Genomic DNA, 189,658 nt, shown 5'->3' with positions numbered 1-189,658 from the left:
AAGGCTCAGGTCGAGGCCGAGTTCGAGGAACTGTCCGAAGAGCCGACGGCCGGCGGCTTCCCGGTGCCGCCGCTCGATCTGCCGCACTACCACGGGGTGCAGCGCAAGGAGATTCCCAGTGGGACTAACTGATTGGCTGAACCCCGTCAAGGGCTTCGGGGTCACCTTCCACACCATGTTCAAGAAGCCCGTCACGGTGAACTACCCGGAGGAGAAGAGGCCGACGGCCCCTCGCTTCCACGGGCGTCACCAGCTCAACCGCTGGCCTGACGGGCTGGAGAAGTGCGTCGGGTGCGAGCTGTGCGCCTGGGCGTGTCCGGCCGACGCGATCTACGTCGAGGGCGCGGACAACACCGACGAGGAGCGCTACTCGCCGGGCGAGCGTTACGGGCGCACGTACCAGATCAACTATCTGCGGTGCATCCTGTGCGGCCTGTGCATCGAGGCCTGCCCGACCCGCGCGCTCACCATGACCAACGAGTACGAGCTCGCCGACACCACGCGCGAGAGCCTCATCTTCACCAAGGAGATGCTCCTCGCGCCCCTGACCCAGGGCATGGAGCAGCCGCCGCACCCCATGCGGCTCGGTGAGACCGAAGAGGACTACTACCGGCTGGGGCGGACCAATGGGTGAGACCATCACGTTCTGGGTGCTCGCCGTCGTGTCCGTCGGCGCCGCGCTCGGCATGGTCTTCAACAGGAAGGCCGTGTACTCCGCGCTGATGCTCGGCACGGTGATGCTCAGCCTCGCGGTCCTGTACGCCGTGCAGGACGCGCCCTTCCTGGCCGCGGTGCAGATCATCGTCTACACCGGCGCGATCATGATGCTGTTCCTGTTCGTGCTCATGCTGGTGGGCGTCGACTCCTCCGACTCCCTCGTCGAGACGCTGAAGGGCCAGCGCTTCTGGGCGGCCATCGCGTCACTCGGCTTCGTGGCGCTGATCGGACTGGCCATCGGCAACGCGGTCTTCGCGGACCAGGCGGGGCTGGCGCAGGCCACGGCGCAGGGCGGCTACATCCGCTCGATCGCGCTGCAGCTGTTCACCAAGTACGTGTTCGCGTTCGAGATCACCTCGGCGCTGCTGATCACGGCGGCGCTGGGCGCGATGGTGCTCGCGCACCGCGAGAAGCTGACCGAGAAGCCCACGCAGAAGGACCTGGCCCGCGCCCGGTTCCTCGGCGACCACCCGTCGCCGCTGCCGGGCCCCGGCACCTACGCCAGGAGCAACGCCATCGACATGCCGGCGCTGCTGCCCGACGGGACGGCCGCCGAGTCCTCGGTCAACCGCTACATCGCGCGCTACGACGTCGAGCACGGCCACCTGCCCGAGGACCCGAGGCTCGCCGAGGCCATCCAGCACACGGCCGAGGAGGACGCGGAGGAGCGCGGCATCGAGCCGCGCGTCGTCGAGCAGAACAATGAGGTGACCAAGTGACGACGCACTACCTCGTACTGTCCGCCCTGCTGTTCGGCATCGGCGCGCTGGGCGTGCTCATCAGGCGTAACGCGATCGTGGTGTTCATGTGCGTGGAGCTCATGCTCAACGCCTGCAACCTCGCGTTCGTCACCTTCTCCAGGCAGGTCGGCAACCTGGAGGGCCAGATCATCGCGTTCTTCGTGATGGTAGTGGCCGCGGCCGAGGTCGTGGTCGGCCTGGCCATCATCGTGACGATCTTCCGAACCCGCAGGTCCGCGTCTGTCGACGACGCGAACCTGCTGAAGTACTAAGAGGTGACTGGTGGAATCTCATGTTGCTGAGATCGTCCAGCACACCGGCGGGGTGATCGGCAACGCCTGGCTGATGATCGCCTTCCCCTTGGTGGGGGCGTTCATCCTGCTGGCGTTCGGCCGGTCCACGAACCGCTGGGGCCATCTGCTGGGCGTGGCCATGTCCCTCGCCTCGTTCGTCGTGGCGGTGCTGGCGTTCTTCCAACTCATCGGGTTCGGGGAAGAGGAGCGCCGGCGGGCCGTCGAGCTTTACGACTTCATCCCCGGTCTGGTGAAGATGGGGCTGCTGATCGACCCGCTGTCGATCAGCTTCGCACTGCTGATCACCGGTGTGGGCTCGCTGATCCACATCTACTCGATCGGCTACATGGCCCATGACGAGCACCGGCGCAGGTTCTTCGCCTACCTGAACCTGTTCGTGGCCGCGATGCTCCTGCTGGTGCTGGCCGACAACTACGTCGGCCTGTTCATCGGCTGGGAGGGCGTCGGTCTGGCCTCGTACCTGCTGATCGGGTTCTGGCAGTTCAAGCCGTCGGCGGCGGTCGCCGCGAAGAAGGCGTTCGTGGTCAACCGCGTCGGCGACTTCGGCCTGCTGGTCGGCATGTTCGTCATCTGGACGACGTTCGGCACCCTCGCCTTCAAGGACCTCGCGGCCAAGACGACCGGCGTCGAGAACGGCACCACGCTGGCCATCGGCCTGCTGCTGCTCCTCGGCGCGTGCGGCAAGTCCGCGCAGCTCCCGCTGCAGTCCTGGCTCCTGGACGCCATGGAGGGCCCGACCCCCGTGTCGGCCCTGATCCACGCGGCGACCATGGTCACCGCCGGCGTCTACCTGGTGGTCCGCTCCGGGGCGTTCTTCTTCCACGAGGGCTCGGGCGCCGCGCTCGCGGTGGCCATCGTCGGCGCGGCCACGCTGCTCGCCGGTGCGATCATCGGTTGCGCGAAGGACGACATCAAGAAGGGCCTGGCCGGTTCGACGATGTCGCAGATCGGCTACATGATGCTCGGCGCGGGCCTCGGCCCCGCCGGGTACGCGTTCGCGATCGGCCACCTGATCACGCACGGCTTCTTCAAGGCCGACATGTTCCTCGGCGCCGGCTCGGTCATGCACGGCATGAACGACGAGGTGAACATGCGGAAGTACGGCGGGCTGCGCAAGTTCATGCCGGTCACCTTCGTCACGTTCTTCATCGGCTACCTGGCGATCATCGGCTTCCCGCTGCTGTCCGGTTACTTCACCAAGGACGGCATCATCGAGACCGCCGTCGAGCACAACCAGGTCCTCGGCTGGCTGGCCGTGCTGGGCGCGGGCATCACCGGCTTCTACATGTCGCGGATGGTCTTCATGACCTTCTTCGGCGAGAAGCGCTGGGCGGAGGACGCCCACCCGCACGAGTCACCGGCCGTCATGACCTGGCCGCTGATCATCCTGTCGATCGGCTCGATCGGGCTTGGCGGTTACCTCATCCTGAGCAACCGGCTCATGCTGTTCCTCGCCCCGGCCGTCGGCCGGCCGGAGGAACTGCCCGCCTTCCACTTCGCCAGCACGCCCGGTCTCGCCACGCTCGCGCTCGTCGCGGTCGGCGCGGCCTTCGCCTGGGTGAAGTACGGCCGGGCCGAGGTGCCTGCCGTGCAGCCGCGCGGGTCGTTCCTCACCACGTTCGCCCGGCGTGACCTGTACGGTGACGCGCTCAACGAATCGCTCTTCATGCGTCCCGGCCAGTGGCTGACCCGGATCGCGGTGTTCTTCGACAACCGCGGCATCGACGGGCTGGTCAACGGTCTGGCCGCGGGCATCGGCGGCAGCTCCGGGCGCTTGCGGAGACTCCAGACGGGCTTCGCCAGAACGTACGCGCTGTCCATCTTCATCGGTGCCGCCCTGCTGACCGGCGCCCTGCTCCTCGTTGGGAACATCTGATGTCACCCTGGCTTCCGATACTCATGGCGGTGCCCGTGGTGGGCGCCATCGTGGTGGCCCTGCTTCCCAAGGGCAGTGACAAGCTGGCCAAGCAGGTCACGCTGCTGGTCTCGCTGCTGACGCTGGTCCTCACGGGTGTCATGGCCGCCGGGTACAAGCCGACGGGCCCTCGGTTCCAGTTCACCGCCGAGTACAACTGGATCCCGAGCTTCGGCGTGAAGTTCGGAGTCGGCGTCGACGGCGTCGCGCTCGTGCTGATCGCCCTGTCGGTGGTGCTGGTGCCGATCGTGGTGCTGGCCTCCTGGCACGACGCCGACGGGGTCAAGACCGCCGACGGCACACTCATCACGCCCAAGCGGTCGGTGAAGACCTACTTCTCGCTGCTCCTGGTGCTGGAGACGATGATGATCGGCGTCTTCGCGGCGACCGACATCTTCCTCTTCTACGTCTTCTTCGAAGCCATGCTGATCCCGATGTACTTCATGATCGGGTCGTACGGCGGCGCCCAGCGGTCCTACGCGGCCGTCAAGTTCCTGCTGTACTCCCTGTTCGGCGGCCTGCTCATGCTGGTCGCGGTCATCGGGCTGTACTTCGTCGCGGGCAAGAGCACGTTCATGTTCCCCGAACTGGTCGGGGCCATCCAGGACCCGGCCATGCAGAAGTGGCTGTTCGGCGGCTTCTTCATCGCCTTCGCGATCAAGGCCCCGCTCTGGCCGGTGCACACCTGGCTGCCCGACGCGGCCGCGCAGGCTCCTGCCGGTGCCGCCGTGCTGCTGGTGGGCGTGCTGGACAAGGTCGGCACGTTCGGGATGCTCCGCTTCTGCCTGGAGCTGTTCCCCGACGCGTCGAAGGCGTTCACGACGCCGATCGTCGTGCTGGCGGTCATCAGCATCATCTACGGCGCCATCGTGGCCATCGGGCAGACCGACATGAAGCGGCTCATCGCGTACACGTCGATCTCCCACTTCGGGTTCATCGTGCTCGGCGTGTTCGCCATGTCGTCCGTGGCCCAGTCCGGCGCGGCCCTCTACATGGTCAACCACGGCTTCGCCACCGGCGCGCTGTTCCTGGCCGCCGGGTTCCTCATCGCCAGGCGCGGCTCGCCGTTCATCGGCGACTACGGAGGCGTGCAGAAGGTCGCCCCGGTGCTCGCGGGCTTCTTCCTGGTCGCCGGTCTGGCCGGTCTCTCGCTGCCGGGGCTCTCGTCGTTCGTGAGCGAGTTCATGGTCATGGTCGGCACGTACTCCAGCCAGGCGCACGGCTCCGGGGCCCTGACGGTGGCCGCGGTGATCTCCGCGGTAGCCGTGGTCCTCGCCGCCGTCTACATCCTGTGGATGGTCCAGCGCACCCTGAACGGGCCGACGGCCGAGCCGGTCAAGGCGTTCAAGGACCTGAACGCCCGCGAGGTCTGGGTGCTGGCTCCGCTCGTCGCACTGATCATCGGGTTCGGCTTCTTCCCCAAGCCGCTGCTCGACGTGATCAACCCGTCGGTGCAGCAGACGCTGACCAACGTGCAAGTGCCGACCTCCACCATCGCTGAGAAGGGGACAGGTCAGTGAACTCCTCCATCCCAGCGCCGACGATCGAGTACGGCACGCTGGCGCCGCTGCTGGTGGTCTTCGGCGCGGCCGTCATCGGCGTGCTGGTCGAGGCGTTCGCGCCTCGGTACCTGCGCAAGTCGATCCACGTACCGCTCACCCTGCTGAGCCTGTTCGGCGCGTTCATGCTCGTGCTCGTGCAGGTCCTGCGCGGCAACGTGCCGACCGCGCCGGTCGCCATGGGCGCGGTCGCGGTGGACGGGCCCGCGCTGTTCATCTGGGGCGTCATCCTCGTCCTGTCGTTCGTGTGCGTGCTGCTGATCAACGACGAGGGCCACTTCGTCGCCTCGGCGGCGGCCGTGCCCGGCAGCGCCGACGAGGAGGAGGCCGAGACGCAGGGCGGCGGGCACACCGAGGTGTACCCGCTGGTGCTGTTCGCGGTGGGCGGCATGCTGCTCTTCCCGGCCTCCCACGACCTGCTGATGATGTTCGTGGGCCTCGAGGTCATGTCGCTGCCGCTCTACCTGCTGTGCGGCCTGGCCCGCCGGCGCCGCCTGCTGTCGCAGGAGGCGTCGATGAAGTACTTCCTGCTGGGCGCGTTCTCCTCGGCGTTCTTCCTGTACGGCACCGCGATGGTGTACGGCTTCGCGGGCACCGTCTCGCTGCCGGGCATCAACGAGGCCATGGCCAAGAGCGCCTCGCTCGACCCGATCCTGATGCTGGGGCTCGCGCTGCTCGGCGTGGGCCTGCTGTTCAAGATCGGCGCCGCGCCGTTCCAGGCCTGGAAGCCGGACGTCTACCAGGGCGCTCCGACCCCGATCACCGCTCTGATGGCCTCCGGCACGCTGGTCGCGGCCGTGGGCGCCGTGCTGCGGGTGTTCTGGGTGGGTCTGGGTAACCTCGACTGGAACTGGCGGCCGATCATCTGGGGCGTCGCCGCGCTCACCATGATCGTCGGCTCGATCCTGGCGATCACGCAGACCGAGATCAAGCGGATGCTGGCCTACTCGTCCATCGCGCACGCGGGCTTCCTGCTCGTCGGCGTGATGGCCACGTTCGGCTCCGCCGAGCAGAACGCCGTCTCGCTGAAGGCCATCCTGTTCTACCTGGCGGTCTACGGCATCACCACGGTGGGCGCGTTCGCGGTGGTCACGCTCGTGCGTGACCCGGGCGGCGAGGCCGGGCACCTGTCGCGCTGGGCCGGTCTCGGCAAGCGCGCGCCGGTGCTGGCCGGGGTGTTCGCCTTCTTCCTGCTGGCCTTCGCCGGCATCCCGTTGACGAGCGGCTTCTTCGGCAAGTACGCCGTCTTCGCGGCCGCGCTGAGCAGCGGGACGCAGCCCGGCGACTCGATGGGCGGCGGCTGGATGGCCGGCCTGGTCGTGGTGGGTGTGGTGGCCTCGGCCATCGCCGCGTTCTTCTACGTCCGCGTCATCGTGCTGATGTTCTTCAGCGAGCCCGCGGCCGACGGCCCGGCGATCGCGGTGCCCACTATGGGGACCGTGGCCGTCATCGCCGTCTCCCTGCTGGTTACCGTAGGGGTGGGGCTCTACCCGGAGTCCGTGCTCGGTGTTGCCAACGACGCTGCTCGCAGCCTGTTCATCAGATAAGGGGATCTCGTATGTCTGCGCCTCCCGTGATTGACCTTCCCATCGAGGACGAGCGGTTGGCGCAGGACCTGGCCAACGGAATGGCCGCGGTCGAGAAACTCCTGCGCTCGTCGGTGGAGAGCGAGGACGCCTTCGTCACGGAGGCGTCCAAGCACCTCATAGAGGCCGGCGGCAAGCGGTTCCGCACGCTGATGGTGCTGCTCGCCGCGCAGTTCGGCGACCCTTCCGCGCTGGGCGTGGTGCCCGGCGCGGTGGTGATCGAGCTGACCCATCTGGGCTCGCTCTACCACGACGACGTCATGGACGAGGCCCCGGTACGCCGGGGCTCACCGTCCGCCAACGCCCGGTGGGACAACACCGTGGCCATCCTCACCGGCGACTACCTGTTCGCCCAGGCATCCGACATCCTCGCGGACCTCGGCCCCGAGCTGATCCGCATCCAGGCGCAGACGTTCTCCCGCCTCGTGCAGGGGCAGATCCGCGAGACCGTCGGCCCGCGCGAGGATGAGGACCCGATCGCGCACTACCTGGGTGTGCTGGCCGACAAGACGGGCTCCCTGATCGCCGCGTCCGGCCGCTTCGGCGCGCTGCTGTCCGGCGCTCCCGCTGACGTCGAGGAGCGGCTCAGCCGGGCTTGTGAGGCCATTGGCGTGGCCTTCCAGCTCGGGGACGACCTGCTGGACGTGGCGTCCTCCGGCGCCGAGTCGGGCAAGACGCCGGGGACGGACCTGCGGGAGGGCATCAAGACGCTCCCGGTCCTGTACGCACTGGCGTCGGGGGAGGCGTCGCGTCTTCGCGACCTGCTGTCGGGGCCGGTGGCTGAGGACGACGTGGATGAGGCGCTGACTCTGCTCCGTGCCCACCCTGCGATGGCGCAGGCGCGGGCGGAGCTGGAATCGTGGGTGGACCGGGCTCGTACCGACATCTCCGGCCTTCCCGACGTCCCCGCCAGGTCCGCACTTTTGGCGCTATGTGACTACGTGGTCGAGCGTTCTGGCTGATTCCCGGACTCGCCGCGCGGCCCTCGCCGTCCTGAAGCTGTCGTACGTGAAGATCGCCAAGGCCAGCCAGACGATCGAGAAGCCGATCCACCGGCTGGACGGCATGGTCTCCTTGGCGATCAGCACGCCGCAGGCGAACTGCAGGATCGGCGCGATGTACTGCAGGAGCCCGATGGTGCTGAGCGGCACCCGGATGGCCGCCGCCCCGAACCAGATCAGCGGCACGGCGGTGGCCACCCCGCCGCCGATCAGCAGCAGCGCATGCGCGAGGCCATGGTCGGCGAACGTGCCCTGCCCGCCCGTCTGCAGGAAGAGGATGTAGCCGAGCGCGGGAAGGAACAGCACCAGGGTCTCGACGGTGAGACCCTCGGTGGCGGCCACGTTGGCCTGCTTCTTGACCAGCCCGTACACGCCGAAGCTCACGGCCAGGGTGAGCGCGATCCACGGCAGCCGCCCGTAGTCGATCGTCAGCACCAGCACCGCCAGCGCCCCGAACCCGACGGCCACCCACTGCAGCGGTCGCAGCCGCTCCCGCAGCAGCAGCACGCCGAACAGCACGTTGACGAGAGGGTTGATGAAGTAGCCAAGAGCGCTTTCGACGACGTGCCCGCTGTTGACCGCGTAAATGTAGACGCCCCAGTTCACGGTGACGAGCGTGGCGGCCAGCGTCAGCAGCCCGATCTTCTTGGGCTGCCTGATCAGGGCACGGAACCAGGACCAATGCCGCCGCACGGCCAGCACGGCGACAACCGTGACGAGTGACCACACCATGCGGTGCGCCAGGATCTCGACGGCGCCGGACGGCTTGAGGAGCGGCCAGTAGAGGGGGAACAGGCCCCACACGGTGTAGGCGGCGATCCCGAACAAGACACCGCGCCGAAGGTCAGGCATGTACCCCATCTTCGGCCATTACCACCTTTAAACACAAGTTTCGTCCGCTATACGGAATCGTGTAGCCACTCTAAAGCGTTGGCGCCTGTGTAGTGTGGGACGAGACCTAGTGGAGGTAGCGCCATGGGCTGGATTTTCGGCGGAAACAAGACATCGATGGTCCGACCCGAGGACGCCCTTCCGGGCCGCCCCGACCCCATGCCGATCCCCTCCCGCCACGCGGTCCTGGACGCCCCGCTCACCCCGCCCGCGGGCCTGGAGATCGCCGACTTCGGCCTCGGCTGCTTCTGGGGCGCCGAGCGCAAGTTCTGGCAGACGCCCGGGGTCGTCACGACGGCGGTCGGCTACCAGGGCGGCTACACGCCCAACCCGACGTACGAGGAGGTCTGCAGCGGCCTCACGGGGCACGCGGAGGTCGTCCGGGTGGCGTTCGACCCGGCGAAGGTGTCGTACGAGGAGCTCCTGAGGGTCTTCTGGGAGGCCCACGACCCGACGCAGGGCATGCGCCAGGGCAATGACGTGGGGACGCAGTACCGCTCGGCCATCTACCACCACTCGCCGGAGCAGCAGAAGGCTGCTGAGGCCTCTCGGGAGGCGTATCAGGGGGTGCTGAAGGCGGCCGGCTACGGCGAGATCACCACGGAGATCGCCTCCGCGGGGCCGTTCTACTATGCCGAGGACTATCACCAGCAATACCTGTACAAAGTGCCCAATGGCTACTGCGGCATCGGTGGCACGGGCGTGGCCTGTCCGGTCGGCCTGACCTCCGGCGAGGCGTAGACCTGCGGAGATAGCCAGATTCTGGCCTATGGTCGCCCGGTAGGTCCGGCGCCGATCATGGGCCAGAGCCGTCTTCGGCGACAGCCTTCACTGCAGGGTCAAGCCGCCGCCCGCTGGGCGGCGGGCGGCCGGGCGGTCCGGGCGGGCGTGCGGCCTCTCCGGGCCGGTCCCGCCCGGCCGCCCCGCCGCACCAACGAACGCAGGCAGAACCACGCGCAGGACGTTCTCCAGCACCATGCGAGAAGCTGACTGCCGGACTGAGTCTATGAGGCCAAGGAATGCCTCCGGCGGGAGCACTCCGGCACCGAGGTAATCGCCACACGGACCTGAACGTAGCTGGGTGGCAGGGGGCTGATCACCTTTGAGTGTGGAGGATTGGGCTGAGATCCGCCGGTTCACCTGTCGGAGGGGATGCCGATCAGGGCGATCGTCCGCAAGCTAGTGTTGCCGATCACTCATGATGGTGATGAACGCGACATCCGCAGTAGTGATGTAGCCGCGTGAAAAGACCCCGCCGGATGTGCCGGGCGGGGTCTTGGTGTGCAAGCTGACGGCTTGGTGTACATCTTGCCATTGGCGAAGCCACAACGGCCGAAGGGCTGAACGGGTGGAGCAGCGGCGACAACTGATCAATTTCAGTACCGTTACGGCCATGGATGAGGCATTCAACGAGCTTGATATACGTCTGTACTTTGACGATGAACTCATCGCCGGCATCGTCCTAGACGACGTACAGGATACCTACCCCTGGTACCAGGGTGTGATCGTCGATGGCCCCGCGCTAGGGCGGTGGCGGACGTTCGCGGAGGCGTACCACCATGCTGATCTGGAGTTTGACTACTGCCCGCACCATCCCCACGAAGGTTCCTACGACGAGACCGATCTCGCGGCATATGTCGGCGCGTTGACGGAACTTCACCAGACCGGCCAGACGAAGGACGCTTGCCTGGACGACGACGGATGGCTGACGCCTTGGACTGACGCTCAACCGGAACAGCTCGAAGGTTACCTACGGTTCCTGGATTTCCGGCGCTGGCGGGCCGTAGCACGGACAGGAGAAATCGCGGTTGAGATTCCTCTGCCGCCGAGCCTTGACCTCACAACCAGACGATTCTCGTTCCGGGTGTCAGCATCGTGACGAATGATCTTCTTAGGCTGCTTCACTCTGTGGCGATGACCTCGTTGACCGCAGCGCGTGCGGCGGACTCGTCGACGATGGTCTTGTCGGCGATGAAGGTGGCCAGCAATGCCTGGATGGCCAGGTTGTTGATCGCGCGGGGGTAGCCGCGGCTGGCGGTGTGGATCAGCGCCGCTCGCATGCGCTCGGCCCGCTCTCCGACGAGGACGGCCGGGCACTGCTGGACGGCGTACTGGGCCCGGCACGCAAACCGGCCGAAATCGGACGCGCGCGGCACACCGTTGTTCCGCTGGGCGAGCGCGCGGTAGGAGGCGGAGAAGGCGATGGTGACGGCGTTGTGCTCGGCACCGTCCAGGGTGAGTCCCGTTCGCGGCGGCGATGCGCAGGGCGAGCGGCAGGCCGCCGCACGCACGCACCAGTCATGGCGTATGCGCCGTAGCCGTTACGCAAGTGCCGGGCCCTCTTCCGGGGAGTGAGCCACCTAACGTGGGAGTGGCGGCCCGCCCAGCGGGCGGTGACGAGAACTCCGCGAGCCGTGGCATAGCCCGTCAGTTCGGTCTCGTCGGCACCGCCGGAGTGCCACAGTCCCAGGAGTTCCAGATCCAGGCCGAAATGCGCCACGACGCCTCGTTTCCCGTCTGCCACCACCAGTCCGTGTTCGGTGGCGGTCAGTGTCGGGTCGTCGCCGATGACGCGGGAGATCGGTGACTCGTCGGTTGCCGCGCCCTCCGCGCACAACACCCAGCCGTGGCTGTTCTACCACCAGGCCGGTTACTGCTGGGTGATCAGGTGTGAAGGAGTAGGCGAGCGTGAGCGTGCCGCTGGACGGCAACGCGATGGGCGGTGACGGGATGCCTGTATACACGGCCGTCAGCTCCTGCCGCCGGGTGGCGTAGCAGGACCGCGAAGGCGATCACGGCTGCCGGATCACGAGCGCGAACCCGATCGTCATGCCGACGAGTCGGGTCACCTCCGGCGGCAGCATGGCTTCCCATAACGAGATCTGCTGGTGGGCGATGCGCAGCATGGTCGGCTATCTGACATCAAGGTCATTCTCCCGGCATCACCATCGTCACCGCAGGCATTCCCCAGGTCAGGAGAGATCAGGTACCCGACTTTCCAGGGGCAAGTAGCTAGACGGCGCTGTTATAGCTGGGGGCGCGGGACCGTACCAATGCGGTGGTCCGCGCCCTTCACACGGACGTCCTCGACTGATCACTGGACCGCGATACGGTCCCGGCCGAAGGATCCGGCGGGTGCCGCATCGCTGCGGCGGGCCGCCGCGATGGCCAGAGCCGCCAGCAGCGTGGTCACGAAGATCGTCACCGCGAGTGCGGTCCACGTGGCCGCGTCGGGGTGGATCAGCGCCTGACCGCGCAGCGCCTGCCACGCCGTGATGGCGAACAGCGCGGTGTACCCCAGGATGACGACCCCGGTCAGCTGAGCGCGTACGCGTGCGTGGCGGAGCCAGCTGATCCGGGCCGCGAGGGCGGTGAGGAGCAGCACCGCGAGCACGAACACCTGGACGGAGTGCAGGCCGATGAAGTGCGGAACGCGCAGGTCGCCGCCCACAGTGCTCCAGTTCGTGATCAGCATGCCGCCGCCGTCCGGCACGCCCACCCCGTGGCCCCCCACCAGCGACACCGGGTTCCCGTAGGCGTCCTCGACCATCCGGGGTCCGTTCGCCGAGGTCGACCCGACGATGATGGACGCCAGCGCCATGCCCAGGACGGCCAGCCCGATCCCGGCGCGCATTGCCCAGGTGAGTGCCGCGTCACCGACCCGCTGGAACAGCAGCATAACGGCGATGAGCAGACTCGCCCCGAACAGGCCGATCACGCCCGAGGAGAAGATCTGCTGCCCGACTGTGTTGAACGCGTCGGTTTCGGCGTTGAAATGGCTGTAGGTGCCGCGGGCGGCCTGTACCACGATGAAGCCGACGTCGATCAGCCCGGCGACGGCGAAGGCCGTTCCGAGGGTCCACATCGTGCGCCTTGCCTTGCGGAGCTGCGGCAGCATCCAGGCGAGCGTCGCGCCGTACAGGACGAACGACACCCCGAACTTCAACGGCTTCGCCCAGATCGACTGCTCCATGAGCTCACGGTCGTCTACGAAGAGACCGAAGCCCGCGACGACGACGAGCGCCGACATCGCCGCCACCATGACCATTAACGGCCGGTGCCACGACTTGATTGCGTACGGTGTATCAAATGTCATGCGTACAGCGTATTCGCCGTAATTGTCACTTTTGGCTGCTGGCACCTATAAAGTGAACTAGTAACCTCAAGAAGTGAACTAGTACACTAAGGGATCTCATGCAATCGTCGAGCCAGGATCCGCCTTACCGGCGCATCGTCGAGGAGCTCCGTGTCCGGATCCTCTCCGGCGACCTGCGGTCAGGCGAGCGGATGCCGTCCATCCGGCAGATCGCCCAGCGCTGGGGTGTCGCGATCGCGACCGCGACCAAGGTCATTGCGGCCCTGCGCGACGAGGGACTGGTCGTGGCGAGGGTCGGCGCTGGCACGGTGGTCGCCGCCCGTGCGAGCCACCAGCAGCCGGAACCAGGGCACCTCCCCAAGCAGGCACTCAGCCGCACGCACGTGCTGCGCACCGCCATCGCGATCGCCGATACCGAGGGGCTCGGCGCCGTGTCCATGCGGCGGCTCGCGGCCGAACTCGGAGTCGGCCCGATGTCGCTCTACCGGCACGTGGCGAACAAGAACGAACTGGTGACGCAGATGGTCGACGAGGTCTTCGGCGAACCAGAGCTGCCCACCCCTGGGCCGGAGGGGTGGCGGGCCAAGCTCGAACTGGTCTCCCGCCGGCAATGGGAGCTGGGGCGGCGGCACATCTGGCTGCCCAGGGCCATCTCGTTCACCCGCCCGCTGCTCGTGCCCAACATGATGGCCCACACCGAGTGGACCCTGCGCGCGCTCGACGGGCTGGGGCTGCCCATAACGGTACGGATACGAGAGGCGCTCACACTGCACGCCCTGGTCGTCACCGTCGCCCTGTCCATGGCCGACGAGGTCGAGGCGGAGCAGGAGAGCGGTGTGACGCTCACGCGGTGGTGGCTCGAACAGCGGCACCGATCCGAGGAACTCCTCGACAGCGGACGCTTTCCCCTGCTGGCCACGATTCCAAGGGAGACGGTGTCAGATTTGGACGGACTGTTCGAGTACAGCCTGGCCCGTCATCTCGACGGTTTCGCCGTACTGCTGGAGGAGCGGACCGGGGCCGATACGTAGGACTCAAGCAGTCGCCAATCGCCGGCCTTGGGCAGGGCGCCCTAGTCGGCTGCGGGGGTGGCGCGGTGCGGCAGGGATCGGTGCGGGCGGTGGTGGTTGTAGGCGTCGCAGAAGCGATCAATGAGTGCCTGCAACTGGGTGAGGCTCGCTGGTCCTTTTCCGTTCGGCCTCCCTCCGAACCGGGCAGACCCGTTCCGAGTACCGCGAGCTCTACACCAGCACCGAGCCCGACAAGGTCGGCCTGCGCGTGATCATGTCGACACCCGAGTTGGAGGGCGATTCTCGCCGCGCCGCCCCAAGGCGGGCACGGCTGACTCCACGAAGGCTGATCCTCCGTTGCCCGCGGACCTGGGCGGAAGGCCATATAGGTTGATCGAATGGATGTTGAAGGGCTGACTGCCACTACGGTGGACAAGGTCCCGTTGGTGGGCTTGGGGGCCATGGCCCGGATTCGCGAGGTCCGTCGGGTGCTCGGTGGTCGATCGTGACGGCGGTGCGCGGCGACGGTCGGCTCGCTGCCAGGATCGAGGAACTGCTGGGTTCCCGGCACCCGGTGGCGGCCGCCGCCTTGATCTCCCCTGATGGCGTGACGGTGGCCGGCCGTGGCGCCGACCTGGAAGCGGACTTCGAGATCGGATCGATCTCCAAGGCGGTCACCGGGCTGCTGTACGCCGATGCGCTGGAACGCGGCGAGATCAAGGCCGAGACGACCGTGGGTGAGCTGCTGCCTCTCGGTGAGGTCCCGGTCGCGCGGGTGACGCTGGCCTCGCTCAGCCGGCATCAGTCGGGACTGCCCGGATTGCCCAAGTCGGCGCATCCGCTGCGGCGGACCCTTGCCCTGTGGCGGCACGGCACCAACCCTTACGGTGACGACCTGCGGCAACTGCTCGTCCAGGCCCGGGACGTACGGGTGGGCAGGCTACGGACCCGCTATTCCAACTTCGGGTTCGAACTGCTGGGCCACGCGATCGCCGGCGCGGCCGCGATGCCTTACGCCGATCTCGTGCGCGAGCGCATCTCCGGCCCCCTGGGACTCGACCACTTCTACCTGCCCGCGACGGCCGATGAGCTCGGGCCGAACGCGCTCATCGGCAGGAGCCGGCGAGGCCGGCCACGGGAGCCGTGGACCGGGGAGGCGATAGGGCCCGCAGGTGGCATCCGGGCCTCCATCCAGGACATGGCCCGCCTGGTGGCCGCGCTGCTCGACGGCTCCGCGCCCGGGATCAGCGCCCTCGATCCGGTCGCGCCCTTCAGCAAGGGAGCACGCATCGGCGCGGGCTGGATCACCATCGACGTCAAAGGGCGTCAGATCACCTGGCACAACGGCGGCACCGGCGGCTTCCGGTCCTGGGCAGGACTCGACCGCGACAGCGGGACCGGCGCCGTCATCCTGTCCGCCACCTCGGCATCGGTCGATCGTCCCGGATTCATGCTGCTGACCGAACACACCAGCCGATAGGGACGACGCGTTACGGCAGGGTATACCGGACGGGGCCATCGAGACAGCCGTCAGTCGGCTGTCGCCAGCCGGTACTGGGTGGGTGTGACGCCGTACGAGCGGGTGAACCAGCGGGTGAGGTGGGCCTGGTCGGTGAAACCGGCCTCGCCGGCGACCCGGGCCGCGGGGTGCCCCCTGGCGAGCAGGCGGCGCGCGGCACGCAGGCGTAGCTGGCGCTGATATTCGCTGGGCGCCAGCCCGTAGGTCGTGCGGAAAGCCCGGTAGACGGCGTACCGGCTGGAACCGGTCCAGGCCGCGAGGTCGTCGGCGCTGATCGGGTGGGCGTAGCAGTCGTGGATCAGTTCGCGCGCCTTCGCGGCGAGCTGAGCGACCGCCGGCGTACGGGGGACGGCGCGCGGTCGTGCGGGCCTACGCGCGGCCAGGCCCGCGAGGGCGGCGACGGCGGCGTAGAGCAGTTCGTCACGTTCGAGCGGACCAGCGCCGTGCGACAGCGCGCTGTGCAGCCCGCGCAGCCGCGCCGCGAGAGCGGGGGAGTCGATGACCGGGGCGGCGAACAGCGGCCGGCCGGCAGGGCGCTGCGTCACGTCGGCGAGGACGTCGGTGATGAGCTCTTCGCCGATGTGCACGATCCGGTAGGTGAATCCCAGTTCATGGGCCGCGTGCCCGTCATGCACCTCGTCGGGGTTGAATGCCATGACCATGCCGGCCGCGCTCGTGTGTCCCGCGCCGCGGCAGGTGAAGGTCTGCGCGCCGTGCTCGGTGACGCCGAAGGAGTAGGTCTCGTGGCTGTGCCGGTGATAGCGGTGGCGCAGAAAGCTCGCGTACATGGCTTCCAGCGGCATCTCGGCTGAACGCCAGTATGTCGCCCATTCCCGGCTTCGGCCGGTCATCTCGTCATCACCTCGTTCCGCCCGCTGACATGAGTGCGGCGCACGAGCCTACAAGACCGGCCCGGCGTGAGGGCACAGCATAGGCGCTGGTGGTCGCGCCCGCCTTCTCGGTTCACGGGCGCGGGAAGACGCGTTGTGGAGGTGTTCCATGGCGGGCACGACAACGGGCGGCACGGGCGGTACCCGGCCGTACCTGCTGCTGGCCACGACGATGTTGCTGTGGGGGAGTGGCTTCAGCAGTTCCAAGGTGATCGTCGATCACCTGCCCCACTCCGTGGTCGCGGTGTTGCGTTTCGGCGGCGGTGCTCTGGCGTTGCTGGTCGCCCTGCGACTCTCCCGGGGAGGCGCCGTCATACACCGGCGGTCGTCGCCGCGGAACTGGGCGAGGGCGGCAGGAGCGGGGGTGCTCGGCGTCTTCGTGTACAACCTGCTGTTCTTCTGGGGGTTGTCGCTCGCGCCGGCGATCGACGGGAGCACCATCGTCCCGGTCATGAGTCCCGTGCTGACCACGGCCTTTCTGCTGATCACGCGGCGGGAGAAGGCGTCGGCGGCGCGGGTGGCGGGGTTGGCGTGCGGGGCGGCCGGTGCCGTGATCTTCTTCGTGGGCTCGGGAGGAGCGGCAGGCGGGGGTCAGGTGCGGCTCGCGGGCGATCTGCTGTTCCTGCTCAGCGCCGGCTGCTGGGCCGGGTTCACGCTGCTGGGCCGTCGTGTTCTGGCCGGTATCGAGCCGCTTCGGGCGACGACGTACGCCACGGTGAGCGGGGCCGTGCTGCTGGCGATCTACAGCGCGCCGGCGGCCGTCGAGGTCGCCTGGCACGACGTGCCCGCCTACGTCTGGCTGAACGTCGTCTTCGTGGCGCTCGGCCCGACCGCGGTGGCGAACCTGCTCTACTACCAGGGCGTCAAGGCGGTAGGCCCCGCGTCGGCGTCCATCATGATGTTCCTCGTCCCCATCGTCGGGACCACCTGCTCCGCCCTGCTTCTGGGCGAGTCCTTCGACGCCGTGCAGGCGGTGGGGGCGGCCGTGCTCCTCGTGGGAGCCGTACTCGCCGTCACCCAAGGCAGGATCCCGAAGTGGCGTCGCGCCATCACGTCCTGAGATTGCCGGACATCGACCAGCACATGACGTTCCTCAATACCGGAAGGACGACGATGTGGGAAGGACGAAGTCTCGGCGGCGTTTCGAGCAGATCCACAGGGAGCTCGCCGCTCGGACGGCACGAACGCCACGTTCTCACAGCTGCCGCGCTCACCTCGCTCGCGGCGACCTCGGGCGAGGTCAAAGGGCGAGCGTGCGGGCCGCGTGTTCGGTCCACGCGGCCAGGAACGCCTCCCGCTCCAGATCACCCGGCGTGTGACCGATGAGGAGGTCCAGCAGCGGGAAGTAGGTCAGGGACGAGATGAGCACGGCGGCCGTGGCCTCCGGATCTGCCGCTTCCACCACGCCCAGCGCCCGCTGGTCCTCGATCCAGGTGGCGCACTCCCGATAGAGGGTGGCCAGCACGCCCTGCCACATCGGCTCGAAGATCTCCGGGAAGGCGTCGAACTCGCGCAGCATGATGCGCACCAGGTCCCTGTCGCCATCGATCACGTCCCACACGGCTCGCGCCATCATGCGCAGCGCCTCGCGCGGGTCGTCCGGAACCCGCTCCACCACCTCCTGCCTCCTGAGCGCCATCGTGCCCAGGTTGCGCCGCACGGCCGTCTCGAGCAGGGCCTGCTTGGAAGGGAAATGCTTGTAGAGCGCTCCTGAACCGCTGGCGAGCCCGCATGCCTCCTGGATGTCGGTCACGGAGGTCGCGTCGTAGCCACGGAGTGCGAACAGCCTGATGGCCTCGTCGAGGATGCGCCTCCGAGTCACGCCGGGATTGGTTCTCGCCATAGTGAGAGAGTACTCTCTTTCTATGGTTCAAGTGATCGTGGAAGAGACCATTCGCTGCACGCCGGAGGAGTATCTGGAGTTCGTCATGGACGCCGACCGGTACGCGGAGATCGACGACAAGATCGGCCCGATCGACTGGGTACACCGCATCGACAACCTCGTGGAGTTCAAGTTTCGCCCCGTTCTGCCGGGTATCCCGGGTCCGGCGCCCAGACTGGTCTCCCAAATGCGCCTGACTCCAGGCCGGCGCGTCGACGTCCGGTACGCGCCCCTGCCCCGCAACCGTTTGAACCACCGACTGTCCCGCTTCAGCGCCTCCTTCGAAGCGAAGGCCACAGCGGACGGCGTCTCGAAGGTGACGCGCATGATCTCGATCGAGTTCGCGCCGTTGCTGCGCTGGTTGCTGGAGCCGATCCTGCGTCGCCGGCTGCCTGCCGACGTGCGCAAAGAGGTTTACGGGGCCAAGCAGCGGCTGGAGAGCACAGGGACCAATCCGCCCGGGAACTGATCACCCGGCGCATCTGGCCGGCGATCACGTCCACTCCGCAGGCGGACGGGGGCGACGGCGGGAGGCCGAAAACCTCGACTCAGCAAAAACGCGCGCGAGCACGCCGCCTCACCACGCTCGACGCGATCGGGTTACCACCCGCGATCGGCGACCTCCCGGGCGGCAGTCTCGTCGCGGCGGGGCCACGGCCTGCGGTCGGGCCAGCGCCTGGCAGGAACTCCACTGGCAGATCGGCCATGGTGCGGCAAACCGCGCAAGATCTCTCTTGTGTAGGCGTCGATCTCATCGCCTTCTCCGGCTGAATCGCAACCTCCTGGAATGGCACGGCACGCTTGTTCCCAAGGACCAGACCGACCGGATCAGGTTCGGCATCATCGAGCGCGTCTACGACACCGGTGGCATCTCGAGCGACTGGACCCTGACCTTCGACCAGCTGCCGCTCGTCGCCGACGAAGCCAAGATCATGGAGCTGTACGGCAGGCTCAGGTAGCGATCGCGGCCAACTCCGCCCGCGAGGAGATCCCCAGCTTGGGGAAGGCCTTGTAGAGGTGGTAGCCGACGGTGCGCGGGCTGAGGTACAGCTGGGCCGCGATGTCGCGGTTGGACGCGCCCGAGGCGGCCAGCCGTACCACCTGTCTCTCCTGCGCCGTGAGGACGCTGAGCGGGTCGTCCGCCTGGCGCGGGGCTGCGGGGACGTCGCCGGTGGCGCGCAGCTCCGCGCGGGCCCGCTCGGCCCACAGTGCCATGCCGAGCCGGTCGAAGGTCTCCAGGGCGGCGCGCAACTGGGCGCGGGCGGCGGCGCGCTTGCGCGCCCGCCGCAGCCACTCGCCGTAGAGCAGCCGCGTGCGGGCCTGCTCGTGCGGCTGCTCGCCCTGCTCGTGCGCCCGCATGGCCTCGTCGTACAGGTCCTCGTCGTCCTCCACGAGGGCGCGGCAGCGCAGTGCGACCGCATCGGCGGACGGCACGCTGACGCCGGCCGCCCAGTCCAGGTAGTACGCCAGCGGCTCGCGTGCCAGGTCGGGCTCCCTGGCCCTGACCGCAGCCTCGATCCGGTCGGGGGACGAAAAGACGGACACCGGCGCGTTGTCGGGCGAAATCCTCTCCAGGATCCTCAGCGACGCCTCTGGACGGCCCAGCGCGAGCTCCAGCCGCCCGAGCCCGGCCACCGCGACCGCCTCAGCCGTGCGGAGCCCGCGCGCTCCGGCCTGTTGCAAGGCGGCCGCGGCCGCCGCCCGGCAACCGTGCTCGTCACCCAGCTCGCCGCGCGCCAGTGCGAGCAGCGCGGTGAGCGCGACAGCTCCGTTCCGCTGCCCCAGGTCGCCGACCACGGGGATGCTCTCCTCCAGCCGGGCCGCCGCTTCGTGATACCTGCCGAGCAACATCTGCGCCTGCATCCGGGTTTCCACCGCGACGGTCAGCCAGCCGCCCATGTCGTGGGCCCTGCACTCGGCCTCGACGCGCGCCGCGACAGCCTCGCCCTGACCGTAGCCCCCGATCGGCGCACACAGCTGGGCCAGGAAGAGCAGGCCCGGCACCTGAAGCCCGGACAGATCCGGAGCGAGTACCAGCCCCTGCATGAGCGTGACGGCATCCGACAGCTCGCCGTTGACCAGCGCGGACAGCCCGAGCGCGCCGCTCACCAGCGGTGAGTCGACCTCGGGCAGAGCCCTGAGCAGCTTCGCCGCCTGCTGCGCCAGGCCCGGGTCACCGGCGTACCACGCGCAGCGCACCGCTTCCACGAGCAGGTAGGCCGCCCGTTCGGCATCGAGCGGGGCGACCCGCTCCGCGCCGGCCAGGATGAGCTCACCGGCCGTGGCCTGGCTGCCCTGCTCGAACTCCCGATGGGCGCGCACCTGGATCAAGTGGGCGAGGGCCAGCGGGTCCTGGATCTCCTCACTGGCCCGGTCGGCCAGCGCGCCTGCGCGGGCCGGCTGGCCCGCGTCGCTGGCCGCCACGGCCGCGGCGGCCAGCCGTACCGACCGCTTGGCGGTGTCGGGGGTGAGTTCGGCGGCCCGTTCGTAGGCCGCGGCCATGGCCGCATAGCCGGAACGAGTGCGCGCCCGCTCCGCGGCCAGCTCCAGCTCGCGCGCCACATCCTCGTCGGGCGTGGTCGTCGCCGCGGCCAGATGCCAGGCCCGGCGGTCGGCGTGCTCGCCACCATCGAGCACCTCGGCGAGCGCGAGCCGTACGGCCAGCCGCGACGTCAACGGCACGTTCTGGTAGGCAGCGGCCCTGATGAGCGGGTGCCTGAAGGCCACCGTGGCCCCGTTCACCGTGACCAGCTTGGCCTGCTCCGCCGCTTCCAGGTCCGCCAGCCGGGCGGAGAAGGACTCCGCGGCGCGCAGCACGATGCCCAGGTCGCCCGTGTCGTCGGCGGCGAGCACCGCGAGCAGAGCCTGCGCCGTGTCGGGCAGCGCCCTGATCTGCTGCTGGAAGGCCTCCTGCACCCGGTTGGCGACCGGAATCGTGGTGAACGGGTTCAGCTGCCCGGCCTGCTGCTCCGCGGTGAACGTGGACGGCAGTTCGAGGAGCGCGAGTGGATTGCCGCACGCCTCGGCCAGGACGCGGTCACGCACCTTCGGCGCCAGATCCCTGGCCGAGTCGGCCAGCAGCGCGACGGCCGCCTCGCGGTCCACACCGTCCAGCCACAGCTCGGGCAGCCCTTGCGGGTGGAACTCCTCCCTGCCCGCGAACACCAGCGCGATGCCTTCCGCGTCCAGCCGCCGCGCCACGAACACCAGGGCGTCGATGGAAGCCCGATCGAACCACTGCGCGTCGTCGACCAGGCAGAGCAGCGGCCCGTCGTCCGCGACCTCGGCCAGCAGGCTGAGCAGGGCCAGCCCGACGAGAAACCGGTTCACCGGAGCTGCCGCACCCAGCCCCAGTGCGCCCCGCAGCGCCGCCGCCTGCGGTTCGGGCAGCGCGTCGATCCGGTCGAGCTCGGAACGCAGGAGCAGATGCAGGGCGGCATACGGCAGCTCCGCCTCGGACTCGATGCCGACCCCGTGAAGCACCCGCACTCCCGCGGCGCGCTCGGTCAAATGGCTGAGCAAGGCGGACTTCCCGATGCCCGGCTGCCCACGCATCACCAGCACACCACTGCGCCCGGACCGCGCGTCCGCCAGCAGCCGATCCACCTGCGCCTGCTCCGCAGCCCGCCCATACAACATGGCCGAAAATCTAGCGGAACGTGAGTTCATACCTCCGGCCTGGCGGCGGCGGCGAACGGCCAGGGCTGGAAGTGCCGCCCAGTGTGCGAGCGGGTGACCGTGACCGGGCACTACCGTCACGATGACAGATTCGGCGCGCCACCGGCCTGCGTAATTTCGATGGCAGCAGGGACGACAGCGTCCCGCACGACGAAGGGATCTGATCATGGCTGCCCTTGCCACCGCGCCCACCACTGCCGCCGGTTCCAACGCCGAGGCCAAGTTGCTGCGTTTCGCGCTCAAGCAGGACGCCATCGGGTCGGGCGCCAACGGCCTCCTCTTTCTGGCCGTCGCAGCGATCTTCGGCTCGATGTTCGGCCTGCCCGCCGTCTTCCTCGTGCCGGTCGGCGCGTTCCTGGTCGCCTTCGCCGCGACCCTCCTCTACCTTGCCGCCCGTCCTGTGGTGAACAGGGCGGCGGTGATCGCGGTGATGGTGGTCAACGTGGCATGGGTGCTGGCCAGTGCGGAGCTGCTGATCGCCGGGTGGTTCCGGCTGACCGGTCTGGGCACCGCCTTCGTGATCGCCCAGGCGGCAGTGGTGGCGGGTTTCACCAGCCTGCAGTTCGCCGGGCTCCGCAAGGCCTGAGCGGGCCTTTCAGTTCGTCGCTCGATTGCTACCACGACCGGCCGGTCTCCCAGCATTCCCGCCGTTACGGCGCTGCTGGCGTACGACCGAGCCGGCCGTCCACGACCGCGGCGCCGAGCGTGTGCGGTCCCCGTCCGACTCCTCTAGCCCTCGGCGACCACCGACACTGAAGAGCGACACGTCGCCTGGGCATGCAGCGCCTGGCTCGCCGTCAGCGTGCTCACCTGACGAACTCGCTGATCGTTCGGGTGAACAGCTCGGGCTGCTCGAGGTTCCAGATGTGACCGGCGTTCGGGATCACCCGGAGTTCGGCGCCGTGAACGCCGGCGGCGATCTCCTCGGCATGCGGCAGGTTGGCCTTGTCCTTGGCTCCGTTGAGCACGAGGGTCGGGACCTTGATCTCGCCGAGCCTGTCACGCAGATCGAGCCGGCCCAGCTCCGCCAGTCCGGTGAGGATGGTGGCCTTGCCCGCGTGGCGCAGGTCACGGGCGGCCTGCTCAAGGTGTTCGGCCCTGCCTCCGGCGTACATACCCTTGAGGATGCTCACGATCGTCCTCTCCGGCATCAGGCGCATCATGAGGCGTTGCAGGGCGTCTCCACCGCCGCGTGCCGTACCGCCGGACAAGACCAAGCCGGCGACCTGAGCCGGTTCGGCCAGCGCGACCAGCAGCGCCACGCTGACCGAACCGGAGACAGCCACGAGGTGAACGGGCTCGGCCTCGCCACGGAGCACCGCACGAATCGATGCGACGGCACGTTCCAGCGTGAACGGTCCGGGCGTCGCGCCGTGACCGGGTAGGTCAGGAGCCAGCACCCGATGTCTGTCTCCCAGCTGGGAGATCTGCGGCTGCCAGGCGCGCCCGCTCGATCCGAACGCGTGCATGAAGACGATGACCGCCATATCGCGGCTCCTTCCTCTGGTTACGTGGGCCTGCCCTGCCCAAGATCGCAGATAACCGCCGAGGCGGGCAGGCCACACCGGGGTCAGCGGCCGTAGGCCGCGGTGAGTTGTCCGACGAGGGTGGCGAACGGCATGTCGAGGTCGCCGTACACTTCGCCGGCGATCGGGTGCGCGTTGTCGGCGAGGATCTCCACGGCGAGCGTGGCGTAGTCGCTCAAGATCACGCCTGCCTGCTGCAGCCGGAGGAGGCCTGTCTCCCGCTTGGTCTGGGAGAAGGTGCCACAGGCGTCGACGGCCACGTAAGCGTCGTAGCCTGCCGCGGTCGCGGAGATCGCGGGGAATGCGGCGCAGACCTCGAGCGAGACCCCCGCGATGACGAGTTTGCTGCGTCCGGTCGCCTCGACGGCGTCGCGTACCCGGTCGTCCTGCCAGGCGTTCACCGAGCTCCTGTCGATCACCTTCAGCTCCTGCGGCAGTACGGCCTGCAGTTCGGGGATGAGCGGTCCCCACATGCTGTCAGCGGCCGTGGTGGTGACGATGACCGGCAGCTTCAGGCGGAGTGCGGCCTTGGCCAGGCTTGTGACGTTGTGCCGCAGCTCGCTCACGGTAATGTCGCGAACCCCCGTGAACAGCCCGATCTGGTGGTCCACCAGCAGGAGGGCGGCGTTGTCCGCGGTCAAGGGGGTGTGGAATCGGTCCTGCATCTCTGCCTCTCTCTTCCGATAGTCACGGTTGGTGACGCGCCTCCAGCTTCGATGCGGCGACCTGCTGGAACAATCGCGATCTGGCACACTATTGGTGAGCAATCTTCACCAATGGGGGCGCGGGCGGTTGGACGAGCAGGAGATCGAGACCTTCCTGACCCTCGCCGAAGAGCTGCATTTCCGCCGTACGGCAGAGCGTCTGGGCCTGTCGCAGGGCCGGACCAGCCAGATCATCAGGAAGCTGGAACGCCGCATCGGCACCCCGCTGTTCGAGCGCACCAGCCGGCGGGTCAGTCTGACTCCGATCGGGCGCCAGCTCCGTGACGGCATCGAGCCGGCCCATCGGCAGATCCAGCGCGAGATCGCCAAGGCCGCGGCCGCCGGGCGTGGCATTCGGGGAGGGCTGCGTCTCGGCTTCTTCGGCCCGGCGACCGCACACGTGCTCAGCCAGATCATCGATGAGTTCCATGATCGCCATCCGGACTGTGAGGCCCAGCTCACCCTGGAGACACAGATCGACGACCACCTGGCGCCGCTGCGCAACGAGAGCGTCGACCTGCTGGCCACCCTGCTCCCGGTGAACGAGCCGGATCTCACCGTCGGCCCCGTCCTGCTGCGCGAGAGCTACGTGCTTGCCGTCTCCTCCCGCCACCCCTTCGCACGGCGCGAAACGGTGGTCCTCGACGACCTGGCCAGGGATACGGTGTTGACCGTCGACGGCGCCCCGGCGTACTGGCTCGACCGGCACATCCCGCCGCGGACCAGCGCTGGAGAGCCCATCCGCCGCGGACCGTCGGTGACGACCTTCCAGGCGGCGCTCGCTCTGGTCGCGGCGGGCAAGGCGATGGTTCCGCTCACCTGCCAGGCCACTCGCTACTACGCCCGGCCGGACATCGCCTACCTCCCCATCACGGACGCCCCGGAGGCCGCCTACGGGCTGGTATGGAAGACCACGAGAGAGAACGCCAGGATTCGCGCCTTCGCCGGTCTCGCCGCCCGCGTTTGAGCTCTGGACGCGCTTCGCTATTTCAGCGTCGTGGCGCAGGAGCAGCACCTGACGCATCTCCCGAGGCGTCCACTCCTACGCCCAGTTGTCACTTGTGGTGTAGGTGGGGTGCAAGTGATGATCAAGTGCCGGTCCATATGTTCCTCTCGTTCGGAAAACCCACGAAAGGGACGGTCCTTTGCCCGCTCCTGCGGCGAGTCCAAGCTCGTCGCCCGCGACGGCGTTCGGGCTCCTGTTCTGGGATTTCTCTACTCAAAGTGACGTTAAGAATACTTTTTGTAATCAGTTGAGACGTATCCGGAGGATCGCCGTGAAGAGCATCAAGAGGATTGCCCTCGTCGCCGCCATCTCTGCCTCCCTGGTCACCGTCATGGGCGGTGCCGCCAACGCCTCGATGTCCGCGGCCCCCGGCTCGGTGTTCGTGGCCTACGAAGGGCCGGGCTTCACCGGCCCTTCACAGGTCATCAGCGAGTGCGGCGTGACCAACCTCCGCTACCGCGGATCGTACAAGTGGTACGGCTTTGGCCAGGCCGGCCGAATGCACAACCAGATCAACGCCAGAGGGCTGGTGCACTTCAAGCTGCCCGCCAAGGGCAACGCGCAGCAGAAGACGGTCGTCGGTTGGAAGAGCATCTTCAAGGTGTGCTGACGCCCACTGTGGCGGCCTGCGTCCGATACGTGATTCCGTCGGCTTGATGCGCACGATCTCGATCGACTTCGCGCCGTTCGTTCGGTGGTTGCTGGATCGGGGCGCGTGGGCGGTGCATGCCCGGACCGGCCGAAAGCCGCACGCCGGGCACGTGTCGACCGGCGCGCCCGGCGAGGCGTAGGCCCCCGGTGGCGGTCGGGGGCTTGCGTATGATCGAACCTGTGACCGAGGACATCTCGTCACGGGCGATCGAGCTTCTTCGAGATGCCCGCCTGCATGGTCACAAGTACGCCATCGACGCTGTGGTCGCAGCTACCGCACTGCGCTCGGTGCGCCCGGTCATCGTTCTGACATCTGATGAGGATGGCATGAGCAAACTGTGCGGGAAAACCGTACAGGTGGTCCCTGTCTGAGACTGCTTGCAGGGTGACCGAGCGCCTCCAGAACTGTGCTCCGCGGCTTCCCTTCCACCGCTTGAGATGCGGCGTCACCGCAGAGTTTCCTCATCCGATGAGCCGTTTGCGCCAATCCAGGGGCACGACGGTGATGGTCTGGTCGGGCTGGCCGTTCCACTGCACCGAAAGGCCGGTTTCTTGGAGCGCGGCCACGACCTGCCGGCCGATGGACGCGGTCGTCTCCGATGAGCCGTCGAAGCCGCCGTACAGGAGTGAAAGTCCGTGTCCTGCCGCGGCGGAGTCCGTGCACTGCGTGTGGAAATAGACGAAGCCGCGGGCGTCCGTGGAACCTGCCCCGCCGATCTCCGCTTGACCGCACGAACGGCAGCAGGTGAAGTTCTCCCGAGCGGTGATGCCCGTGGCTTCCAGGGCCGTGAAGGCTCTGGTGAGTCGTTCCGGGTCCGTCTCTCCCTCCCAGGAGGCCTGCTCCTCGACCCGCTCCAGCCACATCCGATCGGTCAGCTGCCATGCCTGCTGGGCGGACACCGGCCGGTGGTCCCCTGACACGAGGTAGTCCTCCGCGATCTCGGCCACCTGTGCGCGAGTCGCATAGCCGCCCACGATCACCGTACGGATGCGCGCCTCGAGCGCTTCCCGATCAGCTTCGTCAAGTTCAAGCGGGGGCGCCGGCTCGGGGTGGCCCAGGTTCAGCGGTGTCCACTCCAGCCCGGAAGCCCAGCCGTCCTCCAGGTGCGCCCAGCCGGTGATGGCCGCGATCACGAGGTCAGGCGTGTCGAGTGTCACCTGGAAGTGTCGGTCTGGCGCGCCGTCGCGGTGCTCCAGCGTGTAGTCGCTTCCCTTCTCGTGCCATACCTGGATGAAGACGTCGGGCAGGTCGGGAATCCGCTGGACGACCAGAAAGCGGTCGCCCTGCCGGCCGAGCCGGCGAACCAGTGCGGCGAGTTCTTCTGCGGCCACCCGGACGTAGCGGCTGTCGTCCTCGGTGTGCACAGTGATGGCGAGCATGCCGACCATGCTGACACGACTCGCGGGGGCGCTGATGAGCACAGGACGGTGCTCCTCTGAGAGCAGCTTTGTGACGTCGATCGGGGGCGACTTGGTCATGAGTACCCTCTTCAAGGTGCCGAACGGCTACTGCGGCATCGGCGGTCGTCGACCTGTGCGGGCCGCGCGGCGCCGCCGTTTCCGCCGGCGAGGGGCGGGACGTCGTTCGGGGGTGTGCTCATTCGCCGGCTCCGTACATCTCTGATTAGGACAGGAGGGAGTTGTAGGCGATCGAGTGCTGCTGTCCGGACATAAACGACAGAAACTGTCTGACGAAATCGCTGCGCGAGTAGCTGTCGGCTCTGCCGGTCAGGTCGCGGTGGAAGGCCGTGCGGAACAACTTCTGGTATTCCTGTGCGTCGATCGCCTGGTCGTCGTCGATATCGGTGGCATCGAACAGCACGTCGGCGATCTTGACTAGTCCGGAGCTGGGCAGGGAAGCGGCTGAGGCGGCGTATTCCTGTCGTGTGACGCGTCCGTCGCCGTCGGTGTCGAGATTGGTTTGCAACTCCCGCCACCACGCGGCGTAGGCGTTGAAGAGCCGCTCCTCGTCTTGTTCGCCCAGGTCGAGCCGAGTGGCGATCTCCCTTGCCATGGCCGCGAGGTCAGGCCAGGCGAGGCAGCCGTCGCCGGTCTGGTCCAGGACCTCGGCGAAGAACCGGTCAGCTGAGCGGGTGGCTTGGTTGATCTTGTCGGGAGCGGGGGTGATGAGTCTGAGCATGGCCGCGGCCTGGCCCGCCTTGCGGCGTACGGTCCCCCATGGTCCAGAACCACTGGCGTGGTCGGGATCCAGCAGGCTCATGAGCGAGTCGACGTGCACCCAGCCGTCCGGAAGCAGGCGGGTGGCGAGTCCGGCGGTCAGGTAGGCCCCGTGCATGAGCGCCCGTGCCCCTGGGAGGTCAGGCAGGGCGACACGCCGGCAGAAGGATTCCGGCAGCGATGCGATGGTGATGGCGGCGGCCATCGGACCTGCAACGGCTCGGCCCGCGGCCCACACCGCGGGATGGTTGCGCAGCAGGGGCGGCGCGGGCAGGTTGGCGAAGAGCCGGTAGAGGATGACGCGCACCGCCTCGGTGCTCTCCAGGTGATGGTCGATCATGTCGTCGTAGTAGGGCCAGAACTCCGGCAACGTCGCGGGGAGTTGGTCGCTGTCGCCCTCGAGCAAGGCCAGAAACGTACGGAACTCGGCGTAGAGCTGTTCCAGGGCCCGCCCGTCGAGCGACTCGCCGCTCAGCCGAAACATCGTCACCGTCGATTCGAACAGGGTTGCCACCACCCAGGCGCGTGCTTGGGCGTCCGTCGCGTCGTAGCGGCGACCTTGCGGGTCGGTGCCCGAGATGCGGGCGTGCAGGCGGTTGAGGCGGGCTGCCTCCCGGTCGCGAACGCGATGGTCCTGGTCGAGGATTCGCTGAGTGCTCACCAACGTGTTGCGCAGACGCCGCCACGGATGTGTCACGAACGTCGAGTTTTCGATCAACGCTGTGCCGATCTGTGGGTGCGCGGCTTCCAGCACCGTGGCGCGGGCCACCGCAAGGCCCCACCGGGCGTCGTTGACGAGGCGGCGCAGCATCGAGTCCGGACCGAAGATGTCGACGGTCTCCTCTGTGGTGGTCCGGGTCATCGAGATTCCTCTCCCGCGGTGGCGGTCGACCGGCGGACATCGCCGAACCGGCGCTGGCGCGATCGGTAGGCCTCAAGGCACTCCCAGAGGTGGGTCGCGCGGAAGTCGGGCCATAGCACCTGTGGGAAGACCCATTCGGCGTAGGCCACTTGCCAGAGCATGAAGTTGGAGATTCGTTGCTCTCCGGAGGTACGGATGACCAGGTCCACATCCGGCGTGTCGGAGTAGGGGAGATGCCGGGCGAAGGTGGCCTCGGTGACCTGCTCGGCCGGCACGGCGGCGTGGATCAGCGAACGGGCGGCTTCCACGATGTCGCGGCGCCCCCCATGATCGAAGGCGACCGTCAGCGTCATTTGCCTGTTGTCGCTGGTAAGCAGCATCAGATCGGTGATGTCCTGGATCAGGGGCGGCGGGATCCTCGGATCGGACATGCCCATGAACCTGCACCGGACGCCCCGCGCGTGCAACGCCGGTGCGTGCTTGCGGATGGCCCGGCGCACGAGCCTCATCAGAATGTCGACCTCGCTTGCCGGCCTCCGCCAGTTTTCGGTGGAGAAGGCGTACAGGCTCAACCACTTGATGCCGGCCGAGCGCGCCGCCTCGATGATGTCGATCACGGCGGCCTCTGCCGCCTCGTGGCCTGCGGTGCGCGGCAGGGATCGCTGCGCGGCCCACCGGCCGTTCCCGTCCATCACGCAAGCCACGTGCCGCGGCAGTCCGTCGATGATTTCCATAGCAAAGCGTGACTCTATCATTACCGACAGTACAAGCTTCGACCAGCCAAGCGGGGCAGGCGGAATTCATGCGGAGATCATGCGCCCGGTGATCGATCGTGGTCAGTGACGTCAGTCGCGTTACGGAGGTTACGCATGAAGCACATCCGACACGCAGCCGTCCGGGTCCTGGGCCGGGTCCGCATGGGAGGCATGTACACCTACTGGAACTTCTTCAACTAACGATCCGAGGGCCGACGAGTGACGCATGCAGCTGGTTCGGAGCGGCCCCCCGGGCCCCGAGGGCACTGGTTGTTCGGCAACGCCGAGGAGTACGACCGGGACAGGAATGGTTTTCTGGAACGGTGTCACCGTGAATACGGGGACGTCTTCTCGTTCGACGCCCGCACCATCGTGGTGTCCTCACCGGATCAGGTGCATGCGTTGCTCTCCAGGACCAACAAGGACTTCCTGGCCGAGAACTCGCCGCTGGCAGGAAGCACGGACACTGAGCGGATGGCGGCCGATGCCGAGTTGTGGACCACGACCCGCCGGGCAGGCTGGCAGGGTCTGCACAGGAGAGTGGCGCAGGCGCACGCCGAGCGGTTGCGTGAGGTCTTCCTCAAGACCGTCGATGCCGGGGAGATGGACGTGCTCGCCACCATGGCCGATTTCTTCGGCCGGGCGACCGCCGACTTCTGCCTGAGCACCGATGCGGAGGGGGTGCCGGAGACGTTGGCCGAGAACGTCGCGGCCATAGATCCCCTGTCACGCGACTCGCTGCAACTCCCTCCGTGGTGGCCGTCGCGCAAGGTGCGGCGCTTCGCCCGCTCCCGCAAACGGCTCCTGGCGCTCATGGCCGACATCGTGCGCCGCCGCCGCATGGCCGGAGACTTCTCCGCTCAGGATCTCCTCGGTGTGTTGCTCGCCTCGGGAGACCGGCAGCTGTCCGACCTGCAGATCGAGCGGTTCCTGCGCGGGATCATGCTGGCCGCGCTGGGCGTCCCGGCCGCCGCGCTCACCTGGATCGTGTACGAGCTCAGTGCGCGGCCGGACGTGCTGGCCCGGCTGGAGGCCGAGGCCGCTTCGGCCGGCGACGTCCCGGTCATGGGGGATCTGCCGTACACCGAGGCGTTCATCAAGGAGGTGCTCAGGCTGTGGCCGCCGACCTGGCTCATCGGAAGGACCGTACGCCGAGAGACCGAGCTCGACGGATGGCGCCTCAAGACGGGGGATCAGGTGCTGTTCAGCCTGTATCGGCTGCATCGCGATCCACGCTGGTGGTCCGACCCGGAGCAGCTGGTGCCCGAACGGTGGCTGGAGCCTCGTGCCGCGCCCGTAAGGCATACCTACCTGCCTTTCGGCGCCGGGCCGAGGGTGTGCGTGGGGACGCAGCTCGGCATGATGCAGCTGATGTTGGCGACGTCCTGGCTGGTCAGCGACATGACGATGACTCGGGTGCAGGACGCGCCGATCGTGCCCGATTTCAGTGGTCTGCTGGTGCCGCGGGATCTGAGGGTCCGTTTGGAGCGGAAGACCGTACGGCAAGGCGTCTGATCTTCTCCTGGACGTTCTCGGCCTCGGCCGCACGATGTTGTTTGTGATAGAGATCAAGCGCTCGCTGCCAGGCGTCGCGGGCGGCGGTGGGCCGGCCCGTTTCGTGGTGGACATCGCCGATGCGAACGAGGGTGTCGGCGCCCTGGTAGGCGTTGCCGAGTCTCTCGCGTAGTTCGAGGCATCGGCCGTAGTAGCCGAGCGCCTGGTCGTGTTGGCGGGCCCAGTGAGCGATGTAGCCGAGGCTGTCGAGTGTGGCGGATTCGCCGTTCAAGTCCTCGTACTTCTGGAAAAGTTCCAGAGCCTGCTCGCAGTACGATCGCGCCTTCGGGTAATGGCCGAGTTGAGCGTGGCACCAGCCGGCGGCGCTGAGCGCGTTGGCCTCCCAGAGGGGGTCCCGGAGTTCCCGCTGGAGGCGCAGGGCGTTCTCCACATGAGGGAGCGCGCGCTCGGGTTCGCCGCGCGCGAGCCAGGCGAACCCGAGGGTGTGGCTGGTGTGCGCCTGTCCGGTGAGGTCTTCCTCCTGCTCGAACAGCCTGAACGCGAGCAGCAGATGCTCCAGGCCGTCGCCGGCGCGGGAGGCCTGCGCGTAGGCGTACCCCAGATACCAATGGGCGAAGGCCCGGGTGCTCGGGTTTCCCAGTCGCTCGGCGGCGGCCAAGGCCGTCTGCCAGGATTCGATGCGCACCTCGTGCTGGCACCGCTTGTGGTACGTGTCCATCGCCCACGCCAGCCGCCAGGCGGCCGCGTCCATGCCCAGCTTCATGGCCAGCCGCTGTACGGCGATGAGGCTGGACTGCTCGTCCTCGAACCAGCCCCAGGCCGACGCGGCGTCTTCGAACTCTTCCTGCACGGGCTCGGCGGAGATCCGCGCGGCGAATGGACGGTTGGGGTACAGCAGCCGGTCGCCGGCACACGCGGTGCGCACGTAGGAGTCGACCAGGCGGGTCAGCGCCTCCGCCCGCTCGTGATCGGGCCGATCGGACTCGGCGCGTTCGGCGGCGTAGAGGCGGACCAGATCATGCGTGCGGTACCGCCCGGGACGGTGCTGATTGATCAGGTTGGCGGCTTCGAGGTCCTGCAGCAACACCCTGGTACGGGAGGCGGGCAGGCCGGCGAGCGCGGCGGCCGACCGCAGGCTGATGTCCGGCCACGGCGCCAGCCCCACAAGCGCGAACAGCCGGGCGGCGGCGGGGTGGAGGGCCTCGTACGAGGAGGTGAACGTGGCCCGGAGGTCCGTGCTCAGGTCGCCGGCCTGCAGGGCGTCGAGGCGGGTGGCGGGACTGCGCAACTCCTCGGCGAGGACCGACAGGGGAAAGCCGGGGTGCATGGCGGCGCGTGCGGTGAGCACGCTGATCGCCAAGGGGAGGCCGTCGCTGTGCTCCACGAGGACGGCCGCGCTGTCAGGATCCGCGTCGATCCTCGGTTCGCCCAGGTGGCGGCCGAGCAGGCGGCGGGTCTCGGCGCGCGTGAGAGCGTCCAGACCGATCAGGCTCGCACCGTGGGTGGCGTTCAGGCCCGGGAGGCTGTTGCGGCTGGTGATCACCACGACGCAGCCGGGGCTGCCGGGGAGCAGCGGCTCGACCTGTTCCACGTCGCGGGCGTTGTCAAGGACGACGAGCAGGCGGCGGCCAGCGACCAGCGACCGGTAGAGCCCGGCCTGGGCCTCCTCCCCGGCAGGGATGGCCGCCGCCGGGACACCGAGAGATCCGAGAAAATGGCGCAGCGCCACATGGGCCGGCAGCGGGCCGCTGCTCGGGTCGAATCCGTGGAGGTTGACGTAGAGCTGGCCGTCGGGGAAGAGCTCGATGTTGTCGTGCGCCCAGCGCAGGGCCAGCGAGGTCTTCCCCATTCCCCCGGTGCCGCTGATGGCGGCGATGGCCACCCTGTTCTTGGCCTGGTCGCGGGCGAGGCGATCCAGCTCGGCGTGTTCTCGTTCACGGCCGACGAAGTGCGGTGGCGGAGCAGGCAACTGCCGGGGGACCGGCGCGGCCACAGGATCTGGCTGATGACGTGGCGGTTTCGGAGTGGTGCCGGAGGATCCCAGCGCGGTCCCCCGAGGTTCTGGCATGGTGTCGGAGGTGAGGATCCGCTGGTGAAGCCGCTGCAGGTCGCGTTCGGGCTCCAGCCCCAATTCCTCGCTGATCCGTTCCCGTAGTGTCCGGTAGACCGCCAGAGCGTCGGCACGCCTGCCGCTCCGGTGCAGCGCGAGCATGAGCTGACCGTGTGCGGCCTCACGCAGGGGATGATCCGCGACGACCGCGGTGAGCTCGGTGATGGCTTCGGCGTATCTGCCCATCTCGAGCATGGCCGAGGCCCGCTCCTCCACCGCTCCCAACCGTAGCTCCTCGAGCCTGGCCGTCTCCGCCTGAACGAAGGAGCCGTCGATGCCCACCAGCGGTGCTCCGCGCCAAAGGCTCAACGCCTCGTCGTAGCGGGTCACCGCGGTCTCCGGGTCACCTCCGGCCGCCGCCTTGCGGGCTTGCGCAACACAGTCGAGGAACCTGGCCAGATCGAGCTGGTCGGGCGTCAGCCGCACGACGTACCCGGGCCGCTGCGTACGGATCAGGTTGTCTCCCGCGGCGATGCACGTCCTCCTGAGGTCGGAGATCAGCATCCTGACGCGAGAGGAAGGGGAACTGGGCAGCGGCTCGCCCCACAGCGACTCCGCCAGCCGTTGGACCGACACCACGCGGTTGGCGCTCAGCAGCAGGATCGCCAGCAACGCCCCCTGCTTGCCGGTAAGGACGACGTGCCCGGTATCGGTCTGCAGCTCCACCGGCCCGAGCAGGCGGAACCTGGCCCGCGTTCGACCTTCCGAACTCACAGGCGACCTCCAGCTGAGCCGACGAACCGGACGTGTGGAAATCGGTCCAGGGCATTTGTCAGGATAGTCGAGACTTGATCATCGTTTGGGGCCGACCTCGGTGGAAAACTGTGAGCTTGCATGGGTGGGACAAAAGGTTCGCTAACCTCTCCAGGTGATCTCCTACCGTGCGATCGTCCCTGCAGACCTCGACCGTGTGACCGCATGGGTCGTCACGGAGCCCGTCGGCTGGATCCCCGCCGACCGTTACCTCGCAGAACTGGCCGAGAACATGTACCGGCCGGAGTGGACGTGGATCGCCGAGGTCGGCGACCGGGTCGTGGGACGGGCGCTGTGGTGGGGGCCGAGGGACAGCGCGTACCCGGTCGCGCTCGACTGCCTCGACGTGGATCCCGCAGTGGGCGAGCGCACCGCGGTCGCCGCCGAACTGATCAGGGCCGCGCTGGCGGTGTTCCCGCGGCCGGTGCAGTACGCGATCAAGGCGGCAGGCGGCTGGCGTGACGATCCGGCCATCTCGGCGGCCGTGGAATGGCGGCGAGCGGCAGCACACGCGGCCGGCCTCACCCGGGAGGTGGAGCGGCTGCAGTTCGAGTGGGCGCCGGCCGACGGGGTGCCCCCGGCAGCCGGCGTACTGCGGTTCGCAGAGGCGACCGACGAGGAGTTCCTGGTGGTGTTCAGGAGAATCGCCGAGGGCAGCCTGGATGCTCACACCCGGGCGAGCCTGGCGGTCAAGGGCGTGGACGCGACCGCGCGCGAAGAGATGGACTTCTATCTCGGAGCGCCGGGCAAGCGGGAGTGGTGGCGGATCGCCTATACGCCCGAGGGGGAGGTGGCAGGTATGGCGATCCCCCCGGCGACGCCGTACAGCGTGAATGTGGGGTATCTCGGGGTGATTCCGGAGTTCCGGGGGCGCGGATACGTGGACGAGGTGCTCGCCGAGATCACCCGCATGCACGCGGCCAACGGAGAGTCGCGCATCACCGCCACCACCGACGTGGGCAACGCGCCGATGGCAGCTGCGTTCCTGCGCGCGGGATACCGCAACACGGAGATCCGGATCAACCTCTCCAACGACCTGCAGTCCTGAGGATTTGCTGCCGGGAGCGGAGCGCTGTCCCAGCGAGGATCAGAGCACGAGATTCCTGCACGCGTAGCGATCTTCAGCCGAAAGTACGACTGATCGGTGGTCGATCGGACGAGTCGGGTCGGGCTCTTGGGCTGAAGAACTTCCATGGCGTCGGTCGTCACCATCAGGACATGACCGATGACAGCATGGCGGTACGATCCGCGCGTTCGCCGCGTGGACGCGCGCGGGGTGGGTGGCGGGTCCCTGCCGGGTTGATCGCCCTCAGCCTCATTCCCTTGATCGCCGGCGGCCTGCGCATGACCGAGCTGGCCGGCGGTCCCGTGATCATGCCGGCAACTGCGGCGCTCGCGGCGCCTGTGCCTCTGGCGTTGCACATTCTCTGCGTCAGTGCGTACAGCATCCTGGGGGCCTTTCAGTTCGTCCCTCGGTTGCGGCGCCGCAGGAACGGCTGGCATCGCAGGGCTGGGCGGCTGCTCGTTGGCTGCGGGCTTCTCGCGGCGCTCACGGGCATGTGGATGGCGCTTTTCCACGGCCGTCCTGAGGACGGTGGTCTCCTGCTCGGCTTCAGGCTCGTGTTCGGTGCGGCGATGGTCGTCTCGATCGTGCTCGGCTTCGTCGCGATCCGGCGGCGGGACGTTGTCCGGCATCGGGCCTGGATGGTCCGGGGTTATGCCATCGGCATGGGGGCCGGCACGCAGGCGCTCACCCAGTTGCCCTGGATTCTCATCCTCGGGGTGCCGGGCGAGTTGTCCAGGGCGTTACTGATGGGTGCCGCGTGGGTGATCAATCTGCTGGTGGCCGAATGGGTCATCCGGCGGTGGCGCTGACCACTGGAATGTCCTGCCCCGTGAGCCTGACGACCGGTGAGATGTGAGCCTGTGCCGGCTCCGGGATCGATCTGGTGGTTACCCGTCGGCACCAGCCGGTGGCGGCTGTGGTCAGCATCCGCCGACTCAACGAGTTGGAGGAGGCGGCGGCCGATCTGCGCGATCTGGCGCTTGTGCTCGCTCGGTCGGTCACGGACACGGGGGAGCGGGTCTCGCTCGATGAGGTACTGGCCGCTTTCGGGCACACTCGCGAGTCGCTGACCGCCATCCCGGACGACGAGTAGACGTGTCCGACGTCGTCTTTACGGCGCCTGCGGTCGATGACCTCCGACGCATTGGCCCGGACGCGGTGCCCAAGGTGCTCAAGAAGATCCTTCTCCTGTTGGACAACCCTGAGGCTGGTTACCCGCTCGGTGGGGAACTGACCGGTTTTCGGAAGCTTGTGGTCGGTCGCAACCCCTGGCGTGTCGTCTACCGCATCACCGACGACAAGTCGGTGGAGATCTGTGAGGTGTGGGCCGTCGGCGAGCGGGCCGACGCGGAAGTCTACGCTGAGGCGACGGTGAGAGTTCGTGAGGCGGGTACCGACCGTCCGGAGATTGTCCAGCTCGGCCAGGTGATCGAGCGTCTTGGCACGCTGGCTGATCGCATTCGGGTGGAGAAGGCGCCCCCTAGGGAACCGGTTCCAGATTGGCTCGCGGACCGGTTGATCTACACGGTGGGGATGGCCCGCGAGGACGTTGCCGCTCTTGATCTCCAAGAGGCTGTCGACTTGTGGGCTGAGTACCGATCAACGCGGCCGTCGCGTGGTGCCTGGGGCTCACGTTGATCGGCTACCTGTGGGCGCGCGCGGCGTTCACGAAGCGAGTGTGATCTCTGCCAGCTCACGCCAATCCCGCTGCCGACCGGCATGGGTCGCCTCGGTGAACACGGTTTCACCGAGGCGATCACGCGTGTCCGCGGCGATCCTGGAAGCGTCCGGCTGCGAACGGTCCGGCGTGCCGCGCACGCCGTCGCTCGCCGCGAGCAATCGCACGGCCTGCTCGTACTGCCCCTGGCGCAGCGCGAGATCCGCGATCCCGATCAACACCTCGGCGATCAGTGGCGGATACGCCGTCGCGGCAGCCGCGCTGAGCGCCTCGCTCCGATGCGCGCGGGACTTGTCCAGATCCTCGGTGAGGTAGCCGTACAGGTCCATGGCCTGGGCGCGGGAGAGCTCGCCCACTTCCTCGTTGTCCAGCATCGCCCGCACCGTGGCCAGGTGCTGGTGCGCCTGGTCCGGCGCGCCGCGCCGGCGCGCCAGCCGCGCCTTCGAAAGCTCCAGCTCGGCAAGCGTGTCCGGCCAGGTGATCCCGCTCGCGCACCGCTGCGCATCGGCCATGGCGGAGGTGCTGGATCGCTCATCGCCGAGCAGCCAGTAGAGCTGAGCCTGCCGCGCCCGCAGGCCGATCACGTCCTCGGCCGAGCCTATCTCGGTCAGCGCCGCGACCGCCTCTTCGTAGTGCTCACACGCGCGTGCGAACTCGCCGCGCATGGCGAGCCGATCGGCCAGGAAGGTGAGCCCCAACGAGATCCCCCACCGGTCACCCAGTGTGCGGAACTCGGCAAGGGCGATTTCGGCGTCGATGTCCACGTCAGTCTCGTCGCCGCCGAGCGTGAGCCGAAATCGGCCACGAGTGAGCCTGGCCTGCGCGCGCACCCAGGGATCGTCGTCGGCGATGAGCGGCTCGAACACGGGCAGGAAATTCGTCGGCTCCTGCAGCATCCGCTCCCACAGCTCGACGAACCCGAGCATGGGGTGGCGACGCCCGCTGCGCTGGGTGAACCGGTGCGCCTTGTGAATCCATTCCTGCGCCTGATACTGATCGCGGCCGGGCCCGGAGGTCATGAACACTGTCACGACGGTGTACGCCAGCGCCCGCACCTCATCGGACACTTCACCGGGCAGCGAGGCCGCCGCGATGCTCATCTCGGTGCCCTCGGTCCTGTGCCCGCTGAGGTACCAGTACCAGCCCGCGGCCCCGACCAGCCGCATCGCCTCCTGGGCCCATCCCTCGTCGATCGCCCCGCGCAGGGCCGTACTGATGTTGTCGTGCTCGGCCTCGAGCGTGGCCAGCCATTTCAGTTGCTCGGCCCGGCGCAGGTGCGGCTCGGCCGTCTCGGCCAGCTCGGTGAAGTACGCGAGGTGCGCCCGGCGCGCCGGCTCGCTCTCTCCCGCTTCGGCGAGCCGGTGCGCCGCGTACTCCCTGATGGTGTTGAGCATCCGGTAGCGCGGCGTGCCCTCGGCGTCGGCGACCAGCAGCGACTTCTCGATCAACGCGGTCAGCACGTCGAGCACCTGCTCGCCGGCGAATGCCTCGTCCCCGCACACCCGTTCGGCCGCTTCCAGGCTCGCCCCGCCGGAGAACACCGAGAGCCGCCGCAGCACGCCACGTTCGGCCTCGGTCAACAGATCCCAGCTCCAGTCCACGACCGCGCGCAGCGTCTTGTGCCGCGAAAGCGCCGTACGGCTGCCGCTGGTCAACAGCCGGAATCGGTCATCGAGCCGGCGTGCCAGCTGATCGATGGACATGGTACGCAGCCGTGCCGCGGCCAGTTCGATCGCCAGCGGCATCCCGTCGAGCGCCCGGCAGATCCGCACCATGGCCGACAAGGTGTCGGCGTCGGAGCCGATGTCCTTGCGCACCAGACTCGCGCGGTCCCGCAGCAGCCGCAGCGCGGGCGAGGACCCGACCTCTGCGGGGTCCGCTCCCTGCGCGGGCAGCGCGAGTGGCTCCACCTGCCACAGCACCTCCCCGGTGATGCCGAGCGGTTCCCTGCTCGTGGCCAGGATCCGCAGCCTCCGGCACTCCCCGAGAAGCTGATCCGCGAAAGCCGCGGCCTCCTCGATCATGTGCTCGCAGTTGTCCAGGATCAGCAACATCGTGCGCTCCCGGACCGCGGTGATGAGCCGATCCATCGGCTCCCCGGCCCGCGCGTCACCGAGCACTGCCTGGTCGCGCAGGCCGATCGCGGTAAGGGCGGCCTGCGCCAGCTCACCGCCTGACCGCACCGAGGCCAGTTCGACCAGCCAGGCACCGTCCGGCAGCTCGGCGAGCATCGTCCGCGCGGTCTCCGTGGCCAGTCTTGTCTTGCCGGCGCCACCCGCCCCCGTCAAGGTGACCAACCGGTGCCCGATGGACAGAACGGCGACCGCGGCAATGTCATCGTCCTTGCCGACGAAACTTGTCAGCTCGGCGCGCAGGTTCGTCCTGCGGTTCTCCGCCCGCTCGCCCAGCTCGCCACGGAGCAACGCGGTGTGCAGCGCGGAGAGCTCGGCCGATGGATCGGCGCCCAACTCCTCAGCGAGCCGCTCGCGCGTCCGCTGGTACACGGTCAGCGCCTCATTCCCACGCCCCGCCTCGGCGAGCGCCCGCATCAACGCCGCCACGAAACCCTCCCGCAGCGGATACGTGGCGACCAGTTCGGTCAGCTCGGAGACCAGCTCCGAGCCACGACCGAGGCGAATGTCGGCATCGACCCGATCCCCGAGCACGGCGACGTGGAGTTCGTCCAGACGCGCGACCGCGGCGTCGAACACATCGCTGCCTTGCAGCGCGAGGTCCGCCATGGCCGTGCCGCGCCACAATGCCAAGGCCGAGCGCAGCAGATCCGCCCGCGCCGCAGGCTCGGCGGCACGAGCCTGACCGACCAGGTGCTCGAACCGGCTGACGTCCACGGCATCAGGAGCCACGGCCAGCCGGTATCCGCCGGAATCGGCCTCGATCACACCGTCCGGCAACACCCTGCGCAGCCTGGAGACCAGCGCCTGCAAGGCATTCACTTCGTCCGCGGGCGGCTGTTCCCCCCAGATCCAGTCCACCAGCCTCGCACGCGTGACGATCCGGCCAGGTTCGAGGGCGAGTGCAGCGAGCAGTGCCCGCAACCGGATCCCAGGAACCTCCACCACGGCCCCATCGGGGCTCCGGACCTCGAACGGCCCGAGCAATCCAACTCGCACATCGGTAATTGTGCCGAACTATGGCGACTAGCCGCGACGCCGACTCAGGGCAGCGTCGCCGTAAAAAGCCGCTGTGTCGCACGTCACATCGGTCCCATGTCACGAACCGGCGAGCAACTTGCATCTCGTGGTGGTCCGCATGAGGAGAAAGGCACAACGATGACCACACACCACGAAACCGGCACGGCGGCCACGCACCACGTTCTGATCCTGGGGGCGGGGTACGCGGGCATGGCGGCGGCGATCCAGCTCGCGGCCCGGGTCAAGGGGCGCGAGGACGTGCAGGTGACCCTGGTGAACCCGCAGGAACGGTTCACCGAGCGGTTGCGGCTGCACATGTCGGCGACCGGGCAGCAGGTCGCCGAGATGAACATCCCCGAGCTGCTGGCGGGCACGGGTGCGCGGTTCGTGCGCGGCTGGGTGACGGCGGTGGACGCGACCGCGAAGATCGTGCGGATCGACGACAACCGGGTGCTGCACTACGACACGCTGGTCTACGGCCTGGGCAGCGTGGCCGACACGGCGGCGGTGCCGGGTGTGGAGGACCACGCGTACACCCTCAACAGTGCCCAGGACGCCGAATTGCTGGCCGACCGGCTGGCCCGGCTCGGCCGCGGCACGGTCGTGGTCGGCGGCAGCGGGCTGACCGGCATCGAGTCGGCCGCGGAGATCGCCGAGCAGTACCCGGAGCTGGACGTCGTGCTGCTGGGCCGGCAGGAGCCCGGTGCGGCCATGAGCCCCAAGCCGAGGGCCTATCTTCAGGCCACGCTCGCCCGTCTGGGTGTCCGGGTGCGCAGCGGGATCGAGGTGGTGAAGGTGCTGCCGGACTCGGTCGAGCTGGCGGGCGGGGAGAACCTCGCCGCCGATGTCGTCCTGTGGACGAGCGGTACGCGGGTGTCGCCGCTGGCTGCCGCCGCCGGTCTGACCGTCGACGAGCGCGGGCGCGTCGTCACCGACGCCGCACTGCGTTCGGTGTCGCACCCGGATGTGTACGCCGTGGGCGACGCGGCCGCGATCCGCCAGGGTTACGGCGTCATGCACGGCACCTGCCAGGGCGGCATGCCGACCGGGGTGCACGCCGCGGTGTCGATCCTCCGCACGCTGAACGGCAAGCAGCCCAAGCCGTTCCGCTTCGGCTACTACCACACGCCGGTGAGCCTGGGACGGCACGATGCGGTCGTGCAGTTCACCCACCCCGACGACAGCCCCCGACGGGTGTATCTGACCGGCCGCATGGCGGCACGGTATAAGGAGACGGTGACTGCTTCCCCTTGGCCGACCTACGCCCGCATGAAGAAGATGCCGGCCTCGGGCGCCTTCTGGCCCCGCGGCGGCCGCTTCACCCGCATCCGGGGTGTGCGGTGACCCACCTGTACTCCGACCACGACCAGCAGGTGTTCAACCAGCATCGCAACCTGCTGTTCTCGGTGGCCTACCGCGTCCTCGGCACCGTGGCCGACGCCGAGGACGCGGTCCAGGACGCCTGGATCAAATGGTCGGCCGCCGACCGCTCGCAGGTGGCCGACCCCAAGGCCTATCTGGCGCGGATCGTGTCGAACCTGGCGCTGCAACGCCTGCGCTCCACCCAGCACCAGCGCGAGACCTATGTGGGGCCGTGGCTTCCCGAGCCCATCCTCACCAGCGGCGACACCGCCGATGACATCACGAGCACCGAGTCGGTGTCGATGGCGATGCTGGTGGTGCTGGAGACCCTGAGCCCGCTTGAGCGCGCGGTGTTCGTGCTGAAAGAGGTCTTCGACTTCAGCCATGCCGAGATCGCGGAGGCGGTGGAGCGTTCCGAGGCCGCGGTGCGCCAGGCCGCGCACCGCGCTCGCGAGCACGTGCAGGCCCGCAGGCCGCGATTCGCCGCGGACCGGTCGCGCCAGCGCGATGCCACCGAGCGCTTCCTCGCCGCCGCGACCGGGGGTGACATCAACACCCTCATGGAACTGCTGTCCCCGGACGTCACGCTGTGGACCGACGGCGGCGGCAAGGTCCGCCAGGCCCTGCGTCCGGTCGTCGGCGCGCAGACGGTGGCCGCCTGGTTCGCCGCGATCGGCAAGGTCGCTTATCAGGGCGTCGATCCCGCCGACATGAACGCCGAACTGGTCGAGATCAACGGCGGTCCCGGCATGGTGTTCAGCGGCCTGGGCCGCGTGGTCGCCACTGTCACTTTCGATTTCGACGCCGACGGGCGCATCATCACCATCCACAATGTGGCCAACCCGGACAAACTCCAGGCCGTCGCCGACGGGACCACTCGCGACATCGGCCCACTTTCTTCGTGATCGTCCTCCGCAATTGAACAATCGTGGGCAGTGCCAAACCCATAGTCGCTCCTTTGAATCCGTGGCGGCCCATTACGTGGAATGGGCCAGGTCTATCTCGCCACCACCCCCAGCGGCAGGCGGCTCGCCGTCAAGGTGATCCACGCCGAGTACGCCAGGAACGCCGAGTTCCGCCAGTGCTTCCAGCAGGAGGTCGCCGCGGTCGAGAGGGTGCAGAGCGCCCAGCGAGCTCCCCGCAGGGTGAGCCTCGGCTTCCTGGCAGGCACCGCCGCGGCTGCCACCCGAACCCGTGAAGCCGCCGCCTCGCCCTCGGAGACCTCCGCCCCGGAGCAGACCCCGACCGCCACGGAGGACGGCGCGGTGGGCAGCAAACCGCCCGGCAAGCTGCTGGGCACGTACAAGGGCATCGACGTCACCGCGGACGACGAGGTCAGCTTCACCAACGACCCCATGCACCCCAAGACCGACGGCGGCGACCTCGACTACTACCTGTGCGCCGACAACATGGCCATCCTCGCCCAGGGCGAACGCGGCACCTACCAGGCGTGTGTCGACAACACCAGATACACCAAGGAAATCCCGATAGAAGAGGCCAAGGGCAAGCTGATCTGCACGTTCACCGACAACACGATCGGCCTGGTCAAGGTGACGAACGTGGTGGACTCGACCAGCGACTATCTGACCATGGACCTCATGGTCTGGCAGCGCTGACGTCCGCTCGGCCTCTGTGAATAATCTCCCGGCTTTATCGGCGGCGCGGTGAAAAAAGCGCGGCGGCGGGACAGTTCGACCTGCCGTGTTTACTTCGCCGTCATCCGGCTCTTTCATTATTTCAGGTACGAGGTACGGCGGGGGGCGGGTGTCAGCCGCCGAGTCGCGTCCAACCAGCTCGCACCGGCAGGTGGACAGCGAGGTCGGCGGCAGAGTGAGCGGAGGAATGCATGGACGTACGCCTGGACCATCTCGTGTGCTGGGTCTCCGACCAGCTCAGCTCTCTGCGGTTCTACGAGCAGGTGATCGGTCTGCCCGGGGTGCGGGCGGAGGAGTTCCGTGAGGGGAAGGCGGCCTTTCCGAGTGTGCGGGTGTCCGCCGAGACCATCCTCGACCTGATGGAGTACGACGCCTCCAGAGGCGTGGAAGAGGGCACCGGGATCAAGGGGAGCGCCGGGCATCCGATCAACCATCTCTGCCTGGCCGTCGGCAAGGAGGACTTCGACGCGCTCCAGGTCAGGCTGAAGCAGCACGGGATCGAGATCACCGGCACCGGCACCAACTCGTTCGGCGCGCAGGGCATCGCGCCGGAGACGATTTACTTCCCCGACCCTGACGGCAACGTCCTGGAAGTTCGCTACTACGACTGACGGCGAAGGCGTGCCCGGGCGGCGCGGCGTACCAGCGGACCCATGCCGTCCAGGGCCGTCGCCTGCTCAAGAGCGCCTCGGAAGTGTCGGTCGGGTCTGGTACACAGGCGGCATGGGTGTGAGCGTCGATGAGTTCATGGAGCTGCTGGACCGGCTGCCTGAGGTCAAGATGAGCCATGGCGGCGAGTGGATCGGCCTCAAGGTGCGGGACAAGGGCTTCGCATACCTGTGGGAGGCCACCGAGACCGTCGGGCTCAAGGCCACGATCGAAGAGCAGATCGCGCTGGTGGCCGAGCGGCCCGAAGTGTTCGAGGTGCAGTTCACGGCTGGGCGGTTCGGCTGGGTGGTGGTGCACCTCGACAAGATCGACTCTGACGAGCTGTTCGAGCTGGTGGCCGAGGCGTGGTGCCTGACCGCGCCCAAGCGGATGGTCGCCGAGTTCGAGGCGGCTCATCAAATCGGGCAGCAGGCCTAATAGTCGCACTTCACGGTAATCTCCGACAACGTGGACGTTCGATTGCGGGAGTGGCGCGAGGACGATGCCCCGGTCGTGCTGCGGGCCTTTCAGGCGCCGGATCTCCGCACGCAGGCGCCCTTTCCCGTCGTCACGCTCAAGGACGCCATGGGATGGATCGCGGGCTGGTCGGGTGTCGGCCACGCGTTCGCCGTGACGGTCGAGGGGCGGGTCGTCGGAAACGTCGCGGTGTCCCGGGTCGACGATCATGACAATGGGTGGGTGTCCTACTGGGTCGTGCCCGAGGCCAGGGGGCGGGGCGTCGCCGTGGCGGCCACCGAGGAGCTGGCGCGGTGGGCGTTCGGCGAGCGCGGGCTCTACCGGCTGGAGCTGGGGCACCGTACGAACAACCCGGCTTCGTGCCGGGTCGCCACGAAGGCGGGGTTCCGCCCGGAGGGCATCGAGCGCGGGAAGCTCTCCTATGAGGGGATCCGGTACGACGTCGAACGGCACGCCCGCCTGGCCACCGATCCTCCTGCGGCCATCACGCAGAGCTGACCTCGATGAGCGGTAGGTGGCCACCTGACCATCCGGTGATCTACCCTTTTTTGGTGGACAGCGAGAGCCTGGCCGCGGCCGGCCTCCTCGAGACCCTGAGCCGGGCATCAGGGATGCTCGCCGAGTTACACCACCCCTTCGTCAGAAGCGAGCCTTACTCCTATTTCCTCCCGCCCGCGGGCGCCCGCGTCGGCGCCGACCTCACGCTGCCCGACGGCCGCGTGGTCCGCTTCGAGGTCTCCATCAGCGCCTCCGGCGGCGCCTTCCACGTCGAGGGATCGATCACCGCGGAGGACGAGACGCTGCTCGAGCTGCCGCGCAAGAGCGTCCCCGGCATCCACGACGGCCTGGCCGTGCTCGACGACTACGCGGGGGAGGTGACCGCCCCCGCCGGACGGCTGATCGACCAGCTACTGGACGAAATTGTCTAGTTGTCAGACAATGAGGGCCATGAGAAATGGACCCCTCGCCGTTGTTGCTGCCTCCGTGCTCTGGGGCACGGCCGGGACGGCGGGACTGCTCGTCTCCGCCGACTCCGTCGCGCTGGCCGCCGCGCGGCTGGTCGTCGGGGGTGCCGCGCTCGCTCTGCTGGCCGGCGCGGGCGTCAGGAAGGCGATCAGGCCCGGCCTGCTGCTGGCCGCCGTCGCGGTGGCCGCCTATCAGCTCTGCTTCTTCACGGCCGTCAGCCGCACGGGCGTCGCCATCGGGACCGTGGTGGCGATCGGGAGCGGTCCCGTCTTCACGGGTTTGCTCTCCTGGGTGCTGCACGGCCGCCGGCCGAGCGGGCGGTGGAGCCTCGCGACCGCGGCGGCCATCTGCGGATGCGCGGCGCTGATCGTCGGAGGCGGCGCCGAGGCGGGCGGGCAGATGGTCTCCGGGGTGCTGTTCGCGCTGCTCGGCGGCGTGCTCTACGCCTTCTACGCGGTGATGGCGGCGCAGGCGATCGGCCAGGGGGCCAGGTCGGACGCGGTGATGGGGGTCCTGTTCGGCGGGGCAGCCGTGATCATGCTGCCGGTGCTGCTGGTGAGCGGGCTCGGCTGGCTGGGGGAGCCGCGCGGGCTGCTCGCCGTGCTCTATCTGGGCCTCGGCTCCACCGCCCTGTCCTACTTCCTGTACGGCCGGGGCCTGCGCACCACTCCGGTGGCCACGGCCGCCACGCTGGCGCTTGCCGAACCGGCCGTGGCGGCGCTGCTCGGCCTGGTCGTGCTCGGCGAACGGCTGGCCCCGGTCTCGATCGCGGGGCTGGTCCTGCTGGCGCTCAGCCTCGTGGCGGTGGCCGTACCCGAGAAGCCGCAAGCACAAGCCGTACCGGAAAGGGAGCTAGAGTCGCAGCCGTGACGTTGCCGCTCAGACCCGTCTCCACCGTCGGCGCGCTCGCCGACGCCCTGCGCAGCAGGGTGCTCTCCGGCGAGATCCCGCCCGGCACCCCGCTGCCCGAGCAGGAGATCGCCGCGTCGTACGGCGTCGCCAGGCCGACCGTGCGGGAGGCGCTGGCCGGCCTCGTCCACGAAGGACTGCTCAGGCGCGAGCGCAACCGCAGCGCCTATGTCCCCGAGGTGACGCTTTCGGACCTCGACGACCTCATGTACGTACGCCGCCCGCTCGAGGACCTGATGGCACGGGCTCTGGCCGGGCGGCGGGTGCCGGACGCCGAAGCCGCCTTGCACCGGATGGCCGCGCTGCCTGCCGACGCGCCCTGGTCGGAGATCGTGGCCGAGCACATGGCGCTGCACCAGGCGCTGATCGAGGCCGTGGGGAGCCCGCGGCTGGAGCGCCTCTACGGTGTGCTGGCGGCCGAGACGCGGCTCGGTCTGGTGCGGTTGCGCGAGGTCTACACCGACAGGGACGTGCTGATACGCGAGCATCGCGAGCTGCTCGACGCGATCGCCGAGGGGCCGGAGGATGCGGCCAGAGCGGTGGTGGCGGCGCACCTCAGCCATTCCTGGGGCGGCGACTGAGGGCCGAAGGACGCCGTCTGAGGGGCCGAACGGCCGCTGAAGCGCACCATTGCGCGCGAACCCTTGCGGGACAGCCCCGGAACTCGCAAGAATCGCGCCCATGCACGGCAATCCGATGCCGGACTCCTACGTGTATGTCACGGAAGAGGGCGTCACTCGTCACTACGCGGACGGTAGCGTCGAGGCTCTCGCATGGGAGGACGTGGTGGAGGTCCGTGTCGTCACAGAATCCGGGGACGACGTCCTCTACATCCTGCTCGACCGCGACGGCGAGGGCTGCGTCGTCCCCCGCTCGGCCACGGACGCCACGTTCCTGACACGCCTGCGCTACCTGCCGGACTTCGATCTCGACCGGCTGACCCTGGCCGCCGACTCCGCACAGGACGGAGTTGTGGTCGTCTGGCGCAGCCCGGACCCGCCGTCCGCATTGCCGGACCTGGAGTACGACTAGCGGCTTCATGGAGCCGCAACCTGGCGAAACACTGCCGTAAACCGCATATTTCCGCAGCTGCCCCGCTGCACTTATGGACCGTTCCGTCAAGCCCCAAGACCCCCCGATATTCGTCCGGTTGTGGACATTTGACGTTATTCCCCATGTCGGAATCGATCTTTACTCTTTAGTGGGGGCCGCCGCCCTTGATTGTGCGTGGGACCTGTCAACCCATGCGGTTCAAGGAACGTCAAGTTATCGCGGTGCACAGAGTTGTCAGGGTGGTGCTATGAGGGTGGGGACTGGGGAGTCCGATGTCGTGCTCCTCGGGGCCGTGCCGCGTCGCGCGTCGAGCATTTGGACGCGCGCGTACCTACGGCTCCTGTTATGTGGGGACACGATTTGCGCTCTGCTGGCATGCGTATGCGTGCTCGGCATCCGGCTGATGGCCGGCGTGTTCATTCCACTGGTCGAGTTCATGCTCGGATTCGGCCTGGTCATCGCCTGGCCCGTCGCGCTCATGATGGGCGGGGCGTATCGCCAGCGCGCCAACGGCGAGGGAACGGAGGAGTTCAAGGCCGTCTTCAACGGCGGTGTCGGCCTGATGGCCACGGTCGCCATCATGGCTTATGCCACGCAGACCGTCATCGCGCGTAGTTTCGTGATGGCGATGCTGCCGCTGGCGCTGCTCGCCACGCTCTATTACCGCTACAAGATGCGTAAACGTCTCCACCGAAGGAGAGCGGTGGGCGACTACACGCGTCAGGTGATCGCGGTAGGGCATCGGGAATCGATTCTCAACCTGGTGGTGCAGTTCAGGCGCCAGCCGTATCACGGAATGCAGGTGGTGGGAGCCTGCCTTCCTGAGAGCGCGATGGACGTCGATCTCGACGGCGTTCCGGTGCTCGGCTCCTTCGGCGACGTGGCGGCGGTGGTCGAGCGCGAGCAGGCCGACGCCGTGGCCGTGCTGGCCTGCCCGGAGCTGGACGGGGCCGCGCTGCGGCGCCTGGCGTGGAGCCTGGAGACCGCGCGTACCGATCTCTTCGTGGCCCCCGCGCTCATGGACGTGGCCGGGCCGCGCATCAGCATCAGGCCGGTCGCGGGGATGCCGCTCCTGCACGTGGAGCATCCCGAGTTCGACGGCACCAAGCAGGTCGCGAAGACCGTGTTCGACCGCCTGGTAGCGATGGTGGCGCTGCTGCTCCTGGCGCTGCCGCTGCTGGCCATCGCCCTGGTGATCCGCCTCACCAGCCCGGGACCCGCGCTCTTCCACCAGACCAGGGTCGGCAAAGGTGGCAAAGAGTTCCGTGTCGTGAAATTTCGTACGATGGTGGTCGATGCGGAGCAGCTCAAGGACACACTTCTCCATGCGAACGAGTTCGACGGGGTGCTCTTCAAGATTAGGAACGATCCAAGAATCACTCGGGTAGGCGCTTTCCTGCGGAAATACTCCCTCGACGAGCTGCCCCAGCTGCTCAATGTCCTACGCGGCGAGATGTCCCTGGTCGGCCCGCGCCCACCGCTTCCCGAGGAGGTTGGCAAGTACGGCGCCGACGTCCGCCGCCGCCTGGTCGTCAAGCCGGGCATGACCGGGCTCTGGCAGGTCAGCGGCCGCTCCGACCTGACGTGGGAGGAGTCCGTACGCCTGGACCTGCGGTACGTGGAGAACTGGTCGCTCATCCTCGACCTGCAGATCCTCTGGAAGACCTGGTCCGTCGTCACCCGTGGAGAAGGGGCTTACTAGCGGTGAAAGCACTCGTGCTCGCCGGGGGATCGGGCACACGGCTCCGGCCCATCACGCACACCTCGGCCAAGCAGCTCGTGCCGGTCGCGAACAAGCCGGTCCTGTTCTACGGCCTGGAGGCGATCGCGGCAGCGGGGATCAGGGAGCTCGGCCTGGTGGTCGGGGACACGCAGGCGGAGATCGAGTCGGCCGTGGGAGACGGCTCGGCGTTCGGGCTGCAGGTCACGTACCTGCGGCAGGAGGCGCCGCTCGGGCTCGCCCACGGCGTGTTGATCGCCCGTGAGTTCCTCGGCGACGAGGACTTCGTCATGTACCTGGGCGACAACTTCATCGTGGGCGGCATCAACGGCCTGGTGGACAGGTTCCACAGGGAACGCCCCACCGCCCAGATCATGCTCACCAAGGTCGGCGACCCGCGCCAGTTCGGAGTGGCCGAGCTCGATGCCCGGGGCCGCGTGATCGGGCTGGAGGAGAAGCCCGTGCGGCCCAAGAGCGATCTGGCGCTGGTGGGCGTCTACCTGTTCAGCCCGGCCATCCACGCCGCGGTGGCGGAGCTCAAGCCGTCCTGGCGGGGCGAGCTGGAGATCACCGACGCCATCCAGTGGCTGATCGAGGCGGGCCTGCGCGTCGAGTCCTCGATCATTTCCGGCTACTGGAAGGACACGGGTAACGTCACCGACATGCTGGAGGTCAACCGGCTGGTCCTGGAGTCGGTCGAGCCCCGGGTACGCGGGCGGGTCGACGCGGTCAGTGAGCTGGTGGGCCGCGTCGTCGTCGAGCAGGGCGCGGTGGTCGAGCGCTCCAGGATCGTCGGCCCGGCGATCATCGGCGAGGGCGCGCGGATCCGCGACAGCTATGTCGGCCCCTTCACCTCCATCGGCGCCCGCTGCGCGGTCACCGACAGCGAGATCGAGTACTCGATCGTGCTGCCCAGGGCCTCGATCAGCGGCGTCGGCCGCATCCAGTCGTCGCTGATCGGCCACGACGTCGAGGTCACTCCGGCGCCCAACACCCCCAAAGCCCACCGTCTCGTGCTGGGCGATCACAGCAAGGTGCAGATCAGTTCATGAGAATTCTGGTGACCGGCGGCGCCGGCTTCATTGGCTCGCATTTCGTCCGGACCCTGGATGACGTGTCCGGGTCCGGCGCGGATGTGACCGTGCTCGACAAGCTCACCTACGCGGGAAACCGCGCCAACCTCGACGGCGTGCGGCACGAGTTCGTGCACGGGGACATCTGCGACGCCGAGCTGCTCAAGACCGTCGTCCCCGGCCACGACCTCGTGGTCAACTTCGCGGCCGAGTCGCACGTGGACCGCTCGATCGAGGGCGCGGCCGAGTTCATGCGCACGAACGTGCTCGGCGTCCAGACCCTGCTCCAGGCGTGCCTGGAGGCAGGGGTGCCGAAGGTGGTCCAGGTGTCGACCGACGAGGTGTACGGGTCGGTCGACATCGGCTCGTGGGACGAGGCAGCCCCGCTGCAGCCGCGCTCGCCGTACGCGGCGTCGAAGGCGGGCGGCGACCTGATCGCCCGCGCGTACGCGATCACGCACGGGCTGAACGTCTCGATCACGAGATGCGGCAACAACTACGGCCCGCGGCAGTACCCCGAGAAGGTCATCCCGCTCTTCATCACGAACCTGCTGCGCGGCAGGAAGGTCCCGCTGTACGGCGACGGCGGCAACGTACGGGACTGGATCCACGTCGAGGACCACTGCGCGGGCATCCGCATGGTCGCGGAGCAGGGCGAGCCGGGCGAGGTCTACCACATCGCGGGCACGGCCGAGCTGACCAACAAGGAGCTCACCACGCGCCTGCTCGAAGCCTGCGGCCGGGACTGGGACATGGTCGAGTACGTCCAGGACCGCAAGGGCCACGACCGCAGGTACTCGCTGGACGACTCCAAGCTGCGGGCTTTGGGCTACCGGCCCGAGATCGCGTTCGAGCAGGGGCTGAAGGACACCGTCCGCTGGTACGCCGAGCACCGGGACTGGTGGGCCTCATGATCGGCCGGTTACGTGGGGAGGCGGCATGAGGTGGCTCATCACGGGGGCCGGCGGCATGCTGGCCGCCGACGTCCTCGACAGGACGGTGCTGACCGGCGAGCCGGTGCTCGCGCTCGGCCGGGGGGAGCTGGATCTGCGCGACAGGCGCGCGGTACGCGACTTCGTGTCCGCCTACCGGCCCAGAGTCGTGATCAACTGTGCCGCCTGGACCGCGGTGGACGAGGCCGAGACGCACGAGGCCGAGGCGCTGGCGATCAACGGGCACGCCGTGCGCTGGCTGGCCGAGGCCTGCGACCTGGCGGGGGCCCGGTTGCTGCACGTCTCCACCGACTACGTCTTCGACGGGGCCGCGCGGGTGCCGTACCGGGAGGACTCGCCGACCGGGCCGGTCAGCGCGTACGGGCGGACCAAGCTCGCGGGCGAGCGCGCGGCGCTGGAGCACGGCCACTACGTGGTGCGCAGCGCCTGGATGTACGGGGCGAGCGGGACGAACTTCGTGCGGACCATGATCCGGCTGGCAGGGGAGCGGCCGGCGATCGACGTGGTGGACGACCAGCGCGGCCAGCCGACCTGGACCGCCGACCTGGCGGACTACCTCGTCCGGCTGGCGCAGTCTGACCTGCCGCCGGGCGTCTACCACGGCACCAGCGCGGGCGAGGCCACGTGGTGCGAGTTCGCCAAAGAGATCTTCACGCTGCTCGGCGCAGACCCCGGACGTGTCCGCCCCGTGCCCGGCACCGCCTACCCCCGCCCGGCCCGGCGGCCGGCCAACAGCGTGCTCGCCCACACCCGCTGGGAGCCGATCCGGCACTGGAAAGCGGCGCTGCACGCGGCGTGGCCGGTCATGAGGGGGCCGGTCATGAGCGGGGGAAGGGCGGGGGCGGGGGCGGATCCTCAATGCAGCGTGGCGTAGAACTCCTTGCACGCCCGATAGTCCGGCAGCAGGCCGGCCGCGCGCGCCTCCTCGAGAGAGGGGGCCTTGGCGTCCTTGTCCGACAGGACGGGCTCCAGACCGGACGGCCAGCCGATGCCGACGGCCGGGTCGAGCGGGTGAACCCCGTGCTCACGACCCGGGCTGTACGGCTGCGAGCACAGGTACACGACCGTGGCCTGCTCGCTCAGCGCCATGAACGCGTGGCCGAGACCCTCGGCGATCAGCACGGCGCCTCGGGTCTCGTCGTCCAGCGTCACGGCCTCCCACTGGCCGAACGTGGGCGAGCCCACCCGGATGTCGACCACGACGTCCATGACGCTTCCGGACACGCACATGATGTATTTCGCCTGGCCGGGCGGGATCTCCGCGAAATGCACGCCGCGGAGCACGCCCGCCTGGGAAACGGAGCAGTTGACCTGGGCCACATCGAGCGGGTGCGGCAGACCGGCCGCCCTGAACGCCTCGAGGAAACTGCCACGAGGGTCGGCATGAACGCGTGGCGTGAAAAGCCACGAGCCGTCAATCGAGAGGCGATCCATGATCGCAGCATGCCAGACCCTGACCGCCATTCAAGCCAACCGAGAGGGAAAGTTTGATGATGACCGCCGTCTTCCTCAACAGCGGCGTGAACGACGAAACGCGCCGCGAAATGCTGTTCAAGGGCGAGGTCTTCGTCTATTCGGCCGCACCGGCCACGACCGAGCTGGTCACCTTCGCGAGAGAGCTGATCGACGACGCTTTCGGCGGGCTGGACCCGGAGACCGCGCAGCATGAAATGCCGGTGGAGGAGTTCGCGAAATTGCTCGCCGAGCTCAAACCGCGGTTCATCCATCACCCCCGGTGCAAGGAACTCCTGCCGGCGGTCATCGAGGAGCGCGGCTGCGATCCCGGGCGGACCTATTTCGACGTGCCCAGGCTGCGCACCTCGACCTCGAACGACTATTTGGTCTCCGGCATCTCCTACGCCTTCCACCCGCATCGCGACTGCTGGTATTCGGCGCCGTTCAGCCAGGTCAACTGGTGGATCCCGGTCTACTCGGTGACCCCCGAGAACGTCATGGCCTTCCACCCGCGCTATTTCGACCAGCCGGTGCGCAACAGCAGCGCGGGTTACGACTACGCCGAGTGGAACAGGACGAGCCGGCACAACGCGGCGGCCCACGTACGCAGCGACACCCGGGTCCAGCCGCGGCCCGAGGAGCCGATCGAGCTGGAGCCGCAGGTCAGGGTGGTGCCGGAGGCCGGCGGCACGCTGATGTTCTCCGGCGCGCAGCTCCACTCCACCGTGCCGAACACCTCCGGCAAGACCAGGTTCAGCATCGACTTCCGGACCGTGCACATCCACGACGTGCGCGCGCACCAGGGGGCCCCGAACGTGGACGCCGAGTGCACGGGCACCACGCTGCGGGACTTCGTGCGCTGTAACGATCTCGCCCCGATGCCCGAAGATCTCGCGCTGGAGTACGAGGCCAAGGCCCTGGCTGGAGTGAGCTGAATGACCACCTGCCGACTGTGCGGTTCCGAGGGGCTCGCCGGGGTCGTGGACCTCGGCGCGACCCCGCCGTGCGAGCTGTTCCTGACCGCGGAGCAGCTCGACGCGCCCGAGCCCACGTACCCGTTGCACCTGCGGGTCTGCACGAGCTGCTGGCTGGCCCAGCTGCCACCGCTGATCACACCGGAGGAGACGTTCACCGAGTACGCCTACTTCTCCTCCTACTCGACCTCCTGGGTGGAGCACGCGCGGAGGTTCGTGGACGCAGCGGGGCTGCGCCCCGACTCGTTCGTGGTGGAGGTGGCCAGCAACGACGGCTACCTGCTCCAGCACGTCGTGGAGCGGGGCGTGCGCTGCCTGGGCATCGAGCCGTCCGCCAACGTCGGCAGCGCCGCCGTCGACAAGGGCGTGCCGACGCTCACGGAGTTCCTGTCGCCGGAGGTCGGCCAGCGGGTGCGGGCCGAGCACGGGCCCGCGGACCTGGTCGTGGCGAACAACGTGTACGCGCACATCCCGGACGTCGTCGGCTTCACCAAGGGCCTGCGGGCGCTGGTGGCCGACGACGGGCGGGTCTCCATCGAGGTGCAGCACCTGCTGACGCTGATGGAGCTCAACCAGTACGACACCATCTACCACGAGCACTTCCAGTACTACACGGTGGCCTCGGCGCAGCGGGCGCTCGCGAGCGGCGGGCTGTACCTGGTCGACGTCGAGCTGCTGCCGACGCACGGCGGGTCGATCCGGCTGTGGGCGCAGCCGGGCGAGGCGCCCGTCTCGCCGCGGGTCGTCGAGGTGCTGGCCCGCGAGAAGGCAGCCGGGCTGCACGAGCTCGCGGGCTACCAGGACTTCGCGAAGCGGGTGGCCAAGGTGCGGCGGGACCTGCTCAGGTTCCTCATCGACGCCGCGGACGCCGGCAAGACCGTGGTCGGGTACGGCGCTCCCGGCAAGGGGAACACGCTGCTCAACCACTGCGGGATCCGGCCCGATCTGCTGGCGTACACGGTGGACCGCAATCCGTACAAGCACGGCAGGTTCACGCCGGGATCGCGGATCCCGATCCACGCGCCGGAGCGGATCGCCGCGGACCGGCCCGACTACGTGCTGGTGCTGCCGTGGAACCTGCGTGACGAGCTGGTCGAGCAGCTGTCCTACGTCAGGGAGTGGGGCGGGCGGCTGGTCTTCCCGATCCCGGGTCTGGAGGTCGTCGGATGAAAGTCGTCCTCTTCTGCGGCGGGCGCGGCACCAGGATGCGCAGCGACCTGCCCGGCGGTGACATGCCGAAGCCGATGCAGATGGTCGGCCCGCGCCCGCTGGTCTGGCACGTCATGCGGTACTACGCGCACTTCGGGCACAAGGAGTTCATCCTGTGCCTCGGCTACGGCGCGCAGCACATCAAGGACTTCTTCCTGACGTACAAGGAGACGGGGTCGAACGACTTCATCCTGCGGAACGGACAGATCGAGCTGTTATCCACGGACATTTCCGACTGGTCGGTGTCGTTGATCGACACCGGGCTCGACTCCCCGATCGGCGAGCGGTTACGCAGGGTCAGGCCGTACCTGGACGGCGAGGAGATGTTCCTCGCCAACTACGCCGACGTGCTGACCGACGCGCCGCTGCCCCGGATCATCGACCGCTTCGCCGCCTCCGACGCGGGCGCCTCCATGATGGTGGTCCCGCCGACCAACACCTTCCACGTCATCGACGTCAGCGAGGGCGGGCTGGTCGGCGGCATCACGCCGGTCAGCGAGATGCCGCTCTGGGTCAACGGCGGCTTCTTCGTGCTGCGCCAGGACGTCTTCGACCACATCCCGGAGAACGGCGACCTGGTCGCGGACGGCTGCGCGGAGCTGGCCAAGCGGGGACGGCTGGTGGCGTACCCGCACCGCGGCTACTGGCGGCCGAGCGACACCGTGAACCAGCGCCTGGAGCTGGATCGTTCCTGGGCCCGCGGCGAGCGGCCCTGGGCGCTGTGGGAAGCATGATCGGCCTGCTGCCCGCACGGCGGGACGAGGTCGTCGCGCTCGGCGCCCACTGCGACGACATCGCGATCGGCGCCGGCGCGAGCCTCCACACGATCTGCCGGTCCCGCCCGGGCGTACGCGTGCACGCGCTCGTGCTGTCCGGCGGCGGGACCGAGCGTGAAGAGGAGGAGCAGGCGGCGCTCGCGGCCTTCTGCCCGGGCGCGGACCTGCGGCTCACCGTGCTCAAGCTGCCCGACGGGCGGCTGCCCGCGCACTGGGACGAGGCCAAGAACGCCCTGGAGGACCTGAGGGCGCAGGCGAGCCCCGATCTGATCTTCGCCCCGTGGACGGGCGACGCGCACCAGGACCACCGCGGTCTGGCACAGCTCGTGCCGACGGTCTGGCGCGACCACCTGACGCTCGGCTACGAGATCGTCAAATGGGACGGCGACCTCGGCCGCCCCGCGGTCTACCAGCCGCTCGACGACGAGGTGGCCGAGACCAAGGTCCGGCTGCTGCAGGAGCACTACCCCTCGCAGCGGCACCGCCCCTGGTACGACAGGGAGGCCTTCCTCGGGCTGGCCCGCATCCGCGGCATCGAGTGCGGCGCCAGGTACGCCGAGGCCTTCCACGTGAACAAGCTGACCATCGATCTGGCTGGAGGCTGACCTTGCGGATTCTTCTGACCGGGCACCAGGGCTACCTGGGCAGTGTGCTGGCACCCGTGCTGTCCGCCGCGGGGCACGAGGTGATCGGCCTCGACTCCGGTCTGTTCGCCGACTGCGTGCTCGGCCCAGCCGTCGACGATCCGCCCGGCTACGCGGTCGACCTGCGGGACGTCTCCGCCGAGCTGCTCGAAGGCGTCGACGCCGTGGCGCACATGGCCGCGCTGTCGAACGACCCGCTCGGCTCGCTGGCGCCCGAGCTGACCTACGACATCAACCACCACGCGTCGGTGCGGCTGGCCCGGCTGGCCAAGGACGCCGGGGTACGCAGGTTCGTCTACGCCTCCACCTGCTCGGTCTACGGCGCGTCCGGGGGCGACGAACTGGTGAACGAGGACGCGCCGCTGCGGCCCGTGACGCCGTACGCGGAGTCGAAGGTCAGGGTGGAGGACGACCTGGTCAAGCTGGCCGACGCGGACTTCTCGCCGGTGTTCATGCGTAACGCGACGGCGTTCGGGTTCTCGCCGCGGCTGCGTGCCGACATCGTGCTGAACAACCTGGTGGGCCACGCCGTGCTGTCCGGCGAGGTGCTCGTGCTGTCCGACGGTACCCCGTGGCGGCCCCTGGTGCACGCCGAGGACATCGCCGAGGCGTTCCTGCGGGCGATCGAGGCGCCGCGCGACGCCGTGCACGCCAGGGCGTTCAACGTGGGCTCCGAGTCCAACAACGTGACGGTGGCGGAGATCGCCAACGAGGTGGTCGCGGCCGTGCCCGGGGCGATCCTGAAGATCACCGGCGAGGCCGGCAACGATCCGCGCTCCTACCGGGTGGACTTCTCCCGGATACGGGCGGCGCTGCCCGGCTACACCGCCAGGTGGACGGTCAGGGCGGGGGCGGATGAGCTCGTGGCGGCGTACCGGACCTACGGGCTGACCAGGCACGACTTCGACCGGCGTTTCACCCGGCTGACGCGGCTGGCCGACCGGCGGGCGGCCAGGGGCATCGACGCGGAGCTGCGCCCGTGAACGGCGGCCGGATGCACGAGCTCGTCGAGCGGCTGTATCCGATCTGCCGGAGCATCACCGGGGACGGCGTGCGGCGCACGCTGGAGATCGTCGGCGAGCACCTGCCGTTGACGGTCACCGAGGTGCCGACGGGGACCGAGGTGCTCGACTGGAACGTGCCGAAGGAGTGGAACATCCGCGACGCCTACGTCAAGGACCCCTCCGGGCGGCGGGTGATCGACTTCCGGGAGTCGAACCTGCACGTGGTGGGCTACAGCGTGCCGGTGTCGGGGACGTACACGCTGGAGGAGCTGCGGCCGCGCCTGCACACCCTGCCCGACCAGCCCGGCCTGATCCCTTACCGGACCAGCTACTACGCCGAGACCTGGGGGTTCTGCCTGAGCCAGGACGCGCTCGACGCGCTCGGCGAGGGGCCCTACGAGGTGCTGATCGACTCGACGCTCGAGGACGGCTCGCTGACCATCGCCGAGCACGTCGTGCCCGGGCGGCTGCCCGACGAGGTGGTGATCTCCTGCCACGTGTGCCACCCGTCGCTGGCCAACGACAACCTCGCGGGCATCGCGGTGGCCGTGGCGCTGGCGCTCAAGCTGAAGGAGCCGCGGTACACCTACCGGTTCCTGTTCATGCCGGGGACGATCGGGGCGATCACCTGGCTGGCGCTCAACCGGGGGCGCGTCCACCTGATCGCGGGCGGGCTCACGCTGGCGTGCGCGGGCGACCCCGGGGCGCTGACGTACAAGCGGAGCAGGCGCGGCGACGCCGAGATCGACCGGGCCGTCGAGCATGTCCTCGACGACCGGCCACACCGGGTGCTGGACTTCTCGCCGTACGGGTACGACGAGCGGCAGTTCTGCTCGCCCGGCTTCAACCTCCCCTTCGGCAGCCTCACCAGGACGCCGTACGCCGGATACCCGGAATATCACACCTCGGGGGACAACCCGGGGTTCGTCACGCCGGAGGCCATGGAAGACACCCTCGACGCCCTCGTACGGGTCGTCGAGGTGCTGGAGGGCAACCGCACCTACGTCAACCTCAGCCCGTACGGCGAGCCGCAGCTCGGTAGGCGCGGGCTCTACGGATCTCTCGGCGGAAGGAGTGACACGAAACAGGCCCAAATGGCGATGTTATGGGTGTTGAACCTGTCCGACGGGGACCACAGCCTGCTCGACATCGCCCGACGATCCGAGTTGCCGTTCGCCGCCGTGGAGAGGGCGGCCCACGCTCTGCTGGATGCCGGACTGGTGAGGGAGAAGGCGTGATGGACCTCAGGGTCGGGGACGTGGTCGAAGTGCGGGGGGAAGCCGAGATCATGGCCACGCTGGACGAGCGGGGCGAGCTCGACGGGTTACCTTTCATGCCGGAGATGCTGCGCTTCTGCGGGCGGCGGATGACGGTGCACAAGGTCGCGCACAAGGCGTGCGACACGATCAGCCATGGCCGCATGCGGCACATGGAACGTGCCGTCCACCTGGGCGAGGCCCGCTGCGACGGCTCCGCGCACGGCGGCTGCCAGACGGCCTGCTCGCTCTACTGGAAGGACGCCTGGCTCAGGAAGGTCTCCGACGGACCGGTGTCCACCGGCAAGGACCGCAGGCTGCTGCCGCTGCTGCAGATCAACTCGCGCAAGCCGCCGGGGCCGGAGGGAGAGGAGCGCTTCGCCTGCCAGGCCACCGAGCTGCATCGCGCGGCGCCGACGTGCCTGCCGCTGAAGGACGTCCGGCAGTACGCCGCCGATGTGAAGAGCGGCAACGCGGGTGTGCTGAAGACCCTGCGCGGCCTGTTCTTCGCCGTCTTCAACCGCTACCAGTCGGTCAGCCGCAGGGCGCTGCCCGGGTGGCTGCGGATCAGGGGCGGGCTGGCCTGGGGCTGGGTGCCCAAGGGGAATCCCGGCCCCACCCCGACCGGCACGCTCGACCTGCAGCCGGGCGAGCTGGTGCGGATCAAGTCGCGCCAGGAGATCGTCGCCACGCTCAACCAGGAACGCCTCAACAGGGGCCTCGGCTTCGAGGAGGAGATGGCCAGGCACTGCGGCAGGACCGCCAGAGTCGTCGCACGCGTCGAACGCTGCCTGGACGAGCGCACCGGCGAGCTGCTGCAGATGAAGAACCCCTGCATAGCTCTGGAATCCGTCTACTGCGAAGGGGCCTACAGCGTCAACTGTCCGAGAGAGTTCCTCCCGTTCTGGCGGGAGATCTGGCTGGAGCGCGTCGACGAGCCGGCCGCATAGGGAGAGTTCTACATGGAAGTCAAGGACGCCGAGCAGATCGGCTCCCTCGGCAAATTAGCCGGGCGTGGGCTGCGCTGGGGTCTGCTGGGCAACCTCGCCACGAAGGCGGGCTCCTTCGTGATGGGGCTGATCCTCGCCCGGCTGCTCGCACCGGGCGATTTCGGCGTCTACGCGGTCGCGCTGGCCGCCACGGCGTTCGTCATGTCGGTCAAGGACCTGGGCATCATGGTCGCCACCATCCAGTGGCGGGGCAAGCTGGAGGAGATGGCGCCGACCGCCACGGTGCTGTCGTTCCTGTCGGCCATGGGGCTGTACGCGGTGTTCTGGGTGGGCGCGCCGGCCTTCGCCGAGCTGGCCGGCACCGCTCAGGCCACGCCCGTGGTCAGGCTGCTGACCTCGGTGATCATCGTCGAGGGCTTCACCGCGGTGCGGGCGGCGACGCTGATCCGCCGGTTCGAGCAGGACAAGCTGACGCTCGCCATCGGCATCGGGTTCGCGGTCAACGCGGTGGTGGCCATCGCGCTGGCCGCGAACGGCGCGGGCGCGTTCAGCTTCGCCTTCGGGCAGGTCGCGCAGTCCGTGGTGACCGGCGTGATCGTCTTCTTCGCCGCCCGGCTGCCGGTGCGGCTCGGCGTGGACCGCGCCATCGCGGTCAAGCTGCTGAAGTTCGGGCTGCCGTCGGCCGCCGGGATCGGGCTGGAGAGCGTGCTGCTCAACGCCGGCTACATCGTGGTGGGTGACATGCTCGGGCATGTCTGGCTGGGCTACTACCTGCTGGCCTTCAACGTGTCGAGCTGGGTGCCCGGGCTGATCGGCACGGCGGTGCGCAACGTCACCATCCCCGGCTTCTCGCGGCTGGCCGAGCACACCTCCGAGGCGCTGTCGGAGGGCGTAAGGAGGTCGGCGCCGCTGCTCCTGACGGCCATCCTGCCCTTCGCGGTGGTGATGTCCGTGCTCGCGCACCCGCTCGTGTCGTTCCTCTACGGCGACAAGTGGGACCAGGCGGCGGGCGTGCTGCGCTGGCTGGCCCTGGTCATGGTGATCAGGATGCTGCTCTCGCTCGCGCTCGACATCCTGTCCGCCCAGGGCGACACCCGGGCCACGGTCTGGATGAACCTCGGATACGGGGCCGCCCTCATCCCCGCGCTGATCGCCGGCACGCACCTGCAGGGCATCCGCGGGGCCGCGATCGGCCAGGTGGCGGCCAGCCTGTTCGTGGCGCTGCCGGTGGCGGCGTACTTCCTGCACCGGGCCGGGGTGCGGCTGGCTCCGGTGCTGCCCACGCTCGTGCGGCCGCTGCTGGCCGGGCTCGCCGCGGCGGGGGCGACGGCGCTGGTCAGCCGGACAGTGGAGGGCAACGCCCTGGTCCAACTGGTGCTCGCCGGCGGCGCCGGCCTCATCATGTACGTCCTGCTGGCCGTGCCACTCAGGCAGTTGCGGAGAAAGGAAGCCCATTGAACCCCGACGCGCTGGTCTCGATCGGCCTGCCCACCTTCAACGGCGGCCGGCACCTGGAGAAGGCCGTCCTGTCGGTGCTGGCCCAGGACCACCAGAACCTGGAACTGATCATCTCCGACAACGCCTCCACGGACGACACCGAGGAGATCTGCCGCGACCTCGCGGCCACCGACAGCCGGATCCGATACCACCGGCAGCCGGAGAACATCGGCCCCGTCGGCAACTTCTCCACGGCGCTCCGCCTGGCCGAGGGGGAGTTCTTCCGCTGGGTGGGCGACGACGACACGCTCGCGGAGTACTGCGTGTCGCGCTCGCTGGCGGAGTTCGCCAAGGACGACAGGATCGTCCTGGTCACCGCGCAGACCTCGTACACCCTTGACGGCGTCACGCAGACCGGCCGTTACGAGGGCACCGCGCTCAACTCCGACGACCCCGCCGAACGCTTCGCCGAGATGCTGCGCCTGCTCACCGAGAGCTTCGTGCTCATGGACCCGCTGTACGGCGTGCACCGCACCGCGGTCGCGAGGACCGTCCCGCGCCCTGTCATGGTGCGCGAGGACGAGATCGCCGCCGCCCGCCACGCCCTGTCAGGACCCTGGGCGCACGTGCCCGAGGTGCTCTCGCACCGCAACTGGGCCAACGCGAACCCGGTGAAGATGAGCGGCCGGCTGGCCCTGCCCGCCTGGCGCGGCTACTTCGCCACGCTCATCCAGGCGCGGGTGCTGCTCGGCGTCATCGACGAGACCGACCTCACGCCCGACCAGCGCCGCCGGGCGCGGAGGGCGGTACTCAAGCTGTACGTCTCACGCCAGCGGCGGCTCGCGGCACGAGGCGGGAGAAAGCTCGCCCGCCTCGCCCGCCTGGTCCGTTGACCCGCCACCCCCTCCTCTGGCCGGGGGCCGGTTCACTTGGAGCGGTCCCGGCGCCCGGCCAGCTCGACCAGCGCCGGGGGCGTCCAGCGCTTGAGCACCTGGCGCAGGCTGCTCTTGTACTTCTCGCCGGGACGCTGCTTGAACAGCGTCGTGTGATCGTCGTGGACCTCCTCGTCGGGGCGCCCGTTGGAGTAGTAGTAGAGCGCCATCGACCGGCGGGCGCGCTCAGGAGGACAGGTCAGCGGATCGGGGTGGCCGTGGTTGGCGTCGTCGGTGGTGGCGAACAGCACGAACCGGTTGAAGACTGGCAGCACCGCGTGCTCGCACGTGCTCATGTCCTTGTCCCACAGCTGCAGGTGGCCGCCGTAGCTCTCGTCCCAGTCCTTGTTGAGGTAGAGAAGCCCGTTGAGCCTGCGGTCGAGGTCGAGACGGCGGTGCCGGTTGAAGTCGGCGTGCACCTTGAGGAAGCCTCCCGACCTGATCTGGTGCAGCCCGCCGCCCTCCAGGTGCGGGTCGGGCACGAGTCGCTCGATGCCGGTCAAACGTTCCAAGAACTCGATGAAGACCTGTCCGTTGAACTCGGCCAGCAGGTGCCGCGTCGCCGGTCCCATCTGCTCGGTGTCCTGCAGGGCCAGCTTCACCTCCTTGGAACTGTCGAACTGCTGCCAGTCGGCGTCCTTCGGCTCGGGAAACTCCGCGAGCACCGGGTCGAGCACGCCCTCCGGCAGGAAGTCGTCGATCACCACGTGCCGGAACGGCGACGCGGTCAGAAAGCTCGGACGCAGGCTGTCGGCGAGCGGGAAGAGTTCGTCACGGCGGAACGTGAACTGCTGGACTTCCTGCATTTTCGACTCCATCCGTCGGGTGTCCCATATTGGTAATCGGAAAACCCCGGCTGATTTGTTACACGAAATAACGATGTAACGAAGCACGCAGAACCCCCGAGACAGGGAGTAGAAAGCGCAAGACAGGTGAGGTGCACATGACCACCATCTTTTCCAACAGTGAAATGGACGACGAAACTCGGCGCGGCATGATCTACCGCGGAGACGTGTTCGTCTACTCCCCGACCAGAGCGTCACTGGAGCTCGTCGCGTTCGCCAAGGAGTTGATCGCCGACGCGTTCGGGAGCCGGGACCCGGAGACCGCGCAGTTCGACATGCCCGTGGAGGACTTCGCCGCCCTCCTGGCGGAGCTCAAGCCCCGCTTCATCCACCACCCGCGCAGCAAGAGCCTGCTCGTCCAGGTCATGGAGGAGCTCGGATTCCCGCTGGAGCAGACGTACTTCGACGTGCCGCGGCTGCGCACCTCGACCTCGAACCACTATCTTGACTCGGGGATCTCCTACGCGTACCACGCCCACCGCGACTGCTGGTACGCCGCCCCGTTCAACCAGATCAACTGGTGGCTGCCGATTTTCGAAGTCGTCCCGGAAAATGTCTTCGCCCTGCACCCGCGCTATTTCGACCGGCCGCTGCGCAACGGCAGCGGCGGGTACGAGTACGGCGAATGGCAGCGCGTTTCCCGGCCCACCGCCGCACAGCACATCTACTCCGACACCAGGGAGCAGCCCAAGCCGGAAGAGGACTTCGATCCCGAGCCCGAGTTGCGAATCGTGACCGAGCCCGGCGGCATGATGCTCTTCTCCGGCGCCCACCTGCACTCCACGGTCAACAACACCTCGGGCAGGACCCGCTTCAGCGTCGACTTCCGCTGCGTCAACATCGACGACGTTCGGGCCAGGAGGGCCGCGCCCAACGTCGACGCCACCTGCCTCGGCACCACGCTGCGCGACTTCATGCGCTGCACGGACCTCCAGCCGATGCCGGAGGAACTGGCCGTGGAGTATGAGACGGAGGCGCTCGTCAAGGCGGGTTGATCACTGCGTGCGGGCCCGCGTGAGCCGGGCCCGCACCGCGGCTCGCAGCGCGGACGGCGTCCTGTTCCGGGTGAACGGCAGCTCGAACACCCCCGCGAACAACCGCGCCACCACCACCGTCACCGGCACGGCCAGCGCCAGCGAGACCAGGAACGCCGGGACGCCCTGCTCCATGCGCGGGGCGATCACGAGCGCGTGGATGTTCACCACGATCGGCGCGTGGATCAGGTAGAGGCTGTAGGAGAACGACCCCAGGCTCTTCACGGGCCGCGTGTCCAGCAGCCACACGACCGGCGCGGGCTTCCCGGTCGCCACGGTCGCCAGCAGCAGCACGGTCGCCGGCCCGATCGCCAGGTCGATCCAGTAGAGGTTGCCGATCGTCCACACGGATCCCTTGAGCACGATCAGCGCGAGCACCGGCAACAGCGCGGCCGCCGCCAGCCACTGGAACGGGATCCGCCGCTGGAGCCGTACGACGCCCGCGCCCGCCATGCCCAGCGCGAACAGCGCGGCGAACTGCGGCGTCAGCCGCATCAGCTCGCCCACCACGGGCACGAACTGCGCGAGCACCCCGACGGCCGCCACGACCGCGGTCACCGCGCCCACCATGACCACCGCGCCCATCCTGCGCAGGACCAGCAGCAGGAGCGGGAAGACGAAGTAGAGCTGGGCCTCCACGGCGATCGACCAGAGGGCGCCGTTGGGGCTCGGACTGCCGAACACGTCCTGCAGCAGCAGCCCGTAGATGAGCACCGACTTGGCGGTGGGCACGCCCTGCTCGGGCTGGGGCACCAGGGTCCAGGCGATCACCAGGCTGAGCGCCACCGCGGCCCAGTACGGCGGGAGGATCCGCCAGGCGCGGCGGTGCGCGAACCTGCCGAGCGAGTCCAGCCGCCACCCGTTGCGGGCCGGCGAGAGGGCGAGGGAGAAGCCGGACAGCACGATGAACACCACGACCGCGAAGTGCCCGTAGATCATCCAGCTCGCCCAGCCGGGCCCGGTGTCCCGGGGAAAGCCGGGGAACGACAGCAGCCAGACGTGGTGGAAGACGACGAAAAGCGCAGCTAGACCGCGTATTCCGTCGAGCCCGGCCAGCCTGCGGCGTTCGACCGTGGCTGTCTGGAGCATTTCAGCGGACTTCATGCACTGCCACCCCCGGTCTACGGCCCATACGGACTATCGGCCGCGCCGGTTCCGACGTAACAGGTAAGTCGGTTTTTCGGATGAACAGTTGTGCCATAGGCGACAGGAACCCTGTACACCATGCCGGGGGAATGTTAATTTCCGCACATTCGAACAGGTCGAAATTTGCGCAGGGGGCGGGGAAGTCTTGGAGTTCTGGAAAACCGTCTTCGGCCTGGCGCGACGTAAGTTCGTCGGCCCTCCGATCCTGGCGCTCGCCGTGGTGGCAGGGGTCGTGGGGTTCCTCATCGTGCCTGCCCACTACAAGGCGAACGTGGTGCTGCTGCTGACCGGTCCCGGCAACACGCAGCCGGCGCCCGGCGAGCCCCTGTCGAAGGCAGGGCGGACGAATCCGTTGCTCGTGGACAGCGGGGGGCTGCGTACCACGGCGGCGACGCTGATCCTGTCGGTCGGCACTCCTGAGGTGCTGGCCCAGCTCGGCGCGCCCAAGGAGGGGCCGAACAAGCTCACGATCGACGACGGAAGCAGCAACCAGGCGCTGTTCGGCAGCGGTGGACCGTTCCTTTCCATCACCGCGGACAGCCCGGACGAGAAGACCGCCAAGGAGCTCGTGGTGCGGGCGCAGAAGCGCGTCGAGGACGAGCTGGCCGCCAAGCAGAAGGAGCTCGGGGCGCCGCCGATCCTGTACATCACGCTGGTCAACGTCACGCCCCCGTCCACGCCGGAGGCGCAGCTCGCGGACAAGGTGCAGACGGCGGGGATCGCGGCCGTGCTCACGCTCTTCGCGGGGTTCACGGCGGCGTACGCGTGGACGCTCAGGCAGGCCAGGCGGCGCGTCGCGGCAGGACCCTCGGCGGAGGCCTGGACCGAGGCCGTGGACGCCGTCGAGCCGCAGCCCGCCATCGAGCCCGCGCCGGTCGCCATCGAGCCCGCCCCGGTGACCGACGTGGAGCCCGAGCCGGTGGCGGAGGCCACGGAGGGGCACAAGCAGGCCGGCAAGCCGGAGGCCGTCGACGAGGACTCCGCGGACACGCAGACGTTCCCGATAGTGAAATGAGGGTCAGCGTCCGGCGACCACCTCGGCGCACCGGCGCACCGCTGCCTGTCTGACAGGCAGCGGCGTGCCGGACTTGGCGGAGATCATCATGCCGATGGCCTCCGGGTTGAGCCGGTCGGCGAAGGCCAGGGCGCCGTCGTGGTCGAGCGGCGTCCTGTCCCAGTAGTTGTGGCAGATCGCGGTGTTGGCCGGGGGCGGGTCGGCGAGCGAGTGCACCTCGTCGACGTACACGCCGTAGAGGATGAACTCAGAGACGTGCAGCCGCGAGGTGAACGCGTCGAGCCAGTGGCGCCCGGTGGCCTGCTGGATCCTGGTCCGCATGGCCCGCACCACGTGCGGGTCCCAGAACGTCAGCGAGCTGACGTAGTCGTGCAGCGGCGGCGGGAGCGCGGCGGGCAGGCCGAGCAGGTCGCGGGCCACCTGGTGCCAGCGGACGTGCCTGGTCATGCCCGCGTGCACGGCGTGCTCGGCCCGGTGCAGGCAGAGCCGCCCGTCCGTCCGGAACGCGGCCACGTCCACCGGCCTGACCAGCACGATGTCGGAGTCGGCGATCAGCACCGCGTCGGCCTCGATCCTGGCCGTGGCGGAGAGCTTGAGCGCCTGCTGGATCACCCAGCCACGGATGGGCGGCCACGGGCGCATGGCGTTGACCCACAGGCCGGACCGGGGCACGCGGACGTACCTGCGGGGCAGCAGCTCTGGCTCGGTCCAGACGCGGCAGCGAGGGCCCGCGTAGCGCCCGAACAGCTCCTTGTCGCGCGGCGGCACGATCACGTGATGGACGGTGTCATCCGTGGTGTGCTCCAGCACGGACGCGTGTAGCTCGGCGAACAGCTCAGCGTCGGGGCCGAAGCTCGGCGTCACCACTGCCAACTTGGTCACGGAAGGCATATCGCCATAGGACAGGAGAGTCGTTACGTAACACATGTGAGCCATTGGAACGATACCTGTGTGTCACGCCGGGGGCCCGTGTTCGCGGCCTGAGGGGGAGGGCGCATGGACTTCTGGCTCACGGTCCTGGTTCTGTTCCGTCGCTGGTACGTCTCCGTACCCGCGTTCCTGCTGGCCGTGGGGGCGGCCGCGGCCGTCTACTCGACGGTGCCGACCCTGTGGACCTCCAACGCGGCCATGGTGCTCACCACGCCGCGTACGGGCGCGAGCCTCCCGGTGCATCCGGGCACCACGAACGCGCCCGTGAACCCGCTGCTCAACTTCGACCGCGGGCTGACCATGACCGCCTCGATACTCACCGCCCGCCTCACGACCGCCGACACGGCCGCCGAGCTGGGCATCGTGCCGAACGGGCCGGTCACGTACAAGGTGCACAACGGCAGCACGAACGCCGAGGCGCTGGCCTCCGGGCCGTTCGTGTTCATCGAGAGCGAGGCGAGCTCGCCGGAGGCGGCTCAGGAGATCGTGCGCAAGGTCGCGGCCAGGGCCAAGGTCGAGCTGCTCAAGGGGCAGCAGGCGGTCAACGCGCCGCCGGCCACGTACATGACGCTGACCCAGGTGGTCGCGCCGGCGCCGCCGGAGCCCGAGCCGGGGCGCAAGCTGCGGGCCGCCGTGGTGGCGCTGGCGCTGGGCGTGATGGCGAGCCTGTTCGTGACGTACGCGTTCGACAGCTTCGCCGACGCGCGCAGGCGACGGAGGCAGGCTGCCGCCGCGACCCGCCCGCCCGTCGAGGTGGACCGGCGGGTCCTCGTCGCCGCCGACGCCCACGTGAACGGCAAGCACACGTGACCACCGGACTGGACACCCGGCCGCTGCCGGGGATGCCGCGCAGGGCGGACGCCGCCACGCTGGTGTGCCTGTTCGTGGTGACGCTCATGCTCATCCCGGCCCGCATGATCATCCGCGGGCTCCCGCTGGCGCTGTCCGTGGCCAACGTGCTCGCGCTCCTCGCCGCTCTCCTGTGGCTCTGCTCGCAGCTCACCAGGTCGCTGGGCGCGGCCAAGGGCCGCAACCCCGTCAGGACCGCGCTCTTCCTCTACGTGGCCTCAGCCGCCGCCTCGTACGGCTACGGCACCTACGGCTACCTGCCGACCGACGAGCTCAACCTGGCCGACCACGCGATCGTGCTGGTGCTGGCCAACACGGGACTCGCGCTGGCGGTGTGCGACGGCATCCGGGTGCGCGAGCGGCTGGACTTCGCGCTCAAGGCCATCGTGGTGGCCGGCGCGCTCATGTCGCTGGTGGGCGCGTTCCAGTTCCTGCTCAACCTCGACCTGACGCAGTACATGCAGATCCCCGGGCTGCGGTTCGTGATCGAGGACAAGTTCGTCTTCGACAGGAACGCGATGCGCAGGGTGGCCGCGACGGCGGCGCACCCGATCGAGTTCGGCGTGATCTGCGCCATGATCCTGCCGCTCGCCGCCCACTACAGCTTCCGCGCCCGCGAGCTGGGCAGGCCCGCCCTGCGCTGGTGGCTGTGCACGGCCGCGATCGGCATGGGGCTGATGTTCTCGGTGTCGAGGTCGGCCATCCTGGGCCTGGTCGGGGTCGGGATCGTGCTGATGCTCGGCTGGCCGGCGCGGCGGCGGATCCAGGCGCTCGTGGTCCTGGCCGGCTTCCTCGTCGTGATGAAGGTGATCTCGCCGGGGCTGCTCGGCACGCTCTTCGGCCTGTTCAACAACTTCTTCAACGACAGCAGCATCGGCTACCGCACGCACGACTACGCCTTCGCGGGGGAGGAGATCGCCAAGCACCTGTGGCTGGGCCGCGGCATGGGCACCTGGTACTACCCCAAGTACCAGGTCTTCGACAACCAGTACATCCAGGGCGCGATCGACACCGGGATCATCGGTGTGGCGGTCTTCCTCGGCATGTTCGTCTGCGCGTTCATCTGCGCGCTACGGGCCCGCTATCTCAGCGCGGACCCGGGCGTCAGGGAGCTGGGGCTCACGCTGGCGGCGTGCCTGGTTGCCCCGGTGCTCGGCGCGGCCACGTTCGACCTGCTGTCGTTCGCGATCGTCACCGGCCTGGCGTTCCTGCTGATCGGGGCCACCGGGGCGCTGCTGCGGATGGCCGAGGCCGAGCGGCGCCCCGATCACTTGCCGTTGCAGGTGAGCGGCCGGACGATGGAGGTGACCCGGTAATCCTGGTCGATGGTGACGATGTGGTTGTTCTCGAACTGGATGGTGTCCTGGCAGTCGCCCGACATGGGGGCGAACTCCCAGGTCTTGTCCACCACCAGGTTGTTCCTGACGACCAGGCTGCCGTGGATGTTGTGCAGCTGGATCGTGTAGTTGCCGCCCATGACCAGGTTGTTGGTGACCGTGACGTCCCGCGTGCCGTCCGGCCGGTCGTTGAAGAAGATCGGCGAGTTGTAGTTGACGACGCCGCGCATGTCGAGCGTGGTGTGGTCGAGCGTGAAGCCCTTGCCCGCGTTGAAGGTCTGGACGCCGTCGGCGTAGTTCTTGGTGCCGTCGGAGCAGAGCTTGGCGTACGAGTCCTTGATCGAGATGTTGTCGCCGGAGTCGCGGAACCCGTCGGCGTGCCCGCGGATCAGCACCCGCTCGGCCGTGTAGTGCGCGACGCCGATGGCGGGCGCGGTCAGGCACTGGCCGGTCGGCCCCACCGTGCTGTCGGCGATGCTGTACGCGTAGTCGCGGCCGTCGAACTGGGCCTGGATGCCGCCGTCGATCCGGCTGTTGACGATCTTGACGTTGTCGGCGGCGATGAGCAGGTCGCCGGTGACGTGCACGCCGTCGAGCACGGTGTTCGCCTTGACCACCCGGTGCGCCGGGCCGTCGTTGGCCGCCAGCGTGCGTAGCTTGGTGCCGGGCGGCAGGCCCGTGCAGGCCGGCGTGGGGTGGTCGGGGCAGCGCCGGCCGTCGGGGGCCACGACCGGGCGCGGCACCAGCTGGGGCGGCGAGGACGGCGTCGAGGTGGCCGACGGAGCGCCCGAGGCGGTCACCGTGACCGTCACGGTGGGCCGAGCCGCCGTCCCGCTCGCGCTGCAGGCCGCGGTCAGCAGTACGACCGTCCCCATGAGTAGCCTTCTCATCGACCGACCTCCCCTAGGCCAGACGCTCGGTCAGCCGCGCCCACGAGCCGGCCTCGAGATCGCGCGGGCTGATCGCCGTGACGGGCAGCGGCCAGTCGATCTTGAGGTCGGGGTCGTCGTAGCGCACCGCCAGATCTTCCGACGGATCGTGCTCTCTGTCGATCCGGTAGCAGGTGTCGGCCTCGCCGGTCAGCGCCTGGAAGCCGTGCAGGAATCCGGCGGGCACGTACAGGGTGAGGAAGTCCTGGTCGTCCAGCCGTACCGAGAACTGCTCGCCGAACGTGGGGGAGCCGGGGCGGATGTCCACCAGCACGTCGTGCACGGCGCCGCGGGCGCAGCGCACCAGCTTGGCCTCGCCGCGCCCGGACCTGCCGTGCATGCCGCGCACGGTGCCCTTGCGCGAGCGCGACTGGCTGTCCTGCACGAACGCGGCCGGGTCGAGGCCGTGCTCGGCCGCCACGTCCGCGTCGAACGTCCTGGTGAACAGTCCGCGGTCGTCGCGGTGGGGCGACGGCCTGAACAGCAGCACCCCGTCGAGCGGGGTCCGCTCTACCTTCATGGAAGCATCCTTTCGAAAGGGGCCGGCCGATGGAGCCCGTCGCCAGCGTCGTCATCCCCGCGCACAACGAGGAAGCGGTCATCGGGGCGGGGCTGGCGGCCCTGCTGGGGGATTCGCGGCCGGGTGAGTTCGACGTCGTGGTGGTGGCCAACGCCTGCGCGGACGGGACCGCCGCGGTGGCCCGCGCGGCGGGCGTGCGGGTGATCGAGACGCCGGTCGGTGGCAAGGCGCACGCGCTCAGGCTGGGCGACGCGGCCTGCCGTACGTTCCCCCGCCTCTACCTGGACGCGGACGTCGAGCTGAGCACGGAGTCCGCGCGTGCGCTCGTGGCCGCCTGCGCGCGTCCGGGGGTGCTGGGGTGCGCGCCCGTGCCCGTGCTGGACCTGGCGGGGGCCGGTTGGGCGGCCAGGCGGGTGCACAAGGTGCACCACCGCATGGTCGGGCCCAGCCGGGTGCTGGCCGGGGCGGGCGTCTACGTGCTCGGCGAGCAGGGCCATGCCAGGGCCTTCCCGGTGCCGGACGACGTGCTGTCCGACGACGGCTGGGTGCACGCGAGCTTCGTGAACGGCGAGCGGGTCGCGGTGCCGGAGGCCACGTCGGTCGTGCGCCCGGCCAGGACCGTCCGCGCCTACCTGCGCCGCAGGATCCGCGTACGGCTCGGCAACAGGCAGCTGGCCGCGCTCGGCCGCCCGGTGACCCTGACCGGCCTCCGGCTGTCCTCCGTGGGCACGCTGGTGCGCGGCCGCGAGGTGAGCCCGCTGGACGCGCTCTGCTACCTGGCCGTGCTGGTGCTCGACCGGGCGCTGACCGCCTTCCGCCGCCCTGGCCGGGTCCGGTGGGGGACCACCCGTGATTGATCACCTCGGCAGCAGGTCGTAGGTCCTGATCGTCCCGAACGGCGGGCCGAGCGGGTCCGGCTTGAGGTTGATCGTCCGCAGGTGGCGGAAGCGTCCCGTGCTCATCAGGTACGGCTCCTCCAGCGGGTTTCCGTAGATCATCCGCACCGGCCGCGGAGCCCGGTCCACCGAGGCGACCAGCCGGTCGATGACCTCGCTGAAGATCTTGCCGCGGAACGGGTTGTTGAAGAACACCACGGTCACGTCGTCGGGGATGTCGTAGTCGAGCACGTCCGAGGCGATCAGCTCGATCTCTCCGCACTTCCGGCGGACCCGCATGTTCCTGACGTTCTCCTTGGCGATGTCGGTGAGCTCCTCGGACAGCTCGACCCCGATCACCCGCTTGAACGGGTACTGGGACGCCTGGACGATCACCCGGCCCATGCCGGAGCCGAAGTCCACGAACACGTCCCGCTCGCCCACCTCGCTCTTGGGCAGCGCCTTGCGCAGCGCCCGCCAGTTGAGCGCGGCGTAGTAGACGCGGTCCTCGCCGTCGAGCCCGATGTCGGCCAGGTCGACGCGCTCGGCCGTGCGGACGCCGTACCTGCGCTCGTACAGGAGCTGGCCGACGTTGCGCCGCAGCCACTTGTATGCACTCATGCGATCACTTTCGAGTAGGCGGCTATGAGGGCCTTGCGGGATTCGTCCCAGGACAGGGGTCCCCTGACGCGTGCCTGGCCGATCTCGCCCATCCTGCGCCGCTCCTCCGGATGGTCCAGCAGGTACGAGATCAGCTTCGCGAACTCGGCCTCGTCGTTGGCCGGCGCGTACACGGCCGCCTCGCCCGCCGACACCCGCGCCTCGCGCAGCTCGAAGGAGACGATCGGCTTGGCCATGGCCATGTACTCCATGACCTTGTTCATGGTGGAGACGTCGTTGAGCGGGTTCAGCGGGTCGGGCGACAGGCACACGTCGGCCGTCGACAGGTAGCGCATCAGGTCCTCGTCGGGGATCCGCCCGGTGAACTCCACCCGGTCGCCCAGCCCCAGCTGCTTCGACAGCGAAACCATCGCGTCGAACGTGTCGCCGCCCCCGACGAACACCGCGTGCCAGTCCTGCCGCTCCAGCTTGGCCAGCGCCCGCAGCGCGTAGTCCACCCCGTCCTGCGGCCCCATGACGCCCAGATAGCACAGCAGGTACGGCTTGCCGCGCTTGACCGACTCGTCCGGCGGCACCTGGTGGAACCGCTCGACCGCGGGCGCGCTGCGCACCACGAAGACGTCATCGGGCCGCTTGTCGCCCCTGGTCAGCGCGATCTGCCGGTAGCTCTCGTTGGTCGCGATCACGACGTGCGCCGCCTGGTACGTGAGCCGCTCCAGCCGGCACACCGCGCGGTAGAGCAGGTCCTGACCCCGCCCGAACCGCGACAGGTACAGCTCCGGCACCAGGTCGTGCTGGTCGAACACGAACCGCGTGCCGCGTCTCGCCAGCCGCCGAGCCACCAGGAAGAACAGGTCAGGCGGGTTGCACCCGTGCACCACGTGGACCGGTCCCACCTTCCTGGCCAGCCGGAACGTGTGCCAGAGCGCGGAGCCGTACTCCTTGAGGTAGCCCAGCGGCCCGCCGGTCGCCGCCTTGAGCGGGTAGCGGTGGATCGCGATGCCGTCGATCAGCGCGTACGGCTCCGTGTCCTGCTTTGCCCCCTGCGGGCAGATGACGTGCACCTCCCACCCCGCGTCCCGCAACGTGACGCTCTCCTGCCACACCCGGCGGTCCATGGGCACGGAGAGGTTCTCGACGAGGATGAGTGCTCGTTTACCAGGCAAGGCCCACATATCCAGGGGTCGCCCGGCGCTCGGCGGCGTCGGGGAGGCGGACGAGGTCGATGATCGTACGGGTGCCCGAGCGGGCGACGGCGTCCAGCACGGCAGGCTCGCGCGAGCCGATCACGCACACGTCGGCGTGCGAGAGCACGTCGTCGACCGAGTTGGTCAGCAGGTCGCCCAGGTGGGGGAGGCGCTGCTCGATGTAGTGCCGGTTGGCGCCCATCAGCCGCGACAGGGTCACGTTCTCGTCGTAGATGCGCAGGTCGTAGCCCTTGCCCAGGAGCCGCTCCGCCAGCTCGACCAGCGGGCTCTCCCGCAGGTCGTCGGTGCCGGGCTTGAACGACAGCCCGAACAGGCCGACCTTGCGGCTGTCTGCGGCCACGACCAGCTCGAACGCGCGCTGCAGATGCGCCTCGTTCGCGGGCAGGACGTGGGAGAGCAGCGGAACGGAGACGTCGGCCCTGCGCGCGGCGTAGACCAGCCCGCGCAGGTCCTTGGGCAGGCACGAGCCGCCGAACGCGAACCCCGGGCGCAGGTAGGCCGGGCTGACGTTGAGCTTGGTGTCGGCCAGGAACACGTCCATGACCTCGTGCGAGTCGATCCCCAGCGCCTGGCAGACCGCGCCCAGCTCGTTCGCGAAGCTGATCTTCAGCCCGTGGAACGCGTTGTCCGCATATTTCGTCATCTCGGCCACCGCGATCGGGACGTGGAACACCTCGCCGGGCAGGCCCTCGTAGAGGGCCGCCACCAGCTCGCCGGCGGCCGGGTCACTCTCGCCGATCACCGTCTTGGGCGGCTCGAAGAAGTCCCGGACGCTGGTGCCCTCGCGCAGGAACTCCGGGTTCACCGCCACCCCGAAGTCCCGCCCCGCCCGCAGCCCCGACGCGGCCTCCAGGATCGGGATCAGCAGCCCCTCGCACGTGCCCGGCAGCATCGTGCTCCGGAACACCACCGTCTGTCCTGGTCTGAGCGCACTGCCGATCTCCTCGGCCACCCGCTCTAAATAGAGGGTGGATAAGCTGCCGTTCGCGGCCGACGGCGTGCCCACGCAGACCAGCGACACGTCCGTCTCCCGCACCGCCTCGGCGGCGTCCGTGGTCGCCCGCAGCGCGCCCTTGCGGACCATCTCGGCGGTCATCTCGCCGATGCGCTCCTCGACGACCGGCGCACGGCCGGAGGCGACGAGGTCCACCTTGGTCTGGTTGACGTCCACGCCCACGACCTCGTGCCCCATCGAGGCCAGGCAGGCAGCCGACACGCAACCGACGTAACCGAGTCCGAAGACACTGATTCTCACGGTCCGGGCCCTCCCCCGTCGCGTCAGGAGCAGGGCCCCGGGGCATATGTCATGCCCCACCCGGCTCACCCTAGTTTGTTCGCCACAGCTTGTTGGAGCGTTACAGGTTCCTGATCTTGCGTGCGAGTGCTCTGAGTAGCTCCGACTGCCGGGCCCGGGCGGCGAGCGAGTCGCGCGCCCTGCGCACGGCCAGCCGCGCCCGGCTGCCCGTGACCAGCCCCTGGCAGACGACGCTCTCGCCGGTCTTGGCCCGGCGCTTGTACTCGTCGTCGCCCCGGCCCAGGTCGATGCGGGTGAGGCCGAGCGCGGGGGCGGCCAGTACGAGCTCGCGCAGCAGGATCCAGCCGGGGGCGAGCCCGGCGTGGGCGGGGTCGTAGACGGGGAACCACCAGTGCAGCACGCCGCCGGAGCGCATCCCGAAGTGCGCGGCCAGCAGGTGCGGGCCGGCGTGCACGGTCGACAGCACGCCGCCGAAGCCGGGGTCGCGGGTGTGCAGGAGCTTGGTGAGCAGCTCGACCCTGCCGGGCTCGGCGAAGTAGTCCCTGGCGCCCGTGGCGGCGTACTGGGCGCGCTTGAGCCGTACGACCTGCTCCAGGGCCTCGGGATCGACGGTGTCCGCCTCGAAACGGACCGGGCCCAGCGTGCGCTCCGCCTTGGCGGCGCGCCGCCTGGCCTGGCCCATGTTGTCCTTGCCCGTCCGCGACGCGCGGCCCAGGTAGCCGTCGAGCCCGCCGGTCACGTCCACGTACGGCGAGGTCCGGCGCGAGACGATCCACGGCTCGAACCCCTCCTGCTCCAGCAGGTGGTCGAACTCCAGGCCGTTGAGCAGTCCCAGCGGGCGGAACGGCGTGCCCGGCGCGCGGATCGGCCCCTGGAAGTCGGCCCCGGGCCAGCCCACGGGCCGCAGGCGGGCGCCGTCGCGGTGGCAGGCCATGAGCGCGGCGATCTCCCCGCGCTCGTCCCTGGAGACGGCCACGTGCACCTTCGCGAACTCGTGGACCGCCGCCGCGAAGCCCGGGTGGAAGTACGGGCTGTCCAGCGCCGGGTTGGCCGCCCGCAGCCGGTGCCAGGCGTCCAGCTCCTCGCTCGTGAGCTGGTCGAATGCCTTCATGAGGCCGTCATCACGGTGGAGGGCCGCAGCAGCGCGGCGAACGACGCCTTGGAGATCTTCCGGCCCGCCAGCGCTCGGGCGCCCTCGCCGAGCAGCACGGCCAGGTAGTACGCGCCACCCGCCAGCCGTCCCCTGCGCCTGCGGAACAGCTTCACCTTGTTGACGATCAGCAGCGCGGCCAGCGCCGGGTTGGTGCCCGAGTCGCCGCCGATGTGCTCGATGACCGACGCGGGCTCGTACCAGGTGAGCCAGCCCTTGTCGGCGGCCCGCAGGCAGTACTCGGTCTCCTCGCTGTAGAGGAAGAAGGACTCGTCCCACGGCCCGACCTCGCGCATGGCGGCCACGGACATCAGCATCGCCGCCCCCGTGGCCCACGCGAACGCGCCGGGGCGCTCGTACTCGCGGGGATTGGTGACCAGCTCGCCGAGCGGCCCCAGCCGCCCGGCCAGGTCCCCGCCGATGATCGCCTCCACCACGGCCCTGCCGACCGTGGGCATCCGGCGCAGGGACGGTTGCAGTGATCCGTCGGGATTGACCATGTACGGCACCGCGATGCCCCTGTGCGGCTCCCGCAGAGCTCTGGCCAGCGGTGCGATCGACCCAGGGAGCAGGCGGCAGTCCGGGTTGATGACGTACACGGCGTCCAGCTCGTCGAGATCCAGCGTGTCCACGGCGGCGTTGATCGCGGCCGCGTACCCGGCGTTCCTGCCGAGTTGGACCGTGCTCAACGGCAGGTCCTCGACTCGTTTGGCGACGACCTCGCAGTCGTCCGCCGAGGCGTTGTCGGCCACGACGACCGCGGCCAGTTCCACGCCGCGCGCGCCCTCCGCGAGGCTGCGCAGGCAGCCTTCCAGCACGTCGGCGCTGTTGTAGGTGACGATCACCACCGCGACACGCATCCGGGTCAGCCTCGCGTCCGCTTGTAGAGGCGGGCCGCGGCCTTCCTGGCCCGCTGGGGCAGCGCCGGCCGGCCGTCGAGCACCCGGCGTATCCATCCCTCGTCCAGGTCGTGGCGCAGGCTGTTGCGGGCCTGGAGCCACTGGCCCGGGGTGGCCCGTCCGCCGTCGCTGGTGTACGCGCAGGTCACGCCCGCCTGGCGGAGCCTGCCGAGCACGTGCCGGTCATAGGAGCCGAACGGGATCGCCACCCTCGTCACCGGGTGGCCGCATAAGTCCCCGATCACCTCATGCGCGGCCGATAACTCCTGGTCGTGTTGCTCGAGGGAGAGCCGCCGCCAGTCGCGGTGTCCCCACCCGTGCGAGCCCACCCGCATGCCTGACCTGGCCAGCTCCTTGACTCCGTCGGCGGCCAGCCTGCCCGGCTTGCCGAGCAGCCCGGCCAGCACGAAGAACTCGGCCCGCAGCCCGCGCTCCAGCAGCCGGGGGAGCGCGATCTCCACGTCGGAGGCGTTGCCGTCGTCGAACGTGATGCGCACGTCCTTGCGGTCCACGACCGCGTCCAGCACCTGCTCGAACTGCTTGACGCTGACCCAGGTCGTGTCCTCGCCCGGATCGAGGGGCCGATCGGTGTCGCCGATGCCGTGAACGGTGAGGTTGATGATCGACCCCGTCAGCGTCATTACCGACCTTCCCCCCAGTCCGGCTCAGCTCTTGTGTATCCGGCGTTTCCCTTAGACCGTTACAAGTCCCGCCAGACCTGCTCCAATCGCCGCTGAAGGTGCACCCCTCTGTGCACGTCGATCGCGTGCGACCGGCCCGCCCTGACCGCCGCCGCGAACTCCGCCCGCAACGCCGCCCGGGTCGGCTCCGAGTCGGGCGGGATCCGGGCGAAGTCGAGCACCAGCTCGCCGCGCGGGCCGTACAGCTCGTAGACCGTGCGCCTGCCCACCCCCGGCACCTTGCCGCATAGCGAGAGCTGGCTGACCGCGCCGCCCTCGTGCCGGCACGTGAGCGCGAGGAAGCCGTGCGGGTCGCCCGCGGCCCGGATCTCCTTGATCGGTCCAATGGCGGCGTCGAGCAGGTCGAGCCCGTGCGGGCCGGTGTTGAACAGCACGCCGTGCTTCACCCGCCACGGTTGATCGAGAAAGGGACCTTCGAGAAACTCGCCGGTGAGCTGGCTCGCACGCGCCCCCAGCACGGGGAGGTCGCGTGCCTGGCGGAGGAACTCGCGCACGGCGGGCCGGTAGCGGTTGGTCATGACGAGCTGGGTCGGCACGCCGCTCGCCACCCTGGCCAGCTCCTCGGCGGCGGCCAGGTCGAGGGCGAGCGGCTTGTCGAGCAGGAGCGCCCGCCCGGCCCGCGCGGCCTCGGCCGCCAGCTCGGCCTGCGCATCCGGCGGCACCGCGAACGCCACCGCCTCGCACCTGTCGAGCAGGTCGCGGTAGTCCTCGTAGTACGGCGCGCCGAACCGGCTCGCCAGCGCCCGGCCCGCCTCGGGCCGCCTGGCCCACACCCCGGCCAGCCTGGTCTCCGGGCCCTGGGCGAGCATGGGCGCGTGGAAGGCCCCCGCCCACAGCCCGGCGCCCGCCAGCCCCACCGCTACGGGTCTCATCGCCGGTACCACGCCACGGTGCGGCGCAGCCCGTCCTCCAGGCCAACCAGGGGGCGCCAGCCGATCAGCTCCCGCGCGGGCTCCGGATCGGCCACCTGCGGCACGTCCAGCAGCCGGTCGGGAACGGTCCCGAACGGCGGCGCCGACTCCTCCCCGGCGATCCGGTAGAGCAGCTCGACCGCCTCCCGCACGGACACCTTCGTGCCCGTGCCCACGTCGAACGCCTGCCCGACCGCGCGCTCGCTCAGCCCGGCCAGCGCGAACGCCTCGACCACGTCGTCGATGTAGACCCAGTCCACGAGCTTGGAGCCGCTGGTCAGCCGGGGCTTCTCGCCCCTGGTCAGTGCCAGCGTCACGTACGGCACCAGCTTGGCGGTGTCACGCTGGCCCGGCCCGTACACCATGGTCGGGCGCACGATCGTGCAGGGCACGTTCCAGAGCCGGTGGTAGAGCTCGGCGTACCCAGTCGCCGCCGCCTTGGCCATCGCGTACGGCGAGGGCGCCGGCGTATGCCCGTTGCCGGGCCGCGGCTCCTCGCTCGACCCCGCCAGGACCACCCGGCACCCGGATCCGGCCGCCGCGGTCAGCACGTTGACCGCGGTCTTGAGGTTGCCCTCCAGCGTCGGCCGCACGACAGAGACGTCCCTGGCCCCGTTCACCTCGCTGGCCAGGTGGAAGACCACCTCGGGGCGGACTGCGGCGAACAGCCCCTCCACGGCCCCCGGATCACGCAGGTCGTGACCGCTCCCGGTGCGGCTCGCCCCGTGCACGTCCGCGCCCAGCTCGGCCAGCCGCCTGACCAGGTGGGCGCCGATGAACCCCGAGGCCCCTGTCACCAGGGCCCGCCTGCCACGCCACTCCACGAACGCCCCCCTTTGGTAGGCGGGCACTTCCGCCGAGCGCCCGTTTGTCGGCCGGCGGGCATGCGAATGGGGCCCGCACGGACGGGCCCCATCAAATCGCGAATATCAGGCGATGCGCCAGGTGTCGCCGCCCAGCAGCAGTTCGCTCAGGTCACCGGGACCCTTCTGCGCGACGGCCTCCTCGAGCTGCTCGGCCATCAGCACGTCGTACGCCGGCCGGTCGACCTGGCGGAAGATCCCGATCGGCACGTGCTCGAACGCCGGCTCGTCCAGCCTGCTGAGTGCGAAGGCCACCGACGGGTCGGGGTTGTGCGCGTCGTGCACGAGGATCTGGTCCTCGCTCACGCTGTCGCGCGCCACGACCTCGATGCCGCCGTTCGCCGCCCGCACGACCGCCTTCGAGGCGCTCACGATCGGCTGGTCGTGCTCCAGCCGCAGCGTGATGTCGTCGCGGACGTCCGGGTCCTTGAGCTGCTCGAACGCGTTGTCGTTGAAGATGTTGCAGTTTTGGTAGATCTCCACCAGCGACGTGCCGCGGTGCGCGGTCGCCTCGCGCAGCACCGACTGCAGGTGCTTGCGGTCGGAGTCGATGGTGCGGGCCACGAACGACGCCTCGGCGCCGATGGCCAGCGAGATCGGGTTGAACGGCTTGTCCAGCGACCCCATCGGCGTCGACTTGGTGATCTTGCCGACCTCGGACGTGGGGGAGTACTGGCCCTTGGTCAGCCCGTAGATCCGGTTGTTGAACAGCAGGATGTTCAGGTTGACGTTGCGGCGCAGCGCGTGGATCAGGTGGTTGCCGCCGATCGACAGCGCGTCGCCGTCACCGGTGATCACCCACACGCTCAGATCTGGCCGGGAGGTGGCCAGCCCCGTCGCGATGGCGGGCGCGCGGCCGTGGATCGAGTGGAACCCGTACGTGTTGAGGTAGTACGGGAAGCGCGACGAGCAGCCGATGCCCGAGACGAACACGATGTTCTCGCGCCTGAGCCCCAGCTCGGGCAGGAAGCTCTGCACCGCCGCCAGGATCGCGTAGTCGCCGCAGCCCGGGCACCAGCGCACCTCCTGGTCGGACTTGAAGTCCTTCAGGGTCTGCTTGACGTCGGTCTTGGGGATGAGCGACAGGCCCTTCCCGTTTACGAGCTCAGTCACTGTCGATCACGTCCTGGATGACTCCGGCCAGCTCCTCGGCCTTGAACGGGAGCCCGCGCACACGGTTGTAGCTGATCACGTCGACGAGGTAGCGGGCCCGCAGCAGCAGGGCGAGCTGGCCGAGGTTGATCTCGGGCAGCAGCACCTTGTCGTAGCGCTTGAGGACCTCGCCGGTGTTCGCGGGCAGCGGGTTGAGGTGGCGCAGATGGGCCTGCGCGACCTTGCCGCCGCTCTTCCTGATCCGCCGCACGGCCGCGGCGATCGGCCCGTACGTCGAGCCCCACCCGATGACCAGCACGTTGGCGTCGCCGTCCGGGTCGTCGACCTCCAGCGGGGGGACGTCGATCCCGGCGATCTTGGCGGCCCGCGTGCGGACCATCAGGTCGTGGTTGTTGGGGTCGTACGAGATGTTGCCGGTGCCGTCGGCCTTCTCGATGCCGCCGATGCGGTGCTCGAGGCCGGGCGTGCCGGGGATGGCCCAGGGGCGGGCCAGCGTCTCGGTGTCGCGCTTGTACGGCAGGAACTCGCCGTCGGCGCCGTTCGGCTCCTTCGTGAACTCCTGCGAAATGTCCGGCAAGTCGGAAATTTCGGGCAGTCGCCAGGGCTCCGAGCCGTTGGCCAGGTAGCCGTCCGAGAGCAGCATGACCGGAGTGCGGTACTTGATGGCGATCCTGGCCGCCTCGACGGCTGCGTCGAAGCAGTCGCTCGGCGACATCGGCGCCACGATCGGCACCGGCGACTCGCCGTTGCGGCCGAACATGGCCATCAGCAGGTCGGTCTGCTCCGTCTTGGTCGGCATGCCGGTGCTCGGCCCCGCGCGCTGCACGTCCACGATGATCAGCGGCAGCTCGGTGGTGACCGCCAGGCCGATCGTCTCGGCCTTCAGTGCCACGCCGGGGCCGGACGTGGTGGTCACGCCGAGCGATCCGCCGAACGCGGCCCCGAGCGCCGCGCCGACGCCTGCGATCTCGTCCTCCGCCTGGAAGGTGCGGATGCCGAACCGCTTGTGCTTGCTCAGCTCGTGCAGGATGTCGCTGGCCGGGGTGATCGGGTAGGAGCCCAGGAACAGCGGCAGCTTTGACTGCACGCTCGCGGCGATCAGGCCGTACGCCAGGGCCTGATTGCCGGAGATGTTGCGATAGACGCCAGGGGCGAGCCTGGCGGGCTTGACCTCGTACGAGACGGAGAAGGACTCGGTGGTCTCACCGAAGTTCCACCCCGCCTGGAAGGCCGCGATGTTGGCCTTGGCGATGTCGGGCTTCTTCGCGAACTTCTGCTCGAGGAACGTGATGGTGTGCTCGGTCGGCCGGTGGTAGAGCCAGCTGAGCAGGCCGAGGGCGAACATGTTCTTCGAGCGCTCCGCGTCCTTCTTGGACAGCTCGAAGCCCTCGAGGGCCTTGACCGTGAGGGAGGTCAGCGGCACCGCGTGCACGTGCCACTCGCTGAGCGAGTCGTCCTCCAGCGGGTTGGCGTCGTAGCCGACCTTCTGCAGATTGCGCTTGGTGAACTCGTCGGTGTTGGCGATGATGTCCGCGCCCTTGGGCAGGTCGCCCAGGTTGGCCTTGAGCGCGGCCGGGTTCATGGCCACGAGCACGTTCGGCGCGTCGCCGGGCGTGAGGATGTCGTGGTCCGCGAAGTGGAGCTGGAAGCTCGACACGCCGGGCAGAGTGCCTGCGGGCGCGCGGATCTCAGCGGGGAAGTTGGGGAGTGTCGACAGGTCGTTGCCGAACTCCGCCGTGCCCGCCGTAAAGCGGTCGCCGGTGAGCTGCATGCCGTCGCCGGAGTCTCCAGCGAATCTGATGATCACACGATCGACTTGCTGGACCTGCTTCGTCACAGCTCAGTCCTCCTCGACGCGCGCCAATGCGCGCTTGCCTTGGGCGCGTTCTCTGTTTCCATGCTAGATCCTCGGAAGGTCGCGCGTTTGCATCCCGCAAAGAGCGGGTAAACGCGGTCGAATCAGGGTGAGGCGGGAGAACGACGACACAGCCCGGACGCGAGCCTGCAGAGGTCGACATGCAGGCGGGCGAAGAGGGCGGTTCGGGTCACGAACGCCAACTATACGTCCCCCCAACACGTGTCTTACGTCAGGGGCTGCTTACCCGGCAGGTCGTCCCCCGACCTGTACAGGCGTCCGGCCTGCATCCCTGCCGAGCCGTACAGCTCAGGAACGGTGACGAAGCTGTAACCCTTCCCGCGCAGCCTTGCGAGGATGTCCGGAACCGCGTCAACGGATTCCCGGTGTATGTCGTGCATGAGAATGATCGCACCTGGATGCGCCTGACGCACGACAAGGTCCACGATGTCGCGCGCTTTCTCCTCGAGCTGATCCCTGGCGTCGACATCCCAGTTGACCAGCGACATCCCCTCCTGGGCGGCGATGTCGCGCAGCTCCTGGCTCACGGCCCCGTACGGCGGCCGCATGAGCGTCGGTTTCTGCCCGATGGCGGCCTCGATCGCGTCCCTGGTGCGCCCGAGAGAGTCGGCGATCTTGCTGGTCGCCTGCTTCGAGAGGTCCTTGTGCGCCCAGCTGTTGTTGCCGATCAGGTGCCCTTCGGCGCTCATCCTTCTGAGCAGGTCGGGTTGAGCGGCGGCATTGACGCCGACCGTGAAGAACGTGGCCCTCGCCTGAGCGTTCCGCAGCACGTCGAGCAACCTCGCGGTGTAGGGACCGGGCCCGTCGTCGAACGTCAACGCCACGCACTTGGTCTTGGCGCAGTCCACGCTCCCTGCCCGGTTGCTGACGGCCTGCGGGATGCTCGTGGGCGCCTCCGGGATGTGGTACGGCGCCCGCTCTTTCACGCTGTCCTGAGCCTGCTCTTTGACGCTGTCCTGAGCCCGCCGCCCGAACCCGGACAGCAGCGGCCGTACCTGCCGCTCGGGGATCGCCACGGCCAGCCGTCCCAGCGGGCACGGCCCGATCTGGCAGTCGTCGAACTCGACCACGAGATCCCCCGCCGGGTTGAAGGCCATCGAGTCGAACTCGTCGCCCCGCGCCGTCACCCCGTCCCGCTCGACCTGCGACCCGCGCGTCTTGAACTGCCCCCGCACCAGCTCCGCGAGGCGGTTCAGGGCTTCTTTGCCGTCGAGCAGCCCGGTGGACTCCACGGCCTTGCCCTCACGCGGATCGAACCAGTACGTACGGGTGGAGTTGCCCCAGCTCGCGCCCAGGAACATGCCGGTGCGCAGCCGTACCGCGATCGCCTGGGGGGAGGCGGCGGCCAGCTGCCATTCGACGTTCAGCTCGGGCCGCGGGTAGGCGTGGGGGTCCTTGGCGCGCCCCTGGAACTCGCGCCACTGCCGTTCGGTCTGGACGCGCAGGGCTTCGTTGAGGGCGGGGGCGGCTTTGAGCTCGGGGTAGCTGATGTGCACGTATCGGCCGCCGGTGGTGCGGCCCTCCGTCAGCGTTCTGGTGGACAGGCCGGCGACGGACGCCGGGTCGACAAAGTCGATCATCGTCGGCTCTGCCGGGACCACGACGTTCCTCTCGGGGGAAGCGGCGGCCAGCCCGCAGCCGGTGGCCGAGAGGGCCAGCAGAGCGATTCCGGAGGAGAATCGCTTTTTGTGCATAGTTGTCAGCGTATGTTGTCGATCTTCCTGTTTACCTCGTCTTGACATGATCGCTCCCGAGGCTTTGGCTGCGTTGGGTAACGAGTCCGAGACAGCTTCCACTGCTTTGCCTGTTTTCGGCCCATCCCGCCCATAGCTTCCGGCCCTGGATCTGCCTCTGGAACCCCAGCCTCACCCCAGCTTCTTCGGGTTACCATCGCGGTATGGACGGCTATTTCGGGTCGTATGTGCTCGTCGCCGCACTACTCGCCATAGGTGTAGCCATCGTGGCCGGAGCCCTGATGGCCAACCGCCTCCTCCGCCCGACCCGTCCGACCCCGGAGAAGCTGACCACGTACGAGTGCGGGGTCGACCCGGTGGGCGAGGGCTGGGCGCAGTCGCAGGTCCGCTACTACGTCTTCACGTACCTGTACGTGGTGTTCGCGGTGGACGCCGTCTTCCTGTTCCCCTGGGCCACGGTCTTCGACGCCCCCGGCTACGGGCTGACGACGCTCGTGGAGATGTTCGTCTTCCTGGGCTTCATCGCCCTGGGCATCCTGTACGCCTGGCGTAAGCGCGTTCTTACCTGGACCTAGCGTGCTTTTCTTTGCCTGACCTGCGATTCGCGCAAGAATGGACAGTATGGCAGCAACGGATCTCCCGATGCCCACGGTGGGCCCCGTCTCCAGGTTGGCGCCCAAGCCGATGCGCTTCGTGCTCAACTGGGGCAGGCGCTATTCGCTGTGGGTGTTCAACTTCGGGCTGGCCTGCTGTGCGATTGAGTTCATCGCGACCTCGACGAGCAGGCACGACTTCATCAGGTTCGGCGTGATCCCGTTCGCGAACGGCCCACGCCAGGCCGACCTGATGATCGTCTCGGGCACGGTGACCGACAAGATGGCTCCGGCTGTGAAGCGCCTTTACGAGCAGATGCCCGACCCGAAGTACGTCATCTCGTTCGGCGCCTGCTCCAACACCGGCGGCCCGTACTGGGACTCCTATTGTGTGACCAACGGGGTTGACCAGATCATCCCGGTCGACGTCTATGTGCCCGGCTGCCCGCCCCGACCCGAGGCTCTTCTTTACGGCATCACCAAGCTCCAGGAGAAGATCGCCGGAGAGAAGCTCAGCGACCGCTACGTGTGGTCCCGCTCCCACGGGTCCTTCGAGGAGGAGGCGTGACCGCCGGCCTCCACCAGCTCTCTGAGCGGTTCGGCGGCGATCGCGTCGAGATCTCGGAGTCGTACGGCGACACCACGGTCGACGTGGCCCCCGGCGACTGGATCGAGCTCCTGACCTACGTCCGTGACGGCCTCGGCTACGCGTTCTTCGACTGGCTGACCGGCGTCGACGACCCACCGGACGCCTTCCTCGTCGTGGCACACGTCTACAACCCGACCGCCGGAGCACGCCTGCTGCTCCGCACCCGCGTCCCGCGCGAGGACCCGCACCTCGCCAGCGCGGTGGGCGTCTACCGGGGCGCGAACTGGCACGAGCGCGAGACCTACGAGATGTTCGGCGTGATCTTCGACGACCATCCCAACCTCATGCCGCTCCTCCTGCCCGACGGCTTCGAGGGCCACCCGCTCCGCAAGGATTTCATCCTGGCCGCCCGCGTGGCCAAGCCGTGGCCCGGCGCCAAGGAGCCCGGCGAATCGGGACACGGCGCCCCGAGCCGCCGCAAGACGCTTCCACCAGGAGTCCCACCCGACTGGGGGCCGCCCGATGCTTGACGTGGTGCTGAGCTTCGCCGTCATTCTCATCGTGTTCCTGGTGCTGCCGCTGATCGTGGGGCAGACCGAGCACAAGGTCATGGCGCACATGCAGTCCCGGCTGGGCCCCATGTACGCCGGTGGTTTCCACGGCTGGGCGCAGCTCATCGCCGACGGCGTCAAGTTCATGCAGAAAGAGGACGTCATCCCGGCCGCGGCCGACCGCCGCATCTTCATGATCGCCCCCGGCGTGGCGCTCGTCCCGTACCTGGTCGTGCTGATCGTCATCCCCATCGACCGCGGCCGCGTCGCCGTCGATCTCGACCTCGGCCTCTTCTTCGTCCTCGCCGTCATGGGCGTCGGCGTCCTCGGCTCGATCATGGCCGGCTGGGCTTCGGCCAACAAATACTCGGTGCTGGGCGGCATGCGTTCGGCTGCCCAGCTCATGTCGTACGAGCTGCCGCTCGTGCTGGCGGCCTCCTCCGTCGCGATGGCCGCGGGCACGCTGTCGCTCCCCGCCATCGTCGAGGCGTGGCAGTGGTGGTGGCTGCCGTGGCAGGCGGTCGGCGGCGTCGTCTTCTTCCTGGCCGGGCTGGCTGAGCTGCGCCGCCCTCCGTTCGACATGCCGATCGCCGAGTCCGAGATCATCATGGGTCCGATGACGGAGTACACAGGCATGCGCTTCGCGCTGTTCATGCTCTCCGAGTACGTCGGGATCGTGGTCCTGTCGTTCCTGACCACCGTCCTGTTCCTGGGCGGCTGGCACGGCCCGTTCCTGCCGGGCTGGATGTGGACGCTGATCAAGGTCTTCCTGCTGTCGTTCGCCGTGATCTGGCTGCGCGTCACGTACCCCCGGCTCCGCGAGGACCAGCTCCAGAAACTCGCCTGGGCCGTCCTGGTCCCCCTGGCCCTGGCCCAACTGGCGCTGACCGGCGTCATCAAGGTCCTCATCTAGGACCTGGACAGAGCGCCTCTAGGGGATGTGAGCCGGCTCGTCCCGCGTTCGCAGACGCGACAAGAGACACCAGCGGCTGGAGCCCGGGCAACTGCCGGCCTCAATGCACGATCGCCAGCATCACGTCAGAAGCCGAAGGCCGCTCGTCGGGACGCTTGTTCAGGCATGTCCCCACAACACCCCGCAGCGCAGGCGGCAAGGGCGATAAGTCCGGATGAAAGGTGAGCACCCGGTTGAACACGGCAGGCACAGTGTCCTCCCCGAACGCCGGCCGCCCCGTAGCCGCGAACATGATCGTCACAGCCCAGCTGAACACATCGGAAGCCGGCCCCACCGCCTCGCCGGTCAACTGCTCCGGCGACATGTACGGCGGCGTCCCGACCATCTTCCCCGACGTCATCATCGTCACCTGATCGAGCGCTCGGGCGATCCCGAAGTCGATCACCCGGGGCCCGTCGTTCCCGATCAGCACATTGCTCGGCTTGAAGTCACGATGCACGATCCCCGCCTTGTGGATGGCCGCCAGCGCCCCGGCTGTGGATAACGCCAGCCGGGTAAGGCTGTCCTCATCGCGCGGCCCGTGCTTCCTGACGAGCTGCTCCAGCGAGGGCCCCTCCACGTACTCGCTGACGATGTAGGCATGCTGGCCGGAGATGTTCACGTCGAGGACGCGGGCTGTGGAAAACGTCGCCACCCGCCGAGCCACGTCCACCTCCCGCGCGAACCTCGCCCGCGCCGTCTCGTCGACGAGATCGTGCAGCACCTTCACCGCCACCCGCGCCCCGTTGGGCGCCGCAGCCAGGTAGACCGCCCCCTGGCCCCCGCGTCCGAGCGACTGGAGCACCCGATAGTGCCCGATCCACTCAGGCTCCCCGGGACGCCGCTGTTGGCGTGACCCGTGCTCCGTGGACGCGGGCTCCCCAGAATGCCTCCGTTGGGACTCCAGCTCTCCGGACCGCCGCCGATAGGACTCAGCCTGCCCAGACCGCCGCGGATGGGACTCAGGACGCGCATGGGACTCAGGACGCGCATGGGACTGCGGGCGCGGATGGGACTCAGCCTGTCCGGACCGCCCCCGCGAATGGGATGCAGGATCTGCAGGACGCCGCTGGTAGGACTCGAGCTCCCGATGACGCTGCTGATAGGAGGGCGACGTGGTCCGCTGATGCAGATCGATGTGCGGCTGATGCGCCGGCGCCCGCAGAATCGCCCAACGCGGCGCCCGCGCCATGGCGGGCACCAGGATCCCCGAGTGAATGACCCCGCCGATCCAGCTGATCAACAGCCCGAGCGAGACCAGCGCGGACAGCGGCTGAGGAATGTCCTCGAAGTCGGCGTACGCCAGCGCCGAGATCACGAACGATCCGATGCAGACCAGATAAGCGGAAGCCGCGAAGACCTGCCAGATGCTCCGCAGCCAGAACGCCGCGAACCCGATGGTGAACGGGGTCGCCAGCCCGCACGTGAACAGGGGAAGGCAGGCCCACACGACGGCGGCCGCCCACGCCCCGCCCCCGGGACGGACCTGATGGCTCTGCTGCATGGCCGAGAGACTATCGCCCCGCCGCGGTTCATACCGGGCATGCACACAGCTTGTGGATAACCCCGGGCTAACCTGTGGATGACTGTGGAAAAACTGGGGACAACGCCCCCACTCGTTCACCTGGGAGGCGAGTTGGGTCATGATGTTGAACATGGCGCGGATACCGGGAGTCGGACTGGCAAAGGGGCTGTCCATCACCCTTCGCCACATGCTGCGTAAATCAGTGACGCAGCAGTATCCCGAGGTGAAGCCTGCCCTCCCGCCGCGCAGCCGAGGCGTCATCGCCCTGGTCGAGGAGAACTGCACCTCCTGCATGCTCTGTGCCCGAGAGTGCCCCGACTGGTGCATTTACATCGATTCCCACAAGGAGACGATCCCGGCCCCCGAGGGCGGCCGCCCCCGCCAGCGCAACGTCCTCGACCGCTTCGCCATCGACTTCTCCCTGTGCATGTACTGCGGCATCTGCATCGAGGTGTGCCCCTTCGACGCCCTCTTCTGGTCGCCGGAGTTCGAGTACGCGGAAGGCGACATCCGCAACCTCATCCACGAAAAGGACAAGCTGGCCACCTGGACCCAGACGGTCCCTCTGCCTCCGGCCCACGACCCAGGCGCCGACCCCCCCAAGGAGCTCACCGCCGCCCCCCGGCGTCCCGCGACGGCCCGCACGCCGGGAGCAGCCAGGCCCACCCCGCCTTCGGGTACGGCAGACCGCCCCTCCACAAAGCGCCCCCAAGAGCCGAGCACTCCACGAGCCACAACCACCAAGGAAGAACCGGCACCCAAAGAACCGCAAACCCCAACGGACGCGCGGCCCACCCAAGACACTTCCAGCACCCTTCCCCCGGAGAGGACGTCTGGCACGCGGCCCACCCAAGGCACTTCGGGCACTCTTCCCCCGGAGGGGACGTCTGGCGTGCGGCCCACCCAAGACACTTCGGGCGCGCAACCCGCCGAGGGCGTTTCGGACACCGAGCCCGCAGACACTCCGGACACGAAGTTCACGGCGGGCACCACGGAGGCGATGCCCAAGCCCGGCCCCTCACAGGCGGAGGCCGGCGCCCAGGACGCGGGGCCCACGGCAAGCGCCCCTGAATCGGGTCCTGACACCCCGTCACGTGCTCAGCGCGGCGTCGGACGTCCACGCCGCCCGATGCAGAACGTACGGGGTATCCGCCCTCCAGGCGCCCTCCCGTCCCGTACTCAGGACGAGACCCCGATCTCCTCCGCCGAAGGGCAACCGCTCAGCGGCCCCGCCACGCCAGCCGAGACGAATGCCGGCACCCCCGCAGAGGCCGAGCCGAACCTGACCCTTCCTACGGAGGACGGTCAACCGACAACTACCTCCTCTACGAAGGACGACCAAACGGCCGCGACCTCCTCCGGGGAGGACGGCGAGTCGACGGCAACCTCCTCCGGGGCGGACGGCGAGTCGACGGCAACCTCCTCCGGGGCGGACGGCGAGTCGACCACTGATTCCTCTTCCACGGAGAAGGGCGCGCCGACCGCTTACCCTTCCGCCGACCAGCCACCCCAGGGCTCGTCTCCATCCACAGGCCAGCCGTCCCCAGAAAAGTTGTCCACAGCCTCGGGCGTACCGCAACCGGCGCCCGATCCGGAGCAGCAAACTTCTGCCACGAGCCCCCGCAGGCGCAGGATGGCCGATCCACGGTCCATCCGACCACCTGGGCGGCTCGGTCCTGACGAGACAAGGGAGTCCGAGGAGGAGTCGTGACCGAGGCGGTGCCCTCCTACCTGTCACCCACCGGGCAAGAGATCGTCTTCTTGCTGCTGGGCGCGGTAGCGGTTGGATCGGCGCTGCTTGTCGTCACGACCAAACAACTCGTCCACGCCGCCCTCTGGCTCGTGGTCTGCTTCGGTGCCCTTGCGGGCGGCTATCTCGTTCTCACCGCCGAGTTCGTGGCCTGGGTCCAGGTGCTGATCTACGTAGGCGCGGTGGTGGTGCTGCTGCTGTTCGGCATCATGCTCACCCGCGCCCCCATCGGCCGCTCCGCCGACCTCGACAGCGGCAACCGCCCTGTCTCAGCCCTGGTGGCGGCGGCAACGGCAGCGATCCTCGTCACCGTGGTGATCGACGGGTTCCGTACGGCGTACACACCGCTGCGCCCCGGCTCAGGAGCCGCAAAAGAGCTGGGCGCCAGCGTGTTCGCCACCTGGGTGCTGCCGTTCGAGGCGCTGTCGGTGCTCCTGCTTGCCGCCCTGATCGGCGCCATCGTGCTGTCCCGCACCGACATCCCCGGAGGCTCCCCACCAGACCGGACCGGCGGCGACCCGCCAGGTGACCAGACAGAAGCAACCCCGTCGTCACCCCCCGAGCCGGGGCAACGCCCAACAGCCGGCCAAACCGACGACAACACTGCCTCCGCCCGCGACCGTACAGCGAGCCCCGACCCGACAGGGAACCGCGACCAGACCGCGAGCCGCGACCGGACAGTGAGCCCCGACCCCACAGTGAGCCGCGACCCGACAGCGAGCCCCGACCGGACAGGGAGCACGTCACCGTCCGCTCGCACTCAGGACGACCCATCCCCCCACCAGGCGAGGGAGACGCCGCCGTCTCCGAGCACCCGGGACAACGCGGTGCCCGACCCGACCGGGGGTAATCCGCCGCCCGATCAGACCGGGGGTCATTAGTGCACATCGTCTACCCGGCGGTCGTCTCCGCGCTTCTCTTCTCTGTCGGCGTCTACGGAGTGCTCGCCCGGCGCAACACGATCCTCGTGCTGATGTCGGTCGAGCTCATGCTCAACGCCGTCAACCTCAACCTGGTCGCATTCGACGTGTGGCTGGGCGACCGCCTGCACAGCGGCCAGGTCCTCACCCTCTTCGTCATCGTCATAGCGGCCGCGGAAGTGGGCCTGGGCCTTGCGATCGTGCTGGCGCTCTACCGCAACCGCCGCACCGTCGACATCGATCAACTCCGCGACCTGGCCGAACCCCCCGACGAGCCCTCAAGCACGCCGGCGCCCACGAGCACGCCCGACGACGAGCCCGCAGACGCCTATTCGCCCTCTCCGACGGCACCGGTCCGCAGCAGCCCCGACGCCCCAGAGCGTGCGTCGGAGCCCGCCGGACCGCTCAACGATGCGGGCGAGCCGGTCGAGGGCCGTGCACCCGCCACTGGCGAGCGCAACGAGCACCGCCACGACCCAACAGACCCGTCAGAACGGGCACAGAGCAAAGGCGGCCGCGGCGGCGAGCAGCCGGTCAAGCGAGGTGGCACGCCATGACGACCTTCCCGCTCATCGCCGTGCTCCTGCCCTTCGTGGCCGCAGCCGCCGGCCTGCTGCTCTCCCGCTGGCCCCACCGGCGTCCCGCCGGCCCCACCCTCGAAGAGGCCGCAGAAACACCCGAACCAAAGCCCACAACACCCCACCCGTCCAAGCCCGAGCCCGCCGAGACAGCAGTGGGCGAGCGGGCCAACACCAGGGCAGCCTGGATCGCCGTCCTCCCGACGGCCGTCTCATCGGTCGTGGCCGCCTGGCTCGCCTGGGGCCCGGGCTTCGCCTTCCTCCATGGCGTCACCACCTCCCCACCCACAGGCCAGACGTACGGCACGATCGTCACCGGCGGCATCCCGATAACGCTCACCCTCCAGGCCGACAACCTGTCGAGCATCCTCGGTGTCCTGGTGACCCTCGTCGCCCTGGCCGTACAGATCTACTCGGTCGGCTATCTCAAAGACGACCCGCGCTACCCCTCCTACAGCGCGTTCATCAGCCTGTTCACCAGCGCCATGCTCCTGGTCGTCTACGCGGGCGACCTCCTGGTCCTCTACGTGGGCTGGGAGATCATGGGCCTCTGCTCGTACCTCCTCATCGGCCACTGGTGGGAAGACCGGGGCAATTCGCGCGCGGCGATCAAGGCGTTCCTCGTCACTCGCCTGGGCGACGTCGGCTTCCTTTTCGGCATCTTCGTACTCGGCCTGGCAGCGGACAGCTTCCGCATCAGCGACGTGCTGGGGAAGGTGCCGGAAATGTCCACGGCCACGCTCGTGACCGCCACGCTGCTCCTCCTGGCCGGGGTGGCCGGCAAGAGCGCGCAGGTCCCGCTGCACACCTGGCTCCCCGACGCGATGGCGGGCCCGACGCCGATCAGCGCCTTGATCCATGCCGCCACCATGGTCGCCGCCGGGATCTTCATCGTGGCCAGGCTGTTCCCGGCGTTCCTCGTCGCCCGGCCCACGCTCGACGTGCTCGCCGTCATAGCCGCCCTCGGCATGCTGGGCGCCGCCCTGGCCGCGCTGGCACAGGACGACCTGAAACGCGTGCTCGCCTACTCCACGATCAGCCAGCTCGCGTACATGGCGGGCGGCCTGGCCGCGGGCTCCGACACGGCGGCCATCTTCCACCTGCTGACTCACGGCGCGTTCAAGGCCCTGCTGTTCCTGTGCGCGGGCGCGGTGATCCACCACGTCGGGTCCAACCTGATGACCCAGATGGGCGGCCTGCGCCGCGGACTCCCGGTGACGTTCGTGACGATGACGATAGGTTTCGCCGCGTTGATGGGCATCCCCCCGGCCAGCGGCTTCTTCAGCAAGGACGGCATCCTGCTGGCCATGGACGGCGCCCTGTCCAACGGGCGCCTGACGGACGCGGCCGCCCTCCTTCTGTACGGGTGCGCGCTCGCGACCGTGGCCGTCACCGGCGCGTACGCCACGAGGGCATGGCTACGCACGTTCTTCGGCGAGGCGCGGGCCGTGGCGCTCCCGGAGCCGGAGCCCGGCACGGCCCACGTCGTGGACGTCACCGAGGCCCCACGCACGATGCTCGTGCCCGTCATCCTCCTCGCCGTCCCCGCCCTGCTGCTGGGCTTCGCCGGAGAGTTGCACCTGGACCTCGGCGTGGCGGCCATCAGCGTCGTGCTGGCCGTGCTCGGCGCCGGGATCGTCTACACGTTCTGGCGCATCGATCCCATCGCAGACCCGGCCCGCCTGCTGGGGCCGCTGAGGGCGCCGTGCGAGCGGGCGTTCCACGTGGACGGGCTCTACGCCACGCTGTTCGTACGCCCGATCCTGGCGCTGTCCAGGCTCGTGGTCAGAACGGACGACGTGGTCGTGGACGGGGCGGTGCGCGGGTCGGGCAAGTCGGCGCGCGGATTGTCCGGAGTGCTGCGACTGGCCCAGAACGGCAACGTCCAGCTCTACGTGAGCGGCGTGCTGGCCGGTGTCCTGCTGATCGCGGTGGGGGCGGTGGTGTTCGCATGATGGGCTGGCTTCCCGTCGCACTGCTGGCCGTGCCACTGCTCGGCGCGCTCCTGCTCCTCCTCGCCCCGCACAGGCTCCGCCCGGTGCTGCCCACGTACGGGCTGGCCCTGTCCGGCCTCACCCTGGCGCTCGCCGTCCTGCTGGCGGCGACGTTCGACTACGGGCAGGGGGCACGGCCGCAGTTCGAGGTGGACTGGCCGTGGATCCCGGGGCTGGACTTGCGCTTCCACCTCGGGGTGGACGGGATCTCGCTGCCGCTGATCGCGCTGACGGCCCTGCTGACGTTCCTGTGCTTCGTCTACCTGTGCTGGGGCGGCGCGCGTAAGACGTTCGTGAGGGCGAGGCCGAGGGCGCTGGTGTTCACGCTGCTCGTGCTCGAAGTAGGCATGATCGGTACGTTCCTCGCCCTCGACCTGCTGCTCTTCTTCGTGTTCTTCGAGATCGTCCTCGTCCCGATGTACTTCTTGATCGCCATCTGGGGCGGCGAGGGGCGCAGGGCGGCGTCGATCAAGTTCATCCTGTACACGCTGCTCGGCTCGGTCATCATGCTCCTCGGCCTGCTGCTCGTGTGGGTCCAGACCGGCACGTTCGACATCGAGGCGCTGAGCGCGGCCCATGGCGCCGGCATGCCCAGATCCGTGCAGATTCTGGCGTTCGTGGCGATCGGCATCGGTCTCGCGGTGAAGACCCCCATGTGGCCGCTGCACACGTGGCTGCCCGACGCCCACACGGAGGCACCGACCGTGGGCTCGGTGCTGCTCGCCGGGGTGCTGCTGAAGATGGGCACGTACGGCTTCGCCAGGATCGCCATCCCGATCCTCCCCGAGGGGGCGGCGGCGGTGGCGCCGTGGCTCGGGGCGTTCGCCGTGGTGGGCATCGTCTACGGAGCCCTCGCGTGCCTCGCCCAGCGCGACCTCAAACGCATGATCGCCTACTCGTCAGTCGGTCACATGGGCTTCGTCCTGCTGGGGTTCGCCACGCTGACCCCGGTGGGCATCAACGGCGCCCTCTTCGCGAACGTCGCCCACGGCCTGATCACCGGCCTGCTGTTCTTCCTGGCCGGGGCCATCAAGGACCGCTACCACACCGCCGACATGCCTTCGCTGGGTGGCGGCATGCTGGCGACGCTGCCAAGGCTGGGGTCGGTGCTCACTTTCGCGGCGATCGCCTCGCTGGGGCTGCCCGGGCTGGCCGGGTTCTGGGGCGAGATGCTGGCGCTCTTCGGGGCGTTCCAACCGGCGAACGGGCTGCCGCGCGCGTTGTTCCTGACGTACATGGTGATCGGGGGTCTGGGGGCGGTCCTGACGGCCGCGTACTTCGTCGTCATGCTGTCCCGCGTCACCCATGGCCGACCTCAGGGGGTCACCGGGGCGCCCGCCGGCGTGCGTACGTCTGGCGGAGGCGCGGACGAGGCGCCGTGGGAGGGCGTCGCCCCCGACGAACGCCCCGTCGTACCGCTCGGCTCGCCGGAGAAACGCTCGGCGACGGCCACCTTGGAGCCAAGCCCGGCACCGCTGCCCACCAGCGACCAGAACGAGCCACCACCCGGCACTGAGCCGTTGAGCGGCGGCGAGCCTCCAGGGGGCGCTGAGCCGTTGAGCGGGGACGGGCCTCGGGGCGGCGCCGGCTCAGCGGATGGTGGCGCCCCGCTGGAGGGCGTTCGGCAGGTGGTCGACGACATCAGGAGCTACGAACTCCTGGCATGGACGCCGCTGGTGGCCCTGATCCTGCTCTTCGGGCTCTGGCCCGGGCTCCTCCTGTCGCTCACCGCACCGGCCGTCCAGACCCTGCTGGGAGCCGTCTCATGATCCAGCAGATCGACTATTTCGTGATCGCGCCCCCGCTGGCGCTCGCCCTGGTGGCCGGGCTGGTGCTGTTGCTGGACGCGTTCCTCCCGGCTCGCCCCCGCACGAAGACCGTGCTGGCACTGGTCACGCTGGCAGGTGTTCTGGTCTCCCTGGGCTTCGTCGTCGCACAGGCGATCAAGGGCGGCCCGCCGCAGTCGACCTTCTGCGTCCCGCCCGACCTCGCCGCGCCCGCCGGGCTGTGCTCCTTCGTGGCGGACCGGTTCACGCTGGTGTTCGCGGGCATGGTGCTCGTCGCGGCCGTGGTGATCGTACTGATGTCGATGACCGAGCTGGCGGCCGGCGACATCCCGGTCGGAGAGTGGTACTTCCTGCTCCTCTGCACCCTCGTCGGCGCGGTGACGCTGCCCGCCTCCCGAGATTTGATCATGCTCGTGGTGGCGCTCGAGCTGGTCTCGCTGCCGGTCTTCGCCCTCACCGCGATGAAGCGGTACGACGGCCGCTCGTCCGAGGCCGCCGTGAAGCTCTTCGTCGTGTCGGTCGTGTCGACCGCCGTCATGCTGTTCGGCGTGTCGCTCCTGTACGGCATATCCGGCACGGTCTACCTGTCCCACCTGGCGGCCGTGTTCAGCGGCGACGCCCCGGCGCCCGGCGTCGCAGCGGGAACGGTGTGGGCGGGTGGCCCGGACCTACCTGCCGTCGGCACGGTCGGCGTCGTTCTGGTGGTGGCGGGGTTCGCTTTCAAGATCGCGGCGGTGCCGTTCCACTCCTGGGCGGCCGACGTCTACCAGGGCGCTCCCGTCCCCGTGGCCGCTCTGCTTTCTGTCATCTCCAAGGCGGCCGGGTTCGCCGGGCTGATCCTCGTACTGGTCGCCGGACTGTCCGGACAGGCCGCCACCTGGGCGCCCATCGTGGGGATCATCGCCGCGCTGACCATGACCGCGGGCAACCTGCTCGCCATGCGCCAACGCTCCGCCGTACGCCTGCTGGCCTGGTCCTCCGTCGCGCAGTCCGGCTACATCCTGGCACCTCTGGCAGCAGCGGCCACCACACAAGGCGCCACACCAACCGCCGCTCTCCGCGCCCCGGCCATCACCGCCGCACCTGCCACCACCGCACTCCACGCCCCGGGCGTCGCCGCCGAACCTGCCACCGCCGTGTTCCAGGCCCCGGGCGTCGCCCCGGGGTCCGCCACCGCGGTCACCTCGGCCGTGCTCCCGGAGACCGTGGCGGCGGCGGGCGCGATCGGCGCCTCCATGGCCTACCTGATCATCTACGCCGCCATGAACCTCGGCGCGTTCGCGGTGGTCATGCTCGTCTCCAGGACGGCCACCCGCAACGAGCTCGACGACTACCGCGGCCTGGCGTTCCGGCGCCCGGCAGCAGGGCTTGCGCTGGCGTTCTGCCTGGTCTGCCTGGCAGGTCTCCCACCGGGCCTGGCCGGGCTCTTCGCGAAGGTGTTCGTCTTCCGCGAGATCGTCGAAGGCGGCTCAGGCTGGCTGGCACTGATCATGGCCGTCAACACCGTGATCGGCCTCTACTACTACGTCATCTGGGCGGCACGCCTCTTCACCCCGGCGGGAGGAACGGCAATCACCCAGCGCCGCCCACTTCCGGCGACATGGCTGGCCATCGGTCTCGCCTTGGTGGCGGCCGTCCTGTTCTCGATCGCCCCGCAACTGGTCCTGGACATGACCTCCTTGTCAGCCTTCGGTTGAGGCCCCAGGCGCTCAAGCACTCAGGGCACAGCAGTAGAGAGCTCACGAGGCCCCTGAGAAACAGGAGAAACCCAAGCTGGAAGGTCGCGCTGTGCCCCCGGTCGAGCACGGCGCGGTACGGGCAAGGGACAGTTGGGGAACGATGGACCGGGTCATCGTCGTTGAACCAGGTGAACCCAGACCACGAAGGGGGGAGCCTTGCACCACAACGGTCTGCGCACCGCCGTTCTGCTCGGCGGCCTGTCGGCGCTGATTGTCGCGGTGGGCGCGTGGTTGGGCGGCGGCGCCGGTGTGCGGATCGCTCTCGTGCTCGCCCTGGTGAGCAACGGAGTCGCCTACTTCTTCTCCGACCGCATCGCCCTGTCGGCCATGCGCGCCAGGCCGGTCAGCGAGGTCGAGCAGCCCACGCTCTACCGGATCGTCCGAGAGCTCTCCACCGAGGCCCGCCAGCCGATGCCACGCCTGTACATCTCGCCGACGGTGCAGCCGAACGCGTTCGCGACGGGCAGAAGTCCTCGCCAGGCCGCGGTGTGCGTCACGTACGGCCTGACCAAGCTGCTCGACGAGGCCGAGTTGCGCGGAGTGATCGGGCACGAGCTGTCACACGTGTACAACCGGGACATCCTCGTCTCCTCCGTGGCCGGCGCGCTGGCCACGATGATCACCTGGCTCAGCTATGTGGCCGTGTTCTTCGGCGGTTCGGACGACGACGAGGGCCCGGGCTTCGTGGGTGCGCTGCTGATGATGCTGCTCGGACCGGTGGCGGCCGGGATGGTGCAGATGGCGATCTCCAGGACGAGGGAGTTCCAGGCCGACGAATCGGGCGCCAGGCTCACGGGTGACCCGCTAGCGCTCGCCTCGGCGCTCCGCAAGATCGAGATGGGTGCCCGCAGGCTTCCCCTCCCGGAGAACAGCCGCCTGACCTCCGCCTCCCACATGATGATCGCGAACCCGTTCAGCGGCTCCGGCTTCGGCCGCCTGTTCTCCACCCACCCGCCCACGTCCGAGCGGGTCGCCCGTCTCGAGCGCATGGCCGGCTACCGCCGCTGACCACATGCGCCGATTAACGAAGGCGGAGCGGAGGCTCTGGAACGCGTTCCCCACCGGCGAAACCGTCGAGCTGGGTTCATTCAAGATCGGAGCCAGCCGCGCGGCAGGGGCCAACGCGCCCATGGACGGCCACACCTGGGGCCGCGAGCGCTCGATCAGGGCCGAGGTGATCGCCCAGCTGCTCCTCGGCGCCCGCGACACGGGCAGCGGCTCCGCCCCAGCGGTACGCCTGCGCGGCGCCAGGATCACCGGCCAGCTCGCGATCGTCGGCGGCACGATCCTGCACCAACTCAACCTGAGCGGCTGCCATCTGGACGAACCAATCCGTTTCACCGACTCAACCACCCGCACCGTACGCCTGACCGACTGCCACCTCCCGGGTCTCAGCGGCGGTGGCATGCGGGTGGCCGGCCACCTCAGCCTGTCCGGCTCGAACATCACCGGCACCGTCCGCCTGAACCGGGCCCAGTTCGAGAGCGGCCTGTGGCTGGGCGGCACCAAGGTGGTGGCCGACGACGACGAAGACTGGGCGCTCTACGCGAACGCCGCCGTCGTGGACTCCGGCACCTACCTCCGCAACGCCGACTTCGCCGGAGGAATCGACCTGATCGGCTCCCGCCTCAACGGCGGACTCTTCCTGGAAGGCGCAACGCTCCGCAACCCGGGCAAGGAAGCCCTCGCCGCCGACAACATGGTCGTTGAGGACATCATGCGCTGCACCGACGGATTCCAGGCCGTGGGCTGCGTCCGGTTACGCGGCGCGCGAATCAACGGGACACTCTCGCTCAACGGAATCGTACGAAGTCCGGACACTCGCTACGCCCTCCACGCGAGCCACATGGAGATCCGCGAGCTCTACCTCAAGCCCGCAAAGCCCATCGAAGGCGTTGTGACCCTCGCACACTCCACAGTCGGCACATTGCACGACGACCGAGCCACCTGGCCCGAGAAGCTACGCCTCAACGGCCTGACCTACCACCGTCTGCGCGGTTCGGGGGTAACCCAGCGAATTGACTGGGTAAGGCGTGATCCGGAGGGGTTCAGGCCGCAGCCGTACGAGCAGCTGGCCGCCTGGTACCTCAGCGACGGCAACGACGCGCTCGCCCGCCGCGCCCAGCTCGCCAAGCTCCGCGCCAGACGGCAGACGCAGGGGCTCGGGGGCCGGGCATGGGGGCGGCTGCTCGACGTCGCGGTCGGCTACGGCTACCGTCCCTGGCTGGCGGGCATGTGGTTCACGCTGCTGCTGACGCTCGGAACCATCGTCTTCGGCCTCAACCCGCCCAGAGCGCTCAAACCCTCCGAGAGCCCCGATTTCAACGCCTTCGCCTACACCTTTGACCTTCTGCTCCCGATCCCCGCATTCGGGCAACGAGAGCTGTTCGACCCGGGCGGGTGGACGCAGTGGCTCGCGTACGGACTGGTCGTTTCTGGATGGATCCTTGCGACGGCCCTCATAGCGGGCGCTACACGGATTCTTCGCCCTCAATGACCGGGGAAGCCGCGATGATCCCACGCAGGATCGACGCGAGATCTTCGGGATAGAAGATCTCCTCGGTGCTCTCGAGCTCCGCCACACTCCACCACCGGTAGGCCGTCGTCGTGTCCTTCTCGATCTGATCCATGTGATCGAACGACACGACCGTGCCGTCGCCCACCCGGATCGCGAAGAACGTCTGCTCCTGCGTGACGGCGTACTGGGCCCAGGAGAACTCGATCACACTGTTGTCGTACGGTCCGCTGAACTCGTCAGCATTCGCCCGGATCCCGACCTCCTCGAACAGCTCGCGCGCCGCCGCCTCCTGCAGCGTCTCGCCGTCCTCCGCGGCCCCGCCGATCGTGAACCAGAACGGCTCATCCGGTCTCGCCGGATCAAAGCCATGAAGGAGGAGAACCCGATCTTGCTCGTCAACGGGCAGGGCACGTGCCGTAAAGCGGCGCAGGGGGATCTTCGTCACGATTACCGAGCTTACGGTCGAGATGTGGCACGTCGAGGCACCGGCAAGCGGCGTCGCCCGCGTTTCGTGGACAACGCGCCCGACCCTGTGCCCCTGACGTGCCCCGCACCCGGCTCCGGCTCCATGCCGGTCAGCGGTAGTTCACAAACTGGAGGGCGATGTCCAGATCCTTGCCCTTCAGCAGCGAAATGACGTCCTGAAGGTCGTCCTTCTTCTTCGAGCTGACCCGAAGCTCCTCGCCCTGAATCTGCGCCTTGACCCCCTTCGGCCCCTCGTCACGGATCATCTTGGAGATCTTCTTGGCGTGCTCCTGGTCGATGCCCTCCTTCAGGCTGACCAGCATGCGGTATTCCTTGCCCGACAGCTTGGGCTCGCCCGCCTCCAGGACCTTCAGCGACAACCCCCGCTTGACCACCTTCTCCTTGAACACGTCGAGCGCGGCATTCGCCCGCTCCTCACTGTTCGCCTTGATCTCGATGTTGTCCTGCCCAGACCAACTGATCGCGGCCCCGGTCCCCTTGAAATCGAAGCGGTGCCCGAGCTCCTTGACCGTCTGGTTGAGGGCGTTGTCGACCTCTTGACGGTCGATCTTGCTGACGATGTCGAAAGATGAATCGGCCAAAACACCCATCCTCTCAGCTGCGGAAGCACTACCCGGACCCCGCTTTCCCGCCGTACGCGAAAGGCGAAGGGCCCAGCGACCGAGCCTAGCCAGCATCGGCCCGCCGTGCAGGACGCCGCCCCTTGTGTGGAGGACCATCCAGCTTTGCACCCTCCGCGCCCACGGCACCTCCACCATTTCGGCACGGCCCGTACCGCGGATCCGGCTCAGGACAAACCGGTGTCACGTACACCTCGGAAGTCCGCTATCCTTCTGTGTGTCGCCGCGAGAGCGGATGACAAGGCAGGTTGCCCGAGTGGCCAAAGGGAGCGGTCTGTAAAACCGTCGGCTCAGCCTACGCAAGTTCGAACCTTGCACCTGCCACACCAGCGGGAAGAGGCCCGTCACAGCGGAAACGCGGTGACGGGCCTCTTGCGTTGTGTCCGGCTGTCTACGGCTGACACTGGCGGACTACGGTTGATCGTTCCCTATACGTTTCCCAAACGATCAAGGTCGGCGGATCACAACTCGTGGGCAAGATCGTCGGCGACGAGGGGAAGCGGGCGGGACGCTCGCTCAGCATGTTGCACAGCACAGGATCTGATCAGCATTTATTGAGCTGCTGACTCCGGCCGACTCGCGCGGGCTGACCCGTTGTTGTGGCAGCACGTGCTGCCGATCGGGGACGTGCACCTGGACGTGCGCAGCGGCTGGCCCTCGGCGCCCACAGTTTCCAGCGAGGTGTGACGACCGTGCTTTGTCTCCTATGCGCATCTACGGCTGCGGGCGCATCATCGGGTGTGGTCGGTGCGGTTCCACCACAAGGCGGTCGTGACGGCGCCAGCCGCGCCGGTGGCCGTGACGAGCACGAGTCCGATAAGGCCGGGTGGGTCCTGGCCAGGGCCGGCGATTCCGGCGTACAAGCCGGGCACCGACCACGGGAAAACGGCGCCGTAGCCGAGCGCGGCGATGACCTGGGCGGCGAAAACGATGGCGAACAGGACACCGACGGCGGCCAAGTAGCCGCGGCCGATGCTGGCGGCCAGGGCCAGCGGCGTGGTGGTCAACGCGCCCAGCGCAGCCGCGCCTACGATGCGCCCGACTCCCTCGATCGCGGCCGGAACTGACCAGTTGGGCAGGGCGAGCAGGGCGCCGATCAGCAGGCCGAGCCCGCGAGTAGGAAGGCCAGGAGCAAGGCCCAGATGGCGGCGATAGCGAACTTGGCGGTCACGATGGCGGTGCGGGAGGTGGGCAAGGCGAGCAGGTCGGTGGCGGTGTGGTCGCTGAACTCTCGGCCGAACAGCCAGATGGCGATCAGGCCGTAGACGCCCAGGCCGCCCACCGCGGCGGCCTGGGCGAGCAGGGCGAGGTAACCGGGCCAGTCGGCGGTGGCGCCGGACAGCTGGGCCTTGCCACCGAGCAGGCCGAATGCGCGGGCGCGGGCGGGGTTGGCCAGGATGAACATGAACATCCCGCACACCAGCGCGGCGATAGTGAAGGCCAGCGCGGTGATCCAGGGCAGGCGGCTACGCCGTACTTTCAGCAGCTCCGCCCACAGCGCCTCACGCATCCCCGGCCCCCGTTCCAGCTCCCGTTCCAGTCTCTGTTCCGGTTTCCCCGTCGGCTTCGCGCGTGGTCTGCGGGCTCAGGTTGACCGTGCGCGTGAAGAAGGCTTCGAGATCCTCTTCTTGCAGGTGGAGTTCGATGGGCGGCACTCCGCCGTGCACGAGGACGGTGGCGACCTGCTCGGGTCGGGCCAGGGCGCGCTGGTCGGCGAGGAGCAGGCCGGCCGGGGCGGCGGGTTCGGGGTGGTAGCCCTGGGCGCGGAGCACCGCGAGGGCGGTGGCGTCGTCGCGGGTGGCCAGGCGCAGGTGGCGGCGGCGGTGCCGATCCAGTTGGCCGGCGTCGTGCTCGCCGATCAGGCGGCCGTGGTGCAGGATGCCGATGCGGGTGGCCAGGCGGGCGACCTCGGCCAGCAGGTGGCTGGACAGGAACACGGTGGTGCCGTGCTGGTGGGCCAGGTCGGCGAGCAGAGCACGGATCTCGGCGACCCCGGCGGGATCCAGGCCGTTGACGGGTTCGTCGAGGATGAGCAGGCCGGGGGCGTGCAGCAGGGCCCTGGCCAGGGCCAGGCGCTGCAGGTTGCCGAGTGACAGGGTGCGGGCGCGCCGCTCGGCATACGGCGTGAGCGCAAGCCGTTCGATGATGTCGTCGCAGGTACCGGGCAGCCGACGCAGCCGGCGGACCACGTCCAGGTTCTCGCGTACAGTCAGCTCGGGGTAAGCGGCGGCCACCTCCACCAGGTAGCCGGTCCGCGCCCAGGCGGAGCGGTCGCCGGCTGAGACGTCGGAGCCCAGGACGCGCACCGTCCCGCTGGTGGGCGCGATCATGCCGAGCAGCAGGCGGATCAAGGTCGTCTTGCCGGCGCCGTTGAGACCCAGCAAGGCGTAGATCTGTCCCGCCTGCACACGCAGGGTGACGTCGTTGACGGCCGTCACGTGGCGATAGCGCTTGCTTAGGTGAGCGATCTCGATGACCGGCGTCGCCGCGCTGAGGAGCAGCGGCGCGGTCATGGCGGGGGATGCAGGCTCAGATGCGGCGCCATCAGGCCTTGGGGGTGCGGGTTTCGGGGGCGCACGGGCACATCCTTCACTCGATGCGGAGTGGACGTGCCGACCAGGCTTCCCGGCGCACCTGGTGCCAGCCTATCCCTCTCGGCCTGTGCCGGACAGTGCGCTCTCTATCCCCTTGCGCCGCTGTCCCGGTGACGTGGCGCGGGCCTGGTTACATGCGATCGATCAGGCCGCGCTGCGGTCGAGCATGCTCAGCGGGGTGAGCGCTGCTCTTCCCAGCGGCGCAGTAGACCGGGCAGTTCACCGAGCAGGAACTCATAGAAGTCGCGCATCCGCGTCAGGCGTGCGTGGGCCGGATCGCCGGAGCTGGTGGTGGCGATGCCGGTCTCGGCGGCCTGCAGCATGACGTGGACGACGGTGTTCTGGGTGGAGAACAGGGTGGGCCAGGCGTCGTCGCGCAGCCGGTAGTGCTCGCGGCGGCTGCCGGGCGCCGGGAGGCGTTCGATGAGGCCGACCGACAGCAGCGCCTTGACTGCCCCGGATACCGAGCCCGCGCTGACGCCGAGCCGGTCGGCGATGTCACCCATGGTGACGGTCTCGGCGTCGGTGAACAGGAATACCGCCAGGGCTCGCGCCGACATGCGTTGCAGGCCGCCCTCGGTCAGCACCAGCGCCAGCCGTTCCGCGGCCTGCCACCGCTCCTTCTGACTCACTTGCCACCTCCAGGCAGCAGAATACCTGGCATCGGCAGGCTTCAGAAATTTCCGAACTTTGGCTATATTGCTGGTATTCGGCCTGTCATGGGCTGACGGTGTGCCGGGAAGCCTGGTCGGCGAACAAGATCCTCTTTCTTTTCGGGAGACAGGCGCGCCGATGAAGGTCCTTATCCTCACCCATGGCACTCGCGGCGACGTGCAGCCGTACGCCGCCCTCGCACTCGCCCTGAAGCGGGCCGGACATGAGCCGGTCCTGGCGGCCCCGGCCGCGATGGCGTCCCTGGCCGAGCCGCACGGCATCGCCTTCGCGCCGGTGCACGATGGACCGAACACGCTCATCGACCAGCCTGACATCCGCCAGGCCATCGAGACCAACTACCGCGGTCTGCGCGGCAAGAAGGTCGCCCTGCAGGTGATGCGGCGCAGCAAGCCGCTCATGGCCGCCGTGTTCGACGACATGGCCGGTGTCGCCGAGGGCGGCGCCGATGTGGTCGTGCATGCGCCCGGCGTCCCGGGCCAGCACTTCGCCGAACGGCTCGGTGTGCCTGCGGTGCCTGCCGCGCTGCAGCCCGTGTGGGTGCCCACCGCCGCCTTCCGCAACCCGATGCTGCCGGTGCCGCTGCCCAAGGCGCTGAACCGGGCCTCCTACCTGCCGATCAAGCTGATGCTGCGCTCCTTCGGCGGAATCGCCGACGACCTGCGCAAGCGACGACTGAACCTGCCACGCCGGCGCGGGCGGCACGACATTCTGCGCTGCCCCAACGGCCGTCCGGCGACCGTCCTGCACGGCTTCAGCCGCCATGTCCTGCCCGCCGGCATGGACTATCCGGCTTGGGTGCACACCACCGGTTTCTGGTTCCTGCCCGCCCCGCCCGGCTGGACGCCCTCCCCGGAGCTGGCCGCGTTTCTGGAGGCCGGGCCGGTGCCGGTGTACGTCGGGTTCGGCAGCATGGCCGGCACCGACCCGCAGCGCGTCGGCCGTATCGTGACCGAGGCACTCCGGCTGGCTGGGGTACGCGCCGTGCTGGCCGCCGGCTGGGGCGGCATCCAGGCCGGCGACCTGCCGGACACCGTCCATCAGCTCGACCAGGCGCCGCACGACTGGCTGTTGCCGCGTATGGCCGCGATCGTGCACCACGGTGGCGCCGGTACCACCGGCGCGGCGCTGGCCGCCGGACGGCCGCAGGTCCTCTGCCCGTTCGTCGCCGACCAGCCGTTCTGGGCGGCCCGCGCGCACGCGGCCGGCGTCGCCGTGCCGCCCCAGCCGCAGCGGCGTCTCACCCCGGACGGGCTCGCTACCGCCATCCGCCTGGCCGCCACCGACACGGCGATGGCGGCCGCCGCCGACGACCTCGGGCGGCGTATCCGCGCCGAGAACGGTGCAGCCCGCGCCGTCACGATCCTGGAGTCGCTGTCATGACCATGAACACCCTCCTCGGCCTGCTGACGGCCGCCGACCGGGACGCGTTCCTGACCGGCCTGGCCGCCGACGGGCCCATCGTCCGTGGCATGCATCTGGACGGCAGCCCCATCTGGCTGGTCACCGGCCATGCCGAGAGCCTGGCCGTGCTGACCGACCCGCGCTTCAGCAGCGACCCGGCCAAGCAATCCACCTTCGACCTGGCCGCGGCCGCCGGCCTGCCCGACGACGTGGCTCCGTACCTGCTGCACACGCTCGGCGCCTACGACCCACCGGACCACACCCGTCTGCGCCGCCTGGTCTCGCGCGCCTTCACCGCCCGCCGGGTGGAGCGGCTGCGCCCGCGCATCCAGCAGATCGCCGACGACCTGCTGACCGATCTGCCGACAGAGTTCGACCTCATCGAGCGCTTCGCCTACCCGCTGCCGATCCAGGTCATCTGCGAACTGCTGGGCGTGCCCCTGCCGGATCGGGACACCTGGCGGGCCTGGGCCGGCGACCTGACCGCGCCTGACCCGGCCAGGATCGCGGCCGCTGCCCGCGGGCTGGTGGCGTACATGGCCGGCCTCATCGCGCGTAAGGCGGGCAGAGACAAGGCCGACGGGGATGGCGACGACCTGCTGTCGGCGCTGATCGCGGTCCGCGACGACGGGGACCGGCTGAGCGAGCACGAACTGATCGCGTTGTCCATCAGCATCCTGATCGCCGGGCACGAGACCACGGTCAGCCTGATCAGCCAGAGCTTGCACCTGATGCTCACCCGGTCGCTGAAGCTCGACGACGTATGCGGCGCGGTGGAGGAGTTCTTGCGTTACAGCGGCCCCGCCGAGATCGCCGTCCTTCGCTACGCGATCGAACCGGTGCAGCTCGGCGGCGTCGACATCGGCGCGGGCGAGGCGGTGCAGGTGGTGTACGCCGCCGCGAACCGCGACCCGCGCCGCTTCGACCGGCCGCACCTGCTGGACCCACGCCGGTCCGACAACCCACACCTGGGCTTCGGCCACGGCATCCACTACTGCCTCGGCGCCGCGCTGGCCCGCGCCGAAACCGAGATCGCGCTCACCATGCTCCTGCGCCGCTTCCCTGCGCTGGAGCTCGCCGTACCCGCCGACCGGATCGGCTGGCGGCCCGGCATACAACGGGCGCTTGCCGCCCTGCCAGTACGCACCCGGCCGAAGAACTGAGCACCGTCCCCTGGCGGGCCGCAGGGTCACCCTTGCGGCTCGGGCGGGTACAGGCCGACCTGGCGGTAGACGGCAGTGAGGTAACGCAGCATCTCGGTGGCGTCCGGCGGGTCCGGCTGCAGCACGCGGTAGGTCACCGCCCCGGCCATCATGTCGATCAGCACGTCCAGGTCAGCGTCGGCTGCCACCGTGCCCTCCTGCTGGGCGCGCCGGAGCATCGTGGCGGCCAGCTCGCGGCGGGGCAGGATGTAGTGCTTCCAATAGACGGCCATCAGCGCGGGATGGCTCACGGCTGAGCCCATGATGCGCGCGACCAGCGCACGGAATTCGGGGCTCGCGGCCAGCTCGGCCGCCGCGGGCAGGACCTGTTCGACGATGGCCTGCGGCGGCAGGGCGTAGACGTCGGCCGCGGAAGGGGTCACCTCGGCGCTGACTGACTGCTCGATGGCCTGGGCGAGCAGGTCCTCCTTGCTGCCCCAGCGGCGATAGACGGTCAGCTTGCCCACCCCGGCGCGCTTGGCGACCTGTTCCATGCTGGTGCCCTCGACGCCGCGCTCGACGAACAGCTCCAGCGCGGCGTTGAGGATCGCGGCATCGGTCTCGGGGTCGCGTGGGCGTCCCCGTCCCCGGGCGGCGGTCATCGCAGGGCTCCGTCCAGCCAGCGGGCGAAGTCGGCGGGACCGCCCTTGCAGGCCAGGTGGGCGTCCGGGCGGACGAGCAGGGCGGGCCCGGAGGCGAGCCCGGTGGCCGTGAGTCGCACCACGTGGCCGCCGAGCCACCGCCGGGCCGCCTCGAAGGCGGCCTGATCGCCGAGCAGGGCCCACTTGCCGCGCAGCTCAGCATGCAGCCGGGTGCGGCTGCCATCAGGGCGTTCACACGCCAGGTCGGCGATGCGGTCGCCGGGACGGGGCTTGCGGCCGCGCCCGCCGAGCGGCCCTCGCCGGTAGCTCACCCACAGCTGCGAGGTCGTGTACGTGGTCCACCGCTGAATCCACGCCTGATTGAACACCCGCATCAGCACCTGGTCGCGCAGCAGCCTGCCGAGCGGGCTGCCGGCGATGTTGACCTTGGTGGCGGCCGTGCTGCCGCGCAGCACGGCGGCGGCCAGTGGGCGGCGTTCGGCCTGGTAGGTGTCGAGCAGTCGCTCAGTGGCCCGGCCCTGGACGACGCCCTGAACGACCAGAGCGAGTTTCCACGCCAGGTTCTCGGCGTCACCGAGCCCCGTGAGCATGCCCTGCCCGCCGAACGGGGCGTGCACGTGGGCGGCGTCCCCAGCCAGCAGGATCCGCCCGGCGCGGTAGCGGTCGGCCAGACGCCGGTGCACGCTGAACAGCGACGCCCAGGTGACGTCGACCAGGCGGATGCCGGTCAGGCCGGTTCGCCCAGGCAGGATGCGCTGCATGCGGTCGGTGATCTGTTCCTCGCCGGGTTTGTCGTCACGGAAGGTGGCGTCGTAGGCGAGCAGCCGCCACTGATCTCCCGGCATGGGCATGGCGCCCAGCACGCCGTCGGGATGCACCCAGCCGCTGGTCCCCGACCGGTCGAGCGGCGGATCGCCCTCGAGACGTCCGTCGACCAGCAGGAACCGCTCGCTGACCTTGACGCCGGGAAAGCCGATGCCGGCCAGCTTACGCACCGTGCTGCCGGTGCCGTCACAGCCCACCATCCACCCCGCCCGCACGGTACGGCCGTCGCCGAGCGTCGCGGTGATCCCGGCCGCGTCCTGCCGGGCCTCGACCAGCGCCGAACCCCACTCCGGACGGCTACCCAGCTCGCCCAGCCGCTCCCGCAGCCGCGCCTCGACGCGGGCCTGGGAGATCACCATCGGCGGCGCCGCGGTGCCCAACCCCGGGTCACCGAACCGGATCTTCATCATCGGACGATCCCCGGCGTACGTGGTGATCGTCATCGCCGGCACCGACTCCTGCGGCAGGTCGCCCAGAGCGTCCAGACGATCCAGCACCTCAGAGCCACGAGCGTGCACGAAGTTCGCTCGCGAGGTGGTGGCCGGGCCGGAGGCCTTGTCGATCACGCGGACCGACACGCCGTGCTGCAACAGCGCGCATGCCAGTGCCAGGCCGACCGGCCCCGCGCCGACCACCAGGACATCGGTGTCCATCACCTCACCCCCTTTTATTTACGAGACGGTACCGTAAAATAAATCATGCTCTTGCTGATCCAGCTTGTCCAGAGGGGCTGCTGATCAACTGAGCGCACGGCTGGCCGGTGATCGGCTAAGAGAGGCGCTCCTTGTCGCCCTCGCGCGTGCGGCGTCTGACCCATGCGTGCAGGGCCAGACCCGCGACGACCACGATGCCCGTCGGCCGCAGCAACGCGGCCGATCCGCCGGCGGCCAGCCAAGCGATGACGAAGGCGGCGAAGACCGCCGCCCGAACGGCAATGTCGCGATCCACGCCGGTCACCTGCCTATCTGGTGGAGGTGGCGTAAGGGCCGGTGCCGGCCCTGGTCACAGGAGGTAGCGCAGCCAGAGGTACGGGGCGACCAGCACGACGGTGACGACCGTGACGATCAGGCCGTACTTGGTGAACTGCCAGAAGCTGATCGGGGTGCCGTTGCGGGCCGCGATGCCGAGCACCACGACGTTGGCGGCGGCGCCGACGGCGGTGGCGTTGCCGCCCAGGTCGGCGCCGAAGGCCAGCGCCCACCACAGCACCTGCGCCGATCCGTTCCCGCCCGCGTGTACGAGCTGCTCGACGATCGGGCTCATCGTGGCCACGTAGGGGATGTTGTCCACGACGGCCGACAGCACGGCCGAGATGCCGAGCACTCCCATCGTGGTCACCGTCAGCTGTCCGTCGGTGGCCGCGACGGCGGCCCGTGACAGCTCGCCGATCACGCCGGTCTCCACCAGGGCGCCGACCATGACGAACAGCCCGGCGAAGAACACCAGCGTGGGCCATTCCACCTCGGCGATGGCCTGCTCGGTGGTTACCTTCGTCACTGCCACCAGCACGCCCGCGCCCAGCAGCGCCACCACCGACGGCTCGTAGTGCAGCACTGGGTGCAGCACGAACGCTGCCATCACCAGAGCGAGCACCGCCAGCGACTGCCACAGCAGCCGCCGGTCGGCGATGGCCTCCCGCTCGTCCAGCGCCATGATCTCCTCAGCACGGTCCGGGTCATAGCGGAGAGCGCGGCCGAACATCAGCCAGCACAGCCCTACGAACACCGCCATCAGCACGATGACCATCGGCGCCATGTGGATGAGGAAGTCGTTGTAGCTCAAGCCCGCCCGGCTGGCGATGATGATGTTCGGCGGGTCGCCGACCAGGGTGGCCGCGCCGCCGATGTTGGACGCCATCGCCTCGGCGATAAGGAACGGCACCGGGTTGACTGCGAGCCGTTCACACACCAGGAAGGTCACCGGCGCGATCAGCAGCACCGTGGTGACGTTGTCCAGCAGCGCCGACGCGCCGGCGGTGATGAGCACCAGCAGCACCATGAGCCGGAACGGCCGCCCGCGGGCGCGTTTGGCGGCCCAGATGGCCAGGTACTCGAAGACGCCGGTCTCCTTGAGCACCCCAACGATGATCATCATGCCGAGCAGCAGGAAGATGACGTTCCAGTCGATGCCGGCGTGTTCGGAGAAGAACGCCGCTTCAGCGCCGGTGGCGTGGATGGCCAGCATGATCCCGGCTCCGCCGAGCGCGGCGGCGACCCGGTGGATCTTCTCGGTGGCGATCAGTGTGTAGGCGGCCAGGAAGACCGCCACGCTCACCCAGGAAAGCACGCTCACGCCGCGAGGACCCGCTCCAGCAGCGCCTGCAGCGTCACCGCCCCTATCAGACGCCTGCCGTCGCCGAGGATGGCCACCAGCGGGCTGCGGGTGCGCGCCATGAGCGCGGCCAGCTCCAGCACGGTGGCATCGGGGTCGGTGAGCGGCAGCTCGCGCTGCTGCCGCGGCAGCGCCTCACGTACGGTGCGGCCGTCCAGCGCCCGCAGGAAGGCGTCGGCGTGCGCCTCGTCCACCACCCGGGCCAGCGCCGGATCGTCCTGGCAGTAACCGGGAACCGCAAGCCGCAGCACCTGGGTGCCAGGGAGGATCGTGAACGGCGAGCCGTCGTCGTCGACCACGATGAGGCCGGGCAGATCCTGATCGGCCAGCATCCTGGCCGCGTCGATCACGGGCGAGTCGAGCCGGACGGTCGGGAAGTCGGCGAGCAGGTCGCGGGCACGCATCGGGCACATCCTTCGATCAACGGGATCAGGACCTGCCGACCAGACTTCCCGGCGCACCTGTAGGGAACCTATCAAGCGCCGTCAAGATCGCATAGGCGGGGAAGGCCTGGTCGCGCAGAGTAGTCCGGTGATCCGGCGTAGCGGTGACCCGTCATGATTCCGTCTGTTGTCTTGACACCGCCGCTGTTATGGTGAGCGCGGTGCGCCGGGAAGTCTGGTCGGCAAGATCGTTCAGTGATCCCGACCGGAGGCGTTCCATGATGTCCCCCACGCGGTGGCCCTGATGGGCACGCTGCTGACCGCGTTCGCATGCGTGCTCCTGCTCGCCGTCCTGCTCTCCAGCCTGGCCCACCGCACCATTCTGTCCACTGCGGCGCTGTTCCTGGTGGCCGGGTTTGTGCTGGGCGACGGCGTGCTCGGCGTGGTCTCGCTGCGGCCGGGCGACGACCTGGTCGCCACGCTGGCCGAGCTGGCGCTGTTCACCGTGCTGTTCACCGACGGCATGCGGGTGGGCTGGGCCGAGCTGCGCAGCGCCTGGCGGCTGCCCGGGCGAGCGCTCGGCTGGGGCCTGCCGCTCACCCTGGCCATCACCGCCCTCGGCGCCCACTACCTGCTCGGCCTGGGCTGGATCGAATCGCTGCTCATCGGCGCTATCTTGGCCCCGACCGATCCGGTGTTCGCCGCCGCTCTGGTCGGCAACGAGAAGGTGCCGCCCCGGCTGCGGCAGCTGCTCAACGTCGAGTCCGGCGTCAACGACGGGCTGGCGCTGCCGTTCGTCATCCTCTTCCTCGCCGTCGCCGCCGGCTCAGATGACCTGCATCTGGGCGCGCTGGGGCTGGAACTCGCGCTCGGTGTCGTCATCGGCGTCGCCATCCCCTGGGCGGCGATCAAGCTGGAGCAGACCCGCTGGTTCGCCGCCTCCACCCAGTACGAGCCGCTCAACGCCCTGGCCATCGGGCTGCTCGTGCTCGCGGTCGGCAAGGCCACGCACGGCAACCTGTTCCTGGCGGCGTTCTCGGCCGGGATCACCGTGGCCACGTTCGGGTCGCGGCAGCGTGAGTCGTTCGAGCATTTCGGGGAGCTCATCGCCGAGGTGTTCAAGCTGGCCGCGCTGCTGGTGTTCGGCGCGCTCATCACCCCGGCACTGCTCGGCTCGGTCGGCTGGCAGGGCTGGCTGTTCGCGGTGCTTGCGCTGGTGCTGGCGCGGCCGGTGGCGATCTGGTTGTCGTTCCTGCGGTCGGGGCTGTCGGTGCGCGAGCAGGCGGCGGTGGCCTGGTTCGGGCCCAAGGGCTTCGCCTCCGTCGTGTACGGGCTGCTCGTGCTCGGCTCCGGGATCGCCGCCGCCGAGCAGGTGTTCCAGCTCGTCGCCGTGACCATCGTGGCCTCGATCCTGCTGCACTCCTCCACCGACATCGTGGTGGCTCGCTGGTTCGACGATGAGCGTGAGGTCCCGGCCTGGTACGGGAGCGTCACCCGCAAGATACGCCGACGGGAGTGACCGTGCCGGGGCTGACCCGTCGGGCTCGCCCCGGATGTGTCCGTCCACTGGTCTGAGGTCGTGATCGCCCATTCGCTCAAGGAGGTGCCATGGTGTCCACGTCCCACGCAGCCTTTTCGGAGCGCGCCACCGACGTCGCGCGCCTGCCGGCCGGCCCGGTGGAATACCGGCTGGAGGGCGATGGCCCCAGGACCGTCCTGGTGTTCCACGGCGGTCACGCGCGGGCGGGGCTGCCGCTTGGCGAGGAGGTCTTCACCGACGCCGGCTTCACGGTGCTGGCGCCCTCGCGCTCCGGTTACGGGCGTACACCGCTGACCATGGCCGCCCGCCACCCGCACCTGGCCGAACGGGTCATCCTCCAAAGCTCGGTCGGCTTCCTGCCCTGGCCCGACCGGCTGACCCGGCTGGGCGGCCGGGTGGTCTTCCACGCCCGCCTGGAGGCCGGCACCTGGGCGATCATGCGGTTCCTGATACGGGTCGCACCATCGCTGGGTCTGCGCCTGCTGCTGCGTGACCTGTCCGTCCTGCCCACGCGCCAGGTCCTGGAAGGACTGTCCGCCGCCGAGCGGGCCACGCTGGCCGGACTGTTCACCGTGATGCGCTCCGGGAGCGGCTTCGTCGCCGACATGCTCCCCGTGCCGGACTGCGCCGCGCAGGTCAGCCAGCCCGCACTGGTCATCGCCACCCGCCAGGACCGGTCGGTGCCCTTCGCCCACGCCGAGTCACTGGCCGCGGCGATGCCGAACGCCGCACTGGTGGACAGCCGGGCCGACAGTCACATGATCTGGTTCGGCCCTGACTATCCCACATCGCCGCGAAGATCCGTGATTTCCTTGCCGCAGGCTGAGCACGCTGCCGCTGGTCGGCGTACATGAAGCGTTCGAGGCCGGACACCGGCATGAGGAGAGTCGGCATCGTGAGGCGCACCTCCCTGCTCGCCCGATTCCAGCACCCCGCGCAGGTCATCGTCCTCGGCTTCGGCGGGGCGGTCCTGATCGGCAGCCTGTTGCTCATGCTGCCGATCGCCACCACATCGGGTGAGCCGGCTACCTGGCTGGCGGCGTTGTTCACCGCGACATCGGCGGTGTGCGTCACGGGGCTGGCGGTGGTGGACACCGAAATGCATTGGTCGGTCTTCGGGGAGGTGGTGATCGCTGGACTGATTCAAGTGGGCGGCCTCGGCATCATGACCCTGGCCACCGTGTTCACCGTGCTGGTCTCCGGCCGGATCGGATTACGCGCCAAGATCTTCGCACAGGCGGAGACCAAGACGCTCAGCATGTCCGACGTGCGCGCGGTCGTGCGCAAAGTGGTCGTCTTCAGCCTCACCTGCGAGGCGATTGTGGCGCTGGTGCTGACCGGCCGTTTCCTCCTCGGCTACGGCGAGCCGTTCGGGCGCGCGCTCTACCTCGGGGTGTTCCATGCGATCTCGGCATTCAACAACGCCGGCTTTGCGCTGTGGCCGGACAGCCTGATGCGGTTCGTCGGCGATCCGTGGATCTGCCTGACCGTCGCGATCGCGGTGATCGTGGGCGGGATGGGCTTCCCGGTGGTCTTCGAACTCGTCAAGACGTGGCGGCATCCTCGCCGCTGGTCGGTGCTCACCCGCGTCACCGTGGGCGTGACCGTGGTCCTGCTGGTCGTCGGTACGCTGGTCCTTCTGGGGACTGAGTGGCGCAACCCCAAGACCCTGGGGGCGCTGGATGATCCGGGCAAGTTCCTGGCCGCGTTCTTCACCGCCGTGATGCCGCGTACCGCAGGGTTCAACAGCCTCAACATCGCCGACATGTACCCTTCCAGCTGGCTGGTCACCGACGTGCTCATGTTCATCGGCGGCGGCAGCGCCGGAACCGCGGGCGGCATCAAAGTGACCACCTTCGGGCTGCTGTTCTTCGTCATCTGGGCGGAGTTCAAAGGCGAGCCGCAGGTGAACATCGGCCACCGGCGGCTTCCCGCCTCGGCCCAGCGTCAGGCGATCTCCCTCACCGCCGTCAGCGTGGCGCTGGTCGCGGCATCGACGTACCTGCTGCTGGTGTTCACCCCGCACAGCCTGGACCAGGTGCTGTTCGAGGTCATCTCCGCTTTCGGCACGGTAGGCCTGTCCACCGGCATCACCGCCGACACCGGTGTCGCCGGGCATCTGCTGCTGGTGCTGCTCATGTTCATCGGCAGGACCGGCCCGCTGACACTGGGCTCGGCGCTGGCCCTCAAGCACCGCACCCGCCACTACGAGCTTCCCGAACAGCCCGTCATCGTCGGCTAAGGGACGCACCTGGTTCGCTACGGACACAGCATGAGCAGCACCCGCCACGCGTGGCGTGGGCTGGAGCCTGCCTCAAGGGCGCGTGATCGGCGACGGCAGGCGCGGCGGCCGCCACCGCCAGGTGGCGTTGCCGTCGGCGGCGATGCCCTTGCGCCACAACGGCGCGGGCATCAGCCGGATCATCGTCACCATCGCCCGATGGGCGGCCCTGGAGGTGGTCCGGGCGCCGTCCTTGCGGGCGCCTCGGGCGGTGGCCTGGGTGCGCGGGCGGCGGGCGGCGTCGTAGCGGCGCAGTGCAGCCTCGATGGTGGGCTCGCCGGCGAGGGCGGCGGCGAGCACGACGGCGTCCTCGATCGACTGGCCGGCGCCTTGCCCGCGGTCGGGGCTCATCGCGTGCGCGGCGTCGCCGAGCAGCACCACCCGGCCGCGCACGTAAGTCGGCAGCGGATCAAGGTCACAGATGTCGATATGGATCACTGCCTCGGCCGGGGTGGCCTCGACCAGTGCCGGGATCGGATCATGCCAGGTGCCGATGCGGTCGGTGACTTTGACCTTCTCCCGCTCGTAGCGGATGCCCGGCGCGTCGGTGGTGGTGACGTAAGCCCAATACGCGCGATCACGCGCGATGGGGTGAATAAGGAAGTAGCCGCCCGGACCCATGGTGATGCTGCCGGGCAAGCCGGACACCGGGGCGATGCCCAGCCAGGCGGTCCGGCCCAGGAAGTGGGGCGGCGACGCGTCCGGCCACAGCAGCCGGCGAACGGTGCTGCGGATGCCGTCGGCGGCGATGACCAGGTCGGCGGTCAGCTCACCGCCGCCGAACCCGACACTCACACTGCCGCCGTTCTGCCCGACGGCGGTGACCTCCGCGTCCGTACGCACCCAGCCGGCGGGCACCGCCTCCAGCAGCACCTGGTGCAGGTCGGCGCGGTGGAAGGCGAGCAGCGCACTCGCATCCCCAGGCCGCGCTTGTTGCAGGTAGCGGCCGTCCGGGGTGCGGAGGTTGCCGGAGGCGTGGGTGGGCACGCCGACCGCGCGGGCCTGCTCTTCCACGCCGAGTTCGGCCAGCGCGCGCAGGGCGTTGGGTGCTTGGGACATGCCGGCACCGATCTCGCCCAACTCGGTCGCGCGTTCCAGCACCGTGGCCTGCCAGCCGATCCGGTGCAAGGCCAGCGCTGCGGTCAGCCCGCCGATGCCGCCGCCGACCACGATCGCGTGTCTGCTCATGGTGTCTCCTCATCGTCGGGGTGCCCGGCGCTATCAGAGCTATCGGGGCCGTCAGCCTGCAGGGGCGGCGCGGTGTCGAAGACCTCGGCCATCCACTCGAAGGTGGCGTGCGCCTGGCGGACCCTCGCAGCACGTTCTTCGTCCGCGCCCACCAGGTCCACCCCGTCGCGCGTAATGTCCATGAACGAGGTGATGGAAGCGACCTGGCGGCGCACCACGACCGCCCAGGCGTCCTCGGCCATCCGGTAGTAGACGGTGCGCTCCCCCGGCCGGGTCCGCCAGGTGAGGAACCCCATGCTGGTCAGCAGCCGCAGGTTCGAGGTCAGCGAGGCGCGACTGGCGCCGATGGCCTCGCTGATCTGCCCGGCCGACTGCTCGGGCGGATCGCAGATCATCAGCCAGCCCAGCACCCGCCCCGCGATCGGCGGCACCCCATCCCGCGCCAAGTACATGGCGACGCGTTCCACCCATTCCAGCAACGGTTCCTGTTCGGTCACGCCTGCCAACCCTCTCTTGCAGTTATTTCAGTATGAGCTAAAATTCCTGTATTGATCAAGCATACGTCCCCGCCGTGGGGCGTTCCGTTGGAGAGCCGGGAAGTCTGGTCGGCCCGTGACCCCTCGCGGTCATGGAGAAGGAGGAGGACTTCCCGATGACCACGCGTATCCTCAAGCCGCTGCTTGGCAGCGGCATTGCCGCCGGCGTCCTGGTGCCGGTGCTGTTGTGGGCCGACGGAGCCACCCGCCCCGGGTACAGCCTCTGGCACCACGGCGCCAGCCAGCTCGGCACCGGCGAACGCGCCTGGCTACAGACGGCCAACTTCGTGCTCGGCGGGCTGCTCTTACTGGCCTTCGCGGCCGGGCTGCGCCGGATCCTGCGCGGTGGTCATGGCGCCACCTGGGGGCCGATCCTGCTCACGACAGCGGCGATCGGGATGATCGTGGCTGGGCTGGTGCCCACCGACCCGGCGCTGGGCTACCCTCCCGGGCAGCCCTCCCCGGCCTCCGGCGCGCCCACCACCAGCGGCCTCATCCACCAAGCGGCCGGCTTCGCCCTGTTCGCCGGGCTGAGCGCAGCCGCGTTCGTCCTGGCCCGGCGCCTCCGACAGCACAGCCGCGCCTGGGCCGTCTACTCGCGCCTGTCCGGCACCCTGATCATCATCTTCGCCTTCGCCGCCGGCATCGCCTACCGCCTCGACGTCCTGAGCCTCTGGCGCCCGGCTCCCGCGGGCCTGCTCGAACACCTCTCCCTGCTGACCGGCTTCGGCTGGATCATCGCCGTCGGCGTTCACCTCCTGCGCGGCCACATCCCCGCAGGCCCGAACACGCCTCCAGCGGGCGCCCACTATCCCGCACAAGCTGAATAGCAAGAGAGCGGGTCGCCGGGCAGCTCGCCGGCGGCCTGCAGTCGCGCAGCGGGAGCAGGCGTCGATCGGCTCCCGCTGCGCGACGTTTCCGACGGCACGCGGCAGCAGCCGCTATCGGAGGGTGCCGGCGTGCTGGGCGGCATAGCGCTCGCGCCATTGCCGAGCTGGCTGACGACGCCCTCAGCGCTGACGGGCGCCTCGTTGAGGCGTGGGTGAGGGAATACGGCTCCGAGCCTATGCTTGGGACTAGCGCAGGAGGTGAGGCAACGAAACGGCGCACGTTCCTCAAGAGCGCGAGCACGGCACTCGTCACTCCCGCCCTGGGCATGCCAGATGGGAACGCCGACGCAATCGCGCGGCTTCGCGATGCCCTCGTTCCGGACACCCTGGCGCAGTCCAGCGACATGCCATTGCAGGCGTTCAGCCGCGCCGTGACCCGGGCCCGCCGCGACTTCACCGCGGCTCGCTACGCGGGCCTGGCCGACGATCTCGCCGAGCTGATCCCCGTTGCCCGCTGCACCTCCAGCGCGGCCGGGCAGTCGTTGGCCGCGCAGGTCTATCACCTGACGGCGCGGACACTGATCAAGTGTCCGCTCCTCCGTACGCCTGGGTGGCGGCACATCAGGGTGAGCAGGCGGCCACCGCGAGCGGTGACCTGCGCGCGCTGGCCGAGGCCCGCCGCGACCTGGTCTCGCTGTTCCACCGAGCCGCCGACTATGGCAAGGCGCGCGATCTGACCGCCCGCGCTGCCGACCTGATGCGCTCGCAGCTGCCCGGCGCGGCGCCGGCCGCGTGGGGCGCGTACGGGGCGCTCATGTCCACCGGCGCGATCGCCGCCGCTCGGTTGGAGGACCGGCACAGCGCGCTGGCCATGCTCGAGGAGGCGGCCGAGGCGTCTCGGGCTGCGCGACTTCCGAGCGGCTTTGGAGCGCGTCTACGCCGAAGTCAGGGGAAGTGCCACTCTGTCCTCCGTTGAGCATTGGATAGAGCTCACCGTCGAGTGTCATCACACAGGTTCCCTGTCGATCGCCGGGACTGTAGCTGACCATCCTGGGATGCGGAACACCCTTCACTTCGAGATCGAAGGCTTGGACCAGACAGATATCCCCGCACTCATAGACGCACTCGTCGCGGTGGAGAAGCGATTTCCGTCCTGGGGCGCGAATGAGCACTCTCTGGGAGCCACCCGTATGGACGATCATGAACTGAGCTGGACGGATCTGAACGGCTAAGGCGCCGGCGAGCAGCGCGGCGGACGGTTCTGAATAACCTTGGAGATCGTTGAGGACCTACAGATCAGATGTCGGCAGGGGCATCATGGGGTCATGAGTGCACACGATCGTGAGGCATGGACCATCGACGACATACGGCGCGAGTTTGAGCGGTATAGCGCGTTGGTCAACGCCGCCGATCTGGCCCCGAGCACCAAGAGCACCTACCTGGCACATGCTGATCGTTTCGTACGCTGGCTGGCGGGCGAGGTGCACATCGCGCCCGGTCGGCGTCCGTCTGCATAGTGCAGCACCGCACAACGGTGAACGCAGGCGCAACTCGGTTGACGCCACGGAGCCCTGGCGTGCAGGCTCCCGGTTCAGATTGCTGAGAATCATCTCCGCCAGTCGCCGTGCCGTAGACGTGTAATGATCATGGACTGCATGAGGGTGAGACATGCTCGCGTCGCTGGTGAGAGGCCATTTCTCTGCCATCCCGTTGCTGCTCTTGTGATTGCCGTCGGTCCTGGCGAGTGGCCGGGGATCTCGCGGCAGCTTGGATGGCGACCCGGCATCCGGGTCCGCGAAGGGTGAGCCTTCCCGTCGCTCAGGTCCGCGAAGGGTGAGCCCTCCCGTTGCCGGGAGTGTCACGGCGGCGTGCCGGTGGGCCGGGGCGCGGAGGCTCTGGCCCACCGGGGCCCCCTACGGGGCTGGATAGTTCGCGATGTACACCGGCGCGCCGACCTTGGTGGTGTCGGCGGCGTCGCCCACACCGTTGACGACGTGGTCGATCGTGCCGGCGTTGAGGTTGACGGTCATGATGTGGTGCAGCTTGACGCCCGGGGTCTCCGGAACCTCGAAGCCGTTCTCGGTGTGGATCTGCGGGTTGTTCTGGTTGAAGACGTACACACCAGCGCCGTAGAGGCGATGCGTCTTCACGCGGTCGCCGACCTTGTAGCCGGCCCAGCCCTCGACGTCGCCGTTCATCCAGTCGGCCTGGGTCGGCGGGTCGTAGGGCAGCTCGTTCTGGTACAGGATCGTGGTGCCGTCGTCGCCGTTCCAGATGGTGTTGTACTGCTGGAAGTGCTCGACGAACAGGCCGGTCGCGGTCACGTGGTCGCCGTTGATGACGGCGCCGTTGCGGCCGAGGTTGGTGTTCCAGCGCTGGGTGTCGGTGAAGCCCTCGACACCGTGGTCGGCGCGCCACACCCAGGTGTGGTCGATGAGCACGTTGTCGCTGTTGACCTCGAGCGCGATGTCGGTCTTGCCGACGTGCGGTCCGCCGACCCGGAAGTACACATCCGACAGGGTCGTCGGGTTGTCCGCCGAGCTCCAGCGTGGCCCGTGCTTCTTGCCCACCCTGAGCAGGACGGGTGACTTCTCGAGGCCCGCATCGATGGTCACGCCGCCGATGACGACGCCGGGGACGTCGGCGACGTCGAGCGGGGTGGAGCCGTGGACGGCGGTGAGTGTGGCGTGCCCGAGGCCGAGGACGACCGTGTTCGGGCGTTTGATCTTGATGCTGCGCGCGATGTCGTACACGCCGGGGGTGAGCAGCAGGTGCTTGCCGCGTTCGAGCTGGTTGTTAATGACCTGCGCCGAATCCGACGGCTTCGCGACGTAGAAGTCGCTGATCGGCAGCGTGCGGCCGGGCGTCATGCCGTCGGCCCACGAGATGCCACGCGTGTCCTTGCGGGCGGCCGGCACGCGGACCTGGTACCTGCCCTTCGGGTCGGCGTACAGGTAGGGCTTCTCCCGGCTGACGGGAGTGGTGTCGAGGGTCGTGTAGGGCGGATTCGGGAACCCGGCTTCGGTCGGCGCGCCGGCCACGCCTGAGAAGACCTGGTTCCACACGCCGTTCGACCAGCCGGCGACCTCGCTGTTGCGGGTCAGCCACTGCTGTTGCGAGCCGTTCGTGACGGACGGCAGCTTGGAGTCGGCGATGAAGCCGCCGCTGGCGTACTGCGGGCCGGCGGTGCAGTAGTCCATCAGCGACAGGGTGCCGCCGCTGACGTTGAGCCGGCGCAGGGACACCGCCTGGGAGACGGCCCAGAAGTTCGCCGAGGATCTGCAGCCGTCCTGGCCGGTCGCGTTGACGTTGATCGACAGGTTGGACAGGGTGCGCCAGAAGTTGACGAGCGCGAGGCAGTTGGCGGTCCCGCCGTCCGCCAGGCAGCGGTTGTAGACCTCGACCTTGCCGTTGATGACGACGTCGGTGGGGGAGGCGCCCAGGCCGGAGATCTCGGTGTAGTAGCCGACCTTGATCTGGAGGGGCTGCTCCGCGGTGCCGTACGTGCCGGGCTTGAACAGGTAGGCGTGGCGCGTGGTGCCCATCTCGTTGTCGACCTGGGCGGCGTGGGCCGCGTCGAGGGTCGACTGGATGTCGCTGACCGGCATGCTCGGGTCGAAGACGGTGACGTTCGGCCCGAGATCGGGAGTACTGGGGGCCGGCGATGCGGCGGTGGCGGCGGGCGTCCCCGCCGTCATGACGGCGGTCGCCAGCACGAGACCGAACGTTAACGCCCGGCCGACGGGGGCCCGCCTGGTGAGACTCCCGTCGCCGGGAGGCTGGGTCTTCATGTGGTTGTCCTTTCCGCTGCGTGTGCAGCGCTCCATGGACAGGAGACATCGGGGTGGATGAGATCCTTCGACGCGCGGCCGGAATCCGCCGGGCCGCGAGAGAGCGCTCTCTGGTGTCGTTCTACCGCGCGAACCGGCCGGATCACAAGTACCCGATCCAAGGCGCGGCCGGGCCGGTCTGCGCGCACGCGTCAACCAGGGAGCACCTGCTCAGGTGGTGGAGGATGCGGGTCCCGTCACGTACTGGTAACGACTGTTGACGTGACCGATACGTGGACGTACTGTTCCGTCAATCGATTAACGTCAATCGATTAACGAGGAGCTATGGCAGCCACTCTGAAGGACGTCGCTCTCCGGGCCGAGGTGTCGGTCGCGGCCGCGTCGCTCGTCCTGTCCGGCAAAGCCGAAGGCCGGGTCGCCGAGGCGACCGCCGAGCGCGTCCGGGTAGCCGCGGCGGAGCTGGGCTACCGCGGTAACCGCGCCGCCCGCAGCCTGCGCCGGCAGTCGGCTCCTCTGCTGGGCCTGCTGAGCCTGGGCGTGGCCACCCTGCCCTACGCAGGTGCGATGCTCGAAGCCGCGCAGTCGGCGGCCCGCGAGCACGACTATGACCTGCTGTTCATCGAGGTCGGCACCCCGGACGCCATTGCCGAGAACCTGCTCCTGCTGCAGGAGCATCAGGTCGCGGGCGTCCTGATCGCCTCCTACTTCCACCGGGAGCTGGCCCTGCCGGCGCAGCTGCCCGCGCCGACCGTTCTCGTCGACGCGCTGTGCCAGGACCGCGACATCGACTGGGTGGTGCCCGACGAGTACGGCGGCGAGAGCGAGGTTCTGGAGGAGCTCGCCCGTGCCGGCCACCACCACGTCGGCTGGATCTGTGAGACCCCGCGGTACCCCGCGACCACGCTGCGGACCAAGGCGTTCGAGGACGTCGCCGCGCGCCACGGATGGGACGACGACCCGCGCCGCGTCGTCCTGACCGAGAGCACCAACGCCGCGGACGGCTACGCGGCCATGCTGCGGCTGCTCGAGCAGTTCCCGAAGGTGACGGCGGTCGCCGCCTTCACCGACCGCATGGCCATGGGGGCCTACTTGGCCTGTTTCGAGCGGGGCATCCGGGTGCCCCAGGACATGTCGATCGTCGGGTTCGACGACCAGGTCCTGGTGTCGGAGGCGCTCCGTCCCGGACTGACCACCGTGGCACTGCCCCATCGCCAGATGGGCAAGTGGGCGGTGGGCCGGCTCATCGAGCGCATCGAGTCGGCGGAGGACCTGGGGGTCAGCCAGGTCCGCATCAATGGCGGCCTCGTCGTCCGAGATTCGGTCGCCGCTCCGCGCACTGGTCGGGTCAGGGCCAGCGCGCGGAGGTAAGCAATACCCACGCAACGGCGCAGCCGTTGCCTCGCTTGGAGGGCATCATGTCAATACTAGCCCGGAGCCTCCCCGCGGCCGCCCTGGGCGTCGCCGGTGCGCTGGCGCTCGCCGCTTGCGGCGGCGGCGGGACGAGCGCGGGATCGGCCGGTTCCGCCGCGGCCACGTCGGGTGGCAAGACCAAGGTCACCATGTGGACGCACAACGCCGGCAACGAGGTCGAGCTCAAGCTGGTCCAGCAAATCACCGACGACTACAACGCCTCGCAGGACAAGTACGAGATCACCGTCCAGGCGTTCCCGCAGGCGTCCTACAACGACGCCGTCGTCTCGGCCGCGGCGTCCAAGAACCTGCCGTGTCTCCTCGACGTCGACGCTCCGATCATGCCGAGCTGGGCGTACGCCAAATATCTCCAGCCGCTGACCGTGGACGCCAAGCTGACCGACCCGCTGCTGCCGGGGGTCAAGGGGATCTACGGCGACAAGCTGTATTCGGTCGGCTTCTACGACGCCGCCCTCGGCATCCTGGCGCGCAAGTCGGTCCTCGAGGACAACGACCTCCGGATCCCCACCGTCGACCAGCCGTGGACTTTGGCGGAGCTCGACGCGGCCCTCACCAAGATCAAGTCCTCCGGCAAGTACGACTACCCCCTTTCCCTAGCCACCGGCTGGCTCGGCGAGTGGTACCCCTATGCCTACTCTCCGCTCCTGCAGTCCTTCGGCGGCGACCTCATCAACCGCACCGACTTCTCCACCGCCGAAGGCGTCCTGAACGGCCCGCAGGCGGTCAAGTGGGGTGAGTGGTTCCAGGGCCTGTTCAAGAACAAGCTGGCCAACCCCAAGGAATCGGTCGACGGCATGGACTTCGTGCAAGGCAAGGCCGCGATGCAGTGGGCCGGCTCCTGGAGCGTCGGCGACGCGGTGAAGAAGTACGGCGACGACACCGTCATCCTGCCGCCGCCCAACCTGGGCAAGCAGCCCTACATCGGCGCGGGCTCCTGGCAGTGGGGGATGTCCGCGACCTGCCAGACCCCTGAGGCGGTCAACGGCTGGATCAGCTTCGGGCTGCAGGACAAGTACCTGTCGGCCTTCAGCGAGCAGCTCGGCAACCTGCCCGCCTCCGCAGCCGCGCAGGCGCTGGGCAAGAAGTTCAAGGAAGGCACCAAGGAGAGCACGTACATCGAGCTCGCCCGCAAGTACGCGCTCATCCGCCCGCCGACACCCGCCTACCCGTTCATCGCCAAGACCTTCGAGAAGGCCGCGCAAGACATCATCGCCGGCGCCAACGTGCAGGACACGCTGAACGCCGCCGTCGACGCCATCGACAAGAACCTGGCCGAGAACAACAACTACCAGTGATCGGCCCCGGTCCGGGGTGTGCCGCCACCCACCCCGGACCCCGCCCCACCTGTGAGGTCCACGTGTCCCTGACGCATGCCCGCGGCAGACCCAAGCGATCCGTCACCTACATGCGGGACCGGCCCAGGCGATGGCCGGGCCGGCCCGCCGACCGCCGCAAGACCGAGGCGAGGGTGGGACGGCTGTTCACCGCCCCGGCGATGTTCCTGCTGCTGATCTTCCTCATCATCCCGATAGCCCTGGCCCTCAGCCTCGGCTTCACCGACGCCAAGCTCTCCTCGCCGCAACCCACCCGCTGGGTCGGCCTGTCGAACTTCGAAGAGCTCCTGAGCATCAAGCACGTCACTCTCGACGAGGCCCGCGTCCGCGAGCTCGCCGGGCCTGAGGGCACCGTCCGCACCGCCCTGCGCAGCCTGACCAAGAACGGCAGCGGAACCCCCTACGAGGGGATGTCGGTGTTGTCGGACTCCGCCGCAGCCGACGGCAAGAGCGGCAGCTTCTGGCTCGCCGGCGATCCGCTGTTCTGGAAGTCTCTGCGTAACACCGCCGTGTTCGCCTTCGTCGTCGTCCCCGTCCAGGGCGGCCTGGGCCTGCTGCTGGCGTTGCTGGTCAACAGCAAATTCCGGGGGCGGGTGTTCTTCCGTACGGTGTTCTTCCTGCCCGTCGTGATGTCGATGGTCGTGGTGTCGATCCTGTGGGCCTTCCTCTACGACAAGGACGGCCTGGTCAACAACGCGATCAAGGCGGTCTACCCGTCCTGGGACCCGATCGCCTTCCTCGCCGACCCCTCCACCGCGCTCCCCGCCATCATCGTCATGTCGATCTGGCAGGCCGTCGGCTTCCACATGATCATCTGGCTGGCGGGGCTGCAGACCATCCCGGGCGAGCTGTACGAGGCCGCCAAGATGGACGGCGCGGGCCCCTGGCGCACCTTCACCTCCGTCACCTGGCCGGGTCTGCGGCACACCTTCGTGTTCGTCCTGGTCACCATCACCATCACCGCTCTTGGGTTGTTCACCCAGATCAACGTCATGACCAAGGGCGGGCCGCTGGACTCCACCTCCACGCTCGTCTACCAGGCCTTCGCCGAGGGCTACGGCAAACAGCGCATCGGGTACGCCTCGGCCATCTCCTTCGTGTTCTTCGTGCTCGTGCTGTGCGTCGCGCTCATCCAGCGCCGGCTGACCAGGGAGAAGGACGCATGACCACCACCGTCAAGGCCCGCCGGACCTTCGCGCGCACCGCCTTCTACGCCGCCTGCGCGCTGTTCTCGCTCGCCTTCCTGCTGCCCATGATCTTCATGATCGTGTCGAGCTTCAAAGGCAAGCTGCAGATCTTCGAAGACCTCGAATCCGTCCGGGCGTTCCTGCCGGTGGGCGACGTCGGCCCCGACAACTATCAAGGCCTGTTCAGCCGGGTCCCGCTCGCCCGCTTCTACGCCAACTCCCTGCTCGTCTCGTTCCTCGTCGTCGGGCTCGGGCTGGTGATCAACAGTCTGGCCGCCTTCGGCATCGCCCGGATGCGCTGGCGCGGGCAGGGCATCGTCATGGGGGTGCTCATCGCGACCCTCATCGTGCCGTTCGAGACGCTCGCGCTCCCGCTGCTGTACTGGGTGAACAATCTGCCCTATCTCTCCTTCGCCACCGGGACTCCCGAGCTGACCACCGGCTGGATCAACACCTACGCCGTGCAGATCGTCCCGTTCATCGCCAACGCGTTCTCGATCTTCCTGTTCGTGCAGTTCTTCAAGTCCATCCCCCGCGACATCGACGAGGCCGCCTTCATCGACGGCGCGGGCTTCCTGACCGTCTACCGGCGCATCGTCGTCCCGCTGAGCGGACCGGCCTTCGCCACCAGCGCCATCCTCACCTTCCTGCCCATCTGGAACTCCTACCTGTGGCCCACGATGGTCGTACAGGAGGAGAGCCTGCGGCCGCTCCCCGTCGGCCTGGACTATTTCTTCCAGTCCAGCACCGCCGAGGGCGTGCCATGGGGTCAGATCATGGGCTACACCACCCTGGTCACCCTGCCGATCATGGTGCTTTTCGTCATCTTCCAACGCAGCTTCGTGGCCAGCGTGGCCAACAGCGGAATCAAGGGGTAATCAATGTTGCGACTGGCGGACAGCTGGATCTGGGACTCGTGGTACGCCTACGACGGCGCGCTCCACCACGTGTTCTACCTCCGGGCCTCCCGCGGCCTCGGCGACCCCGACCGCCGCCACCGCCACCCGAGCGTCGGCCACGCCGTCTCCGCCGACCTGCGGGACTGGACGGTCCTCCCCGACGCCCTGGCGGTCTCGGACTTCCCGGCATTCGACGACTGGACCACCTGGACCGGCAGCGTCGTACGCGACGACGCCGGGCGGTGGCGGATGTTCTACACCGGCACCACCCGGCAGGACGGCGGCGACATCCAGCGCGTCGGCGTCGCCACCTCCACGGACCTGCTCGTGTGGCACAAGCACCCGCCGCACACCGTCCTGGAAGCCGATCCCCGCTGGTACGAGAAGCACGGCCAGTCCGCCTGGGGCGAAGAAGCCTGGCGGGACCCCTTCGTCTTCCGGGGCGAGGACGGCCAATGGCACATGTACGTCACCGCCCGCGCCGGCCACGGCGATTGGCGAAGCCGTGGCGTCGTCGGGCACTGCACCTCCACCGATCTGGAGCAGTGGCACATCCAGCCGCCGCTGACCGAGCCCGGCGCCGGGTTCGGCCACCTCGAGGTCATCCAGGCCGAAGTCGTCGACGGCACTCCCACGCTGATCTTCTCGTGTGCGCGCCCCCAGCTCGACGACGACGCTCTCCGTCGTTACGGCACCGGGGGCGTCTTCAGCGTGACCGGGCCCAGCCTCCACGGCCCCTTCGACATCTCCACCGCCCGGCTGTTCCCCGACACCTCGCTCTACGCCGGTCGCCTGGTCCAGCATGATGGCCGGTGGCACCTGATGGCCTTCCGCGACCTTGTCGACGGCCGCTTCGTCGGCGAGCTCGCCGACCCGGTCCCCGTCACCAGTACGCCGGATGCGGGCCTGACGCCCGCCGTCGCAGCCGTCTAGAGCTTGATCGTCCGTTGCGCGGCCTCCTGGGTCCGGATCGCGGCCCCCAAGCGGGTCGACGGACCTGCTCCTACCGTGTGTCCGCGGCCGGACCGGTGGAGTCGCGGATGACGAGGTGGGTGGCGAGTTCGATGTGGAGGGCCTCGACGGCGTGACCCGCGATGAGACGCATGAGAAGGGTGACGGCCATGCGGCCCATCTCTTCGAGCGGCTGGCGGACGGTGGTGAGCATGGGAAGGGTGCTGAGGCTGAGGTAGAGGTCATCGAAGCCGGTGATGGAGAGGTCTTCGGGGACGCGGAGACCGTGTTCGAAGGCGGCACGCAGGGCACCGACGGCGGACTTGTCGTTGAAGGCGACGATGGCGGTAGGGCGTTCAGGGAGGTCGAGGAGGCGGCAGGCGGAGTCGTAGCCCCAGTCGGTGACCGGTTCCCGGTTGCGGACGATGAGCTCGGGGGAGGTGAGCAGTCCGGCGTCGGCGAGGGCGGAGGCATGGCCGGCGAGGCGGTATTCGCTGGCCAGCCACTCCTGAGGGCCGCCGATGACGCCGATGCGGCGGTGCCCGAGTTGGACGAGGTGGGCGGTGAGACTCCGGGCGCCGGCGAAATGGGAGGCCGACACCGAGGCGATGTCGCGTGGTGGCTGGAGACGCGGATCGATCACGACGAACGGGAATCCCTGGGCACGTAGCTCCTCCAGCTCCTCGTTGGTCTCCGAGGGGACAATGAAGATCGCTCCGGCGATGTCCGGGTCGTCGGGGAGCCCGGAGATGACGCTCGCCTCGCGGGCCGCGTCGCCTGCGCTGAGGATGAGGCGGCGGCCGTGCAGGTCGAGGGTCTCGGCCACCGAGGAGACGATCATCCCGAAGTAGTCGGTCAGCAGATAGGGGCAGCGTACGTAGACGGCGCCTGCGGGGTGGTCCTCCGCAGCGGAGCCGGGGATCGCGGTCGTGCTTCCGAGCCTGTTCAGAGCCTCCTGTACCAGGGCGCGGGTTTCTGGCGCGACGTACTCATGGCCGTTCATGACCCGCGAAACGGTCGCGATCGATACGCCCGCCTCGGTGGCGATGGCTCGGACGGTGACCTTGCCGCTGCGCCGCCTAGCCATAAGTTACATCACTTCGTTTCACAGGCGCAGCATACCGTTATTCGATCTCGTGGGCCGTATGCAGGCGACTCTTGACAGGGCGGAACCGGGCGAGTACTCATGTGGACACGAAACATTTTACAGAATTGTTTCATTTTGTTTCATGGCAGTTCTCCCTCACCCCCCATCGAAGGAGGAGCATCATGCAGCTCCGCCGAAGCCTCGCCACGGCCACGGCCCTCGGCTGTGCGCTGGCAGGCGCCCTCGCTCTCCACGCCACGTCGGCTCAGGCGACGCCGTCCGTCCAGGTCTGGCTGACCACGGCCGACGGGTCCGCCAAACTGGCCCGACAGCCCGGCATCGCGTTCGGCGCCACCGCCCTGGCACGAAACGTGGCTGTGTCCCCCGCCGAGACCCACCAGACCATGACCGGATTCGGCGCCTCCATCACTGGCGCCTCCGCCTCACTGATCGCGGCCATGCCGAAGGCCCGACGTAACGCTTTGATGGCCGATCTGTTTCAGACGGCGGGCCTCAACTATCTGCGCCAGCCGATCGGCGCGACCGACTTCAACCGGACCGCCGACTTCTACACCTATGATGACGGCGCCGCCGACCCGACCCTGTCGCGGTTCAGCGTCCAGCGGGACGAGACCGAGAACATCCTGCCGCTCGTCCGCCAGGCCAGGCAGCTCAACCCGGCGCTCAAGGTGATGGGCTCCCCATGGAGTGCACCGGCCTGGATGAAGGACTCGAACAACCTCAACGGCGGCTCGCTCAAGAGCGAGTATGTCGCCACCTACGCCGACTACCTGGTGAAGTTCGTGCAGGCGTACGCCGCCGCGGGCGTCCCGGTCGACGACCTGACGGTCCAGAACGAGCCGCTGTTCCCCACCAGCTACCCGTCGATGGCCATGTCGTCCCAGCAGCAGGCCGATCTGATCAAGCTGCTCGATGCCAAGCTCACCGCCGCGGGGCTCAACACCCGGATCTGGGCCTACGACCACAACTGGGACCGTCCCGACTACCCCCTCGACGTGTTCTCGAGGGCCGGAAACCTCCCCCGCCTGGTCGGTGCGGCCTTCCACTGCTACGGCGGACAGGTCTCCGCCCAGCAGCAGGTCGTCAACGCCGGCAAGCGGGTCATGTTCACCGAGTGCAGCGGCACCGACAGCGCCGACAGCGCCGCCACGTTCGCCGACACGCTGATGTGGCACGCGGAGAACCTGCTCATCCAGAACGCCCGCAACGGCGGGGAGTCCACCATCACCTGGAACCTGGCGCTGAACCCGTCAGGCGGCCCGCACCAGGGCCACTGCTCCAACCGCTGCAACGGCATCGTCGAGATCAACGGCGCAAGGTACACCCGCAACGCCGAGTACTACGTCCTCTCCCACGCCGCGAGGTTCGTGAAGCCGGGCGCGGTCAGGGTCGGCTCCACCAGCTCAGCCGAGGTCCAGAACGCCGCCTTCGTCAACCCCGACGGCTCCCGTGTCCTCGTCGCCCTCAACACCACCACTTCGGCGCAGCCCTTCTCCGTCACGGAGAACGGCCGTACCTTCGCCGCCAGCCTCCCGGCGCGCTCCATGGCCACCTACACCTGGCCCGCCCCGTCCGGTACCCCCGGCGGCATGCTCAGCCGGACCGGCTGGACGGCCACCGCTTCGGTGTCGGCCGCCGGGGATGCGCCCGCTCGTGCGCTGGACGGCGACGAGCCCCGCGGCTTCCAGGTCTACGCCTCCGACGACCCCCAGTCGTGGGGCGCTGCGATCGCATCCGGCACCGGAGCCGCCACGACCACGGTGTCCTTTCCGGCGCAGAGCAAGCGCTACCTGCGGATCGTCCAGACCGGCTCGGCCGGCAACTGGTGGTCCATGCACGAGCTCAACCTGTACTCCTGATCCGCCCCGAACCACAGGAATCCCCGATGAGAACACCGATGAGAATGGCCGCAGCCCTGTTCGCGGTCTCCCTGGCGGCGACTGCCTGTGGAGGCGAAGGCGGCCAGGAGACCGCGACGCAGACGGTCGACTTCTGGTACTACCAGCCGACGCCCGACCAGGCCGTCAAGGTCAAGCAGCTCGCCAAGGACTTCGAGTCCGCCAACCCCGGCATCAAGATCAAGCTGACCGAGATCCCCAAGGACGACTACAACACCAAGCTCGCCACCGCGCTCAACGGCAGCGGCGCCCCCGACGCCGGCTACCTCGACCAGCCCCAGATGGCCAGGTTCGCCGGCGGCGGACAGCTCGCCGAGGTCCCCGCCGGGACGATCGACGAGGCCGACTACTACCCCGGCGCCCTCGGCACCAACAAGGTCGCGGGCAAGCTGATGGGCATCCCACTCCAGCAGACCACGATCGTGCTCTTCTACAACAAGCAGTACCTCCAGACCCCGCCGGCCACCTGGGACGAGCTGATCGCCGCGTCCGAGAAGGTCCACCGCGAGCACCCGAACGTCGCCGGGATCTCCCTGCCCAAGGGTGACGGCTTCGGCGCCTGGATCTTCCCCGCCTTCGTCGCCTCGGCCGGCGGAACGATGGTCGACGAGACCGCCAAGAAGATCACCTTCAACGGCCCTCAGGGCCAGGAGGCACTGGGCCTGTGGCGCACCCTGCTGACCAGCTCCCCGAGGAAGATCACCAACACCGACCAGGCGTTCCAGAAGGGCCTGGCCGCCATGACCTTCTCCGGCCCCTGGGACGTCCTGGGCATTCGCGAGCAGTTCCCCCGGCTGAAGTTCGGCGTCTCACTGCTGCCGAAGAAACTGGAGGAGGCCTCCACGATCGGCGGCGACAACGGCGTCGTGTTCAGCAAGGCCGACAACCCCGACGCCGCCTGGAAGTGGCTGAAGTTCCTGTCCAGCGCGGAGCACAACGCGCAGTACGCCGACATCACCGGCAACTTCCCGGTCAACAAGAAGGCCGCCGCCACCTCGGCGCTGGCCGGCGACCCCGACATGAAGATTGTCATCCAGCAGCTGGAGTCGGCACGTCCCCGCCCCGCGCTCACCGAGTGGATCAAGGTCAACGACGACGTCCTGGCCAAGGCCATCGAGGAGGGCGTGGACGGTGACAAGTCGCCGGCTGACGCGTTGAACACCGCCGCCACCCGGGCCACCAAGGTCCTCGGATGGAGCTGATGCGGCAGGCGGGCGCCCGGAAGGGCGCCCGCTCCGACACGTTCGTCGGCTGGCTGTTCGTCACCCCGGCCATCCTGCACACGATCGTCTTCATGGCGGTCCCCGCCGCGGGCGCGCTGTTCCTCAGCTTCACCGAATGGGACATGACCTCCGCACCCCGCTGGACCGGCCTGCGGAATTACCAGGAGATCCTCTTCGACCGCGATCTCTACCCCGACTTCTGGATCGCGGTCCGGGTGACCCTTCTCTACGCGGTCCTGGCCGTCCCGGCAGCGCTGTTCACCGGGTTCGTCCAGGCCTACCTGATCGACGCGGTCCGGCGCGGACAGGGCTTCTTCCGGCTCGCGTTCTACCTGCCCGTCGTGACCGCCGAAGCCGCCGTCGCCGCGATCTGGCGGTGGCTGTACGACCCGCAGTTCGGCCTCATCAACGAGGCCCTCGGCCTGATCGGGATCGACGGGCCCGACTGGCTCGGCATCCCGGAGATGGTCGTCCCGGCGCTGGTGCTGATCGCCGCCTGGCAATCGGGCACCGCGATGCTGATCTTCCTGGCCGGGCTGAAAGGCATCCCACGGAACCTGTACGAGGCCGCCGAGATCGACGGCGCGAACCGGCGCGCGCAGCTGCTCCACCTGACGCTCCCGCTGCTGCGTCCCACCACCTTCTACCTGACGGTCACCGGGATCATCTTCGCCCTCCAGATGTTCGGCGTCGTCTACGTGCTCTTCGGCAGGGACATCGGCGGACCGGAGTCGGCGGGCCTCACCTACGTGCTGCAGCTGTACGTGTCGGGGTTCCGTGACGGCGAGATGGGCGCGGCCAGCGCCATGTCGTTCCTGCTGTTCATGGCGACCCTGCTCATCACCGCGCTGCAGTTCCGCCTCAGCCGAAGGGATGCCGCCTCATGACCCTGCTCGCCGAACGGACCCGCCGTCCGGTGGGTCATCGACGCCCGGAGAGCCGGTCGGGACGGCGCGCCCCGGTCCCGCTGCGCGTCCTCGCCTTCCTGCTCCTGGCAGCCGGCGCGCTCGTCGCGCTCGCTCCGTTCGCCTGGATGGCCGCCACCTCGTTCAAGCAGCCGCAGGACGTGTTCACCTCCACCCCGCACCTGCTGCCGACCACCGAGGACGGCCAGTGGGCGGGCACCCTGGCCAACTACACCGAGGTCTTCGAACTGGGCGGGTTCGGCACAGCGTTCCTCAACAGCGTCCTGGTCGTCGCCGTGCTGATCCCGCTCAAGGTGCTCTGCGCGGCACTGGCCGCCTACGCCTTCGCCCGCATCCCCTTTCCCGGACGGGACCGGCTGTTCGCCGCGCTGCTGACCACGATCATGCTGCCGAGCGTCACCCTGCTCGTGCCGAAGGTCTATGTCACCCAGTGGCTCGGCATGGCCGACAGCCTCACCGGCCTGATCGTCCCGAGCCTGGTCTCGGCGTTCGACATCTTCCTGCTCCGCCAGTTCTTCCTGACCCACCCCAAGGAGGTGGAGGAGGCCGCCATGATGGACGGCGCGAGCCGGCTGCGGATCTTCTGGAGCATCGCGCTGCCCATGGCCCGGCCGGCGCTCGCGGTCGTGACGATCACAGCGTTCATCTTCCACTGGAACGACCTGCTCTGGCCCCTGGTCATCCTCAGCGACCAGGAGAAGTACACGCTGCCGCTGGCCCTGCAAGCGCTCGCCTCGGGCCGGGTCGCCCAGCCGCACCTCGTCATGGCCGGAGCGGTCGTCGCCGTCATGCCCGTGATCCTCATCTTCCTGATCTTCCAGCGCCGCATCCTCGACGGCATCCAGTTCACCGGACTCAAGTAATCGGAGCCTCTCTTTGCTCATCACCGCCGAATACCCGTATTTCCGCGACCGCCCCGAGGTATGGCGCGACCGGCTGACCACCCTCGTCGCCGCAACCGGCGTCAAAGTGGTCACCACCTACATCCCGTGGCGGCACCACCAGCCCGCCGCCGCCACACCGCCCGACCTGACCGACGCGGTCGCCTTCGTCCGGCTCTGCGGTGAGCTCGGGCTGAAGGTCATCGTCAAACCCGGCCCGTTCGTTCACGCCGAACTCAACTACGGCGGCCTGCCCGACTGGGTATGCCCCCTCGCCGATCCCGCGATCGAGCCGCAGCTGGACGCCGACGGAGCTCCCGCCACCTGGTCGGGATCCGAACTCGACGCCGACGGCAGCGCCGTCCCGTGGCCGCTTCCCGCCCCCCTCGGTCCGCGCTTCGCCGCGCTCGCCGAGCGGTGGCTGCACGCCGCGGGCCAAGCCCTGTTCACCCCCGACCTGGTGACGCCCGCAGGGCCGATCATCGGGAGCCAGATCGGGAACGAGGGCCTGTTCACCAACGGCGCCCGCCCACTGTCGGCCTACGACTACAGCCCGTCCGGGCTGGAGTTCTTCCGCACCGTCCTGGCCCGCGAGTACGGGGACGTCGCCGGCTACAACGCACGGCACGGCACCGCGTACACCACCCTCGCGGAGGTCGAGCCGCCGCGCGGCCCGGCGACCCCGCTCCAGCACATCGACTGGGGCCGCTTCCACGCCGCCTACCTGAGCGAGGTGCTGCGCCGCTGGACCGACGCGTTCGCCCCGCCCGTCCCGATCGTGCTCAACCTCAACCCGCCCGCGGGCGAGGACGGCGACCTGGACTCGTGGCTCGTCCGCGTCCGGCCGGAGACCTGGGACGGCCTGCAGTACGGCTTCACCAACTGGATGGGCGTGGTCTCCGCCGACCGGTCCGCCCACGCCCGCTATGTGATCGCCGCCAAACGCGCCGCCGGGCCGAACATGGAGGAGAACTGGGGCTTCTCCAAGCTGTACGACACCGCCTACGCCGCCGGCGCCACCAGCTTCCACCAGACCCTGCTCGCTCTGGCGGCCGGTGCAACCGGATTCAACATCTACACCGCGATCGCCACCACCGACTGGACACCCGCGCTCGACGCCGTCCTGTCCGCTCCCTACCCGGACTGCCCGCCGATCGACGGCGACGGCCGCCCCACGGGCAAGGCCGCGGCCGTGAAAATGCTCGCCGACTACTTCACGCTCCACGGCGTGGAGTACCTCGAATGTGCTCCGGTCACCTACGCCACCTGGGGCCTTTACCCGCCCTACGCCGCGATCGGCGCCTGGTCGTCCGGCGCGGCCGAGCAGTGCGGACGCCCTCTACTGGACTTCCACGACCGGATGCGCGCCGCCGGCCACGACTATCGAATCGTCGATCTGGAGCACGCCGACCTGGCCGGGCACGACCGGATCGCTCTGCACGGCGGGCAGTTCATGCACCGCGCGGTCCAAGAGAAGCTCGCCGCCCATCTGGCCGCCGGTGGACACGTCCTCCTCGAGGGCGCACAACCCCTGCGCGACGAGCACGGCGAACCCTGCACCCTCCTCGCCGACGCACTGCGCCGGACCGCGCCCCGCGACCTCACCGCGGAGGACCAGATCACCGTGCTGTCCGGTGCGGCTGACGCCTACCTCCGCATCCACCCCGACCACGACGTCTGCTACGTGACCGTCCTGGTCCAAAGCCACTCCGATCCGGTGGTCGAACTGGAACTCCGTCACCGGGGCCGCACCCATCAGATCGAGATCGTCGCGGCCAGGGGCGGCGCGGCCGTGCTGCGTGTCGTCGGGGGCCGACTCGACGACCACCTCGTCAAGGCCACCAACAGCCATCTCGGGTCGGCCGTCTCCGCCTCGATCAGGCTCGACGGCGAGCACATCGCCGCCGCTCCGTCCACAGATCTGTGCAGGATCGGCGGTTCAACCCCATCGAGGAGAACGTAGCGGGGGGCAACAGCATCGTGTGGGAGATCCGTACCGGTGTCCTGGCGTGATGTACCGCCCCGGTACGGCTCCCGGCAGAGCCTGTCCACCCACTGGCGGTGGCGGTTGACTCCACCGTCGTGCGGGCTCACCAGCATGCGGCCGGTGGCCTGAACAACCCATGCCGGGTGTTGACATACCGCGCGCCGCCCCAGAGACGGAAGCGCTACCAGGGCTAATGCTCCTAGGGCGATCCCGCGCCACCGCATACCGTCTCCCGCTCCTCGGGTCGATTGGCGGACAAGCATGCCACATCTAGATCACGCCGAGAAGCAAGGGCAGGGCCGCCGAAGGTAACCGGACGGCTCGTGGATCCACTGTTTCGGTGGTCTTCGGAAGCTTCCATCTGATGCGGTGCAGCGGGTTGGACGGCAGCTCTTCCAGCTCAACCGCGTTCGCGCATCGCGAGGAAGCAAACGACAGCCGCCACCGTCAAGACCGGGACTCCAACGAGGATCGGCGCTCTCAACCCCCACTCAGCCGCAAGCAGGCCACCGAGGAGGGCTCCCAGCGGAGATGCGCTCATCACCGCGGTCATCGCCGCGCTGCTCACTCGACCGAGCATCTCGGCTGGAGTGAGCCGCTGACGAGCACTACGAGCCACGACGGCCCACACGCCGAACGCAGCACTTGTGATGACCAAACCCGCGGCCACCACGACGGCAGAAGCGGTAAGGCCAATCATCAGTTGCCCAATCGCGGCGCAACCGAGGCACCCAGCCAGAGCTCCCGCGGGTCCGATCATTCGCGTGACCCGTGTCGCGAAGAACCCTCCGGCGAGCCCCCCAACGGCGCCGACGCCCAGCAACACGCCATAGCCCCAAGCCGGTAGACCGAGGACCTGAGGCACGTAGAGCACGAGCACGGCGAACCAGGCACTGTCCATCGCCGCGAACACGGCACCCAAGCCCACGATCATCCGCAAGCGGGGATGTTTGATCAGCCACCGCAGACCGGCGCGAGTGTCACTCCAGATCTGACCCTTGCTGCTGTACGAACCGGCTTTCGGAGCAAACACGTTAGGCAGGCTGAATTGGAGTTGCCCCGGTTCGATAGACACATCAGGGCTTGTGAACTACGCGGCAGCATAGTCGAGGACTTGGGCGTTCTTGAGCGTGTGTCGACGTTCGTATTCGGCCGGGCTGAGCTGGCCGTTGGCGGAATGGCGGCGGCGTGGGTTGTAGAACCCTTCGATGTAGCTGAACAGGGCTCGTTCGGCCTCTGACCTGGTGCGGAAGGTGCGCCGGTCGATCAGTTCGCACTCCAGCGAGGCGAAGAAGCTCTCGGTGATCGCGTTGTCGAAGCATGTCCCGGTGCGGCCCGTGGACGGGCGGACACCGGCCTGCTCGCAGCGCTGGCCGAAGGCGATTGAGGTGTATTGGCTGCCCTTGTCGCTGTGATGAATCACCCCGGCCTCAGGGTGGCGCTGGTGCAGTGCCATCGCCAGGGCGTCGGTCACCAGTTCGGTGCGCATGTGTTCGGCCATCGCCCAGCCGACGATCCGGCGGGAGAACACGTCCAGCACCACTGCCAGGTAGACGAAGCCCTGCCACGTCGGCACGTACGTGATGTCGGCGGTCCAGACCCGGTTCGGCTCGGCTGCGATGAACTGGCGTTTGACCAGATCGGAGGCGGCCGCAGCGCGCCCGTCCGCGATCGTGGTGCGGCAGCCTCTACGCCTGCTCACCCCGGCCAGCCCAGCCCGGCGCATAAGCCGGGCCACCCGCTTGCGACCGACCCGGACCCCGTCGAGTTCACGCAGGTCGGCATGGATGCGCGGCGCACCATAGATCTCGTCCGAGGCCCGGTGATGCTCGCGGATCCGCTCCGTCAACTCGGCGTCGCGGCGGGCTCGAGCCGATGGTCCGCGCAGCTGGCGAGCCGCCCAGGCGTAGTAGCCCTGGCGCGACACACCCAGCACCCGGGCCAGCAGGGAGACCTCGTGGTGGTCCTTCTCCGCATGAATCAGCCGGAACTTCATCTCGGCAGATCCGTCTCCCGCGCGAAGAAAACCGCGGCCTTGCGCAAGATCTCTTTCTCCTCGCGCAGGATCTTGTTCTCGCGGCGCAGCCGGGCCAACTCCTCCTTCTCCGCGCTGGTCACGCCGTCTTGGCGGCGACCGTCATCCAGATCGGCCTGGCGCACCCAGGTACGGATCGACTGCGCGGACGGCTGGAACTCCTTGGCCAGCTCCTCCGGCGTCCTTCCCGCGCGCACCAGCTCCACCATCTGCCGGCGAAACTCCGGCGGATAGTTGTTCGGCACAGCAGACTCCTTCTTCCGGGGCCCAGGGTTCCCCAGAGACCAGGCGTCCACCAAACCGGGCCAACTCCAGAATATCAGAGCGGCCGCCAAAGCCAGGGCTCCGCCATTGACCGCGAACGGGAGCACCAGCGCCACGCCGAATAGATATCCACCGATCGGCGGCCCCACTAATTCGTTCCCCGCGACCTCAGCGTTGACCAATCCACCGTTGGCCCGATCGAGATCGGCGTCTTTCACCAGAGGCGGAAGGAGCGTGGCCGTCGCGGTGTCGCGCAGCGTCTCACCCACACCACAGACGAACGCCACCAGGTAAAGGAGCGCGATCTCGGCAACATCCAGAGAAACCGACACGACCAGGACGGCCAGCATCGATACCCGAACCACATCGACGGCCGCAGCAAGGCGACGCTGGTCAAATCGATCAACGACCGCCCCAGCGAACAGTCCGAACAACAACCACGGGCTCTGCCCAGCGATGGCGACACCAGCCACCGCAACTGGATCAGAGCTGATGGCGGCTGCCAACAACGGCAAGGCAGCCATCCGAATCCCGTCGCCCAAATTGGACAGCGCCGTCGCCAGCCATAACCGGTGGTACGCCGGTCCCAATGACGCCGAAACCATCGGGGCCCTCTCCCGTAAATCTGATCATCTATGTGCAGGTAACCTGAGGCGGGCTCAGAAGATCAGATCACGATGCCGTTCGAGAGGTCTATCTTGATCCACTCTCGGCGAACAAGCTGAAGTAGCGGCAGAAGGGCCGCGCCCCTTGGGCGTGCGCTGTCGGCTCGGCTTGTCGGTCGAGATCAAGCCATGGTTCTCCCGGTGCAACGGGGTAGGCGTACGGTTCAACATGCCCAGGCGCACGCCCCGGAGAAGTCTTCGGGACCGACCGCGGTGATAGGGGTTGCGATTCGGGTTGCAATACAGAGACCGTTCTCGCTTGGGGGGCTGGTCGGCCACCAACCTCCAGGGCAACACCGCCAATCCGGTCCTGCGCGGGCTCGGGCACGTCGGCAACCGCTTCCTCGCCCAGGACAGTACGGCGGGTGCCCTGCCCACGTTGTATGCCGCGGTCCAGGACCTGCCCGGCGCCTCCTACGTCGGCCCCGACGGCTTCGGTGAGTGGCGCGGCAGCCCCACCCTGGTCGGCCGCTCAGCCGCCGCCAGCGACCCGGACACCGCGCGCCGCCTGTGGACCGTCTCCGAGGAGCTCACCGGCGTCGCCTTCCCCGACCGGCTGCTCCGGCAGGCCGATCGCCTCGCCCCGCTCCAGTCTCAATCGGGAGTCTGACCCGGCTCGTGGCGGGCATCGACCACGAGAGCGACGGCCAGTCCGGTGACGGCGAGCGCGAGGGCGGGCACGATCGCCAGGCGTGGCGCGGCGGCCAGCAGCGGCGTGGCCTCGCTCACCATGCCGCCCCAGTCGGTCTCGGGCGGCGGCAGCCCGATGCCGAGGAAGCTCAGCGAGGTGACGGCGACCAGCGCCCTGGCGAAGTCCGCGGTGGCGACGGTCAGGATGGGGCCGGCGATGTGCGGCCCGACGGTACGCCGGACCAGGTAGAGCGGGGACGCGCCGATGGCCCGCACGGCCAGGACGAAGTCGGAGGAGAGCAACCGCCGGGTCGCCGTGTGGGCGACGAGCCCGCAGTTGACCCAGCCGAGTGGAACGAGGGCCGCCAGGACGGTGACGTACCCGGGCGGCAGCACACCGGCCAGCGCGAGCGCCAGGGTGAGGCCGGGCAGGGCCAGTGCCATGGTGGCGGCCAGGCGCAGCAGCCGGTCGGGCATCCCTCCGGCAAGCCCCGCCGCGGTGCCGAACAGTGTGCCGAGGATCGTGGTGACCGTGGTGATGGCCAGCGCGAACAGCAGGGAAATGCGCCCGGCCATGGCGGTTCTGGTGAGGAGGTCGCGGCCGAGCTGGTCGGTGCCGAGCCAGTGTTCCGCGCTCGCCGGCAGGAGGGCGTGCTCCAGGTCGGGCACGTACGGGTCGTACCCGGACAGCATGGGGGTGAGCAGACAGAACAGTACGACCAGGGCGAGCAGCGCGGTACCGGCGCGGCCTGTCATCGGCGGCGCACTCTTGGGTCGGAGGCCGCCAGGCAGAGCTCGACCAGGGCCAGGAGCAGCACCGTCATGACCGCGGTGACCAGCACGTACGCCTGCACGACTGGCAGGTCCCGCTGCCTGATCGCCGACACCGCGAGCTGTCCCACGCCCGGCCAGGAGAACAGCGTCTCCACCACCACCGCGCCGGCCAGCAGTTCCGTGAGCACCGTACCGGCTGCCGTGATGGAGTTCGGCGCGGCCACGCGGAGCGCGTGCACCATGATCGCGCGCCGTGGCCGCACCCCCTTGGCGGCGGCGAGTTTGACGAACGGCAGCCGTAAGGCCCGGGCCAGGTCGGCCCGGAGCAGCCGCAGCAGGGTCGCGGCGCCCGCCAGGCCGAGAGTGAGGGCGGGGAGCACGACGGCGCCGGGGCTGCCCGCGCCGCCCGTGGGCAGCGCGCGCAAGCCGACCGCGACGACGCTGATCAGCAGGATCCCCACGATGTAGGGCGGGACGCCGGCGATCGCCACCGTCACGAGCGCGACGGCGCGGCTGTCGAGTGCCCCCGGTCTGAAGGCGGCCCTGATGGAGGCGAGCACGGCGAGGACGACCGCGACCACTGCCGCCGCTCCCGCCAGCCGCAGTGTCGCCGGAAGCCGCGAGAGGACCTCGGCGGCGACGGGGGAGCGGTCGGTGTAGGAGTGTCCGAAGTCGCCGCGCAGCACGGCGAGCAGCCACCGCAGGTACTGGGAGAACAGCGGCTGGTCGAGACCGAGTTCGGCGCGCAGCGCCGCCACGCTGCGCGCCGTCGGCTGGATGCCGCCGCGCCGCAGGATCTCCTCGGCGGGATCGCCCGGCGCCAGCGAGGTGAGCAGGAAGACCAGCACCGACAGTCCCAGCAGCACGAGCAGGAGCTCGGCGGCGCGCCGCAGGACGGTGACCGTCACCTCAGGGGGCCAGCTTGCCGAGGTCGACCACGTACGCCACGCTCTGTGCCACCCCGCGGACCTTACTCGTCGTCACGATGGGATTGTCCTGGTACGCGAGCGGGATCATCGGGCGATCGGTGGCGAGCAGCCGCTGAATCCGGTGGTAGAGGTCACGCCGCCGGGCCGGGTCGGTCTGTGCCGCGGCCTGGTCGATCAGGTTGTCGAACTCGGCGTTGCGGTAGCCGAGCCGGCGGTCGACGTTCCAGGAGGCGTCGGAGCGCAGGAATCGGCGGAAAAGGTAGTCGGCGTCGCCGTTGGGCAGGCTGTAGGCGCTGAGGAAGATGTCGTAGTCCCCGGATTCCATGACGGACTTGGTGGCCTCGGCCACGGTCACCTTCGCGGGCAGGCCCGCCTGCTCCAGGGCCGCGCGCAGCACCTCGGCGATGTCGGTATAAGGGAACTGGCCGGTCTCGGCCGAGGAGATGAGGATGTTCACCGGCTCGGCAGGCGCTCCTGCGGCGGTGACCAGCTCGCGGGCCTTGCCTGGGTCGTACCTCACCGTTGATCCGGGCTCGGCGAGGTCGCCGAAAACGGGTGACAGGAACCCGGCGCCCGCGCCGGCCGTGCCGGCGAGGAGTTTGCCGGCGATGGCCTGCCGATCGATCGCCAGGTCGGCCGCTTCGCGCAGGCGGGGATCGGAGAACGGCTCGCGCGAGGCGTTGAAGGTCAGGTAGTGCGTCAGCACCGAGGGGCTGCGTACGACCCGGAAGCCGCTGTCGCCGGCGACCGCCGCGACCTGCCCCGGCAGCAGCGCGCCCTTGTCGATCAGCCCGTCCACCTCACCGGCACGCAACGCCGCGACCCGCGCGTTGGCGTCGGGGATCACCCTGACCACGATCTTCTTGTAGGCGGGGGCGGCGCCGTGGTAGTGCGGGTTGGCGGCCAGCTCGGCCTGCTGTCCCTTGACCCAGTTGACCAGCGTGTACGGCCCCGTCCCCGCCGGCTTGCCGGCGAAGTCGCCCGAGGACGTGAACGCCTTCGGGGACTGGATCATGCTGTAGAAGCCCGCCAGCCTGCTCGGCAGGTCGGCCACCGGCTGGTCCAGCACGAACGTCACCTTGCCGCCGTCGGCCCGGACATCGCCGAGCTTGCCGTAGGCCGCCTCCATGCCGGCATCCAGGCTGAAGAACGCCGACTGGCGGGGCGCGATCCGCAGGAACCGCTTGATGTTGGCGACCACCGACTCGGCGGTCAACGGTGTCCCGTCGCTGAACCGTACGCCGTCGCGCAGCGTGAACGTCCAGCGCCGCCCCTGGTCCGCACTGTCCCAGCCGGTGGCCAGCGCGGGAACGGGCCGCAGCTTGTCGTCCACGGTCACCAAGGGCTCCCACACCCGTAACGTCTGGTGCGTGTAGTACGGATCCGCGGGACCGGCGACGAGGTCGCGCGGGGCAGCCAGAGTCAGTTGCCGGTCGTTCCGTCCCGGCGGCTCCTGGCCGCCGCACCCCGTGAGGAGCACCCCCAAGAGCGCCGCCAGCATGATCGCGGCTCGTTTTCGCATCCCGATCTCCGATCCAGAGGCCCGTATTCAGGTGTAAACGATAACCGTATTCATTCTGAAGTGGCAGATCGAGGGCCGCTATTCATACGGCTCGACGGGTGGGGGTATCGGGTGGACGTCGGAGGCGGTCATCGCCGGTACGTACGTGTCCGATGGCCGGCCCTTTCTGGGGATCCAGGTGCCGGTGACCCGTACCCAGGTGTCCGTTGCCGGGGCGGGGGCTCCTCTGACGATGACCTTCATGGTGAGGGCGTCGGCGGCGCAGCAGCTGATCCGCATGCGAGCGACGTACCACTCGCCCTTGTCGGGAGACGGCAAGACGAACCCGGTCAGGCGGACGGTCTTGCCGGCGAGCGATCCGCTCGGCTCGTACCAGGCCCGGTCAGCGAATTCGGCCAGGCTCAGTACGTTCACGCGGTCGCTCTTCAGTGGTTTGACGGCTTGCGCGTCCACGACGCTCGGCGGAGGCGGGGGAGGGGCCGGCTGTGCCTGCTGGGCGGCGTACGAGCCGAGGGCGGGCGGAGCGATCAGCAAGATCGCGGCGACCGGAGCCGCCAGCAACCACGCCACCCTGCCGCCTTTCCCGTGTTCGAGCCCCGGCGAGCATGCCTGCGCCGGGGCGGCGGGCTCGCGGCCGGTCAACTGCGCCAGGTGGGCGTCCTCGGCGAGGCGTGCGTGCGCGAGACGCGCCTGACGCGTGGCGCGGATGCTCTCGCGGCGTTCCTTGATCAGAGTGGCCGCTGCCAGGATGACCAGCACCGCGCCCGCCGCGATCAGCAGAGGCCGGAAACCGGGCTTGACGTAGTTGGTGAAGTCCGTGGAGAAGGCGGAGATCTTCAACAGCGCTCCGCCGAGCAGGAGGAGTAACAGGCTCTGGCTCTTCATGGGGACCTATTCGTAAGGTTCCGCTGGTTGCGTGATGGCGGTGACGTCGGTGGCGGTCAGAGCCGGCGGTTCGTAGTCATCGGGAACGCCCTCCTTCCAAGGGAGCCACGTGCCGGTGACCTGCACCCAGGTGTTCTCCTTGGGCGAGGGCGCGCCGTACACGGCGACCTCCAAGGCCATCGCGTCGGCGGCGCAGCAGTTGATCCGCATCCTGGTGACGTACCAGCCGGTCTTGGACGGTACGGCGAAGCCGGTCAGCCTGACCTTCCTCCCCGCGAGCGAGGAACCTGACGGCGCGTAGGCCCGTCCGATGAACTCGCCCAGCGTCAGCTCCGTCACCCCACCGCGGCCGAGCTTCCCGTAGTTCGCGGTACGGGAAGGCGCGGGCGCGCCGTCGTCGAGCCTGGCCGCGAACGAGCCGAGCGCGGGAGGCGCGATCATCACGATCGCGAACACGGGCGCGGCCAGCAACCACGCCACCCGCGGAGCGTGGCCATGGGCGCCCGGCCTGCCCAACCAGCCCTGGGCGACAGAAAGCAGGCCCAGACCCACCAGCACCGCACCGGCTCCCACGAGCAGCGGCCGGAAGCCGGGCTTGACGTAGTTGACGTACGTCGTGGAGAACGCGGAGATGGTCAGCAGCACGGCGCCGAGGACCGTCAGGAGAGCCCCCTGCGTCTGGCGGTTCACAGCAGCGCCCAGCCTGTGAGGAAGCTGACGCCGATCGCCAGGGCCAGCGTGAGCGGCACGAAACGCCAGGTGAAAGCCCGTCCGAAGGTGCCCGCCTGGAGCGCGATGAGCTTCAGGTCCACCATGGGCCCGACCACCAGGAACGCCAGCTTGGCCGTCGGGGAGAACGCCGTGAGTGAGGCCGCCACGAACGCGTCGGCCTCCGAGCAGATCGACAGCAGCACCGCAAGCAGGGCCAGCACCAACACGGACACGACCGGCACCCCTGCCACCGTGGTCAGCCACGCCCTGGGGATCACCACGTTCAAGGTCGCCGCCGCCAGGGCGCCGACCACCAGGAATCCGCCGGCGTGCAATAAGTCGTGGCGCATCGCGTCCAGGAAGGTGTTCACCTTGCTCTGCCCGGCCTCAGCCGTGCGGCGAGGCGCCGGCAGCCATTCGCCGCGCCCGAACCGCGCCCAGATCCACCCGGCCAGCACGGCCACCGCCAGCGAGGCGGCGAACCGCGCGACCACCATCGAAGGGTTGTCCGGGAAGGCCACGGCGGTGGCCACCAGCACCACGGGATTGATCGCCGGCGAGGCCAGCAGGAACGCCAGCGCAGCGGGCGGTGCCACGCCCCGGGCCATCAGGCCAGAGGCCACCGGCACGGACGCGCACTCGCAGCCGGGCAGCACCGCCCCGGCCACCCCGGCGACGGGCACCGCCGCGTAGACACGACGTGGCAGCGCCCTTGTCCAGAACGACGCGGGCACGAACGCGGTGATAGCCGCCGACAGCGCCACCCCGAACACCAGGAACGGCAGCGCCTGCACGCACACCGCCACGAACACCGTCGCCCACGTCTGCAACGCCGGAGCCGTCAGGTACGGCGCCAGCACGAACCGGCCGACCACCAGCAAGGCCACCAAAGCGATGAACGCCCACGGCAGCCGGATCCCGGCGGAGTCCTTCGCGGCAGGCGGCGGGGCGTGGCTCTCCTGGCCTGGCAGATCCGTCGTGTTCGGCTGCGTCATAGTCCTCCCCCGCCATTGGCAGCAGGGTAGTGGTTGCTGTCGCAGCAATGAACCGCCTTGTAGACGTCTCCAGCCGGGAGTGCGAGATGACCGGTCGCCCCGTTGGGCGCACGACAGCCCCGAATCAGACGTCCTGGACGACGTCATCCGCCCCGGTCGCCGGTTCCCGCACCGTTGGGTGGACTCCGCCGGAACCGGCCAGGCTTCCACGCTGGACCTGGTCGGCTCGCGTTGGACTCTGTTCGCCGGGCCGGGCGACCGCCGATGGCCGGCGACCAGTGCACTCGGTATGAACCTGCACGTTCACGACCTGGACGCCGTGGACGAGGCCGTGCTGGTGAGACCCGACGGCTTCGTGGCCTGGCGCGGCACCGCAGAAGAGTCCCTCCAGGAGACCCTGCGCGGGCTGGGGCTCATGCGATTCCGGCTCTGAAGCGGTCATGGGCTGTGACCCCGCGTACCTCTCACTGGGGCGATCCGGTGATGCACCACAGCCCGAGGTCGGGTGGGCCGCTGGGGCTGATGTGCAGGCCGTGTTCGGCGAGTTCAGCCTTGAGCCCGTCATGGCCGAGGACCCACCAGGTGTACTCGACCTCCACTTCCTCGGCCGGTTCGCCGTCCTGGAAGACGCGGTAGGTCATGTGCCAGGTGACCTGCTCGGGTCCGGCGGGTTCGGCGCGGCCCCAGCCCTCGTACCGGCGTCGCCCGATGCGCAGCTCGGAGAAGCGAGTGTGCGGTACGGCGATGGGTTCGGCCGGGGGCTGGAGGTTGAGCACGGCCCGGCCGCCGGGCAGCAGCCGTTCGGCCAGCAGTTGCCAGATCGTGCGGCGCTCGGTGGGGTCGAAGTGGCCGATGACGTTCATCGCGACCAGCGTGCCCAGCCGGGGCGGGAGCGTGGCCCGGAGGAGGTCGCTGGGCAGCACGGTCACGCGGTCGCGCAGCTCCGGGTCCTCGTTGACCCTGGCGAGCAGGACCGCGCGCAGGCCTGGCGACGGCTCCACGGCGAAGATCTCCGCCTGGGGTATCGCCCGTGCGATCACCTGGGTGCCGTGGCCGCCGCCGGCTCCGACGTCCACGACCGGTCCGGGGGCTCCGCGCAGCGTCTCGGCCAGTACCGGCTCCAGCGCCGTCCAGAACGGGGCGAGCATCACGTCCACGAACTCGGCGGAGCGTTCGTACTGGTCCGCCTCAGTGGCGAGTTGCCGCTGCTGCTGTACGTGGTGAGGCTTCACGCGCTCTCCTCCAGATTCAGTACGGCGGCCGCAGATGCGGTCGCGCTCGATGTCGGGTCCGGTGAAGACCGGGTGCTGGACGCGGTCGCCGATGATCGGGTTCCGGTCCAGGGCGGCGGCGGTCGGTGACGACGGGGACGGTGACGATCGGCGTGTGCGGTGCCAGGTTGCCGAGCACGGCGGCCGACAGTTCGGCGTCTTCGGCGTCACCGCCGTGCAGGGACAGGCTGGTGGCGTACTTGATCTGGCGTGCCAGCACCTCGGCGAGGTGGCGTTGATCGCCGGCCACCGGCGGCCCGGGCACTGCCATGCAGGCCCCCGACCAGCGCGACGGGAACGGGCCTGTTCATGCGCTGGGACGTGAGGCGTAAGGGAGCAGGGCCATCTCGCGGGCGTTCTTGATGGCCCTGGCGATCAGTCGCTGCTGCTGCACGGTGACACCGGTGACCCGGCGGCTGCGGATCTTGCCCCGATCGGAGATGAACTTGCGCAACAGGGCGGTGTCCTTGTAGTCGATGCGGTCGACGTGCAGGAGCGGGTTGGGCTTCTTGCGCGGGGTGCGGCGGGTCTTCATGCGTTCTCCTTGATGGCGAGGATGGGGGCGAACGGGTCGTCGTAGCGGCTCCAGGCGTCCTCTCCGGCCTGCTCTTCCTCCTTGGTGAGCAGGCAGGAGTCGAGGAGCATACGGAAGCGGGCGGCGTCGAGATCCGGGCCGGTGAAGACCAGGTGCTGGACGCGGTCGCCGCGCTCGGGGTCCCAGTCCAGGTCGGCGGCCAGACGGCGGGCAGGGGAGACCAGGTCCCAGGCGGCTGGAGGCAGCGTGGCCAGCCAGGGGCCCGCGGCCTCGACCGAGACGATGCCGGCCACGGCGTCCCAGGCCAGCAGCTCGCCTGGGCGGTTGGCCAGCCAGAAGCGGCCGCGCGAGCGTACCGACTCGGTCACCAGCTCGTCGACGGCCTCGAACAGGCGGGCCGGGTGCAGCGGGCGGCGGCTGCGCCAGACGGCGGTGACGATCTCGCCGGTCTGGAGGTCGCCGGGCAGCTGGGCGGTGGCGGGGTCCACGCGTTCTGCCAGTTCGCCGGTGCATACCCGGGCGCCGGTGACCGGAGGCAGGGCCTCGACGGTGTGGACCGGGGTGAAGGGGGCGAGGTGGGTGAGCACCATGCGGGACAGCTCCTGGTCGTCCTCGTCGCCGCCGTACAGCACCAGGGCGGTCGGGTATTCGAGCTGCCGGGCCAGCACCTCGGCCAGGTAACGCTGGTCGCCGGCGGCCGCGGGCCTGCCGACCTCGGTGAGGCGTTCGCCGCGGGTGATGTCATCGGGCAAGGCCGCGGCGTCCAGCGCGGTGAGTACGGCGGCGAGTCGCAGGGTCTCCCGTGCCTCGTCGCAGTCGACCGCCTCGGCCACCGAGCGGGGCTCCACCGAGTCCCACAGGTCCACGATCAGCAGTGTCGCGCCCCGCGCCAGCATGACGAGCTGGGGGAGCAGGTCCTCGCGCACGGTGCAGGTGACGCAGCCGTGCGCGAGCCGCACCTCGGCCGTGTCGAGCACGCCCGTCCTGTCCCGAACGCTGCGGCGGACGCGCCCGTGGGTGACCTGGCTCAGATCGTGGTGGACGGCGATCGAGCCGGGATGCCCGGCGAGCAGCTGTTCGACGGTGGCGGTGCGAGCCGTGGCGTGCAGTCCCGCGACGAGGACGACCGGAGTGGGCACGGAGCCTCCAGTTGCTGAAACGAAAACCATTTTCGCTATCATGGCATACTGCCGCAAGTGGAAAGGAACCGTTTTGGCCAGAAATGAGGTGCGCCCCGTGATCAAGCTCAGATCGACGGCGGGCACCGGCTACACCTACGTGACCAGGAAGAACCGCCGGAACACACCCGACAGGCTCACCCTTCGCAAGTACGACCCGACCGTCCGCCAGCACGTGCTCTTCCGGGAGGAACGATGAAGAAGGGCATCCACCCCGACTACCGCCCAGTCGTCTTCCGCGATCCCGGCGCGGACTTCGCGTTCCTCACGCGCTCCACGATCACCAGCGAAAAGACGATCGAGTGGACCGATGGCAACACCTACCCGGTGGTGGACGTCGACGTGTCCTCGGCCAGCCACCCCTTCTACACCGGGCGCAGCCGCGTCCTGGACACCGCCGGTCGCGTCGAGCGGTTCCACCAGCGTTACGGGAGGACATGATGTCCGCGCACTGCCAGCTCACCGGGGCCAAGCCGGTCTTCGGGAACAACGTCTCCCACTCCCACCGGCGCACCCGGCGCCGCTGGAACCCCAACATCCAGCAGCGCCGCTACTGGCTCGAGAGCGAGGGCCGCTACGTCCGGCTCACGCTCAGCGCCCGCGCGATCAAAACCATCGACAGGATCGGCATCGACAAGGCCGTCGCCCAGATCCGTGCCCGAGGAGAGAGGGTCTGATGGCCAAAAAGAGCAAGATCGCCGCCAACGAGCGGCGCAAGGCCGTGGTCCAGCGCTACGCCGCGCGGCGGGCCGAGCTTAAGGAGCTCATCCGCACCGGCACACCCCAGGAACGGGCGGAAGCGGTCCGGGCACTGGCCCGCCAGCCACGCGACGCCAGCGCCACCCGCGTCCGCAACCGAGACTCCGTCGATGGCCGTCCTCGCGGGCACCTCACCAAGTTCGGCCTGTCCCGGGTGCGCTTCCGTGAGATGGCCCACCGCGGCGAGCTGCCGGGTATCACGAAGGCGAGCTGGTAGCCATGGCCGTGCCCAAGCGTAAGACCTCCCGCAGCAACACCCGGCACCGCCGCAGCCAGTGGAAGGCGACCGCGCCCGACCTCGTCCCGGTCACCGTGAACGGGCGGCGGCTGCTCGTGCCCCGGCGCCTCGTCCGCGCCTACCAGCGGGGTTTGATCGCCATCGATTGAGCTGACCCGGCCACCAGGCTCCTGTCGTGCATGGAAAGCCGGACGCGGTGGCGCGGCAGGATGCCCGGTGTCAGGCACCGATCGACGCCGCGGCCTTCTCCGCTCAGTGCGCGGACCCGACTGAGGTCCGCCGCCCGTGCCGCTCATCGCGAAACGGGCAGCCGGACAAGGGCTGAGGCTCATTAGGCCCGGCTCGCGAGGCTCGAAACGCGTGGCGTGCTCTCGGTGCTGACCACAGGCTCGAGCGGCATAGCATCGGGCAACCGCCAACTCCCGCGCGCGCACGACACGAGAGGCACAGCACAATGGTCAACCGCGACGCCGTCTCACTCGACGACCCGGTCGGTGAGTCGCTCCGCGGCCACCACGCACATCTGGCCCGTCGGCTCGGCCAGGCGGCCGGTTACCTCCCGGAGGTCGCAACCTTCTCCACGGTGTCCACCGACCCGGACGCGGCAGAGTGGGCCGATCTCGCTCGTTTGCTCGGTCCCGGCGAGCTCGCCGATCTGTTCAGCTGCCCGGCGACCCCGCCTGCGGACTGGGAGCCGATCTTCACCCTCGACGGCCTCCAAATGATCGGCCCCGCCGTCAGCCACCCCGGTCACGTCGATGCCGAGCCCGACGCGGGGGTGGTCGAACTCGGCGTCGACGACGTGCCTGAGATGCTCGAGCTCATTGCGCGGACCCAACCAGGACCGTTCTGGTCCCGCACCCACGAACTCGGCACCTATCTCGGCGTACGCGACAACGGCACATTGGTGGCAATGGCCGGCGAACGGCTCCGGCCTCCGGGATGGACCGAGATCAGCGCTGTCTGCACCGCTCCCGAGGCGCGTGGGAGAGGCCATGCCGCCCGCCTGGTCAGTGCGCTCGCCGCACGCATCGCGGCTCGGAGCGAACGTCCCTTCCTGCACGTCGCTGAGGCGAACACCGGCGCGATCGCACTCTACGAGCGGCTCGGCTTCGAGGCCCGGAAACGCGTGACCTTTCGCGGGTTCCGCACGCCGTAATGGCCTCAGGGCCCTCCGCCGTCGGCCCAGATCGGCGTGGTCTTCACCAGCCGTGCAGGCGCTCCAGCGCGGGACGGGCGCCGTCACGGTCCTGCACGCTGGCGGACGTGTTTGTGGAGGGCGAGGAGGTCGCCGTCATGGCATAGCCATCCAAAACGGCTTCCTCGGGGGCGACAGCGGTGAGGGCAGGGGCGCGGCTTTCAGGGCAGTGACGCGACGCGGGCGGTCTGTTCCTCCTGGACCCGCAGGACGGTCTGGAGGAAGTCCAGGATGGTGGTGAGCTGGTCATGGTTGTAACGGGTCAGCGCGTGGCTGCCTGCCTGGCCGACCGGGGCGAACAGTTCCGCCTCCGCCGCCCGGGCGGTTTCGGTCGAGGTGACCAGGACGAGGCGGCGGTTGCCCGGATCACGGGTGCGTGAGACCAGCCCGGCGCGTTCCAGCCGGTCGATTACGGTGGTCGTGGCTGCCGGGCTGAGCTTCAGCGCGATGCTGAGCTGTCCGGCGGGCAGTGGGCCGTCGCCCAGCACTACGTCAAGACAGCGCAGGTCGGTGCGGTTGAGGCCGAGCCGCCCGGCGGCAGCTTCGTCGAAGGCGTCGAAGCTTTGCTGCAGCTGCCGCAGGAGCATGGCGATCTCTCCGAGAATCGTATCTTTCGACATTCGAATCTTTCTGATATCGTACTCTTCGTTGGTCGAAATAACTCTACCTCGGAGGCGCCGCCATGAACACCATCACCCTCACCACCGACGACACCGAGATCAAGAACCTGTTCCAGGCATTCATGCAGGCCTGGACCGACAACGACGCCCATGCCTTCGGCGCGCTGTTCACCGACGACTCCGACTACGTCTCCTACGACGGCACCATCGCCCGCGGCCGCCGGCAGCACCAGCACAACCACGACCTGCTCTTCCGCGGCGTGCTGGCCGGCTCGGCCTTGGTCGGCGACCTGGAGTCGATCCGCTACGTCACCCCGGACGTGGCCATCGTCTACGGCACCGCCTCAGTCCTGATGCCCTGGCGAAGCAAGCTGCCCAAGCGGCGCCTGTCCCGGCAGACCATCGTCTTGGTCCGTACCTCCACCGGCTGGAAGATCAGCGCCATCCACAACGGCCGGGTCCGGCCCATCGGCGTCCCCGCACCCGATGCCTTCCCGTCCAGGATGTCCCAACTGATGAGCCGCATCGCCCGCCGGCTCGGCCTCGGCCGACGCTGAACCTGCCCCGCATCGGGCGTGGACGCTCTCGACCTGCCCCTCGTCGCAGTGGTCACCGCAGCCGGCAGCGGCCGGCGGGGCGCAAAAGTGCGCGTGGCCGGCCGTACCTGGCCCCGAGCACGGCCGGCCACCTGGGCCGCCGTACCCTTTCTCACACCCCCTCGAGGTGCCGATCAGTCGAGCGGGAGATCGAGCAGGGCGTTCTCGATCACCTCGGGCATGGCCGGGTGGATCCAGTACTGGCCCGTGGCCATGGAGCGGGCGTCCAGGCCGAAGGACATGGCCTGGATCAGCGGTTGGATCAGCGCCGGTGCCTCAGGGCCGATGATGTGCGCGCCGAGCAGTTCACCGGTGGTGGGGTCGGCCAGCACTTTGGCGAAGCTGGTGGTGTCCTCCATGGCCCAGCCGTACGCGATTCCGCTGTACTCCCGTGTCGCGGTCACGTACGCGCGCCCGGTGGCTCGGGCCTCCTGTTCGGTCATGCCCACTGAAGCGATCCTCGGGGAGGAGAACACCGCGTGCGGGACGTACCGGTGGTCAGAGGCGCGGCGATCGCCTGGGTGCAGCAGGTTGTGCTGGACGGTGCGTGCCTCATGGTTCGCGACGTGCTTGAGCCGCCAGGGGGAGGAGACATCACCGAGGGCCCACACGCCGGGCACCGAGGTCGCCTGCTGCCCGTCCACGACGATCCGGCCGTCCGGGTGCAGTGCGAGCCCTCCTGCGGCGGCGTCCACGAGATCGGAGTTGGGCCGGCGGCCGGTGGCCACCAGCAGCTCGTCGGTCTCCAGCAGCTCCGCACCCTCGGGGCCCTCAAGGTCGAGGAGCAGCTGGTCTCCTTCTCTGCCGGCGCTCAGCAGTTTGCGGTTCAGGCGGACGTCCCACCGGTTCTGCGCCAGTTCGGTGAAGCGCCGCGCCACGTCCGTGTCCTCGTGTCGCAGCAGTACGTCGCCGCGGGCGATCAGAGTGATCTCGACGCCCAGGGAGGAGAACACGTGGGCCATCTCGGTGGCGACGAAGCCTGAGCCCAGGATGGTCATGCGGCGCGGGAGCCGGTCCATGCGCATGACGGTGTCACTGGTGTGGTACCCGAGCGTATGGTCCAGGCCGGGCACGTCGGGGATGTCCGGGCGGCTGCCCACTGCCACCACGACCTGGTCGGCGATGATCGTGATGGGCCCGTCCGCCGCATCCACGGCCAGCCGGCGCTCGCCGGTGAAGCGGGCCGTGCCGCGGTAGAGGGTGACGTTGCCGTGCCCCGTCGCGCGGTAGCGCTCGCCACCGGTCGCGAGGGGGTCGATGCGGCCGAAGACCCGGTCGCGTACGGCGGGCCAGTCGATGCCGCGCAGGGCCAGGTCGACGCCCAGCACAGCGCCGTGCTCCGGCGCGCGGGCGGTGTCAGCGGTGTGCACGAACATCTTGGTCGGGATGCAGCCGACGTTGAGGCAGGTGCCGCCAAAGCTGTCGAGCGGGCCGATGCCCTTCTCGACGATGGCGACTTTCCAGTCGGCGAACCGCTTGTCGACGATCGAGTTCCCGGAGCCGGAGCCGATGACGACGAGATCGTAATGGTGGTCCATGGAGGGGGTCCCTATCGGCTTGTGGTGGTGACGGTGATGCCGCTGCTGTTCGGGACCGGGGGCGCCGCCAGTACGGCCAGTGCTGCTCGCTCTCCGGCAGCGAGGGCGCCTTCGATGTGACCGGCGTGGTCGGTCGCCGTCTCGGTCGACGCCCAGTGCAGCCGGCCGTCGAGCGTCGGCCGCTGATAGAGGGGGTGGCCGAAGAGCGAGTAGTCGGCAAGGTGCGGCACGGTGGACGGGGCGGTCCACCGCTCGGTGCTCCAGTTCTGCACGTGCAGGACGTCGGGGGTGGCCGCGGCTGGGCCGAAGAGAGCCACGAGCTGGGCGGTGACGGCCTTGTCGAATCCCGGGCGGACGGTGCGCGCGTGCGCGAATCCGAAGAGCGCGGCGGGCCGGCCGTCGGGTCCTGACATGTCGTGTATCTCCTGGAGGGGGCCGGTTCTGCTGAACGCCGCACCGGCCAGCCCCTCCTCCCGCCAGAAGGCGGCGGGGTACCGGGCGACGACCTTGGCGATGGCGCCCATCCAGACCGGGGTGGATCGGGCGAGGCGCACGAGGTCGGCGGGGAGCGCGTCGCCGAAGTCGATGCTCTCCAGCGCCAGGGCCGGGGGGACGGCCAGGACGACGTGCCCGGCGTGCAGTGTTCCGGCCGGGGTGCGCAGGTCAAGGCCGCCCTGGCCGGCCGGGTGGATGGCGGTGACGGGCGTGTTCAGCCGCAGCATGTCGGTGGGCAGCGCGGCCGCGAGGGCGGAGGCGAGGCTCTGGGATCCGTTGGCGAAACGGCGGGAGGGAGCATCGATCAGGTTGCCGGCAAGGCGGTGTGTGCCGGTGGTCTCCTGGAGGAGGGTGTCCCCCGCGAGATGCTGGTCGAAGGTCTCGATGCCGCTGCGTGCGGCCAGGGCCCGCACGCGCTCCTCTCCGTCCCAGAACCAGGTGGCTCCCAGGTCGAGGGCCCGGTCCGGGTTCGAGGTGGGGGCCGAGAGCAGGCGTCCGCCGATGCGGTCGCGGGCCTCCAGGCAGACCGTGTCGCGGCCGGCGGCGTGCAGAGCGGTGGCCGCGGCCAGTCCGGAGGCGCCGGCGCCGACCACGATCACGTCGTGGCTGTCCCGGTGGGACATGTGTGGCTTCCCTTTCTGATCAGGCCGAACCCGGGTGTCTTCGGGCAGTGTTTCGGCATCCGGCTTTCTGGGTGTGCCGAGCCGATGGGTCAAGGCAAGGCGGGATCGCCCCGCCCCGCGGCCTGGTCACTCGCCGCCTGCGGTGTCCAGAACGACGCGGAAACGGGGAGCGCCGGAGCGCAGCCGGGTCACGGCTTCGCCGGCCTGCTCCAGCGGCATGCGCTCGATCATGGGGCGTACGCCGTTGGTGACGGCGAACTCCATCGCCTCCTCCGTCTCGTGCGCACTGCCGGTCAGGTGTCCGGTGACGGTGTGGCCGTTCATGACGAGCCGGGCCGCCGGAACAGTCACAGATCCCGCGTCGACACCGACGAGGGTGAGCTGTCCGTGCACGTTCAGCCCGGTGAGCAGCTCATCCACGGGGGCGGTGGAGGAGGCGGTGTAGACGATGAGGTCGGCGCCGCCGAGTTCTTTCAGTGCGGCTCCGGGCGCCTGGGCATTGCTGTCGATGTAATGATGCGCGCCGAGGTCGCGGGCGGGTTTCTCACGGTCGCCGCCCCGGGCGATCGCGATGGTCTCGTAGCCGAGCTTCGCTGCGAACTGGACGGCGAGGTGCCCAAGTCCGCCGATCCCGAACACGGCGACCCGTCCGCCCGCACGCGTGCCGGCCTTGCGCACGGCGTTGAAGGTCGTCACGCCCGCGCAGCCGTACGGGGCCGCGTCGAAGAGGTCGAGCTCGCCGGGGATGCGCGCGAGCGCATCGGCGGGCACGGTGATGCTCTGTGCCCAGCCACCCGGATAGGACAGGCCGGGCACCTTGCGTTCGGGGCAGTGGACGACGTCGCCCGCCCGGCAGAACGCGCAGTGCCCGCAGCTGCCACCGAACCAGCCGACGGCCACGCGGTCCCCGACCGACCAGCCCTCGACCTGGTCGCCGAGTTCGGCGATGACACCTGCGACCTCGTGCCCCGGGGTGACCGGAAAGGAGGTGCCCGGACCGGTGGCCGCGGCCGTTGCGATGTCGGCGTTGCACACGCCGCTCGCCGTGACCGACACACGGACCCACTTACCCGTCGGCGATGTCGTCTCGGCCGCGGAGGGACGCAGAGGGCCTCGGGGCTCGGTCACGACCATGGTCACGGCAGAGTCTGACATGGTGCCTTTCCATTCCGAACGCGACATTACGGTATAGCCGCTGGTTATGCTTAATCAGCAGGAGTCCCACCCTAGGTGCAGGAGAACGAGCCGGGTAGGGGACATCAGTGAATGCAGCGATAAGGCATGGCTATGATGGATCGCCTGAATCTCGAAGGTCTCCGGTACGCGCAGGCAGTCGCCGAGACCAAGTCGTTCAGCGCCGCCGCACGCGCTTACGGCGTCACGCAGCCCGCGCTGTCCAACGGGATCGCCAAGCTGGAGGAGCGCCTCGGCGACAAGCTGTTCGACCGGTCGCCGCGCGGGGTGACCCAGACCGCCTTCGGCGCCCGGATGCTGCCGCTGATCGAGCGCGCCGTGGTCGCGCTCGACGCCGTCGCGGCGGAGGCCAGGCGGCTGACCGAGCCTGGCGAGCAGAAGATCCGCATGGGCCTCTCGCCCCTGATCGGCTCACACCTGGTCGCCCGGGCGTTCAGCATGGTCCGCGACCTGCCCGTGCCCCGCGACCTCGTGCTGCGCGAGGCGAACATGCAGGACCTGCGCGAATGTCTGCTGGCCGGCCAGCTCGACATCATCCTGATCCCGGCCGTGGCCGCGATGCCGCGTTTCGAGCACCGGGTCATCGACGTCGAGCCGATCGTCGTCGTCAGCCCTGATTCCGGACAGGACGCTCCACTCGAGCTCGAAGAGGCCGGCAAGGAGCAGTTCATCCTCGTTCCGGACACCTGTGGCCTGACCACGTTCACCACGCAGCTCTTCCGGGCGTACGAGCTGCCCCTGCGTACGTATCCGGGGGAAGCCGCCAGCTACCAGGTCCTGGAGGACTGGACGAAGCTGGGCCTGGGCTCGGCAATGGTCCCCCGCTCCAAGCTCACCTCGCCCGACGTGCCCCACCGGCCGCTGATGAACCAGGGCCGCGAGGTGCAGATCTCCTTCGAAGCGGTGTGGAGCGCCGACTCCCCGCTCGGTGCGGACCTTCGCCACCTTGCCGACAGCCTGGCAGCCGCCCGTTAGCTATACATATCGCTTATGACGTGATTCAGCGTCAACTTCTACCGAACCTCGCGTGGGATGCCTATCTTGGCAGGCAGATTGTGGTATTTACCGCTTCACCCGTTCCCTGCCGATCGAATGAGGCATAACCATGACACATCTTGAGATCACGCTGCAGGTGGACCCGGCCGACGTCTGAACCGTCTTTCAGCGCGGCCCGCCGGCGGCGAAGTCCGATCTGCCGGGTCGCCCGCACCGACCAGGTGTGACCACTTTCTCAACCTCCGAACACCGGCAGGAGGAGTCATGCACGAACTGCAAGCGCTGCAACGCGAGTACGACCGTGCCCGCGCCTACACCGACGAACTGTGGAAAGACCTCACCCCGGACGAGGTGACCTGGCGCCCGCACGAGAACTCCAGTGCCATCGGCTGGCATCTCGGCCACCAGGCCCACGTCGCCCACTTCATGATCTGCAACCTCACCGCGGCCGAACCCAGCCCCGACCCGGCCCTGGACGCCCTGATGGACTCGGCGCAGCCCGAGAAGTTCCGCGGCGCCCTTCCTACCGTCAACCGGCTCAGCGCGTTCCGCGACACCGTCGCCGAACGCGTCCACGCCCGCATCGGCGACATCGCCGCCGGCAAGGTCAGCGCCCCGAACCAGTTGACCATCGTCGCGACCCACCTGCTGACCGCACTCATCAACCACGAGTACCAGCACGACCAGTGGATCAGCGAGGTCCGTGCCGACAACCTCGGCCACGCGCTCCCACCAGACCCGGAGTCGGACCGGCTTAGCCGCGTCGACGGCTACCTCGTCCTCAACCTCCACGCCTGACGACCGTGTCGTCGTCATCGGCGGCACCATCGGCATGGGACACGCCGTCGCCCGCCACGTCCTCGACGCCGGCGGCAGCGCCGTCGTCACCGGCCGCACGCAGTCCAGCGCCGACACCTTCCACCCCCTCGGCCGTACCGACACCCCCGACGACGTGGCCGCCACCGTCGCCTTCCTCCTGTCCGACCAGACCGACTGGGTCACCGGCGCCGTCTGGGACGTCGCCGGCGGTGTCATGGCCGGACGCAACTGACCGGCCTCAGCCGGGCTCGGACGCCATTCGCGCTGCGAGCCGGCGGCAGCTACGCGCACGGTGGTTCACCCCGGCGGGCCCAGGTCGATGCCCGCCAGCTCGGCCCTCGAGGAGACACCCAGCTTGGGATAGGCCTTGTACAGGTGGAATCCCACGGTCCGCGGGCTGAGGAAGAGCTGGGCGCCGATCTGCCGGTTCGTGGCCCCGGTGGCGGCCAGCCGCACCACCTGGAGTTCCTGGGAGGTCAGCGTGCCGAGCGCCGTGCTCGCAGCGGGCGGGCCGAGCTCGGCGGCGTGAACACCGGCCGCGGCCAGTTCGGCACGGGCCCGTTCCGCCCAGGGCGCGGCTCCCAGCTCGGCGAAGCCCGCCAACGCGGCGCGCAGCTGTGCGCCGGCGTCGGCACGGCGCCGGGCCCGACGCAGCCACTCGCCGTACAGGAGGCGGGTCCTCGCCTGCTCGAAGGGACGCCCGCCGTGGGGAGCCGGCGCGAGAGCCGCCTCGTAGTGCGCCTCTGCCCCCTCGCGTGGCGCGAGCAGCGCCCGGCAGCGGTGGGCGACCGCCGCCGCCCAGGACCGGCCGCTGGCCTCGGCCCACGCGTCGAACCTGGCGAACGCAGCAGCGGCCCGGGCAGGCTGGTCGAGGCGGGCGCAGGCCTCGACATAGTCGGCGACGGCGAAGGTGACGATCACCGTATGGCCGAGGGGGCCGTCGAGGATCCCCGCCATCCGCTCCGCCGCGGCATCGTAGCGGGCCCGTACGAGATCGAGCAGGGTCAGCGCGCACCCGCCCCAGCCGGATCCGTTGCGTTCCCTGGCGGAGCCCTCCGCCTCGTGGGCGAGGCGCCGGCATTCGTCGTCCTCGCCCCGGATGGCGGCCAGGCGGGCGAGGACGCCGTGCAGGTGCCGCAGCCGTCCCTCCTGACCCGTGTCCCGTGCGATCTGCCAGGCCTCCGCCCCCGACGCGGCCGCTTCGGCGTGCCGGCCGCGCAGGATCTGCGCCTGGGTGAGCAGTTGCAGGGCGTGCGGTAGCGCTCCGACGAGCCCGTGGGCGCGGCAGGCGGCCACCCGGGCGGCGGCCAGCTCGCAGGCGGCGTCGTCGTCGCCGGTCATGAGAGCGCCGAACACGGCGTAGGTGCCGGCGACCCGATCGCCCGCGCCGCCGCCGGACGCCGGGGAAGCACCGTCGCCCGGGAACGGGCCCGCGTCCGTTATCGGGGGAGCGGCCCTCCCGGTGAGGAGGCCGGTGTCTTCCCCGGGAAGGGCCGCGCGCAGGAGGGGCAGCCCGGTGGCCGGGTCGCCGGAGGCCACGCGCTCCATGCCGCGCACGGCCGCGACCACGCCGGCCAGGCGTGGCTCCACGCCGGGAGCGAGCGACTCCAGAAGGTCCGCGGCCCGCTCGAGCGCGCCGCGGTCGCCGGCGAACCAGGCCGCACCCGCGGCCGTGGCGAGCAGGGACGCCGCGTCCGCGGGCGCGGCCCGCACGATGCCCTCGGCGGCGGCGATCAGCGTGTACGCGGACGGCGCCGGATCACCCTGCTCCGCCTCGACCGTGGCGCGCACGCTGGCCAGCCGGGCCAGCAGCAGCGGATCCGCGGACAGGCGGCGGCCCCGGTCGGCGGCGGCCCCGGCACGGGAAAGCTGCCCGGCGCTGAGTGCCGACTCGGCGGCGGCGGCCAGCCACTGGGCGCGCCGCTCCCGGTCGACGGTGAGCTGTGCCGCCCGCTCGTACGCGGTGGCGGCCGAGGCGTTGCTGCCCCGTTCTCCCGCGCGCTCGCCGGCCGCCGCGAGGATCGCCGAGGTCTCCTCGTCGGGTTCGAACGCGGCCGCCGACAGCTGCCAGGCCCGGCGGTCGGCGTGCTCCTCGCCGCCGAGGACCCCGGCCAGTGCCAGGTGGGCGGCCGTACGCCGGGCGAGCGGCGCCTCGTGGTAGGCCGCGGCCTTGACGAGCGGGTGACGGAAGCGCAGCCGGTCGCCGGAGACGTCGATCAGAGTGGCGTGCTCGGCCGGCTCCAGGTCCGCCGGCCCCGCGCCGAAGGCCTGCGCCGCCCGCAGGACGAGCCGCAGACTGCCCGAGCCGTCGGCGGCGGCGACCAGGAGCAACAGTCGGGTGCGCTCAGGCAGCCGCCGGATCGTGGCGCGCAGCGACAGCTCCAGCCGCCCGGCCACGGACGCTCCCGGCGGCTGCAGGGGAAGCGGCGCCAGGTGCCCCGCCCGCTGCTCGGGTGTAAGGATCTCGGCGAAGTGCAGCAGCGCCAGGGGATTGCCCTCGGCCTCCTCGATCACCCGGTCGCGGGCCTCGGGGGTGAGCCCGGCCGCGTGCCCGGCGAGCAGTTGCTCGCAGTCGGCCCTGGTCAGGCCGGATATGCGCATCTCGGGAATGCCGTTGACGGCCGGCTCGACGCCGTCACGGCCGGCGAAGATCATGGTGATCCGTTCGGCCGCCAGGCGGCGGGCGGCGAACGTCAGCGCGTCAAGAGACGCGCGGTCAAGCCAGTGCGCATCGTCGATCAGGCACAGCAGCGGACGCTCTTCGGCGAGGTCGGAGAGCAGGGTGAGCACCGCGAGCCCGACGAGGAAACGATCGGGAGCACCTCCGTGCCCTTCGCCGAACGCGCCGCGCAAAGCCGCCTCCTGCCCGGGAGGCAGCCGGTCGATCAGGTGGCGAGCCGGGCGCAGCAGCAGGTGCAGAGCGGCGAAGGGCAGCTCGGACTCGGCCTCGACGCCGGTGGCACGCAGGACGAGCGAGTGTTCTCCGGCCCGGTGCGCGGCCTCCGCCAGCAGCGCCGACTTGCCGATCCCGGCTTCACCGTACATCGCGACGGCGTTGCCCCGCCCGGCCCGTGACTCGGCGATCATCCGGGTGAGCTCGGCAATCTCCGCGTTTCGCCCGATCATGATGCGCCGACCCTACCTAATCCGCGGGCCGGGGCTCCACGAAGCTCAGTCGCCGTGACTGATCCGGTCGGTACCGCCGCGCCGTACTGTCGGGAACCGCAGCCCAGGACATTGGAGGAGCACAATGGAGGCGATCATCGTCGAGGCCGTGGGGACGGTCATCGGCGGGCGGACCGAAGCGTTCGACGACGACTGGAACACCGAGCAGGCGCTGATCCGCCTCGACGCCACCCGCTACGGGCCCGGCAGCGTCGCCGGGCTGGACGCGTTCTCGCATCTGGAGGTGGTGTTCCAGTTCCATCGCGTGGATCCGGCTTCGGTGCACACCTCCGCCCGCCGTCCCAGGGGGAACCCGGACTGGCCGGAGGTCGGCATCTTCGCTCAACGCGGCAAGAACCGCCCGAACCGGCTGGGCGTCTCCCGGTGCCGGCTGCTCGCCGTGGACGGGCTGGACCTGCACGTACGCGGGCTGGACGCCATCGACGGCACCCCCGTCCTGGACGTCAAGCCGTACATGGCCGAATTCGGCCCGCAGGGTGAGACGGTTCAGCCGGCCTGGGCGACCGAGCTCATGCGTGCCTACTACTAAGGAGCACAGGACATGTCCGAAGTGGTCGTCGTAGGTGCGGGGCCGACCGGGTTGCTGCTCGCGGGTGACCTGGCCGAGGCCGGGATCGCGGTCACTGTGCTGGAGCGCCGGGACGGCAGCGTCTCCAACCTCTCCCGTGCGTTCGGCGTGCACGCCCGCACCCTGGAACAACTGGACGCTCGCGGCCTGGCCGACCAGCTCGTGCCCATGGGCGCCGCGCTGCGCCGTGTGCGGCTGTTCGAGCGGGTGGAGGTCGATCTGGGCACGCTGCCCAGCCGTTACCCGTACCTGCTGATCACCCCGCAGTACAACGTGGAGCGTCTGCTCCTGGACCGGGCGCTGAAGGCGGGCGTCGAGATCATTTACGACGCCGAGGTGCTGGAGGTGGGCCAGGACGCCATCGGGGTCACGGTCACGACCGCGCACGGCGCCCACCGTGCCGCCTACGCCGTGGGCGCCGACGGCTTCCACAGCTCGGTACGGCGCGCCCTCGGCCAGCCCTTCCCCGGCAAGTCGGTGCTGAAGTCCATCATGCTCGCCGACGTGCGGGTCGCCGAGCAGCCCGCCGAGCTGCTGACCGTCAACGGGGTGGGCGACGCCTTCGCGTTCATCGCGCCCTTCGGCGACGGCTACTACCGGGTCTTCGCCTGGGACCGCCGCCATTCCGTCCCCGACGACGCGCCCCTCGCCCTGGACGAGGTCCGCGACGTCGCCAGGCGCGCCCTGGGGACCGACTTCGGCATGCACGACGCCCGCTGGCTGTCGCGCTTCCACAGCGACGAGCGGCAGGTGCCCCACTACCGGATCGGCCGGGTCTTCCTGGCCGGGGACGCCGCCCACGTCCACTCTCCCGCGGGCGGTCAAGGCATGAACACCGGGCTCCAGGACGCCGCCAACCTGGCCTGGAAGCTCGCCGCCGTGCTGCGTGGCGCGCCCGACGCCCTGCTCGACACGTACCACACCGAGCGTCATCCGGTCGGCCGCTCGGTGCTGCGCAGCAGCGGCGCCATCATCCGGGCGGCCATGATCGAGTCGGCTGCCGGGCGGGCCGTCCGCGGCTTCGCCGCCCGCCGGGCGCTGTCCGTCCCCAAGGTGCGCGAGAAGGTGACGGGGCAGCTCAGCGGCATCGGCTACCACTACCCGGCGCCTCACGGCGCGCACGAACTGACCGGCACCCGCGCCTCCGACGTCCCTCTCGCCGGCGGCGGCCGCCTGTACGAGGCGCTCCGCGACCGGCGCTTCGTCCTCATCGGCGACGCCGACGTCACCGGCCGGCAGGACCGGATCAACGTGGTGGCCCCCGCCGTCCCCGGCGGTCCGCTGGTGCTCGTCCGCCCCGACGGGTACGTGGGCTGGGCGGGCACCGACACCACCGGGTTGGGTCAGGCCCTCGACGCTCTGCTGGGCCCCGTCGGCTCGCATCAGACGGGCCGGCCGTGAGATTGAAAGGCGGCTCGGGCGGACTGGGCGCGGGGAGGGCGTCTCCCCGCAGTAGATCCGGGCGGTGCACGCGCTTCCACACTCGGGCATGTGCGCCGGCCTGGGGCTGCGGAGGTGGGTCAGCTCAGCGCCGCGGCCCCGAATGAGACGCTGAACCGCTTGCACCAGATGGTCACGCTCTTCAGCGTGCTCAGGTCGGCTCCGGCCGGGATGGAGTAGTTGGAGTTGCCCTGGTTGCCTTTGAGATGACCCAGCTCAAGGTGACGTCCGTCGTCGAAGGCGAACCAGTCCTGGGTGACCGGCTGGTCGCTCAGCCAGACTCGCAGGTCAGGGCCGTCCGAGGTGCTCAGGTCCGCCAAACGCAGTACACGCGATCCGTCCGGCAGTCTCAGCACCTTCGCCATGCCCGTGGTTTTGTGCTCGTGGGAGACGAACGTGCCCCGGGCGAGCTGCTCGGCCTGCTTTGCGGAGGGGGTGGCAGAGAGGGGGACGCCTGCCTGATCGTGCGGAGCTGACGAAAGCATGGGCGGGGGCTCGTTCACCCTGACGGTCGTGAACAGTCGCCACGGCTGGAAGAGGTACATCGCGATGGCGAAGATCACGGCGCCCAAGCCGACCACAGCCAACGTGACTGGACGTCTGAACAGCTTCATGCTTCAAGGGCACCACGCCAGCGGCCGGTCAGCTCTTACGTAGCGATTACGGTGCGCCGCATCGCCGGTCCTGCCTGCTTCCCGAGCCGCGTTCAGTCCGCCGACCTCTACGAGGACAGCGGCGGTGACGTGGCGGTGCCGAGGACATGAAAGGAGAACGGGGTGCGAGCCTGCGGGAACAGGAAGTGCTCGACGTCCCCAGAGTGAGGCCGGCCGAAGATCGGCCGCCGCACGTTGGTCTTCGTCGTGCTCATGTCGGTCACCAGGTGACGGGCAGCGAGGTGAGGCCGCCGGTCAGCACGTTGGGGTTGAAGGTCAGCTCCTCCACCGCGCAGCCCAGCTTCAGGGTGGGGAAGCGGGCGGCGAGCTGGGAGAAGACCGTCTGCAACTCGATGCGGGCCAGCGGCGCGCCGATGCAGTACCGCGCGCCGTGGCCGAAGGTCAGATGCGGCATGGCAGGCCGATTGAGATCGAAGCGGTCAGGCTCGGTATACACGGCCGGATCATGGTTGGCCGCGCCGGTGTCCAGCAGCACCAGGTCCCCGGCCCGCACGTGAACGCCGGCGAGCTCCAGATCGGTGCGGGCATAGCGGGGGATGCCGCCCCCGCCCAGGCCGGGGGCGCGCAGGATCTCCTCCACCGCAGCGTCGATCCGGGACGGATCGTCCGCGAGGGCCTGCCACTGGCCGGGCGTGGCCAGCATCCACAGCGCGCCCATGCCGATCGCCATGACCGTGGTTTCGTGCCCGGCGAAAAGCAGAGTCATGCCCATCGCGGCGGCATCGTCGTCGCTGACCCCGTCGGTGGCGGCCAGGCGGGAGATCACGTCGGTGTCAGCTTCGCCATCGGCGCGTTTGCGGGCCACGAGCCTCTGGCCGTAGGTGAACAGCTCGGCCAGGCCCTGCTCGGAGCGGGCGCGGTCGGTGATGTCGGCGGCGGCCTGGGTCCAGGCGCGGAACTGTGTGCGGTCTTCGTACGGGACGCCGAGCAGCTCGCAGATGACCGCGATCGGCAGCGGCAGCGCCAGCGCGGCGTGCAGGTCGGCGGGCGGTCCGGCGCCGGCCAGCTCATCGAGCAGGTTCGTGGTGAGGGTTTCGATGCGGCCGCGTAGCGCCCGCATCCGCTTGGGCGAGAAGTGTGGCTGCAGCAGCGAGCGCATCCGCCGGTGGTCGGTCTGTTCGGTGTCGAAGTCGCCGAGCGGGCCGCCGAACAGCGCCGACTCGCCGGTGCGGGAGGCACGCTCCGGCTCGCGGTGGGCGCGGCCGAGCCGGTCGTCATCCAGCAGGCGGCGCACCTCCTCGTATCCGGTCACCAGCCAGGCCGGATCTCCGACCGCGGTGCGGATGGCGTGGATCGGTCCTCGGGCCTGCAGCGCGCGCAGCAGCGGTGCGGTACGCATCGGGCTGGCCTGCTCGAACGGCAGCCGAATGGGATCGGACATAGCTCCTCCACCAGTAGGAGTAGACGAGGGTTTGTACACTCGAACGTAAATAAAGCTACTTGTATACTTCGAGTTCTACAAGTGGAGGAGTGCGGATGAGCAACCCGGACCCGGACAGCGCCCCGCCGGAGACCGCTGCGCCTCAGCAGGCGCCGGTGCGGCGGCTACGCCGCGCCGAGCGCCGGGAGCAGATCCTCGACGCGGCCACCCGCGCCTTCGCCCGCGCCGGCTATGCCGCCACCGGCCTGGACGACGTCGCCGCCGAAGCAGGCCTGACCCGGGCCATGCTGTACCGGCACTTCGAGTCCAAGGCCGACCTCTACCGGGCGGTGCTCGACCGGGCGTGCGCGCGGCTGGCCGAGGCCACCGGCACCGACGACTTCGACGAGAACACCATCCCGGCGCTCCTACGCGCCGCGACGGCCGACCCGGACGGCTTTCGCCTGCTGTTTCACTACGCGGCCCGCGAGCCTGACTTCCGCGAGCTGATCGACTCCATCACCGCTGCGTCCCGCGAGGTCGCTCACCTCAACCTGGCCAGGAGGATTCCCACGGGTCCGTGGCTGGACTGGGCCGCGAACCTGATTCCCGCCTTCACCATTGAGGCCGTCATCGCCTGGCTGGACGCCGGTCGGCCCGATCCCGACCAGGCCGCCGACCGCATCACCCAGGCCGTGCACGGCGTCATGGCCGCCGCCCAGCCCCGAACAGCTCAGCAGTAATACGCTCCATGGCCCTACGCTGCTCGGTCGCCTACGAGAGCACCTGGCCACAGGCAAACTTCCGCACACTGTATTCGAGGCAGGCTCGCCGCCGGTCGGCGAGCCTGCCCGCTGGTCAGTGGCGCGCCTGGTCGGCGGGCTCGGACACGGACGGTTCGGACATGGACTGCTCGGCGGCCTGGCGTGTGTCGCGCCTGGACTTGATCATGCTGACAACCGTTGTGACGGTGAGTACGGTGACGATGACGGCCAGCGAGGTCCAGTTGTTGATCTCTGGTGCCCAGGTGACGTGTTCGCCGCCGTTGATGAACGGCAGTTCGTTCTCGTGCAGGGCGTGCAGGACGAGTTTCACGCCGATGAAGCCCAGGATGACCGCCAGGCCGTAGGTGAGGTAGACGAGCTTCTCCACCAGTCCGCCGAGCAGGAAGTACAGCTGTCTCAGCCCCATCAGCGCGAACGCGTTGGCCGTGAAGACCAGGTAGGCGTCCTGGGTGATGCCGAAGATGGCGGGGATCGAGTCGACCGCGAAGACCAGATCCGCGCCGCCGATGGCGATGATGACGATGAACATCGGGGTCAGCAGGCGGCGGCCGTCCTGTTTGATGGTCAGCCGTGAGCCGTGGTAGGTGTCGGTGACCGGGAACAGCCTGCGCACCAACCGTACGACGCCGCCGTTGGGGTCGTACTCCTCGTCGTCGTTGTTGTTGAAGGCGAATTTCCACGCGGTGTAGATGAGGATGCCGCCGAAGAGCCAGAACACCCAACTGAAGCGCTGTACGGCCTGCGCGCCCACGCCGATGAAGATCCCGCGCATGACCAGCGCCATCATGATCCCGATGAGCAGCACGCGGTGCTGGTGGATCGCGGGCACGGCGAAGTTCGCCATGATGAGCATGAAGATGAACAGGTTGTCGACGCTCAGCGTGTACTCGGTGATGTAGCCGGTGATGTAGGAGGCCGCGTGGTCATCGCCGCCGAAGATCCACACGCCTGCGCCGAAAGCGACGGCACAGCCGATGTAGAAGGCGATCCACCGGGTCGACTCGGCGATCGTGACCTTGTGGGGTCTCCTGTTGACGATGATCAGGTCGAGGAGAATGAGCCCGAGCAGGGCGGCGATGGTGGCCGCCCACAGCCAGGCGGGCACGGGCATAGGTGGGGGCATGAGTGCTCCTCCGACTTGGCGTTGACACGTCTCTGTCGGAGGTCTTCTCCGCCCGCGGCGTCGCGGACCGACCGCACCGGGCCCCGAGGCGGGTCCGTGATGACGACGCGGCCGCGAAGGAGTACTCCCCTCCACTTCGCCTGTGATCATACATACCGAATGCAGATGAGGGCTGGGCCTCCTCCGGGCCGGCGTCCGTGGTGAAGACCTGCACGGCCGGTCCGGAGACCGATGTAGCGCTGTTCGGCCACGGGCGCGATGAGCAGCTCGACGTCCTCATCGGCGGTGATCAGCTGTCCCGGCACGCCGCCGCGTCCCGGAGTCCGGACAGGACCCCAGGACACTCCATGTGTGGACCGCGTCGGCTTGGCCTCGTCAGCCCGCGGCCCGCCCGTCGCAGACCACCTCCTTGACGAGGCTGTCCACCAGCTTCTGCCAATTGGCCGCCGGCCCTCTGGTGGCCTCGTCCACCCAGGTCACCGAGCCGGTCACGGTCGTCCTGCCGTCGGGCGAGCTGTACATCAGCGCCCCGTAGCCGTGCGGGGGGCTGCCGTTGTGGCGGAGGACGGTGCCGCAGCCCGGGCCCAGGTCCTCCACGAACAGCCCAAGGCCGTAGCCCATCTTCGGGTGCGGCTCGCGCATCTCGGCCAGCAGCGTGGCCGGCAGGAGCTTGCCGCCGTTCAGCGCGGAGATGAACGTGTGCAGGTCCTGGGTGGTCGTGATCAGGTCACCGGCGCCGGCCAGCAGGGAGAGGTTCTGGCGGCTGACGTCGACCACCTTGGTCTGGCCGGCGGCGTCCTCATACCGGTAGTAGCCGTGGGCGTGCGGCCCGGGGAGCTGCGTCCGGTCGCCCGGCACCGAAGTGCCCTTCAGCCCCAGCGGCCGCAGGATGCGCCGCCGCAGCTCCTCGGCGTAGGAGCGGCCCGTGACCTTCTCGATCAGCAGGAGGGCCAGCGTGTAGTTGGTGTTGGAGTAGAGCTGGTTCGTGCCCGGCTCGAACCGCGCCGACTTGGACAACGCCAGCCGGATCAGCTCTTCGGGCTGGTAGCTGCGGAACCGGTTGTCCAGCCAATCCTTGCCCGTCGCGGGGATGCCCGGCACCCACTTCCCGTCGGGGTCGAAGTCGCCGGTGTAGTTGAACAAGCCGCTGGTGTGCTGGAGCAGCATCCGCACGGTGATCCGCCGGTCCAAGCCGAACTCGGGCAGGTGATCGGCCACCGGAGCGTCCAGTCCGATCATGCCCTCGGCCACCAGTTGCAGGACCAGGGTCGCGGTGAAGGTCTTGATGTTGCTGCCCGCCCAGAACCGCCCGTTCGTCGGCGGCTTGACGCTCTGGCCCAGCTTGCGCACCCCCGCGCTGCCGGCCCACTCGCCCTGCTCATCGTGCACGCGCAGCTGAACCCCGGTGAAACCGGCATCGACGAACGCCTGCATGGCCTGCTGCAGCTCCGGGCGGTCCTGCCCGGCAACGGCCTTCGCCACGGTCGCGCTGCGGTCCGCGGTGGCCATCGCGGGGGTGGCCGTCCCGGCCAGCAGCGCGGCCGCCAGCGCCGTGACCGCCACGCGCCGGAAGACCCTGGTCGTCGTAACCGCTGGTGGGGCCTGGTTTTTCATGGTTCCTCGTCTCTGGTGTAGCGCTCAGGTGAACAGCTCGCCGAGCAATGCGGGCTCGGCTCCGTCTACTGAGCGGGCTCGGCCGCGTCAGCCGGCTCGGCCTGCCCGCCGCAGAACACCTCGTTGACGAGCGTCTGCGTCGCCTTCTGGAACGCCGCCGCCATGGACAGTGCGGCGTCGTCCACATAGTTCAGCGCGGCGGTCAGGGTCTTGCTGCCGTCGGGCGTGCTGTACATCAGCGCGGCGTGGCCGGCGATGCCGCCGTTGTGGGTGATGACGGTGCCGCCGCACTCCGTGTCCTGCACGAACACCCCCAGGCCGTAGCCCGCCTTGGGATGCGGCGTGCACATCTCGGCCAGCAGCGGGGCCGGCAGGAGCTTGCCGCCCACCAGCGCGGAGATGAACGTGTGGAGGTCCTGGGCGGTGGAGATCATGTCGCCGCCGCTGGAGATCCAGGAGGGGTTGTGGCGGGTGACGTCGACCGTCTTGGGCTGACCGGCGTCCTCGTCGCGGTAGTAGGCGTGGGCGTGCGGCTCGGGGATCTCCGTCTGGGTGGTCGGCGCCACGGTGCCCGACAGGTCGAGCGGCCCCAGGATCAGGCGCTGCATCTCCTCGGCGTAGGTGCGGCCGGTGACCTTCTCGATCAGCAGCCTGGCCAGCACGTAGTTGGTGTTGGAGTAGCTCCAGTCCGTGCCCGGCTCGAACCGCGCCGGCTTGGACAGCGCCAGCCGTACCAGCTCCTCGGGCCGGTAGGTGTGGAACCGGTTGTCCACCCACTCCTGGCCCGAGGTGGTGGCGGGGATCCCCGGTACGTACGTCCCGTCGGGGTCGTAATCGCCGGTGAAGTTGAACACCCCGCTGGTGTGCTGCAGCAGCATCCGCACCGTGATCCGCCGGTCCAGCCCGAACTCGGGCAGGTAGTCATCCGCCGGGGTGTCCAGCCCGATCCTGCCCTCGGCCACCAGTTGCAGGACCAGGGTCGCGATGAAGGTCTTGGTGTTGCTGCCGATCCGGACATGCCCGTTCGTCGGCGGCTTGGCGCTCTCGCCCAGCTCGGCCGCCCCGGCGCTGCCGACCCATTCGCCCCGCTCATCGTGCACGCGCAGCTGCACCCCGACGAAACCGGAGTCGACGATCTCCTGGATGACCTTCTGCAGCTCCGGGCGATCCTGCCCGGCAGCGGCCGCCGACGCAGCCCCGCTGCCCGCAGTGGCCACCCCGGCGGCGTCGAGGGCAGTGGTGATCTTGCGGGCCATCTCGGCCATGGTGGGGCTGGGCTGGCCCTCCTGGCTCCGGGTGGCTGCTTCGACGGCGACGACGACGGTGCGGCGGAAGTTGTCGGCCTCTGCCGGATCCTGCTGCTCGAGCAGGCTCATGGCCTCCGTCAGGGCCGGCAGCACCTGGTCGGCGAGTGCGGCGACGGTCTTGCCGTACTTCACGCCCTTGGGCGCCTTGGCGAGCACATGACCGACCAGACCGGTCGCGGAGGTCAGGGCGATGGAGCCCTCGGCGCCGGCCTTGTGGGCCGAGCCGGCGGCACCAGCGGCGGACATCAGCGAGACCGCGCCCCACGCGGCGATCCGCAGGGTGAGCTTGTCCTGATCGGTAAGGGTGACGGACATGATTATGAGCTCCTTCAAATCTGTTACGAAATTCGATGGCATTACCATCGCCGACCGCTCTGATACCGGGCCGTTGCCGTCCTGACGCCGCCGCTGACACGACACCGAATGGGCGATGGCAGCGGAACGCTCCTCCGGTCAGGCGCCGGACATCTTTGCTGCGTCCATGCCCTTGGACTGGTTCTCGGTGATGTAGGGACGTAGCTCGCGCTCGTAGACGGGGAACGCGACGGTGTGGTTGCCCGCCGCCTCGACCAGCCGGGTCGCCAGCAGGTGGGCCTCTTGCGGTGAAATGATCTGGCTGGGCGTGATCGTGATGATCTGCCGAGACAAGCCCGGCACCGGCGGCCACGCATCGGTATGGTCGGCCCGGGGCGGCACCTGCACGTTCTACGTCGAGCCGGGCACCCACAACGTGCAGGTTGAGTCCGGCAAGTGCGGATGTCAGCCGACAGGCGCAGGGACCCGCTCGGGGCGCTCTTCACGCAGCGGGGAGGGGGCGACGCGCAGGAGGCGGGCTGCCCAGCCGGGCAGCCACCAGTTCCACCGGCCCATCATGGCCACGACCGCGGGGACCAGGATGCCGCGGATGAGGGTGGCGTCCAACAGGATGCCGAGCGCCAGGCCGCTGGCGAAGACCTTGACGTCGAGCTCCGGGGTCATGGCCAACGCCGCGAACGAGGTGAACAGGATCAGCGCCGCCGAGGTCACCAGTCGTCCGGTGCGGCCGACGCCCTCCACGACTGCCTGGCGGGTGTCGCCGGTCTTGTCGTACTCCTCGCGCATCCGGGCCAGGATGAACACCTCATAGTCCATGCTGAGCCCGTACAGGAAGGCGAAGATCGTGAGCGGGACGAACTCGCCGATCGAGCCGGTGGGCTGGATGTCGAGGATCTCCCGGGTGCTCCAGCCGTACTGCCACAGCAGCACCATGGCGCCGATCACCGCACCGAGGGAGAGCAGGTTGAGCGCGATCGCCTTGAGCGGCAGCAGCAGCGACCGGAACGCGCGGGCCAGCATCACGAAGGTGACCAGGGCGATCAGGCCCAGCATCCAGGGGAACGCGCCGTAGGTGTGGCTCTGGAAGTCCATGCTCTGTGCCGCGTTCCCGCCGACCCGCACACTGTCCTGGGCGGCGGTGCGGACGCGGGTGATGGTCGCCTCGCCGGCCGGAGTGCCGTTCTCGGCCACGGGCAGTACCGCGATGACCGCGGTCCCGTCCCGGCGCCAGGCGGGAGTCTGTGGCGCGAGCACGGTGGACACGCCCTCGACCCGCTTGATGCGCTCGACGGCGGCGGCCGGGTCGCCGGTCACCAGGGTGTCGATCGGGGTGATCGATCCCGCGGGCAGGCCCGCCTGGGTGAGCGCGGTCAGGCCCTGGTACCCCGGCCCGGTTGTCAGGAGGTTCCGGCTCTCGGGCAGGCCCAGGTTGACTCCGAGGCCGGTCAGCGACAGGGCCAGCAGCAGGCCGCCGGAGATCAGCGCTGCGGGCCGGCGCAGCCGTACGACGCCGCGGGCCCAGGCCGACCACGCCCGCCCGGCGTCCGCCTCGCGGGCGAAGCGCCGGCCTGTCGCGGCCCGGCGATCCAGCCGCTGACCGGTGAGCGCGAGCAGAACCGGCAGCACGGTCAGCGTCGCGGCCACGCTCGCCGCGGCGATGATCATGCCGGCGATGCCCAGGCTGCGCAGGAACGGCACCGGCAGCATCACCATGGTCACCAGCCCGATGGCGACGGCCACGCCGCTGAACAGCACCGCACGGCCGGCGCCCGCCATGGCGCGGTGCACCGCCTCGTCGCCGCGATGGCCGTTGGCCTGCTCCTCGCGCCAGCGAGCCACCAGCAGCAGCGAGTAATCGACCGCGATGCCCAGGCCGAGCAGCGGCATGGTGGTCAGCGCCACGTCGTGCACCGTCATCACGAGCGTGAGCAGCAGGATCACGATGAACGACCCGAAGATCGACAGGACCGAGATGAGGATGGGGACGAGCGCGAGCATCGAGCGGAACACCAGGAACAGCACGACCACCGCGGCGAGCACGCCGATGCCGATCTTGGCGGGCACGTCCACGCCGCCCGCGTCCACGCTGGGCGCGAGCGTGTCCAGCCCCGTGACGTGCACCTGGGTGCCGGGCGGCAGGTGCGGGGTCATCGCCGCGACGATGACCGGGCTCTCGTCGGGCGTCTCACCGAGCCCGCCGCCCGGCGGGCTGCCGTCGGAGTAGACGCCGGGATACACCAGACCGAACGTGGTCCGCCCGTCGGAGCCGACCAGTCGCGGGTCGCGGGTGTCGGCGTAGGACACGACGCGGGCCTGGGGCAGCTTGGCGGCCACCGCGGCGAAGGCCCGGCCGATCGCCTCCTCGCGCGCGTCGGCGCGCTGCCCCTCGGGCAGCACGACGACCGGCACGAACGGCCGCTGGTAGCCGCCGTTGCCGTAGATCCTGGCGATCTCCTGGTTGGCATCGAAGGCGGGCATGCCCGGGTGGGCGTACTCCTCGGACAGGCGTTGGATGGCGACGGGGGTGGCGCCCATGCCGACGAAGAACGCCAGCAGGGCCAGCAAGGCGACCAGTCCCTTGCGTCGCAGGACAAAGGCCGAGAGTCTCTCCATGCGGCCCAGTGCAACAAAATGATCTTCAGGCGCTGTGCGGCCGTTCTTAGACGCTCCTGTGAATCGCCGCGCTGGGCGGGATCCTCTTCTCCGGCCGGGCGAAACTGGACCTGTGAGCCGCATCCTTGTCGTGGACGACGAACCCTATCTCGCCGACCTTGTCGCGACCGCCCTGAGGTACGAGGGATTCGAGACCGCCATCGCCCCCACCGGCGCGGCGGCGGTCGCCATGACCGCATCCTTCGGGCCGGACCTCATCGTGCTGGACGTGATGCTGCCGGACGTGCTCGGCACCGAGGTGTGCCGCAGGATCCGGGCGGCCGGGGCGGAGGTGCCCGTCGTGTTCCTCACCGCGCGGGACGCGACCGAGGACAAGATCGGCGGTTTGACGGCGGGGGGCGACGACTACGTCACCAAGCCGTTCAGCCTGGAGGAGCTGATCGCCCGGATCCGGACGGTGCTGCGCCGCACCAGGCGGGCCCAGCCGCACACCGGCCGGCTGAGCTTCCAGGACCTCGTCATCGACGAGGACGCCTACGAGGTGCGGCGGGACGGCACCCTGCTCGACCTGACCCCCACCGAGTTCAAGCTGCTGCGCTTCCTGGTGGCCAACGCCGGCCGGGTGATGACCAAGCGGCAGATCCTGGACCACGTCTGGGAGTACGACTTCGGCGGCAACGACGGCGTGGTCCAGACCTACATCAGCTACCTGCGCCGCAAGGTGGACGCCGTGGACCCGCCCCTCATCCACACCGTGCCCCGCGTCGGGTACATCCTGCGCCTGCCCAGGGAGGTCTGATGTCGCTGCGCGCCCACCTGGTCGCCACCGTGGTCGGCCTGCTCGCCCTGGCGCTGGGCCTGGCGGCCGGGGCCACGTTCGGCGCCATCCAGGACTGGCGCGGTCCCGGCAACGCGCGCCTGCTCGCCCTGAGCGGCCCTGAGCAGCTCGTGGCCGCCAGCGACGAGCTGTCCGAGCGGGTGGCGTACGTGCTGATCGGCACGTCCGGGTTCGGGCTGGCCTGCCTGACCCTGCTGGCCGCTCACCTGATCCGGCGCGGTCTGCGCCCGCTGGACCGCATCGTCGAGACCGCGACGGCGATCGGCGCCGGTGACTTCGGGCGGCGGATCGAGACGGCACCGCCCGGCACCGAGGTCGGACGGCTCGGCGACGCGCTGAATGCGATGCTCGGCCAGATCGAAGACGCCTTCCGCGAGCGGCAGGCATCCGAGGAGCGGTTGCGCCGCTTCGTCGCCGACGCCTCGCACGAGCTGCGCACCCCCATCGCCACCATCCGCGGCTACGCCGAGCTGTTCCGGCGCGGCGCGGCCGTACGCGAGGACGATTCGGAGAAGGCGATGGAAAGGATCGAGGCAGAGGCAGCCAGGATGGGCTCACTGGTGGACGAGCTGCTCCTGCTGGCCCGCCTCGACCAGGGCCGCCCGCTGGACCAGGCGCCCGTCGAGCTGACCGAGCTGGCCGCTGACGCGGTGGCCGACACGCTGGCCGTCGATCCCGACCGGCCGCTGTCGCTGGATCACGATGGCCCGGTCTGGGTCACGGGCGACGCCGCCCGGCTCCGCCAGGTGATGGGCAACCTGCTGGCCAACGTGCTGCACCACACCCCCGCGGGCACCCCGGCGGCCGTACGCGTCGGTGCGGCGGACGGCCACGCGGTGGTGGAGGTCGCCGATCAGGGGCCGGGGCTGGACGAGGAGCAGGCCGCGCTGGTCTTCCAGCGCTTCTACCGGGCGGACCACCGGCACGGGGACGGCATCCGCCGCGGCGGCGCCGGTCTCGGCCTGTCCATCGTCCAGGCCGTGGTGACCGCGCACAGCGGCGAGGTGTCGGCCCACTCCCACCCCGGCGCCGGCGTCACCTTCCGTGTACGCCTCCCGCTCCGCGAGCGCGTCACGCCCTAGGCGGTAGCCGGGCCGTAGAGCCCGGCGATGTCCTTGGCAGTGGCCCACCGGCTGTAGGTGGGCGACTGTGGCCAGCCGTCGGGCGAGTCTTGCCACTCCTCCTGCCGCCCGTACGGCAGCAGGTCGATCAGCGCGAAGGTGTGGCTGAGCTGCTCGGTGCCCCGGCCGTTGGTGTGCCAGGTGCGATACACGGTGTCGCCATCGCGCAGGAACACGTTGACGGCGAAGCCTGCGCCGGGCGGTGCGCCGACGTCGGCGCCGAACGGGCTGTTCGCGGTGGAGTACCAGGCCATCTTGTTCCCGACCCGCCGCTTGTACGCGAGTGCCTCGTCGATCGGACCCTGGGTGACGATGACGAACCGGGCATCGTAGTCGTCCAGGAACTCCAGCCGGGTGAACTGCGAGGTGAACCCCGTACAGCCCGGGCACTGCCAATCCTTGCCCGGGAACCACATGTGGTTGTAGACGATCAGCTGCCTCCTGCCCTCGAAGACGTCCGCCAGCCGAACCGGTCCGTCCTCGCCCTCAAGGGTGTAGTCCGGCATCCTCACCATCGGCAGGCGGCGGCGCTGGGCCGCGATGGCGTCGAGTTCCCGGGTCGCGGCCTTCTCCCGGGCACGCAGTGCTTCGAGCTGACGCTGCCAGGTGTCGGCGTCCACGACGGGCGGTAGTGCGTTTGTGCTCATGGTCCCTCACTGATCATGTGCGCAGCTTGCGGTGTGCAGGGGTAGACCTGGCCCGGCCGTCGAACTCATCGGTGGCCGCCCATCCGATTTCGCACGGCCGCCTGACAGCTCGGTGCGTTGTCTCGTCGGACCGGCGCACTGCTCGCCCGCTATGGCCGACGTCTGGTCCGTGGAGCCCGCCCCATGGGCTCATCCTCCGCGTTTCTCTTCTGGCTCGGCGGTGGCCCAAGGCCAGCTGGTGATCGTGGTGCGCATCAGCCGGGCGGCGGTTGACAGGTGGCTGTCGGCCCCCCAATAGAGGGTGACCGCGCGACGGCAGTCGGGGCTGTCGACGGCGATCCAGGCGGCGGTGGTCCGCATGGAGCTACGCTGGGCGAAGGCGGGCACGAGGCCGATGCCCAGCCCCGCGCTGATCAGGTCGGCGATGGCGCTGGGCTCGTCGACCTCGCAGACGATCTTCGGTGTGAGGCCGCGTGCGGCGAAGAGCCGATCGAGCAACCTGCGTTGCCAGTGCCCCTTGCGGGCGCTGACGAAGGGCTGGCCGGCGAGTTCGTCGATGCTCACGGAGGTACGGCCCGCCAGCGGATGGCCGAGCGGCGTGGCCACCCCTACCGCGTCATCGAGCAGCTGGACCGCCGTCAAGCCCTCCGCGGAAATGGGCTGGGAGGCGACACACAGGTCGACCTCCTGAGCCCGCAGGTGACGGGCCATGTCCTCGGCCGCCATCCAGCGGAGTTCGACCTCGATGTCGGGATGAGCGCGTTTGTAGGCCGCCAGCGGCCCGGTGAGGGTGAGGAAGGTTTCCGACGCCAGCCGTACGGTGCCTGCTCCTTCGCTGATGGCCTCGGCGACGGCCCGGCGTCCCGCGTCGAGCTCCCCCAAGGAGCGTTCGACGTAACCGAGGAAGAGCTTGCCCGCGTCGTTCAGCCGCAGCCGGCCGCTCCGATCGAACAGCGGCGTGCCCAACTCGCTCTCCAACCGGGCGATGGTACGGCTCAGCGACGGCTGGGCGACGCGAAGCTCCTCAGCCGCGCGGCTGAGGTGCTCCAGCCGCGCGACCACCACGAACTGCCGGAGCGTGTTCAGATCCATGATGCCTCCCGATACATGACAGCATAGCAATATTGATCTTCGACAAGATAACTTCCAAGTCATAGTGTCGGGCGCATTGGTGGATCGAGAAATGCAACGGGAGGATCCTTCATGGTCACCAATGCCGCACATCCGACGACACCCACGGGGTGGACCCTGCGGGCCGTCGTCAGCGCGCACGTGGTGGCGATCGTCGGTCAGCCGGTGTTCGCCGGGGTGTACCTGACCGGTGACTACGACAGCCTGCGCTGGCACGCGGTCGGCGCCGACGCGGTCACCTCCATCGGTTACCTGCAGGCTGTCGTGGCGATCGTCGTCTGGGTCCGACTGCGTCAGGCCTGGCCGTTCCTGGCCACGACGGCGGTGGTGGCGGCCGAGACGGTGCAGTACTTCGCCGGTTTGGAGGGCGCGTTGTGGCTGCACATCCCGCTGGGCGTGATGACGGTCGCCGCGCTCGTCGTGCAGTTCGTCGCGGTCTGGCGCCAGCCCCTCCTGCGAAGGGAGGCCCGCGATGCGTGAGCGTGGCATGACCAGGCGGCGGGTGCTGGGCATCGGCGGGGCGCTCGGGCTGACGGCGGCCACCGGGCTGTCGACCGCGGCCGCGCTGGCCCGCCGGCCGTCGATCACCGGTGCCGAGCTGCGCAGCGCCGTACCGCTACCGCCGCCGTTCCAGGCGCCGCTGCCGATTCCCTCCGTGCTGAAGCCGGTCAGCACGACGGGGGGCGCCGACCGTTACGAGATCACCCAGCGCGAAGCGAGTGCGGAGATCCTGCCCGGCGTCAAGACGCCGCTGTGGACGTATGAGGGCGCCTTCCCCGGGCCGACGATCGAGTCGCGCCGCGGCCGGCCGGTCACCGTGACGCACCGCAACGAGCTGCCCGTGCCGACTGTCGTCCACCTGCACGGCGGACGGACACCGGCGGCCTCCGACGGGTACCCGACCGACCTCGTCCTGCCCCAAGGCTGGCACGACGCCACCATGCACACGGGGCATGGGATGCAGGGCATGCACGATCCGCGCGCGTTGGTCACCAAGCTGACGCGGGCCTACACCTTCCCGCTGGACCAGCGGCCGACGCTGCTGTGGTACCACGACCACCGGATGGACTTCACCGCCCCCGCGATCTGGCGTGGCCTGGCCGGGATGCACATCGTGCGCGACGACGCCGAGGACGCGCTCGGCCTGCCCGCGGGCCCGCGCGAACTGCCCCTCATGATCGCCGACCGGGCGTTCGCCGCCGACGGCACCCTTGTCTACCCCTCGCTCGACCCCACGCTGCGCGTACGGCCTGGTGTGCGCGAGCCGTATTTCGCCGGAGTCCTCGGCGACGTGATCCTGGTCAACGGCGCCCCGTGGCCCGTGCACGAGGCCGACGCGGCCCGCTACCGGCTGCGCATCCTGAACGCCTCCAACGCCCGGCACTACGAGCTCGAAGCGGTCACCGACGACGGACGCCGGCTCGGCCTCGTCCAGATCGGCGCCGACCAGGGACTCCTGGCGACCCCGGTCACCCACCAGTCGCTGCCGATCGCGCCGGCCGAACGCTACGACGTGGTCGTCGACTTCTCCGGCGTCCCCGTCGGCAGCCTGGTCAGGATGGTCAACCAGCTCGGCTCGGGCCGTACCCGCGACGTGATGGCCTTCCGCATCGCCCGCGGAGCCACCGACGACAGCCGTGTTCCGCGCACGCTCTCCACCGATCTGCCGGCCTGGCGACGGCCGGACGCCGTCAGGGTGCGCGACTTCGCCTTCCGCGCCGGGCAGATGCACGGCGGGCACGGATGGCTGATCGGCGGGCTGCCGTTCGACCCCGCCCGCTCCGACGTCGCCGCCCGTCTCGGCGACGTCGAGGTGTGGCGAGTGGTCGCCGACGTCCACCATCCCGTCCATCTGCACCTGGTCGGCTTCCGGGTGCTCTCGCGCGGCGGCAGGCCGCCGCTGCCGCACGACGCGGGACTCAAGGACACCGTCTCCCTGCGGCCGGGCGAAGCGGTAGAGATCATCACCCGCTTCGACGGCTACCGCGGCCGCTACCTCTTCCACTGCCACAACGCCGAGCACGAGGACATGGGGATGATGGCCAACCTCGAGATCATCTAAAACAACCACTCATGAGTGCCGATCCCGGCACCGTCATCATCGGGGCGCGGTAGGACAGAGGAGGACTCCGAGCCGGCGTACGCGCGCCTGGGCCAGGACACCGTGTCGAATCATGGTCAGGCGGAGGTCTCGCGGAGGACCAGGCAGAGAAAGCCCCAGATGTCCCGGTAGACGCGAAGCCAGTCGGAACGGTTGGTGGTGGCGGCTGCGAGTGCCTGCTCGCTGTCCGGGTCGGACGGGTGGTCCAGTGCCCAGGCGGCCAGTGACCCCCAGCAGGCCCACTCGTAGTCGTCCAGTTCCTGGCGGGTGCTGATGTGCCCGTGGACGGGTGTCCATCCGTCGGCGACCACCTGGTCCAGGGTGGCGGGCAGATCGGTGAGGTTCCCGAGCATCTCGACGGCTTCCTCGGAGGGATCGCCGGTCCAGAATCCCTCGCCGATCAGGACGCGTCCGCCCGGTGCCAGGTGCTTGCGTGCTGCCGCGAGGGTGGGCAGCAGCCCGCCGAAGGCATGTGTGGCCCCGACGCTGAGTACCAGGTCGAAGGGGCGCGAAGAAGCGAACGTCGCGGCGTCCTGGTGGTGCAGGATGAGGCGGTCGTCGACGCCGCTGTCTCGTGCGGCTTCACGAGCCTGGGCAAGTGCATCCGCCGAGACGTCGACGCCCTCGGCGTACAGGCGTGGATGCGTGGCCAGCGCGCGCAGCAGCCATTCCCCGCCGGCGCACCCGAGGTCGAGCACGCGTTCGTCACCACGTGGCAGGCCTTGTTCCAGCAGGCGGCGCACCGAGTCATCGCCGAGTGGGGATTTGATCGGGTGATCGGCATGGGCAATTCTGGACATCCGTTCACGTTCCACCCGCGTAGCCTGGCAGCGCCGGAGATCTTGTGCATCTCATTTCCCCGCGACCACATGCAGGCACACAGGGAGTCTGACGCGCCGACCCGGGCACTGCATCGCGGCATCCGCCCCTGACCGGAAGGAGATCGGTCAGAGGACTGAAACGGCTCACGGGATGGAAACGGCCACGAAACAGCCTGTCGGGTTACCTGAGCTTTCGCCAGGGCCGGAGCCGCTCTGGCCCCATGGCGAAAGGGAAGAAGTGCATGAATGGCAACGGATCGTCAGCCGAGCCGCGACATTCCCGGCGTTCCGCGCTTGGCTTGCTGTGCGCGGTCCCGGTCGCCGCGAGCGGTGTGCTGGTGTCTCCGGCGGCGGCCGGCGCCACCAGCCGGCAGTCCCGCTCCGGGAGAGTGCCCGAGGATTTGCGGCCCGGCGGCAGCTTCGACAGGCATATCAAGGCCCTGGCCGACCGGGATGAGTTCTCCGGAACCGTACTGCTGGCCCATCGGGGCCGGCCCGTGTTGTCGCGTTCCTACGGGATGGCCGACAAAGAGAAGAAGATCCCCAACACGAAGAACACCATCTACGCTCTGGCCTCAGCCTCCAAGCCGTTCACCGGCCTGGCGATCGTTCAGCTCGCCCAACAGGGGAAGATCAAGTTCTACGAGAAGCTGGGCACCTATCTGGACGGCTTCCCGGCGGACATCGCGGCCGTCACCGTGCACCAGATGTTGACCCACACCGGCGGGATGGCCGACCCCAGGAACAGCGACTACGAGGCGAGGATCTACAACGGCGTCGAGGAGCGGACGGCCGAGCTCATGAAACAGGCACGGGAGCAGAAGCTGAGATTCGTGCCCGGCACCCGCAAGGAGTACGCAAGCATGGGGTACGAGGTGCTTGGTGAGATCGTGGCGAAGGTCTCCGGCATGCCGTTCCACGAGTACGTGCGCAAGCACATCTTCCTGCCTGCGGGCATGACCCGCTCGGCCTACTACACCAGACCCCAGTGGTTGGCGGACGAACGCATCGCCCACCCGTACATGCTCCAGGAGGACGGCTCGCGGATCGACGGAGTCCGCCACCTCGACAAGGGCGGCACCGGGATGGTGAAGGGAAGCAACTCGGCACGTGCCTTCATCGGCTCCGGCGGCGGCAACGGCTTCTCCACGGCCCCCGACCTGCTCCGCTTCGCCCTGGCGCTACAGGGCAACAAGCTGCTCAATCGCGCCTACACGGAGTTGTACGTGAACTCGAAGGTCTCCGGCCCTCCGATGAGGGAGGGGCCGGCCGACCCCGCCCGCGGAGAGGGGTTCCACGCGTACGGGCCCACGTCCTCCATCTACAACGACCAGCGATACATCTCCCATGGCGGCGGCATCTCCGGCGGGTCCACGAACTGGAGCATCTACCTCGACATCGACTGGACCGCGATCGTTCTCTGCAACTACGACATCGACGTCGAAGCGATCATCGCCAAGGAGAGAAAGGCCATCACCGACAGCGTGGACTAGCGAGGCCGCGACTCTCCCGATCCAGCCGGCACAAGGCGCATTGCTTCCCGGCGTGTGGCAAGGCGACCATCGCCGCAGCAGGCTGCAGGCTGTTCCGGCCGGTGAGTGGAGTGCGGTAGGCAGCGATCAATCCGATGCCACGACCGCGTGGGTTGGCTTGAGGCGGAGTCCCTGGAGCAGCTGTGAGAGCGCGGCCCAGGTGTCGGCCAGGTCGCTGGGGTTGGTCGACCTGGCCAGCCACAGTGCCGCCTCGTTCATGGCGCCGGACAGCAGGTGGGTGAGCGGTTCGACCGGCTGCGGCGTGATGACTCCTGTTTCGACGAGGGTGGTGAGTGCTTCGGCCAGGTGGCGGGCCGAGGCGGCCTCGTCCAGCGCGCGCCACTCGCTCCATCCCAGTACGGCGGGGCCGTCGATGAGCATGATCTGCTGGACGTCCGGGTCGGTGCTCGCTGCGAGGAAGGCCCGGCATCCGGCCTGCAGCTGCTCCCAGGGGTCGTCCTCGGCGTCGGCGGTCGCGGCCACCTTCTGGGCGACCTCCTGCTGCACCTGTTCGAGGACCGCGCGGAACAGGTCGGCCTTGCCGGTGAAATGGTGGTAAAGGGCGCCCTTGGTGACCCCGGCGGTGTGCACGATCTCCGCCAGGCCGACCGCGGTGTAGCCATGGGTGGCGAACAGCCGCCGGCCCGCGCGCAGCAGGGTGCGCTTGGTCTGCTCGCGCTGGCGGGCCCTAACCCCTTCGGTCATGGCGTTCCCTTCCCAATTGACATACCGATGGTACGTCAATACTGTACCTTCGCATACCGCTGGTATGCGAAAGGGAGTTTCCATGACACTGACCAGCTTCTATCCGGTCATCGCCACTTCGCGGCTGGCCGAGTCTCACGACTTCTACACCCGGCTGTTCGGCTTCCAGACGACCTTCGAGGCGGCCTGGTACGTCAGCCTGCGGCGTCCGGGACCGCCGGCGTACGAACTCGCACTGCTCGACTACACCCACCCGACCATGCCCGAGGGGTATCGCGCGCCGGTGCAAGGGTTGCTGCTCAACTTCGAGGTGGAGAACGTCGATGCCGAGTGGGAACGGCTCGTCGCCCGTGAAGGGCTGCGACCCGAGCTCGAACTGCGCAGCGAGGACTTCGGACAGCGGCACTTCATCGTGGCCGATCCCAATGGCGTCCTGATCGATGTCATCACGCCCATCACACCCACTGATACTTACACCGACCAGTACGTCGGCGCTGATCGACGCCGCGCTGACCGTCATCGCTGAGCGGGGCGTGGCCGGGACGACGCATCGGGAGATCGCCCGCGCCGCGGACGTGCCGCTGGGGTCGATGACCTACCACTTCACGTCCCTGGAGGAGGTGCTCACCGAGGCGTTCACCCGGCACGCCGACTCGGTGGCCCGCGTCTTCGACGAGCGGCTGAGTGCCGCCCAGGACCGCGACGCGGCGGTCGAGGCCGTCATCACGCTGGTGTCGGACGACGTGCTCGGCTCACAGCGCGACCTCGTCCTCACTGTGGAGCTGTACGTGGCCGCGGCGCGCAACCCGGCCCTGAGGGCCGTCACCCAGGCCTGGATGGCGCGCAGCCGCCAGGCGCTGGAACGCCACTTCGACGCCACCACCGCCCGGGAACTGGACGCGCTCATCGAAGGCCTGACGCTGCACAGCGCCCTGTCGACCGACCCGATTGCGCCCGAGCAGATCCGCCACGCCATCCACCGGTACCTGCGCTGATCCCGCCACTTCGTGATCGGAAAGCCTGCTTCGGCCAGGACACGGTCGTCCGCGCCGGTTCCTCACCCTGGCTCACCGAACTGGCGTGGCTGATCGCCGCTGCCAGGCCCCCAACGACGGCCTGGAGCAAGGCCAATCGCACCAGTCCGGTCGTCAGCACCGGTATTCCGACGAACCAGCAGCGTAGGCGCGGTGGGTGTTCGGGTCCGAGCTCTCATGGCCAGGATCAGTCGAGTACCTCAAGCAGGTGGGCCGCGTATGCGCGGGGGTGGGTCGTGTTGCCGTTGTGACCCCCTGGAAACTCGGCGAGGTTCTTGCCGAGAAGGGCTGCCAGCTCAACGGCGCATCGGTAGGCGAAGGTGGTGCGCGGGGTCGTCCGGCCGTGTGCGGGAACGATGCGGACCGTGGTGTCCTTCAACGCCGAATAGTCGACGGTGTCGCGGGCGAACGCGGTGAAGTCGTGCTCGATGAGGAAGCCGAAATTGACCACCCGCTGCGGGGTGAGCGGCTGCGGCGTCAGGTCGGGTTCCGCGTTCGCGTTGGACAGGTCGATGCCGAGCGATCTGGCGACGGCTTTGAAGGCGGCTGCCACACCATCACGACGGTAGACCTGCTGGATCCCGGCCAGCTCGCGTTCGTAGCGCAGGCGCTGTACGGCGGGCAGCAGCAACGGCGCGGAAGGCTCATGGGCGACGAGCATGCCGACCTGCGCCGGGTGACCGATCGCCAGGTGAAGCCCGATGACCGCGCCGATACCACAGCCGAGCATGCGGACAGGTTGATCGGTGAGCTCGGCCAGCAGGTGGTGGAGATCGTCCGCGTGTTCCGTCACCGTGGCACCGGCTCCCCGCACGTCCATGGCGCTGCGAGACAGTCCGCGCCGGTCGTAGGTCACCACGGTGTAGTCATCGACGAGCCGGTCGACGAGGTCGACGCTGTAGCCGGCGTCGCCCTCACCGCTCTGGGAGATCACCAGCATCGGGCCAGTGCCGCGCTTCTCGTAATAAATCCTCATTGCGATCACAACGCTAGGCTGTGTGCCTGCTGGTGCGAATCAGTAACAAGACTGGCGTTGACGTATCAGTAAGGAGATGCGTTGCTCCACGGACGCGAGGCCGAGCGTGCGGTCATCGACCAGTTGCTGCTCGAGGCCCGCGCCGGGCGCAGCGGAGCTGTCGTGGTGCGCGGTGAGGCGGGGATCGGCAAGAGCGCGCTGCTGAGCTACGCGGAGAACGCCGCCGCGGACATGCGGATCCTGCGCGGCGTGGGCGTGGAGACCGAGGTCGGGCTGGCCTTCGCTGGATTGCACCTGCTGCTCGGCTCGTTCGCCGACCGGCTCACCGCCCTGCCGCCCCTGCAGGCGGCGGCGCTGCGCGGGGTGTTCGGGCTGACCGACGCCCAGCCCGCTGAACGGTTCATGGTCGGGCTGGCCACCTTGTCGCTGCTCAGTGAGCTGGCCGAGGACCGCCCGCTGCTGTGCGTGATCGACGACGCGCACTGGCTGGATCAGGCCTCCGCGGACGCGCTGCTGTTCGCCAGCAGACGCCTCGACGCGGAAGGCATCGCGATGATCTTCGCCGTCCGCGACGGGGTGCCGTTCACCGCGCCCGGCCTGCTCGAACTGCGGCTGCGCGGGATCTCCAGGACGGCCGGCGCCGCCCTGCTGGCCGAGCACTCGGCGGGCCTGGCGCCACACGTACGCGACCAGATCCTGGACGAAGCCCAGGGCAACCCGCTGGCCCTGCTTGAGCTGCCGGGCGCGCTGACCGCGGCGCAGCGGGCGGGAGAGCTGCCCGTCGAGACCTTCCAGATGGGTACCCAGCAGCTGTCCGGCCGGTTGGAGGAGCAGTTCGCCCAGCGGGTGCGCGCGCTGCCTGTCAGGTCGCGGCTGCTGGTGCTGATCGCCGCCGCGGAGGAGAGCGGCGCGCTGGACGTGGTCCTGGCCGCAGGGGAGTTCCTCGGGGCCGGCCTCGACGACCTGGAGCCGGTGGAGGTGAGCGGCCTGATCGGATTCGTGGACGGCCGCCTCACCTTCCGCCACCCTCTGGTGCGATCGGCCGCTTACCGGGAGGCGACGGTCACCAGACGGCTTGCCGTACATCGGGCTCTTGCCAATGTGCACGGCGCGCGCGGCGATCTGGACCGCCGCGCCTGGCACCTGAGCGCCGCCGCGATCGGCCCTGACGAGGACCTCGCGGCCGATATGGAGCGCATCGCGGAGGAGGCCTCCGTACGTGGTGGGCATGCCGCCGTCTCGGCCGCCTACCAGCGCGCCGCGCAGCTCACGCCCGACCTGGAACGGCGGGCAGAGCGGCTGGCCCGCGCCGCCGAGGCCGCGGCGGACGCCGGTCAGACCCAGCTGGCCGCCGCCTTGGACGAGCAGACCGTCGCCTGCACCAGCCGGCCCGGCGTCCTGGCGCGCCTGGCCAGGATGCGGATCACCATCGCCCAGGAGCAGGAACACGGCTCGCAGGCCGTGGAGCTGGCCCAGGTGGCCGACCATATCGCCGAGGAGGCGCCTGGCGAGGCCGCGTTCCTGTTCCTCAATGCCGTCGCCTCCGCGTGGTCGGCAGGAGACCTGCCCGCCATCACCGACCTGGCCGCGCGTGCCTCGGCTCGATCACGCGATCCCCTTCTGACCAGCGCCACGACCGCGATCGCGCAGTTGGCCGGCGACGCGACCGCTCCCTTGCTCGAACTCATCGACACGGTCAGGGGCGGCCAGGAGCGCGGCCCACGAGAGCGGCTGATCCTGCACTCGTGGCTGGTCTGGCTGGCCGATGTCGAGGCCTCCCACGACGAGGGCGTCGCCATCGTGCGGGATTGCCGCGCCCAAGGCGCCATCGGCGCGCTCCCGAAAGCGTTGCTCTATGTGGGTCGCGCCCAGCTGCTCCTCGGGCGGTACAGAGATGCGGCGGTCACCGCGTCCGAAGGGCTGCGCATCGCTGAGGACACAGCGCAAAACCACTACGCCAGGCACCTGGCCGGGGTGCTGGCCTGCGTGGCGGCGATCCAGGGCGACGAGGCGCGATGCCGCGAGCTCACCGACGACATCCTGCGCCGCGGCATCACGGAGAGCGGGATCGAGTGCTGGGACGCCCGCAATCTCCTCGATCTCAGCCTGGGCCGCTACGACGACATCCTGCAGGGGGTGCAGCGGAGCGTGGAGGACGTCTCGGGCGGCCTGTTCGCCATGAACCGCACCTACGCCCACCACGCCGGTTACGTCGAGGCGGCCGTCCGCGCCGGACGGCCTGACCTGGCTGCCCAGCCGTGTTCGCGTCTGACCGCCTGGGCGCGGACGACGGAGCAGCCGTGGGTCACCGCCATCGCCCTGCGCTGCCAGGCGCTCGTCGCCGAGGGCGAGGAGGCGGAGCAGCTGTTCGCGCAGGCCGTACAGCTGCATGGGGTCAGCGTGGTGCCCTTCGAGCAGGCCAGAACAGAGTTGCTCTACGGCGAGTGGTTGCGGCGCGGCCGCCGCCGCGCCGAGGCCCGCCCCCACCTTCGCGCCGCGCTGGACATCTTCCTCCGCCTGGGCGCCGCCCCCTGGGCCGAGCGGGCGTCGTCCGAGCTGCGGGCCACCGGCGAGACCCCGCCGGCCCGCGAGCAAGCCCCCGACCTGCTGGCGCACCTCACCCCGCAAGAGCTTCAGGTGGTACGGCTGGCCGCCGCGGGCATGAGCAATCGCGACATCGCCGCGCAGATGTTCCTCAGCCCTCGTACGGTCAGCCACCACCTGTACAAGGCCTATCCCAAGCTCGGGGTCGCCTCCCGCCACGAACTCGCCCGCATGGACCTTCGGTAACGCGACAGATTCGGCGCACAGGGGTCGCTGCCTAGCGTCATCGGCATGGCGAACCACGAAACCGACCGGGTCGTGGCAGAGGACGTGCCAGGCATCGTCATCGAGATCAAGGATCCCGGCGGCGATCAGATCTGATGCGGTGTCGTGTCAGCGACCGCGTCAGTACGGCGACGGCCCGGTATCAGCGCGGTCGGCGATGGTGGACGCCATGAACGGTTCAGCGATGGCCGCCTCGGGGCTGGTCTCGCAGCTCGAACACTGTGCGCAAGGAGATTCATGATGGGACAGAACAACAGCGGCTTCTCCAAGACCGGGCTGTACAGACTGCGCGAGGTGCTGGCACGGCATGTCGATTCCGGGAAGATCCCCGGGGTCGTCGCCCTGGTCAGCCGGGGCGACGAGACCCACGTCGAAGCGCTCGGGACGATGCGGCGTGACGGTGGTGCGCCGATGCGCCGGGACACGATCTTCCGGATGGCCTCCACGTCCAAGCCGGTCGCGATGGCGGCGGCGATGGTCCTGCTCGACGAGTGCCGGCTGCGGCTGGATGACCCGGTGGAGCAGTGGCTGCCGGAGCTCGCCGACCGCCGGGTGCTGAAGCGGATCGACAGCCCGCTGGACGACACCGTGCCGGCGCGGCGGCCGATCACCGTACGGGACCTGCTGACCTCCACGTTCGGGCTCGGCATGGACATGACGTCGCTGGGCACTCCGATCATGAACGCGGTCTTCGAGCAGGGGCTCACGCCCAATCTGCCGGAGCCGATGCCCGAGCCGGATGAGTGGATGCGCCGTCTGGGCGCGCTTCCGCTGATGTACCAGCCCGGCGAGCGCTGGCAGTACCAGATCAGCCACGATGTGCTCAGCGTGCTCGTCGCCAGGGTCACGGGCCAGTCGTTCGAGTCGTTCCTGCGTGAGCGCATCTTCGAGCCGCTGGGGATGAAGGACACCGCCTTCCACGTGCCCGCCGACCAGATCGACCGGCTGCCGACCCTGTATGCACCCGACCCGCAGACCGGTGAGTTCCACGTGTGGGACGAGGCCAAGGGGGGACGGTGGAGCCGGCCTCCGGCGTTCCAGGGCAGCGGCGGCGGGCTGGTCTCCACCGCCGATGACTACCACGCCTACTTCCGGATGCTGCTCAATGGCGGGATGCACGGCAGCGAACGGATCCTGTCCCGGCCCGCCGTCGAGCTGATGACCACCAACCGCCTCACGCCCGAGCAGCAAGCCGCCCGGCACGCCATGGCTGTCGACAACGTTCACATCTCCTTCGGCCAAGGGCAGCACGGCGGCTGGGGCTTCGGGATGGCGGTGCGCACCCACCGCGGCGACTACGCGCCCGTCGGCCAGTTCGGCTGGGACGGCGGAAGCGGCACCTCGACCTACGCCGACCCGCACAACCAGCTCACCGGCATCCTGCTCACCCAGGTCGGAGCGTCCGCCCCGAATTCTGTGCGGCTGATGCACGACTTCTGGACCACGCTCTACCAGGCGATCGACGACTGACACCGAGCCCGCGCCCGGCACGCCCGCCGTCAACCCGACGGTCACCATCCGTCCGTTCGATTCAACACTTCAGACCAGATTCAAAGGAGCACACCACCATGTCGATCACCCTTACCGACCAGGACAAGAGCACCCTGCGCACCGCCGCCTACGGCGCCGTCTGGCTGATGTCCGCCGCCGATGCCACCGGCAAGCCCCACAAGGCCGCCACCGAAGGCTCCATCGCCCTGGCCTCCGCCACCGGGCTGGTCGGGCACGTGCTCGCCGACTATCCCAAGGACATGAAGCTGGACAGCAAGTCCGTAGCCATGATCGCCGACCAGGTGCTGCCGGCCCTGACGGCGGCCATGATCCTGCTCGACAAGCAGGATCCGGCAGAGGCCGGCAACTTCCGCAGCACCGTCCTCGTCGCCGTCGAATCGGCCGCCCGGACCCACCAGGGCCAGCCCAGCCCCACCGTGGCTGACATGATCCGCAAGATCACCGAGGCCCTCGGCGCCGCTTGATGGGATGTCGGCCTGCGCCGCTACCGCTTGTCACGGGGTCCTGTCCGGACCCTGTGACGCGCCGCCACTTCGCGTGCTCCGCCAGCCGACGCTGATCTGGCCAGTACACCCGCGCCGGCGATGGCTTCCCCGATGACGATAACCGACCAAAGGGATACACATGTCAACCTCGCAACGGCGAGGGTCTCTCGCCGCAGTCACACTCGTGACCGCGCTCGTGGTCACCGGTGCTCCCGCCGCGTCCGCGACGGCGGAGCCGAAGATCAAGGTCTCCGATGGGGTGACGCAGCCGGTCTTCTCCTACACCGACGCCATCCGTGAACACGTCCGGGTGCAGTCGCCGGTCGACAGTGACGGCGACGGCAAGAAGGACCTGATCCGGGTGGACATCATCCGGCCGAAGGAGTCCGCCGCCGGGCTCAAGGTCCCGGTGATCATGCAGGAGACCCCGTACTACGACGACCCAGGCGTCGGCTACGAGGTCGAGAAGAAGACCTACGACGCGGACGGGAACGTGACGAAGTTCCCGATGTGGTACGACAACTACTTCGTGCCCCGCGGGTACGCGTTCGTGTCCGTCGACATGATCGGCACCCGGTTGTCCGAGGGCTGCCCGACCTCCTACGGCGCCCCCGACGTGCTGGGCGGCAAGGCGGTCGTCGACTGGCTGAACGGCCGGGCGACCGCCTACGACGATCAGGGCGCACCGGTCAAGGCAGCCTGGACCACTGGACGCACCGGGATGATCGGCCACTCCTACGAAGGAGCACTCGGCGCCGCCGTCGCCGGCACCGGCGTGCAAGGGCTGGAGACGATCGTGAACATCGCCGGCTATACCAGCGGGTACGAGAACACGCGCATCAACGGTGTCCTGACCTGGTTCAAGGACGCGGCGGCATGGCAGTCCGAGCGGGTTGACAAGGATCCGGCGGAGAAATGCGCGGCGGTGCGCCAGAAGCTGCGCGAAGACTCCGACGACGCCACCGGCAACTACAACGCCTACTGGTACGAGCGCAATTACCGGAACGGTCCGATCTCCAAGGCGCGCAACATCCGCGCCAGCGTCTTCGCGGTGATGGGCATGCAGGACCGCAACGTGGTGAGCAACCAGATCCCCGAGTGGTGGGCCCTGCTGCCCTCCGACGTCCAGCGCAAGATGTGGGTGACTCAGTACGGGCATCTCGAGCCGTTCTGGGCCCGCCGCGAGGTGTGGGTGGACACCCTGCACCGGTGGTTCGACCATGAGCTGATGGGCGTGGCCAACGACATCCTGCGCCGGCCGCGCGTCGATGTGCAGCTCGGCCCGGACCGCTGGATCACCCAGGCCGACTGGCCGGCACCGACACGGACGACGACCCTGCGACCGCAGCAGGACGGCTCCCTGGGCCGCACGCCCTCGACCGGCACCGGCGACTATCTCGACACCGCCCAGACCGAGGTCGCGATGGCCGACGACCCCGCCACCGCCAACCCCCACCGGCTGGCCTACCTGACGTCGCCGCTGAAGAGCGCGATGCGGCTGTCCGGAACGCCGTCGGTGAGCCTGCGCCTCAAGCTCGACAAGCCGACCGCCAACCTGGGCGTCCTGCTCGTCGACTACGGCACCGACACCCGCATCAACTACCGCGAAACCGGCCAGGGCCGCGCGCAAGGCCTCAAGTTCATCGGCGGCGAAACCTGCGTCGGTCAGAGCACCGCCGACGACGACGGCTGCTACCTCCGGGCCGGCGACAACACGGCGACCTCCGGCTTCAACGTGGTCACCCGAGGAATCCTGGACGCGCAGAACCACAAGTCGCTCAGCCGCCAGGCACCGCTGACGCCCGGCAAGCCGTACCAGATCACCTGGAATATGCTGCCGCAGGACTACGAGTTCAAGGCCGGACACCGGCTCGGCCTGGTCCTGACCGGAACCAACGACGACTTCAACTCCAACGTGGACGGCACCGGCACCGGGGACGACGTCGAACCCGGCACCGGGGCCAAGGTCACCATCGACCTGGCCGGCACCTCGATCTCGCTGCCGCTGGTCACCGGCACGCCCATCAAGAAGTAGAAGATCGACGTCCGCGTACGGTCGCGGCCAGTGCGGTCGCGACCGTAGGCATGACGTCCCGAGCACGGCACCCGTTCAGAAACTTGTACGCGCGGGCCAGGTCACCGGCAACCGGTGTACGCCGTAGACCAGCATGTCCGAGCGCATGGGCACTTCCTCGGCAGGCACCGCGAGGCGCAGCCCCGGCAGCCGGTCGAGCAGTGCCGGCAGGGCGATGCGCATCTCGTTGCGGGCGAGCTGCTGGCCCAGGCACTGGTGGATGCCGTGTCCGAACGTCAGGTGGCCGGTCGCGTCCCGGGTGATGTCCATGATCCCGGGATCGGCGAACCGCAGCGGGTCCCGGTTGGCGGCGGGCAGGGAAACCGTCACCGTCTCACCCGCCTTGATCGTGTGACCGTCGAGCTCCACGTCCTCCAGCGCCGTCCGTACCATGAAGTCGACCACTGTGAGATAGCGCAGCAGTTCCTCCACCGCGCCCGGCACCAGTGCGGGGTCGCGGCGCAGCGCGGCGAGCTGGTCGGGGCTGCCGAGCAGGGTGAACGTGCCCAGGGCGAGCATGTTGGCCGTCGTCTCGTGCCCGGCCACGAGCAGCAGCATGGCCACGCCGGCCAGCTCCTCCTCGGTGAGCTCCCCGCCGGACGTCAGGCCGCTGATCAGGTCGTCGCCCGGTCGGGCCCGCTTGTCGGCCACCAGGGCGCGCACGTACGCGTTCAGCTCGTTCATCGCCTGCTGCTTCTGCTCAGTGGTGACATCTAACGCCACGAGCGTCGCCGACTGCCGCCGGAAGCTCTCGCGGTCGGCGTACGGGACGCCGAGCAGCTCGCAGATCACCAGGCCGGGGATCGGCAGCGCGAAGTCGCGCACCAGCTCGGCGGGCGGACCGGTACGCAGCATCGCGTCGAGCGTGGAGGCGGTGATCTCGGCGATCCGCGGTTCCAGCACTTTCATGCGGCGCACAGTGAACTGGCCGGTCAGCAGCCTGCGGTAGCGGGTGTGCTCGGGCGGGTCCAGGCGGACGAAGAACGCGGGCGGCCGGCGCATGGCCAGATGCCGCCCGATCTGCGGCGTCGTCGGATGGTGGAGCTCGGGTCTGGTGCTGAAGCGGCTGTCGCCCATCACGGCACGGGCCGCCGCGTAGCCGGTCACCAGCCAGCCGAGGTGGCCGTCGGCGTACCGCAACCTGCGGACCGGGGCCTCCTCACGCCACTTCTCCAGCTCCTGCGGCGGATCTAGGGGGCGCTGGCGCCGGGTGGGCATGGTGACCGGAGGGGACGCGGCATCGCTCATGTCGAACTCCTCGTGGATCGCTTCTGGTCGCTGCCACTTGTCCCACCAACATCCATCACCGGAGGCGGCCCATCAATGGCAACGGCCAGGGGAGTGCCTCTGCCCGTGCCGCCGCCTCCGGGTGGGCGGTCGGGCTTGAGGTGTCGCGTTCAACTGATTGCCTGGTAGGCGGTGGTCCAGAAGTCGCGGTGCAGGCGCGGTGTGTGGGCCGAGTCCATGGCGCTCTGGGTCAGCAGGATGCCCGTCAGGCCTTCTGCCGGGTCGGCGTAGGCGGTGGTGCCCAGTCCGCCGTCCCAGCCGAACTGGCCCGGCGAGGCCAGGTCGCGGCGGTGGGTACGGACCGCCATCCCGAAGCCGAACCCGCCGTGCCGGCCGAAGTGGTCGCCGAACGCGTCCTTCTCGACCTTCTGCCCCGGCGTCAGGTGGTCCATCGTCATGAGCTCGACCGAGGCCCGCGACAGAACCCGCTCGCCGCCCAGGGTCCCCTTGTTGAGCAGCATCCGGTAGAACGCGTGGTAGTCGTCCACGGTCGACACCAGCCCGTCGCCGCCCGCCTGGAACATCG

185 protein-coding genes, 1 tRNA gene and 3 pseudogenes (1 of these 189 running past the window's edge) are annotated in these 189,658 nt (G+C 69.2%); 108 read left to right on the top strand and 81 right to left on the bottom strand.

What is annotated here, in order from left to right; genetic code table 11:
* Positions 1-118 precede the first annotated feature (118 nt).
* The 7 genes from nuoI (at position 119) to ACIBVN_RS25375 (ending at position 7,793) form a co-directional block, all read left to right on the top strand.
* Entirely contained in the window at positions 119-634 is a 516-nt protein-coding gene (gene nuoI / locus ACIBVN_RS25405) for an NADH-quinone oxidoreductase subunit NuoI (protein ID WP_349458282.1), read from the top strand.
* Positions 627-1,436, top strand: coding sequence for an NADH-quinone oxidoreductase subunit J (locus ACIBVN_RS25400; protein ID WP_397140294.1), 810 nt, complete (start codon positions 627-629; stop codon positions 1,434-1,436). Before nuoI ends, ACIBVN_RS25400 begins: the two co-directional genes overlap by 8 nt.
* Positions 1,433-1,729, top strand: coding sequence for an NADH-quinone oxidoreductase subunit NuoK (gene nuoK, locus ACIBVN_RS25395; protein ID WP_349458279.1), 297 nt, complete (start codon positions 1,433-1,435; stop codon positions 1,727-1,729). Before ACIBVN_RS25400 ends, nuoK (ACIBVN_RS25395) begins: the two co-directional genes overlap by 4 nt.
* Positions 1,730-1,802: 73 nt before the next feature.
* A complete protein-coding gene (gene nuoL, locus ACIBVN_RS25390; RefSeq protein ID WP_397140320.1) occupies positions 1,803-3,647 on the top strand; it encodes an NADH-quinone oxidoreductase subunit L in 1,845 nt (614 codons plus the stop codon).
* On the top strand, positions 3,647-5,206 hold the full coding sequence (locus tag ACIBVN_RS25385) for an NADH-quinone oxidoreductase subunit M (RefSeq protein ID WP_397140292.1): 1,560 nt from the start codon (positions 3,647-3,649) through the stop codon (positions 5,204-5,206). The genes nuoL and ACIBVN_RS25385 overlap by 1 nt, the downstream gene beginning before the upstream one ends.
* Positions 5,203-6,792 (top strand): NADH-quinone oxidoreductase subunit NuoN, encoded by a 1,590-nt coding sequence (gene nuoN / locus ACIBVN_RS25380; RefSeq protein ID WP_397140290.1) that lies wholly within the window; start codon positions 5,203-5,205, stop codon positions 6,790-6,792. The genes ACIBVN_RS25385 and nuoN overlap by 4 nt, the downstream gene beginning before the upstream one ends.
* Before the next feature lie 11 nt (positions 6,793-6,803).
* The gene (locus tag ACIBVN_RS25375; protein WP_397140288.1) at positions 6,804-7,793 is read left to right on the top strand and encodes a polyprenyl synthetase family protein; all 990 of its coding nucleotides are present in this window, start codon (positions 6,804-6,806) and stop codon (positions 7,791-7,793) included.
* Here ACIBVN_RS25375 and rarD read toward each other — a convergent pair.
* Complete coding sequence (gene rarD, locus ACIBVN_RS25370; RefSeq protein WP_397140286.1) at positions 7,761-8,684, bottom strand: EamA family transporter RarD; 924 nt, start codon at positions 8,682-8,684, stop codon at positions 7,761-7,763. The genes ACIBVN_RS25375 and rarD overlap by 33 nt on opposite strands.
* 123 nt (positions 8,685-8,807) lie before the next feature.
* On the opposite strand from rarD, the gene msrA reads away from it, so the two are divergent.
* A complete protein-coding gene (msrA, locus tag ACIBVN_RS25365; protein ID WP_397140284.1) occupies positions 8,808-9,464 on the top strand; it encodes a peptide-methionine (S)-S-oxide reductase MsrA in 657 nt (218 codons plus the stop codon).
* Between the two features lie 652 nt (positions 9,465-10,116).
* Positions 10,117-10,602: a hypothetical protein gene (locus ACIBVN_RS25360; RefSeq protein WP_397140283.1), complete on the top strand. Its 486-nt coding sequence runs from the start codon at positions 10,117-10,119 to the stop codon at positions 10,600-10,602.
* A gap of 22 nt (positions 10,603-10,624) precedes the next feature.
* On the opposite strand, the gene ACIBVN_RS25355 is transcribed toward ACIBVN_RS25360, so the two are convergent.
* The gene (locus tag ACIBVN_RS25355) at positions 10,625-11,014 is read right to left on the bottom strand and encodes a hypothetical protein (protein ID WP_397140281.1); all 390 of its coding nucleotides are present in this window, start codon (positions 11,012-11,014) and stop codon (positions 10,625-10,627) included.
* Positions 11,015-11,817: 803 nt separating this feature from the next.
* Complete coding sequence (locus tag ACIBVN_RS25350; protein WP_397140280.1) at positions 11,818-12,819, bottom strand: hypothetical protein; 1,002 nt, start codon at positions 12,817-12,819, stop codon at positions 11,818-11,820.
* A gap of 98 nt (positions 12,820-12,917) precedes the next feature.
* Between ACIBVN_RS25350 and ACIBVN_RS25345 the strand changes: the two genes are divergently transcribed.
* Entirely contained in the window at positions 12,918-13,850 is a 933-nt protein-coding gene (locus ACIBVN_RS25345; RefSeq protein WP_397140278.1) for a TetR/AcrR family transcriptional regulator C-terminal domain-containing protein, read from the top strand.
* A gap of 41 nt (positions 13,851-13,891) precedes the next feature.
* Here the strand turns inward: ACIBVN_RS25345 and ACIBVN_RS25340 are convergent.
* A pseudogene (locus ACIBVN_RS25340) lies at positions 13,892-13,990 on the bottom strand (integrase core domain-containing protein); the annotation flags it as partial.
* Between the two features lie 353 nt (positions 13,991-14,343).
* Here ACIBVN_RS25340 and ACIBVN_RS25335 point away from each other — a divergent pair.
* The gene (locus ACIBVN_RS25335) at positions 14,344-15,309 is read left to right on the top strand and encodes a serine hydrolase domain-containing protein (protein WP_397140276.1); all 966 of its coding nucleotides are present in this window, start codon (positions 14,344-14,346) and stop codon (positions 15,307-15,309) included.
* A 50-nt stretch (positions 15,310-15,359) separates the two neighbouring features.
* Here ACIBVN_RS25335 and ACIBVN_RS25330 read toward each other — a convergent pair whose 3' ends face one another.
* Positions 15,360-16,199 carry an AraC family transcriptional regulator gene (locus ACIBVN_RS25330; RefSeq protein WP_397140274.1) on the bottom strand — a complete coding sequence of 280 codons (840 nt, stop codon included), beginning with the start codon at positions 16,197-16,199 and terminating at the stop codon, positions 15,360-15,362.
* A 148-nt stretch (positions 16,200-16,347) separates the two neighbouring features.
* Between ACIBVN_RS25330 and ACIBVN_RS25325 the strand changes: the two genes are divergently transcribed.
* On the top strand, positions 16,348-17,298 hold the full coding sequence (locus ACIBVN_RS25325; protein ID WP_397140272.1) for a DMT family transporter: 951 nt from the start codon (positions 16,348-16,350) through the stop codon (positions 17,296-17,298).
* Positions 17,299-17,478: 180 nt separating this feature from the next.
* Here ACIBVN_RS25325 and ACIBVN_RS25320 read toward each other — a convergent pair whose 3' ends face one another.
* A complete protein-coding gene (locus ACIBVN_RS25320) occupies positions 17,479-18,081 on the bottom strand; it encodes a TetR/AcrR family transcriptional regulator (RefSeq protein ID WP_397140270.1) in 603 nt (200 codons plus the stop codon).
* Positions 18,082-18,103: 22 nt separating this feature from the next.
* Between ACIBVN_RS25320 and ACIBVN_RS25315 the strand changes: the two genes are divergently transcribed.
* Both ACIBVN_RS25315 and ACIBVN_RS25310 read left to right on the top strand, forming a co-directional pair.
* A complete protein-coding gene (locus tag ACIBVN_RS25315) occupies positions 18,104-18,589 on the top strand; it encodes an SRPBCC family protein (protein WP_397140268.1) in 486 nt (161 codons plus the stop codon).
* Positions 18,590-18,854: 265 nt separating this feature from the next.
* Positions 18,855-19,079, top strand: coding sequence for a hypothetical protein (locus tag ACIBVN_RS25310; protein WP_397140266.1), 225 nt, complete (start codon positions 18,855-18,857; stop codon positions 19,077-19,079).
* On the opposite strand, the gene ACIBVN_RS25305 is transcribed toward ACIBVN_RS25310, so the two are convergent.
* Positions 19,072-21,759, bottom strand: a complete 2,688-nt coding sequence (locus tag ACIBVN_RS25305; protein ID WP_397140264.1) for an AAA family ATPase — start codon at positions 21,757-21,759, stop codon at positions 19,072-19,074. The two genes, ACIBVN_RS25310 and ACIBVN_RS25305, sit on opposite strands and share 8 nt — an antisense overlap.
* Positions 21,760-21,964: 205 nt before the next feature.
* Between ACIBVN_RS25305 and ACIBVN_RS25300 the strand changes: the two genes are divergently transcribed.
* The gene (locus ACIBVN_RS25300) at positions 21,965-22,384 is read left to right on the top strand and encodes a hypothetical protein (RefSeq protein WP_397140262.1); all 420 of its coding nucleotides are present in this window, start codon (positions 21,965-21,967) and stop codon (positions 22,382-22,384) included.
* A gap of 220 nt (positions 22,385-22,604) precedes the next feature.
* On the opposite strand, the gene ACIBVN_RS25295 is transcribed toward ACIBVN_RS25300, so the two are convergent.
* On the bottom strand, positions 22,605-23,285 hold the full coding sequence (locus ACIBVN_RS25295; RefSeq protein ID WP_397140260.1) for an alpha/beta fold hydrolase: 681 nt from the start codon (positions 23,283-23,285) through the stop codon (positions 22,605-22,607).
* A gap of 83 nt (positions 23,286-23,368) precedes the next feature.
* Positions 23,369-23,989 (bottom strand): isochorismatase family protein, encoded by a 621-nt coding sequence (locus tag ACIBVN_RS25290; protein ID WP_397140258.1) that lies wholly within the window; start codon positions 23,987-23,989, stop codon positions 23,369-23,371.
* Positions 23,990-24,083: 94 nt separating this feature from the next.
* On the opposite strand from ACIBVN_RS25290, the gene ACIBVN_RS25285 reads away from it, so the two are divergent.
* From ACIBVN_RS25285 to ACIBVN_RS25275, 3 genes are all read left to right on the top strand, one after another.
* Positions 24,084-24,995, top strand: a complete 912-nt coding sequence (locus ACIBVN_RS25285) for a LysR family transcriptional regulator (protein WP_397140256.1) — start codon at positions 24,084-24,086, stop codon at positions 24,993-24,995.
* A gap of 310 nt (positions 24,996-25,305) precedes the next feature.
* Positions 25,306-25,644 (top strand): MiAMP1 family antimicrobial peptide, encoded by a 339-nt coding sequence (locus tag ACIBVN_RS25280; RefSeq protein ID WP_397140254.1) that lies wholly within the window; start codon positions 25,306-25,308, stop codon positions 25,642-25,644.
* Positions 25,645-25,865: 221 nt separating this feature from the next.
* On the top strand, positions 25,866-26,057 hold the full coding sequence (locus ACIBVN_RS25275) for a hypothetical protein (protein ID WP_397140252.1): 192 nt from the start codon (positions 25,866-25,868) through the stop codon (positions 26,055-26,057).
* A 90-nt stretch (positions 26,058-26,147) separates the two neighbouring features.
* Here the strand turns inward: ACIBVN_RS25275 and ACIBVN_RS25270 are convergent, their stop codons facing one another.
* The 3 genes from ACIBVN_RS25270 to uppS form a co-directional block, all read right to left on the bottom strand.
* A complete protein-coding gene (locus tag ACIBVN_RS25270; protein ID WP_397140250.1) occupies positions 26,148-27,164 on the bottom strand; it encodes a DUF6891 domain-containing protein in 1,017 nt (338 codons plus the stop codon).
* Between the two features lie 145 nt (positions 27,165-27,309).
* A complete protein-coding gene (locus tag ACIBVN_RS25265; RefSeq protein WP_397140248.1) occupies positions 27,310-28,725 on the bottom strand; it encodes an oxygenase MpaB family protein in 1,416 nt (471 codons plus the stop codon).
* Positions 28,722-29,459, bottom strand: a complete 738-nt coding sequence (gene uppS / locus ACIBVN_RS25260) for a polyprenyl diphosphate synthase (RefSeq protein ID WP_397140246.1) — start codon at positions 29,457-29,459, stop codon at positions 28,722-28,724. The genes ACIBVN_RS25265 and uppS overlap by 4 nt, the downstream gene beginning before the upstream one ends.
* A 240-nt stretch (positions 29,460-29,699) precedes the next feature.
* Here uppS and ACIBVN_RS25255 point away from each other — a divergent pair, with 240 nt between their 5' ends.
* The gene (locus ACIBVN_RS25255) at positions 29,700-30,995 is read left to right on the top strand and encodes a cytochrome P450 (RefSeq protein ID WP_397140244.1); all 1,296 of its coding nucleotides are present in this window, start codon (positions 29,700-29,702) and stop codon (positions 30,993-30,995) included.
* On the opposite strand, the gene ACIBVN_RS25250 is transcribed toward ACIBVN_RS25255, so the two are convergent.
* On the bottom strand, positions 30,925-33,819 hold the full coding sequence (locus tag ACIBVN_RS25250; protein ID WP_397140242.1) for an AfsR/SARP family transcriptional regulator: 2,895 nt from the start codon (positions 33,817-33,819) through the stop codon (positions 30,925-30,927). The genes ACIBVN_RS25255 and ACIBVN_RS25250 overlap by 71 nt on opposite strands.
* A 154-nt stretch (positions 33,820-33,973) precedes the next feature.
* On the opposite strand from ACIBVN_RS25250, the gene ACIBVN_RS25245 reads away from it, so the two are divergent.
* From ACIBVN_RS25245 to ACIBVN_RS25230, 4 genes are all read left to right on the top strand, one after another.
* Positions 33,974-34,906: a GNAT family N-acetyltransferase gene (locus ACIBVN_RS25245; protein ID WP_397140240.1), complete on the top strand. Its 933-nt coding sequence runs from the start codon at positions 33,974-33,976 to the stop codon at positions 34,904-34,906.
* 170 nt (positions 34,907-35,076) lie between these two features.
* Positions 35,077-35,733: a DUF2306 domain-containing protein gene (locus ACIBVN_RS25240; RefSeq protein ID WP_397140238.1), complete on the top strand. Its 657-nt coding sequence runs from the start codon at positions 35,077-35,079 to the stop codon at positions 35,731-35,733.
* Positions 35,734-35,807: 74 nt separating this feature from the next.
* Complete coding sequence (locus ACIBVN_RS25235; protein WP_397140236.1) at positions 35,808-36,017, top strand: prevent-host-death family protein; 210 nt, start codon at positions 35,808-35,810, stop codon at positions 36,015-36,017.
* Positions 36,018-36,019: 2 nt separating this feature from the next.
* On the top strand, positions 36,020-36,562 hold the full coding sequence (locus ACIBVN_RS25230) for a type II toxin-antitoxin system RelE/ParE family toxin (protein ID WP_397140234.1): 543 nt from the start codon (positions 36,020-36,022) through the stop codon (positions 36,560-36,562).
* 27 nt (positions 36,563-36,589) lie between these two features.
* Here ACIBVN_RS25230 and ACIBVN_RS25225 read toward each other — a convergent pair whose 3' ends face one another.
* Entirely contained in the window at positions 36,590-39,733 is a 3,144-nt protein-coding gene (locus tag ACIBVN_RS25225) for a BTAD domain-containing putative transcriptional regulator (RefSeq protein WP_397140232.1), read from the bottom strand.
* A 159-nt stretch (positions 39,734-39,892) separates the two neighbouring features.
* On the opposite strand from ACIBVN_RS25225, the gene ACIBVN_RS25220 reads away from it, so the two are divergent.
* From ACIBVN_RS25220 to rfbD, 14 genes are all read left to right on the top strand, one after another.
* A complete protein-coding gene (locus tag ACIBVN_RS25220; protein ID WP_397140230.1) occupies positions 39,893-41,098 on the top strand; it encodes an NAD(P)/FAD-dependent oxidoreductase in 1,206 nt (401 codons plus the stop codon).
* Positions 41,005-42,021 (top strand): RNA polymerase sigma-70 factor, encoded by a 1,017-nt coding sequence (locus ACIBVN_RS25215; protein WP_397140228.1) that lies wholly within the window; start codon positions 41,005-41,007, stop codon positions 42,019-42,021. Before ACIBVN_RS25220 ends, ACIBVN_RS25215 begins: the two co-directional genes overlap by 94 nt.
* An 81-nt stretch (positions 42,022-42,102) precedes the next feature.
* Entirely contained in the window at positions 42,103-42,732 is a 630-nt protein-coding gene (locus ACIBVN_RS25210) for a hypothetical protein (protein ID WP_397140226.1), read from the top strand.
* Positions 42,733-42,962: 230 nt separating this feature from the next.
* Positions 42,963-43,382: a VOC family protein gene (locus ACIBVN_RS25205; protein WP_397140224.1), complete on the top strand. Its 420-nt coding sequence runs from the start codon at positions 42,963-42,965 to the stop codon at positions 43,380-43,382.
* A 112-nt stretch (positions 43,383-43,494) separates the two neighbouring features.
* Positions 43,495-43,857, top strand: coding sequence for an MmcQ/YjbR family DNA-binding protein (locus ACIBVN_RS25200; protein ID WP_397140222.1), 363 nt, complete (start codon positions 43,495-43,497; stop codon positions 43,855-43,857).
* Positions 43,858-43,887: 30 nt separating this feature from the next.
* Positions 43,888-44,394: a GNAT family N-acetyltransferase gene (locus ACIBVN_RS25195; protein WP_397140220.1), complete on the top strand. Its 507-nt coding sequence runs from the start codon at positions 43,888-43,890 to the stop codon at positions 44,392-44,394.
* Positions 44,395-44,447: 53 nt separating this feature from the next.
* Positions 44,448-44,825 (top strand): hypothetical protein, encoded by a 378-nt coding sequence (locus ACIBVN_RS25190; protein WP_397140218.1) that lies wholly within the window; start codon positions 44,448-44,450, stop codon positions 44,823-44,825.
* A gap of 19 nt (positions 44,826-44,844) precedes the next feature.
* Positions 44,845-45,732: a DMT family transporter gene (locus ACIBVN_RS25185; protein ID WP_397140216.1), complete on the top strand. Its 888-nt coding sequence runs from the start codon at positions 44,845-44,847 to the stop codon at positions 45,730-45,732.
* Positions 45,729-46,352, top strand: a complete 624-nt coding sequence (locus ACIBVN_RS25180; protein WP_397140214.1) for a GntR family transcriptional regulator — start codon at positions 45,729-45,731, stop codon at positions 46,350-46,352. Before ACIBVN_RS25185 ends, ACIBVN_RS25180 begins: the two co-directional genes overlap by 4 nt.
* Before the next feature lie 100 nt (positions 46,353-46,452).
* The gene (locus tag ACIBVN_RS25175; RefSeq protein ID WP_397140212.1) at positions 46,453-46,803 is read left to right on the top strand and encodes a hypothetical protein; all 351 of its coding nucleotides are present in this window, start codon (positions 46,453-46,455) and stop codon (positions 46,801-46,803) included.
* A gap of 268 nt (positions 46,804-47,071) precedes the next feature.
* Positions 47,072-48,526: a sugar transferase gene (locus ACIBVN_RS25170; RefSeq protein WP_397140210.1), complete on the top strand. Its 1,455-nt coding sequence runs from the start codon at positions 47,072-47,074 to the stop codon at positions 48,524-48,526.
* A gap of 2 nt (positions 48,527-48,528) precedes the next feature.
* The gene (locus ACIBVN_RS25165) at positions 48,529-49,596 is read left to right on the top strand and encodes a glucose-1-phosphate thymidylyltransferase (RefSeq protein ID WP_397140208.1); all 1,068 of its coding nucleotides are present in this window, start codon (positions 48,529-48,531) and stop codon (positions 49,594-49,596) included.
* Positions 49,593-50,531, top strand: a complete 939-nt coding sequence (rfbB, locus tag ACIBVN_RS25160; RefSeq protein ID WP_397140206.1) for a dTDP-glucose 4,6-dehydratase — start codon at positions 49,593-49,595, stop codon at positions 50,529-50,531. The genes ACIBVN_RS25165 and rfbB overlap by 4 nt, the downstream gene beginning before the upstream one ends.
* 25 nt (positions 50,532-50,556) lie before the next feature.
* Positions 50,557-51,444, top strand: a complete 888-nt coding sequence (rfbD, locus tag ACIBVN_RS25155) for a dTDP-4-dehydrorhamnose reductase (RefSeq protein WP_397140204.1) — start codon at positions 50,557-50,559, stop codon at positions 51,442-51,444.
* Here the strand turns inward: rfbD and ACIBVN_RS25150 are convergent.
* Complete coding sequence (locus ACIBVN_RS25150) at positions 51,426-52,004, bottom strand: dTDP-4-dehydrorhamnose 3,5-epimerase family protein (protein ID WP_397140202.1); 579 nt, start codon at positions 52,002-52,004, stop codon at positions 51,426-51,428. The genes rfbD and ACIBVN_RS25150 overlap by 19 nt on opposite strands.
* 56 nt (positions 52,005-52,060) lie before the next feature.
* On the opposite strand from ACIBVN_RS25150, the gene ACIBVN_RS25145 reads away from it, so the two are divergent.
* From ACIBVN_RS25145 to ACIBVN_RS25105, 9 genes are read left to right on the top strand one after another with little or no spacing between them, the layout of a single operon-like run.
* Complete coding sequence (locus tag ACIBVN_RS25145; RefSeq protein WP_397140200.1) at positions 52,061-52,960, top strand: hypothetical protein; 900 nt, start codon at positions 52,061-52,063, stop codon at positions 52,958-52,960.
* Positions 52,961-54,169, top strand: a complete 1,209-nt coding sequence (locus ACIBVN_RS25140) for a methyltransferase domain-containing protein (protein WP_397140198.1) — start codon at positions 52,961-52,963, stop codon at positions 54,167-54,169. It begins immediately after the preceding gene.
* A complete protein-coding gene (locus ACIBVN_RS25135; RefSeq protein WP_397140196.1) occupies positions 54,166-54,942 on the top strand; it encodes a glucose-1-phosphate cytidylyltransferase in 777 nt (258 codons plus the stop codon). The genes ACIBVN_RS25140 and ACIBVN_RS25135 overlap by 4 nt, the downstream gene beginning before the upstream one ends.
* Entirely contained in the window at positions 54,939-55,589 is a 651-nt protein-coding gene (locus ACIBVN_RS25130) for a PIG-L deacetylase family protein (RefSeq protein ID WP_397140318.1), read from the top strand. Before ACIBVN_RS25135 ends, ACIBVN_RS25130 begins: the two co-directional genes overlap by 4 nt.
* A gap of 2 nt (positions 55,590-55,591) precedes the next feature.
* A complete protein-coding gene (locus ACIBVN_RS25125) occupies positions 55,592-56,611 on the top strand; it encodes an NAD-dependent epimerase/dehydratase family protein (RefSeq protein WP_397140194.1) in 1,020 nt (339 codons plus the stop codon).
* Positions 56,608-57,870 (top strand): DUF4910 domain-containing protein, encoded by a 1,263-nt coding sequence (locus ACIBVN_RS25120; RefSeq protein WP_397140192.1) that lies wholly within the window; start codon positions 56,608-56,610, stop codon positions 57,868-57,870. The genes ACIBVN_RS25125 and ACIBVN_RS25120 overlap by 4 nt, the downstream gene beginning before the upstream one ends.
* Positions 57,870-58,838 carry a hypothetical protein gene (locus ACIBVN_RS25115; RefSeq protein ID WP_397140316.1) on the top strand — a complete coding sequence of 323 codons (969 nt, stop codon included), beginning with the start codon at positions 57,870-57,872 and terminating at the stop codon, positions 58,836-58,838. Before ACIBVN_RS25120 ends, ACIBVN_RS25115 begins: the two co-directional genes overlap by 1 nt.
* Before the next feature lie 12 nt (positions 58,839-58,850).
* Positions 58,851-60,296 carry an oligosaccharide flippase family protein gene (locus tag ACIBVN_RS25110; protein WP_397140190.1) on the top strand — a complete coding sequence of 482 codons (1,446 nt, stop codon included), beginning with the start codon at positions 58,851-58,853 and terminating at the stop codon, positions 60,294-60,296.
* Positions 60,293-61,168: a glycosyltransferase family A protein gene (locus tag ACIBVN_RS25105; protein ID WP_397140188.1), complete on the top strand. Its 876-nt coding sequence runs from the start codon at positions 60,293-60,295 to the stop codon at positions 61,166-61,168. The genes ACIBVN_RS25110 and ACIBVN_RS25105 overlap by 4 nt, the downstream gene beginning before the upstream one ends.
* Before the next feature lie 32 nt (positions 61,169-61,200).
* On the opposite strand, the gene ACIBVN_RS25100 is transcribed toward ACIBVN_RS25105, so the two are convergent.
* Positions 61,201-62,013 carry a 2OG-Fe(II) oxygenase gene (locus ACIBVN_RS25100; RefSeq protein WP_397140186.1) on the bottom strand — a complete coding sequence of 271 codons (813 nt, stop codon included), beginning with the start codon at positions 62,011-62,013 and terminating at the stop codon, positions 61,201-61,203.
* A 137-nt stretch (positions 62,014-62,150) separates the two neighbouring features.
* Here ACIBVN_RS25100 and ACIBVN_RS25095 point away from each other — a divergent pair, with 137 nt between their 5' ends.
* Entirely contained in the window at positions 62,151-63,047 is an 897-nt protein-coding gene (locus tag ACIBVN_RS25095) for a hypothetical protein (protein WP_397140184.1), read from the top strand.
* Here the strand turns inward: ACIBVN_RS25095 and ACIBVN_RS25090 are convergent, their stop codons facing one another.
* Positions 63,048-64,190 carry an acyltransferase family protein gene (locus ACIBVN_RS25090; RefSeq protein ID WP_397140182.1) on the bottom strand — a complete coding sequence of 381 codons (1,143 nt, stop codon included), beginning with the start codon at positions 64,188-64,190 and terminating at the stop codon, positions 63,048-63,050. It abuts the gene before it with no gap.
* Positions 64,191-64,377: 187 nt separating this feature from the next.
* Here ACIBVN_RS25090 and ACIBVN_RS25085 point away from each other — a divergent pair, with 187 nt between their 5' ends.
* Complete coding sequence (locus tag ACIBVN_RS25085) at positions 64,378-65,247, top strand: hypothetical protein (protein ID WP_397140180.1); 870 nt, start codon at positions 64,378-64,380, stop codon at positions 65,245-65,247.
* Positions 65,248-65,250: 3 nt separating this feature from the next.
* On the opposite strand, the gene ACIBVN_RS25080 is transcribed toward ACIBVN_RS25085, so the two are convergent.
* Complete coding sequence (locus ACIBVN_RS25080; RefSeq protein WP_397140178.1) at positions 65,251-66,129, bottom strand: DUF6492 family protein; 879 nt, start codon at positions 66,127-66,129, stop codon at positions 65,251-65,253.
* Between the two features lie 114 nt (positions 66,130-66,243).
* Here ACIBVN_RS25080 and ACIBVN_RS25075 point away from each other — a divergent pair, with 114 nt between their 5' ends.
* Both ACIBVN_RS25075 and ACIBVN_RS25070 read left to right on the top strand, forming a co-directional pair.
* A complete protein-coding gene (locus ACIBVN_RS25075) occupies positions 66,244-66,987 on the top strand; it encodes a hypothetical protein (RefSeq protein WP_397140176.1) in 744 nt (247 codons plus the stop codon).
* The gene (locus tag ACIBVN_RS25070) at positions 66,984-68,342 is read left to right on the top strand and encodes an O-antigen ligase family protein (RefSeq protein WP_397140174.1); all 1,359 of its coding nucleotides are present in this window, start codon (positions 66,984-66,986) and stop codon (positions 68,340-68,342) included. Before ACIBVN_RS25075 ends, ACIBVN_RS25070 begins: the two co-directional genes overlap by 4 nt.
* Here ACIBVN_RS25070 and ACIBVN_RS25065 read toward each other — a convergent pair.
* Both ACIBVN_RS25065 and ACIBVN_RS25060 read right to left on the bottom strand, forming a co-directional pair.
* Positions 68,294-69,253, bottom strand: a complete 960-nt coding sequence (locus tag ACIBVN_RS25065) for a hypothetical protein (RefSeq protein WP_397140172.1) — start codon at positions 69,251-69,253, stop codon at positions 68,294-68,296. The two genes, ACIBVN_RS25070 and ACIBVN_RS25065, sit on opposite strands and share 49 nt — an antisense overlap.
* A 13-nt stretch (positions 69,254-69,266) precedes the next feature.
* A complete protein-coding gene (locus tag ACIBVN_RS25060; protein WP_397140170.1) occupies positions 69,267-69,812 on the bottom strand; it encodes a dTDP-4-dehydrorhamnose 3,5-epimerase family protein in 546 nt (181 codons plus the stop codon).
* A 29-nt stretch (positions 69,813-69,841) separates the two neighbouring features.
* Here ACIBVN_RS25060 and ACIBVN_RS25055 point away from each other — a divergent pair, with 29 nt between their 5' ends.
* Positions 69,842-70,669 (top strand): glycosyltransferase, encoded by an 828-nt coding sequence (locus ACIBVN_RS25055; RefSeq protein WP_397140168.1) that lies wholly within the window; start codon positions 69,842-69,844, stop codon positions 70,667-70,669.
* Here the strand turns inward: ACIBVN_RS25055 and ACIBVN_RS25050 are convergent, their stop codons facing one another.
* The 12 genes from ACIBVN_RS25050 to ACIBVN_RS24995 all read right to left on the bottom strand — a co-directional run bounded on the left by ACIBVN_RS25050 (position 70,670) and on the right by ACIBVN_RS24995 (position 82,978).
* Positions 70,670-71,308: a methyltransferase domain-containing protein gene (locus ACIBVN_RS25050; RefSeq protein WP_397140166.1), complete on the bottom strand. Its 639-nt coding sequence runs from the start codon at positions 71,306-71,308 to the stop codon at positions 70,670-70,672. It lies immediately after the preceding gene.
* The gene (locus ACIBVN_RS25045) at positions 71,305-72,483 is read right to left on the bottom strand and encodes a glycosyltransferase family 4 protein (RefSeq protein ID WP_397140164.1); all 1,179 of its coding nucleotides are present in this window, start codon (positions 72,481-72,483) and stop codon (positions 71,305-71,307) included. Before ACIBVN_RS25045 ends, ACIBVN_RS25050 begins: the two co-directional genes overlap by 4 nt.
* Positions 72,464-73,771, bottom strand: coding sequence for a nucleotide sugar dehydrogenase (locus ACIBVN_RS25040; RefSeq protein ID WP_397140162.1), 1,308 nt, complete (start codon positions 73,769-73,771; stop codon positions 72,464-72,466). The genes ACIBVN_RS25045 and ACIBVN_RS25040 overlap by 20 nt, the downstream gene beginning before the upstream one ends.
* 100 nt (positions 73,772-73,871) lie before the next feature.
* On the bottom strand, positions 73,872-74,882 hold the full coding sequence (locus ACIBVN_RS25035) for a GNAT family N-acetyltransferase (protein ID WP_397140160.1): 1,011 nt from the start codon (positions 74,880-74,882) through the stop codon (positions 73,872-73,874).
* Entirely contained in the window at positions 74,879-75,781 is a 903-nt protein-coding gene (locus ACIBVN_RS25030; protein WP_397140158.1) for a glycosyltransferase family 2 protein, read from the bottom strand. The genes ACIBVN_RS25035 and ACIBVN_RS25030 overlap by 4 nt, the downstream gene beginning before the upstream one ends.
* A 5-nt stretch (positions 75,782-75,786) precedes the next feature.
* Complete coding sequence (locus tag ACIBVN_RS25025) at positions 75,787-76,461, bottom strand: polysaccharide deacetylase family protein (RefSeq protein ID WP_397140156.1); 675 nt, start codon at positions 76,459-76,461, stop codon at positions 75,787-75,789.
* A gap of 59 nt (positions 76,462-76,520) precedes the next feature.
* The gene (locus tag ACIBVN_RS25020; protein WP_397140154.1) at positions 76,521-77,393 is read right to left on the bottom strand and encodes a Gfo/Idh/MocA family protein; all 873 of its coding nucleotides are present in this window, start codon (positions 77,391-77,393) and stop codon (positions 76,521-76,523) included.
* Complete coding sequence (locus ACIBVN_RS25015) at positions 77,390-78,256, bottom strand: NAD-dependent epimerase/dehydratase family protein (RefSeq protein WP_397140152.1); 867 nt, start codon at positions 78,254-78,256, stop codon at positions 77,390-77,392. The genes ACIBVN_RS25020 and ACIBVN_RS25015 overlap by 4 nt, the downstream gene beginning before the upstream one ends.
* A gap of 105 nt (positions 78,257-78,361) precedes the next feature.
* A complete protein-coding gene (locus ACIBVN_RS25010) occupies positions 78,362-79,408 on the bottom strand; it encodes a 2-oxoacid:ferredoxin oxidoreductase subunit beta (protein WP_397140150.1) in 1,047 nt (348 codons plus the stop codon).
* Positions 79,401-81,245, bottom strand: coding sequence for a 2-oxoacid:acceptor oxidoreductase subunit alpha (locus ACIBVN_RS25005; protein ID WP_349452876.1), 1,845 nt, complete (start codon positions 81,243-81,245; stop codon positions 79,401-79,403). The genes ACIBVN_RS25010 and ACIBVN_RS25005 overlap by 8 nt, the downstream gene beginning before the upstream one ends.
* A gap of 122 nt (positions 81,246-81,367) precedes the next feature.
* Positions 81,368-81,457 carry a putative leader peptide gene (locus ACIBVN_RS25000; RefSeq protein ID WP_397140148.1) on the bottom strand — a complete coding sequence of 30 codons (90 nt, stop codon included), beginning with the start codon at positions 81,455-81,457 and terminating at the stop codon, positions 81,368-81,370.
* A 33-nt stretch (positions 81,458-81,490) separates the two neighbouring features.
* Positions 81,491-82,978: a polysaccharide deacetylase family protein gene (locus ACIBVN_RS24995; RefSeq protein ID WP_397140146.1), complete on the bottom strand. Its 1,488-nt coding sequence runs from the start codon at positions 82,976-82,978 to the stop codon at positions 81,491-81,493.
* Between the two features lie 203 nt (positions 82,979-83,181).
* Here ACIBVN_RS24995 and ACIBVN_RS24990 point away from each other — a divergent pair, with 203 nt between their 5' ends.
* From ACIBVN_RS24990 to nuoH, 4 genes are all read left to right on the top strand, one after another.
* On the top strand, positions 83,182-83,553 hold the full coding sequence (locus ACIBVN_RS24990) for an NADH-quinone oxidoreductase subunit A (RefSeq protein WP_344998413.1): 372 nt from the start codon (positions 83,182-83,184) through the stop codon (positions 83,551-83,553).
* Positions 83,554-83,620: 67 nt separating this feature from the next.
* A complete protein-coding gene (locus ACIBVN_RS24985; protein ID WP_397140314.1) occupies positions 83,621-84,139 on the top strand; it encodes an NADH-quinone oxidoreductase subunit B in 519 nt (172 codons plus the stop codon).
* The gene (locus ACIBVN_RS24980; protein ID WP_397140143.1) at positions 84,136-84,690 is read left to right on the top strand and encodes an NADH-quinone oxidoreductase subunit C; all 555 of its coding nucleotides are present in this window, start codon (positions 84,136-84,138) and stop codon (positions 84,688-84,690) included. The genes ACIBVN_RS24985 and ACIBVN_RS24980 overlap by 4 nt, the downstream gene beginning before the upstream one ends.
* Complete coding sequence (gene nuoH, locus ACIBVN_RS24975; protein ID WP_397140141.1) at positions 84,683-85,624, top strand: NADH-quinone oxidoreductase subunit NuoH; 942 nt, start codon at positions 84,683-84,685, stop codon at positions 85,622-85,624. Before ACIBVN_RS24980 ends, nuoH begins: the two co-directional genes overlap by 8 nt.
* 100 nt (positions 85,625-85,724) lie before the next feature.
* Here the strand turns inward: nuoH and ACIBVN_RS24970 are convergent, their stop codons facing one another.
* Positions 85,725-87,308, bottom strand: a complete 1,584-nt coding sequence (locus ACIBVN_RS24970) for a serine/threonine-protein kinase (RefSeq protein ID WP_397140139.1) — start codon at positions 87,306-87,308, stop codon at positions 85,725-85,727.
* Between ACIBVN_RS24970 and ACIBVN_RS24965 the strand changes: the two genes are divergently transcribed.
* The 8 genes and pseudogenes from ACIBVN_RS24965 (at position 87,307) to ACIBVN_RS24930 (ending at position 98,453) form a co-directional block, all read left to right on the top strand.
* Positions 87,307-88,899: a 4Fe-4S binding protein gene (locus tag ACIBVN_RS24965; protein ID WP_397140137.1), complete on the top strand. Its 1,593-nt coding sequence runs from the start codon at positions 87,307-87,309 to the stop codon at positions 88,897-88,899. The two genes, ACIBVN_RS24970 and ACIBVN_RS24965, sit on opposite strands and share 2 nt — an antisense overlap.
* Positions 88,896-89,819 (top strand): NADH-quinone oxidoreductase subunit J, encoded by a 924-nt coding sequence (locus tag ACIBVN_RS24960; RefSeq protein WP_397140135.1) that lies wholly within the window; start codon positions 88,896-88,898, stop codon positions 89,817-89,819. The genes ACIBVN_RS24965 and ACIBVN_RS24960 overlap by 4 nt, the downstream gene beginning before the upstream one ends.
* Positions 89,819-90,103: pseudogene (gene nuoK / locus ACIBVN_RS24955) on the top strand (NADH-quinone oxidoreductase subunit NuoK); the annotation flags it as partial. The gene ACIBVN_RS24960 and the pseudogene nuoK (ACIBVN_RS24955), both read left to right, overlap by 1 nt.
* 308 nt (positions 90,104-90,411) lie before the next feature.
* Positions 90,412-92,391 (top strand): NADH-quinone oxidoreductase subunit L, encoded by a 1,980-nt coding sequence (locus ACIBVN_RS24950; RefSeq protein ID WP_397140133.1) that lies wholly within the window; start codon positions 90,412-90,414, stop codon positions 92,389-92,391.
* Positions 92,391-94,199 (top strand): NuoM family protein, encoded by a 1,809-nt coding sequence (locus tag ACIBVN_RS24945; protein ID WP_397140312.1) that lies wholly within the window; start codon positions 92,391-92,393, stop codon positions 94,197-94,199. The genes ACIBVN_RS24950 and ACIBVN_RS24945 overlap by 1 nt, the downstream gene beginning before the upstream one ends.
* Positions 94,196-95,914, top strand: a complete 1,719-nt coding sequence (locus ACIBVN_RS24940; protein ID WP_397140131.1) for an NADH-quinone oxidoreductase subunit N — start codon at positions 94,196-94,198, stop codon at positions 95,912-95,914. The genes ACIBVN_RS24945 and ACIBVN_RS24940 overlap by 4 nt, the downstream gene beginning before the upstream one ends.
* Before the next feature lie 198 nt (positions 95,915-96,112).
* The gene (gene htpX / locus ACIBVN_RS24935; protein WP_397140129.1) at positions 96,113-96,964 is read left to right on the top strand and encodes a zinc metalloprotease HtpX; all 852 of its coding nucleotides are present in this window, start codon (positions 96,113-96,115) and stop codon (positions 96,962-96,964) included.
* Between the two features lie 4 nt (positions 96,965-96,968).
* Positions 96,969-98,453, top strand: a complete 1,485-nt coding sequence (locus tag ACIBVN_RS24930) for a hypothetical protein (protein ID WP_397140127.1) — start codon at positions 96,969-96,971, stop codon at positions 98,451-98,453.
* Here ACIBVN_RS24930 and ACIBVN_RS24925 read toward each other — a convergent pair.
* Together ACIBVN_RS24925 and ACIBVN_RS24920 are read right to left on the bottom strand one after the other, a co-directional pair.
* Complete coding sequence (locus ACIBVN_RS24925) at positions 98,428-98,919, bottom strand: NUDIX hydrolase (protein ID WP_397140125.1); 492 nt, start codon at positions 98,917-98,919, stop codon at positions 98,428-98,430. The genes ACIBVN_RS24930 and ACIBVN_RS24925 overlap by 26 nt on opposite strands.
* A 130-nt stretch (positions 98,920-99,049) precedes the next feature.
* On the bottom strand, positions 99,050-99,550 hold the full coding sequence (locus ACIBVN_RS24920) for a YajQ family cyclic di-GMP-binding protein (RefSeq protein WP_397140310.1): 501 nt from the start codon (positions 99,548-99,550) through the stop codon (positions 99,050-99,052).
* A gap of 272 nt (positions 99,551-99,822) precedes the next feature.
* Between ACIBVN_RS24920 and ACIBVN_RS24915 the strand changes: the two genes are divergently transcribed.
* Positions 99,823-99,904, top strand: a tRNA-Tyr gene (locus tag ACIBVN_RS24915).
* Positions 99,905-100,311: 407 nt separating this feature from the next.
* On the opposite strand, the gene ACIBVN_RS24910 is transcribed toward ACIBVN_RS24915, so the two are convergent.
* From ACIBVN_RS24910 to ACIBVN_RS24895, 4 genes are all read right to left on the bottom strand, one after another.
* Positions 100,312-100,587, bottom strand: a complete 276-nt coding sequence (locus ACIBVN_RS24910; RefSeq protein ID WP_397140123.1) for a hypothetical protein — start codon at positions 100,585-100,587, stop codon at positions 100,312-100,314.
* An 89-nt stretch (positions 100,588-100,676) separates the two neighbouring features.
* Complete coding sequence (locus ACIBVN_RS24905) at positions 100,677-101,090, bottom strand: ABC transporter permease (RefSeq protein ID WP_397140121.1); 414 nt, start codon at positions 101,088-101,090, stop codon at positions 100,677-100,679.
* Positions 101,083-102,093, bottom strand: coding sequence for an ABC transporter ATP-binding protein (locus tag ACIBVN_RS24900; RefSeq protein WP_397140119.1), 1,011 nt, complete (start codon positions 102,091-102,093; stop codon positions 101,083-101,085). The genes ACIBVN_RS24905 and ACIBVN_RS24900 overlap by 8 nt, the downstream gene beginning before the upstream one ends.
* 251 nt (positions 102,094-102,344) lie before the next feature.
* Entirely contained in the window at positions 102,345-102,806 is a 462-nt protein-coding gene (locus ACIBVN_RS24895; protein WP_397140117.1) for a GbsR/MarR family transcriptional regulator, read from the bottom strand.
* A gap of 160 nt (positions 102,807-102,966) precedes the next feature.
* On the opposite strand from ACIBVN_RS24895, the gene ACIBVN_RS24890 reads away from it, so the two are divergent.
* A complete protein-coding gene (locus tag ACIBVN_RS24890) occupies positions 102,967-104,229 on the top strand; it encodes a glycosyltransferase (protein WP_397140115.1) in 1,263 nt (420 codons plus the stop codon).
* Complete coding sequence (locus ACIBVN_RS24885; protein ID WP_397140113.1) at positions 104,226-105,413, top strand: cytochrome P450; 1,188 nt, start codon at positions 104,226-104,228, stop codon at positions 105,411-105,413. The genes ACIBVN_RS24890 and ACIBVN_RS24885 overlap by 4 nt, the downstream gene beginning before the upstream one ends.
* Positions 105,414-105,439: 26 nt before the next feature.
* Here the strand turns inward: ACIBVN_RS24885 and ACIBVN_RS24880 are convergent, their stop codons facing one another.
* From ACIBVN_RS24880 to ACIBVN_RS24860, 5 genes are all read right to left on the bottom strand, one after another.
* Positions 105,440-106,054 (bottom strand): TetR/AcrR family transcriptional regulator, encoded by a 615-nt coding sequence (locus ACIBVN_RS24880; protein WP_397140111.1) that lies wholly within the window; start codon positions 106,052-106,054, stop codon positions 105,440-105,442.
* Complete coding sequence (locus tag ACIBVN_RS24875; protein WP_397140109.1) at positions 106,051-107,532, bottom strand: FAD-dependent oxidoreductase; 1,482 nt, start codon at positions 107,530-107,532, stop codon at positions 106,051-106,053. Before ACIBVN_RS24875 ends, ACIBVN_RS24880 begins: the two co-directional genes overlap by 4 nt.
* Before the next feature lie 115 nt (positions 107,533-107,647).
* Positions 107,648-107,827, bottom strand: a complete 180-nt coding sequence (locus tag ACIBVN_RS24870) for a hypothetical protein (RefSeq protein WP_397140107.1) — start codon at positions 107,825-107,827, stop codon at positions 107,648-107,650.
* Between the two features lie 54 nt (positions 107,828-107,881).
* A complete protein-coding gene (locus ACIBVN_RS24865) occupies positions 107,882-109,171 on the bottom strand; it encodes an ArsB/NhaD family transporter (RefSeq protein ID WP_397140106.1) in 1,290 nt (429 codons plus the stop codon).
* Complete coding sequence (locus tag ACIBVN_RS24860) at positions 109,168-109,614, bottom strand: CBS domain-containing protein (protein WP_397140104.1); 447 nt, start codon at positions 109,612-109,614, stop codon at positions 109,168-109,170. Before ACIBVN_RS24860 ends, ACIBVN_RS24865 begins: the two co-directional genes overlap by 4 nt.
* A gap of 283 nt (positions 109,615-109,897) precedes the next feature.
* Between ACIBVN_RS24860 and ACIBVN_RS24855 the strand changes: the two genes are divergently transcribed.
* The 3 genes from ACIBVN_RS24855 to ACIBVN_RS24845 all read left to right on the top strand — a co-directional run bounded on the left by ACIBVN_RS24855 (position 109,898) and on the right by ACIBVN_RS24845 (position 113,375).
* Positions 109,898-111,112, top strand: a complete 1,215-nt coding sequence (locus ACIBVN_RS24855) for a cation:proton antiporter (protein ID WP_397140102.1) — start codon at positions 109,898-109,900, stop codon at positions 111,110-111,112.
* Between the two features lie 89 nt (positions 111,113-111,201).
* Positions 111,202-111,987, top strand: coding sequence for an alpha/beta fold hydrolase (locus tag ACIBVN_RS24850; protein ID WP_397140100.1), 786 nt, complete (start codon positions 111,202-111,204; stop codon positions 111,985-111,987).
* A 38-nt stretch (positions 111,988-112,025) separates the two neighbouring features.
* Positions 112,026-113,375, top strand: a complete 1,350-nt coding sequence (locus ACIBVN_RS24845; protein WP_397140308.1) for a TrkH family potassium uptake protein — start codon at positions 112,026-112,028, stop codon at positions 113,373-113,375.
* A 72-nt stretch (positions 113,376-113,447) separates the two neighbouring features.
* On the opposite strand, the gene ACIBVN_RS24840 is transcribed toward ACIBVN_RS24845, so the two are convergent.
* Both ACIBVN_RS24840 and ACIBVN_RS24835 read right to left on the bottom strand, forming a co-directional pair.
* The gene (locus tag ACIBVN_RS24840; protein WP_397140098.1) at positions 113,448-114,602 is read right to left on the bottom strand and encodes an FAD-dependent monooxygenase; all 1,155 of its coding nucleotides are present in this window, start codon (positions 114,600-114,602) and stop codon (positions 113,448-113,450) included.
* Complete coding sequence (locus ACIBVN_RS24835; RefSeq protein WP_397140096.1) at positions 114,599-115,099, bottom strand: GbsR/MarR family transcriptional regulator; 501 nt, start codon at positions 115,097-115,099, stop codon at positions 114,599-114,601. Before ACIBVN_RS24835 ends, ACIBVN_RS24840 begins: the two co-directional genes overlap by 4 nt.
* Before the next feature lie 155 nt (positions 115,100-115,254).
* Here ACIBVN_RS24835 and ACIBVN_RS24830 point away from each other — a divergent pair, with 155 nt between their 5' ends.
* The 3 genes from ACIBVN_RS24830 (at position 115,255) to ACIBVN_RS24820 (ending at position 117,485) form a co-directional block, all read left to right on the top strand.
* Positions 115,255-115,968 carry a DUF998 domain-containing protein gene (locus ACIBVN_RS24830; RefSeq protein WP_397140094.1) on the top strand — a complete coding sequence of 238 codons (714 nt, stop codon included), beginning with the start codon at positions 115,255-115,257 and terminating at the stop codon, positions 115,966-115,968.
* A 586-nt stretch (positions 115,969-116,554) separates the two neighbouring features.
* Positions 116,555-116,944 (top strand): hypothetical protein, encoded by a 390-nt coding sequence (locus tag ACIBVN_RS24825; protein ID WP_397140092.1) that lies wholly within the window; start codon positions 116,555-116,557, stop codon positions 116,942-116,944.
* Positions 116,945-117,293: 349 nt separating this feature from the next.
* The gene (locus ACIBVN_RS24820; RefSeq protein ID WP_397140090.1) at positions 117,294-117,485 is read left to right on the top strand and encodes a hypothetical protein; all 192 of its coding nucleotides are present in this window, start codon (positions 117,294-117,296) and stop codon (positions 117,483-117,485) included.
* A gap of 396 nt (positions 117,486-117,881) precedes the next feature.
* Here the strand turns inward: ACIBVN_RS24820 and ACIBVN_RS24815 are convergent, their stop codons facing one another.
* Positions 117,882-119,759: an adenylyl cyclase gene (locus tag ACIBVN_RS24815; RefSeq protein ID WP_397140088.1), complete on the bottom strand. Its 1,878-nt coding sequence runs from the start codon at positions 119,757-119,759 to the stop codon at positions 117,882-117,884.
* Between the two features lie 324 nt (positions 119,760-120,083).
* Between ACIBVN_RS24815 and ACIBVN_RS24810 the strand changes: the two genes are divergently transcribed.
* The 5 genes from ACIBVN_RS24810 to ACIBVN_RS24790 all read left to right on the top strand — a co-directional run bounded on the left by ACIBVN_RS24810 (position 120,084) and on the right by ACIBVN_RS24790 (position 125,543).
* Positions 120,084-121,127: a LacI family DNA-binding transcriptional regulator gene (locus tag ACIBVN_RS24810; protein WP_397140086.1), complete on the top strand. Its 1,044-nt coding sequence runs from the start codon at positions 120,084-120,086 to the stop codon at positions 121,125-121,127.
* A gap of 47 nt (positions 121,128-121,174) precedes the next feature.
* Entirely contained in the window at positions 121,175-122,485 is a 1,311-nt protein-coding gene (locus ACIBVN_RS24805; protein ID WP_397140084.1) for an extracellular solute-binding protein, read from the top strand.
* 62 nt (positions 122,486-122,547) lie between these two features.
* Positions 122,548-123,690 (top strand): carbohydrate ABC transporter permease, encoded by a 1,143-nt coding sequence (locus tag ACIBVN_RS24800; protein WP_397140082.1) that lies wholly within the window; start codon positions 122,548-122,550, stop codon positions 123,688-123,690.
* Positions 123,687-124,589, top strand: a complete 903-nt coding sequence (locus ACIBVN_RS24795) for a carbohydrate ABC transporter permease (protein ID WP_397140080.1) — start codon at positions 123,687-123,689, stop codon at positions 124,587-124,589. Before ACIBVN_RS24800 ends, ACIBVN_RS24795 begins: the two co-directional genes overlap by 4 nt.
* Before the next feature lie 3 nt (positions 124,590-124,592).
* Positions 124,593-125,543 carry a hypothetical protein gene (locus ACIBVN_RS24790; protein ID WP_397140078.1) on the top strand — a complete coding sequence of 317 codons (951 nt, stop codon included), beginning with the start codon at positions 124,593-124,595 and terminating at the stop codon, positions 125,541-125,543.
* Between the two features lie 70 nt (positions 125,544-125,613).
* On the opposite strand, the gene ACIBVN_RS24785 is transcribed toward ACIBVN_RS24790, so the two are convergent.
* Positions 125,614-126,648: a LacI family DNA-binding transcriptional regulator gene (locus ACIBVN_RS24785; protein WP_397140076.1), complete on the bottom strand. Its 1,035-nt coding sequence runs from the start codon at positions 126,646-126,648 to the stop codon at positions 125,614-125,616.
* A 182-nt stretch (positions 126,649-126,830) separates the two neighbouring features.
* Here ACIBVN_RS24785 and ACIBVN_RS24780 point away from each other — a divergent pair, with 182 nt between their 5' ends.
* Genes ACIBVN_RS24780 through ACIBVN_RS24760 form a run of 5 tightly spaced genes read left to right on the top strand, consistent with a single transcriptional unit; the run spans position 126,831 to position 133,560 of the window.
* Positions 126,831-128,528 carry a glycoside hydrolase family 30 beta sandwich domain-containing protein gene (locus ACIBVN_RS24780; RefSeq protein WP_397140074.1) on the top strand — a complete coding sequence of 566 codons (1,698 nt, stop codon included), beginning with the start codon at positions 126,831-126,833 and terminating at the stop codon, positions 128,526-128,528.
* A gap of 38 nt (positions 128,529-128,566) precedes the next feature.
* On the top strand, positions 128,567-129,769 hold the full coding sequence (locus ACIBVN_RS24775) for an ABC transporter substrate-binding protein (protein ID WP_397140072.1): 1,203 nt from the start codon (positions 128,567-128,569) through the stop codon (positions 129,767-129,769).
* Positions 129,760-130,677, top strand: coding sequence for a carbohydrate ABC transporter permease (locus ACIBVN_RS24770; RefSeq protein ID WP_397140070.1), 918 nt, complete (start codon positions 129,760-129,762; stop codon positions 130,675-130,677). The genes ACIBVN_RS24775 and ACIBVN_RS24770 overlap by 10 nt, the downstream gene beginning before the upstream one ends.
* A complete protein-coding gene (locus ACIBVN_RS24765; RefSeq protein ID WP_397140068.1) occupies positions 130,674-131,579 on the top strand; it encodes a carbohydrate ABC transporter permease in 906 nt (301 codons plus the stop codon). The genes ACIBVN_RS24770 and ACIBVN_RS24765 overlap by 4 nt, the downstream gene beginning before the upstream one ends.
* A gap of 13 nt (positions 131,580-131,592) precedes the next feature.
* On the top strand, positions 131,593-133,560 hold the full coding sequence (locus ACIBVN_RS24760) for a beta-galactosidase (RefSeq protein ID WP_397140066.1): 1,968 nt from the start codon (positions 131,593-131,595) through the stop codon (positions 133,558-133,560).
* 424 nt (positions 133,561-133,984) lie between these two features.
* Here the strand turns inward: ACIBVN_RS24760 and ACIBVN_RS24755 are convergent, their stop codons facing one another.
* The 3 genes and pseudogenes from ACIBVN_RS24755 to ACIBVN_RS24745 all read right to left on the bottom strand — a co-directional run.
* On the bottom strand, positions 133,985-134,617 hold the full coding sequence (locus ACIBVN_RS24755; protein ID WP_397140306.1) for an MFS transporter: 633 nt from the start codon (positions 134,615-134,617) through the stop codon (positions 133,985-133,987).
* Positions 134,618-134,674: 57 nt separating this feature from the next.
* Positions 134,675-135,828 (bottom strand): IS3 family transposase gene (locus ACIBVN_RS24750; protein ID WP_397140304.1). Its coding sequence is split into 2 segments (ribosomal slippage): positions 134,675-135,630 and positions 135,630-135,828, totalling 1,155 coding nucleotides; the frame shifts between segments, so codons are not numbered across the junction.
* 108 nt (positions 135,829-135,936) lie between these two features.
* Positions 135,937-136,488: pseudogene (locus ACIBVN_RS24745) on the bottom strand (MFS transporter); the annotation flags it as partial.
* Between the two features lie 319 nt (positions 136,489-136,807).
* On the opposite strand from ACIBVN_RS24745, the gene ACIBVN_RS24740 reads away from it, so the two are divergent.
* A complete protein-coding gene (locus tag ACIBVN_RS24740) occupies positions 136,808-137,158 on the top strand; it encodes a hypothetical protein (RefSeq protein WP_397140064.1) in 351 nt (116 codons plus the stop codon).
* Here ACIBVN_RS24740 and ACIBVN_RS24735 read toward each other — a convergent pair.
* From ACIBVN_RS24735 to ACIBVN_RS24710, 6 genes are all read right to left on the bottom strand, one after another.
* Complete coding sequence (locus ACIBVN_RS24735; RefSeq protein ID WP_397140062.1) at positions 137,143-137,934, bottom strand: ABC transporter permease; 792 nt, start codon at positions 137,932-137,934, stop codon at positions 137,143-137,145. The genes ACIBVN_RS24740 and ACIBVN_RS24735 overlap by 16 nt on opposite strands.
* Complete coding sequence (locus ACIBVN_RS24730) at positions 137,931-138,860, bottom strand: ABC transporter permease (protein WP_397140060.1); 930 nt, start codon at positions 138,858-138,860, stop codon at positions 137,931-137,933. The genes ACIBVN_RS24735 and ACIBVN_RS24730 overlap by 4 nt, the downstream gene beginning before the upstream one ends.
* Before the next feature lies 1 nt (position 138,861).
* Positions 138,862-140,403 (bottom strand): ABC transporter substrate-binding protein, encoded by a 1,542-nt coding sequence (locus ACIBVN_RS24725; protein ID WP_397140058.1) that lies wholly within the window; start codon positions 140,401-140,403, stop codon positions 138,862-138,864.
* Between the two features lie 78 nt (positions 140,404-140,481).
* The gene (locus ACIBVN_RS24720) at positions 140,482-141,288 is read right to left on the bottom strand and encodes a TIGR03943 family putative permease subunit (protein ID WP_397140056.1); all 807 of its coding nucleotides are present in this window, start codon (positions 141,286-141,288) and stop codon (positions 140,482-140,484) included.
* A 6-nt stretch (positions 141,289-141,294) separates the two neighbouring features.
* Positions 141,295-141,978: a TIGR03943 family putative permease subunit gene (locus ACIBVN_RS24715; protein ID WP_397140054.1), complete on the bottom strand. Its 684-nt coding sequence runs from the start codon at positions 141,976-141,978 to the stop codon at positions 141,295-141,297.
* Positions 141,975-142,994 (bottom strand): permease, encoded by a 1,020-nt coding sequence (locus tag ACIBVN_RS24710; RefSeq protein WP_397140052.1) that lies wholly within the window; start codon positions 142,992-142,994, stop codon positions 141,975-141,977. Before ACIBVN_RS24710 ends, ACIBVN_RS24715 begins: the two co-directional genes overlap by 4 nt.
* 79 nt (positions 142,995-143,073) lie before the next feature.
* Here ACIBVN_RS24710 and ACIBVN_RS24705 point away from each other — a divergent pair, with 79 nt between their 5' ends.
* On the top strand, positions 143,074-143,427 hold the full coding sequence (locus ACIBVN_RS24705; protein WP_397140050.1) for a hypothetical protein: 354 nt from the start codon (positions 143,074-143,076) through the stop codon (positions 143,425-143,427).
* 31 nt (positions 143,428-143,458) lie between these two features.
* Here the strand turns inward: ACIBVN_RS24705 and ACIBVN_RS24700 are convergent, their stop codons facing one another.
* Genes ACIBVN_RS24700 through ACIBVN_RS24685 form a run of 4 tightly spaced genes read right to left on the bottom strand, consistent with a single transcriptional unit; the run spans position 143,459 to position 145,939 of the window.
* Positions 143,459-144,226: a class I SAM-dependent methyltransferase gene (locus ACIBVN_RS24700; RefSeq protein ID WP_397140048.1), complete on the bottom strand. Its 768-nt coding sequence runs from the start codon at positions 144,224-144,226 to the stop codon at positions 143,459-143,461.
* Between the two features lie 16 nt (positions 144,227-144,242).
* Positions 144,243-144,536 carry a hypothetical protein gene (locus ACIBVN_RS24695; protein ID WP_397140046.1) on the bottom strand — a complete coding sequence of 98 codons (294 nt, stop codon included), beginning with the start codon at positions 144,534-144,536 and terminating at the stop codon, positions 144,243-144,245.
* Positions 144,537-144,572: 36 nt separating this feature from the next.
* Entirely contained in the window at positions 144,573-144,800 is a 228-nt protein-coding gene (gene rpsR / locus ACIBVN_RS24690; protein ID WP_357596804.1) for a 30S ribosomal protein S18, read from the bottom strand.
* A complete protein-coding gene (locus tag ACIBVN_RS24685) occupies positions 144,797-145,939 on the bottom strand; it encodes a CobW family GTP-binding protein (RefSeq protein ID WP_397140044.1) in 1,143 nt (380 codons plus the stop codon). The genes rpsR and ACIBVN_RS24685 overlap by 4 nt, the downstream gene beginning before the upstream one ends.
* 73 nt (positions 145,940-146,012) lie before the next feature.
* On the opposite strand from ACIBVN_RS24685, the gene rpmG reads away from it, so the two are divergent.
* The 6 genes from rpmG to ACIBVN_RS24655 all read left to right on the top strand — a co-directional run bounded on the left by rpmG (position 146,013) and on the right by ACIBVN_RS24655 (position 148,134).
* Complete coding sequence (gene rpmG, locus ACIBVN_RS24680) at positions 146,013-146,177, top strand: 50S ribosomal protein L33 (RefSeq protein WP_397140042.1); 165 nt, start codon at positions 146,013-146,015, stop codon at positions 146,175-146,177.
* Complete coding sequence (locus tag ACIBVN_RS24675) at positions 146,174-146,419, top strand: type B 50S ribosomal protein L31 (RefSeq protein WP_397140040.1); 246 nt, start codon at positions 146,174-146,176, stop codon at positions 146,417-146,419. Before rpmG ends, ACIBVN_RS24675 begins: the two co-directional genes overlap by 4 nt.
* Positions 146,419-146,655, top strand: coding sequence for a 50S ribosomal protein L28 (gene rpmB / locus ACIBVN_RS24670; protein ID WP_397140302.1), 237 nt, complete (start codon positions 146,419-146,421; stop codon positions 146,653-146,655). Before ACIBVN_RS24675 ends, rpmB begins: the two co-directional genes overlap by 1 nt.
* Positions 146,655-146,954: a 30S ribosomal protein S14 gene (gene rpsN, locus ACIBVN_RS24665; protein ID WP_397140038.1), complete on the top strand. Its 300-nt coding sequence runs from the start codon at positions 146,655-146,657 to the stop codon at positions 146,952-146,954. The genes rpmB and rpsN overlap by 1 nt, the downstream gene beginning before the upstream one ends.
* Positions 146,955-146,956: 2 nt before the next feature.
* Complete coding sequence (gene rpmF, locus ACIBVN_RS24660; protein ID WP_397140037.1) at positions 146,957-147,124, top strand: 50S ribosomal protein L32; 168 nt, start codon at positions 146,957-146,959, stop codon at positions 147,122-147,124.
* Between the two features lie 305 nt (positions 147,125-147,429).
* The gene (locus ACIBVN_RS24655) at positions 147,430-148,134 is read left to right on the top strand and encodes a GNAT family N-acetyltransferase (RefSeq protein ID WP_397140035.1); all 705 of its coding nucleotides are present in this window, start codon (positions 147,430-147,432) and stop codon (positions 148,132-148,134) included.
* A gap of 200 nt (positions 148,135-148,334) precedes the next feature.
* Here ACIBVN_RS24655 and ACIBVN_RS24650 read toward each other — a convergent pair whose 3' ends face one another.
* Positions 148,335-148,793, bottom strand: a complete 459-nt coding sequence (locus ACIBVN_RS24650) for a MarR family winged helix-turn-helix transcriptional regulator (protein WP_397140033.1) — start codon at positions 148,791-148,793, stop codon at positions 148,335-148,337.
* A 62-nt stretch (positions 148,794-148,855) separates the two neighbouring features.
* Between ACIBVN_RS24650 and ACIBVN_RS24645 the strand changes: the two genes are divergently transcribed.
* A complete protein-coding gene (locus tag ACIBVN_RS24645; protein ID WP_397140032.1) occupies positions 148,856-149,350 on the top strand; it encodes an SgcJ/EcaC family oxidoreductase in 495 nt (164 codons plus the stop codon).
* Between the two features lie 173 nt (positions 149,351-149,523).
* Here ACIBVN_RS24645 and ACIBVN_RS24640 read toward each other — a convergent pair whose 3' ends face one another.
* The 3 genes from ACIBVN_RS24640 to ACIBVN_RS24630 form a co-directional block, all read right to left on the bottom strand.
* Positions 149,524-150,927, bottom strand: a complete 1,404-nt coding sequence (locus ACIBVN_RS24640) for a mycothione reductase (protein ID WP_397140030.1) — start codon at positions 150,925-150,927, stop codon at positions 149,524-149,526.
* Between the two features lie 11 nt (positions 150,928-150,938).
* Positions 150,939-152,045, bottom strand: coding sequence for a flavin monoamine oxidase family protein (locus ACIBVN_RS24635; RefSeq protein ID WP_397140028.1), 1,107 nt, complete (start codon positions 152,043-152,045; stop codon positions 150,939-150,941).
* A gap of 126 nt (positions 152,046-152,171) precedes the next feature.
* Positions 152,172-153,200, bottom strand: a complete 1,029-nt coding sequence (locus tag ACIBVN_RS24630; RefSeq protein ID WP_397140027.1) for an alcohol dehydrogenase catalytic domain-containing protein — start codon at positions 153,198-153,200, stop codon at positions 152,172-152,174.
* Between the two features lie 132 nt (positions 153,201-153,332).
* On the opposite strand from ACIBVN_RS24630, the gene ACIBVN_RS24625 reads away from it, so the two are divergent.
* The 3 genes from ACIBVN_RS24625 to ACIBVN_RS24615 all read left to right on the top strand — a co-directional run bounded on the left by ACIBVN_RS24625 (position 153,333) and on the right by ACIBVN_RS24615 (position 155,286).
* Positions 153,333-154,214, top strand: coding sequence for a LysR family transcriptional regulator (locus ACIBVN_RS24625; RefSeq protein ID WP_397140025.1), 882 nt, complete (start codon positions 153,333-153,335; stop codon positions 154,212-154,214).
* Between the two features lie 285 nt (positions 154,215-154,499).
* Positions 154,500-155,033, top strand: a complete 534-nt coding sequence (locus ACIBVN_RS24620; protein WP_397140023.1) for a DinB family protein — start codon at positions 154,500-154,502, stop codon at positions 155,031-155,033.
* A 34-nt stretch (positions 155,034-155,067) separates the two neighbouring features.
* Positions 155,068-155,286, top strand: a complete 219-nt coding sequence (locus ACIBVN_RS24615; protein WP_397140022.1) for an SDR family oxidoreductase — start codon at positions 155,068-155,070, stop codon at positions 155,284-155,286.
* A 65-nt stretch (positions 155,287-155,351) separates the two neighbouring features.
* Here ACIBVN_RS24615 and ACIBVN_RS24610 read toward each other — a convergent pair whose 3' ends face one another.
* Positions 155,352-158,180: an AAA family ATPase gene (locus tag ACIBVN_RS24610; RefSeq protein ID WP_397140020.1), complete on the bottom strand. Its 2,829-nt coding sequence runs from the start codon at positions 158,178-158,180 to the stop codon at positions 155,352-155,354.
* A 124-nt stretch (positions 158,181-158,304) separates the two neighbouring features.
* On the opposite strand from ACIBVN_RS24610, the gene ACIBVN_RS24605 reads away from it, so the two are divergent.
* Together ACIBVN_RS24605 and ACIBVN_RS24600 are read left to right on the top strand one after the other, a co-directional pair.
* Entirely contained in the window at positions 158,305-158,769 is a 465-nt protein-coding gene (locus ACIBVN_RS24605) for an SAM-dependent methyltransferase (RefSeq protein ID WP_397140018.1), read from the top strand.
* A gap of 12 nt (positions 158,770-158,781) precedes the next feature.
* Complete coding sequence (locus tag ACIBVN_RS24600; protein WP_397140017.1) at positions 158,782-160,209, top strand: FAD-dependent oxidoreductase; 1,428 nt, start codon at positions 158,782-158,784, stop codon at positions 160,207-160,209.
* Positions 160,210-160,328: 119 nt separating this feature from the next.
* Here the strand turns inward: ACIBVN_RS24600 and ACIBVN_RS24595 are convergent, their stop codons facing one another.
* From ACIBVN_RS24595 to ACIBVN_RS24585, 3 genes are all read right to left on the bottom strand, one after another.
* Entirely contained in the window at positions 160,329-160,862 is a 534-nt protein-coding gene (locus tag ACIBVN_RS24595; protein ID WP_397140015.1) for a DM13 domain-containing protein, read from the bottom strand.
* Positions 160,863-160,969: 107 nt separating this feature from the next.
* On the bottom strand, positions 160,970-161,116 hold the full coding sequence (locus tag ACIBVN_RS24590; protein WP_397140013.1) for a hypothetical protein: 147 nt from the start codon (positions 161,114-161,116) through the stop codon (positions 160,970-160,972).
* Between the two features lie 5 nt (positions 161,117-161,121).
* Positions 161,122-162,303 (bottom strand): cytochrome P450, encoded by a 1,182-nt coding sequence (locus ACIBVN_RS24585; protein ID WP_397140011.1) that lies wholly within the window; start codon positions 162,301-162,303, stop codon positions 161,122-161,124.
* 95 nt (positions 162,304-162,398) lie between these two features.
* On the opposite strand from ACIBVN_RS24585, the gene ACIBVN_RS24580 reads away from it, so the two are divergent.
* Positions 162,399-163,025 (top strand): TetR/AcrR family transcriptional regulator, encoded by a 627-nt coding sequence (locus ACIBVN_RS24580; protein ID WP_397140009.1) that lies wholly within the window; start codon positions 162,399-162,401, stop codon positions 163,023-163,025.
* Positions 163,026-163,140: 115 nt separating this feature from the next.
* Here the strand turns inward: ACIBVN_RS24580 and ACIBVN_RS24575 are convergent, their stop codons facing one another.
* From ACIBVN_RS24575 to ACIBVN_RS24555, 5 genes are all read right to left on the bottom strand, one after another.
* Complete coding sequence (locus tag ACIBVN_RS24575) at positions 163,141-164,190, bottom strand: TerC family protein (protein ID WP_397140007.1); 1,050 nt, start codon at positions 164,188-164,190, stop codon at positions 163,141-163,143.
* A 375-nt stretch (positions 164,191-164,565) separates the two neighbouring features.
* Positions 164,566-165,804 (bottom strand): serine hydrolase domain-containing protein, encoded by a 1,239-nt coding sequence (locus ACIBVN_RS24570; RefSeq protein ID WP_397140005.1) that lies wholly within the window; start codon positions 165,802-165,804, stop codon positions 164,566-164,568.
* Between the two features lie 65 nt (positions 165,805-165,869).
* Positions 165,870-167,426: a serine hydrolase domain-containing protein gene (locus ACIBVN_RS24565; RefSeq protein ID WP_397140003.1), complete on the bottom strand. Its 1,557-nt coding sequence runs from the start codon at positions 167,424-167,426 to the stop codon at positions 165,870-165,872.
* 138 nt (positions 167,427-167,564) lie between these two features.
* The gene (locus ACIBVN_RS24560) at positions 167,565-167,759 is read right to left on the bottom strand and encodes a hypothetical protein (RefSeq protein WP_397140001.1); all 195 of its coding nucleotides are present in this window, start codon (positions 167,757-167,759) and stop codon (positions 167,565-167,567) included.
* Positions 167,760-167,870: 111 nt separating this feature from the next.
* The gene (locus ACIBVN_RS24555) at positions 167,871-170,039 is read right to left on the bottom strand and encodes an MMPL family transporter (protein ID WP_397139999.1); all 2,169 of its coding nucleotides are present in this window, start codon (positions 170,037-170,039) and stop codon (positions 167,871-167,873) included.
* Between the two features lie 112 nt (positions 170,040-170,151).
* Between ACIBVN_RS24555 and ACIBVN_RS24550 the strand changes: the two genes are divergently transcribed.
* Both ACIBVN_RS24550 and ACIBVN_RS24545 read left to right on the top strand, forming a co-directional pair.
* The gene (locus ACIBVN_RS24550) at positions 170,152-170,838 is read left to right on the top strand and encodes a response regulator transcription factor (RefSeq protein WP_397139997.1); all 687 of its coding nucleotides are present in this window, start codon (positions 170,152-170,154) and stop codon (positions 170,836-170,838) included.
* Complete coding sequence (locus tag ACIBVN_RS24545) at positions 170,838-171,959, top strand: sensor histidine kinase (protein ID WP_397139995.1); 1,122 nt, start codon at positions 170,838-170,840, stop codon at positions 171,957-171,959. Before ACIBVN_RS24550 ends, ACIBVN_RS24545 begins: the two co-directional genes overlap by 1 nt.
* On the opposite strand, the gene ACIBVN_RS24540 is transcribed toward ACIBVN_RS24545, so the two are convergent.
* Together ACIBVN_RS24540 and ACIBVN_RS24535 are read right to left on the bottom strand one after the other, a co-directional pair.
* Positions 171,956-172,645 carry a DUF899 domain-containing protein gene (locus tag ACIBVN_RS24540; RefSeq protein WP_397139993.1) on the bottom strand — a complete coding sequence of 230 codons (690 nt, stop codon included), beginning with the start codon at positions 172,643-172,645 and terminating at the stop codon, positions 171,956-171,958. The genes ACIBVN_RS24545 and ACIBVN_RS24540 overlap by 4 nt on opposite strands.
* A gap of 189 nt (positions 172,646-172,834) precedes the next feature.
* Positions 172,835-173,737, bottom strand: a complete 903-nt coding sequence (locus tag ACIBVN_RS24535; protein WP_397139991.1) for a LysR family transcriptional regulator — start codon at positions 173,735-173,737, stop codon at positions 172,835-172,837.
* 111 nt (positions 173,738-173,848) lie between these two features.
* Here ACIBVN_RS24535 and ACIBVN_RS24530 point away from each other — a divergent pair, with 111 nt between their 5' ends.
* Entirely contained in the window at positions 173,849-174,256 is a 408-nt protein-coding gene (locus ACIBVN_RS24530) for a hypothetical protein (protein WP_397139989.1), read from the top strand.
* Positions 174,249-175,838, top strand: a complete 1,590-nt coding sequence (locus ACIBVN_RS24525; protein ID WP_397139987.1) for a multicopper oxidase family protein — start codon at positions 174,249-174,251, stop codon at positions 175,836-175,838. Before ACIBVN_RS24530 ends, ACIBVN_RS24525 begins: the two co-directional genes overlap by 8 nt.
* Positions 175,839-175,954: 116 nt before the next feature.
* Here the strand turns inward: ACIBVN_RS24525 and ACIBVN_RS24520 are convergent, their stop codons facing one another.
* Positions 175,955-176,677, bottom strand: coding sequence for an SAM-dependent methyltransferase (locus ACIBVN_RS24520; protein ID WP_397139985.1), 723 nt, complete (start codon positions 176,675-176,677; stop codon positions 175,955-175,957).
* A gap of 263 nt (positions 176,678-176,940) precedes the next feature.
* Between ACIBVN_RS24520 and ACIBVN_RS24515 the strand changes: the two genes are divergently transcribed.
* Complete coding sequence (locus tag ACIBVN_RS24515) at positions 176,941-178,191, top strand: serine hydrolase domain-containing protein (RefSeq protein ID WP_397139983.1); 1,251 nt, start codon at positions 176,941-176,943, stop codon at positions 178,189-178,191.
* A 126-nt stretch (positions 178,192-178,317) separates the two neighbouring features.
* On the opposite strand, the gene ACIBVN_RS24510 is transcribed toward ACIBVN_RS24515, so the two are convergent.
* Positions 178,318-178,935, bottom strand: a complete 618-nt coding sequence (locus ACIBVN_RS24510) for a TetR/AcrR family transcriptional regulator (protein WP_397139981.1) — start codon at positions 178,933-178,935, stop codon at positions 178,318-178,320.
* Between the two features lie 82 nt (positions 178,936-179,017).
* On the opposite strand from ACIBVN_RS24510, the gene ACIBVN_RS24505 reads away from it, so the two are divergent.
* Both ACIBVN_RS24505 and ACIBVN_RS24500 read left to right on the top strand, forming a co-directional pair.
* Complete coding sequence (locus tag ACIBVN_RS24505; protein ID WP_397139979.1) at positions 179,018-179,461, top strand: VOC family protein; 444 nt, start codon at positions 179,018-179,020, stop codon at positions 179,459-179,461.
* 7 nt (positions 179,462-179,468) lie between these two features.
* Entirely contained in the window at positions 179,469-179,930 is a 462-nt protein-coding gene (locus ACIBVN_RS24500) for a TetR/AcrR family transcriptional regulator (RefSeq protein ID WP_397139977.1), read from the top strand.
* 226 nt (positions 179,931-180,156) lie between these two features.
* Here ACIBVN_RS24500 and ACIBVN_RS24495 read toward each other — a convergent pair whose 3' ends face one another.
* Positions 180,157-180,945, bottom strand: a complete 789-nt coding sequence (locus ACIBVN_RS24495) for an alpha/beta fold hydrolase (RefSeq protein ID WP_397139975.1) — start codon at positions 180,943-180,945, stop codon at positions 180,157-180,159.
* A gap of 81 nt (positions 180,946-181,026) precedes the next feature.
* Between ACIBVN_RS24495 and ACIBVN_RS24490 the strand changes: the two genes are divergently transcribed.
* The 4 genes from ACIBVN_RS24490 to ACIBVN_RS24475 all read left to right on the top strand — a co-directional run bounded on the left by ACIBVN_RS24490 (position 181,027) and on the right by ACIBVN_RS24475 (position 187,806).
* On the top strand, positions 181,027-183,735 hold the full coding sequence (locus tag ACIBVN_RS24490; protein WP_397139973.1) for an AAA family ATPase: 2,709 nt from the start codon (positions 181,027-181,029) through the stop codon (positions 183,733-183,735).
* 279 nt (positions 183,736-184,014) lie between these two features.
* Positions 184,015-185,244, top strand: coding sequence for a serine hydrolase domain-containing protein (locus ACIBVN_RS24485; protein ID WP_397140300.1), 1,230 nt, complete (start codon positions 184,015-184,017; stop codon positions 185,242-185,244).
* A gap of 98 nt (positions 185,245-185,342) precedes the next feature.
* Positions 185,343-185,750: a hypothetical protein gene (locus ACIBVN_RS24480; protein WP_397139971.1), complete on the top strand. Its 408-nt coding sequence runs from the start codon at positions 185,343-185,345 to the stop codon at positions 185,748-185,750.
* Positions 185,751-185,955: 205 nt separating this feature from the next.
* Positions 185,956-187,806: a CocE/NonD family hydrolase gene (locus ACIBVN_RS24475; RefSeq protein WP_397139969.1), complete on the top strand. Its 1,851-nt coding sequence runs from the start codon at positions 185,956-185,958 to the stop codon at positions 187,804-187,806.
* Positions 187,807-187,881: 75 nt separating this feature from the next.
* Here ACIBVN_RS24475 and ACIBVN_RS24470 read toward each other — a convergent pair whose 3' ends face one another.
* Positions 187,882-189,093 (bottom strand): cytochrome P450, encoded by a 1,212-nt coding sequence (locus tag ACIBVN_RS24470; RefSeq protein WP_397139967.1) that lies wholly within the window; start codon positions 189,091-189,093, stop codon positions 187,882-187,884.
* Positions 189,094-189,242: 149 nt separating this feature from the next.
* Positions 189,243-189,658: the final stretch of a serine hydrolase domain-containing protein gene (locus tag ACIBVN_RS24465; RefSeq protein ID WP_397139965.1), read on the bottom strand. 862 nt of this gene lie beyond the right edge of the window; the window shows 416 of its 1,278 coding nt (coding positions 863-1,278); its start codon lies beyond the right edge, outside the window — the gene reads right to left on this strand; it ends in the stop codon at positions 189,243-189,245.

The organism is Nonomuraea sp. NPDC049400 (assembly GCF_044466425.1).
Classification (GTDB): Bacteria; Actinomycetota; Actinomycetes; order Streptosporangiales; family Streptosporangiaceae; genus Nonomuraea.
The sequence above is the reverse complement of the archived record's forward strand: the minus strand, read 5'-3'. Positions and strand labels throughout refer to the sequence as shown.

Coding starts and splice junctions, on each gene's coding strand:
- ACIBVN_RS25400 (WP_397140294.1), top strand. CDS start 627: ATGGGTGAGACCATCACGTTCTGGGTGCTCGCCGTCGTGTCCGTCGGC.
- nuoL (WP_397140320.1), top strand. CDS start 1,803: ATGATCGCCTTCCCCTTGGTGGGGGCGTTCATCCTGCTGGCGTTCGGC.
- ACIBVN_RS25385 (WP_397140292.1), top strand. CDS start 3,647: ATGTCACCCTGGCTTCCGATACTCATGGCGGTGCCCGTGGTGGGCGCC.
- ACIBVN_RS25375 (WP_397140288.1), top strand. CDS start 6,804: ATGTCTGCGCCTCCCGTGATTGACCTTCCCATCGAGGACGAGCGGTTG.
- rarD (WP_397140286.1), bottom strand. CDS start 8,684: ATGCCTGACCTTCGGCGCGGTGTCTTGTTCGGGATCGCCGCCTACACC.
- msrA (WP_397140284.1), top strand. CDS start 8,808: ATGGGCTGGATTTTCGGCGGAAACAAGACATCGATGGTCCGACCCGAG.
- ACIBVN_RS25360 (WP_397140283.1), top strand. CDS start 10,117: ATGGATGAGGCATTCAACGAGCTTGATATACGTCTGTACTTTGACGAT.
- ACIBVN_RS25350 (WP_397140280.1), bottom strand. CDS start 12,819: ATGACATTTGATACACCGTACGCAATCAAGTCGTGGCACCGGCCGTTA.
- ACIBVN_RS25345 (WP_397140278.1), top strand. CDS start 12,918: ATGCAATCGTCGAGCCAGGATCCGCCTTACCGGCGCATCGTCGAGGAG.
- ACIBVN_RS25330 (WP_397140274.1), bottom strand. CDS start 16,199: ATGACCGGCCGAAGCCGGGAATGGGCGACATACTGGCGTTCAGCCGAG.
- ACIBVN_RS25325 (WP_397140272.1), top strand. CDS start 16,348: ATGGCGGGCACGACAACGGGCGGCACGGGCGGTACCCGGCCGTACCTG.
- ACIBVN_RS25320 (WP_397140270.1), bottom strand. CDS start 18,081: ATGGCGAGAACCAATCCCGGCGTGACTCGGAGGCGCATCCTCGACGAG.
- ACIBVN_RS25315 (WP_397140268.1), top strand. CDS start 18,104: ATGGTTCAAGTGATCGTGGAAGAGACCATTCGCTGCACGCCGGAGGAG.
- ACIBVN_RS25305 (WP_397140264.1), bottom strand. CDS start 21,759: ATGTTGTATGGGCGGGCTGCGGAGCAGGCGCAGGTGGATCGGCTGCTG.
- ACIBVN_RS25300 (WP_397140262.1), top strand. CDS start 21,965: ATGGCTGCCCTTGCCACCGCGCCCACCACTGCCGCCGGTTCCAACGCC.
- ACIBVN_RS25295 (WP_397140260.1), bottom strand. CDS start 23,285: ATGGCGGTCATCGTCTTCATGCACGCGTTCGGATCGAGCGGGCGCGCC.
- ACIBVN_RS25290 (WP_397140258.1), bottom strand. CDS start 23,989: ATGCAGGACCGATTCCACACCCCCTTGACCGCGGACAACGCCGCCCTC.
- ACIBVN_RS25270 (WP_397140250.1), bottom strand. CDS start 27,164: ATGACCAAGTCGCCCCCGATCGACGTCACAAAGCTGCTCTCAGAGGAG.
- ACIBVN_RS25265 (WP_397140248.1), bottom strand. CDS start 28,725: ATGACCCGGACCACCACAGAGGAGACCGTCGACATCTTCGGTCCGGAC.
- uppS (WP_397140246.1), bottom strand. CDS start 29,459: ATGGAAATCATCGACGGACTGCCGCGGCACGTGGCTTGCGTGATGGAC.
- ACIBVN_RS25240 (WP_397140238.1), top strand. CDS start 35,077: ATGACCGATGACAGCATGGCGGTACGATCCGCGCGTTCGCCGCGTGGA.
- ACIBVN_RS25220 (WP_397140230.1), top strand. CDS start 39,893: ATGACCACACACCACGAAACCGGCACGGCGGCCACGCACCACGTTCTG.
- ACIBVN_RS25210 (WP_397140226.1), top strand. CDS start 42,103: ATGGGCCAGGTCTATCTCGCCACCACCCCCAGCGGCAGGCGGCTCGCC.
- ACIBVN_RS25205 (WP_397140224.1), top strand. CDS start 42,963: ATGGACGTACGCCTGGACCATCTCGTGTGCTGGGTCTCCGACCAGCTC.
- ACIBVN_RS25200 (WP_397140222.1), top strand. CDS start 43,495: ATGGGTGTGAGCGTCGATGAGTTCATGGAGCTGCTGGACCGGCTGCCT.
- ACIBVN_RS25185 (WP_397140216.1), top strand. CDS start 44,845: ATGAGAAATGGACCCCTCGCCGTTGTTGCTGCCTCCGTGCTCTGGGGC.
- ACIBVN_RS25175 (WP_397140212.1), top strand. CDS start 46,453: ATGCACGGCAATCCGATGCCGGACTCCTACGTGTATGTCACGGAAGAG.
- ACIBVN_RS25170 (WP_397140210.1), top strand. CDS start 47,072: ATGAGGGTGGGGACTGGGGAGTCCGATGTCGTGCTCCTCGGGGCCGTG.
- rfbB (WP_397140206.1), top strand. CDS start 49,593: ATGAGAATTCTGGTGACCGGCGGCGCCGGCTTCATTGGCTCGCATTTC.
- rfbD (WP_397140204.1), top strand. CDS start 50,557: ATGAGGTGGCTCATCACGGGGGCCGGCGGCATGCTGGCCGCCGACGTC.
- ACIBVN_RS25150 (WP_397140202.1), bottom strand. CDS start 52,004: ATGGATCGCCTCTCGATTGACGGCTCGTGGCTTTTCACGCCACGCGTT.
- ACIBVN_RS25145 (WP_397140200.1), top strand. CDS start 52,061: ATGATGACCGCCGTCTTCCTCAACAGCGGCGTGAACGACGAAACGCGC.
- ACIBVN_RS25140 (WP_397140198.1), top strand. CDS start 52,961: ATGACCACCTGCCGACTGTGCGGTTCCGAGGGGCTCGCCGGGGTCGTG.
- ACIBVN_RS25135 (WP_397140196.1), top strand. CDS start 54,166: ATGAAAGTCGTCCTCTTCTGCGGCGGGCGCGGCACCAGGATGCGCAGC.
- ACIBVN_RS25130 (WP_397140318.1), top strand. CDS start 54,939: ATGATCGGCCTGCTGCCCGCACGGCGGGACGAGGTCGTCGCGCTCGGC.
- ACIBVN_RS25115 (WP_397140316.1), top strand. CDS start 57,870: ATGGACCTCAGGGTCGGGGACGTGGTCGAAGTGCGGGGGGAAGCCGAG.
- ACIBVN_RS25110 (WP_397140190.1), top strand. CDS start 58,851: ATGGAAGTCAAGGACGCCGAGCAGATCGGCTCCCTCGGCAAATTAGCC.
- ACIBVN_RS25100 (WP_397140186.1), bottom strand. CDS start 62,013: ATGCAGGAAGTCCAGCAGTTCACGTTCCGCCGTGACGAACTCTTCCCG.
- ACIBVN_RS25095 (WP_397140184.1), top strand. CDS start 62,151: ATGACCACCATCTTTTCCAACAGTGAAATGGACGACGAAACTCGGCGC.
- ACIBVN_RS25090 (WP_397140182.1), bottom strand. CDS start 64,190: ATGAAGTCCGCTGAAATGCTCCAGACAGCCACGGTCGAACGCCGCAGG.
- ACIBVN_RS25075 (WP_397140176.1), top strand. CDS start 66,244: ATGGACTTCTGGCTCACGGTCCTGGTTCTGTTCCGTCGCTGGTACGTC.
- ACIBVN_RS25065 (WP_397140172.1), bottom strand. CDS start 69,253: ATGAGAAGGCTACTCATGGGGACGGTCGTACTGCTGACCGCGGCCTGC.
- ACIBVN_RS25060 (WP_397140170.1), bottom strand. CDS start 69,812: ATGAAGGTAGAGCGGACCCCGCTCGACGGGGTGCTGCTGTTCAGGCCG.
- ACIBVN_RS25055 (WP_397140168.1), top strand. CDS start 69,842: ATGGAGCCCGTCGCCAGCGTCGTCATCCCCGCGCACAACGAGGAAGCG.
- ACIBVN_RS25050 (WP_397140166.1), bottom strand. CDS start 71,308: ATGAGTGCATACAAGTGGCTGCGGCGCAACGTCGGCCAGCTCCTGTAC.
- ACIBVN_RS25045 (WP_397140164.1), bottom strand. CDS start 72,483: ATGTGGGCCTTGCCTGGTAAACGAGCACTCATCCTCGTCGAGAACCTC.
- ACIBVN_RS25035 (WP_397140160.1), bottom strand. CDS start 74,882: ATGAAGGCATTCGACCAGCTCACGAGCGAGGAGCTGGACGCCTGGCAC.
- ACIBVN_RS25030 (WP_397140158.1), bottom strand. CDS start 75,781: ATGCGTGTCGCGGTGGTGATCGTCACCTACAACAGCGCCGACGTGCTG.
- ACIBVN_RS25025 (WP_397140156.1), bottom strand. CDS start 76,461: ATGACGCTGACGGGGTCGATCATCAACCTCACCGTTCACGGCATCGGC.
- ACIBVN_RS25020 (WP_397140154.1), bottom strand. CDS start 77,393: ATGAGACCCGTAGCGGTGGGGCTGGCGGGCGCCGGGCTGTGGGCGGGG.
- ACIBVN_RS24995 (WP_397140146.1), bottom strand. CDS start 82,978: ATGCACAAAAAGCGATTCTCCTCCGGAATCGCTCTGCTGGCCCTCTCG.
- ACIBVN_RS24990 (WP_344998413.1), top strand. CDS start 83,182: ATGGACGGCTATTTCGGGTCGTATGTGCTCGTCGCCGCACTACTCGCC.
- ACIBVN_RS24985 (WP_397140314.1), top strand. CDS start 83,621: ATGCCCACGGTGGGCCCCGTCTCCAGGTTGGCGCCCAAGCCGATGCGC.
- nuoH (WP_397140141.1), top strand. CDS start 84,683: ATGCTTGACGTGGTGCTGAGCTTCGCCGTCATTCTCATCGTGTTCCTG.
- ACIBVN_RS24965 (WP_397140137.1), top strand. CDS start 87,307: ATGATGTTGAACATGGCGCGGATACCGGGAGTCGGACTGGCAAAGGGG.
- ACIBVN_RS24970 (WP_397140139.1), bottom strand. CDS start 87,308: ATGACCCAACTCGCCTCCCAGGTGAACGAGTGGGGGCGTTGTCCCCAG.
- ACIBVN_RS24950 (WP_397140133.1), top strand. CDS start 90,412: ATGACGACCTTCCCGCTCATCGCCGTGCTCCTGCCCTTCGTGGCCGCA.
- ACIBVN_RS24945 (WP_397140312.1), top strand. CDS start 92,391: ATGGGCTGGCTTCCCGTCGCACTGCTGGCCGTGCCACTGCTCGGCGCG.
- ACIBVN_RS24940 (WP_397140131.1), top strand. CDS start 94,196: ATGATCCAGCAGATCGACTATTTCGTGATCGCGCCCCCGCTGGCGCTC.
- ACIBVN_RS24930 (WP_397140127.1), top strand. CDS start 96,969: ATGCGCCGATTAACGAAGGCGGAGCGGAGGCTCTGGAACGCGTTCCCC.
- ACIBVN_RS24920 (WP_397140310.1), bottom strand. CDS start 99,550: ATGGGTGTTTTGGCCGATTCATCTTTCGACATCGTCAGCAAGATCGAC.
- ACIBVN_RS24905 (WP_397140121.1), bottom strand. CDS start 101,090: ATGCGTGAGGCGCTGTGGGCGGAGCTGCTGAAAGTACGGCGTAGCCGC.
- ACIBVN_RS24900 (WP_397140119.1), bottom strand. CDS start 102,093: ATGACCGCGCCGCTGCTCCTCAGCGCGGCGACGCCGGTCATCGAGATC.
- ACIBVN_RS24890 (WP_397140115.1), top strand. CDS start 102,967: ATGAAGGTCCTTATCCTCACCCATGGCACTCGCGGCGACGTGCAGCCG.
- ACIBVN_RS24885 (WP_397140113.1), top strand. CDS start 104,226: ATGACCATGAACACCCTCCTCGGCCTGCTGACGGCCGCCGACCGGGAC.
- ACIBVN_RS24880 (WP_397140111.1), bottom strand. CDS start 106,054: ATGACCGCCGCCCGGGGACGGGGACGCCCACGCGACCCCGAGACCGAT.
- ACIBVN_RS24875 (WP_397140109.1), bottom strand. CDS start 107,532: ATGGACACCGATGTCCTGGTGGTCGGCGCGGGGCCGGTCGGCCTGGCA.
- ACIBVN_RS24860 (WP_397140104.1), bottom strand. CDS start 109,614: ATGCGTGCCCGCGACCTGCTCGCCGACTTCCCGACCGTCCGGCTCGAC.
- ACIBVN_RS24855 (WP_397140102.1), top strand. CDS start 109,898: ATGGGCACGCTGCTGACCGCGTTCGCATGCGTGCTCCTGCTCGCCGTC.
- ACIBVN_RS24850 (WP_397140100.1), top strand. CDS start 111,202: ATGGTGTCCACGTCCCACGCAGCCTTTTCGGAGCGCGCCACCGACGTC.
- ACIBVN_RS24840 (WP_397140098.1), bottom strand. CDS start 114,602: ATGAGCAGACACGCGATCGTGGTCGGCGGCGGCATCGGCGGGCTGACC.
- ACIBVN_RS24830 (WP_397140094.1), top strand. CDS start 115,255: ATGACCACGCGTATCCTCAAGCCGCTGCTTGGCAGCGGCATTGCCGCC.
- ACIBVN_RS24820 (WP_397140090.1), top strand. CDS start 117,294: ATGAGTGCACACGATCGTGAGGCATGGACCATCGACGACATACGGCGC.
- ACIBVN_RS24815 (WP_397140088.1), bottom strand. CDS start 119,759: ATGAAGACCCAGCCTCCCGGCGACGGGAGTCTCACCAGGCGGGCCCCC.
- ACIBVN_RS24810 (WP_397140086.1), top strand. CDS start 120,084: ATGGCAGCCACTCTGAAGGACGTCGCTCTCCGGGCCGAGGTGTCGGTC.
- ACIBVN_RS24805 (WP_397140084.1), top strand. CDS start 121,175: ATGTCAATACTAGCCCGGAGCCTCCCCGCGGCCGCCCTGGGCGTCGCC.
- ACIBVN_RS24795 (WP_397140080.1), top strand. CDS start 123,687: ATGACCACCACCGTCAAGGCCCGCCGGACCTTCGCGCGCACCGCCTTC.
- ACIBVN_RS24790 (WP_397140078.1), top strand. CDS start 124,593: ATGTTGCGACTGGCGGACAGCTGGATCTGGGACTCGTGGTACGCCTAC.
- ACIBVN_RS24785 (WP_397140076.1), bottom strand. CDS start 126,648: ATGGCTAGGCGGCGCAGCGGCAAGGTCACCGTCCGAGCCATCGCCACC.
- ACIBVN_RS24780 (WP_397140074.1), top strand. CDS start 126,831: ATGCAGCTCCGCCGAAGCCTCGCCACGGCCACGGCCCTCGGCTGTGCG.
- ACIBVN_RS24775 (WP_397140072.1), top strand. CDS start 128,567: ATGAGAATGGCCGCAGCCCTGTTCGCGGTCTCCCTGGCGGCGACTGCC.
- ACIBVN_RS24770 (WP_397140070.1), top strand. CDS start 129,760: ATGGAGCTGATGCGGCAGGCGGGCGCCCGGAAGGGCGCCCGCTCCGAC.
- ACIBVN_RS24765 (WP_397140068.1), top strand. CDS start 130,674: ATGACCCTGCTCGCCGAACGGACCCGCCGTCCGGTGGGTCATCGACGC.
- ACIBVN_RS24735 (WP_397140062.1), bottom strand. CDS start 137,934: ATGACAGGCCGCGCCGGTACCGCGCTGCTCGCCCTGGTCGTACTGTTC.
- ACIBVN_RS24725 (WP_397140058.1), bottom strand. CDS start 140,403: ATGCGAAAACGAGCCGCGATCATGCTGGCGGCGCTCTTGGGGGTGCTC.
- ACIBVN_RS24720 (WP_397140056.1), bottom strand. CDS start 141,288: ATGAAGAGCCAGAGCCTGTTACTCCTCCTGCTCGGCGGAGCGCTGTTG.
- ACIBVN_RS24710 (WP_397140052.1), bottom strand. CDS start 142,994: ATGACGCAGCCGAACACGACGGATCTGCCAGGCCAGGAGAGCCACGCC.
- ACIBVN_RS24695 (WP_397140046.1), bottom strand. CDS start 144,536: ATGGCAGTGCCCGGGCCGCCGGTGGCCGGCGATCAACGCCACCTCGCC.
- rpsR (WP_357596804.1), bottom strand. CDS start 144,800: ATGAAGACCCGCCGCACCCCGCGCAAGAAGCCCAACCCGCTCCTGCAC.
- ACIBVN_RS24675 (WP_397140040.1), top strand. CDS start 146,174: ATGAAGAAGGGCATCCACCCCGACTACCGCCCAGTCGTCTTCCGCGAT.
- rpmB (WP_397140302.1), top strand. CDS start 146,419: ATGTCCGCGCACTGCCAGCTCACCGGGGCCAAGCCGGTCTTCGGGAAC.
- rpsN (WP_397140038.1), top strand. CDS start 146,655: ATGGCCAAAAAGAGCAAGATCGCCGCCAACGAGCGGCGCAAGGCCGTG.
- rpmF (WP_397140037.1), top strand. CDS start 146,957: ATGGCCGTGCCCAAGCGTAAGACCTCCCGCAGCAACACCCGGCACCGC.
- ACIBVN_RS24655 (WP_397140035.1), top strand. CDS start 147,430: ATGGTCAACCGCGACGCCGTCTCACTCGACGACCCGGTCGGTGAGTCG.
- ACIBVN_RS24650 (WP_397140033.1), bottom strand. CDS start 148,793: ATGTCGAAAGATACGATTCTCGGAGAGATCGCCATGCTCCTGCGGCAG.
- ACIBVN_RS24645 (WP_397140032.1), top strand. CDS start 148,856: ATGAACACCATCACCCTCACCACCGACGACACCGAGATCAAGAACCTG.
- ACIBVN_RS24640 (WP_397140030.1), bottom strand. CDS start 150,927: ATGGACCACCATTACGATCTCGTCGTCATCGGCTCCGGCTCCGGGAAC.
- ACIBVN_RS24635 (WP_397140028.1), bottom strand. CDS start 152,045: ATGTCCCACCGGGACAGCCACGACGTGATCGTGGTCGGCGCCGGCGCC.
- ACIBVN_RS24630 (WP_397140027.1), bottom strand. CDS start 153,200: ATGTCAGACTCTGCCGTGACCATGGTCGTGACCGAGCCCCGAGGCCCT.
- ACIBVN_RS24625 (WP_397140025.1), top strand. CDS start 153,333: ATGATGGATCGCCTGAATCTCGAAGGTCTCCGGTACGCGCAGGCAGTC.
- ACIBVN_RS24620 (WP_397140023.1), top strand. CDS start 154,500: ATGCACGAACTGCAAGCGCTGCAACGCGAGTACGACCGTGCCCGCGCC.
- ACIBVN_RS24615 (WP_397140022.1), top strand. CDS start 155,068: ATGGGACACGCCGTCGCCCGCCACGTCCTCGACGCCGGCGGCAGCGCC.
- ACIBVN_RS24610 (WP_397140020.1), bottom strand. CDS start 158,180: ATGATCGGGCGAAACGCGGAGATTGCCGAGCTCACCCGGATGATCGCC.
- ACIBVN_RS24605 (WP_397140018.1), top strand. CDS start 158,305: ATGGAGGCGATCATCGTCGAGGCCGTGGGGACGGTCATCGGCGGGCGG.
- ACIBVN_RS24600 (WP_397140017.1), top strand. CDS start 158,782: ATGTCCGAAGTGGTCGTCGTAGGTGCGGGGCCGACCGGGTTGCTGCTC.
- ACIBVN_RS24595 (WP_397140015.1), bottom strand. CDS start 160,862: ATGAAGCTGTTCAGACGTCCAGTCACGTTGGCTGTGGTCGGCTTGGGC.
- ACIBVN_RS24590 (WP_397140013.1), bottom strand. CDS start 161,116: ATGAGCACGACGAAGACCAACGTGCGGCGGCCGATCTTCGGCCGGCCT.
- ACIBVN_RS24585 (WP_397140011.1), bottom strand. CDS start 162,303: ATGTCCGATCCCATTCGGCTGCCGTTCGAGCAGGCCAGCCCGATGCGT.
- ACIBVN_RS24580 (WP_397140009.1), top strand. CDS start 162,399: ATGAGCAACCCGGACCCGGACAGCGCCCCGCCGGAGACCGCTGCGCCT.
- ACIBVN_RS24575 (WP_397140007.1), bottom strand. CDS start 164,190: ATGCCCCCACCTATGCCCGTGCCCGCCTGGCTGTGGGCGGCCACCATC.
- ACIBVN_RS24570 (WP_397140005.1), bottom strand. CDS start 165,804: ATGAAAAACCAGGCCCCACCAGCGGTTACGACGACCAGGGTCTTCCGG.
- ACIBVN_RS24565 (WP_397140003.1), bottom strand. CDS start 167,426: ATGTCCGTCACCCTTACCGATCAGGACAAGCTCACCCTGCGGATCGCC.
- ACIBVN_RS24555 (WP_397139999.1), bottom strand. CDS start 170,039: ATGGAGAGACTCTCGGCCTTTGTCCTGCGACGCAAGGGACTGGTCGCC.
- ACIBVN_RS24545 (WP_397139995.1), top strand. CDS start 170,838: ATGTCGCTGCGCGCCCACCTGGTCGCCACCGTGGTCGGCCTGCTCGCC.
- ACIBVN_RS24540 (WP_397139993.1), bottom strand. CDS start 172,645: ATGAGCACAAACGCACTACCGCCCGTCGTGGACGCCGACACCTGGCAG.
- ACIBVN_RS24535 (WP_397139991.1), bottom strand. CDS start 173,737: ATGGATCTGAACACGCTCCGGCAGTTCGTGGTGGTCGCGCGGCTGGAG.
- ACIBVN_RS24530 (WP_397139989.1), top strand. CDS start 173,849: ATGGTCACCAATGCCGCACATCCGACGACACCCACGGGGTGGACCCTG.
- ACIBVN_RS24525 (WP_397139987.1), top strand. CDS start 174,249: ATGCGTGAGCGTGGCATGACCAGGCGGCGGGTGCTGGGCATCGGCGGG.
- ACIBVN_RS24520 (WP_397139985.1), bottom strand. CDS start 176,677: ATGTCCAGAATTGCCCATGCCGATCACCCGATCAAATCCCCACTCGGC.
- ACIBVN_RS24515 (WP_397139983.1), top strand. CDS start 176,941: ATGAATGGCAACGGATCGTCAGCCGAGCCGCGACATTCCCGGCGTTCC.
- ACIBVN_RS24510 (WP_397139981.1), bottom strand. CDS start 178,935: ATGACCGAAGGGGTTAGGGCCCGCCAGCGCGAGCAGACCAAGCGCACC.
- ACIBVN_RS24505 (WP_397139979.1), top strand. CDS start 179,018: ATGACACTGACCAGCTTCTATCCGGTCATCGCCACTTCGCGGCTGGCC.
- ACIBVN_RS24495 (WP_397139975.1), bottom strand. CDS start 180,945: ATGAGGATTTATTACGAGAAGCGCGGCACTGGCCCGATGCTGGTGATC.
- ACIBVN_RS24485 (WP_397140300.1), top strand. CDS start 184,015: ATGGGACAGAACAACAGCGGCTTCTCCAAGACCGGGCTGTACAGACTG.
- ACIBVN_RS24480 (WP_397139971.1), top strand. CDS start 185,343: ATGTCGATCACCCTTACCGACCAGGACAAGAGCACCCTGCGCACCGCC.
- ACIBVN_RS24470 (WP_397139967.1), bottom strand. CDS start 189,093: ATGAGCGATGCCGCGTCCCCTCCGGTCACCATGCCCACCCGGCGCCAG.